General features: G+C 43.9%; 219 protein-coding genes, 4 pseudogenes, 1 riboswitch and 1 other annotated feature (2 of these 225 cut by a window edge). Of the genes and pseudogenes, 158 read left to right on the plus strand and 65 right to left on the minus strand.

The window, feature by feature from the left end; translation table 11 throughout:
* The 3 genes from ACXAD1_RS02675 to ACXAD1_RS02685 all read left to right on the plus strand — a co-directional run.
* On the plus strand, window positions 1-153 hold the final stretch of the coding sequence (locus ACXAD1_RS02675) for a hypothetical protein (RefSeq protein WP_474909393.1). Its footprint begins 366 nt before the window's first position; the window shows 153 of its 519 coding nt (coding positions 367-519); its start codon lies beyond the left edge, outside the window; it ends in the stop codon at window positions 151-153.
* Between the two features lie 121 nt (window positions 154-274).
* Window positions 275-949, plus strand: coding sequence for a response regulator transcription factor (locus tag ACXAD1_RS02680; protein ID WP_474909394.1), 675 nt, complete (start codon window positions 275-277; stop codon window positions 947-949).
* Entirely contained in the window at window positions 946-1,941 is a 996-nt protein-coding gene (locus ACXAD1_RS02685; protein WP_206841124.1) for a sensor histidine kinase, read from the plus strand. The genes ACXAD1_RS02680 and ACXAD1_RS02685 overlap by 4 nt, the downstream gene beginning before the upstream one ends.
* A 6-nt stretch (window positions 1,942-1,947) precedes the next feature.
* Here the strand turns inward: ACXAD1_RS02685 and ACXAD1_RS02690 are convergent, their stop codons facing one another.
* The 4 genes from ACXAD1_RS02690 to ACXAD1_RS02705 all read right to left on the minus strand — a co-directional run bounded on the left by ACXAD1_RS02690 (window position 1,948) and on the right by ACXAD1_RS02705 (window position 5,616).
* Window positions 1,948-3,903: an FtsX-like permease family protein gene (locus ACXAD1_RS02690; protein WP_474909395.1), complete on the minus strand. Its 1,956-nt coding sequence runs from the start codon at window positions 3,901-3,903 to the stop codon at window positions 1,948-1,950.
* A complete protein-coding gene (locus tag ACXAD1_RS02695) occupies window positions 3,900-4,646 on the minus strand; it encodes an ABC transporter ATP-binding protein (RefSeq protein ID WP_474909396.1) in 747 nt (248 codons plus the stop codon). The genes ACXAD1_RS02690 and ACXAD1_RS02695 overlap by 4 nt, the downstream gene beginning before the upstream one ends.
* A 235-nt stretch (window positions 4,647-4,881) precedes the next feature.
* Entirely contained in the window at window positions 4,882-5,334 is a 453-nt protein-coding gene (locus ACXAD1_RS02700; protein ID WP_474909397.1) for a hypothetical protein, read from the minus strand.
* 123 nt (window positions 5,335-5,457) lie between these two features.
* Complete coding sequence (locus tag ACXAD1_RS02705; protein WP_206841132.1) at window positions 5,458-5,616, minus strand: Spo0E family sporulation regulatory protein-aspartic acid phosphatase; 159 nt, start codon at window positions 5,614-5,616, stop codon at window positions 5,458-5,460.
* Between the two features lie 181 nt (window positions 5,617-5,797).
* Here ACXAD1_RS02705 and ACXAD1_RS02710 point away from each other — a divergent pair, with 181 nt between their 5' ends.
* The 6 genes from ACXAD1_RS02710 to galE all read left to right on the plus strand — a co-directional run bounded on the left by ACXAD1_RS02710 (window position 5,798) and on the right by galE (window position 11,978).
* Entirely contained in the window at window positions 5,798-6,265 is a 468-nt protein-coding gene (locus ACXAD1_RS02710; RefSeq protein WP_474909398.1) for a hypothetical protein, read from the plus strand.
* Window positions 6,266-6,339: 74 nt separating this feature from the next.
* Window positions 6,340-7,029: a response regulator transcription factor gene (locus ACXAD1_RS02715; RefSeq protein ID WP_474909399.1), complete on the plus strand. Its 690-nt coding sequence runs from the start codon at window positions 6,340-6,342 to the stop codon at window positions 7,027-7,029.
* Window positions 7,030-7,043: 14 nt separating this feature from the next.
* Window positions 7,044-8,045, plus strand: coding sequence for a sensor histidine kinase (locus ACXAD1_RS02720; protein WP_474909400.1), 1,002 nt, complete (start codon window positions 7,044-7,046; stop codon window positions 8,043-8,045).
* Between the two features lie 87 nt (window positions 8,046-8,132).
* Complete coding sequence (locus tag ACXAD1_RS02725) at window positions 8,133-8,897, plus strand: ABC transporter ATP-binding protein (protein WP_474909401.1); 765 nt, start codon at window positions 8,133-8,135, stop codon at window positions 8,895-8,897.
* Window positions 8,872-10,734 carry an ABC transporter permease gene (locus ACXAD1_RS02730; RefSeq protein ID WP_474909402.1) on the plus strand — a complete coding sequence of 621 codons (1,863 nt, stop codon included), beginning with the start codon at window positions 8,872-8,874 and terminating at the stop codon, window positions 10,732-10,734. The genes ACXAD1_RS02725 and ACXAD1_RS02730 overlap by 26 nt, the downstream gene beginning before the upstream one ends.
* A 251-nt stretch (window positions 10,735-10,985) precedes the next feature.
* Entirely contained in the window at window positions 10,986-11,978 is a 993-nt protein-coding gene (galE, locus tag ACXAD1_RS02735; protein WP_474909403.1) for a UDP-glucose 4-epimerase GalE, read from the plus strand.
* Here the strand turns inward: galE and galU are convergent.
* Window positions 11,973-12,832, minus strand: a pseudogene (galU, locus tag ACXAD1_RS02740) (UTP--glucose-1-phosphate uridylyltransferase GalU). The gene galE and the pseudogene galU sit on opposite strands and share 6 nt — an antisense overlap.
* Window positions 12,833-12,988: 156 nt before the next feature.
* On the opposite strand from galU, the gene ACXAD1_RS02745 reads away from it, so the two are divergent.
* The 3 genes and pseudogenes from ACXAD1_RS02745 to ACXAD1_RS02755 all read left to right on the plus strand — a co-directional run bounded on the left by ACXAD1_RS02745 (window position 12,989) and on the right by ACXAD1_RS02755 (window position 16,113).
* Entirely contained in the window at window positions 12,989-14,668 is a 1,680-nt protein-coding gene (locus ACXAD1_RS02745; protein WP_370224298.1) for a DUF6044 family protein, read from the plus strand.
* 15 nt (window positions 14,669-14,683) lie between these two features.
* Window positions 14,684-15,722, plus strand: a pseudogene (locus ACXAD1_RS02750) (glycosyltransferase family 2 protein).
* Window positions 15,697-16,113 (plus strand): GtrA family protein, encoded by a 417-nt coding sequence (locus ACXAD1_RS02755; protein WP_474909404.1) that lies wholly within the window; start codon window positions 15,697-15,699, stop codon window positions 16,111-16,113. The pseudogene ACXAD1_RS02750 and the gene ACXAD1_RS02755 overlap by 26 nt, the downstream one beginning before the upstream one ends.
* Before the next feature lie 115 nt (window positions 16,114-16,228).
* On the opposite strand, the gene ACXAD1_RS02760 is transcribed toward ACXAD1_RS02755, so the two are convergent.
* Window positions 16,229-16,729, minus strand: coding sequence for an MEDS domain-containing protein (locus ACXAD1_RS02760; RefSeq protein ID WP_474909405.1), 501 nt, complete (start codon window positions 16,727-16,729; stop codon window positions 16,229-16,231).
* Window positions 16,730-16,955: 226 nt separating this feature from the next.
* Between ACXAD1_RS02760 and ACXAD1_RS02765 the strand changes: the two genes are divergently transcribed.
* Complete coding sequence (locus ACXAD1_RS02765) at window positions 16,956-17,108, plus strand: hypothetical protein (protein ID WP_206841178.1); 153 nt, start codon at window positions 16,956-16,958, stop codon at window positions 17,106-17,108.
* Between the two features lie 223 nt (window positions 17,109-17,331).
* On the plus strand, window positions 17,332-17,532 hold the full coding sequence (locus ACXAD1_RS02770; protein WP_009335135.1) for a cold-shock protein: 201 nt from the start codon (window positions 17,332-17,334) through the stop codon (window positions 17,530-17,532).
* Between the two features lie 314 nt (window positions 17,533-17,846).
* On the opposite strand, the gene ACXAD1_RS02775 is transcribed toward ACXAD1_RS02770, so the two are convergent.
* Window positions 17,847-18,674: a MerR family transcriptional regulator gene (locus ACXAD1_RS02775; protein WP_474909406.1), complete on the minus strand. Its 828-nt coding sequence runs from the start codon at window positions 18,672-18,674 to the stop codon at window positions 17,847-17,849.
* 99 nt (window positions 18,675-18,773) lie between these two features.
* Here ACXAD1_RS02775 and norA point away from each other — a divergent pair, with 99 nt between their 5' ends.
* Window positions 18,774-19,961: a multidrug efflux MFS transporter NorA gene (norA, locus tag ACXAD1_RS02780; protein ID WP_474909407.1), complete on the plus strand. Its 1,188-nt coding sequence runs from the start codon at window positions 18,774-18,776 to the stop codon at window positions 19,959-19,961.
* An 84-nt stretch (window positions 19,962-20,045) separates the two neighbouring features.
* Complete coding sequence (locus tag ACXAD1_RS02785) at window positions 20,046-20,489, plus strand: SRPBCC family protein (protein WP_474909408.1); 444 nt, start codon at window positions 20,046-20,048, stop codon at window positions 20,487-20,489.
* Between the two features lie 106 nt (window positions 20,490-20,595).
* On the opposite strand, the gene ACXAD1_RS02790 is transcribed toward ACXAD1_RS02785, so the two are convergent.
* Window positions 20,596-20,745, minus strand: coding sequence for a hypothetical protein (locus tag ACXAD1_RS02790; RefSeq protein WP_206841187.1), 150 nt, complete (start codon window positions 20,743-20,745; stop codon window positions 20,596-20,598).
* Between the two features lie 339 nt (window positions 20,746-21,084).
* Here ACXAD1_RS02790 and ACXAD1_RS02795 point away from each other — a divergent pair, with 339 nt between their 5' ends.
* Together ACXAD1_RS02795 and ACXAD1_RS02800 are read left to right on the plus strand one after the other, a co-directional pair.
* Entirely contained in the window at window positions 21,085-21,534 is a 450-nt protein-coding gene (locus tag ACXAD1_RS02795; protein ID WP_474909409.1) for a GreA/GreB family elongation factor, read from the plus strand.
* A 188-nt stretch (window positions 21,535-21,722) separates the two neighbouring features.
* Complete coding sequence (locus ACXAD1_RS02800) at window positions 21,723-22,844, plus strand: NADH-dependent flavin oxidoreductase (protein WP_474909410.1); 1,122 nt, start codon at window positions 21,723-21,725, stop codon at window positions 22,842-22,844.
* Between the two features lie 90 nt (window positions 22,845-22,934).
* Here the strand turns inward: ACXAD1_RS02800 and ACXAD1_RS02805 are convergent, their stop codons facing one another.
* Window positions 22,935-23,396 (minus strand): FixH family protein, encoded by a 462-nt coding sequence (locus ACXAD1_RS02805; protein ID WP_370224309.1) that lies wholly within the window; start codon window positions 23,394-23,396, stop codon window positions 22,935-22,937.
* Window positions 23,397-23,421: 25 nt separating this feature from the next.
* Entirely contained in the window at window positions 23,422-24,795 is a 1,374-nt protein-coding gene (locus ACXAD1_RS02810) for a PepSY-associated TM helix domain-containing protein (RefSeq protein WP_474909411.1), read from the minus strand.
* Between the two features lie 184 nt (window positions 24,796-24,979).
* Here ACXAD1_RS02810 and ACXAD1_RS02815 point away from each other — a divergent pair, with 184 nt between their 5' ends.
* The 10 genes and pseudogenes from ACXAD1_RS02815 to ACXAD1_RS02860 all read left to right on the plus strand — a co-directional run bounded on the left by ACXAD1_RS02815 (window position 24,980) and on the right by ACXAD1_RS02860 (window position 36,060).
* Entirely contained in the window at window positions 24,980-25,303 is a 324-nt protein-coding gene (locus ACXAD1_RS02815) for an MmcQ/YjbR family DNA-binding protein (RefSeq protein WP_474909412.1), read from the plus strand.
* Window positions 25,304-25,771: 468 nt separating this feature from the next.
* Window positions 25,772-27,325, plus strand: a complete 1,554-nt coding sequence (locus tag ACXAD1_RS02820; RefSeq protein WP_474909413.1) for a vanadium-dependent haloperoxidase — start codon at window positions 25,772-25,774, stop codon at window positions 27,323-27,325.
* A 272-nt stretch (window positions 27,326-27,597) separates the two neighbouring features.
* Window positions 27,598-28,797 carry a S1C family serine protease gene (locus tag ACXAD1_RS02825; RefSeq protein ID WP_474909414.1) on the plus strand — a complete coding sequence of 400 codons (1,200 nt, stop codon included), beginning with the start codon at window positions 27,598-27,600 and terminating at the stop codon, window positions 28,795-28,797.
* Between the two features lie 14 nt (window positions 28,798-28,811).
* Entirely contained in the window at window positions 28,812-29,690 is an 879-nt protein-coding gene (locus ACXAD1_RS02830; RefSeq protein ID WP_474909415.1) for a peptidylprolyl isomerase, read from the plus strand.
* 13 nt (window positions 29,691-29,703) lie between these two features.
* Complete coding sequence (locus tag ACXAD1_RS02835) at window positions 29,704-31,164, plus strand: ABC transporter permease (protein ID WP_474909416.1); 1,461 nt, start codon at window positions 29,704-29,706, stop codon at window positions 31,162-31,164.
* A gap of 14 nt (window positions 31,165-31,178) precedes the next feature.
* Window positions 31,179-31,878 (plus strand): annotated as a pseudogene (locus ACXAD1_RS02840) (ABC transporter ATP-binding protein).
* 171 nt (window positions 31,879-32,049) lie between these two features.
* Window positions 32,050-33,576, plus strand: coding sequence for a spore germination protein (locus ACXAD1_RS02845; protein WP_474909417.1), 1,527 nt, complete (start codon window positions 32,050-32,052; stop codon window positions 33,574-33,576).
* Window positions 33,577-33,578: 2 nt separating this feature from the next.
* Entirely contained in the window at window positions 33,579-34,667 is a 1,089-nt protein-coding gene (locus tag ACXAD1_RS02850; protein WP_474909418.1) for a GerAB/ArcD/ProY family transporter, read from the plus strand.
* The gene (locus ACXAD1_RS02855; RefSeq protein WP_206841230.1) at window positions 34,664-35,905 is read left to right on the plus strand and encodes a Ger(x)C family spore germination protein; all 1,242 of its coding nucleotides are present in this window, start codon (window positions 34,664-34,666) and stop codon (window positions 35,903-35,905) included. The genes ACXAD1_RS02850 and ACXAD1_RS02855 overlap by 4 nt, the downstream gene beginning before the upstream one ends.
* A 2-nt stretch (window positions 35,906-35,907) precedes the next feature.
* A complete protein-coding gene (locus ACXAD1_RS02860; RefSeq protein WP_474909419.1) occupies window positions 35,908-36,060 on the plus strand; it encodes a hypothetical protein in 153 nt (50 codons plus the stop codon).
* Window positions 36,061-36,141: 81 nt separating this feature from the next.
* Here the strand turns inward: ACXAD1_RS02860 and ACXAD1_RS02865 are convergent, their stop codons facing one another.
* Window positions 36,142-36,759 (minus strand): TetR/AcrR family transcriptional regulator, encoded by a 618-nt coding sequence (locus tag ACXAD1_RS02865; RefSeq protein ID WP_206841235.1) that lies wholly within the window; start codon window positions 36,757-36,759, stop codon window positions 36,142-36,144.
* A 117-nt stretch (window positions 36,760-36,876) separates the two neighbouring features.
* Between ACXAD1_RS02865 and kynU the strand changes: the two genes are divergently transcribed.
* The 6 genes from kynU to ACXAD1_RS02895 all read left to right on the plus strand — a co-directional run bounded on the left by kynU (window position 36,877) and on the right by ACXAD1_RS02895 (window position 43,142).
* The gene (kynU, locus tag ACXAD1_RS02870; RefSeq protein WP_474909420.1) at window positions 36,877-38,145 is read left to right on the plus strand and encodes a kynureninase; all 1,269 of its coding nucleotides are present in this window, start codon (window positions 36,877-36,879) and stop codon (window positions 38,143-38,145) included.
* Window positions 38,142-38,771 carry an arylformamidase gene (gene kynB / locus ACXAD1_RS02875; protein ID WP_474909421.1) on the plus strand — a complete coding sequence of 210 codons (630 nt, stop codon included), beginning with the start codon at window positions 38,142-38,144 and terminating at the stop codon, window positions 38,769-38,771. Before kynU ends, kynB begins: the two co-directional genes overlap by 4 nt.
* A 405-nt stretch (window positions 38,772-39,176) precedes the next feature.
* Window positions 39,177-40,031, plus strand: coding sequence for a tryptophan 2,3-dioxygenase (kynA, locus tag ACXAD1_RS02880; protein ID WP_197246894.1), 855 nt, complete (start codon window positions 39,177-39,179; stop codon window positions 40,029-40,031).
* 79 nt (window positions 40,032-40,110) lie between these two features.
* A complete protein-coding gene (locus ACXAD1_RS02885) occupies window positions 40,111-41,454 on the plus strand; it encodes a sodium-dependent transporter (protein ID WP_206841258.1) in 1,344 nt (447 codons plus the stop codon).
* Window positions 41,455-41,644: 190 nt separating this feature from the next.
* The gene (locus ACXAD1_RS02890) at window positions 41,645-42,481 is read left to right on the plus strand and encodes an STAS domain-containing protein (RefSeq protein WP_206841261.1); all 837 of its coding nucleotides are present in this window, start codon (window positions 41,645-41,647) and stop codon (window positions 42,479-42,481) included.
* Window positions 42,482-42,554: 73 nt separating this feature from the next.
* A complete protein-coding gene (locus ACXAD1_RS02895) occupies window positions 42,555-43,142 on the plus strand; it encodes a class I SAM-dependent methyltransferase (RefSeq protein ID WP_474909422.1) in 588 nt (195 codons plus the stop codon).
* A 36-nt stretch (window positions 43,143-43,178) separates the two neighbouring features.
* Here the strand turns inward: ACXAD1_RS02895 and ACXAD1_RS02900 are convergent, their stop codons facing one another.
* A complete protein-coding gene (locus ACXAD1_RS02900) occupies window positions 43,179-43,412 on the minus strand; it encodes a DUF378 domain-containing protein (protein WP_206841279.1) in 234 nt (77 codons plus the stop codon).
* A 255-nt stretch (window positions 43,413-43,667) separates the two neighbouring features.
* On the minus strand, window positions 43,668-44,549 hold the full coding sequence (gene htpX / locus ACXAD1_RS02905) for a protease HtpX (protein WP_474909423.1): 882 nt from the start codon (window positions 44,547-44,549) through the stop codon (window positions 43,668-43,670).
* 175 nt (window positions 44,550-44,724) lie between these two features.
* On the opposite strand from htpX, the gene ACXAD1_RS02910 reads away from it, so the two are divergent.
* The 5 genes from ACXAD1_RS02910 to ACXAD1_RS02930 all read left to right on the plus strand — a co-directional run bounded on the left by ACXAD1_RS02910 (window position 44,725) and on the right by ACXAD1_RS02930 (window position 48,002).
* Window positions 44,725-45,456 (plus strand): DUF1836 domain-containing protein, encoded by a 732-nt coding sequence (locus tag ACXAD1_RS02910; protein WP_474909424.1) that lies wholly within the window; start codon window positions 44,725-44,727, stop codon window positions 45,454-45,456.
* Between the two features lie 268 nt (window positions 45,457-45,724).
* A complete protein-coding gene (locus ACXAD1_RS02915) occupies window positions 45,725-46,069 on the plus strand; it encodes a MerR family transcriptional regulator (RefSeq protein ID WP_474909425.1) in 345 nt (114 codons plus the stop codon).
* Window positions 46,066-46,521, plus strand: a complete 456-nt coding sequence (locus tag ACXAD1_RS02920; protein WP_206841293.1) for an SRPBCC family protein — start codon at window positions 46,066-46,068, stop codon at window positions 46,519-46,521. Before ACXAD1_RS02915 ends, ACXAD1_RS02920 begins: the two co-directional genes overlap by 4 nt.
* A 117-nt stretch (window positions 46,522-46,638) precedes the next feature.
* On the plus strand, window positions 46,639-47,586 hold the full coding sequence (locus ACXAD1_RS02925; protein WP_474909426.1) for an AraC family transcriptional regulator: 948 nt from the start codon (window positions 46,639-46,641) through the stop codon (window positions 47,584-47,586).
* 23 nt (window positions 47,587-47,609) lie between these two features.
* Window positions 47,610-48,002: a DUF1761 domain-containing protein gene (locus tag ACXAD1_RS02930; RefSeq protein ID WP_474909427.1), complete on the plus strand. Its 393-nt coding sequence runs from the start codon at window positions 47,610-47,612 to the stop codon at window positions 48,000-48,002.
* Window positions 48,003-48,046: 44 nt separating this feature from the next.
* Here ACXAD1_RS02930 and ACXAD1_RS02935 read toward each other — a convergent pair whose 3' ends face one another.
* The gene (locus tag ACXAD1_RS02935) at window positions 48,047-49,384 is read right to left on the minus strand and encodes an ABC transporter permease (protein WP_370223346.1); all 1,338 of its coding nucleotides are present in this window, start codon (window positions 49,382-49,384) and stop codon (window positions 48,047-48,049) included.
* Window positions 49,381-50,070 (minus strand): ABC transporter ATP-binding protein, encoded by a 690-nt coding sequence (locus tag ACXAD1_RS02940; protein ID WP_474909428.1) that lies wholly within the window; start codon window positions 50,068-50,070, stop codon window positions 49,381-49,383. The genes ACXAD1_RS02935 and ACXAD1_RS02940 overlap by 4 nt, the downstream gene beginning before the upstream one ends.
* A 206-nt stretch (window positions 50,071-50,276) precedes the next feature.
* On the opposite strand from ACXAD1_RS02940, the gene ACXAD1_RS02945 reads away from it, so the two are divergent.
* Window positions 50,277-51,503 carry a DUF819 family protein gene (locus ACXAD1_RS02945; RefSeq protein ID WP_474909429.1) on the plus strand — a complete coding sequence of 409 codons (1,227 nt, stop codon included), beginning with the start codon at window positions 50,277-50,279 and terminating at the stop codon, window positions 51,501-51,503.
* Window positions 51,504-51,634: 131 nt separating this feature from the next.
* Here the strand turns inward: ACXAD1_RS02945 and ACXAD1_RS02950 are convergent, their stop codons facing one another.
* Window positions 51,635-51,814, minus strand: coding sequence for a hypothetical protein (locus tag ACXAD1_RS02950; RefSeq protein WP_474909430.1), 180 nt, complete (start codon window positions 51,812-51,814; stop codon window positions 51,635-51,637).
* Window positions 51,815-52,444: 630 nt separating this feature from the next.
* Between ACXAD1_RS02950 and ACXAD1_RS02955 the strand changes: the two genes are divergently transcribed.
* Window positions 52,445-53,752 (plus strand): uracil/xanthine transporter, encoded by a 1,308-nt coding sequence (locus ACXAD1_RS02955; RefSeq protein ID WP_474909431.1) that lies wholly within the window; start codon window positions 52,445-52,447, stop codon window positions 53,750-53,752.
* Between the two features lie 25 nt (window positions 53,753-53,777).
* On the opposite strand, the gene ACXAD1_RS02960 is transcribed toward ACXAD1_RS02955, so the two are convergent.
* The 3 genes from ACXAD1_RS02960 to ACXAD1_RS02970 form a co-directional block, all read right to left on the minus strand.
* Window positions 53,778-54,656 carry an aminoglycoside 6-adenylyltransferase gene (locus ACXAD1_RS02960; protein WP_474909432.1) on the minus strand — a complete coding sequence of 293 codons (879 nt, stop codon included), beginning with the start codon at window positions 54,654-54,656 and terminating at the stop codon, window positions 53,778-53,780.
* A gap of 588 nt (window positions 54,657-55,244) precedes the next feature.
* Window positions 55,245-56,729: a class I adenylate-forming enzyme family protein gene (locus ACXAD1_RS02965; protein WP_474909433.1), complete on the minus strand. Its 1,485-nt coding sequence runs from the start codon at window positions 56,727-56,729 to the stop codon at window positions 55,245-55,247.
* A gap of 30 nt (window positions 56,730-56,759) precedes the next feature.
* Window positions 56,760-57,149 (minus strand): MerR family DNA-binding protein, encoded by a 390-nt coding sequence (locus ACXAD1_RS02970; protein ID WP_474909434.1) that lies wholly within the window; start codon window positions 57,147-57,149, stop codon window positions 56,760-56,762.
* A gap of 93 nt (window positions 57,150-57,242) precedes the next feature.
* Between ACXAD1_RS02970 and ACXAD1_RS02975 the strand changes: the two genes are divergently transcribed.
* Window positions 57,243-58,856: an acyl-CoA dehydrogenase family protein gene (locus ACXAD1_RS02975; RefSeq protein ID WP_474909435.1), complete on the plus strand. Its 1,614-nt coding sequence runs from the start codon at window positions 57,243-57,245 to the stop codon at window positions 58,854-58,856.
* Between the two features lie 158 nt (window positions 58,857-59,014).
* Here the strand turns inward: ACXAD1_RS02975 and ACXAD1_RS02980 are convergent, their stop codons facing one another.
* Window positions 59,015-59,269, minus strand: coding sequence for a DUF3949 domain-containing protein (locus tag ACXAD1_RS02980; RefSeq protein WP_474909436.1), 255 nt, complete (start codon window positions 59,267-59,269; stop codon window positions 59,015-59,017).
* Window positions 59,270-59,413: 144 nt separating this feature from the next.
* Between ACXAD1_RS02980 and ACXAD1_RS02985 the strand changes: the two genes are divergently transcribed.
* From ACXAD1_RS02985 to ACXAD1_RS02995, 3 genes are all read left to right on the plus strand, one after another.
* Window positions 59,414-59,785: a hypothetical protein gene (locus tag ACXAD1_RS02985; protein ID WP_206841367.1), complete on the plus strand. Its 372-nt coding sequence runs from the start codon at window positions 59,414-59,416 to the stop codon at window positions 59,783-59,785.
* 100 nt (window positions 59,786-59,885) lie between these two features.
* Window positions 59,886-60,647: a MerR family transcriptional regulator gene (locus tag ACXAD1_RS02990; protein WP_474909437.1), complete on the plus strand. Its 762-nt coding sequence runs from the start codon at window positions 59,886-59,888 to the stop codon at window positions 60,645-60,647.
* Between the two features lie 435 nt (window positions 60,648-61,082).
* Entirely contained in the window at window positions 61,083-61,634 is a 552-nt protein-coding gene (locus ACXAD1_RS02995) for a CBO0543 family protein (protein ID WP_474909438.1), read from the plus strand.
* Here the strand turns inward: ACXAD1_RS02995 and ACXAD1_RS03000 are convergent.
* Together ACXAD1_RS03000 and ACXAD1_RS03005 are read right to left on the minus strand one after the other, a co-directional pair.
* Window positions 61,631-61,927 (minus strand): hypothetical protein, encoded by a 297-nt coding sequence (locus ACXAD1_RS03000; RefSeq protein WP_206841391.1) that lies wholly within the window; start codon window positions 61,925-61,927, stop codon window positions 61,631-61,633. The two genes, ACXAD1_RS02995 and ACXAD1_RS03000, sit on opposite strands and share 4 nt — an antisense overlap.
* 162 nt (window positions 61,928-62,089) lie before the next feature.
* Window positions 62,090-65,116: an efflux RND transporter permease subunit gene (locus ACXAD1_RS03005; RefSeq protein ID WP_474909439.1), complete on the minus strand. Its 3,027-nt coding sequence runs from the start codon at window positions 65,114-65,116 to the stop codon at window positions 62,090-62,092.
* Between the two features lie 467 nt (window positions 65,117-65,583).
* Between ACXAD1_RS03005 and ACXAD1_RS03010 the strand changes: the two genes are divergently transcribed.
* From ACXAD1_RS03010 to ACXAD1_RS03035, 6 genes are all read left to right on the plus strand, one after another.
* The gene (locus ACXAD1_RS03010) at window positions 65,584-65,889 is read left to right on the plus strand and encodes an antibiotic biosynthesis monooxygenase family protein (RefSeq protein ID WP_206841398.1); all 306 of its coding nucleotides are present in this window, start codon (window positions 65,584-65,586) and stop codon (window positions 65,887-65,889) included.
* The gene (locus ACXAD1_RS03015) at window positions 65,886-66,251 is read left to right on the plus strand and encodes a globin family protein (RefSeq protein ID WP_206841401.1); all 366 of its coding nucleotides are present in this window, start codon (window positions 65,886-65,888) and stop codon (window positions 66,249-66,251) included. Before ACXAD1_RS03010 ends, ACXAD1_RS03015 begins: the two co-directional genes overlap by 4 nt.
* A gap of 1 nt (window position 66,252) precedes the next feature.
* Window positions 66,253-66,897, plus strand: a complete 645-nt coding sequence (locus tag ACXAD1_RS03020) for a cobalamin B12-binding domain-containing protein (protein WP_474909440.1) — start codon at window positions 66,253-66,255, stop codon at window positions 66,895-66,897.
* Window positions 66,884-67,669 (plus strand): STAS domain-containing protein, encoded by a 786-nt coding sequence (locus ACXAD1_RS03025; RefSeq protein ID WP_474909441.1) that lies wholly within the window; start codon window positions 66,884-66,886, stop codon window positions 67,667-67,669. The genes ACXAD1_RS03020 and ACXAD1_RS03025 overlap by 14 nt, the downstream gene beginning before the upstream one ends.
* Before the next feature lie 105 nt (window positions 67,670-67,774).
* Window positions 67,775-68,980: a benzoate/H(+) symporter BenE family transporter gene (locus tag ACXAD1_RS03030; RefSeq protein WP_206841452.1), complete on the plus strand. Its 1,206-nt coding sequence runs from the start codon at window positions 67,775-67,777 to the stop codon at window positions 68,978-68,980.
* Between the two features lie 56 nt (window positions 68,981-69,036).
* Entirely contained in the window at window positions 69,037-69,429 is a 393-nt protein-coding gene (locus ACXAD1_RS03035; RefSeq protein ID WP_474909442.1) for a hypothetical protein, read from the plus strand.
* A gap of 126 nt (window positions 69,430-69,555) precedes the next feature.
* Here ACXAD1_RS03035 and ACXAD1_RS03040 read toward each other — a convergent pair whose 3' ends face one another.
* Window positions 69,556-71,001, minus strand: a complete 1,446-nt coding sequence (locus tag ACXAD1_RS03040) for a PTS transporter subunit EIIC (protein WP_474909443.1) — start codon at window positions 70,999-71,001, stop codon at window positions 69,556-69,558.
* A gap of 126 nt (window positions 71,002-71,127) precedes the next feature.
* Here ACXAD1_RS03040 and ACXAD1_RS03045 point away from each other — a divergent pair, with 126 nt between their 5' ends.
* Window positions 71,128-72,861 carry an amylo-alpha-1,6-glucosidase gene (locus tag ACXAD1_RS03045; protein ID WP_474909444.1) on the plus strand — a complete coding sequence of 578 codons (1,734 nt, stop codon included), beginning with the start codon at window positions 71,128-71,130 and terminating at the stop codon, window positions 72,859-72,861.
* 37 nt (window positions 72,862-72,898) lie between these two features.
* On the opposite strand, the gene treR is transcribed toward ACXAD1_RS03045, so the two are convergent.
* Window positions 72,899-73,621 carry a trehalose operon repressor gene (treR, locus tag ACXAD1_RS03050; RefSeq protein ID WP_206841476.1) on the minus strand — a complete coding sequence of 241 codons (723 nt, stop codon included), beginning with the start codon at window positions 73,619-73,621 and terminating at the stop codon, window positions 72,899-72,901.
* 181 nt (window positions 73,622-73,802) lie between these two features.
* Here treR and ACXAD1_RS03055 point away from each other — a divergent pair, with 181 nt between their 5' ends.
* The 14 genes from ACXAD1_RS03055 to ACXAD1_RS03120 all read left to right on the plus strand — a co-directional run bounded on the left by ACXAD1_RS03055 (window position 73,803) and on the right by ACXAD1_RS03120 (window position 89,603).
* Complete coding sequence (locus tag ACXAD1_RS03055; RefSeq protein WP_474909445.1) at window positions 73,803-75,320, plus strand: helix-turn-helix domain-containing protein; 1,518 nt, start codon at window positions 73,803-73,805, stop codon at window positions 75,318-75,320.
* Window positions 75,321-75,497: 177 nt separating this feature from the next.
* Entirely contained in the window at window positions 75,498-76,994 is a 1,497-nt protein-coding gene (locus ACXAD1_RS03060; protein ID WP_474909446.1) for an aldehyde dehydrogenase family protein, read from the plus strand.
* 11 nt (window positions 76,995-77,005) lie between these two features.
* Entirely contained in the window at window positions 77,006-77,866 is an 861-nt protein-coding gene (locus ACXAD1_RS03065; protein ID WP_474909447.1) for an NAD(P)-dependent oxidoreductase, read from the plus strand.
* Window positions 77,867-77,892: 26 nt separating this feature from the next.
* Entirely contained in the window at window positions 77,893-78,714 is an 822-nt protein-coding gene (locus ACXAD1_RS03070; protein WP_035326022.1) for a DUF3100 domain-containing protein, read from the plus strand.
* Window positions 78,707-79,159 (plus strand): hypothetical protein, encoded by a 453-nt coding sequence (locus ACXAD1_RS03075; RefSeq protein ID WP_048010782.1) that lies wholly within the window; start codon window positions 78,707-78,709, stop codon window positions 79,157-79,159. The genes ACXAD1_RS03070 and ACXAD1_RS03075 overlap by 8 nt, the downstream gene beginning before the upstream one ends.
* A 272-nt stretch (window positions 79,160-79,431) precedes the next feature.
* Window positions 79,432-80,709, plus strand: a complete 1,278-nt coding sequence (locus ACXAD1_RS03080; protein ID WP_474909448.1) for a M20 family metallo-hydrolase — start codon at window positions 79,432-79,434, stop codon at window positions 80,707-80,709.
* A gap of 24 nt (window positions 80,710-80,733) precedes the next feature.
* Window positions 80,734-81,231, plus strand: coding sequence for an N-acetyltransferase family protein (locus tag ACXAD1_RS03085; RefSeq protein ID WP_474909449.1), 498 nt, complete (start codon window positions 80,734-80,736; stop codon window positions 81,229-81,231).
* 231 nt (window positions 81,232-81,462) lie between these two features.
* Entirely contained in the window at window positions 81,463-82,479 is a 1,017-nt protein-coding gene (locus ACXAD1_RS03090) for a TAXI family TRAP transporter solute-binding subunit (RefSeq protein WP_474909450.1), read from the plus strand.
* A 13-nt stretch (window positions 82,480-82,492) separates the two neighbouring features.
* Window positions 82,493-84,457: a TRAP transporter permease gene (locus ACXAD1_RS03095; protein WP_206841511.1), complete on the plus strand. Its 1,965-nt coding sequence runs from the start codon at window positions 82,493-82,495 to the stop codon at window positions 84,455-84,457.
* A gap of 13 nt (window positions 84,458-84,470) precedes the next feature.
* The gene (locus tag ACXAD1_RS03100) at window positions 84,471-85,190 is read left to right on the plus strand and encodes a FadR/GntR family transcriptional regulator (protein ID WP_370223283.1); all 720 of its coding nucleotides are present in this window, start codon (window positions 84,471-84,473) and stop codon (window positions 85,188-85,190) included.
* On the plus strand, window positions 85,187-86,602 hold the full coding sequence (locus tag ACXAD1_RS03105) for an FAD-binding oxidoreductase (RefSeq protein WP_370223281.1): 1,416 nt from the start codon (window positions 85,187-85,189) through the stop codon (window positions 86,600-86,602). Before ACXAD1_RS03100 ends, ACXAD1_RS03105 begins: the two co-directional genes overlap by 4 nt.
* Window positions 86,595-87,860 carry a (Fe-S)-binding protein gene (locus ACXAD1_RS03110; protein WP_474909451.1) on the plus strand — a complete coding sequence of 422 codons (1,266 nt, stop codon included), beginning with the start codon at window positions 86,595-86,597 and terminating at the stop codon, window positions 87,858-87,860. The genes ACXAD1_RS03105 and ACXAD1_RS03110 overlap by 8 nt, the downstream gene beginning before the upstream one ends.
* Before the next feature lie 18 nt (window positions 87,861-87,878).
* Entirely contained in the window at window positions 87,879-89,087 is a 1,209-nt protein-coding gene (lhgO, locus tag ACXAD1_RS03115; protein WP_474909452.1) for an L-2-hydroxyglutarate oxidase, read from the plus strand.
* A gap of 60 nt (window positions 89,088-89,147) precedes the next feature.
* A complete protein-coding gene (locus ACXAD1_RS03120) occupies window positions 89,148-89,603 on the plus strand; it encodes a hypothetical protein (RefSeq protein ID WP_206841538.1) in 456 nt (151 codons plus the stop codon).
* A 131-nt stretch (window positions 89,604-89,734) separates the two neighbouring features.
* Here ACXAD1_RS03120 and cbpA read toward each other — a convergent pair whose 3' ends face one another.
* Window positions 89,735-90,379: a cyclic di-AMP binding protein CbpA gene (gene cbpA, locus ACXAD1_RS03125; protein ID WP_206841541.1), complete on the minus strand. Its 645-nt coding sequence runs from the start codon at window positions 90,377-90,379 to the stop codon at window positions 89,735-89,737.
* Between the two features lie 138 nt (window positions 90,380-90,517).
* On the opposite strand from cbpA, the gene ACXAD1_RS03130 reads away from it, so the two are divergent.
* The 3 genes from ACXAD1_RS03130 (at window position 90,518) to ACXAD1_RS03140 (ending at window position 94,128) form a co-directional block, all read left to right on the plus strand.
* A complete protein-coding gene (locus ACXAD1_RS03130; protein ID WP_474909453.1) occupies window positions 90,518-91,162 on the plus strand; it encodes a LytTR family DNA-binding domain-containing protein in 645 nt (214 codons plus the stop codon).
* 132 nt (window positions 91,163-91,294) lie between these two features.
* Window positions 91,295-92,827: an acetyl-CoA hydrolase/transferase family protein gene (locus ACXAD1_RS03135; RefSeq protein WP_474909454.1), complete on the plus strand. Its 1,533-nt coding sequence runs from the start codon at window positions 91,295-91,297 to the stop codon at window positions 92,825-92,827.
* A 107-nt stretch (window positions 92,828-92,934) separates the two neighbouring features.
* On the plus strand, window positions 92,935-94,128 hold the full coding sequence (locus ACXAD1_RS03140) for a class I SAM-dependent rRNA methyltransferase (protein WP_206841550.1): 1,194 nt from the start codon (window positions 92,935-92,937) through the stop codon (window positions 94,126-94,128).
* Between the two features lie 59 nt (window positions 94,129-94,187).
* Here the strand turns inward: ACXAD1_RS03140 and ACXAD1_RS03145 are convergent, their stop codons facing one another.
* Window positions 94,188-95,243 carry a TRAP transporter substrate-binding protein gene (locus tag ACXAD1_RS03145; RefSeq protein WP_474909455.1) on the minus strand — a complete coding sequence of 352 codons (1,056 nt, stop codon included), beginning with the start codon at window positions 95,241-95,243 and terminating at the stop codon, window positions 94,188-94,190.
* Window positions 95,244-95,332: 89 nt separating this feature from the next.
* On the opposite strand from ACXAD1_RS03145, the gene ACXAD1_RS03150 reads away from it, so the two are divergent.
* From ACXAD1_RS03150 to ACXAD1_RS03170, 5 genes are all read left to right on the plus strand, one after another.
* Window positions 95,333-96,925 (plus strand): ATP-binding protein, encoded by a 1,593-nt coding sequence (locus ACXAD1_RS03150; RefSeq protein ID WP_211202622.1) that lies wholly within the window; start codon window positions 95,333-95,335, stop codon window positions 96,923-96,925.
* Window positions 96,915-97,601 (plus strand): response regulator, encoded by a 687-nt coding sequence (locus tag ACXAD1_RS03155; RefSeq protein ID WP_474909456.1) that lies wholly within the window; start codon window positions 96,915-96,917, stop codon window positions 97,599-97,601. Before ACXAD1_RS03150 ends, ACXAD1_RS03155 begins: the two co-directional genes overlap by 11 nt.
* A 124-nt stretch (window positions 97,602-97,725) precedes the next feature.
* A complete protein-coding gene (gene dctP / locus ACXAD1_RS03160; RefSeq protein ID WP_474909457.1) occupies window positions 97,726-99,015 on the plus strand; it encodes a C4-dicarboxylate transporter DctP in 1,290 nt (429 codons plus the stop codon).
* A gap of 299 nt (window positions 99,016-99,314) precedes the next feature.
* The gene (locus tag ACXAD1_RS03165; protein ID WP_206841588.1) at window positions 99,315-100,628 is read left to right on the plus strand and encodes an MFS transporter; all 1,314 of its coding nucleotides are present in this window, start codon (window positions 99,315-99,317) and stop codon (window positions 100,626-100,628) included.
* Window positions 100,629-100,707: 79 nt separating this feature from the next.
* A complete protein-coding gene (locus ACXAD1_RS03170) occupies window positions 100,708-101,553 on the plus strand; it encodes an STAS domain-containing protein (protein WP_474909458.1) in 846 nt (281 codons plus the stop codon).
* Window positions 101,554-101,594: 41 nt separating this feature from the next.
* On the opposite strand, the gene ACXAD1_RS03175 is transcribed toward ACXAD1_RS03170, so the two are convergent.
* Complete coding sequence (locus ACXAD1_RS03175; RefSeq protein WP_474909459.1) at window positions 101,595-103,283, minus strand: hypothetical protein; 1,689 nt, start codon at window positions 103,281-103,283, stop codon at window positions 101,595-101,597.
* Window positions 103,284-103,483: 200 nt separating this feature from the next.
* Between ACXAD1_RS03175 and ACXAD1_RS03180 the strand changes: the two genes are divergently transcribed.
* The 5 genes from ACXAD1_RS03180 (at window position 103,484) to ACXAD1_RS03200 (ending at window position 106,613) form a co-directional block, all read left to right on the plus strand.
* Window positions 103,484-103,882, plus strand: coding sequence for a GNAT family N-acetyltransferase (locus ACXAD1_RS03180; RefSeq protein ID WP_206841596.1), 399 nt, complete (start codon window positions 103,484-103,486; stop codon window positions 103,880-103,882).
* 96 nt (window positions 103,883-103,978) lie between these two features.
* The gene (locus ACXAD1_RS03185; RefSeq protein ID WP_474909460.1) at window positions 103,979-104,803 is read left to right on the plus strand and encodes an MBL fold metallo-hydrolase; all 825 of its coding nucleotides are present in this window, start codon (window positions 103,979-103,981) and stop codon (window positions 104,801-104,803) included.
* Between the two features lie 58 nt (window positions 104,804-104,861).
* Window positions 104,862-105,401 carry a DinB family protein gene (locus ACXAD1_RS03190; protein WP_206841599.1) on the plus strand — a complete coding sequence of 180 codons (540 nt, stop codon included), beginning with the start codon at window positions 104,862-104,864 and terminating at the stop codon, window positions 105,399-105,401.
* On the plus strand, window positions 105,398-105,919 hold the full coding sequence (gene lepB, locus ACXAD1_RS03195; RefSeq protein WP_206841603.1) for a signal peptidase I: 522 nt from the start codon (window positions 105,398-105,400) through the stop codon (window positions 105,917-105,919). The genes ACXAD1_RS03190 and lepB overlap by 4 nt, the downstream gene beginning before the upstream one ends.
* A gap of 97 nt (window positions 105,920-106,016) precedes the next feature.
* Window positions 106,017-106,613: a histidine phosphatase family protein gene (locus tag ACXAD1_RS03200; protein ID WP_474909461.1), complete on the plus strand. Its 597-nt coding sequence runs from the start codon at window positions 106,017-106,019 to the stop codon at window positions 106,611-106,613.
* 38 nt (window positions 106,614-106,651) lie between these two features.
* Here the strand turns inward: ACXAD1_RS03200 and ACXAD1_RS03205 are convergent, their stop codons facing one another.
* The gene (locus tag ACXAD1_RS03205) at window positions 106,652-107,911 is read right to left on the minus strand and encodes a sensor histidine kinase (protein WP_206841608.1); all 1,260 of its coding nucleotides are present in this window, start codon (window positions 107,909-107,911) and stop codon (window positions 106,652-106,654) included.
* Window positions 107,912-108,166: 255 nt separating this feature from the next.
* Here ACXAD1_RS03205 and ACXAD1_RS03210 point away from each other — a divergent pair, with 255 nt between their 5' ends.
* From ACXAD1_RS03210 to ACXAD1_RS03225, 4 genes are all read left to right on the plus strand, one after another.
* Complete coding sequence (locus tag ACXAD1_RS03210; protein ID WP_242069088.1) at window positions 108,167-108,640, plus strand: ArsR/SmtB family transcription factor; 474 nt, start codon at window positions 108,167-108,169, stop codon at window positions 108,638-108,640.
* Window positions 108,641-109,918: an MFS transporter gene (locus ACXAD1_RS03215; RefSeq protein ID WP_474909462.1), complete on the plus strand. Its 1,278-nt coding sequence runs from the start codon at window positions 108,641-108,643 to the stop codon at window positions 109,916-109,918.
* Window positions 109,919-110,053: 135 nt separating this feature from the next.
* Entirely contained in the window at window positions 110,054-112,141 is a 2,088-nt protein-coding gene (locus ACXAD1_RS03220) for a catalase (protein ID WP_474909463.1), read from the plus strand.
* A 407-nt stretch (window positions 112,142-112,548) separates the two neighbouring features.
* Window positions 112,549-113,412, plus strand: coding sequence for an AraC family transcriptional regulator (locus tag ACXAD1_RS03225; protein WP_474909464.1), 864 nt, complete (start codon window positions 112,549-112,551; stop codon window positions 113,410-113,412).
* A 42-nt stretch (window positions 113,413-113,454) separates the two neighbouring features.
* Here ACXAD1_RS03225 and ACXAD1_RS03230 read toward each other — a convergent pair whose 3' ends face one another.
* Window positions 113,455-114,969, minus strand: coding sequence for a glycine betaine uptake BCCT transporter (locus tag ACXAD1_RS03230; protein WP_474909465.1), 1,515 nt, complete (start codon window positions 114,967-114,969; stop codon window positions 113,455-113,457).
* 141 nt (window positions 114,970-115,110) lie between these two features.
* Here ACXAD1_RS03230 and ACXAD1_RS03235 point away from each other — a divergent pair, with 141 nt between their 5' ends.
* A complete protein-coding gene (locus ACXAD1_RS03235; RefSeq protein ID WP_206841623.1) occupies window positions 115,111-115,575 on the plus strand; it encodes a DinB family protein in 465 nt (154 codons plus the stop codon).
* Between the two features lie 96 nt (window positions 115,576-115,671).
* Window positions 115,672-116,895, plus strand: coding sequence for an MFS transporter (locus tag ACXAD1_RS03240; RefSeq protein ID WP_474909466.1), 1,224 nt, complete (start codon window positions 115,672-115,674; stop codon window positions 116,893-116,895).
* 35 nt (window positions 116,896-116,930) lie between these two features.
* Here ACXAD1_RS03240 and ACXAD1_RS03245 read toward each other — a convergent pair whose 3' ends face one another.
* Window positions 116,931-117,887 carry a calcium/sodium antiporter gene (locus ACXAD1_RS03245; RefSeq protein ID WP_206841654.1) on the minus strand — a complete coding sequence of 319 codons (957 nt, stop codon included), beginning with the start codon at window positions 117,885-117,887 and terminating at the stop codon, window positions 116,931-116,933.
* A 104-nt stretch (window positions 117,888-117,991) separates the two neighbouring features.
* Window positions 117,992-118,714: a DUF3784 domain-containing protein gene (locus tag ACXAD1_RS03250; RefSeq protein WP_474909467.1), complete on the minus strand. Its 723-nt coding sequence runs from the start codon at window positions 118,712-118,714 to the stop codon at window positions 117,992-117,994.
* Window positions 118,715-118,815: 101 nt separating this feature from the next.
* Here ACXAD1_RS03250 and ACXAD1_RS03255 point away from each other — a divergent pair, with 101 nt between their 5' ends.
* Complete coding sequence (locus ACXAD1_RS03255) at window positions 118,816-119,040, plus strand: hypothetical protein (RefSeq protein WP_370224136.1); 225 nt, start codon at window positions 118,816-118,818, stop codon at window positions 119,038-119,040.
* Between the two features lie 70 nt (window positions 119,041-119,110).
* Entirely contained in the window at window positions 119,111-119,719 is a 609-nt protein-coding gene (locus ACXAD1_RS03260; RefSeq protein WP_370224135.1) for an exonuclease domain-containing protein, read from the plus strand.
* A gap of 40 nt (window positions 119,720-119,759) precedes the next feature.
* Here ACXAD1_RS03260 and ACXAD1_RS03265 read toward each other — a convergent pair whose 3' ends face one another.
* From ACXAD1_RS03265 to ACXAD1_RS03275, 3 genes are read right to left on the minus strand one after another with little or no spacing between them, the layout of a single operon-like run.
* Window positions 119,760-121,013, minus strand: coding sequence for an ATP-binding protein (locus ACXAD1_RS03265; protein WP_370224134.1), 1,254 nt, complete (start codon window positions 121,011-121,013; stop codon window positions 119,760-119,762).
* A gap of 48 nt (window positions 121,014-121,061) precedes the next feature.
* The gene (locus ACXAD1_RS03270; protein ID WP_009335037.1) at window positions 121,062-121,256 is read right to left on the minus strand and encodes a YwbE family protein; all 195 of its coding nucleotides are present in this window, start codon (window positions 121,254-121,256) and stop codon (window positions 121,062-121,064) included.
* Window positions 121,256-121,444, minus strand: a complete 189-nt coding sequence (locus tag ACXAD1_RS03275; RefSeq protein WP_206841697.1) for a hypothetical protein — start codon at window positions 121,442-121,444, stop codon at window positions 121,256-121,258. The genes ACXAD1_RS03270 and ACXAD1_RS03275 overlap by 1 nt, the downstream gene beginning before the upstream one ends.
* 210 nt (window positions 121,445-121,654) lie before the next feature.
* On the opposite strand from ACXAD1_RS03275, the gene ACXAD1_RS03280 reads away from it, so the two are divergent.
* A complete protein-coding gene (locus tag ACXAD1_RS03280; RefSeq protein WP_474909468.1) occupies window positions 121,655-123,490 on the plus strand; it encodes a M6 family metalloprotease domain-containing protein in 1,836 nt (611 codons plus the stop codon).
* A gap of 42 nt (window positions 123,491-123,532) precedes the next feature.
* Here ACXAD1_RS03280 and ACXAD1_RS03285 read toward each other — a convergent pair whose 3' ends face one another.
* From ACXAD1_RS03285 to ACXAD1_RS03305, 5 genes are all read right to left on the minus strand, one after another.
* Window positions 123,533-124,453, minus strand: a complete 921-nt coding sequence (locus ACXAD1_RS03285) for a ketopantoate reductase family protein (protein WP_474909469.1) — start codon at window positions 124,451-124,453, stop codon at window positions 123,533-123,535.
* 57 nt (window positions 124,454-124,510) lie between these two features.
* Window positions 124,511-124,657, minus strand: a complete 147-nt coding sequence (locus ACXAD1_RS03290; RefSeq protein WP_474909470.1) for a hypothetical protein — start codon at window positions 124,655-124,657, stop codon at window positions 124,511-124,513.
* Window positions 124,657-126,108, minus strand: coding sequence for a carbon starvation CstA family protein (locus ACXAD1_RS03295; RefSeq protein ID WP_474909471.1), 1,452 nt, complete (start codon window positions 126,106-126,108; stop codon window positions 124,657-124,659). Before ACXAD1_RS03295 ends, ACXAD1_RS03290 begins: the two co-directional genes overlap by 1 nt.
* Before the next feature lie 401 nt (window positions 126,109-126,509).
* A complete protein-coding gene (locus ACXAD1_RS03300) occupies window positions 126,510-127,241 on the minus strand; it encodes a LytR/AlgR family response regulator transcription factor (protein WP_206841712.1) in 732 nt (243 codons plus the stop codon).
* Window positions 127,210-128,979, minus strand: coding sequence for a LytS/YhcK type 5TM receptor domain-containing protein (locus tag ACXAD1_RS03305; protein ID WP_370224125.1), 1,770 nt, complete (start codon window positions 128,977-128,979; stop codon window positions 127,210-127,212). Before ACXAD1_RS03305 ends, ACXAD1_RS03300 begins: the two co-directional genes overlap by 32 nt.
* Window positions 128,980-129,242: 263 nt before the next feature.
* On the opposite strand from ACXAD1_RS03305, the gene ACXAD1_RS03310 reads away from it, so the two are divergent.
* The 6 genes from ACXAD1_RS03310 (at window position 129,243) to ACXAD1_RS03335 (ending at window position 136,232) form a co-directional block, all read left to right on the plus strand.
* On the plus strand, window positions 129,243-130,064 hold the full coding sequence (locus ACXAD1_RS03310; RefSeq protein ID WP_474909472.1) for a DUF2268 domain-containing putative Zn-dependent protease: 822 nt from the start codon (window positions 129,243-129,245) through the stop codon (window positions 130,062-130,064).
* Complete coding sequence (locus tag ACXAD1_RS03315; protein ID WP_206841717.1) at window positions 130,065-130,712, plus strand: NUDIX hydrolase; 648 nt, start codon at window positions 130,065-130,067, stop codon at window positions 130,710-130,712.
* Between the two features lie 135 nt (window positions 130,713-130,847).
* A complete protein-coding gene (map, locus tag ACXAD1_RS03320; RefSeq protein ID WP_206841727.1) occupies window positions 130,848-131,588 on the plus strand; it encodes a type I methionyl aminopeptidase in 741 nt (246 codons plus the stop codon).
* A gap of 139 nt (window positions 131,589-131,727) precedes the next feature.
* Window positions 131,728-131,934 (plus strand) — a binding site (T-box leader).
* Window positions 131,935-131,982: 48 nt separating this feature from the next.
* Window positions 131,983-133,230 carry a tyrosine--tRNA ligase gene (gene tyrS, locus ACXAD1_RS03325; RefSeq protein ID WP_206841731.1) on the plus strand — a complete coding sequence of 416 codons (1,248 nt, stop codon included), beginning with the start codon at window positions 131,983-131,985 and terminating at the stop codon, window positions 133,228-133,230.
* A gap of 78 nt (window positions 133,231-133,308) precedes the next feature.
* The gene (locus ACXAD1_RS03330) at window positions 133,309-134,301 is read left to right on the plus strand and encodes a zinc-binding dehydrogenase (RefSeq protein WP_206841734.1); all 993 of its coding nucleotides are present in this window, start codon (window positions 133,309-133,311) and stop codon (window positions 134,299-134,301) included.
* 140 nt (window positions 134,302-134,441) lie between these two features.
* Window positions 134,442-136,232 (plus strand): methyl-accepting chemotaxis protein, encoded by a 1,791-nt coding sequence (locus ACXAD1_RS03335; RefSeq protein ID WP_206841736.1) that lies wholly within the window; start codon window positions 134,442-134,444, stop codon window positions 136,230-136,232.
* A 41-nt stretch (window positions 136,233-136,273) separates the two neighbouring features.
* On the opposite strand, the gene ACXAD1_RS03340 is transcribed toward ACXAD1_RS03335, so the two are convergent.
* Window positions 136,274-137,317, minus strand: coding sequence for a lactonase family protein (locus ACXAD1_RS03340; RefSeq protein WP_206841741.1), 1,044 nt, complete (start codon window positions 137,315-137,317; stop codon window positions 136,274-136,276).
* Window positions 137,318-137,442: 125 nt separating this feature from the next.
* Here ACXAD1_RS03340 and ACXAD1_RS03345 point away from each other — a divergent pair, with 125 nt between their 5' ends.
* From ACXAD1_RS03345 to ACXAD1_RS03385, 9 genes are all read left to right on the plus strand, one after another.
* A complete protein-coding gene (locus ACXAD1_RS03345; protein WP_206841744.1) occupies window positions 137,443-138,207 on the plus strand; it encodes a hypothetical protein in 765 nt (254 codons plus the stop codon).
* Between the two features lie 189 nt (window positions 138,208-138,396).
* The gene (locus ACXAD1_RS03350) at window positions 138,397-138,720 is read left to right on the plus strand and encodes a hypothetical protein (protein ID WP_206841747.1); all 324 of its coding nucleotides are present in this window, start codon (window positions 138,397-138,399) and stop codon (window positions 138,718-138,720) included.
* Window positions 138,721-138,812: 92 nt separating this feature from the next.
* Window positions 138,813-139,628, plus strand: a complete 816-nt coding sequence (locus ACXAD1_RS03355; RefSeq protein ID WP_206841750.1) for an STAS domain-containing protein — start codon at window positions 138,813-138,815, stop codon at window positions 139,626-139,628.
* A 156-nt stretch (window positions 139,629-139,784) separates the two neighbouring features.
* Window positions 139,785-141,008 carry an S-methyl-5-thioribose kinase gene (gene mtnK / locus ACXAD1_RS03360; protein WP_474909473.1) on the plus strand — a complete coding sequence of 408 codons (1,224 nt, stop codon included), beginning with the start codon at window positions 139,785-139,787 and terminating at the stop codon, window positions 141,006-141,008.
* A gap of 13 nt (window positions 141,009-141,021) precedes the next feature.
* Window positions 141,022-142,083: an S-methyl-5-thioribose-1-phosphate isomerase gene (gene mtnA / locus ACXAD1_RS03365; RefSeq protein WP_206842642.1), complete on the plus strand. Its 1,062-nt coding sequence runs from the start codon at window positions 141,022-141,024 to the stop codon at window positions 142,081-142,083.
* Between the two features lie 396 nt (window positions 142,084-142,479).
* Complete coding sequence (locus ACXAD1_RS03370; protein ID WP_474909474.1) at window positions 142,480-143,751, plus strand: S8 family peptidase; 1,272 nt, start codon at window positions 142,480-142,482, stop codon at window positions 143,749-143,751.
* A gap of 204 nt (window positions 143,752-143,955) precedes the next feature.
* Entirely contained in the window at window positions 143,956-144,744 is a 789-nt protein-coding gene (locus tag ACXAD1_RS03375; protein ID WP_474909475.1) for a class II aldolase/adducin family protein, read from the plus strand.
* Window positions 144,745-144,845: 101 nt separating this feature from the next.
* Window positions 144,846-146,180, plus strand: coding sequence for a CoA-disulfide reductase (locus ACXAD1_RS03380; protein ID WP_474909476.1), 1,335 nt, complete (start codon window positions 144,846-144,848; stop codon window positions 146,178-146,180).
* Between the two features lie 101 nt (window positions 146,181-146,281).
* Window positions 146,282-146,629, plus strand: coding sequence for a VOC family protein (locus ACXAD1_RS03385; RefSeq protein ID WP_474909477.1), 348 nt, complete (start codon window positions 146,282-146,284; stop codon window positions 146,627-146,629).
* A gap of 36 nt (window positions 146,630-146,665) precedes the next feature.
* Here the strand turns inward: ACXAD1_RS03385 and ACXAD1_RS03390 are convergent, their stop codons facing one another.
* Window positions 146,666-147,874, minus strand: coding sequence for an MFS transporter (locus ACXAD1_RS03390; RefSeq protein WP_206841801.1), 1,209 nt, complete (start codon window positions 147,872-147,874; stop codon window positions 146,666-146,668).
* Window positions 147,875-148,144: 270 nt separating this feature from the next.
* On the opposite strand from ACXAD1_RS03390, the gene ACXAD1_RS03395 reads away from it, so the two are divergent.
* From ACXAD1_RS03395 to tatC (ACXAD1_RS03410), 4 genes are all read left to right on the plus strand, one after another.
* On the plus strand, window positions 148,145-149,602 hold the full coding sequence (locus ACXAD1_RS03395) for an alanine/glycine:cation symporter family protein (protein WP_474909478.1): 1,458 nt from the start codon (window positions 148,145-148,147) through the stop codon (window positions 149,600-149,602).
* A 180-nt stretch (window positions 149,603-149,782) separates the two neighbouring features.
* Entirely contained in the window at window positions 149,783-151,423 is a 1,641-nt protein-coding gene (locus ACXAD1_RS03400; protein WP_474909479.1) for a PhoX family protein, read from the plus strand.
* A gap of 9 nt (window positions 151,424-151,432) precedes the next feature.
* Window positions 151,433-151,618, plus strand: coding sequence for a twin-arginine translocase TatA/TatE family subunit (locus tag ACXAD1_RS03405; protein ID WP_009335004.1), 186 nt, complete (start codon window positions 151,433-151,435; stop codon window positions 151,616-151,618).
* Between the two features lie 55 nt (window positions 151,619-151,673).
* Window positions 151,674-152,399: a twin-arginine translocase subunit TatC gene (gene tatC / locus ACXAD1_RS03410; RefSeq protein WP_197204899.1), complete on the plus strand. Its 726-nt coding sequence runs from the start codon at window positions 151,674-151,676 to the stop codon at window positions 152,397-152,399.
* 62 nt (window positions 152,400-152,461) lie between these two features.
* Here tatC (ACXAD1_RS03410) and ACXAD1_RS03415 read toward each other — a convergent pair whose 3' ends face one another.
* Window positions 152,462-153,718, minus strand: coding sequence for a S8 family peptidase (locus ACXAD1_RS03415; RefSeq protein ID WP_474909480.1), 1,257 nt, complete (start codon window positions 153,716-153,718; stop codon window positions 152,462-152,464).
* A 257-nt stretch (window positions 153,719-153,975) separates the two neighbouring features.
* Here ACXAD1_RS03415 and ACXAD1_RS03420 point away from each other — a divergent pair, with 257 nt between their 5' ends.
* The 8 genes from ACXAD1_RS03420 (at window position 153,976) to ACXAD1_RS03455 (ending at window position 166,189) form a co-directional block, all read left to right on the plus strand.
* Window positions 153,976-155,109 carry a zinc-dependent alcohol dehydrogenase gene (locus ACXAD1_RS03420; RefSeq protein ID WP_206841812.1) on the plus strand — a complete coding sequence of 378 codons (1,134 nt, stop codon included), beginning with the start codon at window positions 153,976-153,978 and terminating at the stop codon, window positions 155,107-155,109.
* A gap of 138 nt (window positions 155,110-155,247) precedes the next feature.
* Window positions 155,248-156,486 (plus strand): ATP-binding protein, encoded by a 1,239-nt coding sequence (locus ACXAD1_RS03425; RefSeq protein ID WP_370224107.1) that lies wholly within the window; start codon window positions 155,248-155,250, stop codon window positions 156,484-156,486.
* A gap of 262 nt (window positions 156,487-156,748) precedes the next feature.
* A complete protein-coding gene (locus ACXAD1_RS03430; RefSeq protein ID WP_370224106.1) occupies window positions 156,749-160,267 on the plus strand; it encodes a bifunctional 2',3'-cyclic-nucleotide 2'-phosphodiesterase/3'-nucleotidase in 3,519 nt (1,172 codons plus the stop codon).
* A gap of 231 nt (window positions 160,268-160,498) precedes the next feature.
* Window positions 160,499-162,889 (plus strand): immune inhibitor A domain-containing protein, encoded by a 2,391-nt coding sequence (locus tag ACXAD1_RS03435; protein ID WP_206841846.1) that lies wholly within the window; start codon window positions 160,499-160,501, stop codon window positions 162,887-162,889.
* 164 nt (window positions 162,890-163,053) lie between these two features.
* A complete protein-coding gene (locus tag ACXAD1_RS03440) occupies window positions 163,054-164,178 on the plus strand; it encodes a DEAD/DEAH box helicase (protein WP_206841850.1) in 1,125 nt (374 codons plus the stop codon).
* Window positions 164,179-164,305: 127 nt separating this feature from the next.
* The gene (locus tag ACXAD1_RS03445; RefSeq protein WP_474911281.1) at window positions 164,306-165,787 is read left to right on the plus strand and encodes an amidase family protein; all 1,482 of its coding nucleotides are present in this window, start codon (window positions 164,306-164,308) and stop codon (window positions 165,785-165,787) included.
* Between the two features lie 58 nt (window positions 165,788-165,845).
* Window positions 165,846-165,980, plus strand: coding sequence for a hypothetical protein (locus ACXAD1_RS03450; protein ID WP_019382593.1), 135 nt, complete (start codon window positions 165,846-165,848; stop codon window positions 165,978-165,980).
* 35 nt (window positions 165,981-166,015) lie between these two features.
* Window positions 166,016-166,189, plus strand: coding sequence for a hypothetical protein (locus ACXAD1_RS03455; RefSeq protein WP_474909481.1), 174 nt, complete (start codon window positions 166,016-166,018; stop codon window positions 166,187-166,189).
* Between the two features lie 191 nt (window positions 166,190-166,380).
* Here ACXAD1_RS03455 and ACXAD1_RS03460 read toward each other — a convergent pair whose 3' ends face one another.
* Complete coding sequence (locus ACXAD1_RS03460) at window positions 166,381-167,907, minus strand: FAD-dependent oxidoreductase (protein WP_474909482.1); 1,527 nt, start codon at window positions 167,905-167,907, stop codon at window positions 166,381-166,383.
* Window positions 167,908-168,119: 212 nt separating this feature from the next.
* Here ACXAD1_RS03460 and ACXAD1_RS03465 point away from each other — a divergent pair, with 212 nt between their 5' ends.
* From ACXAD1_RS03465 to ACXAD1_RS03485, 5 genes are all read left to right on the plus strand, one after another.
* The gene (locus tag ACXAD1_RS03465) at window positions 168,120-168,353 is read left to right on the plus strand and encodes a hypothetical protein (protein ID WP_206841858.1); all 234 of its coding nucleotides are present in this window, start codon (window positions 168,120-168,122) and stop codon (window positions 168,351-168,353) included.
* 56 nt (window positions 168,354-168,409) lie between these two features.
* Entirely contained in the window at window positions 168,410-169,531 is a 1,122-nt protein-coding gene (locus ACXAD1_RS03470; protein WP_474909483.1) for a GerAB/ArcD/ProY family transporter, read from the plus strand.
* Window positions 169,528-171,117: a spore germination protein gene (locus tag ACXAD1_RS03475; RefSeq protein ID WP_474909484.1), complete on the plus strand. Its 1,590-nt coding sequence runs from the start codon at window positions 169,528-169,530 to the stop codon at window positions 171,115-171,117. The genes ACXAD1_RS03470 and ACXAD1_RS03475 overlap by 4 nt, the downstream gene beginning before the upstream one ends.
* Complete coding sequence (locus tag ACXAD1_RS03480) at window positions 171,114-172,307, plus strand: Ger(x)C family spore germination protein (RefSeq protein WP_206841879.1); 1,194 nt, start codon at window positions 171,114-171,116, stop codon at window positions 172,305-172,307. The genes ACXAD1_RS03475 and ACXAD1_RS03480 overlap by 4 nt, the downstream gene beginning before the upstream one ends.
* Window positions 172,308-172,430: 123 nt before the next feature.
* Entirely contained in the window at window positions 172,431-173,564 is a 1,134-nt protein-coding gene (locus tag ACXAD1_RS03485; protein ID WP_474909485.1) for a trans-sulfuration enzyme family protein, read from the plus strand.
* Between the two features lie 6 nt (window positions 173,565-173,570).
* Here ACXAD1_RS03485 and ACXAD1_RS03490 read toward each other — a convergent pair whose 3' ends face one another.
* On the minus strand, window positions 173,571-174,062 hold the full coding sequence (locus tag ACXAD1_RS03490) for a hypothetical protein (protein WP_474909486.1): 492 nt from the start codon (window positions 174,060-174,062) through the stop codon (window positions 173,571-173,573).
* A gap of 172 nt (window positions 174,063-174,234) precedes the next feature.
* Here ACXAD1_RS03490 and ACXAD1_RS03495 point away from each other — a divergent pair, with 172 nt between their 5' ends.
* Window positions 174,235-175,044 (plus strand): Fpg/Nei family DNA glycosylase, encoded by an 810-nt coding sequence (locus ACXAD1_RS03495; protein WP_474909487.1) that lies wholly within the window; start codon window positions 174,235-174,237, stop codon window positions 175,042-175,044.
* 33 nt (window positions 175,045-175,077) lie between these two features.
* On the opposite strand, the gene ACXAD1_RS03500 is transcribed toward ACXAD1_RS03495, so the two are convergent.
* Window positions 175,078-175,221, minus strand: a complete 144-nt coding sequence (locus ACXAD1_RS03500; protein WP_019382584.1) for a hypothetical protein — start codon at window positions 175,219-175,221, stop codon at window positions 175,078-175,080.
* A gap of 521 nt (window positions 175,222-175,742) precedes the next feature.
* Between ACXAD1_RS03500 and rraA the strand changes: the two genes are divergently transcribed.
* Together rraA and ACXAD1_RS03510 are read left to right on the plus strand one after the other, a co-directional pair.
* Complete coding sequence (rraA, locus tag ACXAD1_RS03505; RefSeq protein ID WP_474909488.1) at window positions 175,743-176,222, plus strand: ribonuclease E activity regulator RraA; 480 nt, start codon at window positions 175,743-175,745, stop codon at window positions 176,220-176,222.
* A gap of 91 nt (window positions 176,223-176,313) precedes the next feature.
* Complete coding sequence (locus ACXAD1_RS03510; protein WP_370221607.1) at window positions 176,314-176,571, plus strand: hypothetical protein; 258 nt, start codon at window positions 176,314-176,316, stop codon at window positions 176,569-176,571.
* Between the two features lie 54 nt (window positions 176,572-176,625).
* Here ACXAD1_RS03510 and ACXAD1_RS03515 read toward each other — a convergent pair whose 3' ends face one another.
* Window positions 176,626-177,561, minus strand: a complete 936-nt coding sequence (locus ACXAD1_RS03515; RefSeq protein ID WP_474909489.1) for a VanW family protein — start codon at window positions 177,559-177,561, stop codon at window positions 176,626-176,628.
* A 230-nt stretch (window positions 177,562-177,791) separates the two neighbouring features.
* Here ACXAD1_RS03515 and shc point away from each other — a divergent pair, with 230 nt between their 5' ends.
* Window positions 177,792-179,684 (plus strand): squalene--hopene cyclase, encoded by a 1,893-nt coding sequence (gene shc / locus ACXAD1_RS03520; RefSeq protein WP_474909490.1) that lies wholly within the window; start codon window positions 177,792-177,794, stop codon window positions 179,682-179,684.
* 199 nt (window positions 179,685-179,883) lie between these two features.
* Here shc and ACXAD1_RS03525 read toward each other — a convergent pair whose 3' ends face one another.
* On the minus strand, window positions 179,884-180,396 hold the full coding sequence (locus tag ACXAD1_RS03525) for a hypothetical protein (RefSeq protein WP_474911282.1): 513 nt from the start codon (window positions 180,394-180,396) through the stop codon (window positions 179,884-179,886).
* Between the two features lie 247 nt (window positions 180,397-180,643).
* Between ACXAD1_RS03525 and ACXAD1_RS03530 the strand changes: the two genes are divergently transcribed.
* From ACXAD1_RS03530 to ACXAD1_RS03585, 12 genes are all read left to right on the plus strand, one after another.
* Window positions 180,644-180,991 carry a lmo0954 family membrane protein gene (locus tag ACXAD1_RS03530; RefSeq protein WP_474909491.1) on the plus strand — a complete coding sequence of 116 codons (348 nt, stop codon included), beginning with the start codon at window positions 180,644-180,646 and terminating at the stop codon, window positions 180,989-180,991.
* A gap of 16 nt (window positions 180,992-181,007) precedes the next feature.
* On the plus strand, window positions 181,008-181,640 hold the full coding sequence (locus ACXAD1_RS03535; protein WP_474909492.1) for a PspA/IM30 family protein: 633 nt from the start codon (window positions 181,008-181,010) through the stop codon (window positions 181,638-181,640).
* Between the two features lie 218 nt (window positions 181,641-181,858).
* Complete coding sequence (gene liaF, locus ACXAD1_RS03540; RefSeq protein ID WP_474909493.1) at window positions 181,859-182,593, plus strand: cell wall-active antibiotics response protein LiaF; 735 nt, start codon at window positions 181,859-181,861, stop codon at window positions 182,591-182,593.
* Complete coding sequence (locus tag ACXAD1_RS03545; protein ID WP_474909494.1) at window positions 182,590-183,606, plus strand: sensor histidine kinase; 1,017 nt, start codon at window positions 182,590-182,592, stop codon at window positions 183,604-183,606. Before liaF ends, ACXAD1_RS03545 begins: the two co-directional genes overlap by 4 nt.
* Before the next feature lie 45 nt (window positions 183,607-183,651).
* The gene (locus ACXAD1_RS03550; protein ID WP_206841942.1) at window positions 183,652-184,284 is read left to right on the plus strand and encodes a response regulator transcription factor; all 633 of its coding nucleotides are present in this window, start codon (window positions 183,652-183,654) and stop codon (window positions 184,282-184,284) included.
* Window positions 184,285-184,421: 137 nt separating this feature from the next.
* Complete coding sequence (locus ACXAD1_RS03555) at window positions 184,422-185,372, plus strand: cation diffusion facilitator family transporter (RefSeq protein WP_206841945.1); 951 nt, start codon at window positions 184,422-184,424, stop codon at window positions 185,370-185,372.
* Between the two features lie 174 nt (window positions 185,373-185,546).
* Window positions 185,547-185,681, plus strand: coding sequence for an RAxF-45 family protein (locus ACXAD1_RS03560; RefSeq protein WP_264740266.1), 135 nt, complete (start codon window positions 185,547-185,549; stop codon window positions 185,679-185,681).
* 329 nt (window positions 185,682-186,010) lie between these two features.
* A complete protein-coding gene (abc-f, locus tag ACXAD1_RS03565) occupies window positions 186,011-187,891 on the plus strand; it encodes a ribosomal protection-like ABC-F family protein (RefSeq protein ID WP_474909495.1) in 1,881 nt (626 codons plus the stop codon).
* 228 nt (window positions 187,892-188,119) lie between these two features.
* On the plus strand, window positions 188,120-189,496 hold the full coding sequence (locus tag ACXAD1_RS03570) for a sigma-54 interaction domain-containing protein (protein ID WP_474909496.1): 1,377 nt from the start codon (window positions 188,120-188,122) through the stop codon (window positions 189,494-189,496).
* A gap of 85 nt (window positions 189,497-189,581) precedes the next feature.
* Window positions 189,582-190,901, plus strand: coding sequence for an aspartate aminotransferase family protein (locus tag ACXAD1_RS03575; protein ID WP_206841965.1), 1,320 nt, complete (start codon window positions 189,582-189,584; stop codon window positions 190,899-190,901).
* 12 nt (window positions 190,902-190,913) lie between these two features.
* Entirely contained in the window at window positions 190,914-192,281 is a 1,368-nt protein-coding gene (locus tag ACXAD1_RS03580) for a YjiH family protein (RefSeq protein ID WP_206841980.1), read from the plus strand.
* Between the two features lie 134 nt (window positions 192,282-192,415).
* Window positions 192,416-193,741, plus strand: coding sequence for a polysaccharide biosynthesis protein (locus ACXAD1_RS03585; RefSeq protein WP_206841985.1), 1,326 nt, complete (start codon window positions 192,416-192,418; stop codon window positions 193,739-193,741).
* A gap of 34 nt (window positions 193,742-193,775) precedes the next feature.
* Here the strand turns inward: ACXAD1_RS03585 and ACXAD1_RS03590 are convergent, their stop codons facing one another.
* A complete protein-coding gene (locus tag ACXAD1_RS03590) occupies window positions 193,776-194,450 on the minus strand; it encodes a hypothetical protein (protein ID WP_370221600.1) in 675 nt (224 codons plus the stop codon).
* A gap of 58 nt (window positions 194,451-194,508) precedes the next feature.
* A complete protein-coding gene (locus ACXAD1_RS03595) occupies window positions 194,509-194,772 on the minus strand; it encodes a hypothetical protein (protein WP_243507471.1) in 264 nt (87 codons plus the stop codon).
* 201 nt (window positions 194,773-194,973) lie between these two features.
* Between ACXAD1_RS03595 and ACXAD1_RS03600 the strand changes: the two genes are divergently transcribed.
* Window positions 194,974-195,912 (plus strand): magnesium transporter CorA family protein, encoded by a 939-nt coding sequence (locus ACXAD1_RS03600; RefSeq protein WP_370221599.1) that lies wholly within the window; start codon window positions 194,974-194,976, stop codon window positions 195,910-195,912.
* Window positions 195,913-195,922: 10 nt separating this feature from the next.
* On the opposite strand, the gene ACXAD1_RS03605 is transcribed toward ACXAD1_RS03600, so the two are convergent.
* Both ACXAD1_RS03605 and ACXAD1_RS03610 read right to left on the minus strand, forming a co-directional pair.
* The gene (locus ACXAD1_RS03605) at window positions 195,923-196,873 is read right to left on the minus strand and encodes an SDR family NAD(P)-dependent oxidoreductase (protein WP_370221598.1); all 951 of its coding nucleotides are present in this window, start codon (window positions 196,871-196,873) and stop codon (window positions 195,923-195,925) included.
* Between the two features lie 76 nt (window positions 196,874-196,949).
* Complete coding sequence (locus ACXAD1_RS03610; protein WP_206841998.1) at window positions 196,950-197,522, minus strand: TetR/AcrR family transcriptional regulator; 573 nt, start codon at window positions 197,520-197,522, stop codon at window positions 196,950-196,952.
* A gap of 145 nt (window positions 197,523-197,667) precedes the next feature.
* Between ACXAD1_RS03610 and ACXAD1_RS03615 the strand changes: the two genes are divergently transcribed.
* The 4 genes from ACXAD1_RS03615 to ACXAD1_RS03630 all read left to right on the plus strand — a co-directional run bounded on the left by ACXAD1_RS03615 (window position 197,668) and on the right by ACXAD1_RS03630 (window position 201,212).
* Window positions 197,668-198,180: an acyl-CoA thioesterase gene (locus tag ACXAD1_RS03615; protein WP_206842002.1), complete on the plus strand. Its 513-nt coding sequence runs from the start codon at window positions 197,668-197,670 to the stop codon at window positions 198,178-198,180.
* A gap of 15 nt (window positions 198,181-198,195) precedes the next feature.
* A complete protein-coding gene (locus ACXAD1_RS03620; RefSeq protein ID WP_206842006.1) occupies window positions 198,196-198,801 on the plus strand; it encodes a zinc dependent phospholipase C family protein in 606 nt (201 codons plus the stop codon).
* A 160-nt stretch (window positions 198,802-198,961) separates the two neighbouring features.
* Window positions 198,962-200,743 (plus strand): gamma-glutamyltransferase, encoded by a 1,782-nt coding sequence (gene ggt / locus ACXAD1_RS03625; protein WP_474909497.1) that lies wholly within the window; start codon window positions 198,962-198,964, stop codon window positions 200,741-200,743.
* Between the two features lie 142 nt (window positions 200,744-200,885).
* Complete coding sequence (locus tag ACXAD1_RS03630) at window positions 200,886-201,212, plus strand: SCP2 sterol-binding domain-containing protein (RefSeq protein WP_206842013.1); 327 nt, start codon at window positions 200,886-200,888, stop codon at window positions 201,210-201,212.
* A gap of 40 nt (window positions 201,213-201,252) precedes the next feature.
* Here ACXAD1_RS03630 and ACXAD1_RS03635 read toward each other — a convergent pair whose 3' ends face one another.
* Window positions 201,253-201,750: an N-acetyltransferase family protein gene (locus ACXAD1_RS03635; protein WP_474909498.1), complete on the minus strand. Its 498-nt coding sequence runs from the start codon at window positions 201,748-201,750 to the stop codon at window positions 201,253-201,255.
* A 134-nt stretch (window positions 201,751-201,884) separates the two neighbouring features.
* On the opposite strand from ACXAD1_RS03635, the gene ACXAD1_RS03640 reads away from it, so the two are divergent.
* The 8 genes from ACXAD1_RS03640 to ACXAD1_RS03675 all read left to right on the plus strand — a co-directional run bounded on the left by ACXAD1_RS03640 (window position 201,885) and on the right by ACXAD1_RS03675 (window position 208,850).
* On the plus strand, window positions 201,885-202,028 hold the full coding sequence (locus ACXAD1_RS03640) for a hypothetical protein (protein WP_206842018.1): 144 nt from the start codon (window positions 201,885-201,887) through the stop codon (window positions 202,026-202,028).
* Window positions 202,029-202,149: 121 nt separating this feature from the next.
* Complete coding sequence (locus ACXAD1_RS03645) at window positions 202,150-202,323, plus strand: hypothetical protein (RefSeq protein WP_370221591.1); 174 nt, start codon at window positions 202,150-202,152, stop codon at window positions 202,321-202,323.
* A gap of 163 nt (window positions 202,324-202,486) precedes the next feature.
* Complete coding sequence (gene cls / locus ACXAD1_RS03650) at window positions 202,487-203,998, plus strand: cardiolipin synthase (RefSeq protein ID WP_206842045.1); 1,512 nt, start codon at window positions 202,487-202,489, stop codon at window positions 203,996-203,998.
* Window positions 203,999-204,642: 644 nt separating this feature from the next.
* Window positions 204,643-206,034, plus strand: a complete 1,392-nt coding sequence (locus ACXAD1_RS03655; protein ID WP_474909499.1) for a TldD/PmbA family protein — start codon at window positions 204,643-204,645, stop codon at window positions 206,032-206,034.
* A gap of 1 nt (window position 206,035) precedes the next feature.
* Window positions 206,036-207,394: a TldD/PmbA family protein gene (locus ACXAD1_RS03660; RefSeq protein ID WP_474909500.1), complete on the plus strand. Its 1,359-nt coding sequence runs from the start codon at window positions 206,036-206,038 to the stop codon at window positions 207,392-207,394.
* 68 nt (window positions 207,395-207,462) lie between these two features.
* Window positions 207,463-207,945: a GNAT family N-acetyltransferase gene (locus tag ACXAD1_RS03665; protein WP_206842070.1), complete on the plus strand. Its 483-nt coding sequence runs from the start codon at window positions 207,463-207,465 to the stop codon at window positions 207,943-207,945.
* Between the two features lie 16 nt (window positions 207,946-207,961).
* Window positions 207,962-208,498 carry a GNAT family N-acetyltransferase gene (locus tag ACXAD1_RS03670; RefSeq protein ID WP_474909501.1) on the plus strand — a complete coding sequence of 179 codons (537 nt, stop codon included), beginning with the start codon at window positions 207,962-207,964 and terminating at the stop codon, window positions 208,496-208,498.
* Window positions 208,499-208,568: 70 nt separating this feature from the next.
* On the plus strand, window positions 208,569-208,850 hold the full coding sequence (locus ACXAD1_RS03675; protein ID WP_206842076.1) for a hypothetical protein: 282 nt from the start codon (window positions 208,569-208,571) through the stop codon (window positions 208,848-208,850).
* Window positions 208,851-208,891: 41 nt separating this feature from the next.
* Here the strand turns inward: ACXAD1_RS03675 and ACXAD1_RS03680 are convergent, their stop codons facing one another.
* The 5 genes from ACXAD1_RS03680 to ACXAD1_RS03700 all read right to left on the minus strand — a co-directional run bounded on the left by ACXAD1_RS03680 (window position 208,892) and on the right by ACXAD1_RS03700 (window position 212,801).
* Window positions 208,892-209,233, minus strand: coding sequence for a DUF3243 domain-containing protein (locus tag ACXAD1_RS03680; RefSeq protein WP_370222943.1), 342 nt, complete (start codon window positions 209,231-209,233; stop codon window positions 208,892-208,894).
* A gap of 66 nt (window positions 209,234-209,299) precedes the next feature.
* Window positions 209,300-210,028, minus strand: coding sequence for a twin-arginine translocase subunit TatC (tatC, locus tag ACXAD1_RS03685; RefSeq protein WP_474909502.1), 729 nt, complete (start codon window positions 210,026-210,028; stop codon window positions 209,300-209,302).
* Between the two features lie 14 nt (window positions 210,029-210,042).
* Entirely contained in the window at window positions 210,043-210,261 is a 219-nt protein-coding gene (gene tatA, locus ACXAD1_RS03690) for a twin-arginine translocase TatA/TatE family subunit (RefSeq protein WP_095244370.1), read from the minus strand.
* Between the two features lie 39 nt (window positions 210,262-210,300).
* Window positions 210,301-212,010 carry a GMC family oxidoreductase gene (locus ACXAD1_RS03695; RefSeq protein WP_206842095.1) on the minus strand — a complete coding sequence of 570 codons (1,710 nt, stop codon included), beginning with the start codon at window positions 212,008-212,010 and terminating at the stop codon, window positions 210,301-210,303.
* 26 nt (window positions 212,011-212,036) lie between these two features.
* Entirely contained in the window at window positions 212,037-212,801 is a 765-nt protein-coding gene (locus ACXAD1_RS03700) for a gluconate 2-dehydrogenase subunit 3 family protein (RefSeq protein ID WP_206842099.1), read from the minus strand.
* Window positions 212,802-213,261: 460 nt separating this feature from the next.
* On the opposite strand from ACXAD1_RS03700, the gene ACXAD1_RS03705 reads away from it, so the two are divergent.
* The gene (locus tag ACXAD1_RS03705; protein WP_370222940.1) at window positions 213,262-213,990 is read left to right on the plus strand and encodes a 5-formyltetrahydrofolate cyclo-ligase; all 729 of its coding nucleotides are present in this window, start codon (window positions 213,262-213,264) and stop codon (window positions 213,988-213,990) included.
* 7 nt (window positions 213,991-213,997) lie between these two features.
* Here the strand turns inward: ACXAD1_RS03705 and ACXAD1_RS03710 are convergent.
* The 3 genes and pseudogenes from ACXAD1_RS03710 to mscL form a co-directional block, all read right to left on the minus strand.
* A pseudogene (locus ACXAD1_RS03710) lies at window positions 213,998-214,435 on the minus strand (AhpC/TSA family protein); the annotation flags it as partial.
* 220 nt (window positions 214,436-214,655) lie between these two features.
* Entirely contained in the window at window positions 214,656-215,297 is a 642-nt protein-coding gene (locus tag ACXAD1_RS03715; protein ID WP_206842107.1) for a Bax inhibitor-1/YccA family protein, read from the minus strand.
* Between the two features lie 69 nt (window positions 215,298-215,366).
* Complete coding sequence (gene mscL / locus ACXAD1_RS03720) at window positions 215,367-215,738, minus strand: large conductance mechanosensitive channel protein MscL (protein WP_206842109.1); 372 nt, start codon at window positions 215,736-215,738, stop codon at window positions 215,367-215,369.
* A 142-nt stretch (window positions 215,739-215,880) separates the two neighbouring features.
* A riboswitch (PreQ1 riboswitch) is annotated at window positions 215,881-215,926 on the plus strand.
* 113 nt (window positions 215,927-216,039) lie between these two features.
* Between mscL and queF the strand changes: the two genes are divergently transcribed.
* The 4 genes from queF (at window position 216,040) to ACXAD1_RS03740 (ending at window position 219,895) form a co-directional block, all read left to right on the plus strand.
* Window positions 216,040-216,537 carry a preQ(1) synthase gene (gene queF, locus ACXAD1_RS03725; RefSeq protein WP_474909503.1) on the plus strand — a complete coding sequence of 166 codons (498 nt, stop codon included), beginning with the start codon at window positions 216,040-216,042 and terminating at the stop codon, window positions 216,535-216,537.
* Window positions 216,538-216,696: 159 nt separating this feature from the next.
* Window positions 216,697-216,987, plus strand: a complete 291-nt coding sequence (locus ACXAD1_RS03730) for a YhdT family protein (protein ID WP_206842126.1) — start codon at window positions 216,697-216,699, stop codon at window positions 216,985-216,987.
* On the plus strand, window positions 216,984-218,426 hold the full coding sequence (gene panF, locus ACXAD1_RS03735) for a sodium/pantothenate symporter (RefSeq protein ID WP_206842128.1): 1,443 nt from the start codon (window positions 216,984-216,986) through the stop codon (window positions 218,424-218,426). The genes ACXAD1_RS03730 and panF overlap by 4 nt, the downstream gene beginning before the upstream one ends.
* A gap of 272 nt (window positions 218,427-218,698) precedes the next feature.
* A complete protein-coding gene (locus ACXAD1_RS03740; protein WP_474909504.1) occupies window positions 218,699-219,895 on the plus strand; it encodes a hypothetical protein in 1,197 nt (398 codons plus the stop codon).
* A 170-nt stretch (window positions 219,896-220,065) separates the two neighbouring features.
* Here the strand turns inward: ACXAD1_RS03740 and ACXAD1_RS03745 are convergent, their stop codons facing one another.
* From ACXAD1_RS03745 to ACXAD1_RS03760, 4 genes are all read right to left on the minus strand, one after another.
* A complete protein-coding gene (locus tag ACXAD1_RS03745) occupies window positions 220,066-221,298 on the minus strand; it encodes an aminopeptidase (protein ID WP_370222934.1) in 1,233 nt (410 codons plus the stop codon).
* Window positions 221,299-221,434: 136 nt separating this feature from the next.
* A complete protein-coding gene (locus ACXAD1_RS03750) occupies window positions 221,435-222,712 on the minus strand; it encodes an MDR family MFS transporter (protein ID WP_474909505.1) in 1,278 nt (425 codons plus the stop codon).
* Between the two features lie 115 nt (window positions 222,713-222,827).
* The gene (locus tag ACXAD1_RS03755) at window positions 222,828-224,138 is read right to left on the minus strand and encodes a short-chain fatty acid transporter (protein WP_474909506.1); all 1,311 of its coding nucleotides are present in this window, start codon (window positions 224,136-224,138) and stop codon (window positions 222,828-222,830) included.
* 100 nt (window positions 224,139-224,238) lie between these two features.
* Window positions 224,239-226,332 carry a DNA topoisomerase III gene (locus tag ACXAD1_RS03760; RefSeq protein WP_474909507.1) on the minus strand — a complete coding sequence of 698 codons (2,094 nt, stop codon included), beginning with the start codon at window positions 226,330-226,332 and terminating at the stop codon, window positions 224,239-224,241.
* A 203-nt stretch (window positions 226,333-226,535) separates the two neighbouring features.
* On the opposite strand from ACXAD1_RS03760, the gene ACXAD1_RS03765 reads away from it, so the two are divergent.
* Together ACXAD1_RS03765 and hutH are read left to right on the plus strand one after the other, a co-directional pair.
* Window positions 226,536-227,375 (plus strand): STAS domain-containing protein, encoded by an 840-nt coding sequence (locus tag ACXAD1_RS03765; RefSeq protein WP_474909508.1) that lies wholly within the window; start codon window positions 226,536-226,538, stop codon window positions 227,373-227,375.
* A 347-nt stretch (window positions 227,376-227,722) separates the two neighbouring features.
* Complete coding sequence (gene hutH, locus ACXAD1_RS03770) at window positions 227,723-229,216, plus strand: histidine ammonia-lyase (protein WP_206842653.1); 1,494 nt, start codon at window positions 227,723-227,725, stop codon at window positions 229,214-229,216.
* A 132-nt stretch (window positions 229,217-229,348) separates the two neighbouring features.
* On the opposite strand, the gene ACXAD1_RS03775 is transcribed toward hutH, so the two are convergent.
* Window positions 229,349-229,537 carry a hypothetical protein gene (locus tag ACXAD1_RS03775; RefSeq protein ID WP_009334922.1) on the minus strand — a complete coding sequence of 63 codons (189 nt, stop codon included), beginning with the start codon at window positions 229,535-229,537 and terminating at the stop codon, window positions 229,349-229,351.
* A gap of 161 nt (window positions 229,538-229,698) precedes the next feature.
* On the opposite strand from ACXAD1_RS03775, the gene ACXAD1_RS03780 reads away from it, so the two are divergent.
* Both ACXAD1_RS03780 and ACXAD1_RS03785 read left to right on the plus strand, forming a co-directional pair.
* Window positions 229,699-230,286: a peroxiredoxin gene (locus ACXAD1_RS03780; protein ID WP_370222924.1), complete on the plus strand. Its 588-nt coding sequence runs from the start codon at window positions 229,699-229,701 to the stop codon at window positions 230,284-230,286.
* Between the two features lie 124 nt (window positions 230,287-230,410).
* On the plus strand, window positions 230,411-230,686 hold the 5' portion of the coding sequence (locus ACXAD1_RS03785; RefSeq protein ID WP_206842238.1) for a DnaJ family domain-containing protein. It continues 99 nt past the right edge of the window; the window shows 276 of its 375 coding nt (coding positions 1-276); its start codon is at window positions 230,411-230,413; its stop codon lies beyond the right edge, outside the window.

The following is a 230,686-nucleotide window of genomic DNA, read 5'->3' on the forward strand; positions in this document are numbered from 1 at the left end:
GGTAAAAGCTATGCTGTGGGAGTTCTTAAATCGAAAAAAAATGATGCATTTCATAGTTGGGGGTATGGATTGTATAATGACGAACTGACTGATGAATCTATTCGTGATGTGTATGCGAGAATTTTTAAGACCATTGATGAGCTTAATCACTAATGGAAAAAAGATCATTTCAAATATACTGCTTGTGGAATAATAGTAACTGACCTATCCTAATGACTTAAAGAAATTGTGCCGGAATGAACGGTGACCATTATTCCAGTAAAGAGGGATTTTTATGTATAGAATCATGATGATAGAAGACGATGAAAAAATCAGACGGATTGTCGTTGATACGCTAAAAAAATGGCAATATGATGTGGTGGAGGTAACCCAATTTGACGAGGTGCTGACGGAATTTGAGCAGAAAAGTCCACATCTCATTTTATTAGATATCAATCTTCCCGTTTTTGATGGATACTATTGGTGCCAGCAAATTCGATCTGTTTCAAAAGTGCCGATCATTTTCCTTTCCTCCAGAAATCAGAATATGGATATAATAATGGCCATTAATATGGGCGGGGATGATTTTATCCAGAAGCCCTTTGATTTGGATATCCTTCTCGCGAAAATCAGTGCGCTCATCCGCCGGAAGTACACCTATCAGGAAGAGGAGAATCTCCGTTTCATCCATCGCGGCCTGAAATTAAATGTAACCAATTCAACGATTGAATTTAATGGGCAAAGCAATGAGCTTAGCAGGAATGAATTCATCCTTTTGCAATTGATGATGCGGAATATCGGGAAAATCGTCTCGAGGGATGACTTAATGCAGGCACTGTGGAATGAGGAGCAGTTTATCGATGATAATACACTTACCGTGAATGTGAATCGGATGCGCAGGAAAATTGCCGCAATTGGACTAGAGGACTTTATTATCACTCGGAAAGGGTTAGGGTATTTAATTGAATGAACTTCCTTAGTTTTCTATCCTATGAAAAACCTTATATAATCCTCTATCTGATCAGTTTCCTGATCTCTGCAGCGATCTTTTTTACTGATATCAATGGAAGCCTGGCATGGGGGACTTTCCTTTATGCCTTCGCCCTATCTTCTATTGTATTAATCGGGTTTTTAGTATATCGGTACCAGCAAAATCTGCGTGTGATTAGGCAATTGGAAAGGGCGGAATATGACAGCCTGTCTCTGGAAGGAGAATTCGCTAAAGCCCACATAGATGAGTTGAAGCGTGAACATATCCGTGAAATGAATCGGATTCAGGACAGGCAGAAGGATCATTACGACTTTATCGTCTCCTGGTTCCATGAAATCAAAACACCGATTGCCGTTCTTCGCCTGCTGCAGCAAACTGATATGGACGCAGGCAGTTTAAGAGAAGAAATCACAAAAATTGAAAATTATGTTGATCAAGCACTCTATTACGCTAAACTAGACAGCTTTAATCAGGATTACGATATCCGGAAATGTGATATTATCAAGATTTCTAAGGATATTGTAAAGTCCCACTCAAAAACCTTTATTTCAAAAAACATCCGCATTCACATACAGGCAGATAAGCTGGAGGTTCAAAGTGATCCTAAATGGCTCCAGTTCATCGTCAATCAGCTTCTGACAAACAGTTTGAAATATACAGAACCTGGCGGAGAGATTACCATTTCCATATCAGAAACTCCACAGGAAAAACAGCTTTTGATTCGGGATAATGGGATTGGCATCAGCCAGAAAGATCTTCCGAGAGTATTTAATCGCGGTTTTACCGGAGAAACGGGGCGATTGTATTCGAAGTCGACCGGAATGGGTTTATATTTAGCCCAGCAGTTAAGCAATAAGTTAGGGCATTACATTAGCTGTACGTCGAATGTGAGAGAGTACACCCAATTTATTGTTCACTTCCCGATTGATTGCGATCCGTTTTTAATAATGAAAAAAACACACGATGAGTAAAGCAACTCATCGTGTGTTTTTTTCGCTGACAATTTTGTAGTAAATAGATACGGATGAAACGTAAAAGATTAGATACGTTAACACATATAATCCCATGACTGAAAAAATAATCGTCGTTAAAGAAGGCAAATCTTTTATGATTAGGATGACTGTGTAATATAAAAGGAACCAGCTGTGCAGCAGCCCCAGCAGGAGCGGCGGCAAAAATACGAACAGCAATTGTTTTCGGATGATCTTTTTCATGTCTTTGTCGTCCACACCGATTTTTCGCAGAATGGCGTAGTGTTCCCGTTCTTCTGTAGCTTCGCGGAGCTGTTTAAAGTAAATGACACTCCCTAAAGCAAACAATGCAATAACGGCAAAAAAGGCAACGGAGAACAGGATTAAAGAAGACGACTCCGTATCTACAGAATACATATCAATATAGGCAGAATAATAGGCATCTTCTGTTTTCATAATGAGATCGTATATTTCTCGTGATACATCATTTGATGTTTTGGGATCTTCGATTTGATAAATTTCAAATGAAGAAAGGGTGTGATGTTCTCTTAAGTTCTCAAAAGCCTCGTTTGAAATAATGAGTACTGAAGGCTGCGGCTTGGTATTGCCGCCAGGGCTCGTTGGGATACTTAACAGCGGGTATCGTATTTTTTCGACTACACGAAATGTATGGTCTTCCAAAACGGTCATTTCAGGCTGAGAACTTTTAAATTTTTCCGGTTTATCAATTCCTCTTGTTAATACAATGGCTTCTTCACCTTTTAGATCTGCTTTTTCACCCATTTTTCGCAAATCAACAATTGCATTTAATTGGGATTCCGGAAAAAGGTAAAATTCCTCGGTGTAATATTCGGGATGGCTAAAAAATGCATTTCTATTTTGAATTTTTTCTGTTTGTATGCCCGTAATGGTCTCATGATCAATGATTGGATGAGAGTCATTCATGATTTGTTCAATTTGTTTTTGAGTTTCAGCATCCTGGGTCGAAATGGCAATATGGTTCGGGAATTCTTTTTTTACAACTTCACCTTTCACAGCGTAATCTACAGCAATAAATCCGACTGTAAAGATGACAATTGCACTAATCAGTGAATTGAATGTAAAATTGATGGTATTTCCCCGAATGGAAAAACGGAGAGAGGATATCCATAACATTTTACTGCCAATAAAATAATTTTTCCTTTGACTCAGTTTTTGCAGCATCCATCCGGAAAACTGACGGAAAAATAAATACGTTCCGGCAATCAGAGCCACAGATACAGCAGTTAATGTTTCTTTAAAATGGTCTTTCCAGATGTCCGTATCTCCTATGGTAATCATATAGTAAGACCCGGCAATCAATATAATGGACAATAACGCCAGGCCAAAAGAAAATGTAAATGGTTTATCCATTTTTTCCTTTGCATGAAACAATTCCACTAACTGGACACGCCGGACATTAAAATAACTTTGAATTGTAATAATGATGATTAATAAGGCAAATAACAGAACTGTTGATACAATCGCTTCCAATGGAAAAGCAAAAGAAATGTTCTCATTGTAGCGCATTAAGTTCATTAATACCGCACCGAAAAACTTCGAAAGCAATCCACCGATTAAGATACCGCTGGAAACCGAAATGGCGCTCAAGAATAATGTTTCAAAGAAGACCATTGCGGCAACTTGCCGTTCTTTCATCCCGTAAAGTAAATACATGCCGAACTCTTTTTTTCGCTGTTTCATGAAAAAGGAGTTCGCGTACAAAATAAAGAAGACAATAAACAAGAAGACGATCACCGAAGCAAGGGAAATAACCATTTTGTAGTTTTCTTTATTTTGAATGGCTTCGACTACATCTTTGTTAAACATTAGACCAGAGAAGGTAAAGTAAATGACAACCCCGACAAACATGGAAATGAAATAAATGGAATACAAACGGAAGTTCCGCTTCATGTTCCTCCATGATAAATCCACTAAGTTCATCGCCGGCCACTTCCTATAGCACTTTGAATCGTCAGGATGCGGTCAAAGAATTCCTTTTCCGTCTGCTCCCCTTTAAACATTTCGTTGACGATTTTTCCATCACGGAGAAAAACTACCCGGTGACAGTAGCTGGCTGCATACGGATCATGAGTAATCATCAGAACGGTTGTCTTGAATGTTTCATTGAGCAATTGAATTTGTTCCAGCAGCTGGGTAGCAGATCGGGAATCGAGTGCACCCGTTGGTTCATCAGCAAATACAATTGCGGGATTAGTAATAATTGCCCGTGCGGCAGCTGTACGCTGTTTCTGACCGCCGGAAATTTCAGAAGGATATTGATGTAAAATTGATTCAATATTTAAGGCATCAATCAATTTTGCTATTCGCTTTTCCATTTCGGCAACAGGTGTTTTTTGCAGTGAAAGCGGGAGGAGGATATTCTCCTTCACTGTTAAGGTATCCAGTAAGTTATAGTCTTGAAAAATAAATCCCATTCTTTTTTGGCGGAACTCCCGCAGGTCTTTCTTTTTCATATCTAAAAGGGAATTTCCCTCTATCCAAACATTCCCCCCGCTAAAGGCATCAATGGTTGATAGAGTATTCATTAACGTCGTTTTTCCGGAGCCAGAGGGACCCATAATGGCAGTCAATTCCCCCCGTTCAACAGTCAAATCAATATTTTTTAAGACCTGTGTTTTTCCATAAGATTTCGATAGGTTTTTTGTTTGTATCATCTTGGTCATGATTTCGACCTCCTTCTCTACCTACTATACCGGCCATTTTTCCCGCCAGCCATCGATGTAACAGAATGTAAAGTGACACTTTTGTCATGTTGAAGGCAGAGTCGGCAGGATCGAATGCAGACGATCTTATTGAAGGGAAAAAAACAAGCAGACGCATTGACATGGACTGCTTGTTTTTCGACTTAGTTGTATGTGCATTTTTTGAGGCACTGCTTCTCGGCTTGTCCTTTTCTATTTAATGCTGATACCTTTCTTTCCTTATAAAACTAAAATGCCAGCGCATATAAAGGCAGGCTCCAATATAATAGATGGCTGACCACCATACTTGCCAGCCCTTATATACTACGTAGCCAAAGTAACTGGATAGGACTTCGTAACATACAGAAAAACCGACCCAAAACAAAAGGTAAAGCAAAAATTTCTTCTTTGGTTTAGGCATGAAGTTAACATATAGGATTCCGAATGTTGCCGGCAGGGTGATTTCAATAAATAAATCAAAAAGCTGGGGACCTGGATCCAATAAGTCGTATAGGTCTAAAACATGCCCAAAAATCAAATCTGCAAGGAGCGCATTTAGAGTGACAGCCAGCCAGGTTGTATAAAGCTCCTGCCGGGTTAATTTTAATGGAATAATGAAAATCAATATAGAGTTGATAGCAAGCGTTGTTATTGTAAAGATATAAACCATTCAGATTCTCCGGGTTTTTATAGATTTATTTCTTATCTATCTTGCCCTCTTTTTGAAATTTATCTGCTTATTTGGCGGAGAAGTGAGTTTCTATTAAAAGTAGTTCATTTACTGTAATGAATCCTATTTACATTTGGACTGGAACCTAAAGATAAGTTCATCCAATATCTGACTGTTTTTTATAGTATCAGGATGCTCTAAACCTTTCTTTATTCCAGTTTCAATAAGTGTTTTTCTAAAAAGTTGAATCTTCCTTCTAAGTTCACTGCAAAAATGACACATTTATTTACTCCTTTAAATAATAAAAGTCCAGGAACTATTATTGCAAATTAAGGAAAAACATTGAATCATTTCGACAAAACTAGTCTCTAAATGACAAAAAATTAATAAACAGAGGAGTGTTTTGAGAGGATTGAATTACCGCTCAATGCAAATAATATCTAAAAACTTTCCGGAGTGGAAAATGATCTTACAAATTGCCTCAGTTGCTGTGTTTAATTTGATATTATATAAGACCATTAAAGGGATATCAGCCAATAAAATTGTCCATATTTGGGTTTTTACTATTGCATTCCAACTATTCTTTGATATTTTTATCGATCTAAAGTACAAAGGATACTGGTACTTTACTCAAGGAATAGACTGGGTAGCACTTCCTGCTTACACAATCTTAATTCCGCCCATAAATTTGATGTTTATCAATTGGTACCCTTTTAATGGATCTTTCATGAAAAAGGTAAGTTACTTTCTTATTTGGGAAATCTTCCTGCTGACCTATGAAGCTATTGCCATGCTGCCTCATCCATTCGGCTTTTTTCATTATGGCTGGTGGAGTATATGGTATTCTGCCATTGTTAATCCGATTCTATTAACCATACTTATTGGGTATTACAAATGGATTAGTGTATTAGAAAAGAAAGCTTGTGTCTAAAAAGGGCTGCTGAGGCAGCTCTTTTTTTCCTATTCTCCTTATGGCATAATTTTCTAAGACAAAGGAGTGAGAGGATGCAGAAAGTATTCATTATTGAGGATGATCCGAAAATCGCGGAGCACCTGCAGTCACACTTAGTGAAATATGGCTATGAAGCTGCGGCTGCGGAACAGTTCGATAATGTGATGGGGGAATTTCATAAGCATAAACCGGATCTTGTGCTCCTGGATATTAATCTCCCGAGCTTTGATGGCTATTACTGGTGCAGGCAAATCCGCAAGGAGTCGATTTGTCCGGTTATCTTCATTTCCGCACGGGTAGGGGAGATGGACCAGGTGATGGCGCTTGAGAATGGCGGCGATGATTTCATCACCAAGCCGTTCCATCCGGAAATTGTGATGGCGAAAATCCGCAGCCAGCTTCGGCGGGCTTACGGGGAATATGCCACGCAGGCCCAGGAACGAGTTCTCGAGGCAGAGGGATTGAAGCTGTTTCCGGAAAGGCTGGAATTGTGTTTCCGTGATAAAACCGTTCCGCTGTCCAAAAAAGAAGCTGATATTATTGAGAATTTACTGGAGCGGCACCCGCGTGTGGCCGGTCGTGAAGACTTGCTAGAAAAGCTGTGGGATGAACAGGTCTATGTGGATGAAAATACGCTGAATGTGAATATGGCGAGGGTAAGAAAAAAATTTGAGGCAATCGGGCTTTCAGGAGCGGTCGAAACAGTGAGAGGCGCAGGCTACCGTTTGATCGTTACCTGGTGAAAGGCTGGAGAAACATGAAATTATTCCTTAAAGAGCATGCGTTACTAATCGCTGTACAGGTCGTTCAATTTTTTATGATTCTGGCCATTTACTGGCTGGATGGCTATCGTCATCTATTGCCAGCCCTTTATGGCATCTTTCTCGGCTTATTCTTTCTCACGGCATACCTGACATACCACTATTTTAGCCGCCGCAAGTTTTATAAGAGGCTGACGGAGGAACTTGCTTCCCTTGACGATTCTTTTCAAACAACAGAGAACTCACCGATTTCACAGGCGCTGGATCATCTGCTGAAGGAACAGTACAGACATTACCAGACGAGAATTAAAGAGCTGGAATCCAGGCAGGAGGAGCATCTGAAGTTTATGGATCAATGGGTCCACCAGATGAAAACCCCGCTTTCTGTCATTGAACTGATTGCGCAAAACCTGGATGAACCTGATTCCTCCAGTATTCGTGAAGAGACGGACCGGATGAAAACGGGCTTGAACACCATCCTCTATATGGCGAGACTCAGGACGATCGAACAGGATTTTCATATCAAACCTGTACACTTATCCCAAATCATTCATGAAGTGAATGGAGAAAACAAACGGCTTTATATCCGGAACGGGGTGTATCCAAATCTCCAGCAGGAGAAGCAGGACATGATCGTGGAGACAGATGAGAAATGGCTTTTCTTTATGCTTTCTCAGCTGATCAATAATGCGGTCAAGTATTCCAGAGGGAAGAGCAATCGAATTGATATTTCCATTTTTGAAAAAAACGGAGAAGCTGTTTTAGAAGTGAAGGACTTTGGCGCCGGGATTCCGGAAGCAGACAAGCGCCGTGTGTTTGAACCTTTTTATACGGGTGAAAATGGACGGAAATTCAGAGAATCCACAGGTATGGGGCTGTACTTGACGAAGGAGGCAGCCGATCATCTTGGCCATCGCATTGAGCTGGAATCCAAGATGGGGGAAGGGTCTCTTTTCCGGCTGATCTTTGGAAAAACACAGAACCTTACAGCCTTGTAAGGTAAGTGAAAGAGAAATCGATTTTTTGAAATGGGTATAGAAGATATACTGATCACAAGTCAACTGAATGTGAAAGGAGAACTTGTGATGCTAAAAGTGAAGCAAGTAAGCAAGATTTATGAAGGAAAGATCGCCTATCGTGCGTTAACAGATATTAACTTAACTATTGATGAAGGTGAGTTCGTCGGAATCATGGGTCCTTCGGGAAGCGGAAAAACGACACTGCTGAACATGATTGCCACCATTGATGAACCGACAACAGGGGAAATCCTGATCAATGAAAGAAATCCCCATGTCTTAAAAAAAGAGGCATTGGCCCAATTCCGCCGCCGTGAATTAGGATTTGTCTTCCAGGACTTCAACCTTCTTCATACCTTGACGGTTGAAGAAAATATAGTCCTGCCGCTAACATTGGACGGGAAAAAAGTGAAGGAAATGAAAGACAAGGCATACGAAATCGCTGAAAAACTGGGAATTACAGGCATTATGAAAAAGCGGACGTATGAAATATCAGGCGGACAGGCGCAAAGAGCCGCTGTGGCTAGAGCGATGATTCATACGCCGAAGCTGCTGCTGGCGGATGAACCTACAGGGAATTTGGATTCCAAGTCTTCCAAAGATGTAATGGAAATGCTTGAGTCGATTAATAAGATTGAGAAGACAACCATGATGCTCGTCACACATGATGCGCAGGCCGCGAGCTATTGCAACAGGGTCATTTTCATCCGCGACGGAAAATTCTATTCGGAGATTCACCGCGGTGATAACCGCCAGGCCTTTTTCCAGAAGATCATCGATACACTTTCTTTGCTTGGAGGGGATGCACATGACCTTTCGTCAGTTCGCGTTTAATAACGTCATACGGAACAAACGCTTATATGCAGCCTACTTCCTCAGCAGTTTATTTACAGTCATGGTCTTCTTTACCTTCTCGATTTTTGCGAATCATCCAGCATTAAGCGGGGATGGCATGAACTCAACTGTAACGAAGGGAATGAATGCAGCAGCAGGCATTATCTATGTGTTTTCGTTCTTTTTTGTTTTATATTCTATGAGTTCTTTTCTGCAGTCCCGGAAAAAAGAGTTTGGGTTATTAATGATCCAGGGCATGTCCATGAAACAGATTCGTCTCATGGTGTTTTTGGAAAATATGCTGATTGGCTTTCTGGCAACCCTAAGCGGAATCCTCCTCGGTGTTGTATTTGCAAAGGCGATTTTGCTGCTGGCTGAAAATGTGCTGATTATTGAAAGGGCACTGTCTTTTTATTTTCCAGTGAAGGCCATCCTGATCACTTTCATTTCTTTTATTATTTTATTTTTCTTTATCTCCTTATTTGTGACGTATGTTCTGCGCAGCAAAAAGCTGATTGAATTAATAAAGGGAAATAAAATGTCAAAGGGTGAGCCGAAAGCGAATCTTTTCTTAACGATGCTGGCTGTCCTATTATTAGGTGCGGGGTATGCTGCTGCACTAATCGCAAAAGGGTTAGTCGTTGTAGCGGCAATGGTGCCGGTGATCATCGTTGTCTGCATTGGCACCTACCTGTTATTTACGCAATTAAGTGTTTATATTATTAGAAGATTAAAGAAAAATGAACGTGTTTTTTGGTTTAAGACCAATATGCTGCTGTTTTCAGATCTGGCCTTTCGCATGAAGGATAATGCACGAACCTTCTTCATGGTGGCGATGGTTTCAACAGTTGCGTTCAGTGCAATTGGTTCTTTATTCGGTTTTCAAACCGTGCTGACCTCAAACATAAAAAATGTCAATTCCACAACGTTTTCCTATAAAACTTCTGAAGAAAATGAAATGAAGAGTGTTGAGTTTATCAATCAAACGTTAAAGGAAGAAAAGATTGAAGCGGATTCGGAGCATACTGTTTTACGCTACTTTGAAGTTGGCGGGGATTCCATTCTGATTGCGGGTCAATCCGATTTTAACCGCTTTGCCGAGCTCATTGATGAAGATCCGGTTGACTTAAAAGACGGGCAAGTAATGACAGTTGAGTTTGAAGGGACCAACTTCGGGCAAACGAAGGAACTCCTGAATGAAACGATTACACTGAAGTCCGGCACTGTTTTGAAGCCAAAGGAAGTCATTCATTCGAAAGCACTGCCGGCAACAGATTCCTATTTTATCGTGTCAGATGAAGACTATCAAAAGCTTCCTGAACCAGAGTTTCAGGAAAGCTATTACGCCTGGCAGGCAACAGATGGAGAGGAAAGGGTAATGGCTGCCTCTGAAAAGCTGTACAAGGAACTGCCAAGATATGAAATTACATCAGTAGACTACGAAATATATGAGATTATGAAAGGCTACGGGCCCATTTTATTTGTCGGTCTGTTTATCGGGATTGTCTTTTTCGTATCAGCCGGCAGCTTCCTGTACTTCAGGCTCTACATGGACCTGGATGAAGATAAACAAAAATTCAGATCGATTTCCAAGATGGGGTTAACCGAGAAAGAGCTGAAAAAGGTTTTAAACAGACAGACCATGATTCTGTTTTTCGCGCCGATCCTCGTCGCTCTTATCCATGGTGCTGTAGCCCTGACAGCGTTATCGAACCTGTTCTACTTTAACCTGTTTAAGGAATCAGTTGCTGTTCTGAGTGTTTTCCTGGCCATCCAGGTTGTTTACTTCTTTATAGTGCGCTTTTTCTATACGAAGCAGATTAAGGCGTCGATTTAATTTTATAAGAATTGTGGGGGGCCAGATTGAATCTGGCCCTTTTTTAATTGAAAATGACAAGGGAAAGGGGAATGGAAAACCGGTCAGAGGAGTCCGAACTTGGAGCCACTTCGGACAGGAAAAGGAGAAATCCGAACAGAAGAGCCGAACCTGATACTCATTCGGGGAATGAGGGACTCCGCAGTTTTATCATACTCACCCTCAAAGCTGCATATAGAAAAGAGAATATAAACCTATGCAGGAGTGATGGAATGGCAATCTTGGTTACAGGAGGAGCAGGTTATATTGGTTCACATATTGTAGATCTACTCATTCGAAAAGGGTATGAAACAGTGGTAATTGATCATTTGGCTGCGGGCCACAGGCAGGCGGTCCATCCGAAGGCAGCCTTCTATGAGGGGGATATCAGATCGCAGGATTTTCTGAATAGTGTCCTTTCCAGTGAGCGAATAGAGGCAGTCTTTCATTTTGCGGCATCATCCCTGGTAGGGGAATCGATGAAAAATCCTCTAAATTACTATGATAATAATGTACTTGGTTCTCATAGCCTCCTAAAAGCTTTAGAAGCACATAAGGTTAAACAGCTTGTGTTTTCGTCCACCGCCGCAGTATATGGTGATGCGAAAAGCCAGCCTATACGGGAAGACGCGCCGCTCAAGCCTGAAAGCCCGTATGGCGAGACAAAGCTTGCCGTTGAACGGATGCTCCATTGGTGGGCGCAGGCATCAGGAGCCAGGTTCGTGTCGCTCCGTTATTTTAATGCTGCAGGGGCAAAGGCATCAGGGGAGATTGGCGAAGACCATCAGAACGAGACACACCTGATCCCGATTATCCTGCAGGCGGCACTTGGAAAAAGAGAATCTGTCTCCATTTTTGGTGATGATTATCCAACAAAGGATGGTACTTGTATAAGGGACTATATTCATGTAGAAGATTTGGCTGAAGCCCATCTGCTGGCACTCCGTTACCTGGAAGAGGGAGGGGATAGCACTGTCTTTAATCTGGGGGGCAGCAAAGGGATTTCTGTAAAAGAAGTAATTGAAACCGCAGCTGTGGTAACAAACAGATATTTTAAAGTGACGATTGCTCCCCGTCGGTCTGGAGACCCGGCAGAACTGGTTGCTTCATCAGAAAAAGCAAGGTCAATGCTGAAATGGGAGCCACAAAAAACAAGTATCCGCCAGATCATCGAGGATGCCTGGAGCTGGCACAGGTCCCATCCTGACGGATATCGCAAATCATAATCGAATCTGCCTTAAGTATTGTGAAAATTTCTCCTTCAGTTCAGGTCTTTGCAGGGCATAATCAATCGAGGCTTTAAGAAAGCCAAATTTATCTCCAATATCATAACGGCTTCCCCGGATCAGGTACGAATAAATTCTTTCCCGGCGAAGCAAAGCATGGAGGGCATCTGTCAGCTGCGAGCTCGCCTTTGCTGTCCGGGCTTCCGTTCTCAAGCATGTCAAAGATCGACGGTGTTAAGATATAGCGGCCAATAATCGCATGCAGATGGGGCTTTTTCAGCAGGAGGTTTTTCCACGAGGCTATCCACTTTGTATAATGGGCCCCTCTGTTCTGAATAGCCGACAATTCCATATTTATTGACTTCAGACAAAGGAACCTCACTGCATCCGAGGATGCTTGCCCCTGTTTGGTTATACTGCTCAATCATTTGCAGCATGGCAGGAGGCTCCCCATCAATTATATCATCGCCAAGGAGGACGGCAAACGGCTCCCTGCCAATGAACTTTCTCGCGCATAAAATAGCGTGCCCCAATCCGAGCGGCTCCTTTTGCCTGACATAATGGATATCAGCCATATTGGTTATTTCGCGAACTTCCTCAAGCATTTCAAGCTTTCCGGTTTTCTGCAGCAGCAGCTCCATTTCAACCGATTTATCAAAGTGATCTTCAATAGCCCGTTTGTTTCTCCCGGTTATGATGATGATATCTTCAATCCCGGAAGCAATGGCTTCCTCGACAATGTATTGAATGGCGGGCTTGTCGACAATGGGGAGCATTTCCTTTGGCTGTGCCTTTGTGGCCGGCAGAAACCGGGTTCCAAGGCCTGCAGCGGGAATGACCGCTTTTTTAATCATTTAATTCCCCCTTTATTTAGAAATGCTGTCACCTATTTTTATGAGCGGGCAGGTTGTATTATCCCTTTATGGTGTGAATTTGGCTGTTCGGGAATATTTTGGACGTGTTCGTGAACCCTAAGCCTGTAAATAATCTTGAACCTAGAGGTGTAGAGATTGCTTTTGAAAAAAAACACAGCCGAGAAAAATCTCCTTATTCTCGCCATTATTGCTTTGGTCCTGTTTGTATCCCCTTTGTATATATTAGGTGAAAACGCGCATATCCGCGTTCATGATAATCTGGATTCCAATCTGGCCTGGTATAAAGTCCTGGCTGAAAGCGGGCAGCTGACAGGTTCAATAGATGCTGTTATTCCGCAGATTATAAATGGAAATCTGTCCAGAAATGCATTTGGCTCTGAATTTACTTTAATTGTGTGGCTGTATGCCCTCTTCCCGACGATGATTGCCTATGCACTCAGCCAGACGATTACAAGGGTATTTGCCTTTATCGGCATGTATTTGCTTTTGAAAAAGCACTTCCTTAAAGAAGAGAAGTGGGGACCCATTACGATTGGGACAGCTCTAGCTTTTGCTTTCACGCCATTTTGGCCTTCCGGTATGCTGAGCACGCTTGGGATGCCGCTTGCGCTCTGGGCGTTTTTAAATATCAGGCAAGGGGAAAGATCCTGGAAAAATATCCTGGTCCTAACTCTATTGCCATTATACTCGAGCATCGTTCTTGGATTTTTCTTTTTCCTGAGCGCCATGGGGATATTTTGGCTGACAGATGTAATCAGAAAAAGAGCATGGAATTGGCCATTTATACTGTCCATTGCCTATATGACTGGAATCTTTTTTATCGTGGAATACAGGCTTGTTTTTTCCTTTTTGTTTGACGATGAGCCGAACAGCCGGGATGAATATTTTCATGCGAGATTAACCTTCTGGCATTGCGTGAGGCTGACATTAAAAAACTTTGCTCTAGGGCACCACCATGTTGCCTCGATGCATACTCTGGTCATTCTTCCGCTGATGTTCGTGGCGCTATTTATGACGATAAGGCAGAAAAATTGGAAGAAGGAAAAGGTGTTTTTATTTCTTTTCTTGCTTAACTTTGCCCTATCAGCATGGTATGCCTTCTGGTTTTACAAAGGCTGGATGCCGCTTACAGAGCGTTACCATGTTCTGGATACATTCAATTTTGCCAGGTATCATTTTTTAAGGCCTCTGGTTATCTATGTGCTTTTCGCGCTCTCCTTGAAAATCATTTGGTCCCATGGACCGTTCTGGAGGCGGCTGGTTCCGGTTTTTGTGCTGGGGCAGGTGATTACCGTTTCATTTTTTAACGAGGAAATCCTTTTTCAGGATAAGCCAACGATCAAGCAATTTTATGCTGAAGAGCAGTTCTTGGATGTTAAAGAATATATTGGGCAACCGCAGGAGGAATACCGTGTTGCAAGCATTGGCCTTCATCCTGCCATTGCCCAGTATAATGGCTTCTACACGCTGGATACGTATAATAATTTTTACCCCTTAACATACAAATATCAATTTCGGAAAATCATTGAGAAAGAACTGGAAAAAAACAAAGGTATCCGGATTTATTTTGATGAATGGGGCGGAAGGTGCTATCTCTTTACGGACGAGCTTGGAAAGCATTATATGTTTAAAAAGCGGACGAAAAAAAGGCTGAAGAATCTTGAGTTGAATACAGAAGCCTTTAAGGCCATGGGCGGTTCTTATCTTTTTTCATCCGTCCCGATCGACAATGCTGAAGATAATCAGCTTAGGCTGGAGAAGGTTTTTGAATCAAAAAGCTCTGTGTGGAAAATCTACCTTTATAAAGCCATATAAGCAGGGGGAATTAGAATGACCAACCCGGTACTCACCATCGTAGTTCCTTGCTATAACGAAGAGGAGGTACTGCAGGATACCATTGATCAGCTGAATGGGCTGCTTGAAGAATTACTGAATGAGGATCTTGTTGCTGATAAAAGCAAAATATTGTTTGTGGATGATGGCAGCAGGGACAGGACCTGGCAGATCATTTATAAGCAGAGCCTGAATAACCCAAAAGTACGGGGGCTGAAGCTTGCCAGAAATGCAGGACATCAGAATGCCCTGCTTGCGGGATTAACAGCCGCAGGAAAAATATCGGATTGCACGGTTTCCATTGATGCCGATCTTCAGGATGATATTGCCGTGATCCGGGAGTTTATCCTGAAATTCCGTGAAGGATATGACATTGTCTATGGAGTAAGGAAAAAAAGGGACAGTGATACGTTTTTCAAAAGAAGCACGGCACAGGGATTTTATAAACTAATGAAGAAAATGGGCGTAGATCTTGTCTATAATCATGCTGATTTCCGCCTGATGAGCAAGCGTGCCCTGGAAGAGCTGCGAGCGCTATGAGGAAACCAATCTTTTTTTACGCGGAATTGTGCCCTTGCTGGGCTATAAAACGGCCCATGTTTACTATGACCGCAAAGAGAGGCTTGCCGGAGAAACGAAGTATCCTCTGAAAAAAATGCTGGCCCTTTCCTTTGAGGGCATTACTTCTTTTTCCGTGACGCCGATCCGGATGGTATTGGCATTGGGGATCGGTTCTTTTTTTATCAGCTTTCTATTTGGCCTCTACTTCCTAGGATTGCGCTATTTTGGCGAAACGGAAACCGGCTGGACATCATTAATCGCCTCGATCTGGATGCTTGGGGGGCTTCAGCTGACAGCTATTGGCCTGGTGGGGGAATATATCGGGAAAATCTATAAAGAGACAAAACGCAGACCTAAATTTTCGATTGAAGTAGATGCGTTTAATTTACCGATTTCCCGCCATTTAATTACGGACGGAGACCATGATGATGAGTTCGCGGACATTCATTTTGGAACATTATCTGAAACGAACTGATACCTTTATTCGATTTTTGCTTGTGGGAACATTGAATACAATTGTCGGGCTATCTATGATATTTATGCTGCTGGATTTGGCGGGGATGTCGTATTGGACTGCAACATTTCTGGGAAACAGTGCGGGGGCAGCGGTCAGCTATTTCCTCAACAGATCGTTCACCTTTAGGAGCAGGGCCCGCATTCAAAGCAGTGCGGTGCGCTTCATTTTCATTCTGTTTTTGTGCTATATTCTTTCTTATTCCATAAGCGGCATGGCTACAGAGTTTATCCAGACTTTTACCCTGCTCGGGCATGATGTTTCGCCTGAAGAGCTTGCGGTTCTTTTGGGAGCGGGCATTTACACATCAACTAACTATATTGGGCAAAAATACCTCGTTTTTACTAAATAGTGAAACTATTGCCAACATAGCAGGTTTGGGAATGTTACGGGGGAGCCAAATTAGTCTCACGTATTAAAGGTGAGACTAATTTTATTTACAGTAAATCCTGTCTGTATTTTTCTGTTCATTCATTTACAAAAAAATTATGGCAAAATAGAAGACTTTCTTTTAATTCTTGACTAACCCTGTCTGAATCGTAGGCACAAACAGACAGAAGTTTTGTTTTGGCAACAATTAGATCAGCTTCTTTTTCAGATGCCGATAATTTTTTGCTGACTTCCAGTTCGTCACGCCATTCGACATGAGCCCAGCTCCGGACAGTTAAATCCTGTTCTGAATAACCTTCAATTAAGTTTGGGAGGTAATCGAAAATAGAATTAACTCTAAAGTCCCCCTTGGCATAATAGAAGTCATAATTATTGATGAACTTTACTTTTTTCAGGCAGCTCTTATTCAACTTCATTGTGAGGCTTTCCTTAATCAGTGGAGTCATTCGGTCATTTTCTATAATGATGGAGTATTCATTTCGTTCTAATCCGGAAAGAACAAATTCAATAACATTTGAAATATATTGGTCCTGGTTCTTGAAGAAATATAATACATGTCCCTTAGTAAGGTCTTGCATAGCATGAACTTCTTTTAGATGTATCCTTTCAAATTTGCACCCCGCAGAATTCTGACATTTTATGCCTGCTAATTCAGTTTATCATACTTTGATCTTGAAAAGGGTTCATCAGGGAAAGGAGAAATTCGTCTTTCGAAACCCTTGTTGATTGATTGTAAATAAAATGCAATAGTGTTACCCTGAAACGACATAGTGCATTTCCTATGTAAAAAGGAGCGAATACACTATGCTTAGTAAGGAAGAAAACTTACTATTTATTAGAGAACTTGGACGTTTGCAGGCTGATTTTGAGAACTGCAGCGATGATCAAGTATGCAACAGCATTCATCAGGATATTCTTTTACTTCTTAAGGCTCTATCTATGACTGCTATGAAATAGCAGTTTTTTTGTTTAATATTTGAAGTGTGAGTACGCTCGAATGGAGATACGATGTTTTCTATTGTGTGTTTTCTTGCATATAATTCTGAAAAGTGTTAATCTGAATAAGAATTATTTTTGTTCGGTGTAAAGGATAGTTTGAGTAAAACTTTACGTCTTGATGATCACTGAGAGCAAGGATAGTAACACAATGTGTGTTGATACGCACAAGGAGGCAACAAAAATGGAAAATGGTAAAGTAAAATGGTTTAACAGTGAAAAAGGCTTCGGATTCATCGAACGCGAAGGTGGAGAAGACGTATTCGTTCATTTCTCAGCTATCCAAGGCGAAGGTTATAAATCTTTAGAAGAAGGTCAAGAAGTGACTTTCGATGTTGAGCAAGGTCAGCGTGGAGCTCAAGCAGCTAACGTGCGAAAAGCTTAATTATATAACCAAACTCAGGGCAGGCTCTTTATGGGCCTGTTTTTTTGTGTGAAAAATTAGGAAGTAAAAATTTTGAGCGTCGATTACTGTCTAGCTCCAGCGCCTACCCCCTCGAGGTCACAAGCCAAGCCTCCCAAAAAGGCAAAGGACGCCTTTCCGGGAGGCTCGTCTTGTGCTTGTCGGGGGTGGACAAGGCGCTTACGCTTTTCTAATAAGGAACCCTGCTCACGAATGAGCAGGGCACATGTACACGGTAAATCAAATGGTAAATCAAGTGTATCATATTATTGTGAATTTTCCTAACCGCGGGAATCCTATCCCCGGTGAACCTGCATCATAATTTTAGTGACATAATGCTCCTTATCATTCTGTACTACGGTATCATAAATGTACTCTTCAAAAACATGCTCCCCTAAGGTTAAATGCAGCCGTTCCATCTCTGAGAAAAGGCGCTTATAGGTATCGGTGATAGTTTTTTCGCTCCCAACATGATAGCCGATGAGGAAATCACCTTTTACGGCCCGAAAATATGGATGTCCCTCCTTTGGATTGGGCTGCTCGATATACAAATAGCTGTAATTGGAGAATTCCCCTTTCAGCACCTGCTCCCGCTTTGTTATAGATCCGATCGGATATCCTGAATCAAGCTGTGAAAGCTGCAATTCATTAATAAAATCCGAGATGACCTCCACAAATTCTTCATCTGATATATTTTGAATGTTCCTGCTTAGATATAGGGTTGCTTCCGGCAATGGCTGAAGCGTAATTCTATTAAAATCAAGCTGAGAAGCTTCTTCCATTAATTCGATTTTGGCCTCGATCATTTTCTCCTTCATTTCGATTTCCTGCCGTTTTTTTACAATTTCCTCTTTTTTCCGGTACATGATGGATAGAAAGCTTTCGGGCGATTTATTTTGCATGTACTGCTGAATATCGTTAAGCGACATGCCAAGATCCTTTAATAAATCAATCACAAAAAATAACTCTAATTGGTGAATGGAATAATAGCGGTAGCCTTTTTCATTTTTCTTTACCGGGGACAAAATCCCGATTTGATCGTAATAAAAGATTGTCTGCTTGTTAACCTTGCAAAGCTTTGCGAATTCACCAGTCGTTAAATATTTGCCATCTTTTTTACTCATTTTTTACATCACTGCCCTTGACTATATAGTTACTATATACACTAGGATAAAACGTATAATTAAATCAAGTTTGATTGTTTTGTAAGGAGTATGATATAGATGAAAACACAAAAAATCACTTTAGGATTATTATTGACGAATTTATTCATAGCCTTTCTGGGTATTGGACTGGTCATTCCTGTCCTGCCTACCTTGATGAATGAATTGGGCATAACTGGCACAACCATCGGGTATTTAACAGCCGCTTTTGCATTGGCCCAGCTGATTGTTTCCCCGTTTGCAGGGAGAGCAGCCGATAAATGGGGCAGGAAGGTCATGATTGTTACCGGCCTATTTATTTTCGGCCTTTCTGAATTTTTATTCGGGATCGGCAAAGAGATCGAGCTGCTGTTCGTTTCCCGGATCTTGGGCGGAATTAGTGCGGCCTTTATTATGCCGGCCGTGACAGCCTTTATCGCTGATATCACGACGACGGATACCCGTCCAAAGGCACTCGGGTATATGTCAGCCGCTATTAGTACCGGATTTATTATCGGTCCCGGCATCGGCGGGTTTTTAGCGGAATTTGGTACGCGAGTGCCATTCTTCTTTGCGGGTGCAATGGGTGCACTTGCAGCAGTGCTTTCGATGATTTTATTATCTGAGCCTGAGCGCACTGAAGAGGAAAATCAGGAAGGGGCAGTAGAGGGCAGAGGCGGCTTCCGACGCCTGATGGAGCCAAAATATCTCCTGGCCTTTATTCTGATTTTTATTGCCTCATTTGGGCTGGCTGCTTTTGAATCATTCTTTAGCTTATTTGTGGATCACAAGTTTGCTTTTAAACCATCAGATATCGCCATTGTAATCACGGGAGGGGCCATTTTCGGAGCCGTATCCCAAATCCTCCTGTTTGACCGACTGACCCGCATTTGGGGCGAAATCAAACTGATCCGCTACAGCTTAATACTATCCGGACTGCTTGTGTTTTTAATGACTGTTGTTCATTCCTACTTCTCGATTTTACTTGTAACCTTCATTGTGTTTGTAGGATTCGACTTATTTCGCCCGGCTGTCACTTCCTATCTTTCGAATATCGCCGGCAATGAACAAGGCTTCGTTGGCGGCATGAACTCGATGTTTACAAGCCTCGCGAATATAAGCGGCCCTATTATTGGGGGAATGCTGTTTGATATCGATATTAACTATCCTTATTATTTTGCAACGGTCATCCTGGCATTTGGGATTGGATTGACGCTGTTATGGAAGAAGCCTGCAGAGAAGGCATCCAAAGTGGTGAAGGCAGTATAGCTAATTAAAATACACATTATAAAAAAATATAGTGTGCAGGATATAATAAGAAGTATTAATGATCTGAAAGAGAGCTGATTTATTGTGGATACTCAAATAACTTCGAAAATAAAAATAAATAAGCCGGCCAATGTGGTGTTTGAAGCAATCGTAGACCCAGCTAAAATCGGTCACTTCTGGTTCTCGTCGAGTTCTGAAAGATGGGAACAAGGCAAGTCGATTATAGTGAAATATGATGAATATAACGCTGAAGGCATTTTAAATGTTTTAGAAATTGAGGAAAGTAAGAAAATCGTGTTTTCATGGGGCGGAGAAACGAATGAAGAAACAATTGTTGCCATTACACTGAATGAACCGGATCATTTGAGTACAATCATTGAGGTGAACGAATCTGGTCTTGGTGAAAATGACCCTGAAGCCGTAAGCAAGATGCTGGGACAAAAAGAAGGCTGGATCTATATGCTGACTTGCCTCAAGGGCTATTTGGAACATGGCATTAGTGATTTGAGAGCGTCATTAATCCATTAATAAGATTTCTACTATGATACTGTCAGTTAACCCAGGCGTAATGCCTGAAAAGTTTGCGTGCTAAACAAAAAGAGTGAATTAACGATTAATTCACTCTTAAAGATAATTAATTTTTAGCACCATTTTCCGGGTATGGCTGACCGTATCCTTCCACTTTCCCAGCACGTTCTCTTTCATATTCTGAGCCTGCACCTTGACGATTATCAACTGAGGATTTCGCTGCTTGCTTCTCTGATTTGCCGTTCTGACGTGACAATATCTTCACCTCCCATACACAGTTTAGATTGCTTAATAATTGTGAAACTATTCAAGGGGGACACAGGTTTAATGGCCCAGAAATGATGCGGGGCGTCCAATTGATGGTGAAAGAACTTTCTTAGATTCAGAGGATAATCCTCCGGAAGCCTGCCGGTGAGCCCATAAGTTAGCTGGCTTTTCAGGTACATATATGCTATGTTGTTAATATATAGTAGACCTTTCTTCGTAAACGGGAAAGGTCTGCTTTTTATATATTCAAAAGAAGGATGGTGCATGGAAATGACAGTAGAATTGAAGTTTTGCCAGGTGTTTGATCCCAGCAGGGGGGGTATCTATTATGAACCATAGTCTTGAGGCTCTGACTGAAAAAGAGTACTTTATTAAACAGCTGACGTTTATTGATGAAAACTATCAGGATTTGAATAGCCTTTATGTATCTTCCACTCCGTTAAAGGAGCGGAAAAAAGACTTCCTTAGTATTTATGTAAGTGAAGTGGAGCAATACATTGCGCTTTGTAATCAGGTTCCTGGAGAACCGACTTTGCGAAAAGTGTTGATTGGAACAAAGGTAACCGTGTTATTCGACGGGGAGGATGACCGGGAGGATTATTATATATGCCTGCCCGATCAGTCGGACCCTGATAATGGCTGCATTTCATTCTTGTCTCCTGTCGGCAGGCAGCTACTGTTAAAAAATCTGGGTGAGCAAACCTCACTGATTATCCCAAGCGGTCAGCTGGATGTGGTAATTGAAAATATTTCTTATTGGGATCAGGAGACAGGTTAACATATTTTTACTTGGAGCAGAGGGACAGAGGACCTGTCCCCCTGTCCCGCCAGGCGGAAGGAGCTTGAGGTTCAAATAATTGACTTCCTAAACTGTAACTTATAATATTACAGTATCGTTTTCGCTGTCAGTTTATTTTGCGTAAACATTAAACAAACTAGGTTTGAACGAAAAAAGGAGTGATTTACATGAATCCAAGCTATAAACCGCTATTAGAATCTCTTCAGTTAAAAAATCATGTGGAATTAAAAAACAGAGTGGTCCTGGCTCCAATGACCAATTTTGCATCCCATCCGGATGGAACGTTATCAGATGCCGAGATCGAGTATTACGTACGCCGATCTAAAGGGGCCGGAATGGTGATTACGGCTTGTACAAATGTGTCTGCCAACGGAAAGGGATTCCATGGTGAATTCGGCGGCGATCACGATGGGATGATTCCTAGTCTTTCGAGGCTGGCAGCCAGCATTAAAGAGCAGGGGGCCAAAGCCATTCTCCAGATCTTTCATGGCGGGAGGGAATGCCCTCCAGAGCTCGTTCCAAATGGGGAAACAGTCAGTGCCAGTGCGATTGCATCTGAAGGAAGCAGCAACACGCCAAGAGCACTGTCGGAAAAGGAAGTGGAGGACATCATTACCGCTTTCGGCGAAACAACTCGCAGGGCTATCCAGGCAGGCTATGATGGCGTCGAAATTCATGGAGCCAATGGCTATTTAATTCAGCAATTCTTTTCTCCGCATTCAAATCGCCGCGAGGACCGTTTTGGAGGCAGCCTTGAAAAGCGCATGACGTTCCCTCTTGCTGTGATAGACGCAGTCCAAAAAGCGGTAAAAGAACATGCGAAAGAGCCATTTCTTGTCGGGTACCGTTTTTCTCCGGAAGAGCCTACTGAGCCAGGGATCACAATGGAAGATACACTTCAATTGGTCGATGTGCTGTCAGATAAAGGGCTGGACTACCTTCATGTCTCCCTGATGGAGTTCTGGTCCAAGCCAAGACGCGGGGCTGATGAAGCTAAGCCGAGAATTCAGCATCTCTTAGAAAAAATAGATAATCGCCTGCCGCTTATCGGAGTAGGGTCGATCCATACCCCTGATGAAGCCGTAAAAGCACTGGAAACGGGAGTGGCCATGGTTGCTCTAGGCCGGGAATTGATTATGGAGCCCGATTGGGTGCAGAAGGTGCAGGAAGGCAAAGAGTCTCAAATTGCCACCACTTTATCCAGGAAGGATCAGGAAAAGCTGGTCATCCCGGATCCGCTCTGGCAGGCAATCGTAAACACTCCAGGGTGGTTTTCGGTTGTAGATTAATTGATACATTTAGAAATTATATTAAAGGGCAGAAGTGACAGTCTTTACTGTCATTTCTGTCCTTTTGTTTTCATATTTCTCCATCTTTCCTTAATGATGATGACCCTGCCCCGCTTCCTGCCTGCCTGTTCCTTCTTGCAGGAATTCCACGTCGCTTTTCGACAGCTCTCCCACAATAAACTGCTTTTGCGGCATGATCAGGCTATCGTCTTGCTGGGCGTGCACTTTTACAAAGTAAAGGCCATCCTTGTCAAAATCCTTGCTGATGCTGTAGACGCCACCGCCCTCATCGGCTGCTTCCTCCATCCCATATCGGACAGTGCCGTCCTGTTTCCATATCTCAAAATGAACAAAGTCGGCATGAACAGCAGGCTTGCCGTCCTGTGTGAGTGTGGCTCTAATCGTCTCCTGTTCTCCAGCTGTGAAATTGTCAGGTGTTTGTATTTCCAGCTTCAGCGGTGTTTCCTGTTTGTAAAGCTCTGCTGCGTTCTCATCCAGTGAGCATGCACTCAGCAATGACAGCAGCAGGACCATAAAGATATATTTTTTCACGGTATTAGACTCCCTTAACCTAAACTTACGCATTCAGAAACCTCTTCAACGCAGGTATTCTTCGAATCAAGCTTAAGTCAATCATCAAAACAACGATGATCGATAAGCCGACTAATGGGAATAGGATTCCCATGGCAATTAACAGCAGGAAGAATCCCTTTGTATTTTTGAACCCAGCTTGTTTTGGCGCACCTATTTCTATTTTCGGCTTGCGTTTGAGCCACAGATAATAGCCGCTTACGGCCACAAGGATGATGCCTAAACAAATGAAAAGACTGATTAATTGATTGATCAGGCCAAATTGTGTTCCGGTATGAAGTGTAATTCCCCAAGCGACCATTTTTCCGATCCAGCCATAATTGTCATAGCGGTAATCCGTCAAAACCGCACCTGTGTATTGATCGATATGCATCGTAATCTCATCCTGCGCTTTTGGCGGGAAGGCGGAAAGAGTGTATACACCCGATTTTTCCTGCGGAATATAGATTGAATAACTTGGATGCACTCCTTCACGTTCCGCAATAGATACTACATCATCAATCGGGAGGCGAATGAATCCCTGAATGTCCGAAGCAGGCACGTCCAGATTTTCGGCTGCCCATGGAACATCAGCAATGTCTTTCGTTTGGATGGTTGACTGGGGTCCGCTTCCAACCCAGATCGCAGGAGGATAACCTTGCCCGGTATTAGTTGCCATCGACTGAAAGTTCGTGCCCCAGAATCCGGACCACGGGAGTCCTGTCATGATTAAAAAGAGCATCCCTGCTGTGACCCAAAAGGCAGGTACAGCATGCAAATCTCTTCTAAAAGTCTTTTTCCCTTTATTCAAACGCGGAAAAAGCACACCAGCCACGCCTGTCGTTTTCTTCGGAAACCATAAATAAAGCCCTGTTACGATCAGCACAACCGCCCAGCATGCAGCCAGTTCGACGACCCGGTCTCCCATAGTGCCAGCCATCAGTTCCCCGTGAAACTCTTCAATTTTATCCATAATCCGGTCTTCGCTGTTTAATTCCCCGAGGGACTCACCTGTATAAGGATTGATAAAAACAGTAATCGATTCATCGTTATTCACAATGCCGACTTCACTGGAACGATCGGAGCTTTCCCCAGGACGGTACACCGTCACTGCTGCATCCGGATAAAGCTTCTTCACTTCTTCAATCTGCTGTGAAGCAGAAATTTTTTCACCCTGAGGGGTGACTTCGTAGTAATCCTGATAAAGGACACCCTCGATTTGCGGCTTAAATAAATAGATTGCTCCAGTTACAGCCAGAATAAAAAGAAATGGCGCAAAAATAATGCCCGCATAAAAATGCCATCTCCAAACCGTTCTGTACAGTGATGCGTTAGTCTGCGGCTGTTTTTGTATATCCGTCATTTCTTTAACCGTTTCCATGTCATCAAAGCTCCTCTTCGTCCATCTTCTTTTCATATCTTAAAAGGGGAATGTGAGAAATGAATGAAGTTTTGAAAAAAATTTTTGGCAAAATCATAACTGCCAGAAACTTTCCTTTTTATACAAGGATTTCTTAATAAATTGTTGAATAGTGTCATTAAAGAACAGACAAGGGAGTTTTTAGATGATCCATAAACAATTGAAATCGCAAAAAAGCTTAGAGGTTCTGGCAAAGATAAGGGAGATTGCCATTGGTTTTCCTGAAACCGCCGAACAGGTTGATAAATTTGGACATACTTCATTTCGGGTGAAAGATAAGCCTTTTGTTATTTTGGGAGAAAACGAAGAGGGCATTCCGTCCATTGCCATGAAAACATCAAAAGAAACGCAGGAGTTTTTATTGCAGGGAGGCAGCCGTTTTTTCAAGACCCCCTATATCGGACAGCATGGCTGGACCTCGATCCTCGGCGATCTTGAACTAGAGTGGAATGAGGCAGAAGGCAGATAAAAGAAGCTTATTTGAGGACAGCGCCTAAATCTATCCTGAAAAGCTTGAAAATAGGAGGAAGTTCATCCTAGAAGCATGAAACCCAGACAAATCATCCGGGTTCAGTTAAAGGAAAAGGGCAGTCAATCCGCCTATTAATAAAAGGATGGTACTTGTGAGAATGGTGATTTTACCTGTGCGGTTTGATTTATGAAAAAGCTTAACAAACATTCTCCACACCTCGCTTTTTAGTTAGTTATATTATAATACGATTTGGGATTGAAAAGGATTCATGACATGCGCAGAGAAAGTTTCTCTGCGCATTTTTTTGTGGAATCAGGGTTTCTGAGAGAATTCCATTAATCCTCTTTTTCATTTTCCAAAATGAATAGGGGAATTCTAGTTTGTTACCCAAGCTTGCAGCTGCCCTGTGAATATAATGAAATGATCATCATGAAGAAACCAAATAAAAGATACAGGGGAGATTTTATGGAAGAAAAGAAAATTTACTATGATAAGGAAAAAGGCTGCTTAATAGCTCCTAAAACTGGGTGGAAGCGCATGAAGGCAGCCTTTTGCATCCGCCTTATGTCTGCTGCTTCCCACCTGCTCCTGCCGCCGAAAGAACATCCATGCAATGGGGACGAACAGCTTCCCGGGAAAATAGGCAGCTACTCTAAAGGGCTTCCCCACAATTCTCTTGGAGAAGTTGTATCCGATGCGTATGAACAGTATCTGGAAGCTTTAAAGTCAGGAAATCCGGAAGATTTCGAAAAGATCCCAATGGGAGGGAAGGTGAAGCTTTCCAATCCACAGGCTTCCTATGTATATGATTTAATTGGACCGGATTGCCATCAATTGAAACTGTCCAAGCCTCCAGCATTCAGCAGCGCCTGGGAAGCGGGAGAAATGGCAGAGTTATACTGGCAGGCACTTACAAGGGATATTCCTTTCATGGCCTATGATAGTGATCCCCTGATTGCTGAGGCTGCTGGTGAACTATCAGGATTTTCTGATTTTCGAGGACCGAAAGTTAACGGAAAGGTCACTCCTGAAACATTGTTCCGCAGTCAGTTTCCAGGTAATCTTACAGGTCCCTATATTTCACAGTTTCTTTGGAAGGGCATTCCATTTGGTGCTGCAGACATTCCCCAGAAATACCGCACCACTTTGGCTGGGTCTGATCATATGACTTCTTATGAAGAATGGCTGGACATACAAAATGGCTCTTCATCTAAAGAACCTATAAAAGATCCGGTGCCCCGCTATATCCGCAATGGGCGTGATTTAGGTGAGTATGTACATTATGATTTTTCATTTCAATGTCCGCTTTCGGCCTGTTTAATTTTACTTAGTTATGGGCCCTCTGCTCTCGATGCGCACAACCCTTATCTTAAGTCGGCTACCCAGGGAGGATTCATTACCTTCGGGGCTGCTCATATATTGGACATGGTCACAAAAGCAGGGAGAATGGCACTCGAAGCGGCCTGGTTTCAAAAGTTCCTCGTCCACCGCAGGCTCCGTCCCGAAGAATTTGGCGGGCGTGTTCATAACCATATGAATGGGTCGGCTAAATACCCGATCCACTCAGAACTCCTTGAATCCAGCGTGCTTACTCAGGTTTACAGCAGATATGGATCTTATCTTCTGCCTATGGCTTATCCGGAAGGCTGTCCAACGCATCCAGCCTACCCTGCCGGCCATGCATGCATAGCAGGTGCTGGGGTTACGATCCTTAAAGCATTTTTCAACGAATCATTTGTGATTCCGGATCCGGTGGAAGCAAGTTTCGATGGACTCTCCCTGCTTCCTTATCCGGGCACCCCTCTGACAGCAGGAGGGGAGCTTAATAAGCTTGGTGTGAATATTTCCCTTGGCAGAGACACAGCAGGTGTTCATTGGCGTTCTGATGGCATAGAAGGGCTAAAGCTTGGTGAAGCAGTGGCTATTGGGCTCCTGCGGGATTACAGCTCATCCTTTAATGAGCATTTTAACGGCTTTACGCTAACCAAATTTGACGGGAAAAAAGTAACGATTAAATAAGCTTTATACACACATGTGCAAACCTCTGCGCCATGTGTGTTTTTTTTGGGGGGGGATCTCGATAATAGTTTTGGTCTGCGTCTTTTATTTGATGGCTTCTCAGGAACAAGTGTTTTGCTGGGCCAATCCCTTTTTATCAAGAGTGGAACAAGTTTTTTTCGAAAAAAAAAGCCTTTGACATTTTCCTGACACATTGGGCATTTAAAGTATGACTTGTAAGGCAAACGAAAACTAATTCAATTCAAAATAGATTAAGAAGGAAGTGTTCAATTATGACAGAGTTTAACGAAGAAAGCAGAACGGAGAACCGGGCAGTGAAAAAGCCGGTATGGAAAGGATTCCTGTCAACCGTGGCAGCAGGTGTGCTGGGCTCGGCGCTTACGCTGACAGCCGTTCCGTATTTCCAGGAAGACACACCGCAGGCAACGATTCCGGAAGAAACTGGACAAGCTGAAAGCTCATCCAATCTTGATGTGACGCCAGTAACTGCCACATCCAATTCCCTGGCGGATACAATTGAACAGGCTTCGAAGGCGATTGTCGGCGTTGTGAATATGCAGCAGCAAAACAATAATCCGTTCAGCCAGTCGAGTGAAGCTGCTGAAAGCGGTACGGGTTCGGGGGTAATTTTTAAAAAGACAGATGATGCGGCCTACATTGTGACCAACAACCATGTGATTGAAAATGCAAGCGAAATTCAGGTGACGCTGCATGATGGGGAGAAGGCAACAGCAGAATTGATTGGAACCGATGCTCTGACAGACATTGCGGTGCTGAAAATCAAAGGGGATGTAGACGCTGCAGCCATGACGTTTGGGGATTCTTCCAAGCTGAGAGCCGGCGATCAGGTGCTGGCGATCGGCAATCCGCTTGGCCTGGATTTATCGAGAACGGTGACACAGGGCATCGTGAGTGCGGTCGACCGCTCGATTGAAGTGAGCACTTCTGCAGGGGAATGGAACTTAAATGTCATTCAGACGGATGCAGCGATCAACCCCGGCAACAGCGGCGGCGCATTGATGAATACAGCCGGGCAGCTGGTCGGGATCAACAGCCTGAAAATCGCGGATAACGGAGTGGAAGGGCTTGGGTTTGCAATCCCAAGCAATGAAGTGAAAACACTGATTGATCAGCTGATTGAAAATGGTCAAGTGATCCGCCCGTATCTTGGCGTTGGATTGGCAAGCTTTGACGAAGTGCCGTCTCAATATTTGCGCAATCTTCCTGATGGGGTGACTAGCGGAGCGATTGTAGCAAACATAGATCCGGATTCCGCTGCAGCTAAAGCAGGATTGCAGGCAGAGGACATTCTCGTCAGTATTGGCGGAAAGCAAATCACGAATTCAGGAGATTTGCGCAAGCATTTATACAGCGGTTTTTCAATTGGCGATAAGGTGAAAATTGAATTTTACCGGGGGGGAGAATTGAAAACAGCTGAAGTCACGCTGACAAGCAATCAGAAAGTGAATTAGGAGAGGGGAACGGGATGAAGAATAAGAAAGTTTTCTATTGGATTTTAGGCAGTGTATTAACAATCGGAGCAGCGGCAGCCATCTTTTTTACAATAAAAGAGGATGATGCGGCTGCGACTGTAAACGGGGAAAAAATCAGCAGGGATGAGCTGCATGAGCGTCTCGTTGACCAGTACGGGAAGGAGCTTCTGGATTCGCTTATCACCGAGAAAGTGATTGATCAGGAAGCGAAGAAAGAAAATGTGAAAGTGACACAGGAAGAAATTGATGAGGAAAAGGCTGTATATGCAGAGTCATACGGCGGGGAGGATGCTTTAAAGCAGACACTCGAATCAAGCGGTCTCTCGATGGCTGATTTTGAGGAGGATATCGAATCCTACCTGGCAACGAAAAAGCTTCTGGAACCAAGGATTGAGATTTCAGAAGAAGATATGAAAACCTATTTTGACGAAAACAAAGAAAGCTTTGCCCAGGAGGAACAGGTATCAGCGAGCCATATTTTAGTAGAGGAAGAGGACACGGCAAAGGAAGTCATTGGAAAACTGAATGATGGCGGCGATTTTGCAGAGCTGGCGGCTGAATACTCGACCGATGAAAGCAACAAAGATGCTGGCGGAGACCTCGGGTTTTTCGGAAGGGGAGACATGGTCGAAGAATTTGAAGAGGTAGCTTTCTCGCTGGAGCCGGGAAAAATCAGCGATCCTGTTAAAACCGAATATGGCTATCACGTAATCAAAGTCGCAGAAAAGCAGGAAGCAAAAGAAGCAGTCTATGAAGATGTGAAAGAAGAGGTTAAAAATTCATTATTCGAAACAGAGATGCAGACTGAATACACCGCCTGGCTGGAAGAAAAGTTTGAAGAATATGAGATTAAGAATTATTTAGAGGGCTGAGGGGAATCTTGAGATGAATTTTTTAAAACGAGCGTTTTTAAGCGTGAAGGCCCGAAAAGGGAAAAGTATTCTGCAGATCTTCGTATTTACCGTGATTTGTGTATTAGTGCTGGCTGGATTATCGATCCAGACAGCTGCCGAAAAGTCGGGTGATCTCGCCCGCCAAAAGCTGGGGGCAGATGTCACCCTGCAGGCAGATATGGAAAAACTGAGAGAGCAGGCGATGTCCCAGCAGCAGAGCGGAGGGGAGAGGGTACGGTTCCAGTCAGTGCCTGTCCCGCTTGAAGCCGCAGAGGAACTGGCTTCTTATGACCAGATTAAAGGCTATAATTTTTACTCATCCACTACGGGGCTAGCCTCCGATTTTGAGCCGATTGAAAGCGAGTCGGCTGCTTCTGACACATCTGAGGAAAGCAGTGAAGGGCAGGAGCCTGGAAGAGGCATGCCGGGCGGAATGATGCAGGGGGATGTCAGCCTGCAGGGTGTTGCGTTTACAGACTCGGTTGCGGAGTTTATGGATGGAACCTCGGAACTGGTTGAAGGAACCGGGATCACAGTAGAGCATATTGGAAAAAATGTCACGCTGATTGAACAGACATTGGCGGAAGAAAATGAGCTTGGTGTTGGTGATAAGATTACCGTCACGAACCCTCGTGATGAAACGGCTGTAATGGAGCTTGAAGTGATCGGAATCTATCAAACAGCTTCTGCAGGATCTGATCAGGCAATGGATTTCACAGCACTGAATCCTTATAACAAACTATATGTTCCATACACTGCTGGCGCAGCACTAAAGGGATCTGACTATGAAAATACAATCGATAGCGCCATCTACTACATAGATGATCCTGCCGATATGCAGAGCTTTATCGATCAGGCAAAAGCAGAGAGCAGCATCGATTTCGAAACGTTCAAGCTTGATGCCGATGACCAGCTTTATCAGCAAATGGTCGGCCCTATTGAGAATGTAGCCGGATTTTCGAAAAATATTGTGTACCTGGTATCCATTGCCGGAGCTATCATATTGGGACTGATCGTCATGATGTCGATCCGTGAGCGGAAGTATGAAATGGGCGTCCTGCTGGCGATCGGGGAAAAAAGGTGGAAACTCGCAGGCCAGTTTATGGCGGAAATTTTAGTCGTGGCTGTGTTATCGCTCGGCATTGCCACAGCGAGCGGCAATGTGGTGGCGAGCCAGCTTGGCGACCAGCTCCTGAATCAGGAATTGGCATCAGCGGAACAGACCAATACACCGGAATCCTTCAGAGGAAGGGGCATGGGCGGCTTCGGTCCGGGAATGATGCAGGCTCAGGAAACAGTGGAGACAGTAGATGAAATGAATGTACAGGTGACGGGAGAAGATCTTGGCTTCCTTGCCCTAATTGGCCTCGTGATTGCGGCATTGTCGGCATTATTGCCTTCGTTAACCGTATTGCGCCTTCAGCCAAAAGCCATTCTAAGCAAGCAGGATTAAAAGGAGATGGAAAAATGAGTTCATTGCTGGAATTCAAAAATATCAGCTACTGGTATAAACATGAAAATAAAAAACACGATATCTTGAAAAATATTAATGTGAGTTTTGAAAAAGGGAATTTTTACAGCATAATCGGGCCGTCCGGATCCGGGAAAACGACATTCCTGGCACTGGCCAGTGCCCTCGATGTTCCGAAAGAGGGGGAAGTGCTGTACGAAGGAAAGGACATCCGAAAGATCGGACTGACGCGGTTCCGGAACAAATATGTCTCGATTGTCTTTCAATCTTATAATCTTCTTCCCTATATGACAGCCCTGCAGAATGTATTGACGGCGATGGAGATTACAGGGTCTTCTGCGAAAAACAAAAAGGCAATTGCTTTGGAAATGCTGCAGCGGGTTGGGATTTCTGAAATCCAGGCCCGGCAAAAAGTGCTTACATTAAGCGGGGGCCAGCGACAGACGTGTGTCCATTGCCAGAGCTTTGTGCTGTGACGCCGAGCTGATTGTGGCGGACGAGCCGACCGGCAACCTGGATGAAGATACCGCCAGGGAGATTGTCGGGCTTTTGCGGGCGCTGGCCCATGAAGAAGGGAAATGCGTGATCGTGGTTACGCATGACCCCGACATTGCGAGAGATTCGGATGTGGTTGTGAAGCTTTCGAAAGGGGGTATTACGGTTACATTGAATGAATCCGAGCTGGTTTCGAATTGAAGAAGGTGCCTTTTCCTGAGGGAGGAGGCACCTTTTTTGAATGGCACTGCAATAAGCAGCTGGACGGAAAGGTTATATAGCTAACCTTGCTCTCTAAAGTCAAACTCCCATTCTCAACGCATAATTCTATTTTATAGTGGCACAATGAGAGAAAAGTCCGGAGAGCTGAAAATGAAAAAACAAAGTATTTATTTTAGAAAGCATCTTCCATTTAAAGTGCAATCTTCAGCAGAGGAAGATTCACATAAGGAAAAAAACATTGATCCTGATTTGGATAAAACAGTCCAAAAGTTAAAATCGATCTATTCCATTCCGGATAATATGGATGTAAAAGTCCGTACCTTTCATATTGGCGGATTAAACAGGAAAGCCGCCATTTTTTATATAAGCACCATTTCGGATACGAAGATTATTGAGGAGCACGTCCTCCAGCCTTTACTTTTAAATAATGGTTCTTCTAAAGAAATTAAGGATATTGTTTCTGCACAATCATTAACTGCTGTGGAAGAAATTGGAGATGTCTTAAAGGAGTTAAACACAGGAAATACAGCACTTTTGGTAGAGGGTGATCAGAAAGCATATATTATCAGTTCCAATAATTTTCAGGGCAGAGGTATTGATAAAGCTGAAAATGAAGTTGTGATAAAAGGGCCAAAGGAAGCCTTTAATGAAAAAGCAGGCACAAACATTTCATTAATCCGAAAGAAAATAAAGAATGAAAATCTGATAGTGGAAACGACCACAATCTCCAAGCGATCGAATAACGAACTTTTTATCGTCTATATAAAAGGTCTGGCAAATGAAAATTTGCTCCACACGATTAAAGAAAGAGTAAATTCACTTGATGTGGATGCTATACAGAATCTCTCCATTTTAGAAGAATATCTCGAAGAAAGCCATATAACCCTTTTTCCGACGATTTTGTATACAGAAAGGCCGGATCGTGCCGCTTCATTTTTAGAAGACGGCTATATTGTTTTATTAATGGATAATTCACCGGCTTCTTTAATTTTACCGGCTACATTCTGGTCCTTTTTTCATACCTCTGAAGACCGCTATTTACGTTTTATATACGGGAATTTCACAAGGGCATTGCGTATACTTGCCGTATTTATTACGTTATTTATTTCTTCCATATACATTTCGATAACCAATTACCATGTTGAGATGATACCGGCTGATTTGTTGCTGGCCATTTCGGCGACAAGAGAAATCGTGCCTTTTCCTTCTGTTGTGGAAGTCCTGCTTATGGAAATTGCTTTTGAACTGATTCGGGAAGCCGGCTTGCGGGTGCCCAGCCCCATTGGTCCAACCATTGGAATCGTAGGTGCTTTAATTTTAGGGCAAGCCGCCGTCCAGGCAAATATAGTCAGCCCTCTTGTGGTCATTGTGGTTGCCCTGGGAGGCTTAAGTTCATTTGCGATTGGAGATATAAGTATGAACTTTGCCATCCGTTTAATTAGATTCTTTTTTATTTTTTCAGCTGCTTCCTTCGGATTTTATGGGATGACAGCCGCATTTTCAGTTGGGCTGTTTTATATGGTTTCTATTAAATCCTTTGGTGTTCCTTACTTAGCACCGATGACACCTGCCTATACATCATCCAAGGATACGGTTTTTAGGAGGCTGATACAAAAGGAGATATTTAGGCCAGGGTACTTAAAGCCGGATGACTTACAGAAAAAATCAGGAGAATGATTATGGAGAAAATAGAGGGAAAAATAGGCGGAAGGGAATTTATCGCAATCATTATCCTGACTGTTGGGACAAAACTGGCTGACGATACCCCTGCCATTTTATATGAAAGATTAGGGAATGCAGCCTGGATGGCACCAATAATAATGGGAATGATATGGATCATCCCTCTCTATCTTCTGATAAAAGTCATTTCGCTGTATGAAGGCAAAAGCTTAGTCGAGATCATTAAAAAATTGTTTGGAAAATACATGGGATTTATCATTCTGTTTTTATTATGGGGCATTCAATCCTATGCGATTATTATTGACACAGCGATTTATACAGACATAATCGGAACTATGTATTTTACGAAAACACCCGCACTTATTATTTATGTCCTATTAATGGCTGTATCCGTGTATGGAGCAAAAAAGGGACTGGAGCATATTGGATCATTCGCCTGGACTGTATTGCTCTGGATCAAAATCTCCGCTTTCGCTGCGTTGATCATGATTTATATCCAAGGGGAAATCCATTTTATATTTCCTATTTTTGGACCAGGCAAATGGGAGATTATGAAGGAGAGTACAGCAAATTCCTCTCTTTTTGCAGACTTTGTATATTTCAGTCTGATTGCTCCCTTAATAAAAAGTTCAAAGGACTATAGAAAATGGAAACGGCTGGGATTTATTTTTGTTATTTTAGAGCTTACCTTTGCCCTGTTTGGCTTTGTGCTGGTATTTGATTATATCGCTGTAAAAATGATGAATTATCCTTTTCATGAAGCCATTCGGTATATTCAATTCGGGTTTCTGACCAATGTAGAGATGTTTATCTTCCCTTTCTGGCTGCTGTCCACTTTTGTTCGCTTTGCCGTTTATTTGTATCTTTGTGCCTTGCTGTTTGGAGGCCTTTTCAACATTAAGCAATTTGAATATATCATCCCGACACTGGCGACGTTATTTGTTTTCATTGGGATGATACCGGAAACCCCAACTTTTACGATCTTTAATCTAAGGCAGAATTTCCTCCACCTTATTACTCCATTCTTTTTAGGGCTGCCCTTTGTATTATGGATTACGGCAAAACTAAGAGGGGAATTCAAGAAATGAAGAAATACGGGCATTTATGTAAATATCTCTGTTTATTGGTGATGATTTTCCTGTTAAGCGGCTGCTGGGATCAAATCAGTATAGACAAAAGAGCCTATGTGGTTGCCGTGGGCCTGGATAAGGGGGAAAAAGAGGATGAAATTAAAATAACTTATCTCATTTCAAACCCTGAATTATCCAAACAACAGGGAGGATCTGATGAACCCCCGCGGGAAATCTTATCCTTTCAAACAAGTGACATCATCACATCAAAGAACCTGGCAAACACTACTATTGCGAAAGATATAGTCTATGATCTATTGAGTGTTATGATCGTCTCTGAAGATTTCGCTAAAAGCGGGGATTTTATCAGATGGATGTATGATGCCACAAAAGACAGGGAGATTAAACGAAACATTCCATTGATCGTAACCAAAGAAGAAGCCAGTAAGTTTATAAATGAAAATGACCCTAAATTGGAAACCCGAATTCATAAATACTTTAATTTAATATTAGAACACGGGATCCAAACCGGTTTTATACCCGATTCAGATCTGCATAGATTTTTTAGGATTGCTGAAGCGGATGCTAATCTCTTCCTGGCTATATACGGTTCTGCTGAGGAAGAAAAAGAGGGGAAACAGAAGGAGCAATTTTTTGCAGGGGGACTTCAAACCGAAGGACAAACAAATAAAACCCAATTTATAGGGGCAGCTGTTTTTAAAGAAGGAAGAATGATTGGACGGCTTACAGGTGAAGAAACGCGGCTTTCAGGCCTTTTAAATGATACGATAGTCAAGGCGGACATTTTAACTTCTTTTCCTGACCCTTTTGACGAAAGATACCGGATTGCAGCAAGAATTATGCAGAAAGAAGCGAATGAAGTAAAAATGAATCTGAAACATGGAGTACCGTCCATTGATGTGGCGGTCCCGCTTTATATGGAAATATTGTCCGATCATAGTATGGTTAACTATGCTAAACATAGAGGGAAGAGAACCCAGTTAAAACAATATATTGAGGAAAGAATCACACAAAAAATGAATGATCTCGTTGCTAAAACACAAGAAGAATTTAAAGGAGAACCATTCGGCTGGTCGCTGAGTGCCAGAAGACACTTCTCAACGGTCCCGGAATACGAAAAGTTCGACTGGATGAAATCTTATCCCAATATGAAGGTTAATGTTGCTGTAAAAATTAAATTTGGTGAATTTGGCAGACAAAGTGAATTGCCAAGTTTAGAGCAAGTGAGGGATTAAAATTGAATGCATTAGCGTGGGGAATCATGATCGCGGTTTTTATTTATACAGCTGGTTTTGCGTTTAAACTTTGGCAAAATAAGAATAAGGCTGGTTCCATTGCCGTGTTCACTTTAGCGCTGGCCATAGCCGTAACTCCTTTTTTTCAATATTAAACTCAGGTTAGATGATCTCCTGAAAATAAGGTGCCTGGCCTAAAGGAAACTTTGGGCCGGCACCTTATTTGTGGCATTAAATTATTCATACAATCCGCCCGTATACATTCTGGTCAGATTCACAATCACGTCATCCATCTGATACTTTTCCTTATTCATCACCAGCTCCCACATGAACATCTCATTGGAATAAAACCAGCCTCTAGCGGTAAGAGCAGGATCAAGGTGCTCTTTGGCAAGCCTTTGCGCCTGTGCGTAGCGGATATCGACGGAAATGCGCTCGATGAAGCGTTCGCGGATTCCGTACCATTTTTCTTCAATCTCAGGTGAGACGCCGATTGCCTCTTTTACGACCTTCATCATGTCCCGCTCGTCCAAAGCCAGCTGCAGGAACAGCCTGACCTGCTTCTTAATATTTTCATAGGCCTCTTCTTTGGCCTGCGGCTTAAAGGGCATCTCGGCCACTTCGTAAAACTGGTTCATGAGGTCTTCCATTAAGGTAATGAAAAGCTCATCTTTATTTTTAAAATAGACGTACGCCGTGCCGTAGCCTGTTTTTGCTTTTTTGATCACTTGTGAGATGGTTGCTTTTTGGAAACCGTTCTCGAGAAAAACTTCTTTTCCGGCCTGTAGAAGCTTTTGGCGTGTTTTCAGGGCCTGCTGCTGCCTTGCCGGCAATTGATCGATCGGATTCTTCATTTATTTCATTCCTTCGTTCATTTTCTGACAACTATATTGACATTATATCATTGACATAGTGTCAATCAAACCATATAATTTTCGTAAATAATAAATATTCTGAAAGGTTGGAAATCTATGGATTTTACAAGAGAGTATGCAATCGGACTGGATGCCGGGAATGACCTGTCCTACCGGGAAGAGTTTTATATAAAAGAAGATGGAATTTATTTGGATGGCAATTCACTTGGACTGCTTTCAAAGCGTGCGGAAAAGTCACTCCTCGACCTGGTGGATTCCTGGAAGCACCATGCCATTGACGGCTGGACAGAAGGGGACAATCCCTGGTTTTATCTATCTGAAAAACTCGGAAATGAATTGGCTCCTATAGTAGGGGCAAATCCGGAGGAAGTGGTTGTAAGCGGTTCCACAACCGTTAACCTGCACCAGCTTGTCTCGACTTTTTATAAGCCGGAAGGAAAAAGAACGAAGATATTGGCAGATGAACTGAATTTTCCAAGCGATATTTATGCGCTGCAAAGCCAGGTGAAACTGAAGGGCTATGATCCTGATGAGCATCTTGTCCAGGTGAAAAGCGCTGATGGCCACACCTTGAGGGAAGAAGACATTGTCGCGGCGATGACAGATGAAATCGCGCTGATTGTCCTGCCGGGTGTTTTATACCGCAGCGGTCAGGTGCTGGATATGGAGTATTTGACTGCAGAAGCGCATAAACGCGGGATTGAGATTGGCTTTGATCTATGCCATTCAGTTGGATCTGTCCCGCATTCTCTCAGTGATTGGGATGTGGATTTCGCGTTCTGGTGCAACTATAAGCATCTGAATGGAGGACCGGGCTCAACGGGCGGATTGTTTGTGAACAAGCGCCAATTTGGCCAGGTGCCGGGACTTGCCGGCTGGTTCAGCTCCCGGAAGGATAAGCAGTTTGATATGGAACATGTGCTGACAGCAGCAGAGGATGCAGGCGCATATCAGATTGGAACTCCGAATATCTTTAGCATGGCGCCAATTATTGGATCACTCAGCATGTTTAATGAAGCTGGCATGGAAAGGATCCGTGAAAAATCTCTTAAACTGACTGGCTATATGATTGAGCTGATTCAGCATGAACTTGATGGCCACGGATTTATCCTGCGCAACCCGCTTGATGAAAAGAAGCGCGGCGGCCATATTTATCTGGAGCACCCGGAAGCAGCAAGAATCTGCAAGGCGCTGAAGGCTGAGGGAGTCATCCCGGATTTCCGCGCGCCAAATGGAATCCGCCTGGCGCCGGTTGCGCTTTACAATACGTTTGAAGATGTCTGGAAAACAGTTCAGATCCTTAAAGGTATTATGGAAGAGGAAAAATATAAGCAATTCGAAAATAAGCGGGGCGTGGTAGCATGATGAAAAAAGGATGGATCGATATTTCTCAGCCGCTGACTAACAGCATCGCTCACTGGCCCGGAGATACGCCATTCAGCTATGAAACGGCTTTTACAAAAGAGCAAACCGGATCTGTCAATATCGGGAGAATTACGACCAGTCTGCATACCGGCACCCATGTCGATGCACCGTTCCATTTTAATGACGAAGGCGAAAAGATTTTGGGCCTGGACATCGAGCTGTATATCGGGCCTGCGCGGGTAATTGATGTATCTGCCTATGAAACGGTGGATTCGGAAGTTCTGAAAGGATTTGATCTTGAAGGAGTAGAACGTGTCCTCCTTAGGACCGCGGTTCCGAATAATTCGGAAGTGTTTCCGAATCGGATCCCTGAACTGACAGCGGATATGGCGGATTACCTCGGCAATAAAGGCGTGCGCCTGCTCGGAGTGGATGTGCCATCCGTCGATGCCCTCGACAGCAAAGAGATGGAAACACACCATGCGTTATATCGAAATGGCATTCATATTCTGGAAAATATAATGCTGGATGAGATAGAAGAAGGAAATTACGAACTAATTGCCCTGCCGCTCCCGATACAAGACGGAGATGGCAGCCCTGTGCGGGCTGTTATTCGGCCGATTTAAGCGCGGGAACGACCAAATCTCGCATTTACCGGCCAATATGGAAGGTTTAACGCCCGAAAAAGCCTATTTAACGCCCGAACAGGCGGCCAATGCTAAATTTCTGCCTTGCTGGAACCGCATCAGCCAGCAGAAATAGCTTTTACCGGCCGATTTGAATGAAATACCGGCCAAACTGCGGGATTTACCGGCCAAATGAAGTTCGGCCGCAAGCCGAAGCAGGTATATCGGCCAAAAAAATAACATATCGGTCAAAAAAATAATTTATCGGTCAATCACATAACAATATCGGTCAGATTTTCAATTTATCGGTCACTTTCCAGATATATCGGTCAGTCACTGATATACCGGGCCTCAGAACCAGACCGAATCGAGAACGACAAGAACCAATTCCAAGGGGGAACTCACATGAGCAACGAAAAACACCAGGACGTAAACGCGACAACCTCTGAAAAGAGCATCCATACAGATTTCACGAACAACATGACATACGGCGAATACCTGCAGCTTGACAAAATCCTATCCGCGCAAAACAGGCTTTCCGGACATCATGATGAGATGCTGTTCATCGTCATTCACCAGGTGAGCGAGCTGTGGATGAAGCTGATTCTTCATGAAATGGGTGCAGCCATCGAATCGATTGAAAACAATGATTTATCTACAGCACAGAAGCGGTTGGCGCGCGTTTCGAAGACTCAATCGCAAATTATTCAGGCATGGGATGTGCTGTCCACATTGACGCCGTCCGAGTATATGGAGTTCCGCGATTCGCTTGGCCAGGCATCTGGCTTCCAATCCTACCAGTATCGTATGGTAGAATTTGCGTTAGGCTACAAAACCGAGCATGTTCTGAAAATCTACCAAAAAGATCCTGAGCTGCATGCGAAGTTAACGGAAGCGTTCGAAAAGCCGGGCTTATACGATGTAGCCATCCGCGCGCTTCACAAAGCAGGCCTGCCAGTTGATGAAGACATTCTGAATAGAGATGTAACCAGAACATATAAAGAAAATGATTCGGTCCGCGCAGCCTGGATGACGGTGTATAAAAATCCTGAAAAGTACTGGGAGTTATACGAGCTTGCGGAAAAACTTGTGGATATTGAAGATTGGCTGCAGCAGTGGCGCTTCCGCCATATGAAAACGGTGGAAAGAATCATCGGCTTTAAGATGGGAACAGGCGGTTCATCAGGTGTCGGCTATTTGAAAAAAGTATTGGATCAGCGCTTCTTCCCTGAACTTTGGGATATCCGCACAGAGCTGTAATCTAGGATTTAAAGGGGATTGGGGCCCGAAAGTCTTCTTGAATCGGGCCTTGCATAAAAATAGAGAACAGGGGGGTACTATGAGTACAAAACGAGAGCAATGGTCTTCTAAATTTGGCTTTATCATGTCTTCGGCCGGTGCCGCGATTGGCCTGGGAGCGATCTGGAAGTTCCCGTATGTGGCCGGAACGAGCGGCGGGGGCGCCTTTTTGCTGATGTTTATCGCGTTTACGATTTTGATCGGTCTACCGATGCTCATTTCAGAGTTTATTATCGGGCGCGGGGCACAGAAGGAAGCGGTGTCTGCCTATTATAAATTGGCTCCAAACAGTCCGTGGACCATTACCGGCAAGCTTGGCGTTGTCGGCTGCTTCCTGCTGCTGAGTTTTTATTCGGTTGTTGGGGGCTGGGTGCTGATTTATACAGTCCTGTCGATTGGCGGCCAAATCATTACGCCAGGTGCAGCCTATCCGGAACTGTTTGGCATGATTACATCCACGCCAAGCTGGACACTATTGGGACTGGCAGCTTTTCTGCTTATTAACATTGTGGTCATCACATTCGGAATTCAGAATGGGATTGAAGCTGCAAGCAAATATATGATGCCGCTATTATTCATCTTTTTTATCGTGCTTGTGGTACGTGCACTGACACTGGATGGAGCGATGGAAGGAGTCAAGTTCTTCCTGAACCCGGACTTCAGCAAAATCACAGGGGAATCGGCCCTTTATGCATTGGGACAGTCGTTCTTTGCACTGGCAGTCGGCTTCTCGTGCATGGTCACTTACAGCTCGTATCTGGATAAAAAAGTAAGCATCCCAAATTCAGCGGGCTCTGTTGTCATCATGAACATTATTATCTCTGTTTTGGCAGGATTGGCGATTTTCCCGGTTGTGTTTGCGTTCGGATTTGAACCGGCTGAAGGCCCGGGGCTTCTGTTCATGGTCCTGCCGGCCGTCTTTTCACAGATCCCATTAGGGGAAATGTTCCTGGCGATCTTCCTGCTGCTTTTCTTATTTGCCACTTTGACATCATCGTTCAGCATGCTGGAAATCATCGTCTCTGCATTCATCGAAAACGGAAAGCATTCCCGGAAAAAAATCTCCTGGATCTCCGGTATTGTCATGTTCGCCGCCGGGATTCCTGCTGCGCTTTCGTTCAGCTTGCTTGGGGACTTCACCATTTTCGGAAAAAATATATTTGATGCAACCGACTACCTGGTCAGCAACATCCTGCTTCCTCTCGGCTGCCTGCTGATTGCCCTGTTTATTTCTATAAGAATGGACAAACAGCTTGTAAAAGAGGAGTTTCTGCTTGGCAGCGATATTTCCCCTGGCATGTACACAGCGTGGAACATCCTGATGAAAGTATTGGTTCCTGTTACGATTGTTGTTGTGTTTATCAGCACATCCGGAATTTTTTAAAAAGAAGCGCCAATTCCGGCGCTTTTTTTCGTGATAAAAAAATCAAATTAAAGGTTTATGGGCAAATTAATAAGGGTATATAAACTTTGGGGTCTGGAAGCATGATGATATCTTCCATATTTAAGAGAAGGACTTTTCGAGATAAAAACGAAAGTGTATAGTATATAAAACAAAGGGGCGTATGCTTAAAATGGAAGCAACTTACAAGGATACCAAGGATATAGCAGGGTTTATTGTCGCAAATCGTGAGAATTTTCAGCAAAAATTATTATCTGAGGCTGTGAATGTAGCCTCTAAAATCAATGAAATCCTCCAGAGAGGCAATATCGATCTTTTAAAAAATGCCGAGAAAATGGCTTTATATGTAGCCGAAAATAAAGAAGAAGAGCTGATTGCTTTTGCCAGACAGGAAGGCGTTGCCTGGGCGGAGCATTCTCTGACGCTGTCATTTAAGCTGGAATGGGTACAGGCGATCCGGCGCACTTTGTGGTACTTTTTATACCAGTTTGACAAAATCAAAGGGCAGCAGACCGTAGGTGATGACTTCTATAATATGGAAAAGGAAGTCAATGATCATGTTGACCAATTTCTAAATAACTTCTTCATCAGCTACTCTGATTATAAAGATGAAATGCTTAAATCACAGCGCAAACTGGTTGAGCATTTGTCGGTGCCGATTATTCCGGTCAGCACTTCTGTCGCTGTACTGCCGCTGATTGGGATGATTGATTCTTACCGGATTCAGACGATTGAAGAGAAAGTTCTGATGGATATCTCATCCATTAAGATCCAGACCTTAATCATGGATCTTTCCGGAATAGCCGATATGGAAATTGACGTTATTGTTCACTTCAAAAAGATCCTGAGCGGCATCAAAATGATGGGCTGCGATGCGGTCCTTACAGGGCTGCGTGCTGAACTTGTCCGAAAAATGATCCATGCCGGCGTAACATTCGAAAATCAGGCGGAAACAAAGGGAACATTACAGCAGACATTAAGAGAATATCTAGTGATTGAATCGAAATAAATATTACATATCACAATGCCTGGCGCTGTCCAATTTGGATGGCGGCAGGCATTTTTTAGCGGAGGAATCCAGCATGAAAAATTTTGATGAAATACTCAACATCCATACAAGCGGCGACCAGAAAGGATTCTATAAATCATTCCACTACCACCGCTACGAGCCCACTCCATATCAGGGTCTGGAAAAACTGTTCAGCGAATACGGGCTTAAAAGCAGTGACCGCCTGGTGGATTTCGGCTGCGGCAAAGGCCGGCTGCCATTTTATATTCACCATACATTTCGGGCATCCGCTGCCGGTGTGGAGATGAGTGAAGACTTTTACCGTGAGGCACTGGAAAATCTGCTGACTTACAAAGGAGAAAAAGACAGAATCAGTTTTCAGTGCATCCTGGCTCAGGAGTATGAAATAACACCGCAGGACAGCCATTTTTACTTTTTCAATCCGTTTTCGGTGCAGATTTTCATGAAAGTCGTCAACAGCATCCTGCGCTCGGCCGAAGAGAAACCGCGTACAATGGACATCATTTTATATTACCCTTCAGAAGATTATATTTTTTATCTGGAAAACAGCACCCCATTTGAATTGATAAAAGAGGTGGTCCTCGAGGGCAATGAAAATGAGCGTTTTTTGGTCTATCGGTTTAATCAAACGTTTGATTAAAAAACCTCCCAGCCATATTGGGTGGTGGAATTCCTTTTATCGAACTGGCCTTGATTCCGGTTCTCTTTCATATTCACGGCTCGCTTTAAAGAGGAGACCCAGATTGATCAATCCGGCAATTCCCACTAAACCATAGACTATTCTTGATAAAACTGCATCCTGTCCCCCGAATAAGCTGGCAACTAAATCAAATTGGAAAAATCCAATCAGCCCCCAATTGATGGCTCCGATGATCGTCAGTACAAGTGCAATGCGCTGGAAACCGCTCATGTTCATGTCCTCCTCGCGTTAATTAATTTTCCAGGGTGCCGCATCGGGACAACCGTCCCAGTCTTAGCCCCGATGCTTTTCCTGCTGTCTACTAGGAGATTACCCGGATAATGGAGGGGCAAACAATATTCAGAGAGTTGGAGATGAAGGAAAATGAAAAGGGTGCCCCATTCAGGGCACCCTTTCACATGTCTAGCGCAAGCATCCTGCCCTCTCAAGCTGTCAGTGGCGGACAAGGCGCTGGCGTTTTTCTGCTTACTTCGCACTCAATCGTCTAATGCGCTCATCCAAATCCGGATGTGTCGAGAACAGGGAAGCTTTGCTTCTGTTATTAATTTTCAAAGTAGAGATCGCTGTCTGTTCTTCACCCTTAACGCGGCTGGAGTAGGCCTTCAGCATCTGCAGAGCATGTGTCATTTTGTCTTTGCCGGCAAGGTCAGCTCCTCCACGGTCCGCATGGAACTCGCGGTGGCGGGAGTAGGCGAAGACCACAAGGCTTCCAAGGATTGAAAAGGCTATTTGGAACACGATTACGGCAATAAAATGTACAATCGGTGCCATTTCTTCTCTGACAAAACGGGATGCCACCCAGGCTGCGATTCGAGCAAGGAAGACAACGAATGTGTTGACAACCCCCTGGAGAAGGGTCATGGTGACCATGTCTCCGTTCGAAATGTGTGCAACCTCATGGGCGATGACGCCTTCAATGGCATCGTCGTCCATTTCCTGGAGCAATCCAGTTGAAACCGCTACAAGAGAGCGTTTTTTCGAAGGGCCTGTTGCAAAAGCATTTACTTCAGGGGAATGATAAATTCCCACTTCAGGCATATGTGTTAAGCCTGCTGATCTTGAAAGGCGGTGAACTTTTTCCACGATGTCGCGTTCAGTTGGTGAAAGGGCACCATTCGGATCCAGCACCTGGACATTCATCATTCTCTTGGCCATCCAGCGGGACATCCACAGGGAAATGAAGGAGCCCGTGAAACCTATCACGGCACTGACCACAAGCAATGCGCCGAAATCAATGCCGCCCTGGGCATTGATGTAATTTCCTCCGCCAATCAGCGAGAAAATAATACTGATCGTCAATAGAACAAGCACGTTCGTCAATAAAAAGTAAAAAATACGTTTACCCATTTCCTCACCCTTTAATCTATTTTTGAGTTCATATGAACTTGTCTTCTGACTATATAATATAATTTTTCAAGTGAAATGACAAGTAAAAATAGGCGGTAACGAAATAGACGTTGACTGTGATCATTGAAACCATTAGGATGAAAGCATCGAAAAGAGAACGCAGGGGCTGATTATATTGGAATTATTCCAGCTATCGAGGAAAAGCATGGCTGATTTCCTTCTGTCGCTGAAGGGGGAAGGAGGGCATTCGCCCAAACAAATCCTCCAGCAGGCATGGGCGGGTGCTCATGAAAAAAATGGAATGTCAACCGAAGCTTTTCTGGATACCAAAATGCCGGCTATATTCGAAAAATTGCTGCGTGCAGATCTGCAGAAAATCGGCTTTTCCCTCAATGAAATCGTCGCACTGGGAAACCAGATTGAATTTACCCATCTATCTTCGACTGCCGTGCAAAACTGGGTGAAGCGGGATGTGAAGGACCTGATTGGCAGTCCGCAGCTCGGCAAGAAATATTCGGCCGACCAGGCTGCCATGCTTTTTATCGTGGAGGATCTGAAAGCAACGCTTGATTTCGATTCGATCCGAAAAATTCTTGCTCTACTTTTTAATGATCTGGATGACCGCACAGACGATCTGATAGAGCCGATCCCTTTTTATTCTGCTTACGCGGCTATTTTTGAAAAAGCCCATCAGCACAATAGTGCCGGAAAAAGCATTCACGATCAGACAGAGCAATGCATCAAAAAAGAAGCATTGAAAACATTGGAGAGTTTTCAGGATTTTACTGATCAGCAGAAAGACATCGTCTCCAATATTCTTGTTACGGCATCTTTGACGGTTTTATCGGCCTACTACAAGTCGCTGACAAAGAAATATGTAACGGCTACCTTATTTTTAAATGGGTAAGTCCGTAAAGCATCGCCAATAAGAGGCGATGTTTTTTTATGCCCATATTTACCAATCAGCATATATTGCGTGCCGTTGTGAACGGTACGGGAGATTTAACGATCGAAAAAGACCGCTTCCGTTTTAAGCCGTGCATTGAGATTTATGCTGAGCCCATAAACCCGGAGGCCTTAACGGACGATGCCGTTAAGGCTTTTTTCATGTACACTGAAAATAAAGCATTGACCGTGTGGTGCACCCCACAGTTTAAGATAAATGGGAGGAAGCGATGTACAAGATTAGCGAGTTTGCGGAAATGACCGGGTTAACGAAGGAAACATTGCGATATTACGCAGAAGTGAAGCTGCTGGAGCCCGCTCTTATAGACTCAAAAAACAATTACCGGTATTACGATGACGGCAGCTACTTTTTGGCTATCCTGTTAATAAAACTAAGAAGATTAGGCTTCACCATTCAGGAAATGATTTCAGTGATGGAGGATGAATCATTCGCCAATCTTGAAGCATTGCTGCTGCAAAAAAGAAAGCTGATCGAGAAGCAGATGGAGGCGCTTCAAGGTCAAATAGATGAAATCGATGCCTTTTTGGATTCGGGGAAGGAGGAAGAATTGTGATTCAATGGAAAGAAGAAATCATGATTGAAAGAAATATTGAAAAGGTGTGGATCTTGTTTTCCGACCAGCACATAAAGAAAATCATGCCCAAGGTCGAAGAGCACACCCTGATCGAAAAAAGGGAAGATGAAGCAGGGGCAAAGCACAGGCAAACCTACAGAGAAGGCAAGCGCCTGGAGACTTATATTGTCGAAACACTGGCTTATGAGAACTCAGAGGATAAAAAGCATAAGCAGATCCATTTTGTATTGGGAAAAGCCTTTGAAATTACACTTGCATTTACGCTGGTCAAAATAGATGACTCCCGCACCAGGTTTATTTATGAAGGGGAAAATAAAGGGGTAAACTTCGTTGGAAGGGCCATGCTGAAGCTTGGCGGCGATAAAAACAACCTGAAAGTGGTAGAGGAATTCCTGCAGAAGGTTCGCGAGGAAGCAATGAAGATGGAATAGCCTATGCTGACGCAGTCTCTAAAGGAGACTGCGTTTTCATTTAATTTTTCCTGCTGTATGGCGATAAAGCTAATGTAAGATATAATCGATAGTATTATGAAAATAAGGGGCTACAAGGTGAATTCTTACGGAAAAGAACAGCAAAAACAAATCAATAAAGTGCTCGAATATATTGATGGCCATTTAAGTGAGCCGCTTCCGCTTGAAAAGCTTGCGGCAGTATCGACATATTCCGTTTATCATTTTCAGCGGACGTTTAAAGGAATTGCAGGTGAAACGCCTGCTGAGTATATCAAAAGGCTGCGCCTCGAGGATGCGGCCCACTATTTAATTTACGAACGCCATATTCCAATCACACAAGTTGCGATGATGTGCGGTTTTTCATCTTTATCCTATTTTACATACTCATTCCGGGAAAATTTTAAAACTAGTCCAAAGCAATGGAGGGAGGGTGCTTATTTAGAGCTTTTTCCAAGGGAGTATTATGATAGCAAGAAATCTAAACTTTATAGCAAGATTCAGAAAGAAGGATCTCATTCAAACACCTATAATGATTTTAGATGGCTGGACCTGTCAAAAGTGAAGACCATTGAGCTGCCGGCTTGCACAATCGTAAAGAGGCAAAGCATCGGCCCGTATACACAGGGGATTCCGGATGTGTGGGAAGAAATCTATCATTGGTCCAAATCCAGAGGGCTTCTGAATCTAAATACGATGATAGCAGGTGTCCCGAGGAATAATCCGTATATTACGCCTCCTGAAAAAAGCCGGTATGACTGCTGCATCGGGGTTGATGAAAGTGAGGTCATAGATCAGGATGACGAGGTTGTTTATCAATTTGCAGGCGGAAAGCATGTTGTTTATGAATTTGAAGAGCCTCTTCCTTACAGTGAAAGAAGCACGTTCATTGAATGCTACTCGGAGCTCTACAGCTATTGGCTTCCAAGAAGCGGATACAGATATCTCGGAAATCCGGTTGAATTCGTACAGCTGGATGAAGAATCAGGCTCACTTTCTCTTAATTGCCGAGTTAAAGCTATTGCGCTGGCCATCGAACCAAAATAGAAAAGGTGTGTGGAGAAGTAGTGGTGGATTGGAATTCAGTAAATATTTTAGCTGTCTTGATTGGCGGGGTTTTATATATGATGTATGGGGGAATTTACTATTCTTCATTATTGGGGAAGAAATCTCGAAGCAATGAAATTAAGGACCACCAAAGTGAAGGCCCTCTTAATTATTTGATTTCTGTCATTATTGCGTTTATCAGTTCTTTTTTCATCGGTATCCTTGTACAATCGATTGAAATCGGAAGCTGGATAGAAGGTCTGGCACTGGGCTTTATGATCGGCCTCTTAATTTCCATGGTTTATCTGAAAAATAGGCTTTTCGGTTTGATGAGCCAAAAGGCATTTCTGATTGCCATTGGAGATCATCTTATTATTTTCACCCTGCTGGGTGCCTTACATGGGGTATTAAATTAACATCGCCGGTTTCAGCCGGCGATGTTTCTTTCAGTTAAAGTGCTTTATACTTCCCGCCTCATCGCTTTAAGCACATCCACCTGTGTCGCGCGCTTGGCCGGACGCCAGCCGGAGAAGATGGTGACAGTCAGGCAAATCGCCACACTGATCAGAGTAAGGGACCATGGAATGTAAGAAAGCATAAGGCCCTCAGGCGGAGCTTCCTCAAATACTCTTTCCAGCACGAGCGGAAGTGCCAGGTTGACCGCATAGCTGATTCCATAAGCAACAATCGTGCCAATCAGGGCGCCAAGCAGTCCGATATAGCTGCTTTCAAGGACAAAGATCCGCTTAATCGTCTTCGGATGGGCGCCGATCGCTTTCATGATGCCGATATCGGGGGCGCGCTCCGTAACGGCCATCGTCATTGTATTATAAATACCGATGGAAGCAATGATTAAAGCGATGGTTCCGATGAAGAGAAGGCCGATTTTTAGAATCGTAAAAACCATATTAATCTGCTTCATCTCGTTTACGATGGAATAAACCATATAATTGCCGTCTTTCAATTTGTCATTGATACCTGTGACAGCCTCGACATCTTTAGCGTAAAGGCTGACTCTATCGTATATTCGGCCGGTATCCTCGGAAGCTCCTTCCACTTGCTCGGGACTGCCGCCTGGTGTGCCGGTGAAAGCTTCGACTTCTTTAAAGGTGTCTTCAGAAATGAAGACCGTGCGGATCTGCATCCATTCTTTAGAAGGCTTTTTTGTGACCCCGGTTATGGTCAGGGGAATGGACTTTTTGATTTCCTTGCCATCCTCCATTTTGATAATTTCCATTTCAATCGTCTTTCCGACTAACTCACCCTTGTAGGCGTATTCTTCCTTTATCGTTCCATCCTCATTAAAGGCATTCTCTCCTTCTTTCGGCTCTAGAGACAGACCATCCGCAAAGGAGGAGCCAACCACTACTTCATTTCCTTTTTCCGGGAGTCTTCCTTCAGAAAGCTCGAATCCTGCTTTCACTTCTTCAGGGAAATAGGCCGAAACGGCTTCTGATTGAGCGGTATAATCCTCTGTTTTAAAGATCGGGCTTTGCTGCAGAGATTGCCTGCGGGTGACTGCTTTTACCCCGGTGATTTCTTGAAAATGCTGGATATCTTCATCTTTGATGCCCTGAAAATTTCCTTCGCCCGCTTCCTTGCCGTGAACCTGAACTTCCGTCACAAGGCTGTCTTCCATTACATCCTGGATGATCGATTTATGGAGGCCGAATCCGACTGATGCCAGTACAATCAGAAAGGTACATCCAATCGCTGTGGCTAATATCGTCATAAACAGCCTTGTTTTATTCTTTTTCATATTTTGCCTTACAAATCGGAATTGATCTTTTAAATTCATGCCAATACACCCTCCATAACCCTTCCATCTGTGATTTCAATTGTCTTATGGCCGATGGCTGCCACTTTTTCGTCGTGCGTAATAATCAGGAACGTAATGCCCAGATCACGGTTCAGCTCCTGAATGAACTGGAGCAGCTCGTTTTCTGTTTCGCTGTCCAAGCTGCCAGTCGGTTCATCAGCAAGAATGAGGGGAGGATTCACGACAAGCGCCCGGGCGATGCTGACACGCTGCTGCTGTCCGCCGGAAAGCTCACTTGGATAATGATCCTTATATTCAATGAGTCCTACCCGCTTTAACGTCTCTTCCGTCTTCTGCTGTCTTTCCTTTTCGGGTATCCCCTTGAGAATGAGAGGGAGCTCGACATTCTGGTAAGCCGTCATGCTCGGAATCAGCTGAAAGCTCTGGAAAATGAATCCGAGATTCGCCAGGCGGAAATCAGCGAATTTTCCTTCGTTATAATCACTGACCTTCTCGCCATGAATCCAGACCTCACCATGCTTCGGCTTAATGAAACCGCTGATGATATTCAAAAGCGTCGACTTCCCGGATCCGCTCCTGCCCACAATTGTGACAATCTCGCCTTTCTCCACTGAAAAAGAAACACCCTCTAATACCGGAATAACCGTCTTCTTTTCTTTTTTGCCAATCTCAAACGCATGGCTTAATTCTCTAACTTCTATCACGCAATAACCTTCCTTCTAAAAAAGTGTCTGCAATCTAGACGTACGAAAGGGCACTTTCGGCTTCAAAAAATAATAAAATAATTTTTGGTGACAGGCACCACCCGAATTTTGTCGAATCATTTTTTGTGGGTTTGAATATTTTGAATTTTATAAGAGATAGAGCTACTATGAGTAGTAGTGACACTGTAAAAAAGGAGGAAATGCTATTGGAGCAGACACTTATTAAAGCTGATGATTATGTAACATTATGGGGAAGTATTGTGGTGTGGGCCTCGGCAAGCATCTATCTGGAGCAGCGTTACAGCTGGGCAGCAAAAATTTCAGGGGCGATTGTTGCCCTAATTGGCGCCATTATTCTATCCAATACCGGCATTATTCCAACTGCATCGCCAGTATATGATGCAGTCTGGACTTTTATCATTCCGCTTGCGATCCCATTGCTTCTTTTTCATGTGAAGATTAAAAAAATCTGGCAGGAAAGCGGCCGGCTGCTGATTATCTTTCTGATCAGCTCCATTGGAACAGTGGCAGGGGTGATCATCAGTTTCTTTTTACTGAAAGATCATATACCTGTCCTTGATAAACTAGGCGCGATGCTCAGCGCATCCTATATTGGCGGCGGGGTAAATTTCGCGGCCATGGCGGCAAAATTCGAGACGCCTGGAGAAATGGTTTCCGCCGCAGTTGTCGCCGATAATTTAATGATGGCCATTTACTTCGTAGTTCTTATGATGGTACCGGCCATTGGCTTTTTCCGGCGCCGTTTTAAAACGCCGCATGTTGACCAGGTGGAAAACGGAAGTATAGGAGAAGAGGGGAAGACACTTGCCGAGAGCTTTTGGAAGCGAAAGGACATCTCTTTAAAGGATATCGCGTTATCCGTCGGAACAGCCTTTTTGCTTGTGATTGTTTCGTTTAAAATCGCTGAATTCCTGGACGCAGCCATTCCTTCCGGGGATGACGTTTCTTTCTTTATCAATCTCGTAAATGGGCTGTTTGGAGACAAGTATTTGATGCTGACTACTCTGACGTTCCTGGGTTTGGCTATGTTTCCGAGATACTTCGAGTCTATTAACGGAAGCCAGGAAATCGGCACATACCTGATTTACCTGTTCTTTGTCGTGATCGGCATCCCGGCATCGATCCCGCTGATTATCGAAAATGCCCCGCTTCTGCTGGTGTTTGTGTTCATTATAGTCGCAGTGAACCTGACTGTATCTTTAACAGCAGGCAAACTACTAAAATATGACCTCGAGGAAATTCTTTTGGCCAGCAATGCCAATGTCGGCGGCCCGACCACCGCTGCAGCCATGGCCATCGCCAAAGGCTGGAAGGATTTGATCGGACCGATACTTGTTGTCGGAACGCTGGGCTATATTATCGGCAACTACGTCGGAACCGCGCTCGGACTGTGGTTTTCGGGGTTTATGTAAAAATGGAGGAGGGCCCGCAAAACTTATTGCGGGTTTTTATGCTGAATTAAACATTGGGATTTGGGAAGCAGGGATGTTGAATCATGATTTGAGAAGAGGGATGTGAAATATATTACTAAAAAGATAAATGATTAATTCTGAATAAAATTTCCGTAATCAATAACTGTGAGGATCTGTTCTTTGGAGAATGCCAAATTTGCCTTCTTAAAGTCATTCGGTATTATCCCGTGGCTTATAAATTTATTTTGCAGCTGCAGGATTTGATTATTAAATCGGTTATTATCAGGTACTTTATTAGGGATTTTTTTCATTATAATCCAGCCATTTCCGTATTGTATGACTGGGCAAAGATGTTTTTTTATGTCAGGAGGACTATGAGTGAAAATTTCACATTCAGTTTTATTACACTTAAGGCCAAGATCTGAAAGGGCAACCTTTAACACATAATTTTTCCCCATATCATAGACAATTCTGGTATATCCTTTTCCCAGAAATCTATACCGTAACCGCAAAGTCCTTTTTGCCATAGTGACCTTTGAATAATTCCCCTTATTTTCCCATTTTTTCATGCTTGATATCCAGGAATTAATAGAATGAAGTTCGCTGGGAGTCAGGAGATTTGGATTAGCAGTATTTTTCCTTGGAGACATAATTTCCACATCCATTCCCATACAATTTTTACACGATATTATATTTAAATAGGGATTAGTTTGTCCGTACTTATAACTATCTTTTTGTAAAAAAGAATTCCAGCCCGCGGCTTATTTATCTATCCCTTTTTAGATATATCGGTCATTTGATCGGCCAGGGCTCCAGCCCCCTCTCCTCCAAATTCCACCTTTCTTCAAGAAAAATCCAAAGAAATTTTTTACGATTTGTACTATAATAATAGCTGGTTTATTTTTTAGAGTAACGAAATAATAGAAAGCGGTGTTGATACCTTGGATAAACGGTTTGGTACCGTAACAATATTTTCTTCAGTTCAATGGCTATTTTTTATTTTTGCAAATACAGTGATGGTCCCGATCTCGGTTGGAACAGTGTTTGGGCTGCCGGGAGAAACGATTGCGATGATGCTGAGAGCCTCGCTTATCTTTACGGGATTGGCGACCATTTTTCAAGGCTGGAAAGGACATCGCTATCCGCTCATGGAAGGCCATTCCGGCTTGCTGTGGGGAGTCATCTTAAACCTTGGCCTGTCGGCGTCGTCCCTTGGCATGAGCTATACGGAAATCGGGGGCGGAATTGCGACAGGTGTACTCCTGGCATCTGCTGTCACGCTCATTCTCGCAGCCTTCAACGGCATCTCTCTGCTAAAATCGATATTCAGCCCGATGGTGATGTCCGTTTACCTGTTCCTATTAACCTTCCAGCTGATTTTCATCTTTTTCAAAGGCATGATGAAGGTCAGTGAACATGGCACCATTGATGTTCCCATCTCCCTTTATTCCTTTGCACTTGTTATTTTTGTGAGTCTATTAAAATTAAAAGGGAACGCCGTCATCAGCAATTTTTCTATTTTAATTGGGTTGCTGGCAGGCTGGATCGGCTATGATCTCCTGTTTGCAGGTGAAGCGGTGCAGGGGGGAGCGTCCGGAGATGTGAGCTTTACACTTTTTCCGCTGGGACAGCCTAACCTTGAAATCGGTATTGTGGCAGTCACCTTTTTTGCCAGTCTGATGAATCTGAGCAATACAGTCGCTTCGATCAGCTCCAGTGACCGTCTATTTAAAAAAGATTCCGGGAAGCGCGAGTACCGCGGATCGATTTTTATCACCGCAGTATTTACGGTGATTGGAAGCGGGTTTGGCCTGGTGCCATATACGCCATTTACCTCATCGATCGGATTCCTTCAGAGTACGCGAATATTGATGAGAACACCATTCTTCATTGGCGGCGCGCTGTTGACGGTCATTGGCCTGATTCCGCACCTGGGTTCATGGCTGGCCGGCATGCCGGTAACAGTCGGGAACGCCGTTCTGTTTGTCGCGTACCTGCAGCTGTTCGGGACTGCTTTCAACAGCTTAAGCGGAAAAGTGTTCAACTCAGACACAATCTTCCGTTTAGCCGCCCCCGTCCTGATCGGCATCAGCTTGATGAATACACCCGCTGCGGTGTTCGCAGAATTGCCGGTTTTGATTCAGCCATTCTTATCCAACGGGCTTCTAATGGGCGTCCTGATCTCCATTCTTCTTGAGAAAATGGTGAACTGGTCTGCGTTCGAACAGCTGGAATTGAAGAATAACTAGAAAAATCCCCTGTGAAGGGGATTTTTTAATAGATGGATGATACATCGGCAGGCAGGCTGCGGACATGCTTTAAAAATGCAGTTACACGCTTATCATCTTCATATGGATACTCGAAGCCCAGCTTTTCTGCGACCTCGACTGCTGTTTTTCTGAAAAGGGAGCACATGGTTAAAAGGGCTTCCCATATGTGATTAAAATTGGCGTTTGAATAGGTGGATTCGAACTCCTCCCATACCTCGGCAGGAAGAAAATTGGGCAAATACTTGCCGGCTTTGCCAGCGCTCTTTGTAAAATCGGCTGCGATGCCGGCCTTCCATTCGAGCATTGTAATCAGCACATTGCGGTTGATCTGCTCATGCATAAACATCGCGTAAGTCAGCTCCCTGCGCCAAAGCCCTTTGCTGATATTCATTGTGATCCACCAAAATTCATTGCAGAGATCCGCAAACTCCTGAGCATCCGGCTTCTTAATGAGATAATCCCGGTCACTGGCTGGCGGCATGTATCCAATCAGCCCATCCTTATCAAGAAGCAGCACACTCAGACTATCGGGCTCCAGCAGCTCCTCTATCTTTTCAGCTGGAATCAACGTCAGATCAATCCGGTTCCCGTCTATAAACTGCATCAAATAGGGGAAGCGGCCATAGCCGTCAGCAGGCGGCAGCACCTTCTCCTCCGGCATCTGCATCATAACCCGCTCACCAAATACGTCCACCCAGCTATGATCATAGGTAAAGGACTCCATTTTCCTAACTATGTACACAATATCGTAATCCTGAAAAATATCCTTCCTCACATTCGGATTCGCGCGCGAGCCATTCAGAATAACCGCGCGCACCCGTACATCCTCACGGGCTGTTGTTAAAATCAGATTCATCATATCGGTTTCGGTTCTTGACTTCATAGGGCCTCCTGGATTGTTTGGTCGTACTATTAAGATACTTTTTTTAGGGGAGAATTCCTGCTATTTTCATTATAAACCCGAAAAAAGCAACTGAGCGGGAGGGAGGGGGTTCAGTATTTCTGATTGTTATTAATTTGAATTAACTCCCATATTTCATGGTGCATCTCTCATATGGTCGCTAATGATTTGGATTAGCTCCCATTTTTCTTGATGGATCTCTCATATGGTCGCTAATGATTTGGATTAACTCCCATATTTCTTGATGAATCTCCCTTTTCGTCGTTATTCATTGAGATTAAATAATTGGCACCAGATTCAGACAAATAGTTGCTATGAAGCTCTCATGAAGCCGAAAAAGGCATTAGAGCCAGAAAACTGGTCGCCATGAAGCTCTTATGAAGGCGAAAAGGAACCAAATCCAAGAAAACTGGTCGCTATGAAGCTCTCATGAAGCCGAAAAAGAACCAGAGTCAAAAAAAATAGTCGCCATGAAGCCATTTAAACTATCAGAGCAGCAACCTGCTGCCATAAAATTTCCATACGCAAAAAAGAATCAGGCACCTTCCAAGTACCTGATCCCCCATCCAATTAAGCATGCACCAATTTCACTTGCTGCTTTAAAATCTTCCCGCTCGCATTCCGCGGCAGTTCATCCACAAATGAGTAAATACGCGGACATTTAAACTCAGCAAGGTGTTCAGCAGCAAATGCACGCAATTCCTCTTCAGAAGCATCTCCCTTCAGCACGACGACAGCTTTGACGGTCTCACCCCATTCTTCATGCGGCACACCGACCACACAGGATTCCAAAACAGCTTCATGCTTCGCGAGTACTTCTTCGATTTCACGCGGATAAATGTTGACGCCGCCCGAAATGATGACATCCTTTTTACGGTCCACAATATAAAAGTAGCCATCCCTATCCCGATAAGCAATGTCCCCGGTATAGAGCCAGCCATCCTTCATCGCCGCGTTCGTTTCTTCCGGGTTATTGTCATATCCCAGCATGAGGCTGTCGCCAGTCAGAAGAATCTCGCCGTATTCATTAGGGTCTGTATCTGTGCCATCCGGCCGGACCACCCGGATTTCCATATTAACCGTCGGATTTTTGCCGATGCTTCCGGCCTTTTCCAGATGCTCATCCGGATATAATAAAATTCCATTCGGTCCCGCTTCCGTCAGACCGTAAACCTGATAGAAGTTTTCGTTTTGAAATGCTTTTTTTACATGATGATAGGAGGCAAGTGCCAGCGGACCACCGCCATATGCAAAAACACGCATGCTGGATAAATCATGAGAAGGCAAATCCGGATCCTTGGCCGCAATCAAATAGGCAACCGGAGCCGCAAATGAGAAGGTCGTCTTTTCCTCCTGAATCCAGTTCAAGAAGCCTTTAGGCGTAAAGTCCCCGATCACATGGGTTGCGCCGCAATAAAACCCGCTCATGAAGAAAGTATTCAATGGAGCAGAGTGGGAGAGCGGCATCAGGGTAAGCATGGAGTCTTTATGCGACAAGCTGAAATTAACTGAAACTGCCGAGGCGATTGCCAAAATGCGTTCATGGTTAAACACCACTCCTTTTGGCGTCCCGGTTGTTCCGGATGTAAAAAGAATCTCGCAGATATCCAGCGAATCAATCGGCACATCGAGATTCCCGTCAGAAAAATGAGCAGAAGCCTCTGCCGCATTCTGAATCGAAAAATAGAAATTCAAATTCTCTTTTAACGAACTCACTGTTTCAGCAAGCTCATTCTCATACAGAACCCCAGCAGCATTCGCATTTTGAAAAATAGCCCCCAGTTCCTTCGGTATCAAACGGATATTCATCGGCATCGGAATGGCGCCGATTTTCATGCAGGCAAAAAAAGCAAAAAAGAAGTGCTCATTATTGCGCGACATCACCGCCACACAATCGCCGCGCCGGACTCCTTCTTCCTGAAGATATCGTGCCAGCCTGTTGCATGTGCGGTTCATGTCACCATATGTCAGGCGGTTTGACGCCGTAATAAAGGCGTCCTTTTCAGGAAACTTCCTTGCGTTTCTTTCCAATACTCCGTGAATCGTTGCTCCCACTTCAATCAGCCCCTTTTAATAAGAATAATTTTATGTTTTCACCCGGCTGTTTTCATATTTTTCTTTGTAAGTCAGAATGTCTTCCCGCAGCATTTGCAGCTGCATGATCTGCTCCTCGATTTCCTTTAGCTTGCTGTCAGCGAATGCAATAATCCTGCTTTTTTCCGCTTCACCTTCCGGATTTGATTCATAGAGACCAATCATCTCCTTGATTTCCTGGAGGCTGAAGCCGAGCTTTTTTCCGCGCAGAATCATCTTCAGGCGCCGCCGCTCCCGATTCGTATAGCTGCGCTTCTTGGTCAGGCTGTCCCGATTTTCTGATGTCAGCATGCCAATTTCCTCGTAATAGCGGATTGTTCTTGAGCTGATATCAAACATCGTGGCAAGCTCACTGATGGTAAAAATCTTTTCCTCTGTCATTTATGTATCCTCCTAGTTGACGTTAACGTTAGCTTAGTTTTATAATAATTCTGAAAATTATATTCTGTCAATTAAAAAAGGAGTGATTTTTCCATGAATATTACTTCCCGGGACGTGCAGACAAGAGGAAAGAATACGTACTCATTTGATGAGTTTTTAGAGAAGCGCAGCGATCTGGATTGGTATAAGGATGATCCATTTTTGCAAAAAGCCCTGAAGAAATATGCAGACCTACAATACGAGCAGATACATAAAGAGCTTTTGGATTTTTCTCCTGCTGTTTCTTCCAAATGGAACACCCTTGCAGAAAGAGCGGCAAGGCCGGAAGTCCGCCCATATATGCTTCATTTTGATGCCTTCAATCACCGCATTGACCGTGTCGTCCGTCCAATGGAAACGCATCAGCTGGAAAAAGAAGTGTTCGGTGCAGGGCTTTTTTCCAGCCAAATGACATCCTGGGAAAGTTTCGCAAAGCGCATGCTGATTCATCAGCTGGGGGAGGCAGGTGTCGCCTGTCCGCTGACTTGTACGATTGGATTAATTGCACTCCTTGAACAATATCCGAATGAAGATATCCCAGAGCTGGAGCAAATTTTACAGCATACAAAAGAGGGGCTGGACGGGGACTTTGCAATCGGTGCCCAATTCATGACGGAGATTCAGGGCGGTTCCGATTTGCCTGCCAATGTGCTTGAGGCCGTTTCAGAAGGAAAAAACTATCGGCTGTACGGCAATAAATTTTTCTGTTCGGTTGCCCATGCCGACTATTCGGTAGTCACCGCGAAAATTTCCGGCACTGATAAAGTGTCGACATTCATTGTTCCGTCATGGCTTCCAGGGGATAAGGAAAAGGAGGTACGCAATGGCTATGAAATCAACCGCATCAAGTGGAAAATGGGCACGGCCGAGCTGCCGACAGGAGAGTTCCAGTATAATGGGGCGCTGGCTTATCCGGTTGGACCGGCAGGAAAAGGGGTGGCAGTGGCAGTCGGCATAGTCCTGACATTATCGCGGCTTGAAATCGGAATTGCCTGCGCAGGATTCATGCTCCGTGCAGCCCGGGAAGCCAGTCTCTATGGTGATTTCCGGTCCGTTTTTGGCAAGAAGGTAAAAGATTATCCGCTATCTGCAAGAACGCTGAAAAAAATTGAAAACACCGCACAGCGTACCGCGGCAGGCGCTTTTAAAATCTATGACCTGTTTCTGCGCCTGAATCAGCCACTGAATGCAGGGATTCCGGTAGATCAGCCGCTTGAACAGAGAAAACAGCTGTTTAACCTGAGGGAGCTTGTGCTGCTGCAGAAAATCTGTGCAACGAATGAAGGAGCAGAGGTCCTGCGCGATGCCATATCTGTCTTTGCCGGCCATGGCGTCATGGAGGAATTCTCCTCACTGCCGCGCATATTCCGGGATGTTGCCGTCAATGAACAGTGGGAAGGCCCGCGCAATCTGCTGCTGACGCAAATTTACCGCGATATTCAGAGAGTGGCAAACTGGTATCCGCCAGCTGATTTTGTGGCGAACGTTCTGGAAGGTGCTTCTCAGGAAACGATTGCTGGATTTTCAGAGCAGCTGACTGATCTTCTGCAGCGTCCGGTGTGCGGGGAAGTCAGCGAAGCCTCCATGGAAGCGGCTGAAGAGTGGGATGTGTTCTGCGATTCCTTTTTTAAAGCATATCAGACGATTGCGCTGGAAGAATTGCAGTAAAAAAAGATGCCTGGCGGAAGCCCGCCAGGCTATTTTAGTAACTTAATCGGGAAAATTTACAAATGTCCGCGAAATTTTTAATATAACTGCGAAAAAATAAATATATCCTCGAAATGCTCGATGTAACGCGAAATCTAAATATCTTATCCGAGAAACGGTCAATGCTTAATCCGATAGATAACCGATGCCAGGAAATTAGCCAGAAAAAAGACCGGGTTTCCCTGGATGTTCTCATGCACAACCAGTTCGCCTGCTCCCATATTGTCGTACATCTCTCCCTGTGTTTTTCCCTTCGCTTTATTTTTGGCTTCTTCCTTTTTTAAAGTGGTCAAAATGCGGTATTGCGTTGGCAGGATTAGGAGAGAAAGCAATACATACAGGCCGAGAATTCCCCAAAAAATGTTTAAAAGCATCAAGTCCCCTCCCAGGAATATTAATTCCATTTTACACCAAATTCTTCGTGTTTGTATTTTAGAACGTATGTTCTCTGTCTATGCATAAATCCGCCGCTTCCAAAATAAGATGAAATATCATCCATGAAAAGAGGCGATCCATACATGATTACAAAAGAGATGCTGGTCAGGTTTGATGAGCTGAACCGGAGGAAAAAGGATTTGGAAGCCGAGCTCGATAAACTCAAAGACATGTTCCACCAGTATTTCGATACAGCGTTGGGACAGAATGAAAAAGGGGAAGTGAGGATTGAAGGCTACCGGTTGCAGAGGCAGATTAGAAGAATGGAAAAGTTTGATCCGGAAGCAACGGTGAAAAGACTGGAAGAATTGAACTTGCCGGAGTTAATTTTAAAAAGACCGGATGAAAGTAAAATAAAATCGGCACTGGACCTTCAATTATTAAAGGAAGCGGACCTGGATGGATGCAGAATTTCAAAGACGACCGCCGCTCTCCTGATTAAAAAGATGGATTAATCATTTTTTTATAAAAAGTGTTTGACCTTCACGCTGCGTAAAGGTGTATCGTAAGAAACAGAAAGTACTTTCTAAAACTTTTCGAAGAGAGGATCATCGCATGGAATACACAGTCCAGAAGCTCGCTCAGCTGGCTGGGGTCAGCTCGAGGACCCTCAGGTATTATGATGAAATTGGCATTCTTAAGCCGGCAAGAACCAATTCGTCAGGATACAGGATCTATGGCCAGCAGGAAGTTGACAGACTGCAGCAGATTCTGTTTTACAGAGAACTTGGCGTCAGCCTTGAACAAATTAAGGAAATTATCACAGCACCCGCTTTCGATGCTGCAGATGCACTGAAGGAGCACCGCGAGAAACTCCTTGAGAAAAGAAAACAGCTCGATCTGCTTATTACGAATGTAGAAAAAACCATAGCGTCAGCAGAAGGAGGAACGACCATGTCAGACAAAGAGAAGTTTGAAGGATTCAAAAAGAAAATGATTGAAGATAATGAGGAACAATATGGAAAAGAGATCCGTGAGAAGTATGGCGATGAGACGGTTGATAAGTCCAATGCTAAACTAATGAACATGACCCAGGAGGAGCATGAGGCCGTAACCAAACTGTCCGAAGAAGTGAACAGTACTTTAGCACAAGCCATGGAGACAGGCAATCCGGCAGACGAGCTTGCACAAAAAGCGGCTGATCTGCACAAGCAGTGGATCACATTCTATTGGAGTGAATACAGCAATGAGGCCCACGCCGGCCTGGCGGAAATGTATGTGGCAGATGAAAGGTTTAAAGCCTATTATGAAAAAATTCGTCCAGGTGCAGCTGAGTTTTTAAGAGATGCGATTAGCATCTATACTGGACAGCAATAGAAACGAAAGCGGCTGGCTCTGCCAGCTGCTTTTTTTTGTGAAAACTGTATGCTGCGCTGCTGCCGGTTATTGTGTTGTTTTGGTTTATAATTGTGTTGTTCTTTATTTTGATTATGCCGTCCGCCATGTTAATTGCATCGATATCACCAGAAATTGCACTGCCATACCAGATATGCGCCGCTGCATCCAACAAATGCGCCAACCCGCATCATGGTTGCGCGTTAAATGCGTCCACATCACTAGTAATTGCGCCATCACGCCAGATATGCGCCGTTTCAATCACCTATCCCCACCATATTGCGCCCATAGTAGAATATCTGCACCTACCCCGCAAACCCGCCAATATTTCATTAAAACCATCGGCTTACTGTATGTAACTACTTCCATGGGGAAAGATGAGTATGAAGATACCAACTCGGGTGGACAGGTGATAAAATGAGCCGCATTCCTTCTTATAAAGATGAGCAAAACATTAGAGAAAAGCTAAGAGATGTTTCTCTTGAGCATTGGCTAAAGGAGGATTTATTCAGCTTTAACTGGTGGGTGCTGCTGGCTGCGAGCATTTTGCCGTTTTTTATTTGGTGGAGGCTGGTGGATAAGGGGCGGTTCTTTGAAATACTTGCTTTTGGGCTGCTCTGTGCGATCTTCGCCTGTTTTCTTGATGTTGTGGGAGTGAACTTTCTTTTGTGGGGTTATCCGGATAAGCTGCTGCATTTTATTCCGCCATTATTGCCTGCAGATTTTGTGGTGATCCCCATATCGGGCATGCTGATTTATCAGCACTTCAGTACGTGGAAAAGCTATGCCTTTGCAGCCGTAGGCCTTGGAATCATGTTTGCTTATATCTTTGAACCGTTATTCAGCTTTTTGAATATGTTTGTCCTTATCAATTGGACTCACACCTCTTCCTTCATCTGTTTTATCCTCTTTTTTCTTGGTGTCCGACTTTTAATGCTGTCCTTAAAGCGCGCGGTTGAAAAAAATTAATAAGCGGTCAGCAAAGCTGGCCGCTGTTTTACTGGATTAATAGTCGCAGCTATGGAAACATTTTTTACAGCAGCAGAAATGCTTGTGTTCAAATGAGCACTTCTTGCAAGAGCAATGATGAAATTTATGCTCATCAGAGCATTTTTTGCAGGAACATCTTTTATGCTCATCAGAGCATTTTGTACATGAACAGTGAGGTTTAAAATCGCTGGTGCATTTCTTGCAGCCGTGATGTTCATGTTTGTCTTTCTTTTTGCAGCAGACTTTCTTCTTGTAATAATATTCTTCAACACAAAATTGGCACATGGGATTCACTCCTTTCTCCTACTAATATATGAGGGAAAAAACAGAAGGAGAGAGCCCTTGTCCATAGTGCTTGAAAATCCGCAAAAGCCCCCTCAGTATTTGAGGGGGCGAAAATATGTTAATTAACGGTCTCCGGAATCACTTTAACATCACTGCTTTTCTTTTTCTGCCTTTTCTTCAGCCAGCCAAAGCGGAGACTGGACGTGGTGAACAAGCGGTAAACCGCCGGGATCCAGCAGCGTGATAAAGGTCGCAAACAGCAGGCCTGAAATAATGACCGTTGCCATCGGCGCCTGGTAGTTGCCCGAAGTTCCCGATGCCAGAGCAAGGGGAAGCATTCCGCCAACCGTTGTCAGAGTGGTCATGAATATCGGCCGGATCCGGTTTTTGCCTGCTTCCAGAAGTGCATCCTCAACCGAGAAGCCTTCCAGGCGGAGCTGATTCGTACGGTCGATCAGCAGGATGGCGTTATTGAGCACAATCCCAATCAGCATCACAATTCCCATTCCTGACATAACGCTAAGCTCCATCTGCGTCAGGAACAAACCGAGAATGACGCCGACGATGGTCATCGGTATAACAGACATGACGATCAGCGGGTGGCCAAGGTGGTTAAATTGGACAGCCATCACAAAGTATACAAGGAAAATCGCAATCGCTAAAACAAACACCATATCCATGATTAATTCCTGCTGCTGTTCAATATCTCCGGCAGCTGCCACACTATAGCCAGCAGGGGCTTCAAAATCATTGATCAGCTTTTGGACATCCCGGTTCACGGCACCCAGGTCCTTGCCTTCAATATCAGCTGAAATGGAGATGAAGCGCTCCCCGTCATGATGGGGAATTTCATTTGGTGTATCTACACTCTTCAATTCAATGAAGGAAGATAATGCTTTCTCGCCCTGGGCAGTTGGAACCTTTAAACTCAGCAGATCTGACTTGGAATCTGTTTTCTCAGCCCATTTCAAGGCAAGCGGCACATTTTCTTCGTTCATGGCCATTTCCCCGACAGGCATTTCCATGAATGCCTGCTCAATAAACTGCCTGATTTGCAGCTGGGTTAAGCCTGCCTTTTCAATCGCTTCTTCATTTAAAACAACAACCTGTTCCTCTGATGTGCGCTCCATCGAGTTGGTCACACCGACGATGCCGTCAATCATTTCGAGCTCCTCTGTAAAATCTCCGGTAAGCTTCTGCAGATCTGCAAAATCTTCGCCCATAATATTAACTTGGACCGGTGATCCCCCGCCAGCCGACATCGCACTCTGGACATTATCAACCGGGAGGGTATCAGACAGGCTGCGAAGTTCTTTCATAATGTCTTCATTGACATCTTTTTGCTCTCTTGTAATGTCATCGCCCTTTGTCATATTAATGATCGTATAGAACATGCCGCCGCTGTCCATGACATAATTGGACTCTACATCTTCAATCGATTGCAGTTTCTGATTGATTCCTTGAGCGATGTCTTCTTTATCTTCAATGGAAATACCCGTTTCGAGGTCAACCATCAGCTCTGTGTAACGGTTAAACATATCGGGCATAATCGTCATCGGAATTTTCGTCACAAGTGTTAATGAACCGGCAAACATCAGGAAGAAAATCGCTATAACCGCAAAACTGTACCGCTTTTTCCGGATGGTCCAGGCCACAATATGGCTATAGAGGCGCATAATCGGCCCTTCTTTGCGCTCCTTCTTCGGCTTGCGGAGCATCAGCATTTTTTCCGAAAGAGATGGAATCAAAGTAAACGAGACGACAACCGAACTGATGAGTGTAATGGCTACAACAGCAGACAGCATGATCATGAATGTGCCTACATCACCTCCTATCAGGCCAATGGGCAGGAATACAACAATGGTTGTCAGCATCGAAGCAATAACTGCTGATGAAACCTCTTTGGTACCTTCCAAAACGGACTCCAGCCTGCCAAGTCCCTGTTCCTTCTTTCGATAGATGGATTCAATGATAACAATCGAAGAATCCACCATCATCCCGATCCCCAGACCGAGCCCAATCAGTGTCAGGATATTAAAGCTGTAATCAAAAACCCACATCGCCGTAAACGTCAGCAGGATGGAAGTTGGGATCGACAGGCCGATGATAAAGGTGGCCCTTACATTCCTTAAAAAGATCAGCAGAATTGCAATGGCAATGACGCCGCCAGTTAAAATGTTGCCGGTCACGCCATAAATGGATTCCTGCACATAATCTGCCTGTGCCACCATTTCGTTCAGTTCAAAGCCTTTTACAAGTCCGTCTTCGCGGATGTTTTTCACTTCATCGCGAACCGCCGCTGCCATTTCAATTTGCGTGGCATCTGCAGCACGGCCAACCTGGACAAAAATGAAATCCTTCGTTCCATTTTTCCAGACGAATGATGAGCTTTCGATCGGCTGAAATTGAACATCTGCAACATCTTTCAGATCGGCAAACCCGTTTTGTGAGGGGATTTTAATATTCTGTACATCCTCCACATTTTCAAGCTTCGTATTCCAGCGGAGGGAAGGAGAGCTGTCATCACTGCTGAGTTCTCCCAGTGTGGCTTCGCTGTTAACCTGCTGAATCGCACCGATCACAGCGGCGGCATCCAGCCCTTTTTCAGCCAATTTGCTGCGGTCCATTTCAATGATTACCTCATGCTCCTGAACCCCTGCAAGCGATACGTCGCGGACTTCCGGCAATGCCTCCAGGCGCGGTTCAAGAACCTTTTTGGCAAAAGCGGTCATCTCATCCATGCTGCCGCCTGATACATCCATATAGAATTCAAAGCTTTGCGTGGTCCCATACTGGCCCGAAGTGACATCCGTGATCGCGGCATTTTCCCCTTTAGCGGCGGTCGCAGCGGTTTCTACTTCTTTAAATAGATCGTCGCCCCGGCCCTGTTCAAATGTAACTTGAAGTGAGCTCCGTCCGATCGCCGATGTGGAGTCAACCGATTCCACTCCCTCAATCCCCCTGATTTGCTGCTCCAAGGGGTTGGTGATCGATCGCTCCACTTCAATAGCTGCCATTTCACCGGCACTGATTTCCACATAAGCGCCATCCATCGTTACCGGAGGCATCAGCTCTTTATCCAATTCGATAATGGAAAAGCTGCCTATGGCCAAAATCAGCACCGTCATAAGGGCAACCAGAATCTTTCTCTGCACAATCATTTTTAATAATTTCATAAACATTCTCCTAACTCCCTAATAGTGAAAATTTTCACCCAAGATCTAATTATACAGAGGAAAATAGGTATTAATAACTACTCCTTCTTTAATTTTCCAATAATTCGTCCGACCTAATTCGCCAAAATATGATCTTGTTTGCAGGAAAAACTTAACAATTATTACAGATACTATCTTAACTGGGAATAACGAGAGTCATAACGAGCCAGAGACATATCTTCGCATCGGACTTAAGGCTGAGAAGAAGGGGGACGGGAATTAAATACGAAAATGTGGAGCGAGGGGAGAAAATGGTAGTTAATCGTCCATATTAACAACGAAAATTTAGAGATAAATAGAAACAGCAGTTAACCGTCCAGCAAACAAAAAACCTCATCCATTGCCTATAAACCTCCCAAAATGACAATCCCAATCAATGTGTTATACTTAATAAAGCCCAGAAAACTCCCAAAATTGGAGGAGAGTTCATGTACACCGTTTTTTCAACATTTGACGTTCCCGATGACAAGTCGGAAGAAGTCATTCGCATATATAAAAATCGCTCACGGTCAGTCGACCAGGCGGAGGGGTTTATCGATTTCCTGCTGCTGCAGAATGATAAGCGCGCCGGTGAACTGACCGTTCAGCTCATCTTTGATACAAAGGAAAACTATTTAAACTGGGTTCGGAGTGAGGATTTTAAGAGAATCCATGATTTAGAGAAAAAGTATCCGGATCAGGAATTGGCTGCAGTGGTTCCAAAAGTGACGCAATATAAGGTGGTGGCTAAGTGAACTATGAAAAGATCGTAAACAATGTTACCGAAAAGATCTATGAACGGGAGCCTTCCCTGCTGGATCGGTTTGGGGAACAAGGAAAAGAGAAGTGCCGCGAAGATAACCATCATCATATGAAGCATCTCGAGACAGCGTATGAGCTGGACCAATCTGCTTTTTTCACTGATTATGCCGTCTGGCTTGATGGCATTTTAAAGAAGCATGGGATGAAGACCAAGCATCTGATCGACAATTTCGAAATCATTCAAGCTGTGCTGGCTGATGATACAGGTTCTGCTGAGAAGGCAGAAAAGTTTCATCTTTATCTGGCTGAAGCTATTGCTCTTTTGAAAGGTGAACCTGTGAAGGGAGGAGTGTAAGATGAACCAGGCTGAAACACTCGCTTCCCTGCTGCTGGAAGGCAATTCTGCAAAAGTTTGGGAAACCATTCAAAAGCACCCGCAGCTATCGCGTCTCGAAGTTTATCAAAATTTGATTACACCCGCGATGCAACATATCGGCATTTTATGGGAGACAAATGAGATCACAGTGGCAGACGAACATTTGGCAACAGCTACATGTGATTTTGTGCTCTCAAAACTCGCTTACCAGCGGGAAAAAAGACAATCAAGCCAAAAAGCCATGTTTCTATGCCTGGATGGGGAACAGCATTATATTGGCCTGAAAATGGTCAACAGCCTTTTTGAAGAGCATGGCTGGGAAACGAAGTATTTTGGCCCGAGCCTGCCTTTGGAATATGCGCTGAAAACGGCAAAAGACTGGAAGCCAAGCGTAATCGGACTTTCGGTCAGCATTGTCTATCACCTGCCGAAGCTGAAGGAATATGCAGAAGCATTTGCCAAACTGCCGCATAAGCCGTTGGTTCTTCTTGGCGGGCGTTTAGCAGGGAAGTATGACCTGCTTCCTTATTGCTCCGATCATACAGTCATTCTGAAGAATTTGCCTGAAACAATGGAATGGCTGCAAAACTATGAAGCGGGGGGACAGCAAAATGCAATTTTTTGATCAGCCGCTTCCGCTTGCTTTTTTAAAAGCTGACAGGAACGGAAAAATAGTTAGCTATTCCGCCATAGCACGTGAAAGCTTTGACCTGAGCGAGGGGCATTTAAAAGGCATCATTGATGAGGAGAGCATCGCAAAGCTGATTCAGTACAGCAGGGAGCCAGGACTGGATCCCGTGAAGCTGGAACTGAATATGAAGACCAGAGAAACAGCGCTATCTTTATTTGAGGTCCATATTCAATGGGACAGTGAGGACTATGCCAATATGCTGTTTCTGCCAAAAGACAGCTCAAATGAAGGCTTGATGGATAAACTGATGCAGCTGCAGCAGCGCCTGTCCTCAACCGACTTTGAACTTCTGGAGAAAAAAGAAGAGCTGGAGCAGGTGCTGATCCGCTTGAATCAATTGTCCGGGCCGTTTATTCCACTGTCGGAAACTCTTTGCCTCATACCTTTATTTGGGGATATTACAGCAGATAAAATAAACGTTATTTCCGAAAGCTGTCTTAAAGCTGTTTTTGCCGGCGAATATGATGAGATTCTCTTTGACCTTACAGCGGTTGGGGAAATTGAAGGAAAAGGCATTGAGAAATTCACCCAGCTGATTAAAACGCTGAACTTCATGACAGGCAGCATCATCAAATTGATCGGCATTAAGCCAAACCTGGCGAAAGTGCTGAATAACTATAAGCTGGATGAATGGGTGCAGATCGATCAATCCCTAAAGCAAGTGTTAAATGTCTATTTCAATCGGAATGAGTTAGGGGCCTCTTAGGAGGTCTTTTTTTTTTCAAAATTTCCAAATGCGAAATAGTTTGACAATTACCTCATTTAAAATCATGATAGTAAGTAAAATAATTGGAAGTCGGGGGCAGAAAAAATGGGTTTGCCGAAGGAAAGGCATAGCGGATACAGTCAAGGAGTACAGAAGGGTTCGTTCATAAGAGATCTGACAGCGGAGAACATTTCATCTGGAATCATTGCAAGCACACTAGTTATGACGGGGCCGGCCCTGATCATTTTACAGGCTGCGTCAGCAGGGGGATTTAATGACCAGCAGACGATTAACTGGATGTTTGCGGTTTATTTTTTCGGGGGTGTCTACAGCATCCTCCTCCCGCTTTTATATAGGATTCCCATCACAGGAGGGCATTCGATTACTGGAGCGGCCTTTTTAGCGACTGTGACTGCCCAATATTCGTATCCTGAACTGATAGGCGGGTATGTGATGTCCGGGCTGCTGATTTTTCTGGTCGGCATTTCTGGGCTGTTTACTAAAATCATTGGCTGGGTGCCGAAAGAAGTCATCGCATCCATGCTTGGCGGATTGGTTGCCGGCTATGTCGTGAAGCTCGTACCGGCCATTCAGGAAATGCCTGTTGCCGGGGGAGCGGCTTTAATCAGTTTTCTGCTTTTTACGAGATATGTGAAGAAGTTCCCGCCTGTACTTGCGGCCGTTGCAGTTGCCTTTGCAGTCTTGTATTTGACAGCTGATTTAAATCCGGCTAAAGAGATTGCCTATTTCCTGCCGTCTATCCAAATGCCGGAATTCAGCTGGATGGGGCTTGTGACGATTGCCCTGCCGCTCGCGCTGCTGATACTGAGCAATGATGCTGCACCAGGAATCGGGGCACTGGAAAGCGAGGATTTCAAGCCGCCAATTCGTAAAATCGTCTCATCAAGCGGCGTCTTCTCCGTGATTACCAGCTTCTTTGGCGGCCAGTGTGCCAATATCGCCGGCATGATGAGCGCCATCTGTGCCGGACCGGATTCAGGCCACAGGGAGAAAAGGTATATGGGAGCTGTTGTTTCAGGCGCGATTACGATAGTCTTCGGCATATTTGCATGGAAAATCGTGCCCTTTATCCAATCGCTTCCGCAGGCATTCGTTTCATTGCTGGCCGGGTTCGCCCTGATTGGCGTCCTCCATTCAAGCCTGCAATTGGGCTTCTCCGAAAACCGTTTGCGGTTAAGCGCACTCGCAGCCTTCATCGTCACCCTATCAGGCGTAAGCTTTCTGCATATCAGCGCTCCCGTTTGGGGACTCATCGCCGGGGCGTTATTGGCTCGGACGGTAGAAAGATAAATGGTGACAGGCACCACCCGAAATTTGTCGAAAGTATCAGAAGAGGTGTTAATAGATTGAAAGAATTGCAAAGCTTTATGAGAGATTATCAAAAAGGGATGGGCTGGGAAATCAGCGACGAGAATTATGCCAAGAGCCGCGATTCCCTGCTTAATAACTATATGCTCATGACAACCGAAGTAGCGAAGGTTGCTGAAGAGCTGCGTAAGGCCTTTAACCTTGTCCGCGAATATGCAGAAGAAGGGATGGATGAAGAACTGGCATTTCAGTTTGCCAGAGAGCAAGTAAAAGCAGACCTTGGCAAAGAACTCGCAGACTGCCTGGCCTATCTGATGAAATTCTATAACTTCTTTGGCTTTGACCTGGAGGAGAGTTTTACGGGAAGATGGAGGAAGTGCGTAAAAGGAAGAATAGGGATGGGAGTTTGGCAGAAAAATAGGCTTGCTTGATAATTAAAAGTTAGAAATAGGAGCCTATAACCTTGTATACAAAGTCTTCAAACTATAGCTGACAAAGACACCCTCAGTATGATGAGGGTGTCTTTGTCATGAGAGCCTCTGGGCTCTTTAAAATTTTTAAGCTGCTTCCGTCACTTCTGCTTTAACTTCCTTCGATTTAAACATTTTCCCCTTGCTGAACAGCAATGTTAATCCTACCGTGATGACTGCTGTAATTGCCATTCCTGTAAAGTAAGAGCCCCAGTATTCCGGAAATACAGAAAGGAAGGAGAGCATACCGCCAACACCTACAGAGGTGGCTTTTACATCCATAAAGGAAAGGTATGCGCTTCCAATTGCACTGCCAATCATGACCGCAATAAATGGATATCTGAATCTCAGATTAACTCCGTAAATCGCTGGCTCTGTAATGCCTAACCAAGCTGATACAGTTGCGGAAAGCGAAACACTTTTGAGTTTTTTATTGTTTTTAATTAAGAAGAACATGGTTAAGGCTGCGATACCTTGAGCGAGTGTAACCGTTTCGCCGATTGGCCAAAGGGTAACATAGCCAAGGGAGCCAGCCATTTGCAGGTTCACACCAAGGAATAAGTGATGCATTCCTGTAATAACAAGCGGCGGTGAAATCAGTCCGTATACTGCCCCAGCCAGAACCGGTGAAACATCGAACAGATACAAAATACCGTCGGTAATCCAGTTAGCGCCTGCCATAGTAACAGGTCCAATGATTGTAAATGTCGCAATACCCGTAATGATCAGTGCGATTGGAGCAACGGCCAATAGCTGCAGGCTTTCCGGAATGACTTTTCTCAAGCTATTTTCAAGAGCTGCTAACAGATACGCCGCAAAAAGGACTGGAATAACTTGTCCTTGGTACCCGACCTTTGCAATTTCAAAACCGAATAGGTTCCAGTTCTCGACTGATTCTGGGTCAGATGCGAATGCATAGGCATTCATAAGTTCCGGGTGAACCATAATTAAGCCAAGAACAATTCCCAATACAGGATTGCCCCCGAATTTCCTTGCAGCAGAAAAGGCAATTAGTGCGGGCAGGAATGTAAAGGCTGTATTTGAAATCAGGTTAATAATTCCTGCAAACCCGGACCATTCTGTATGAACATCGAGCACGGATTTTCCTTCATAAAAGATTCCAGGGTTCGCTAGTACATTATTTAGTCCCATTAATAAACCGGCTGCAACGATGGCAGGCAGGATCGGTATAAAAATGTCTGCGAGCTCTCGGATTCCTCTTTGAAGGACGTTTTTCTTTTTAGAAGTAATTTCTCTTAATTCCTCTGAAGAAACTTCTTCTGTGCCTGTTTGTTTCACAAACTCGGCAAATACTTTTTCAACCAATCCAGGTCCGATGATGACTTGAAATTGGCCGCTTGCTGAAAAGGTTCCCTTTACAAGATCATTTTCTTCTAATTTCTTCACATCAACCAGCTCTTCGCTATTCAGCACTAATCGCAGCCGGGTGACACAATGTGTTGCGGTTACAACGTTTTCTGCTCCTCCGATGTTTTCGATTATGGAGGAAACGTTTTCATTAAAGTTTGACATCTGGCTTACACCTCACTATGTAATGGCTTTCATAAATACCCAACTTGTTTAAACAAGTTTAGTATAATATAATCGACTTGTATATACAAATAATTTTGAAAAATTTTTAAGGAGTGTCCGGCTATCATGGATATAACGAAAACACCGTTAAGCTTTTATGGCTCTTATATGGCTCTTGCCTTTCAGGAAAATGGGGAGGCATTAAAAACAGGCCTTTTTTTAAACTCTTTAAGAGGCAAGTCAAGAAGCCATATGAATGTGCTAAAGTTGATTCCGACTGTCAGCGGAGCACCCGTGGATTACGAATACATAGCAGACTATAATCAGATCACTATCCGATTATCCGGCGGTGAAATTTTTATCTGTTTTGATAGTGATTCGAGGATTGTTATTAAAGGAACAGGAGAAAAAGTTGGACTCCTTCTGGATACGCAGCCCGTCTACAATTTTGAATATAATTATTTATTAGGGAAAAAAGGCAGCGAGTACTGTATCGTAAACAGCTATAAAAACTTAACCAAATTTATGATTTTCTGTCCTAGCGGATCCGTTTCCTTGAATCAGGATGTCTACATGGACAGCAGGGGAAGCACAAATAAAGCAGAAAATCAGTCTGCTATTGAAATTTCACCCGTTGCTGAGAGCGGTTTTTTATGTGTTATTGAAGACCTTCCTACACATGGAGGAAAGCCAGCAGAACGGGAATACAGCTTTGGCCAATCTTTTGAAAACAGCAGGAAAGCCTTTCAGGATTATTGCAGCAAGCTGCCTGAGGTCCCTGAAAAATATAGGGATACCCAGATCAATGCGGCGTATATTAATTGGTCCTCAGTTGTTAAGCCGGAAGGCTACCTGAAGAGGGATACGATGTTCGTCTCAAATAACTATTTCCTTGGCACATGGAGCTGGGATCACTGCTTTAACGCGATTGCTTTGGCTGACGTTGATCCGCAATTGGCATGGGATCAAATGGCAGTCCTTTTTGATTATCAGGATGAGCTTGGACAAATTCCTGGTTCGCTTAGTGACTCGACCATCCGCTGGAATTTTGCCAAACCGCCTGTGCACGGCTGGACTTATGCAAAAATGATGGAAAAAATGGACTTCACAACAGGGCAGCTTGAGACCATTTATCATCAAATAGAGAATCAGGTCCAGTTTTATCTGACCTATAAAGATTCCAATGAAGATGGCATCCCTGAATACCATCATGGTAATGATTCGGGACAAGATAATAGCACGGTATTCAGAAATGCGAATATCATAGACTCGCCGGATCTGACCGCTTTTCTAATCAAGGATATGGATATGCTTGCGACGGTTGCAGAAAAGCTCGGAAAATCAGAAGAGAAATTCTTCTGGGAACAGGAATCCAAAAGGCTGACAGCTCTGTTTTGTTCCTATTTCCTTGTAGATGATCTTCCTGCCGCACGTGTCATGTCTACTGGTGAAGTGATTAAAAGCGAGAGTTTCCTGCCGCTCATGTCTCTTCTGATCGCAGATAAACTGCCGGCTTCTGCAAGAAACAAAATGGTGGAAACCATTACGGGCGGCAAATATACGACAAATTGGGGCATTGCTTCAGAGGCAGTTGATAGCAGTCTTTACCAGGACGATGCCTATTGGCGCGGCGCTATCTGGGCACCCACCACGCTAATTCTTATCGATGCCTTGGAAAGATGCGGCGAAAAAGAGGCAGCGCTGTCCGTTAGCGAAAAATATTGTGAACTTGTTCATCTGAATGGATTTGCAGAAAACTTTAATGCTCTTACAGGTGAAGGGTTAAGGGACCCGTCCTTTACTTGGACAGCAAGCGCGTTCATTTATCTGGCTGCTAAGGTTCAGCAAGCGAGGGCATAATAAGAAAAATCCCCGGGATCAATATGCCGGGGATAGTTTATTTTATCCTTTGTGCCTGCTCAAAAAACACGAAGGAGTCAGGGGTATGCCTTGACTGAGTAAACTCAAACATGACTCCATCTGAGTTATATGTGAAATTGGTGACAACGGCGACACAGTTGTATTCTATCAGGTCCAAATAGTTTTGGTCCAGCTCATTTACCTTTTCAACTGTCATCATTCTTTTCGTTGTAATGATGCTTTCCTTTAACTCATTTTCCATGAATTCGTAAATAGAATCCTCTGCAATCTCCTTTGTTAATCCTTTTACAATATCTTTTCGAAAATAGTTGTAATCAATAATCAAAGGCTTTTCATCCAGATATCGGACCCTTTGCAAATGATAGATTTTAATCCCGATTGGAAAAGAAGTTACCTGTCTTAGTTGTTCATCTACGATTCTCTCTTCAAAAAAAACTACTTCAGTCCGGTATTTATTTTTGTTTCTGATTGAAGACTCCTTAAACGTCTCGATACCGCCAAACAGGTACTCTTTTTGCTTTAGCTCCTGAAAAATCACACGGACGCCTTGCCCGTGAATAGTTTGGACATACCCATCGGAAACAAGATTGGCAATCGCCCGCCGTACGGTATTCCTGGAGCATTCATACTGCTTGATCAAGGTATTCTCAGAAGGAAGCAGCTGCTGAAACGCATACACCTTGCTGTCTATTTTATTTTTTAAATCATTATAAATCTCAAGATACTTAATTTTTGCCATGATATCTCCTATATGCATTTTCTCTAACTTTATAATAACTTTCCAAAGTCTAATTGTGAAATTTGAAGGCAGAATCTAACTTTCAAAGACCAGATTAGGAAAAACCATTTTGAAAAGGCCATTTTGTACAAAATATCCCCTATAATAGATTTTAACTATCATGATAGGAAGGAGAACAGCCATGACCATCATGCAGGACAAAATCTCAAGCCTCCTGGAAATTAATCGGAGTTTAACCCAATCTCTTGAACTGGAGGAGATTCTAAAGAGGCTGGTACAAGCAGCCTTTGATTTAGTAGATCATGCTGACACAACCATCCTTTACACATTAAATGAAGATGGATTATTGCATTTTTCCAGTGGGGTAGGGGTGGAGGCTGGCTTTATGAGCCAGGTGAGGTTTGAGCCTGGAGAATCCCTGACTGGACAGGTTTTTCTGACTAAGAAAGGCGTAATTGCTTCAGGGAGTGAGTTCAGGGAGCATATGAGCCGGATGAATGAGACAAATTATGTTCACTTTTTTAATGGCGTTTTCCAGCGGGATGTGAAAAGCGGAATCGTCGTCCCATTGGTTTATAAAGAAGATTGCATCGGTGTGCTTGTGGTGGATAATTTCGACAATGATGTACAGTTTACTGAAGCCGACTTTCATGTTTTGGAGGTGGTGGCAGACCAGGCGGCTATTGCCATCATGAACTCGAAGCTTTACGAAGAAGTGAAGCGAAAAAATGAAGAACTGAGCCAATCCCTTGATATCCACCGGAAATTCACGAAGATTCTGCTGGAGGGGAGGGGAACTTCGTATATCCTGGATACGATCAGTCATATTTTGAGTACCCCGGTAATCTTTGCAGAGTCGCCAGTTGAGACCTCCCATTCATTTCCGATCATAAATTCCAACGAACTTTTCGGGTATTTCCTTTTGAATGAACCAATCGAGCGTTTGACAAATATCCAGAAGGCTGCTCTTGAACACGCTTCAACAGCTTTGTCATTGGAGTTTGTCAGGCAGAATACGCTTTTTGAAAAAGAGATGCATCTAAGGGAAGAGGCCTTTCATGATTTAATCAATGGCGGACGCCTGAATACCAGGATTCTGGAAACTTTCCGCCTGAACGAGAAAAGCAGTGTCGCCTGTATGATGGTGGACTGCAAGTCTGGTTTTCTATGGGATGCTGCTTCCATCCTTCAGAAAGAAAAGCTTATCCGATCGATCGAGCAGATCCTGATTACATACTGTGATACTTCGATCATTTTTACGAAATCAAACCAAATCATTGCACTTCTGGTGAATGGCCGGAAAAAATATGACCATAATTTAGCTGATGATATTCAGCGAAAGGTGAAAAGAGCAGTCATTGGTTTGGGCAGAGAGGTTGCCTTAACAGATATGACAGATACCTATCAGGAAGCTGCCGAAGCCCTGTCATTTGCCAAAAATCATCAGCACAAATCCTTTATCACTTATTCTGAGCTTGGTGCTGAAAGACTGTGGCTCAACACCGACCGCAACTTGCTGAATAAATTTGTATCCGATAAAATTGGCTCTCTTTTAAAGATGGAGCCTGAATATTTGAAAACGATGCAAATCTTTCTGGCACATAATCAAAGCCACAAACAAACAGCAGAAGAGATGCATATTCATCCCAATACATTGGCTTACCGGCTGAAAAAAATCGAGAGCGAGCTGCAAGCTTGATTTTTCCCGGAAAGAAGATTGGATTACAGTGGTCCTGGCCTTCCAGGTTTTCGACTTTTTAAACCCTTAATTGGGGATTGCCACAAAGAAGGGAAGGAATATTTGTCTATCGGCACGTGTACATAGAATATTCTAAATATTATAATAATCTCAACTTAAGCGATAAGGAGAGATTGGATGAGTACAGAGGTTAATAGCCAGAAAACTGAGATCAGGAATACTGGTGCAGAAACTTATTACAATTACATCGGAGGGGAATGGGTTCCTTCTGTGACAGGGGAGACGTATCCCAGCTTGAATCCAAACCATATAGATGAGGTACTGGGTTACTTTCAGAAATCGAATGAGGTTGATGTGCAAAAAGCAATTGAGAGTGCAAAGAGGGCTTTTCCCATGTGGAAAAATACATCTCCAATCTGCCGGGGGGACATCCTTTTTAAACTGATCTTTCTCATCCAGCAGGAAAAAGAGGAATTAGCTGAAATCATTACGAAGGAAGTAGGCAAAACGATAGAGTCAGCCCGCAAGGAAGTGGATGCAACGGTTCAGGCTCTGAAGCACTTCAGCGGCGAGGCTAACCGGATCTCGGGAGAAACCGTGCCTGCGATTGATCCGAAAACCTTCGCCTGCACGATTCAGGAGCCGCTGGGTGTGGTGGCTGTAGTTACGCCATTTAATTTTCCGCTCGGAATCGCTATTTATAAAATTGCACCTTCCATGCTGGCGGGAAATACGATCATCTATAAGGCCGCAAGTGACACGTCTCTAATCGCAGTGAAAGTAGTCGAGCTGTTCGAGAAGGCCGGAATGCCAGCGGGAGTTCTGAATATGATTACTGGCCCGGGTTCTGTCGTGGGAGAAGAGATTGGGACCAATCCGGAAATTAAGGCAGTGTCGTTTACTGGCTCCTCTGATGTGGGCATCCACCTTGGCAAGCTTGTAACAGCCCATGGCGGAAAAATGCAGGCTGAAATGGGCGGGAAGAATGCGACGATCATTCTGGAGGATGCCAATCTGGAAGAGGCTGTTCAGAGCGTGGTCATCAGCGGATTTTATAATAACGGCCAAAGCTGTACGGGAACCAGCCGCGTGATTGTGCCCCGTTCCATTTCCCGAAAGGTCATTGAACTGCTGGTTGAAAAAGCAGAGCAAATAAAGGTTGGCAATGGGATCCGGGAAGGATTCGACAACGGTGCTGTTGCAAATAAGCATCAATTGAATACGTATCTCCATTATGTCAATAGTGCCATCGAAGAAGGAGCGGTGCTCGAATATGGCGGAAAGCAGCTGACAGATGGCGATATGGCGAATGGCTATTTCGTCGCTCCAACTGTTTTCAGTAAAGTGACGAAGGATTTTACAATCGCCCAGGAAGAGATTTTCGGGCCGGTTGTGGCTGTGATGGAAGTAAATTCTTATGACGAGGCAATTGAGCTTGCAAATGATACGGACTTTGGCCTGTCATCTGCCATTTTTACGAATGACCTTCAAAAAGCATTCGATTTTGTCCGGAAAATTGAAACAGGCGTCACGCACGTGAATATCCCATCCAACCATTATGAAAACCAGCTTCCATTTGGCGGCAAAAAGACATCCAGCATCGGACCGCGTGAACAGGGCAGCACGGCATTGGATTTCTGGCTGGATACAAAAACAGTTTATATAAAACCTTGAGGAGGGAGAGGATGAAAAACATAGGCGTGATTGGCTGCGGGGCCATGGGAAAAGGCATTGTGAAAAATTTAATCAAAAACGGATATCAGGTGTATGCTTATGACCCAAGTCAGGAGGCACTCGCAAAATGCGGGGAGCTGGGGGCTATTCCCCAGCCTTCTCCATTCGAGGCAGCAAGACAGGCGGATCTAGTAATTTCTTCATTGCCTGGACCAGGTATTGTAAAAGATGTTATGATGGGTGAAAGTGGAGTCTTTTCCGCTTTAAAGCCTCACAGTTTCGTTCTGGATATGAGCACCATTGACCCAAAAACAGCCCAGGAGTTAAATCAGGCTGCAAAGGAGCAAGGCACCCATTTTTATGACTGTCCGCTGAGCGGGGGACCACAGGGTGCTGATGCCGGTACGCTGACTATAATGGTTGGGGGAGACGATAAATACTTGCCGGACATTCGCCCGGTCCTGGAGAGCGTTGGAAAAAATATTTTTCTGCTGGGTCCTTCAGGATCAGGACAGGTGGCAAAGCTGTGCCACAATATGCTTGTTGCTTTAACGACTGCAGGCCTGGGGGAGGTCCTTGCAGTTGGGGAGAAAGCCGGTGTCAGCCGGACTCAGCTGGCGGAAGTCATTCAAAGCGGGTCTGCACATAATCGCGTCCTTACCGTATTCGGTGAGAATATCCTTCAGCATACATACGGGAATGTGCTGTTCAGCCTGGAGCACATGAATAAGGATATTCACTTATACAAAGAAACAGCCGAATTTTATAGTGAAGATTCTCCTTTGGGTCAGCTGGTATGCGATATCTATGAAAAGGCGATGGAGCAAGGGAAGGGCAAGCTTGATTCTTCCGCAGTGTGCGGATCTATCTAGTAATCTTTTAATCTAGGGGGGAAAACATGAAAAATGAAAAGACAGAAATTTTAAAAGATTGGCGCTTGCATGCCGTTGTGCTGGTTCTGGTTGCGGCTACCGAAGCGATTGGACAGATCAGCTTTAAAGTAGGAGCAGGGGTTATTCTGCTGCTGCCTATGCTCTATGCTTTTTTCCTAGGACTGGGACTTTACTTCACTCCGCTTATTAAAGAAAAACAGGCTAAAAATGCAGAGCCCCTCATCGTGCTGGGAGTTACTCTTTTAATTGCGAAAATTGGGGTAACGATCGGGCCGCAAATCGAGGCAATCATTGCGGCGGGGCCATCATTATTGCTGCAGGAACTTGGTAACCTGGGAACGATTTTATTTGCACTGCCAGTAGCCATTTTTCTTGGCTTTAAAAGAGAAGCTATTGGCATGACCCACTCGATTGGCCGGGAGCCGAACGTCGGGCTGATTATGAATAAATACGGATTTGATTCGCCAGAAGGCAGAGGAGTAATGGCTATTTATATTTTCGGTACTGTATTTGGTGCTGCCTTCCTTGGATTGATTTCCGGATTCCTGGCCACGATTACGCCGCTCCATCCGCTGTCGTTCGCGATGGCGTCGGGGGTGGGAAGCGGGAGCATGATGGCGGCCGCCAGCGGATCGCTTGTCGCTGCCTTTCCTGAAATGGAGGCACAGATTGTTGCCTTCGCAGGCGCCAGCAACCTGCTTTCACTTTCAACGGGTCTGTATGCCAGTATTTTTATTGGATTGCCTCTTACTGAAAAGCTGTACAGCATCATGATGAAACGCAAAGAGAAAAAGGCTGCGGACAAAGGGGGAGATATCCATGCTTAAAAATATCACTGAATGGTTTTTAATATTGGCGATTTTTGGTCTTTCAGCGCTGATCGGCAACTGGGTAGGCTACGATATCCTGCCGTCTGCAGCCATTCCGGGCATGCTAGTTTTAATTGTCATCAGTGTGCTGGGTCTGATTCTTGAAAAAGTGCTGCCAGGCAATATCCCGAGCGTCGGATATATCGGGATTATCGGAATCATCGTTTCCATTCCGGGAGTACCGGGATCTGAATATGTTGTCGAGTGGACAACTCAGGTCAATATCCTGGCTCTTGCTACGCCAATTCTGGCTTATGCAGGGATCTCGATCGGAAAGAACTGGGCTGACTTTTCTAAGCTGGGCTGGAGAAGCATTATTGTCGCAGTCTTCGTGTTCTTCGGAACCTTCATCGGATCTGCAGTAATTGCCGAGATTATTCTGCGAATGCAGGGGATTATTTAATGATTTGCGGCCTGGCAGGTGGATATCTGCCGGGCTTTTTGCTCTGAATCAGGCATAAAGTCATTATTTTGGCACTGTTTCTAAAGATATCGGCCTCTTTTACAGGTTTATCGGCCAGATTAATAATTTATCGGTTACTTTTTTGATATATCGGTCGAAATTCTATTTTATCGGTCAGTTTTCCAAAATATCGGTCACTTCGCGCAGAATCAACATTCCAGTAATCTCACAGTGTCAATAGTATCTCAACAAAATTAGAAAGAGTGAAACCCATGAACCTTTATGAACAGTTATTAAAAGATTATGACCAAGAACTTACTCATTCGGGTGTAAACGGAGAAAGATTGGCCTCAAGACTTGATGAGCTTTCAAGGATAGGCTTCATGGAAAGCGGAGGGGTGACCCGCCCAGGCTATTCTGCTGAAGAGAAGAAAGCGAAAGAGCTAGTAATCAAGTGGATGAAAAACGCTGGTCTTACTGTGACTGAAGATGGAGCAGGAAATGTATTCGGCAGATTGGAAGGCAAAACAGAAGGACCTTCAATCGCTTCCGGTTCCCATGTGGACAGTGTTCCAAATGGGGGGCACTTCGATGGACCGTTAGGGGTTCTCTCAGCATTGGAAGTTGCAGAGTCATGGAAAGAAACTGGTTACATACCGGAGAAGCCGTATGAGATTGTGATTTTTTCAGATGAAGAGGGTTCGAGATTCAAGAGCAGCTTAACAGGCAGCCGGGCATTTATGGATCAGCTGAGGCCGGAGGAAATGGATAGCCTTCAGGATGAAAATGGCAAGTCTTTTCGGGAAGTGCTGACCGAATATGGCAGCAGTGCGGAAGAGTGCTTAAAGGCAGGAGAAAACAGGCGTGAAATCGAAACCTTTGTGGAAGTCCATATCGAGCAGGGGAAGGTGCTGGAGAGAGAGAATCAGCCAGTTGGAGTGGTAAAAGGCATTGCTGGGCCAGCCTCGCTGGAGGTTACCTTTACAGGAGAAGCTGGACATGCAGGAAATACGCCGATGGCTGGACGAAAAGATCCGCTGGTGGCTGCCTCATTGTTTGTAGCTGCCATTGAGAATTTTCCAAAGCAGGTCAGTGATACAGCTGTTGCCACTGTCGGAAAGCTGAACGTGCATCCAAATGGCTTCAATGTCATTGCCCAGAAAGTAATATTAACCGTTGATATCAGGGATATTTTTGAAGGAACCCGGGATCAGCTGCTTGATCAAATTAAGAATGAAGCGGTGAAAATAGCAGAGGAGCGAAGTATCGGTGTGCAAATGAAGCTGAATGCCAAAATCAAACCTCTGCCAATTAATGAAAGCCTGCAGGCTGGTATTGCAGAATCCCTTGAGAAGTTCAATATTAATCCTGTTTACATCCCAAGCGGAGCCGGGCATGACACCATGATCGTCGGAACCGAAGTGCCGGCCGCCATGCTGTTCGTCCGCAGCAGGGATGGCATCAGCCATAATCCGCGGGAATGGACGTCATTAAATGACTGTGTATATGGTGTGCACGTTTTGAAGGATTTTGTTGAAGGGCTTATGTAAAAATAGTAAAAAGGAGAAATCCCCATGATCATCCGCCACATAAAACCAGCAGACGCCCAGGCAATGGCCAACCTGATCACACAAACAGAAAACGAATCAGACTACATGCTTTTCGAGCCAGGTGAAAGAAAGACGTCAGCCGAGGCACAAAGAAAAAGAATTGAAGCCATTCAAAAAGAAGATCATTCCACCATCATCGCAGCGGAAAAAGATAACCGATTGATCGGCTTTGTAATGGCCATTGGCGGTGCGGCAAGGAGAAATAAGCACTCAGCCTATCTCGTTGCAGGCATCCTCAGCGAACACAGAGGCCAGGGGATCGGCACCAAGCTTTTTGAAGAGCTTGACCGCTGGGCGCGTAAACACGATATCCACAGGCTGGAACTTACAGTTGTTATCCGTAATGAGGCAGGTGTCGCCCTTTATAAAAAGACGGGATTCCAGATTGAAGGCACGAAAAAACATTCGCTACTGATAAACGGCGAATTTGCCGATGAATACTATATGGGTAAGCTGTTATAAAAGAAAGGCCATTTTCTGCACAGAGAAAATGGCCTTTCTTATGTTTATCTCCAGGTAAAATCTCCTGTTTTTACATTTGAAAACATAGAAATATCAAAGGATGAGCCCATTTTATTTTCCGGAATAAAACAAAAAGTCTGAATTTTAATTGAATTCAAAACCTGTAATCTTGTATACTTGTAATACAAGTTAGAAAAAGCGCTTACATAATTACTGGAAAGGGAGGATTTTATGATTCAGAAAAAGTGGAAGATTATCATATCGGTTCTAACACTTGTTTTTATTGCCATTGTTGGTGTGCGGACAGCGGCCGAGAACAAGGATAAAAAGTTTGTATCCGTTGCCACCGCTTCAACAGGAGGTACATATTACCCGATTGGGGTTGGAATGGCCAATGTATGGAGCAGCCATTTAAAGGGTGAGAAAATCCAGGCGAGCGGCCAATCTTCAGCCGGATCCATTGAGAATATTGAACTGCTTCGTGAAGGGGAAGCACAGCTTGCCATTCTTCAGGGGTTAATTTCGTCTCAGGCTTATGCAGGAGATGGCTCCTTTGAAGGAAAGCGCTATGAGGACCTGCGCACAATCTCCATGCTCTGGCCAAATGTGGAGCATTTTGTGCTGATGAACAGCAAGATCAAAAGCGGAACTATCGACGATATTAAAGGAACGCAATTTTCTGTTGGGCCGCAGGCAAGCGGTACGGAGCAATCCACAGTCGTGATGATGGATGGCCTTGAACTTACGAAAAAAGATATTTCACCAGAGTATCTTGGCTATAGTGACACGGTTTCCGCGATGCGTGACGGGAGATTGGATGGAGGCTCGCTTCCGGCAGGAATCCCGATTTCCGCTGTAACGGATATGTATGCAAGTAATGTCAAAGCATCGATTTTGGAAGTAACTGATGAGCAGCTGGATGCCATTAATGCAGTATCTGACAGCTGGTACCGTTATGTGATTCCTGGAGGGACCTATCCTCGCATTGACGAAGATATCAACACCATTGCCCAGCCGAACCTATTATCCACAACAAAAGAAATGGACGAAGAAACCATCTATATTTTAACCAAAACACTCTATGAAAATCTGGATGAAATGTATGAGGTTCATAGCTCTGCCAAGGAAATGACATTGGAAACGGCCCTTGATGGAGTATCTGTTCCATTGCATGCCGGAGCCTACAGATATTTTAAAGAAGCAGGTCTTGATATTCCTGAAAATCTAATTCCGCCGGAAGCGAAATAAAGGAGGGGAAATAATGACAAAATCAACAAGCGAACCTATTGTACAGCCAGCCGACCTGGATAAAGAAGCAGGCGGCGGCATGCGTCTGCTGGAGGGGCCATATAAAAAAGCGGCTGCCATCATCGCTGTATTGTTTTCTGTTTTTGCCATTTATTCGAATGGGTTATCCAATATTCAGGAGATTTATAGAAACCTGATTTTCCTGGGCATCCTTTTGGTTATGACTTTTTTCTATTATCCTGCCGGAAAGTCTTCCAATCAAAAAAGGTTTACAGCCCCTGATTATATATTTGCGGCACTTGCCATTGCAGGTCTTGGATACCTGCTCCTTAATTACACAACGATTCATGTGGACCGGGGCTCCCAGCCGATTATGATTGACTATGTCTTCGGTGCCATTACGATCATCGTCCTCCTTGAAGCTTCGAGACGGGCGGTTGGGATATTTATCCCGATCCTGTGTGGAGGCGCTATTGTATATGCCCTGTTTGGCACATACTTCCCGTGGATTTTCGGACATGCCGGCTTTTCACTAGAACGCCTTCTATACCGTCTTTATATGACGACTGAGGGCGTGCTGGGATTAACGCTTTCGACTGCTTCCACGTTCATCGTCATGTTCGTCCTCTTTGGTGCCTTCCTGTCTGTCAGCGGTGCCACCCAGCTTTTCAATGATCTGGCTTTGGCCATTGCAGGCAGAAAGCGTGGAGGCCCTGCCCAAGTAGCGGTCATCTCCAGCGCACTGACAGGATCTTTGAGCGGAAGTGCGGTTGCCAATGTTGCGACAACAGGAGCTTTTACGATTCCATTGATGAAATCCATTGGACTTAAGCCAAAGTTTGCCGGTGCTGTAGAAGCTGCTGCTTCAACAGGCGGAATGATCATGCCGCCGATTATGGGCGCTGCGGCCTTCATCATGGCCGGGTTCCTTGGAATCTCTTATACAACGGTCATCCTGGCAGCGATCATACCAAGCTTTCTCTACTATATCGCATTGATTTTTGCTATTGATATTGAAGCGAAAAAGCAAGGCCTGAAAGGCATCAGCAAAGAAAATATCCCGGATGTCGTCCAAATCCTGAAGGAACGCGGTGTCCTGCTTATTCCGATCATCGTTGTCATCACCACGCTATTAATGGGAAAGACAGCTTTATTTGCCGGATTTGCCGGAATCGGTGCAGTCATTGTGGCGAGCTGGCTGGCAAAGGATAAATCTTCAAGAATCACGATCTCTAAAACTATTGAAGCTTTCATTGAAGGCGGAAGAGGGACAATTCAAGTCGGGATTGCCTGCGCAGCAATCGGAATCATCATCTGCGTTGTCACCATGACGGGAATTGGATCTACATTAGCTTATAATATTGTCGAATTAACGGGCGGCCAGCTTTGGCTGATTTTAATCGTCGTCATGCTCACTTGCATCGTTTTAAGCATGGGGCTTCCATCCACAGCTCTTTACATTGTCGTTGCGGTTACGGCAGCTCCTGCACTTGTGGAAGCGGGCGTTAACCCGATCGCGGCACACTTCTTTGTGTTCTGGTTTGGTGCATTGTCCAATATTACACCGCCAGTGGCACTGGCATCTTATACGGCCGCAGGACTGGCAGGCGCCAATGCGATGCAGACATCATGGGAAGCGCTTAGAATCTCACTTCCGGGCTTTATCATCCCATTCATGATTGCCTATAATCCTATCATTCTGCTTCAGGCAGCAGAGGGAGAAACGATATCCATTTTATCAGTAGTACTTGTGGTCATCACAAGCACGCTGGGCATTTACGCCCTGGCAAGTTCACTTGGCAACTACCTGAATGCCAAGCTGACGATTGTTGAAAGAGTCCTAATGTTTGCAGGGGCATTAATGCTGATTAAGCCAGGCATGATCACGGATATTGCCGGACTCGGGCTTTGTGTGTTTGCGATTCTCTTCCATATCATCAGAGTTAAGAAAAGCAGTTCAGTCGAAATCACCATATAAGGAGTTAACATCCATGAAAATCGAACGGAAAAAAATCTCGGCCCAGGTGCTGGACCAGCTGAAGAACATGATAAAGGACGGCAAGTTCACGCCAAATGAGCCGATGCCATCCGAAAATGAACTGGCCAAACAGTTTGGCGTCAGCCGTGCGCCTGTTCGAGAAGCATTGAGCGTATTATCTGCCAGCGGGATTATTGAATCCAGGCAAGGAGGCAGAAGCTTCGTCAAAGAGGTTAATATGGCAGACATGCTTGGTTCCTTAGCGATTGAATATATTCCTGTGGAACAGGTTTTTGAGCTATTGGAAATGCGGATGGTTATGGAGACACAGGCAGCAGCGATTGCTGCCTTGCGTCGTGATGAGGCCGACCTGGAAAAAATGAAGGAAGCGCTCGATCAATTTGAAGTCACGCTGACGAACCCCGAAGCGGTAGGCGATCAGGCAGACGTTAATTTTCATAAACACCTGATTGCTGCAACGAAAAATCGCTTCATGATACAGGTAATGGAAAATATCGATGATCTGTACCGAAAAGCAATAGCCTTTTCCCTTAAGAAGAATGTGGGTCTTCCAGCAAAGCGCGAACAGGTTTTTCAGGAGCATATGTGCATTTATACAGCTATTAAAGAACAGGATGAAGAAAGAGCGGCAAGGGCGATGCGGGTGCATCTTGAGAATGTGACAAAGAAATTAAAGGTGAACGAAGGGGAAGGAAAGAAGGTGCCGTTGTGATCACCGAACAGATTGTTGATCGGCTTAAAAGCATTATGGGATCAGAAAAGCGCATTCTGCTTGAAAAAGCAGACCTGGTCTCATATTCATACGATGGCTCATTTGGAGCCTATATTCCGGAGATCATCCTGCAGCCAGTTTCGACTGAGGAAGTGGCAGGCATTGTAAAGCTCGCCAATGACATGAAAATACCAGTCTATCCAAGAGGCAGGGGAACGAGTCTGAGCGGAGGCCCGCTCCCTGTCCACGGCGGGATGGTCCTTGATTTTTCCAGATGGACCCAGAAGCTGATCATCGACCCGGAAGATACTGTTGCGATTGTATCTCCAGGCGTCATTACAGCTGAAATTGACCGTGAAGCACAGCGGCATGGGCTGATGTATCCCCCGGATCCAAGCAGTTCCCATGTATCCACAATCGGAGGGAACCTTGCCGAGAATGCAGGGGGGCCCCGGGGATTAAAGTACGGGGTAACAAAGGATTATGTCTTGGGCCTCGAGATCGTCACGCCGGAAGGGAATATCATCCGTACAGGCGGACGGACGGTCAAAAACGTCACAGGCTATGACCTGACAAAGCTGATTGTTGGATCGGAGGGGACGCTGGGCATCATCACAGAGGCCACCCTTCAGCTGATTCCAAGACCGCAGGCCACCCAGACGATCATGGTCATATTTGATGATATTATTGATGCCGGAAAAGCGATATCGGCAGTGCTCACATCTGGCATCCTGCCTTCGAAAATGGAAATTATGGACCAGGCTTCGATCCAGGCGGTTGAAGAGTTTCAGCCGATCGGTCTCCCGGTAGATGTAGATGCCATTATCCTGATTGAACTTGATGGCCATCCAATCGCCATCAGGGATGAAAGCGAGCAGGTGAAGCAGGTATGTCTGGAAGTTGGTGCAAGGGAAGCTATCATTGCAAGGGATGAAGAATCTGCCGGGAACCTATGGAAAGCGAGGAAGCTCGTTTCGCCAGCCATCGTGAGGAAAAAGCCGACGAAAATTTCCGAAGATGCCACAATTCCAAGAAGCAAGATTCCTGAGATGTTCAGAAGGCTTCAGGAAATCAAGGCAAAATATGAAATCGACTTAGTCGTATTCGGTCATGCAGGTGATGGAAATCTGCATCCGAATATCATAACTGATAAGCAGGATAAAGAAGAAATGAAGCGGGTGGAAAAAGCGGTAGAGGAGATTTTTACAGCAGCGATAGAATTGGGAGGAACCCTCTCAGGGGAGCATGGCATTGGGACCATGAAAGCGCCATTTATGGAGATGGAGCTGGGGGAAGCAGGGCTGGACATGATGAAACGAATGAAAACAGTGTGGGATCCGAACAACATTATGAATCCAGGCAAGATTTTTCCCGAGACAAAAGGGCAGAGGCTGGTGTTAGTCCATGACTAGCCAGCTCGCCTATAAAGAAACGTTTGACTGTGTCCAATGCGGCTATTGTCTTCCGGCCTGCCCCACATATGCCAGCATGGGGAAAGAAAGGCATTCTCCACGGGGACGGATCAATCTTGTGCAAATGGCGGCGGAAGGGAAAATAACCATCGGTGAAATTACAGAATCGATGGAGCTCTGCCTTGGCTGCCGCGCCTGTGAGACGGCATGTCCAACCAATGTTCAATATGGAAAAATCCTCGAGTCATTTAAGCAAGTAAAAGCTGCCGAAGCACCAGCTCCATTCGTGGAGAACATGGCTCTGCAGAAAGCTTTGCCGAATAAAAAACTGCTGGCAGCCATGAGAGCTTCACTTCGGGCCTATCAAAAAACAGGAATGGATTCGGTTGCCCGCAAAAGCAAATTGCTCAGCATTCTTCCCGAACAGCTTCGGGCTTTTGAAGAGATCGCTCCGGCTGTGGAAATGCCAAATAAACACCTGAGAACAGGCATCCTACTGCCAGAGCGCCAGCCGAAAGCCCGCGTTGCTTTTTTTACAGGCTGTATTATGGATGTGTTTTTTGCCAAAATCAATGACCTCAGCATCAAGCTGCTTCAGCATGCCGGCTGTGAAGTAGCTGTAATTAAAGAACAGACCTGCTGCGGGGCGCTGCAGAACCATAGCGGAGATACGGGAACATCCAGGAAACTGGCAAAGGAAAATATTGCGGCTTTTGAAAAAGGGAACTTTGATTTTGTGGTAAATGCGATTGGCGGCTGCGGTGCGATGCTCGTTGAATATGATCACCTTCTCGCAGATGACCCGGAATGGGCAGAGCGTGCCAGTGTGTTCGCACAAAAGAATAAGGATGTAAGTGTAATACTGAACAAACTCGGAATCAGCTTCAGCCGGGAACTCTCAGGTGCTGTGACCTATCAGCCATCCTGCCATTTGTTAAATGTTCAGAAGGTGGCGGATGATCCCGTTCAGCTCATCGAAAGCATACCAGGCATTACATATGTTCCGCTTCCGAAAGGGGATATGTGCTGTGGATCGGCGGGGATTTATAATATTGTCCACTACGAAGAATCCATGGAAATTCTTGAAAGCAAAATGGAACATGTCCAAAGTATCTCGCCGGACACCATCGTCACGTCCAACCCCGGCTGCCATCTGCAGATGTGCCTCGGGGTCAAACGCGAGGGGCTTGAAGACAAGGTCCGTGTTATCCATATTATTGAAATACTGGCAGAAGCCTGCGGGATAGATCATAAATAAGAGAAAGGGTGGAGGATCATGTATGATTACATCATTATTGGCGGGGGCATTGTCGGCCTGTCGACAGGAATGGAGCTGCTGAACCGGTTTCCATCTGCAAAAGTGGCCATCCTGGAAAAAGAAAGCCATGTGGCGGCCCACCAGACGGGCCATAACAGCGGTGTCATCCATTCAGGAATTTACTATAAACCTGGCAGCTATAAAGCCAGGCTTGCCAAAAAAGGCAGTGAGTCCATGACAGATTTTTGCCGTAAGCAAGGCATTGAAGTGGATATCTGCGGAAAAGTCATTGTTGCAAGCGAAGATTTCGAGCTGCCGCTCATAGACAATTTATATCAGCGCGGGTTGGACAACGGCCTTGGCATCCGCATGATTGACCAGGCTGAACTCCATGAAATCGAGCCGCATGTGAACGGAAAAAAGGCCATACATGTGCCAATGGCTGGCATTGTCAACTATAAGCAGGTTTCGGAAAAAATGGCTGAAATCATTACAGCAAAAGGCGGGGACATCCTGCTGAATCATAAAGTATCAGCCATTGACGAAACGGCTCAGGAAGTGGTTGTCCAGACCAGCAGGGGAGAGGTAAGGGGAGCTTACTATGTAAACTGCGGCGGCCTGCAGTCAGACCGGATCGCCAAGCTTGCCGGATTGAAAACGGATGTCAAGATTGTGCCATTCAGGGGAGAGTATTATATGCTCAAACCGGAGAAAAGCAGCCTCGTCAAAAATCTTATCTACCCTGTGCCAAATCCCAACTTCCCGTTCCTTGGGGTCCATTTTACCCGCATGATTAACGGAGCCATTGATGTTGGCCCAAATGCCGTTCTAAGCTTTAAGCGGGAGGGCTATAAGAAAACAGACCTGAATGTGGCAGACCTTATGGAGGTTGTCGCCTATAAAGGATTTTGGAAGCTCGCAAAGAAATATATGAAAGAGGGAGTGGAAGAGATGATCCGCTCAGCATCCAAGGAGCTCTTCATGAAAAATGTTCAGAAGCTTATGCCGGACATCCAGAAGGATGATATTGTTCCAGGTCCGGCCGGTGTCAGAGCGCAAGCCTTGAAGGACGATGGCTCATTAGTCGATGACTTTTTCATTGTGCCGAGCAAACGCTCCATTCATGTTTTAAATGCACCATCTCCGGCCGCGACGGCATCCATTGAAATTGGGAAAGAAATCGTCAGGAAGATGGATGGAATGTTTAAGATGGAATCAGCTGTTTAAACAATTGGAGAATAATTCAAAATCCCCTGAACCATAATATGGAAGAAAGGGGATTTTTACATGAAAGCAACTACAGCGATCAGGCTGCTTCATTTGGTCATTCCTTGGCTGACCATATTTTTTTTGCCTAAAAAGTCATTCAATAAATTTTCCACCGTCTCGGTTTTTGCTGGAATTTTAGTGTTCATTATGAGCATCCTGGCCATTCCTTTTAAATGGTGGACAGTAGAGGGCGGACACTTCAAGAAATTGCTCAATGATTTAACCTTCATACTTGGCCCGTTTTTTATAGGTACCTTATGGATCTTTCATTTTACCTTTGGAAACTTTAAGCGTTATCTGGCTGTCAACGCTATCATGGACTTTCTATTCGCCTATCCGCTTAATTATTTGTATGAAAAATTTAACTTATATAAGCTAGTCAAATTTAAGCCCATCTATATTTTCCTGTTCTTCACCACCTACGCATGGATTATTTATGGATATCAGGAATTCTTCCATCGGAATAACCGGTAAGTAAAAAGCCATTCCATCAAGGAACGGCTTTTCTCGTTAAAGAAGAAATTATGAACGTTAAAAAATGTCTAGTGCTAGCAGCCTACCCCCTCGAGGTGTCGGGGTGAGGTCAGGCGCTTACACTTTTCTCGTTAACACTCACCATTATGGCACTCGACTCCAATCACCCGAAAGCCATTTGCGTCCAGTTCTTTCTTAATTTTATCCAGGATTTCCTCTGTTGTATCCTTCGGCAATGTAAAAAGAATACGGCGGATCAGGCTGACATGAAAGCTGGATGAGTCCAAGGAGATGACTCCCTGGATATCGCTATACTTACTGATAATGCTGCTTATCTTTTTCAGTGTTCCCTGAGTGCCATAGCTTCCTACAGTCAGCGTATAGCTTCCTCGGTTCAGCCCCCACGCTTCCTCCAGCAGTTCCAGTACGGCCGCATGTGTCAGCAATCCGACAAACTGCCCATGGTCATTTTCAACCGGCAGATAAGGATATCTCTTCAGAGTGAAAAAGGCTTTCATGAAAGAGTCATCCTCATCAATAACGGTTTGCTGATCTTTAGCCAGAGCCGTAATCGGTTCATCCATAGAATGATTTTCCTTATATTCTAAAATATCAACCTTATAGATGTTACCGGCAAACTTTGTATGTGTGGCATCCAGAATAGGGACACAGCGGTAACCAGTTTCATTTAAAAACTGCAGCGCCTGTTCCAAATTAAAGGTTTCATCACAAAACCGAACATCTTTTTTCTCCACCATCTGATGTCGAATCAGCATACCAGCATCCTCCTTTACCCCTAACCTTCTCTATTCTATGCCGGTGCCTTTTCGGCAATGATAAGAAATTAAGTGAATCCCCCTGCGAAAACTTGTAAAATAAGAAAAAGCCATCATCATGAAAGGTGCTGAGATAACTTGGAAAGCATTACAATTGTATCGCTGCTGGATGTGATTGGAGAGCTGTTTTCCGATGAAATATCCATAGCGGTTTCCAATACGAGTGAATATATCTATTACCGGCCGAGCAAGCGCATCGATTTAAAGATCAGGCCGGGTGACATGGTAAAAGAAGGAACGATCGCCTATAAGGCTTTAGGGACACAGCAAAGAGTGTCGGAGTTTATTGACCGCGATGTATTTGGTGTTCCATATCACGGCATGGCCGTGCCATTTTTGCATGAAGGAAAGCTTGAAGGCTGCGTAACCGCCATTTTTCCGGCTTTGACGGACGGCAAATCGGTTGTGACAATGAAAACTAATGATGGCTGGATTCCAATTCCTTTTTCCGAGGTTGTCTGCCTTGAGGCAAAGGATAAGAAGACCTATGTACATACTGACGGCCATTCAGGCACCCATAAATACTCGCTTCAGGATTTTGAGTATTCGCTGCCGAAGGACAGTTTTATCCGCTGCCACCGCTCATTCATTGTAAATGTCAATCATATCAAGGAAATCTTTCCTGACACGCATTCCACCTTTCTCCTCGTCATGAAAAATGGGGACCGGGTGCCTGTCAGCCAGTCTTACTCCAGCTATTTCCGCAAATTGCTCGGTTTTTAGAAAATTCTTTCTGTTTCAGCTTTGTAATTTGCTGTTTTATCGGAATTTTCCGTAATATGATCGGAAAAGTCCTGGCTCCCTCTTTATCCGGGTAAAATGATTTTATATATCATAATGGAGGGGATGAGCAATATGGAGAAAAATTTAGAACGGATTCGCGACAGCCGCCTGCATGACCGGGTAGTTACACCTGAAGAGGCAGCCTCCTGGATTCAGGACGGCATGACTCTGGGGCTAAGCGGCTTTACACGTGCGGGTGATGTGAAAGCGGTACCATTTGCACTGGCTGACCGTGCCAGGCATGAGAGTTTTAAAGTGAATGTGTATACTGGTGCTTCTTTGGGATCTGATGTGGACAAGCTTTTTGCGGAAGCGGGAATTTTGGGGAAAAGGCTGCCATTTCAGGCCGATCCGACCATGAGGAAAGGGATTAACCAGGGGGATTTCTTATTTGTCGATCAGCATTTGTCACATACGGCAGAGCTTGTACGCGCCAATGTCATGGATCCTATTGATTTCGCTATTTTGGAAGCGGTTTCTATTACGGAGGATGGGCTGATCATTCCGTCTACTTCAATCGGAAACTCGCTGTCTTTCGCAGAGAATGCCAAACACATTATTATCGAAATCAATCTTGCCCAATCCACACAGCTGGAAGGTTTGCATGATTTATATGAACCTGGCAGACAGGGGGAACGGAATCCGATTCCGCTGACGAAAGCCGACGACCGTATCGGCACTCCTGGAATTAAGGTGGATTTGGATAAGGTGAAGGGCATCGTATTCACGAATCAGCAGGACTCTCCTTCGACAATCGTGCCGCCGGATGAAGACACCGCCATTATGGCACAGCATCTGCTTCAGTTTCTACGCGGGGAAATTGCAGCAGGCAGGCTGACAAATAGCCTTGCACCGCTGCAGTCGGGCATTGGTTCGGTGGCAAATGCTGTGCTTCATGGGATGCTTGATTCTGAGTTTGAGAATCTGGAAGTCTATTCAGAAGTGCTGCAGGATGCGGTATTTGATTTGATGGATGCCGGAAAGGTGAACTTTGCATCCTGCTGTTCTATCACTTTATCAGATGAAAAAATGAAAGAGGTTTTCACGAATTTTGACCGGTACAGGGACCGTTTAATCATGCGTCCGCAGGAGATTTCCAACCACCCTGAAATCATCCGCCGCCTTGGCCTGATTTCGATTAATACAGCCTTGGAGCTTGATATCTATGGAAATGTGAACTCCACCCATGTCCTTGGAACGAAAATGATGAACGGGATCGGCGGTTCTGGCGATTTTGCCAGAAATGCTCGCCTGGCGATCTTCGTGACGAAGTCCATTGCCAAAGACGGCAAGATTTCAAGCATCGTCCCATTCGTCTCCCATGTCGACCACACCGAGCATGATGTCGATGTCATTGTGACAGAACAGGGCTATGCAGACCTGCGCGGGCTGGCTCCAAGACAGCGCGTCGAACGGATCATCGAAAATTGTGCACACCCGCTGTACCGTGACCAGCTTCGCGAATATTACCGGGAAGCCCTCACAAGAGGCGGCCAGACTCCGCACGTACTGGAAAAAGCCCTCTCCTGGCATACAGACTTCTCCAATAATGGTACCATGCTGAAAGAAACTGCGGCAGCAGCTCTGCAGTGGAATTTCTGTTAAAACTTATGGTGCCAGGCACCTATACCACTTCATCCAACTGGTATAGGTGCCTGGCACTTTTAATGTTACAATGATAGCTATACTAAACAAAATGATTGGGTGGAATTATGAGTAAAGCTATCAAATTAGTTGCGGCTTCTAAATATAAGAATGGCTTTAAGGATGGCTATCCGCTGGTAACAGAGGAATCGGTGCAGCGGATTCCGAAGGGGATCGAAGAGGGTGCAATCATTGTACTGACTGATGAGAGCGGGCAGTTTATCGGCAAAGGGTATTATGGAAAGCAGAATAAAGGCAGAGGCTGGATTCTTTCGCGTAATTCTCAGGAAATCTTCAATGAAGCTTTTTTTGCGACGAAATTTAAAGAAGCTTTAAAAAGGCGGGAAGCTCTACTCCGTGATCCTGAAACAACCGCTTTTCGGGTTTTCAATGGAGAAGGAGATGGAATCGGGGGCATCACGATTGATTATTACGATGGTTTTTACGTGATCAGCTGGTACAGTCAGGGAATTTATACCTTCAGGAACGCGGTGATTCAGGCATTGATGAACAATGCTGATGTTAAGGGCCTGTATGAAAAGAAGCGGTTTGCTGTAAAAGGCACTTATATAGAGGATGATGATTTTGCAGCAGGAGAACGGGCATCTTTTCCGCTGATGGTGAAGGAGAATGGTATCAGCTTTCCCATTTATTTGAATGATGGCGCTATGGTAGGGGTATTCCTTGACCAGAGGCATGTCCGGAAGACAATCAGGGACAAGTATGCGGAAGGAAAAACGGTCCTGAACACGTTCTCCTATACGGGCGCTTTTTCAGCGGCTGCCGCATTAGGGGGAGCAGTGAAAACAACCAGTGTCGACCTTGCCAACCGCAGCAAAAGCAAAACCATCGAAATGTTCAGCGTAAATGGCATTGATTTTGAGGCTCAGGATATCATTGTGGAAGATGTGTTCAACTACTTCAAATACGCTGTTCGGAAGAAGCTGAAATTTGATATGGTCATCCTGGACCCTCCAAGCTTTGCCCGTTCCAAAAAGCATACATTCAGCGCCAGAAAAGATTACCCGGATCTGCTCGCCCAGGCCATTCAGATCACAGAAAAAAACGGAATCATTGTGGCATCATCAAACTGCAGCACATTCAACATGAAAAAATTTAAAGACTTTATCAAAAAAGCGTTCGCACAAACAGGGGACCGCTACAAAATCCTTGAGGAATTCACCCTTCCTGAAGACTTCCGCACCATTAAGGAATTCAAAGAAGGAGACTATCTTAAAGTAGCATTCATACAGAAGCTGTAAAAATGGGTGACAGGTACCTATACCACTTCGGCCAACTGGTATAGGTGCCTGTCACCTTTTTATTCATATTTAGCCCGCAGTTCCTTCATCTCTTCCACCAGATTCTTCCCGATTTCCTGTGAAAAGTCTTCATAGACCGGATCCAGCTTAGCCTGCCATTCCTGTTTTTCTAAAGCTGTGAGCTCATGAATCTGAATGGAGGAATTCTGTCTGATTTTTTCAAGCAGTTCTTCGTTCATTTCAAAAGCCATCCGGCTGTTCCATGCGGTTGTTTCATCCAAAGCCTCGAGCAGAATCTTCTTTGTTCCCTCACTCTGCTCATTCCAGACCTTCTCGCTCATCATCACCGCATATCCAAGATAGCCATGATTGCTGATTGTCATATGCTTTTGCAGGTTATAAAATTTCTTTGAGTAGATATTGGAAATGGTATTTTCTTCTCCATCCACATCGCCTTCTTCAAGAAGCTTGTAAGTGGAATTGAATGAATCCTGAATAGCCTTTGCCTTCAGGCGGCTGAATTGGGCCGATATCACATCACTTTGCATGATACGGAAGGATTGCCCTTTCAGATCCTCTGGTTTTTGGATAGGACCCTGATTGGAAGTAATCTGCTTAAATCCATTGGGCCAGTGGGCAAGCCCTTTAATGCCGTCGCTCTGCAGGGATCTCAGCAGCTGCTGGCCGATATCCCCGTTCAGTCCTTCAAGCGCAGCTTCACGCGTAGGGAAGGCAAAAGGCAGATCCAGTACTCCCCATTGCGGTGAAAGCATGCCCAGCTTGGAAGTGGAGGGGGCAATAAAGTGAACCTGGCCTTCTTTAAGAGCATTTATTTCTTCTATATCAGAATAGAGACTGCCATTTGGAAACACTTCAATTTTAATATGACCATTCGACTTTTCGGCGACGAGCTCTGCAAACCTTTGGGCGGCAAGGCCCTTCGGAGTATTTTCAGCCACCACATGGCTGAACTTGAAGACAATTTGATCCTTAAGCCCTTCCTGGTCATCATCGTAAGGAATCGCATCCCGCGGAAAAAAGCTTTGATAGCCAAAGAAGGCTGCCAGCAGCAATACCATACTGGCAAGGAGAATATAGCCTGCGGCGCTTTTCATTTGAATCCTCCTTTTTAAAACTATTAATGTTATCATACTTACAAGAATTCTATCCGTAAAGACAGAAGGGAGGGTCCCTTGTGAATCAGATGCCCATCCGCTGGAAGATTACCATCCTGTCTTATGCAGTCGTTATTTTTTCTTTATTGATTGGCGGAATGGTGGTTATTGCAAACATCCAGGAGCAGGAAGAAAAAGAACTGAGGATACGCTCGATGAATACAGCCAGAACGGTGGCAGAGCTGTCAGATGTGAAAAAAGGAATCCTGCAGCCGCAGGGCTGGAAGACGGTTAATAAAGTAGCAGAGGAAATCAGGATCATTAATGAAACAGACTATATCGTGATCATGAATATGGAGCGTATCCGCTATTCCCATCCGGTCAGGGAACTGATCGGCCAGCCATCTGCAGGTGAGGATGAGAAACCGGCTTTTGCCGAGCATATTTATTTTTCCAAGGCAGAGGGAGACGTCGGTACCTTTATCCGCGCATTCATCCCGATTAAAGATGAAAGCCTCAATCAAATCGGTGTGGTCGTTGTCGGCAATAAGATTCCTTCGATTACGGAGATTATCGCTGATCTGGCCGACGAAATCAGCATTATTGTCCTGCTGACGCTCATATTTGGACTGATCGGCTCTTTGATGCTTGCCAATCATATTAAAAAGCAGATGTTCCAGCTGGAGCCCCATGAAATCAAACGGATGCTGGAGGAAAGGACAGCCACCTTTCATTCGATCAATGAAGGCGTAATCGCGATTGATAACCAGGAAAACATTACGATTTTCAATGAGAAGGCAAAGAAAATTTTTAATGTGTCCGGCAAAGTCGCAGGCAAGAATATTAGGGCTGTGCTAAAAGATACCAGGCTTCCCGAGATTGTAGAAAGTAATCGTGCTGTCTATAATGAACAAATCATTGTAAGCGGCAAGGTCATTTTAAGCACCAGAATTCCTATCTGGAAAGACAATGAAATGATCGGAGCTGTAGCTATTTTCCAGGACCGCACGGAAGTGACGAAGCTGGCCGAAGAGCTGACAGGTGTAAAAAGCTTTGTTGAGGCACTGAGGGTGCAGAACCATGAGCACATGAACAAGCTTCACACCATTGCAGGATTGATCCAGCTCGGGAAAGCAGACAAAGCACTAAAGCTGACCTTCGATGCGTCTGAAGAGCAGGAAAACCTCTCGAATTTTCTCAGCGATAAAATCAGGAACGATGCCATTGCAGGGTTATTATTAAGCAAAGTGCGGCGCGGCAAGGAATTGGGCATCACAGTAGTCATCGACCCAAACAGCAATCTGGAGGAGTTTCCTAACCGCCTGGATCACCATGACTTTGTTTTGCTGCTGGGCAATCTGATTGAGAATGCTTTCGGGGCTTTTGAGCATAGTGAACGTGAAGAGCGAAAAATAGATATCAGCATTGAACAGACGGAGGAGATTTGTGCGGTGCTGGTGGAGGATAACGGCAGCGGGATAGAGGAAGCAATTTTGCCAAAGTTGTATGAAAAAGGATTTACCGCCAATAAATCAGGCGGGACAGGCTATGGGCTTTACCTTGTTAAACAAATTACGGAAAAAGGCGGAGGGGCGATCGAGGTTTCAACAAGCAGAGATGAAGGAACTTCATTTACAATTGTTTTTCCGATGGAAGCGGAGGGAGAATCAGATGGCGGTTAAAGAAGAAATCAGTGTGCTGCTGATTGAAGATGATCCAATGGTCCAGGAAGTGAATAAAGAATTCATTGCAAGTGTGGAAGGATTTAAGATCATCGCGGCAGCAGGAAATGGGGAGGAAGGCATCAGCCTTGCGAAAAAGCTGCAGCCTGATCTGGTGATTTTAGATATTTTTATGCCGAAAAAAGATGGCATTCAAACCCTGCAGGAATTCAGAAAGCAGCACCTCGATTCTGATGTCATTGTCGTTTCCGCAGCAAAGGATAAGGAAACCATCAAGCTGATGCTTCAAAACGGTGCCAGGGATTATATTATCAAACCCTTTAAGCTAAATAGGATCCAGCAGGCTCTTGAAAAATACCGCCATTACAGGGAGAGCCTGAAGGAATCAGGCACGCTGTCACAGGAGCAGCTCGATGCCCTGATTTATGCCAGGCAGGCGAAGAAAGAAGCAAACAATCTGCCAAAAGGGCTGAATGAATTCACCTTGAATGAAATTACCGCATTTATGCAGCAGCAAACCGAACCCCGATCTGCTGAAGAGGTCGCCAACGGCATCGGCATTGCCAGAGTAACCGCCCGCAGGTATCTCGATTACCTAGAAAAAAGCGGAACGATCCGGCTGGATGTGCAGTACGGGGGAGTGGGCAGGCCTGTCAATCGGTATGTCATAGTTTAGTTATCATATTCCGAGACCAAAATGAACAAAACATCCGTTATGACCATAAACTTCTCGCTTTTATCTGAAAACGCTATCATTTCTAATAGAATGAATAGTTAGAAAAAAAGGAGATGAGATAAAAGTGAAGAAGCAGCGGATTTATAAAAATTTAACCTTTCAGGTGTTAACGGCTATTTTTATTGGTGTTATGGTCGGTCTAATTTGGCCGGAAGTCGGAAAAGAGATGAAGCCGGTCGGCGATACCTTCATCAACGCAGTCAAAATGGTCATCGCCCCGATTATTTTCCTGACCATCGTCCTTGGAATCGCCAAAATGGGTGATATGAAAAAAGTCGGCAAGGTTGGCGGCAAAGCGTTCATCTATTTTGAGGTTGTTACAACACTTGCTTTAATGATCGGTCTGATCGTCGTTAATGTCATTAAACCAGGTGCAGGCCTGAACTTTAATGAATTGGAAAAAGGAGATGTTTCACAGTATACAGCCAATGGGGGAGAGGGCATCAATTGGATTGAGTTTGTAACACATATTGTTCCTTCCAACATGGTGGATGCCTTTGCAAAAGGGGATATCCTGCAGGTATTATTCTTCTCTATTTTATTTGGTGTCGGTTTGGCTGCTCTTGGTGAAAAGGGCAAAATCGTCATTGAATTTTTGGATAAGCTATCATTAGTCTTCTTTAAAATCATCGGCTATGTCATGAAGGCAGCCCCGCTTGGAGCATTTGGAGCCATGGCCTATACAATCGGGCATTTCGGACTGGCATCACTTGTTCCGCTTGGCAAACTGATGATTTCCGTGTACGTGACGATGTTCTTATTTATCTTTGTTGTTTTAAATATTATCTGTAAAATGTACGGATTCAGCTTATGGAATTATCTGAAGTTCATCAAAGATGAAATATTAATCGTATTAGGCACAAGTTCATCAGAATCAGTTCTTCCGAGAATGATGGATAAAATGGAGCGCATCGGCTGCTCCAAATCGGTTGTGGGTCTGGTCATTCCAACTGGGTATTCCTTTAACCTGGACGGTACATCCATCTATCTGTCCATGGCGGTTGTCTTCCTTGCACAGGTATTCGGGGTGGATCTGACAATCGGCCAGCAGGTTACCATTTTATTAGTACTCATGCTGACTTCAAAAGGTGCCGCGGGTGTAACAGGCAGCGGATTTATCGTATTGGCATCGACGCTTGCCGCCCTGCAGGTTATTCCTCTTGAAGGATTGGCGCTTCTTCTTGGCGTAGACCGCTTCATGAGTGAAGGAAGAGCGATCGTGAACCTGATCGGAAACGGTATCGCAACGATGGTTGTAGCAAAGAGCGAAAATGAATTTGATGAAACTAAGTCTAAGAGAGCCATTAATGAAATGAAATTAATGAAGCAGGAGCAGCAAAAACAGGCTGTATAAAAGGTAAAGGCCATTTCCAACAAGGGAATGGCCTTATTCATATTGTCGAAAAACCTTCCTAAACTGACGACAATTCCTGCACCTATTTCCCGGGAAAAAATCAAGTATAAGAAGGATTGTCTGCCTTTTTAATCAAACGTTTGATTGAATAGTAAATTGTTGAATTACCGCGAAAAACAGACAAAATTTAGAAAGTTATAAAAAATTTATGATATGATTATTCTTAAAAAAGTGACAGGCACCTATACCACTTAAGCTAACTGGTATAGGTGCCTGTCACCGGAAAGAAGGTTCACATCGTGAAGCGCCTTAAGGTTCATTATGCGTGGATTATTTTAATATTGACGTTCTTGGCGTTGCTGGCTGCACAGGGTGTACGTTTGTCGTTCGGGGCGTTCATGGCGCCATGGGAGCATGAGTTTTCCGCGAATCGCAGTGTTATATCCTTCATTGCCTTCGTCAGCTATATTGTTTTTGCCATTTCACAGCCGTATGTTGGCAGGCTGATTGATAAATATGGCATCCGCTATATTCTTTCCTGCAGCATTTTGGTGATCGGTTTTTCAACACTTCTCACCTTTTTCACCACTAATGCAGTCCAGCTGATTATCATCTATGGTGTAATCGCCTCGGTTGGTTTTGGCGGTGCATCCAATGTAGCGGGAACGATGGCGGTGGCGACCTGGTTTGCCGACAAAAAAGGAATGGCCATGGGACTGATGTCTGCGGGCACAGCCGCAGGACAGCTTATTCTTGTCCCGCTGTCCTTATTCCTGATTGACCAGCTAGGCTGGAAGACAACCGTTCTTGTGCTCGGGTGCTTTTTGATTGTATTCATTTTTCCGCTTCTTCTGCTCTTTATCCGTTCGAATCCTGCTGATCTGCATATCGAGGCTTATGGAGCGAAAGTGAGTGATAATGTTAAGGGAAGGCAAGGAAAAAAGGAAGCCCCAAAAGGAACGCTATCTATATTCCAGCTCTTAAAGCGAAAAGAATTCCTGTATCTCATGCTCCCGTTTTTCGTGTGCGGTGTCACCACTACAGGCCTGATGGATACGCATCTTATTCCCTTTGCCCAGTATTGCGGATTTACGCCTGGTGTTACCGGAGCCGCTGTCAGTCTGCTGGCCGGCTTTAATATTCTCGGCACAGTCGTATCCGGTTTTCTCGCAGATAGGTGGAATTGCAGAAGGATCCTTGCCTTTCTCTACGGAGTGCGGGCCCTGACAATTGTTCTTCTGCTCATCATAGTAAATGATGCTACCATGTTTGGGTTTTTCGTCACTCAATCCCATTTGTTGATTCTGTTTGCCATCAGCTTTGGAATTGTCAATTTTGCAACTGTCGCACCGACCATGAAACTGGCTGCGGAATATTTCAGGCATCTATCCGCCGGAGCAGTGATTGGCTGGATCTATTTGAGCCATCAGCTGGGTTCTGCTCTCGGTTCCTTCGTCCCTGGTGTAATATTTGATCTGACAGGGAGCTATGACAGTTCTTTCATTGCTTCTATCGTACTTCTTGTTCTGGCATCCGCCTTAAGCATAATGCTTCCAAGGCCAGGGGCAGACTATCAGTATGCGAACAGCAGGGAATTAACGGAAAATAGTTAGGAGCTTAGAATCGACACTTTATTTTCCATCAGTTAAAATAATTATTATGAAATAAAAGTTCGGGTTAGGGGAGTCGGGCATGCATCGTAATCATGATCTATATCAATTTTTTCTGGAGAAAACATGGAACTTAACAGAAGAATGGTATAAAAATGTGAACAAAGAAGAAAGCGGCGGGATTTATACCTCGGAAGACCCCGCTGTCATTGAAAGCGTAAAAAAGCAAAATTACGAATTTCACAAGCAGTTCTCCGATGTCTTCCATAAAGAAGAAAAAGCGTTCTTTCATGATTTGGAAAGCTGGATTGTTAAAGTGGCGCAGGATGATGAACACCTCCGCACGCCATTAGAGATGATCCTGCAGGAGTTCTTTAACACCCAGGAACAGTATTTGAACCTGCTTGAGCAGTTCGTTGAATCCAGCCAGGGCCAATATGATGAAAAACAAATTGCACTATGGCGCAGGATCATTATTAGAACCATTGGTGAAGTGGTTACCTGGTTCACGGAAGAGTATAATAATCATTCCCAAAAGAGGCTGCAGGCTCAGCAGGCTTTAATCCTTGAACTCAGTTCCCCGGTCATTTCTTTAACAGAAGATATCGCACTACTGCCGCTTGTCGGGGATATTGATACGGCACGTGCAAAAAGCATGCTTGAAAATACACTTCAGCAATGCAATAAATTAGGCGTCAACCAGCTGTTCCTTGACCTTTCAGGAGTAGTCATGATTGATACCATGGTAGCCCATCAGCTATTCCAGCTGATAGAAGCGCTAAGCCTGATCGGCGTAAAGACCACAATCTCCGGCTTAAGACCGGAAATTGCCCAGACCGCAGTCCAGCTCGGTTTGTCATTTGATCACGTCAGCATCAAATCCACGCTATCCAGTGCCATTAAATCAGCCAACATAATTGCAGGATAATAAAAAACACGATGAAGAGTGCCTTCATCGTGTTTTCTCGTCTATTCCAATCCTTTGATATTCATTTCCTTTACAGGCAGGAATGCCTCACCTGTATCCAGATAGTTCACGTCCACCTGATCGCCTTCCTGCAGATAGATGGCCATCGGGACGGTTTCAGATGAAACCACATAGCTCTGGCGGTTATCCAGCAGGAATGATACGACTGTGAATTCACCGGATTTCTCCTTGTACACCCGAAGAACAGTGCCGCTAATCTGTTTTTCCTCTGCTTTCGAGCTTCCGTCTACAGTGCCTCCTCCTCGCTGCAATGCGGTTTTATATAGACGCAATGCTTCATTTGGCGTCGTCCCGTAAGCAGATATTTCCGGATTGGCAGCTGATACAATAAAGTAGTTCTGCAGGAATCCATTTGCATCAAGCACAGGCGTCAGCCAGCTCGCTTCACCGTAAAAGTTATACAGAACAGGCATTTCGCCGCTCCATTTCTTCTCGATGAATTTCTTCTCGATAATCTGGAGGGCACCTTGCGAATCCATATAAGATTCCTCAAGGCTGCCTGTAAAGAAGGTCGCTTCGCCTGTCCTTGAATTTGTCAGAGAATAGCCAAGCATCGAATCGACGCCTTCTTTTGGACTTGTAAAATCAGTAAAGTAGTACATGTCGCCATTTTCATCAAAAATCGGACTCACATTGGCTTCCGTTCCTTCATCCGATGGAAGCCTTACATCTGACTTTCCGAATTTACTGTTCCAGAAGCCATGGACATAATTCCCGAAATAGCTGTTCTGCAGACTGACCGTTTCAGGAGATACAGCTCCATCAATAAAGGCCGGCACATCGGCAAGTTTATAGGACTTCGTCTGTCCGTTAAGCGGGTCAACCATGACCACCCCTTGAACATCAAAGCCATTTCTCGCCGAAATAAACTCTCCATATGAACGAATATAAAACGGCTTTCCGTCGTCATCCACTTCCAGCTGCACATCTCCATAAAAAATGGCCTGCGGATACTGCATCCGGATATGGCGCTCAATATTTTTATTAAAATAAGAGGATGGTGTATACACCATATCGCTTTTCACAAACTTTGGATTAGCTGAGGAATCAGTCGCGCTGATTGTAAAATAGCCAGGTGTTTTATCTCCATTCCACCATTTGAAAAAGCCCGAAAACTCTACAGGCGCAATATAAACATATTCTCCATTGACTTTCTGGATCTGCAGGCTGCCAAGTTCATAATAGCTCGTGTTCGGAACCTGCCCGAAAGCCTTCCTCATCTTATTGCGCGCAAACTGCGGCGGCACGCTCGCCGGTGTTTCTTTTTCATCAAACGTCTCAATCTCCGTTTTTTCATTCATTTTGGCACTTTCATATTTATCATCTGCATTGAATAGAAAAGCTGTCAGAAAGAAAATCCCTGCAATCAGACTGACGGCAAACACACCCGTTTTGATCATTCGTTCCCTGCCTGTCGCGAGAACAGCTCCAATTAATGCTGCGATAACTGCAAACAGCCACAGGCTGGTCAAGTTACGGTCCAGATTGGTGAAGTAATACACGGCAAAAACAAGCAGCACAGAAACGGCGGCTGTGCCGGCCATGATCCCCGTCCCCAGCTTCCTGCCTTCCTTTTCCTTTTTCTTAGCCTTCGCTTTATAGCTGAACGGAATCAGCAGGATAGAAATCGCCAGTCCGGCAATCAGTGAAAAAATAAAAATATTTCCCATAAGAATCTCTCCTAAAATAAGTTCGTTACTATTTAATACGGGCGGCAGATAAAAAAGTTTCATAAAGCAGATCCTCGTTTCGTACAACGTAATGTAATAGAAAGAATCTTGTGCATCCAAGGTGCATACCCGTTAAAGAACAGGATTTTTCCGCCTTAAGCCAGAATAGGATTAGCATTCCATTGTTAAGGAGATTTTTTATGATCAAATATGAATTTGCCATACCGGATAAGAATCAATTATTTCAGTTATATGAAAATGACGGCTGGAATAAATTTTTGAAGCTGCCGAAAGAAAAACTGCATAAGGCGATGGAGCAGAGCTGGCTTGTGATCAGTGCCTATGATGGAGAGTGCCTGATCGGGACAGGGCGCATTATTTCAGACGGTGTGATTAATGCCTATCTTTGCGGATTAATCGTTGATCCAGATTATCGCAGCCAGGGCATCGGCAAGGAAATGGTGCGAAGGCTGGCAGCAGAGTGCGCTAAGGCACTGCTGCATTTACAATTGCTGGCCGAGGAAGAGAAAGCCGGGTATTATGAAAAGCTGGACTTTGAGGTTTTTACATTGGGTTTAAAGTATAGGTCTTCAGACTAAAGTTGTAGCCGGTTTCAGCCGGAACGGCGATTTAGCGAAATGTTTCCAGCATTAAAATGGCTAATATAACCAGTATTAGAAATGGAGGAAACACTTATGGAAAAATATATATGCAAAACGTGCGGAACGCAATTTCCGCCATCGGCCCATCAGCCTGAGAGCTGCCCAATCTGCATGGAAGAACGCCAGTACGTTGGACCCCGCGGCCAGGAATGGACAACATTACATGAAATGACGGAAAGCCAAATTTATACTAATGAAATAAAACAGGAGGAGTCCAATCTTTACAGCTTGAAAACAGCTCCGGAGTTTGCCATCGGCCAGACAGCCTATCTCGTTCAGCATAATGGATTTAATCTGATGTGGGACTGCATTACCTATCTTGATGAGCACACGATTGAAACCATAAAAGAACTAGGCGGAATGGACGCGATCGCATTGTCCCATCCACATTATTATTCAGCTCAGGCGGAATGGGCGGAAACATTCAATGTGCCGATCTATATACATGAAGACGACAGGGAATGGGTGATGAGGGACAGTGAACACATTATTTTCTGGAGCGGAGAATCGCTCAAACTTCATGATGGCCTGGTCATCCACCGCCTCGGCGGCCATTATAAAGGTGGTGCTGTCCTTCATTGGGAAAATGGGAATGGGGGCAAGGGCATTATGCTCACCGGCGACATCATTCAAGTTGTCGCAGACAGCGGGTGGGTCAGCTTCATATACAGCTATCCGAATCTCATCCCGCTCCCGGCTGAAACAGTAGAACGAATGGCCGGCAGAATAAAACCGCTATCATTTGACCGGATTTACAACGCATTTCACAGAGTTATAGAAAAAGAGGCTGACCTTGCAGTACAGCGGTCAGCTGAACGCTATATTAAAGCAGTCCAGGGCAAGCTTTTTCAAACCTAATAGTGGCTCTGCAAACAGATGTTTAGTAAAATAAGGTAATAGAATGGGAGGGAATACTATGTTAAAGAAGCCTGAATCCAATGAGTATGCACCCTATTATGAAAAATATGTCAGCTCAGTGCCGGCTGGGGATCTGCTGCAGACCCTCGATGAGCAAATAAAGGAAACGATGAATCTGGTAAAAGACCTGAATGAAGATCAGGCTCATTTCCGTTATGCCCCGGAAAAATGGACAGTTAAAGAAGTCATCGGCCATATCACAGATACCGAACGCATCATGAGCTACCGCCTGCTTTGCATTGGCAGAGGGGAGATGGCCATGCTGCCGGGCTATGATGATAATGAGTATGTGAAGAATGGTCAATTCAACCGTTTCAGCATCCAGGAACTATTAGAGCAGCTGTTCTTTGTCCGCCAAAACACGATTGCTTTACTAAAAAGCCTTGATAATGAGGCACTGCTAAGGAGCGGGAATGCGAACGGCACGGAAGTAACCGCCCGTGCCATTGCCTTCATCATTGCCGGCCATGAACTTCATCACCGCACCTTAATCAAAGACAGGTATATGGGTGCAGAAAGCTTTGGTGGAACACATTGAATAAGCATGAAATAGCAAGCTGGCTGAAATCCCTTCTAATTGCCTTTGGAATCGCAATGGTGATCAGGGTCTTCCTTTTTTCACCTTACTATGTGGAAGGAGCCTCCATGGATCCAACCCTTCATGACGAGGAAAAAATATTCGTAAATAAATTTGAAGAACTGGACAGAGGCGATATTGTCATCATTAAGGGCGAAGAAAAAAATTATGTTAAAAGATTAATAGGTTTCCCCGGCGATGAATTGGAAATGAAAGATGACCATCTGTATATAAACGGCAAGCAATGGGATGAAGACTATCTCTCAGAAAATCGCGAAGCAGCAGAAGGAATTGTCAGCAGACTGACCGGTGACTTCGGCCCCCTCACTATTCCGGAAGATCACTATTTTGTGATGGGCGACAACCGCCTTGTCAGCCTGGACAGCCGAAATGGGCTCGGATTTATTGAGAAGGAACGAATCATCGGCGTCAGCGAATTTGTCTGGTATCCTTTCACAAGCATAAGAAAAGTAGATTAGCTTCAGGAGCGGCAAGCACCGCTCTTTTTAATTAGATTAGAGATTCGACTATTTTTATAAAATAACAATCAAATGAAAAGAAAGGACGTGTGTACAGATGACAAAAATCGGATTGATCAGACACGGGATTACAGCCTGGAATAAGGAGGGACGGGCACAGGGCAGCTCGGATATCCCTCTCCATGGGGAAGGGTTGGCTGAGGCAGCACGCCTGGCAGAACGGCTTGGCGAAGAAAGCTGGGATGTGATTTACTCAAGTAATCTCATAAGGGCAAAGCAGACTGCAGAAGCCATCCAGGAGAAAATCAGTTCCATCCCCCTTTACCTCGATCCCCGAATAAGAGAAGTCGGCGGCGGGATGATTGAAGGTACAACCGAAGCAGAGCGTCTTGAAAAATGGGGCAAAGACTGGCGGGAAATGGACCTCGGTTTTGAGCCGAAAGAAAGCATCATTAATAGAGGACTTGAATTCCTGCAGGAAATTACAGATAAGCACCCGGGCGAAAACGTGCTGATCGTAAGCCACGGCTCCTTCATCCGCCATCTGTTAAGAGAACTGGTGCCGCAGACAGATCTGTCCTCCCCGCTGAAAAACACATCCGTCACAAAGCTTTTGATCAAAGAAAGCCAGTGGGAATGTGAGCTGTATAACTGCACGAAGCATCTTGAGGTGAAGCGGATAAAATCATATTAAGCCAGTAAAAAAACAGCAGGATGCCGCTGCTGTTTTTTTCATTCATTATGTATCTCCGATTTAAAGTTCGGAAAAGTAAAGCTGAAAATGGTGCCTTTACCGACTTCGCTTTTGACGCGAACATTGCCATCCATGGCCCTTACAATACTGAACACGACCATCATTCCGAGGCCGGTCCCTTTGGAGCCTTTGGTGGAATAGTAGGGTTCGCCTAAACGCTGAAGCTGATCGGACGTCATGCCGACACCGGTGTCTTTTATTTCGATCGTGATCTGGCTGCTGCTATAGTGCGTTTCTATGTATAATTGCCCGCCGCGCGGCATGGCTTCAATTGAATTTTTTATCACATTCAAAAAGCATTGGTGGAATTTCTGCCGATCACCTTTAATCGATCCGAGAAGGGCAAAATGGGCATTGATCTCTACGGAATTCTGGTTGGCGGTCGGTTTTAATATATTCATAACTTGCATCAGTTCTTTTTTTACATTAATTTCTTCGATCTTATCTAAGGATGGCTTGGAAAAGGTTAAATAATTTTGAATGACCTGCTCAGCCGATTCCAATTCGGCTTTTACGATGCCCAAATACTCAACCCTTTTTCGTGGCGGCAGCCGCTGTTCCTGCAAGAGCTGAACAAATCCGATTGCAGCCGTCAGCGGATTGCGAATTTCATGTGAGATGGCTGCTCCCATTTGCTCGACAGCTTCAAGTTTTTCTGCCCGGACGAGATTTTCACGTATATCCAGATTTCTTTTGGCAAACTCAAATACATATGAAATCATGAAGACGCCTAATGGCGGAATCACCAGGTAGGCAAACCAGGCATCAAACCTATTCTGAGGGGGCACCGATAATTCCATAACCACAACAGTCAGCACACTTAAAATCAGGGTAACGATAATTGAAAGGCGAATCCTTTTTCGCGGCACCTGCTTCCAAAACCAGGGATAGAGCCTCCAAAGAATAATTCCAAGGGGCAAATATAAAAGAATATTAGAATAAAACCCAGGTTCTATTCCATAAAAACTTCTCATCAAAATTACAGACCCGGCCAATACGGGGCCAATACCCGCATATAAACCGCCGATGATGACAGGTATTAATCGTAAATCAAAAAAGTAATGCGGGCTTGGCTGATAGGAAAATTGAAAGCATATCCAGATCATAAACAAAAGCCATATAAATGAGCAGCCTTTGGAAAACCTGAATTTAGAGCTCTTTTCTGCCCATACCAGCACAATAAACAAGATGACGATCAAGAGCGATAGATTAAAGAAAAAATGCTTTGTGATTTCCACCGTTTCACCTGCCTCTTTGTGAGGTTATAAGAAAATTCTATATTGTTTTACTATTTATGACAATACTCATTTGCTTTTTTTATATAATATTGTCAGAAAATACGAAATTGTGGAGGGCGGGACAAAGAATTCCTGTAAAAAGATAAACTGTTATAACGGATTTGTATTTTTATTTATTTTAAAAAAATGTATCATTCTAATTTTTTAGAACGTATAATAAAATTAGAATGTATGAATTAGAAAGGGTGAACTAACTTGGATTTAATCAAGAAAACGATGGAGATCAATCTTGAACAGCAGAAGCTGATATCCAGCCCGTTAAGGATTAAAATTATATATCTTCTCGCTAAAAGTCCCATGACAGCCAAACAGGTTGCCGAAGAGCTTGGGAAGTCTGCGGGAAGCATTCATTACCATATTCAGCAGCTTTATAAAGGCGGAATACTCGAGATTGAGGAGACGAAAGAAAACAGGGGAATTATCGAAAAGTATTACCGTTCAAAAGCGACCCAATTCAACTTGAAAGAAAGCGGACAGGAGAAAGGAGAAAGCTGCAGCACCATGGGAATAAACATCTCCCTCACAGAAGAAGAATTAAAGGGATTTCAGGACGATTTTTATGATTTGATGGTTAAATACATGGAAAAGAGCGTAAAGGGAGCTCTAAAGCGCAATTCTTATGAGGTTTCCTGCAGCTTCAAATTGCTTGATTCAGAGGAGGAAGAATAGATGGAAGCACAGATTAAAAGAAATTTAACACTGTTTCTGGCAGGGAAATTGACAGCGGTGCTCGGATCCTCCATTTATGGCTTTGCCATTGGCTTATATATCCTTGCAGAAACAGGGTCCAGCCTGAATTTTGCCATAACCCTCATTCTTAGTGCACTGCCAAGAATCCTGCTTTCCCCTGTTGCGGGCGCACTCAGTGACAGATGGGACCGCAAAAAAATCATCATTATTTCCGATTTTGCCTGTGCCGTCTGGCTTATCGCCATTTTGCTGCTCTACCTTTTGGTCACACAGGAAATCTGGCTCCTTTACACAGCCACAGCCGTTTTAAGCATTTTGAATACCTTTTATTCAGCGGCAGTCACTTCAGCGATTTACAACATGGTCGGTCCTGATACTCTGCAAAAAGCGATGTCACTCAATCAGGCCGCAGCTTCATCATCCGCCATCCTGGGACCCGTTCTAGGGGGCGTCTTCTTTGGCATCTTTCATCTATCAGTCTTCATGCTTATCAACGTCATCGCCTTCACAGTCTCCGGCATCACCAGCTTACTTATTCAATACAATCTATTTGCAGAGAAAAAAGAAAAACCAGGAGAAAATGGGATGATCTACGATCTGAAAATGGGTGTTTCATATGTGAAAAATCAGCCGTTTATAAAACATCTCATTATCATTAGCATCTGGCTGAATTTTTGGTTTGCGGTTTTTCCCGTCGCCATCCCTTATCTGGTTCTGACTGTGCGGGAAATGAGTTCACTCCAGCTGGGCATCATTGAAGGAGCCTTTTCCGTCGGTATGCTGATAATGTCGGTCGTTCTATCTGCCCGTCCCGAGGTAAAGAGAAAAGAAGTGACCATTTTTGGGGGCGTAATGGCCATGTCCCTTATCATAGCTCTGCTTGGCCTCCCGAATTTTCCCGGCTTAATGGGCATTTCAAACAGCATCATGTTTCCTTATTTAATAGGCATGGTCCTGCTGCTATCTTCAATTATCATGGTAATCAACATTCCAGTAATGGTTCTGCTGCAAAAAGGCACGCCTGATGCCTATCGGGGGAGGGTGATGTCACTCCTTGAAACAGGGGCAAGTGCCATGACACCACTCGGCTTTATCTTTTTTGGGTTTTTACTCGAAAAATTTCCTGTCTGGATCCTGCTGGCTGCATGCGGAGGCAGTATTCTGGTGCTAATCCTGTATCATCTGCAAAAAAGGACCTTTATCCAGCTGCTGAGAGACACAGATCAGCCTAAAACAGAGATTAGCCCACATGCCTGAGAGGAAAGCAGTTTTTCGCTGCTTTCTTTTATTTTGCCGTTTACAGCCTTTATTCTGGGGTATTCCAACATATAGATACATAGTTTACATCGTAGCCAAGAAGCAATTGCTTCTTTATATAAGGAGGATGACCATTTGAAACAAGATCCGCAAAACAAAGGCGTAAATGAGCACAGTAAGGACAAGCAGCTTGAGGAGTTCCGCATGGATAACACAGGCAAGAAGCTGACGACCAATCAGGGAGTCAAGGTTTCAGAGGATGAGCATTCGTTAAAAGCCGGTTCCCGAGGCCCGACTTTGATGGAGGACTTTCACTTCAGGGAAAAAATGACGCACTTTGACCATGAGCGCATTCCTGAAAGGGTTGTCCATGCCCGCGGTTTTGGTGCCCATGGCTACTTCCAGGTGTATGAATCCATGGCAGACTATACCAAGGCAAAGTTTCTGCAGGATCCATCCGTCAAAACCCCGGTCTTTGTCCGTTTCTCGACTGTTGCCGGTTCCCGAGGCTCGGCAGACTCTGTACGTGATGCCCGCGGCTTCGCGACAAAGTTTTATACCGAAGAGGGCAACTACGACTTAGTCGGCAATAATATTCCGGTATTCTTCATCCAGGATGCCATCAAATTCCCTGATCTCGTTCATTCATTCAAGCCGGAGCCGCATAACGAAATGCCGCAGGCCTCAACTGCCCATGACACATTCTGGGATTTTGCAGCCAACAATACTGAAACAGCCCATATGATTATGTGGACGATGTCAGACCGTGCCATTCCGCGCAGCTTCCGCATGATGGAGGGCTTTGGTGTTCATACGTTCCGATTTGTGAACGAGCAGGGCAAGGCGCGCTTTGTAAAATTCCACTGGAAGCCTGTTCTCGGAACGCATTCACTTGTTTTTGACGAAGCCCAAAAACTTGCCGGAAAGGATCCGGATTTCCACCGCCGTGATCTTTGGGAAGCCATCGAAATGGGGGATTACCCTGAATTTGAGCTTGGTGTTCAGATGATTGATGAAGAAGATGAATTCTCCTTTGATTTTGATATTCTGGATGCGACAAAGCTGTGGCCTGAGGAAATGGTCCCGGTTAAGATCATTGGAAAAATGACGCTGAACCGCAATCAGGATAATGTATTTGCAGAAACGGAGCAGGCTGCCTTCCATCCGGGCCATGTCGTACCCGGCATTGATTTTTCTAACGACCCGCTGCTGCAGGGACGATTATTTTCTTATACAGACACCCAGCTGATCCGCCTGGGAGGGCCGAACTTCCATGAGATCCCAATCAACCGTCCTGTTTGTCCGTTCCATAATAATCAGTATGACGGATACCATCGCATGACGATTAATAAAGGGCCGGTTGCTTATCATAAAAACTCTATGCAGAATAATGATCCAAGTCCTGCCACAGCAGATGAGGGCGGCTATGTTCATTATCAGGAAAAAGTCGAAGGACGCAAAGTTCGCGAGCGCAGCGACAGCTTCAAGGACCATTACAGCCAGGCGAAAATGTTCTGGAACAGCATGTCTGAAGTGGAAAAACAGCATATGATCGAGGCATTCCGCTTTGAAGTCGGAAAGGTTCAGAACAAAGATGTGAAGCAGCAGGTTGTCGACATGTTCAGCAATGTGGATCATTTCCTGGCCGAGCAAATTGCCCTAGGAGTTGGAGCAATCGTGCCGGATGCTGCGAATGAATCGAAAGTGACGCTCTCTTCACCAGCATTAAGCCAAATGAACACAGCCAAATCACCTAAGACCCGAAAAGTCGCCATCCTTGCTGATAATGGCTTCAGCTATACTGAAGTCAAAACCGTAATGGAAGCCTTGAAAGGTGCTGGGATTATGCCTGAAATTGTCAGCAAAAACCTGGGTATGATCAAAGGAGACGGCGGAGAACTGGAAGTTATGAAAACATTTCTGACTTCACACTCCGTTATGTATGACGCCATCTATGTGGCAGGAGGAAAAGAAAGTGCCAAAGCTCTGAAAATGATGCCGCAGGCAAAGGAATTCGTCAGCGAAGCCTACAAGCATTTTAAAACCATTGCTTTTGGCGGTGAAGGAGCCGAACTGCTGCCTGCAGAAGCTTTAAACCTGATGGGGCAATCCCAAACTCTTTCCGATATGGGAATCGTCGAAATCAAAAGCGGCGAAGCATCCGCAAGCGAGAATTTAATTAATAGCATTGCCATGCACCGTCATTGGGGACGTGCCATATAAAATTGATGCCAGCTGCCCGCTATCGGGCGGCTGGCTTTTTTTCTGATTCCCTGATAGATTAAGGACTGACCGATATAGCTGGAAACTGACCGAAATATTGGAGAAACTGACCGATAAAATCGAATAGTAACCGATAAATTAAAAATATGACCGATAAAGCTGATGAAGTGACCGATAAACGGAAAATTGTTCGGCCATCGTTGAGTTCGGCCGAAAAATCTTAAATTTTGGCCGGTATTTTCCTGATTGACCCTTCCCGCCAGCAGCCGCAACAAAATTTCCCCAATATGCAGGTATTCCCCTCCTTTAATAAGAATTCTTTAATATCCACCTGCCAAAACAAAGCAAAAAATGACAGGAAGGCAAAAAGAGAAAAAGGTAGGATGAAATCAAGGGAGTGATCAGTAATGTCATGGATCGTATCGCTGCAGAAGGCGATTGATTATATAGAAGAGCACTTGCTGGAAGATGATCTTTCCATTGGGAAAGCTGCGGAGGCAGCGAACTCGTCCGTATTTCATTTTCAGCGTACATTTGCCATTTTGACAGATATGCCGGTCGGCGAATATATCCGGGGAAGGAGATTAACCCTCGCCGCACAGGACCTGGTCCTAACAGACCGCAAAGTGATTGATCTCGCCTATAAATACGGCTATGACACTCCCGAAGCTTTTACCAAAGCTTTCCGCAGGCAGCATGGCATGACCCCGACTGAAGCAAGAAACTTTTCCGGAAAGCTGAAATCATATAACCGCCTGGTGATCCAGGTGAGTCTGAAAGGGGCAGAACCAATGCAATATGCAATTGTCGAAAAAGAAGCTTTTCAAGTAGCAGGAATCAATAGGGAGTTCTCATTGTGCAATGAAGAGAATCTGGCCGGCATCCCGAAAATGTGGGATGAGGTAAATAGTAACGGGACCGCTGACAAGCTATTCATGCTGAATAATGGCGAAATTAAAGGGATTCTCGGCGTATGTGTCGATAAACGCAGCGCGAAGCCTGACAGCATGGACTACTGGATCGGGGCAAGCTTCAAAGGCGATAAGCCTGACAGCTTAGAGTGCCTGGAAGTCCCTGCCTCCAAATGGGCGGTGTTCGAAGTTCATGGCGCCATGCCGCATGCCATGCAAAAGACCTGGAAAAAAATCTTCTCGGAATGGTTTCCATCCAGCGGCTATGAACATGCCGCTGCGCCAGAGCTGGAAGTCTATTCTGCCGGGGATGCGTCCAGTCCGGATTATTATTCAGAGATCTGGATTCCCGTAAAATAAACATTAGGAAAACCTGCAGACGCTAGATCTGCAGGTTTTCTATTAAGACTTCCTCTTCGGAATTCTCCCAATCCCCAGCTCCTTCGCTTCTTTCTGCAGTGCCTTGATCAGACTGAAGGTCATTAAAGCCATGATAACGGAAAAAGGAAAAGCTGCTGCAATCATCGTATTCTGCAGCGCTTGCAGCCCTCCGGAATAGAGCAGGACCAATGAAATGGCAGCAAGCAATATACCCCAAACCATTTTTATCTTATTGCCAGGATGGTGCGAACCATTTGTTGTCATCATTCCTAATACATATGTGCCGGAGTCTGCAGAGGTAATAAAAAATGTACAAATGAGTAAGATGGCAATGACCGAAAGGACAGCTCCCATCGGAAAGTTCGAAAACACACCAAACAATGCTTCCTCAGTAGCCAATTCGGAAATTTTGGCAACACCGTTATGCTCTTGGAGCATTGCAGTTCCGCCAAATGTTGCAAACCATATGAAGCCTATCAGAGAGGGCACAAGGAGTACGCCGAAAACAAATTCCCGTATGGTTCTCCCTTTTGAAACGCGGGCGATGAAAATCCCCACGAAGGGTGCCCAGGCAATCCACCAGGCCCAGTAAAAAATCGTCCAGCCATTAATCCATTCCCTGACCTCTGGATTTAACGGCGCAATTCTAAGACTCATGCCAGGTAAATTCTGCAGATAGGACCCAAGAGTATTGGTGAACAGGTTAAGGATGAACAATGAAGGTCCCAGGAAAAAAGTGAGCAGAAATAGAACCGCTGCTAAAATCATATTGGCATTGCTCAGGATTTTGATGCCCTTACCAAGTCCGGACCAGGCGGATATCATGAAAAGAACCGTAACAATTACCACAATAATGAACTGGACAGTAATACTGACCGGTATGCCAAAAAGATAGGACAGCCCGCCGTTAATCTGCACAGCTCCAAATCCCAGTGTCGTAGCTACACCAATCACAGTCGCAACCACTGAAAGAATATCGATGATCTTCCCTGCAGCTTTCTGAGTATGTTCCCCTAAAATCGGCTTCAAAGTGGCACTTATTAAACCAGGTTCCCCATGGCGGAAGTTGAAGTATGCCAGCACAAGAGCCACAATGCCATAAATCGCCCAGGCATGGATTCCCCAATGGAAGTAAGTATACCTCATGGCATTCCTAATGGCCTGGTCCGTCCCTACTTCTCCGCCTGTCGGGGACCCGACCGCATAGTGATAAATCGGCTCAGCTGCACCCCAGAAAACCAGCCCGATCCCCATACCAGCGCTGAACAGCATGGCAAACCACGTAGGGCGGGAAAATTCCGGTTTATCATCCTGCTTCCCAAGCTTGATTCTTCCTAAAGGGCTGATTAAAAAATATAAACAAACAATGACAATAAACGAAACAAGTATTAAATAATACCAGCCGAATTTATCTGTGATAAAAGCCTGTACATTTGCTGTCACACTCTCCAGCGAATCCGGGACAAAAACACCGAATAAAACAAGCAATAATAATATGCCCACCGATATATAGAAAACCATTAAGTTCTTCTTCACATACAATCCCCTTTCTTCTGTTGCCGCTTCCTTTAGGATTAAATACATTGGAAGTAATTATGCGGCTGAAAAAGAAATTTGCAGGAAATTCCCATATGCTGACGAAATTCCATAGGTAACTGAACAAGGAGGTAAGAGATTTTGCTGACATTATTTCGCTATAACTGGCAAGTGCGTGATGAGTGGTTTGAATGGTGCCGCCAGCTTTCAGCCGAAGAGCTGAATGCCAATCGGACCGGAGGAGCAGGGGGCATTCTGGAAACCCTTTTTCATATCGTGGATGTAGAATACAGCTGGATTTGTGTTATTCAGGGCAAGGAAGTGAAAGACCCCCTGTTTTCGGACTATGATGAATTGAAAAAAGTAATGGCACTATCTGAGGAATACCGCAGGGAATTAGAAAGCTTTTTTAAGGAGGAATGGCCTGTTCCATTCAATGAAATGGTTACACCGCCATGGATGGAGGAGGGGCAATACAAAAAGGGGGACATCCTGAACCATGCCATTGCCCATGAAATCCATCATATCGGCCAGCTGTCTGTCTGGGCAAGAGAGATGAATCTAAAGCCGGTATCAGCCAATCTGATTGGAAGGGAATTAAATTAAATAAAGGGAATGGCAAATGAAAAGAAAATGTCCCGATTCTGTGCATTTTTTTGATATGCTCATAATTGGAAAAATCTAAATGTATTAAGGTGATCTATGAAACCATTTAATTGGAAAATGGCGTCCTTCCTGCTGACAGGGATTGGAATATCCAGACTGGGAGATTTTATTTACCTGATTGCTATTAATTTGATTGTCTATGACATGACCGGATCAGCTGCTGCTGTTGCAGGATTATGGATCATAGGTCCAGTCACTTCCGTTTTAACCAATTCATGGAGCGGAGGCCTGATAGATCGGAAAAATAAAAAGAGCATTATGATTTGGACGGACATGGCCAGGGCCATGGGGGTAGCTCTGATACCATTTCTGGGAAGCATTGGCTTCCTTTATGCAGTCCTCTTTCTAATCAGTATGGCGAAGGCTCTATTTATGCCGGCTTCTGCAACGTATATAGCCAAGCTGGTTCCGATTGAAAGCAGAAAAAGGTTCAACTCCATCAACAGTCTTGTTACTTCAGGCGCTTTTATCGTGGGGCCAGCCATCGCAGGCGGATTATTTCTGATTGGAACCATCGAAACAGCCATCTTTTTAAATGCGGCTTCCTTTGTCTTTTCAGCTGTCATCATCTGGGTGCTTCCGGATATGGATAAAGATTTAAAGTACCCTTCGGTACAAACATCTGCCTATGAAACGCTCCGGTATGATTGGAAGAAGGTCATCACGTTTGGCAGGAAAGAGGTTTTTATCATTTCTGTCTACGGGTGTTTCCTGGCATTCGGCTTGTTCTCGCTCGCAATGGATTCTCAGGAGGTTGTTTTTATCCAGGATGTTGTGGGGCTGACAGAAGCGGATTATAGTTTGCTTGTCAGCATCAGCGGGATTGGCTTTGCGCTGGGAGCTCTCTTTATCACCATCGTTTCAAAAATGCTTAGCATCAAACAGCTCATGGGCTTTGGCATGCTTTTGACAGCTGCCGGTTATCTGATTTATGCCTTGGCAAACTCCTTTATGATGGTAGTCATTGGATTTACGGTACTCGGCATTTTTAATGCTTTCTCAAGTGCGGGATACCAAACCTTTTATCAGAATAATGTGCCTGTGAAAATCATGGGCAGAATGACCAGTGTGATCGGTGTCATCCAAAGCTTGGCGCAGATTATACTGCTCTTTGGAATCGGGGTTCTCGGAGATCTGTTTCCGCTTCGCTATACGATTGTTATTTTAGCAGGCCTGAATTTAATCCTTTCACTTCATGTCTGCTGGCAGCTGCTGAAGCCAGGGAAGCAGAAGTATTTTTCAGAAACAACTTCCGCTTAAAAAAAAACGCCGGCCCAATCGGACCGGCGCTGGCATTAATTACGCATAATGATATAAATCAAATACATAATGTAAGAGGCTGCAAGAAAGCTGCCCTCATATTTTCCTACGGTATAATGGCTTCTTGAGAAGATGAGCAGCACAAAGGTGATTAAAATTAGAATCGTAATATCGATGAATATTTTTGGGTCTACAGGAAGCGGCGATATGGCAGCTGAAGCTCCGAGGACAAACAGGATGTTGAAGATGTTGCTCCCTACAATATTTCCAAGAGCGATCTCACTCTCTTTTTTTATGGCTGCGGCGACTGAGGTCACCAGTTCAGGCAGAGAAGTCCCGATGGCAACAATCGTTAAGCCGACCAATGTCTCACTCATTCCCAAAGAGTAAGCAATCTCTGTACTGCTTCTGACGACCAAATCACCCCCAAAGATAATGGCAGCCAGTCCGGCAATCGTCAAAAGGCTTTGCTTCGTCCATTGGCCTGCGCTTGTTTTAATAGGATCAGCCTTTGTACTGCTTCGGCTTTCCCGGGCCACTTCAAATAAATAGTACATAAATACAGCAAAAATCAGAAGCAAAACGAGACCATCACTGCGTGAAACCACATTGCTGCCAATAGAGTTCAGATATGTATCGCTAATGAAAACCATAAGTGCCACAGTGGCAAGCAATGTGAATGGGATCTCCTTGCGGATGGTTGTGCTTTCCACTTTCAGGGGGAAAATCATTGCGGTAATACCGACAACCAATGTGATGTTAAAAATATTACTGCCCACGACATTTCCAATAGCCACATCGGCACTGCCATCCAGGGCTGCCAGAATGCTGACTGTGGCTTCAGGCGAACTTGTTCCAAACGCAACTATTGTCAGCCCGACCAGCAGAGGAGAAATCTTAAGAAATCCGGCAATTTTTGAAGCGCCATCCACAAAAAAGTTTGCCCCTGCTATCAAAAGGGCAAATCCAATGATTAGAAGAAAATATGACACTTTTTAAGGCACCTCCCATTTTTACTATGTTAATCCAATTATGGAATGAATTTTATAAACCTTCAACTAAAAGCCACCGGAATGTACACAGGCGGCTTCATTTGTTACTCCGCTTCTTTTTTGAGCTCGTCATACCAGCTCTGAGTCTCGGCGGCATCTTTGCTGTTAACAAATATCTGCTCATCTTTGAGCTCAATGTACAAAATGGGCATATGGTCTTTTTGGATGAATAATAGGCTGCTGCCATAGCCAGTCACTTTAAAATGACCCTGTGAAAGGGTAGGGAGGCCGATGCCATTTTGTCTCCAGGTTACTTCAGGCATCACCTCCAATAATTGCACGGACTTAATATCTTCATAAGTCCATTCATTTCCGTACATCCCGGAGATTTCAAATGAATCCTCTGCTACTGCCATTTCATAGCCTTTCTGACTGGAGACGGTTAGATAAACGAGAGGTCCAAGCGTTACGATGGAGAGGATGATGGCGATTACATAACTGCGTTTTCTTTTGGCCGGCACTTCATATCTGGATAAGTAGATGAGTCCGCCAAGCAATACGAACAGCATGAAGCCGAATTGCGCTTCGGTTCCAAATCTGAATTCGGTAAACGATAGAGGCACAAGCATCAGCATTCCGATAGCGGTGCCGAAGAGCAGGCTGCCGATTTTTTGCGGATATTTGTTTTCTATTAATTTTTCCTTTTCTTCATCGGGCCGTGATGCAAATCCGGAAATGAGCCAGTAAGCCTTTTTGAATCTCACAGCCCATCCGAGAATCAGGAATAGCGCACTCACTGCAATCTGTGTAATGACAAGTCCGATCATGGTAAAAACCTCCTTACTATTCTTACGGAGAAAACCGCAGTTTTGTTTCGAATTTGGTATAATAATTAAGAAAGTTTCTTGAAATAAGGGGAGGAACATCCTTGAAAAGTAAAAATATTTTATTTTATATATTGCTTGCACTTTTGCTGACTACTGTTGTCAGCATTGTCATGGGCTACCATACCTTCGGCTTTGGGGTAGGTTTTTTGTTTGCATTTCTGTCACTTTCCACAGGATATTTCTATTCCATGAAAAACCGGGAATATATGCATCAGAATTACCATGCCGACTATGTGGACCGCTTAAAGAACGATAAAAAGATCTAGGAGCGGTTCCGCTGGCATTCAGCACTCCTCTATTATATGCTTAATTTAAAATGAATAGAGGAGGCTGGCCATGAGAAACCAGGAAAAGATGGGATTGCTGCTGGATGTGGAGACAACAGGCCTTGGACCAAATTCCGATGAAATCATCGAACTGGCATTAAAGCTTTTTTCGTACCGTTCGGATACAGGGGAGATCCTTGATATTAAGGATAAAGCTGCATTCCTGCGGGAGCCCATCAGCAAATCAGCCAAAAACAATTACAGCCGTGCTTTCAGGGTCCACGGGATTCCTTATGAAGCTGTCAGCGGAAAATGCTTTGATGACATTGAAATAAAAAAATACTTCTTTCATGCCGATTCCGTTTTTGCTCATAATGCATCCTTTGACCGCAGCTTTTTATACCGGATGTATCCTGAAGACATCAACGAATTAAAATGGTATTGCACGATGAGAAGTGTCCCATGGAAGGAATACGGTTTTACAGACAGCAAGCTGCTGACGCTCCTTCAGTCCCACCAGATTGCAGAAAGCCAGACGCATAGGGCCATGGATGATATTACATACCTCTTAGAACTGCTGAAACAAACAAATCCTGCCGGAGATTTCTATATGCGTGATGTTCTGGCCAAAGGCCCGATGAGAAAATACCAGCCTGCCGTACAGGGACGGATTGGCTAAAAGACAATACAGCAAAAGAGTGCACACAGGCACTCTTTTTTTATTCACTCTTAAGCAGGGGCAGTATGATTTTCACTGTCGTTCCCTTGCCAATATCGCTTTCATATTCAATCGTTCCGTGCATTTCTCGAATGATTTTGTTCGTAACCATGCTGCCAAGGCCTGTGCCCTTGGTCTTTGTTGTATAAAAAGGCAATCCGATATTCTCTAATTGCTCTGATGTCATGCCCCGGCCGTTATCTGCAATGGTTATTTCAACCGTGTTATGAAAATAATCAGCAGAGGTGAAAATATGAATCCTTCCTTTTTCAGGAACTGATTCTATTCCATTCTTGATCACATTCATGATGGCCTGTTTTAGGTGGTGTTCATCTCCCTGCACATAAAATGGTCCTTTATCCGCGTACTCAATCACCACATTGGAATAAGAAGCAAGCGGCCTCATGAGCAGTACGCAATCCTGAATCACGTCATGCAGGGGGACATTAGCCAGATGGAACTGCTCGGGCTTTGATACTTTTAAATAGTTCGTAATAATGCTATTTGTACGATCCAATTCCTCAATAATGAGCGGGGAAAACTTTTTTAAGCTCTCATCCGCTGTATCCTGGCTCAAATATTGAATGAAGCCCCTCACAGTGGATAAAGGATTTCTGATTTCATGTGCGATAGAAGCTGCCAGCTGGCCGACCATTGTCAGCTTATCCATATACATCATTTCACTGATCTGTTTATTCGTTCTGAAAAGGTTTTCGATTACAAAGATAAGGGCAATAAATGTCAGGTAAAATGCCGCGAAGTAAGTCAGGTAAAAGAATGTATCCAGAAAAATGACGGCGGTAGCAATGATGGATATATATAAGTAAAAATAAAAGAACAGAATGAATGAACCAGTCACCACCCGATGGCTGGAATTAAGAAACACTCGTCTTAGAGAAAGGGTAATCACAAATGCCAGAATGGAAACCAAAATCCCAATATAAATAAACTGGCCGCCTATCAAATAGCGGGTAATGACGGTACTTAGCATCACTATAGATCCGGGAAGCCATCCCGTATAGAGCGTCACGATCATGATGGCGACCATGCGCAAATCAAAATGGGTTTCCCCCAGTGTTTCAATGGGATAAAACATGCACAAAAGTGCTCCGAATGAACCAAGAAGTCCGTAAATCAATTTTTGTTTAAGGGTAAGAGGGGTCTTTGTCTGATATGGAAAAAACAAATTCCCGTTAAACGTAAACGAAAAAAGTATTGTAATATTTACCAGTAAAGGCTTGATCAGTGTAACCAATAGTCTCCTCCCAGTATATGCAATTCTAGTGAAAGGGATCTGTCCCTATTAACGTAATATTTGTTTTACGCGGCCAACCTGACCATCTTCGAGTCTCACTTTTATACCGTGCGGATGAGAAGGGGACTTTGTTAAAATGTCTTTCACGATTCCTTCTGTCAGCACACCTGTCCGCTGATCCTTTTTAAGAACAATTTTTACTTTTAATCCAGGCGCAATGGCAGCGCGATTCTGCCCTTCCATTACACACCCGTCCGTTTCCGCTGATTATTGGTCTTTTTTGTCTGCTGGCTTTTCATTGCTTTCGCCGTTTTAACCGGAGTATTATTGAACTTTCCGCCAGCCTGCTCTTGTTTTTTATTCAAAAGCTGCTGTTTCATTGCTTCTTTAAGGCTGATTTTTTTTCGTTCATTGTCTTCTATATGAGTCATGTTAGAGTCTCCTTTATTTACAGATCCCTCTATTATAAATCATTAAACAGTTAAAGGAAATTTCACAGAGAAATTATCTTTATACCTGTAACTTTTCAGAAAAATAAGTCTTTTGGACCACGAGAAATCCTATCAAACCATCCCTTATTCCCATTTAGAAAATACTGAATATTCTATACTATTTAGATTACAGAAATAGATTATAGGGGAGTGAGTCATTTGTTAAAAGTTCTATCAACTTCAGCTTTATCCCTTGCTTTAGCAGGAAGTGCCGTTTTTGCAGGAGCGGGACCGGCAGATACTCAGGCCAAGCAGGAAAGTAAGCATCAAATCAGTCTTGCCCATCATGTAGGTGCGTCGCCGGAGCTTGCGGCAAAGGCGAAGGAATTGGGAATCGATCTGTCAAAAGTGGATCCGGCTGAGAAAGCAGCCAAGGCAGGTGCAAAATTCCAGCAGCCTGGTGACAATCATGTTGCGTATAAGGAAGCAACGGGGGATATACCAGTTCTGGTTCTTCTCGCAAAGTATCCGGATGGGGATGAGCCGGTCGGTGATATGCCTGGACAAGTTCCAGCTGAGTATTATGAGGATTTAATTTTTGGAACAGAGTATAATCCTTATGAGCTTCCTCAATTCCAGAAATATGATGGTGAGAATGTTCCAAAGGATCGCACGATGCAAAACGCTTATAAAGAATCCAGCTATGGAAAAACCAACCTGGTCCGCAAGGAAAACACCAAATTTGTATGGGTAGAGATGCCTAAAGGTGCTTCATACTACTTGGATCAGGAAGGTAAATATGCTGAAAATGGTACATACGTTAATGGCAATGTGAATGGGGATGCCCATACAGGCGAATTCATCCGCGACTTGCTGAAAGCGGCAGACGAGCAGGTTGATTTCTCAAAGTATGCCGAGAATGGGGAAGTGCCTAACATTTTCGTCATCCATGAAGGCACAGGAGCTGAATTCAGCCGTGACCCGGCACAGTTCTGGTCACATAAGTGGAGCCTGCTAAGTGCTTTATATTATGGGAAATACTATGAAACTGGCAAACCTGCAGATGTACATGCTGGCATGTCTCAAAATGAATGGATTAATAAAACAGTTGCAGAAGATATGACCTATGACGGAGTAGTAGTTAATAACTACAACATTCAGCCAGGCATCGGCGGAAACGTTGCCGGTTTCGATGCAGCTACTAATACCTACAAAGAAGAAGCAAAAACGGGTCCATTCCCTGCACAAACCGGGGTTTACGCCCATGAATTTGGACATGCGCTGGGATTGCCTGATTTCTATGATACGGTTTACAGCTCTGAAGGTGTAGGAAACTATTCGATGATGGCAGGCGGCTCCTGGATGCGCTATCCGGATGCTGCTGCATATGCCGGAAACTCTCCAACGCACTTTGATCCGTTCTCTAAGATATTCTTGGGATGGGTAAATCCAATTGAAGTGAAGCCTGAAGAGGGCGTGCAAGAAATCACGCTTCCGGCGATCAATAAAGCAACTGCTGATAACGGCATCGTCAAAATGGAAGTGCCGGGCTCTAATGGCACTGAATACTTCCTATTTGAAAACGTTCAGCAGGATGGCTTTAACAAAGGCTTAATTCGCCAGGGGGCAGATTCTAAAGGGTTAATGGCATGGCACGTAGATGAGAACATCATCAACCTGTACCAGACTGCTGGCTTCCGTCCAAACAACGTGGAAAATTGGATGAACAAACGCTTCCAGTACAACCAATCTGAAACAGCAAGTGATGGTACAGTCGTAACACACTACGGCTTATCTGTTCTTCAAGCAGATGGAAAGTATGACCTGGAGAAAAATCTAAACCGCGGTGATGGAGGCGATTTCTTCAAAACCGGAGGGAAAATCACACCTGTATCCGGAAATGTTCACACTGGTTCTTACTACTTCTGGAAGGGCTATAGCTCAACGCCAGCTGATTCCGGAATCCATGTAACAGATATTAAAGAAAATGCCGATGGGTCCATCACGGCGAAATTCTTCTATAATACGAACAGCAGCACGAAATAATAGACTAAAAATCCGAGCAGGGAGTCCTGCTCGGATTTTTGTTTAAAGACTATTTTTTTCATAAACTTTTAAGTTAGCATAAATCGTACCGATAACAGGAGCATCCAAATCAAGCAGCTCTGCTTTTTTCAGCAAATAACCAAAGAAATGATCAGCTTCGATTGCCTGCTGTTTTTCCATATCGCGCTGCAGGGAGGACTTCATTTCATAGCCCATTTCTTTTATTTTTTGAACCTGAGCATCTTCAATCCCGACAGCGAGCGGAGCATCCAAGCCCCTCATTATGGCAGATGCTTCTTTCAAAACTTCTTTTACCGAACTCAATCCGAATGTTTGATCTCTGATCGGGCCAATTGGAGACCGGAATAGGGAGGTGACGCCAGAAAGTGTGGAGATAAAAAGATACTTATGCCACATCTCCTGTTCAATATTTTCGGAGAGTCGGAAGTTTGCTTTTGTACCTGAAAAAGCCTCATAAAGCTTCAGGATCCGCTCCGTTTTTTCACCAGATCGTTCCCCAAATACAAAGTCATGGACCGGGCTTGTTTGTATCACTTTCCCATTTTCACTGAGAGTGGTTTCAATAAAGCAAAGGCCGCCAAGAACGTTCGCTGCCCCAAAAGCAGCTGTCAATTTATCCATGTGGGCAATTCCATTTAAGAGAGGAAGAATCAAGGTACTATCGCCTGTGTATGGACGTATATCCTCTATGGCTCCCTCAAGATGATAGGCTTTTGTAGAGAGCAGGATGACATCGAATGCATCTGCCTTTTCCCCGGCCAGAATCGTTTTCGGCTCAGGGAACGTCATATCTCCATGCACACTCTCCCCCAGAAGCCCGTATTTCTCAAGCTGCTGCTTTCTTTTTTCTCTTACCAGAAAAGTAACATCCTCGCCTTTTTCCAAAAGCCTTCCGCCAAAATAGCCGCCAATGGCGCCGGCTCCGACAACTAATAATCTCATTTTTATTGTGCCTCCTTTGGTTAAATGGAAAAGTGCACGCATGTACGTGCACCTTTGCTAAGTTAAATAGAAGAATAACCCGATTACAAATATTAAACCAAAAATCAATTTGGCAGGAAGAGGAAGAGAATCTTTGCCTTTTTCATTTACTTTATTCTCTTCCTCATTTACCGTTTCACGGTAGTTTGGACTGCAGCAGCCCATTATGCGGATTTCTTCCAGCCGGAAATATCTTCTTCAAGCGGCAGGTTATTCGCCCGGGCCTTTTTAGCAGCGGAGAAGAACAGTGCCACAAGAATGACAGTACCAATGGCTCCGCCAATCCAGGAAGCATTCATCGATAAACCGAAACCGATTTGTGCGTTAAAGATATAAGTTAAGACCATTAACAGCATGAATGTACCCGGGATAAGGGAAATCCAGTAGTTTTTCTTCGCAATGTACAAATACATCGCACCGACAAACAGCGCAATAACCGCAGTTGATTGGTTAGCCCAGCTGAAGTATCTCCATAGGATGTTAAAGTCGATTTGCGTAAGTGCCAATGAGAGTGCAAATAAAGGCAAAGCGATCATTAGGCGGCTTGAGAGTTTCTTCTGTGCAAAGTTAATATAATCAGCAATAATCATACGTGCACTCCGGAAAGCCGTATCTCCGGAAGTGATTGGAAGTACAACTACACCAAGAATGGCAAGCGTTCCGCCGATTGCCCCAAGCATCATTGTGGAAGCTTCGCTGACAACTGCACCAGGACCTCCGTTAGCAAGGAAATCACTTAATCCGTTATAGCCATCGAATAAGCTCATTGCAGCAGCAGCCCAGATCATGGCGATGACACCTTCTGCAATCATCATGCCATAGAAGATTTTACGTCCCTGGTTTTCATTCTGAGTTGTACGGGAAATAATCGGTGTCTGTGTTGCATGGAAACCGGAAAGTGCACCGCAAGTGATCGTGAAAAACAGCAATGGGAAAATAGGTGCGTTAGCCGGATGGAAATTCTCCAGAGAAATTTCCGGAATATCAGCTCCGGTTGCAACTAAACCAATTCCAACACCAAAAGCACTGATCAGAAGCAAAGCACCAAAGTACGGATAAAGGCGTCCGATGATTTTATCAACAGGCAGCAAAGTCGCTAAAATATAATAAATGAAAATTGCAGCAATGATTAGAGTTAGTGAGATTTTCTGATCCATTACCACATAAAGCAGATCAGCCGGAGTTGTAACAAACACTGTACCAACCAATAACAGAAGAAGAACAGCGAAAGCGTTCACAACATGCTTCATGACTTTCCCGAGGAACTTGCTCGCAAGCTCAGGCAAATGCGCGCCGCGGTTGCGGATTGAAATCATTCCTGTTAAATAATCATGAACGGCACCGGCAAAAATACAGCCGACCACGATCCAGATAAAGGCTACAGGACCGTAAAGCGCTCCCATAATCGGGCCGAAAATCGGACCAGTACCAGCAATATTCAAGAGCTGAATCAACGAGTTCTTTGGTGTGCTCATAGCGATATAGTCCACACCGTCAGCATGAGTGTAGGCCGGAGTCGTCCGTGCCTCCTTCACACCGAAAACTTTTTCAACAAACTTGCCGTACGTAAAATAACCAATAATTAAAAGTGCAATACAGACTAAAAAAGTAATCATCATTATCCCCCTTTATGAATGCGTTTACATAAATTATATAAGAAGTGGAGGATATATGAACAATTTGTGTCCAACATGTAAAAAACAACGATTAAAATGCAGTGATGGGGGATTAACATGCATCGAAGGGTGGGAGTGTATAGAAAATTCATTATATTCGGGAGCAGGGCAGGGGAGCGCAGTTAAACTGGTATTTTGCGCAAAAAATCGCTGAAAGCGGAATTAAGCATTGAAGCAGCGCAATTCCACTCAAGGAAAGAGCAATTAATGATAATAACGGCTCAAAACCTAGCGGGAAAGCGCAATCCTCATCCAGCTCGGCGCAATCCCCGCCAAGCAAAGCGCAATCACCTCAAACTTGAACCCCCGCAAAACACAAAAAGCACCGTTCCCGATGCTTTTCACAATTCCAATCGTACCCGCAGTGCCTTCACATAATTCCTGCTAACAGACAGAAGCTCCTCCCGGCCATCCATCTCTAGCTGGTATGCACCGTTGAACCAGGGAGTGAGTCGTGTTACGTAATCCAGATTCACCAGGTAACTTTTGTGAATTCTGAAAAAAGAAAAGGGAAGCAGCCGGCTTTCCAAATCTTTAAGCGGGGTTTTGGTTTCATGCTCCCCGGTCCTGGTTATGATCCTGGATACTTTTTCATCCCGGTAGATATAAAGGATTTCTTTTGGCTCGAGGTATAGAATTTCTCCATCCTCTTCAACAGCCAGCTTACCGGCCGGCTTGCTGATGTCACTTTCCTTTTTTGCGCCAATCAATTTTTCCACGCGCCTGATGGTCTGTTCCAGCTGTTCCTCGTCGTATGGCTTCAGTAAATAATCAGTTGCTTCATAGCGGAAGGCTTCAGCAGCAAACTGCGGGTAGGCAGTTGCAAAGATGATGAGCGGCACTTTTTTCAGTTCCTGCAGAGATTGGGCAGCTTCCATCCCGTTCATTTTGGGCATCTCCACATCAAGGAAAACGACGTCCGGCTGAAGCTGGATGGCTTTCATTACGGCCGCTTCGCCCGATTCAGCTTCGCCGACAACCTGGATAGCAGGAAATTCCTCGAGTAAATGCTTTAATTCATCTCTGCTGTATCGTTCGTCATCAGCGATTAAGGTTCGGATCGTTTTTTCCATCAGTTTTTTCCTCCGTTTGCGGAATGGCGAATTGAATGTCAGTGCCGATGCCTGGTGTACTGGAAATTTGCAGCGAAGCTTCCTCACCAAACATCATAGTCAGCCGGCGGTTTACATTGTACAATGCAAGTCCGGAGCCCGATTCTGACTGCAGGGTTTCCTTGCCGAGCTGTTCGGCTCTTTCCCGGCTCATTCCCTGTCCATTATCCTTCACTTTTACTATCGTCATTCCGTCCTGTTTCTGAATTTTGATCATAATGATACAGTTCTGTTCCTTGTTCTTAATCCCATGCTTAACGGCATTTTCCACAATCGGCTGCAGTGTGAGCGGCGGAATTCTTTCCAAAAGAGCATCCTCATCAATGTCGTATATGACTTCGAGCCGATCCACAAACCGGGTTTCTTCAATTGACAGATAGGCCTTTACATGTCTGAGCTCCTGTTCAAGGCTCGTGCAGCTGACTGTCGTGGCCGTCAGGTTTTGCCGCAGAAAATGTGATAAGGATACGAGCAATTTCCGTGCCTGGGCAGGCTCAATCCGCACAAGGGAGATAATCGTATTTAATGAATTAAATAAAAAGTGCGGTGATATTTGCGCTTGCAGCGCTTTAATTTCAGCTTCTTTTGCCAGCTGGTAGGCTTTATCAGCCTCTGCGATCTCAAGCTGATTGCTGAGCAGTACACTTAGCCCTGAGATCAGCTCCATCACGAGATTAGTCATTTCTTTTTCAGAAGTGAAGTAAAATTTCAGAGTTCCGATCGTTTCGCCGCGAAGCTTTAAAGGAGCGACAATGGCTGCGCCAAGAGGGCAGTTTTCCTGCCGGCAGTGAATGGTCTGGTCATTGGCAACCACAATTTCCCCGTGCTGAATGACATCCCGTGTGATCTGAGTCTGGATCGGGCTTCCTGAACGGTGGTGGTCATTTCCCAGGCCGACATGTGCAAGGATTTCGGTGTGATTGGTGATTGCAACTGCTTTCATCTGAAGTTCCTTATGCAGTATCAGGCAGACTGCCAGAGCGGACGTATGATTAATGCCTTCCCGAAGATGGGCAAGCGTCTGGTCAGCGATCCTAAGCGTTTTCTGTGCATGAAAAGCACCTGCTTTTTCTTCTTCGTTAATAACATTTTTTATGATCAGCAAAAATAGGGCACTGCCAAGTCCATTTGCTATAATCATGGGAATCCCAATCATTTCGACAAGCGCAATCGCTTTTTCTATAGGACGTGAAATTCCAAGAATAATCAGCATCTGCACAGCTTCTGCCGTAGCACCAATAAAGAAGGCTGAGGATAGCTTCACATGTTCATTTTTTCGGCGGAAAAAGCCGGCAAGCAACCCTGCCACTATGGACGCCAGCCCGCAGGCAATCCCGGTAAAGCCGCCAAGTGTAAATCGGTGGAATCCTGCTATAAGCCCTGCGCCAATTCCTACTTTAGGGCCTCCAAGCAATCCCGCGAGCACGACCCCGATCACCCTGGAATTGGCAATGGCTTCATCTGAAGCAAGCTCGGATGCCCAGCGGTTAAACTGCAGTGTGTCCGTATTGAAGGCCAGCCCGGAATACGTTCCAATGATGCCAAAAAAACCGAAAAAAAGAATGGCTTTATACTCCTGCTGCCGTTTTAATCTTTCGCCATAAATCATCTCTCTGAAAAAGCGGAACCTTGTCAGAATCAGCGCAATGGTGACAATGATTCCAAGCCGCTCCAGCATCGTAATCAGCAATTCCAGCATCCGCAGGCCACCTTTAACCAAGTTGTTATCATTATTTTAATAGATTAAAGAGAAAATGAAAAATGACCCGTTTGAATTTTTCAAAAAAATGTACAGGCTTTTCCAGCATTTTTGTCGAAAATTTATTGTATTAAAGGGGTAGGAGGATTTTTGAATGGGTCTTTCTGATATAAAAGGGAGCTGATAAAATGATCGAATATGCAGTGAATCTAGAAGGAATATCATCCCTTCTGCTCACCTCTAATTAATAAGGAGGAATTTCTATGAAATACACCCTCAATCAAATTACACCTGAAGAACTAATTGTAAAACGGCTCAGCATAAAGGGCTTCCTTCAATCTCAGATCAGTCCCTTGATCGGAAGGAAATCGTGGATGCAGGATTGGGAACAGCTGGCCAAAAGATTTCAGCTCTTTAAATTTTCAGCTTTGCCAGAAGCAGAGGCTCTTAAATACAGCTGGTATCCTAAGGAAATAGAAGCAATCGTTGAAGAAACGTGCAAAGAAGCTGAGAGGCATCTTCACTTCGAAAGCCTAACCATAACAATCGTGCCTGCACTTCCGTTCCCATGGTTTCAAAACTTCGATCAATCACTGTGGACAAATGGCTACACAATAGGTCCAGATACCATCATTCTTGCTATTCCGCCTCACCCTGACCCCGACTATTTAAAATATATGCTTGCCCATGAGCTCCACCATGCCTCCCCTGAAAATCCGATCTACAGTCTTACATTGGAAACCTTTACCCTTGCGGATTGGTATAAAATGGAGGGGAGCGCTGAGTATTTCAGTCTTTCACTTTATAAGGATAAACGCTGGTGGAAGAAAGAATTTACTGAGGAAATCGAGCAGAAGTATATAGAAATTGCCCGGCAAAATCTGAATACAGCAGACGACGTTTTAAAAAGCAAAATCTGTTTTGGCAATAAAGAGATGGGCATCCCGGTATTTGCCGGCTATTCATTTGCTTATAAAATGGTAAGGCATTATGCAGAGCAGGAGAAAATTACGAGGTATCGGAATTTATATCACGCAGACCCGCATGAAATTTTCAATAGCTATATAATCAAGGAGGCCATTTAATTGGAGACAGAACTTCTGAGTATATTTGATGAAAACAGAAAACAAATCGGTGTGGCATCTCGTGATGAGGTCCATAAAAGAGGCTGCTGGCACGAAACATTCCATTGCTGGTTTGTCAGCAGGGAAAAAGATCAGGTTTATATTTACTTTCAATACCGCAGCAATGAGAAGAAGGATTATCCTGGCCTTTTGGACATAACTGCCGCTGGCCATCTCTTAAGCCATGAATCTGTCATGGACGGCATACGGGAAGTGGAGGAAGAACTGGGGATTCATGTTGATTTTGCTGACCTGGTGCCACTGGGCGTCATTGATTATATCGCGGAAAAAGAAAATTTTATCGACAAGGAATTGGCCCATGTGTTCCTTTATTACAGCAATCATTCATTAGAGGAGTTCAGCCTGCAGCCAGAGGAGGTTACGGGTATTTACCGGATTGCCCTGGAAGACTTTTATGAACTGTGGTTTGGCGGAAAGGAACTCTCTGAGGCAGAAGGATTCCAGGTCGGCAATGGCGTAAGAATCCCCGGCTCTATAACTGTGAGGAAAGGGGACTTTGTCCCGCATCAGGATTACTATTATAAGCGTGTGCTGCATTCGATGCGTGAGCAAATAATGCAATGGAGGCCGTTTCCCTTGCACAAATGAATGTGTTTGGAACATATAATTTTAAAAACAAACTAAATTAAGGTTTTTAGCAAGAGAAAATGCGAAATCTTATTAAGAGCGCCACATTTAGATTATAATAGAGAAATAACAACTAAAGAAAAGGCAGGATTCTGTATGATCGTAAAAAATGAGGAAGAATTAGCTAAACTGAAGGAAATCGGCAGAATTGTCGCCGAGATTCGCGATGCGATGATTGAAAAAACAAAGCCTGGAGTAACAACCAAGGAGCTTGATGACTTAGCCGGGGAGCTTTTTGAAAAGCATGGAGCGATTTCAGGCCCTAAAGGAGAATACGATTTTCCAGGCTTCACATGCATAAGCGTGAATGAAGAAGTGGCTCATGGCATTCCGGGAAGCCGAGTGATTAATGAAGGCGATCTTGTAAATATTGATGTTTCAGGATCAAAGGATGGCTACTTCGCAGACACAGGCCTATCATTTGTTGTTGGTGAAGACGAGAAGCTGCAAAAATTATGTGATGCGGCTCAGGAAGCATTCGATGAAGGACTGAAAAAATTAAAGCCGGGCGGCAAGCTGAGCCTTGTCGGAAAGACAGTTCATAAAGTTGCCAAAAACAATGGATTCAACGTTATCATGAATCTGACTGGACACGGTGTCGGCCGCTCCCTTCATGAAAAGCCGGACCATATCCTGAACTACTTTGATCCATGGGATAAACAGCTGCTAAAAGAAGGCATGGTTGTCGCCTTCGAGCCTTTTATCTCAAGCGGAGATGAAGAAGTAAGGGAAATGAGCGACGGCTGGACATTCGTTACACCTAGCAAAAGTCATGTCGCCCAATGTGAACATACCGTTGTCATCACAAAAGAAGGACCGATTATCTTAACCAAATAACCATGGACCAGGGACATTGCATGTTCCTGGTTTTTATCTAGTATTAAGGTTAAAGTACCTCTAAACTTCATTTATTGTTCTCACTAAAAAACACTTGAACAATTCCCTCCATTCCGCTAAAATGAAAAAAATTTCAAATTTTAAAGTAATGACAGAAACAAGTAGCTGTTTATCTCCCTGTTTTAGAGAGCTGATGCCTGGTGAAAATCAGCACAAAGATAACAGTGAATTACCTTCTTGAACTTTCTCTGTGAACAAAGTAGCAGGGAACGGCACGGACCGTTAATCCGCTGAGTGGAAGAGCAATCTTCAATAAGGGTGGTACCGCGTTAGCCACGTCCCTTTCTTTAGGGGCGTGGTTTTTTGTATTCCAATAACGGAAAGGATGGGGATCATGGAGAATTTTTTTGAAAAATTAACAGCCAAGCAAACACTCGAAACAGAGAGGCAGCTGGAGGTTTACCGCAATGGCGTCCAGGAGATTCTGCCAGAAGCGGAGCTAAAGAATAAAATAGCCAAATCCATTTTTCAAAATCAGCCTTTAAAAATTAAGCTTGGGCTAGATCCTTCTGCGCCGGATGTCCACATTGGCCATACGGTTGTGCTGAATAAATTAAAACAGTTCCAGGACAACGGTCATATCATCCAGCTGATTATTGGCGATTTTACCGGAAAAATTGGCGACCCGACAGGCAAATCGGCAGCCCGAAACCAGCTTACCGATGAAGAGGTGAAGCATAACGCCAAAACATACTTCGAGCAATTCAGCAAAGTGCTGGACATGGATAAAGTTGATCTTCATTACAATTCAGCATGGCTAACGGACCTCCAGCTCGAAGACGTTATCCGCCTGTCTGCCAGCATAACAGTTGCCCGCCTTCTGGAACGCAACGATTTTTCAGAGCGCCTGGCCACAGGAAAACCAATCTCGCTTCATGAATTTTTCTACCCGCTGATGCAGGGCTATGACTCGGTAGCTCTTGAAAGCGATATTGAGCTTGGGGGCAATGATCAGCACTTTAATGTCCTGATGGGACGCCAGCTGCAGGAGCATTTCCAAAAAGAAAAGCAGGTGGTCATTCTGATGCCGCTCCTTGAAGGCCTGGATGGGAAAGAGAAAATGTCTAAATCAAAAAACAATTACATTGGTGTGGATGAGGATCCCAAGAATATGTATGGCAAAACCATGTCCATCCCGGATGAGCTGATCGCAAAATACTTCAATCTCGCAACAGATCTGCCAGTAAAAGAAAAACAGCAAATCGAAACTGGTCTTGAAAACGGCGCTCTGCACCCGCGTGACGCCAAAATGCTTTTAGGGAGAACAATCGTCCGCATGTACCACGGCACAGGTGCAGCCGATAAAGCCGAACTGCACTTCAAAACTATTTACCAAAAGGGAGCCATGCCGGATGACATACCTGAAGCCGAATGGAAGGGTGAAGGTGAAGTCCTCATAACAGACCTTCTTGCCGGCCTCGGTCTGCTTTCCTCCAAAACGGAAGCGAGAAAAATGATTGCCAATGGCGGCATCCGTTTAAACGGTGAGAAAGTCAGCAATGTTCAGATGCTCGTGAAAATCACAGACGGATTAGTTCTTCAGGCAGGAAAAAGAAAATTTGTGAAACTAAAGCTGAACTAGGCAGATCGCTTTTTTCTCCCGTCCATTTCAAGATATGATAGAATAGACGAAATTTTTAAAGAAAAGCAGGTGGAGGAAATGAAAGCGATCATTCATGAAGGAAAAGCAGGAAGTGCCGGATTATCTTATGGTGAACTGGAAAAGCCCGAGCCGTGTGCCGGGGAGGTGAGAGTGAAATTAAAAACGGCAGGGTTGAACCATCGTGATTTATTTGTCCTGAACCGCCACAAGCCTGAGGATCCCGCGCTTGTCATCGGGTCAGACGGAGCGGGAATCATAGACGCAGTCGGAAACGGCGTTACAGACGTGAAGCCAGGTGATGAAGTCATCATCAATCCCGGGCTGGGCTGGAAGGAAAAGAGTGATGCACCGCCGTCAGGCTTTGAAATTGTCGGCTTGCCGTTTCATGGCACATTCGCCGAATATATTACCATTCCGGCTGAAAACGCTGCACCCAAGCCGTCCTATTTAACCTGGGAGGAAGCGGGCGTCCTATCCCTGGCAGCACTAACCGCCTACAGGGCTTTGTTCACAAGAGGAAAGATTCAGTCAGGAATGAAAGTGTTCATTCCCGGTATTGGAGGAGGAGTGGCCACCTTTTTAATGCAATTCGCAAAAGCAGCGGGAGCAACCGTTTACGCAGCTTCCCGTTCGGAGGAAAAATGTCAGAGAGCGCTTGAACTCGGTGCGGATAAAGCACTGAACAGCAGTGAAGATTGGACGGCAGTTCTTGGCGTGGAAAAAGTGGATCTTGTCATTGAATCAGTTGGCCCGGCAACATTCAATAAGTCGATCGAAATCCTGCGCAATGGCGGTACCATCGTTACATTTGGCTCCTCCACAGGCGATGTGCTGGAACTTAATCTCCGCAGCCTCTTTTATGCCCAGCAAAATCTGCTTGGCTCAACAATGGGCAGTGCAGAGGAATACCATGAAATGCTCCATTTTATTGAAAAACATCAAATCAGGCCGGTATTGGATCAGGCATTTCATCTGGAACAATACGAACAGGCTTTTGATAAAATCGCAAACGCGGAGCAATGGGGGAAGATTGCTTTTAATATCAGCTAAAACACAGACACCTCAGCAATGAGGTGTTTTTTATTATAGCAATAAAATTTTAAGAATGTTCAAAAAATTAATTGTTATAGATCTTTTGAGATGGTAAAATAGACTTAAATTCTACATGTTTCGACTTTTGGAGGGCTAATATGAAATTTTATCAAACTTTAAGATTTAAAATGAGCCTGATTATGATCCTTCTTTTATTAGTTCCGCTTATGATCATCGGTTTTTTATCCTATCAGCAGACTCAAGTACTTGAATATGCTATCATCCCCAAGAACTCATTGGAAGAAATCAATCCTGATTTTAAAAACATTTTTGCAGATTATGAGCAATTCCTTACAGCTTTGACAGAATCGGAAGAAATGGAGTCAGATACATACTCATTCCCAAATACAATGGAAAAAGAAATTACAAATATGCCTGCTGCCAACGATCCATTGAAAACCCTATTCTATGAAACATATCTGAGCAGCAGGGCAGAAAATTACGAGAACACCTTAAATCTATATTTTGCAACAGAGGATGAGGGAGAATTTTATCTCTCTAACATCCCGCCGGCTGAGGTTGATCTAAGGAAGTTTGATCCGAGGCAGCGTGACTGGTATTTAAGTGCCAAGCTGGCTGATGGGAAGATGGTCTGGACAGAGCCTTATATTGATACAGGAACCGGCAAATCCACTATTACATTAGCAAAAGCTTTTAAAGACGAAGATGGGAATATCGCTGGAGTGGCAGGACTTGATTTTGATATGCATAAGCTTGCACTGCTGATAAGGGCGGATTTTTTGAATAAGTCATTAGTCATTGCTGCTGTATCTGTGCTCGCAGGCCTGCTGATTGTTTATTTCTTTATGAAAGATTTCAATAAAAGGCTTGGAAAAATACAGTCAGGCATGTATAGACTGGCACAGGGTGACCTTTCTGGCGAGAAGCTCCATTCTTCCCAGAAGGATGAACTCGGAAAGCTTGTATCAAGCTACAATGAAATGACAGAGCACTTAAAAGAGTTAATTACCAATGTGATGGATACCTCTCAGCAGGTGGCAGCCTCTGCGGAACAGCTGAATGCTAATGCTGACGAAGCAGCGAAGGCCACAGACCAGATTGCCGGTTCCATCCAGGAAGTATCAGAAGGGACTGAAGGGCAAGTTGGAAAAGTTGTCGAATCCCGGGAACATATCAGCCAAATTACAGAAGATGTCAGAGAAATTTCTTCTATGGCCGGAAAAGTAGCCCAGGCTTCTGAATATACTGCTGCAAAGTCAGAAGACGGCATGCTGATCGTTAATCGTGCCATAAAGCAGATGGAAATAATCAGCCAAAACACGGATGAGACTGGAAGCATTATTCATAGGCTGGATGAAAAGTCCGCAGAGATTGAAAAGATTCTTTCAATCATCAGTCAGATTGCAGATCAGACCAACTTGCTTGCTCTTAATGCTGCAATCGAGGCTGCCAGGGCTGGAGAGCATGGAAAAGGATTTGCGGTTGTAGCTGATGAAGTCCGAAAACTCGCAGAACAATCAAGTACATCAGCAAAACAAATCTCATCTCTCATTCTTGATATCCAGGATCGAACCAAAATCGCCGTTGAGTCTATTTCAAAAGGGGAAGGAACTGTAAAAGAAGGAATTACTCTTTTTAGTGAGGCCTGGAATTCTTTTGAGGAGATTTCCGCTGCTGTAAAAGAAACGTATGGACAAATGGAGCTTGTTTCAGGTTCAATTAAAAAGATTCAGCACAGCACCAGCCAGCTGTCGACCTCCTTTAACGCGGTAGATGAATATGCCGTTCAGGCAGCATCGCACACTCAGGAGGTTGCAAGTGCAACGGAAGAGCAGAGCGCTGCCATTGAAGAGGTATCTTCCGCAACAGGCGTACTTGCTGACATGGCACAGGAGCTTCACGAAAAAGCGTTGAAGTTTAAAATATAAAAAAGAAAGAGCGCTCATACAGGCTCTTTCTCTTCATTATCTTATGAGTGTAAAAACTTCACACAAACCGGATCCGGAACCATAACATCAGATTGAAGCAATGAAAGCTTCCCGGTATTATCATCACGGGAATACAAAACAATATTGCTCGAATTTTGGTTGGAGCCAATCACAAATTTTTCGGTTGGATCAAGCACAAAGTCGCGCGGCCAGTTTCCTTCTGTGGAGGTATGGTCCACAAACGCAAGCTCGCCATTATCCTGATTGACGGAGAACACAGCAATGCTGTCGTGCCCGCGGTTGCCGGCATAAATGAAGCGCCCGTCTGAAGAAATATGAATGGCACTTCCCTGGTTATTCTCCGTAAAACCTTCCGGTAGAGTGGAAATAGCCTGCTTTTGAACTAAGCTTCCATCCTGATGATATTGAAGCAAAAGAACCTCAGAGCTAAACTCGGTCATCACATAAGCGTACTTTCGATTTGGATGGAACACAAGGTGTCTCGGACCGCTTCCCGGCTTTACAGTCAGGGTGCTTTTTTCCTTCAGAATCCCTTCATTCATTTCATACGTAATTACCTGGTCCGTTCCCAGGTCAACTGCAATTAAATACATTTCGTCCGGAGTAAGTCCGGAATAATGAGTATGCGGCTTTTCCTGCCTGCTGTCAGGACCGGATCCGCTATGTTCAATAACTGAAATTGCAGGGTTTAGAGAGCCATCTTTATTTGTTAAGTAAGACTCTACTGTCCCTTTATGGTAGTTTGCACTGAAGACATAACGTACGGATGAATCCACACTGACATGGCAAGGAGGAGAGCCTTCTGCCACCTGGCTGTTGATCTTCTCAAGTGAACCGCTGCTGCTTTCCAGGCGATACGCAGCTACTCCGCCGGATTCGCCTTCCTTGGCTACCGAGAATAAAAATTGATTATTCCGGCTGATCGTTAAATAAGTGGGATTACTCAATTTCGCTGCCGATTTCACATCGGAAATTTTGCCTGCTTCTGTATCCAGAATAAATGTATAAATCCCTTCACTTTCACCCTTTGTGTATGTCCCTATGTATCCTCTGTACTTGGCCATATGAAGCCTCCTTTAAATGCGTTCTTCTGAAAATACTCTATCATACATCACAGTTCAAACAAAAGGAAGAGGAATTTTACAATCGAAAAAGAATAGTAAAAAGGTATAGATATGAGAGGATGATCATGTTGAACGCACCCCATTCAATATTGTCGATTTGGAAAAGGTTTGACTGTTTTCCGATGGAGACCCTGACAAAAGCATGGTTTTACGATAAAGCAGGAATTAAAAAGCAGCGGGATGTTTCCTTAATGAAGGAGCACCGTGCCCAATATGGTATTACCGGAAACTGTTTTGACCTGGCGATCTGGCTCCTGCATGAATTTAAGGAGGCTGGAATCGAGGCCTATCCGGTTGGCCACGAATTGAAAACGCCTTCTGCCCATGCGGCAGTGGTGGCAGTGGATGAAGAGGGGCGCCGCTATCTATGCGATCTGGGTGATCAATGGCTGCAGCCCATATTGATTGATCCAGAGGCAAGAGACTTTACGCCGGAAAAAGTAAGCGGATTTTTTCCGGCGGCAGATGTTCAGGTCTCATTTGAAGACGGACAGCTGGAAATTGCCTATCACCGCCCGAACGGAAAAATATCGCGGCAGAGTTATGATACGGATACAGCAGACATGAACAGTTTCCTGAAAGCAGCTGAACGGTCTCAACACACTATTTATCCAAAGGCATTGCTGGAACAGCGGATTCCCTATAAAAACGAAACCGCCCACTGGGAATTTTATAATTGGAAAAGCTTTCTCAGTACTACAGAAGGCCTGTATCATGACGCACCTGCGGATACTATTGAAGAATGGGCAGCCCGGATTCATGAAAAGACAGGGTATGATATTGAGTTTTTAATAGAAGCATTGGGCTTCTACAAAAAACTGGGAGATTGAAAAACTGCTGCGGGCTGAGAATCGCTTTTTTCTGAATGTCTCTCAAAACCCGGATTCGCTTATAAAATGGGGATTTCGCTCATAAACACAAAAAAATCGCTCATAAAATAGGAATTTCGCCCATAAATACAAAAATCGCTCATAACATCCCAATTTTCGCCCCTAACGACAGCAACCAAAGGAGCTGCCATGTACATAAAACTCTATCAATATCATATCCGCCCGGAAAACGAACAGGAACTGATGGTGATCCAGCGGAAAGCTGGTCAAATCTACCGGAATTACATCGATGTTCAGACCAAAATGTTAAAAAACATAAAAGATGAGACAAAGTGGACAGAAATCAGTTTTTTTGAGTCGGAAGAAGACTATCAAAACAAACTGCCTCTGATCAACAGCGATCCCAATATCCGGGAGCTTTACAAAAAGTTTGAATCCCTGCTTATCAGCGATATAAGGGAAGAAGAGTATGAGGATGCCTTTAAAATCATACGTAATGACTTTTCCTCTTAAGGATTTCCTCCTATTTATTTCCCATTCTGTCATTTTGAAGATATAGTAGGATATAATCGAAGCAACATATAAGAGAGGGGATATACACACATATGGAGCCAATTCAAAATGTTTCAGCGTATCTTACTCAAAATGCGGAGGTTTTATCCGAAGAGATTGTTGCAGAAATTGTAAACCGGTTTGGTTTCGAAATTCCCAGACAGGAATTTGATGCGGCCGTTTCGATGTATGTTGAGTTTATAAAATATCTGGGAACCATGATTGCGAACATTGAAGACCGGGTTCCTGAAGGATTGGTCGAATGGAGCAAAGGAAACGGCGAACGGGCTGCCTCCATGGGAGGAAAAATTTCCGATATAGTCACCAGATATCCGGACACTCGCCTCGTTTTTACCGATAGATTGCGCAATATAGGGAAAGAGTTTGAGCTAACAGCGGATGAAGTTATTTCTATTGTGAAAAAAGTAAACTACATACTCGACATCAGCATTAATGAAACCGTATTCGCTTTTGAGCGCCACTCCGAGGAACAATTAAAGGAGACTCAATCCCAGGTAAATGAGCTTTCGGCAACCATCGTACCGATTCAGGACAGTATTGCAATCCTTCCATTGATCGGGAATATTGACTATGACAGAGCACAGATCATCATTGAGAAAACAGTTCCGCGGGTAAGCCAGCTGGGAATCGAAACCTTAATTATCGATTTTTCCGGCACGGTGAATATAGATATTGAAATCGCCAAGCATATTTTTGATATCCGGAATATCCTCCTTCTGATCGGTGTCAACACAATTGCCACAGGTGTCAGACCCGATTTGGCAAAGAAAGCCGTTACACTTGGCATTGATTTATCATCCCTTGAAGTCTATTCGAACGTCCTCCAGGCGATTAGAAGCATTAAATAAATGAAATGATTGAAGCTGCTCATAAAGCGGCTTCTTTTTATATAAAAAAATATTGTCGAACCCCCAATCACATGATAGTATTTAGATATTTTCAAATATATTAAATTCACAAAATCATAGAGACTATCAAAAAGATTCGTATTGGAGGCTTTTTGCATGACTGTTTTCACATCCGCTTATTTTACAATGACTGAACAGGAAGCCATTGAATATGCCAAAACCAGACTGAATTATTTTGCTCCAGATGCTGATTTGGATTGCAGGGAAATTGGCGATGGCAATTTAAACTATGTATTCAAGCTGACTGACCATAAACACAATAAGTCACTGATCATCAAGCAGGCTGGACCGGTTGCCAGAATCTCAGATGAATTTAAGCTTTCTCCTGACCGTAACCGCATTGAATACGAAATTCTGGATCTGCAGAACAAATTAGCTTCAGGTTTCGTGCCTAGAGTGTTTAGCTACGATCCTATAATGAACTGTACCGCGATGGAGGATCTGTCTGATTACACCATTATGAGAACAGCCTTAATGCAGCATAAAAAGTTTCCGCTGTTTGCTGACCATATCTCGACATTCCTGGTAAATACCCTATTGCTTACTTCCGATGTCGTAATGGGGCACAAGGAAAAGAAAGAGCTGGTCCAAAAATTCATCAACCCGGAATTGTGCGAAATTTCAGAGGATCTCGTCTTCACAGAACCGTTTTACGACTGTCCTAGAAATGAAGTGTTTGAAGGTATCAGGGAATTTGCCAGAAGGGAAATTTGGGAAGATTCAAAGCTTCAGCTTGAAACTGCAAAGCTTAAATTCGAGTTTATGACCCATGCCCAGTCCCTGCTGCATGGCGATCTGCACACAGGCTCGATTTTTGTCAAAGAAGATTCTACTAAAATCATTGATCCCGAATTCGCCTTCTCCGGCCCAGCCGGCTACGATGTAGGCAATGTGATCGCCAACTTGATTTTCGCCTATGTGAACGCGAAATATACAATGGCTGATGGTGAAGAAAGACAGGTTCAGCTGGAATATCTCGAAAATACAATGGAAGATATTATCGACTTGTTCAAAACGAAATTTGTACAGGCATGGGATGCGAAAGCAACTGAGCAAACAGCGCGCTATGAGGGATTTAAAGAATATTATCTGGATACAGTTCTGCGTGACACAGCAGCTGCAGCCGGACTTGAACTGTGCAGGAGAATTATCGGGCTGGCATCTGTAAAGGATGTCACCTCCATTGAAGATTACAGCAGCAGAGCTGCAGCGGAAAAAATTTGTCTGGCAGCCGGTAAAATGTTTATTATGGATAGGGAATCTTTTAAAACAGGAGCGGATTTTGTGCGTGTGCTAAAAGACTGTGAAAAAAGATTCTAAAGGAGGCAGCATGATGGGGAAACCAGTGGATGTCATCCAGTCTGTCAGATTGGATGATGAAACCGACACGCTTATTCTATTAGATCAAACAGTTCTGCCGAATGAAAAGAACTTTTTGCATTTGAAAGAGTTAAAGGATATTTGGGATGCAATCTATCATTTAAAGGTCCGAGGTGCACCTGCCATTGGAATAGCCGCGGCTTACGGTGTCTATTTGGGCACAAAGCAATCAGCGGCAGTGAGCTATGAAGAACTTTATCAGGATTTTAAAAAGGCGAAGGAATTCCTGGCGTCATCGCGGCCAACTGCGGTTAATCTGTTTTGGGCGCTCGACCGCATGGAAGCCTGTTTTCAGAAGGAAGAAGGCAAAGCAGCAGCTGATATAAAGCAAGCCCTGAAAGTGGAAGCAGAAAAAATCCGCGCTGAGGATGAAAAAGTGTGCGAGTCGATCGGACAGCACGCGCTTTCCGTTCTCGAGCCTGGATGGGGCATTCTGACACACTGCAATGCCGGTACGATTGCGACCGCTAAATATGGGACAGCTCTTGCTCCGATTTATTTAGGGCAGGAAAAGGGCTATGATTTTAAAGTATATGCCGATGAAACCCGTCCGCTTCTGCAGGGGGCCCGCCTGACTGCATGGGAGCTCGAAGAAGCAGGGGTCGATGTTACGCTGATCTGCGATAATATGGCCAGCATCGTCATGAAAGAAGGCAAGGTTCAAGCGGTACTCGTCGGCTGTGACCGTGTTGCAGCCAATGGGGATGCAGCCAATAAGATTGGAACATCAGGCGTTGCGATTCTTGCAAAACATTATAAAATACCATTCTATGTTTGTGCCCCGCTGTCAACAGTCGATCTCGCATGCCAGACAGGGGACGATATTCATATTGAATTAAGAGATTCAGAAGAGATTACGTCTAAATGGTACGAAAAGCGGATGGCGCCAGAGGGTGTGCAAACCTATAATCCAGCATTCGATGTAACAGATCATGAACTGATCACAGGCATTATCACGGAGAATGGCATAGCTTATGCGCCGTTCACTGAAAGTCTGTCTAAAATGTTTAAATAGAAATAATATAGCCTCCTGGCCCAGTGGTCAGGAGGCATTTTCATGCTTTTGCTTCTATTCTTCATATCTTTAAAGCGTTCAACTAGGAAAATATCCCTGATTCCGATAAAGAAAGAGTGTAATTTAACTCTTTTCATCAATCAAATGTACTATTTAATTTGGGGTAATACTTTTAATTATGGAAAATTTATGAAGTAACCAATGCGCAGAGAGTAAAAACCAATTGTAAACCCGTCTAAATCCCTGTTACTTTTTTTGAAGCTATGTTTCTGGGCCTGATTCCAAAGTCTGATAATTAAATAATTTAGCATATTGTTAGAGTCTGAATATTTTAAATATACTTTAATTACAACAAGAAACGACAGGAAAAAATATAGATTCGAGAGGAGAAAAAGGATGAAGAAAAAAAGGGCATTAGGAGCAGCACTTCTAAGTATGACTATGGGTTTATCAGTTTTCACAGCGGGGGCATTTGCAAAAGAGCCAGAGTCTCAAAACGAAACCTATCGGGTATTAATCCAGGGGCCGTCAAACGCCAAAGCATCTCTGAATTCACAGGTGGACAAGCGCTGGGATTTTGGCAGCGATGGCATGACAGCGGAAGTCAATGCAAAGCAATACCAGGCACTGATGAAAAATAAGAACTTAAAGATTGAAAAGGTAAACGAAGTTACTCTTGATACTGCCAGAACGGAAGCGTCCAAGAAAGATTCTGTTTCTATTCAGGCAGCAGGATATCCTAGTGATCAGACACCATGGGGAATTGCTTCCATCTATAATAACAGCAGCATTACGAGTACGTCAGGCGGAAGCGGAATTAAGGTTGCTGTTCTTGATACAGGTGTTTATACAAGTCATATCGACCTGGAAGGCTCAGCAGAGCAATGTAAGGATTTCACTCAATCCAGCCCGATTGTAAATGGCTCATGCACTGATCGTCAGGGACATGGCACACATGTAGCCGGGACCGTTTTGGCACATGGGGGATATGATGGACAGGGAATTTATGGAGTAGCTCCACAGGCGAAATTATGGGCATACAAGGTGCTTGGCGATAATGGCTCAGGCTACTCAGATGATATTGCAGCAGCAATCCGCCATGTTGCAGACGAAGCATCCCGTACAGGATCAAAAGTGGTCATCAATATGTCACTTGGTTCAAGCGGTAAAGATTCTCTAATCAGCAGTGCGGTTGATTATGCCTACAGCAAAGGTGTCCTTGTTGTTGCCGCAGCAGGAAATTCCGGCTACAGCGCTAATACAATCGGCTATCCTGGAGCATTAAAGAATGCGATTGCGGTTGCAGCCCTTGAAAACGTTCAGCAAAACGGTACATACCGTGTAGCCAACTTCTCGTCCCGCGGAAACCCTAGCACTGACGGTGACTATGTCATTCAGGAAAAAGACGTGGAAGTGTCTGCACCGGGAGCAAGCATCGAGTCTACTTGGTATAACGGAGGCTATAACACGATTAGCGGAACATCCATGGCTACACCTCATGTAGCCGGCCTTGCAGCAAAAATTTGGTCATCCAGCCCATCCATGAGTCATACTCAGCTTCGTGCAGAGCTTCAAAACCGTGCCAAGCAATATGACATTAAAGGCGGATACGGAGCAGCAGCTGGTGACGATTATGCATCAGGCTTTGGATATCCTCGTGTGAAATAAGCAAGCATCATCATACCCCCGAAGAACCGTCCGATCCTCTGATCGGCGGTTTTTTTTATAGAATGAATGACCGCGAATTACATAATATTTCCGCGGAAATGATCATATTTTAGCGAAAGAAGAAAACTTATAAAAATTGCTGATGCAAATTGTTTTTGAATATACAATAAGGAGTGAATGTGTTTAGGAAGGGAGCTGACAGCCATGGCTGTTCAAAATAAATATGTAAGCGATTGGGAAGCAAAGGAACTGATCTGCGAAATCGGCAGAAGAGTGTACAATAAGAACTTCGTTGCAGCAAACGACGGAAATATCTCCATTAAGGTGGGGGACTATGAACTCTGGACAACACCAACCAGTGTAAGCAAAGGGTTTATGACCCCTGAAATGATGGTCAAAGTGGATCTTTCTGGAAATGTGCTTGAAGGCAATCTGAAGCCATCATCCGAAGTAAAAATGCACCTCAGAGTGTATCAGGAAAACCCTGAAGCAAAGGCAGTTGTCCATGCCCATCCGCCTGTCGCCACTTCGTTTGCCATAGCCGGAATCAGCCTGGAAAAACCTGTATCACCGGAAGCGATAGTCCTGCTGGGCAAAGTGCCGGTTGCCCCGTATGCCACTCCGGGCACACAGGAAGTGCCTGATTCAATTGCCCCTTACTGCAGGGGTTACAATGCCGTTCTTCTTGCTAACCATGGAGCCCTAACCTGGGGCAGGGACATCACAGAGGCCTATTTTCGTATGGAATCACTGGAACACTATGCACTCATGCTGCTGTATTCCGAACACATCATGCAAAAGTCAAACGAACTAAGCACAGAACAAATTGCAGAGCTGATCTCAATCCGAGAGAATATGGGCATTAAAACAGGTGGAATACCGGTTCCAGGCAGTGAGAAGAAAATCCGGACAGCCCCCGGCCTGCCGGAAGAAATGATCGAAAGCATTGTGCGAAAGGTAACGGAAGAAGTCCTGAAAAACGTTTTAAAATAGCCATAATGGGATAGCTATAAGGGTATAGCAATGTTGTATAATTTTAAACTTTTAACGAAACCTATCTTGAATACCTTATTGAAACGCGAGGAGAGATTCCGATGAAACTGCTGGTCATTGGCGGGGTGGCTGCAAGTATGTCTGCCGCATCGAAATTAAGGAGAATGGATGAAAATGCTGAAATTACCGTCTATGAAAAAGGCAAATTTTTATCTTACGGTGCCTGCGGTCTTCCTTATTATATATCTGGAGAAAATGACGATTACCGGAAAATGATCGCAAGAACACAGGAGCAATTTTCTGAGAGGAACATCAAAACACATCTTCAGCATGAAGTATTAAAAGTGGATACAAGCAAGAAGGAAGTAACAGTTAAAGACCTTGCATCAGGAAAAATGTTTACGGATACATACGATAAGCTGATGATCGGAACAGGCACGTTTCCCATTTTGCCCCCATTTCCTGGAGCCGATCTTGAGAACGTACAAGTGCTGAAAACAATGGAAGATGGGATGATATTAAAAGAAATTTCCTGCAAATCAGAAGTGAAAGATGTTGTCATTGTCGGCGGAGGCTATATTGGAATCGAAGTGGTTGAAGCGATGAAAACCCTCGGCAAAAATGTGCGTGTCATTGAAATGGGCGAGAGAATCCTGGCTCCTTTCGATAAGGAAATAACAGATATCGCTGAAAAAGAAATTCGTGATCACGGTGTAGAAATGAACCTGGGAGAAAAGGTAGAAAGCTTCAGCGGCAAAGGGAAAGTGGAGAGTGTCAAAACGGATAAAGGTACTTATAAAGCAGATTTAGTGCTAGTTGCTGTAGGTGTAAAGCCTGCTACGAAGTTTCTGGAAGGATCGGGTATAGAGCTGGCTAAAAATGGAGCCATCATCATTGACCGTGAAATGCAGACCAATATTGAAGGTGTTTATGCAGCGGGTGACTGCGCTCAGGTTTATCACAAAGTGCTTGAAGAAAATGATTATATTCCGCTTGGAACAAACGCGAATAAATGCGGCCGGCTGGCTGGGGCCAATATAGCCGGCAGCCATGAAAAATATGTAGGAACTCTGGGAAGCGCCGCGATTAAAATTTTTAATATGGAGCTTGGAAGAACGGGACTTTCCGAGGAGGATGCAAAAATGCTTGGCATTGGCTATACAACTGAATTCGTGAAAGCCGCAGACCATCCAAGCTACTACCCGAATCAGACTCCTATTTGGATCAAGCTGATCTGCGAAAAAGGAACAAATCGAATCCTCGGAGCCCACGCCATCGGCAATAAAGGGGTGGTTCTCCGAATTGACGTATTTGCCGTTGCCATTCACAATCATATGGCAGCAGAAGAACTTGGCATGGTGGATCTCTGTTATGCCCCGCCTTTTGCAGGTGTATGGGATGCTGTCCATATCGCAAGCAACGCAGCGAAAAAATAGATTAAAGTCGGTGGAAACGCTGGCTTTTTAATTTTCTCAGAAGGTTTTTGTAAGAAGATGTTGAATAAACTCCATATAAAATCCTTTTTATGGAGGCTCAAATGTTTACAAGAATCGATACAGTCTTTCTGCAGGTTACTGATTTTGGAAAAGCCATTGAATGGTACAGTACAGTGCTTGGTTTCCCGGTAAGGTGGAGGGATGACAAGGGAGGGTATGCAGCCCTGGAAATCGGAGAAACGCCATTAACCCTTGTGTGTTCTGAAAAAGTAATTCCTTCCTCTCATATGCCATTTAACTTTTATGTTTCCGATATTGATGAAGCACATCAGCATCTGGCAGGACAAAAGGTGAAAACCGGTCCAATCCAGGCGGATGAAACGGTAAAGTGGTTTGAGTTTGAAGATCCTGACGGCAATAAGCTTGGCGTATGCCATTTTAAAGAATAATGAAAAGCTGCCTTTTTAAGGCAGCTTTTCCAGTTACTAATAAGAATCCTTCGCAAGCTTGGGATGGCGGTTCATCGCTCCGAGCAGAATCAGCCCGCTCAGGATGAGGAGTAAGCTTGTGACAACGAACACTGCAGAAAAACCCAGATAGCCTGAGATCAAACCGCCGATGACCGGTCCGATGATGTTGCCGAAAAAGCGGAGGCTAGTGTTGTAGCCAAGCACTTCACCTTGCATGGCGACCGGTGCTTCCTGGCGGATATAAGCGATCCGGACAGGGATGATGCCTCCGATGGTTATTCCAAGCGCGAAGCGGACAAGAACAAGCTGCCACATGTTTGAGACAAATCCTCCCGGCAGATAAAACACGCCTGCGAGGAAGAGGAGAATAACCAATGTTTTAATATAGCCGTGCTGGTCTCCGATTTTTCCCCATTGCCTGGCCATCAGCAGATTGCCAAGCCCTGCAGCCGAAAAAGCAATTCCCGCAAAGAATGCCAGATTTTCCGGTCCATGCAATTCACTGACATATAAAGATAATATAGGCTGGATGCTGAAGTGGGCGATTTGAACAAGCGTTGATATCAGCATAACTGTCAGCAGGACAGGATTGCTGATAATATGCTGGATGACTGCCTTGCTTGAATACCTTGTCTGCTCGCCCTTTTTTGTTTGAACTTTGTGTTCTTTTGTAAAAAAAACAAGAAAGGCAGAAACAAAGATGGCGATGGAGGTCCATTTAAAGGTATCTGAAAATCCGAATAAATCAGCGAGGACTCCGCCGAGAAGAGGGCCCATCAATGAACCTGTAATGCTTCCGGTCTGCAGTGTCCCCATCACCCTGCCGGCAATTTCCTTCGGAGTCTGCGTGGAAATAAACGCCTGGGACATTCCGATGAAGCCTGTAAAAATTCCCGTAAACAGCCTGAGAAAAAACAGCTGCCAGACGTTTGTCACGTACCCCATCAGGAAGATGGAAATGCCCATCCCGATTCCGGACAGAATCAATATTTTCCTTCGCCCAAAAAGGTCCCCGATTCTTCCCCACACAGGTGAAAAAAGAAACGCAGTCACAAATGTGATCGCAAACGTCCACCCTGACCAATGCTGCACATAAGTTGGAGAGTGGTCGCCAAAACTTTCTATATATAACGAAATAAAGGGAAGCACCATCGTCATGCTGCCTGCCACAAAGAAATTGGCAAACCACATGATCATTAAATTTCTTTTCGTCTGTTTTATCATGTTTGAAACACTTCTTTCCGGTCAACATTTCGTTTCCCTAAATATATAATACTAAAAATTTCAAAAAAGAGGAAGGGTTATGTGCTATTACCCTAATCTTTATATATCCTGTAAACTATGATAAAAACGGGTTTTTTTAAGGGAAATGCCAAAATTTCTATGACATTTTTACCAGAGTCCGTGAAAAAAACATTGTCTTATAACAGTATTTATTCTATAATTCCTAATAGGAAAAAGATTCAGAATATATATGAAAAAGGGGGAAGTTATTTGGAAGCTTTTGTTAATCAGCTAAACGGCATATTATGGAGCACACCTGTTATTTACATCTGTTTAGCAATAGGGTTGTTCTTCTCAGTCTTAACTCGATTTTTGCAGGTCCGCCATATCAAGGATATGGTACTGCTCATGTTTCAAGGAAAAAGTTCCGCAGCGGGCGTTTCGTCTTTCCAGGCCTTATCTATTGCTCTTTCCGGCCGTGTAGGAACTGGTAACATCGCAGGTACTGCGACTGCCATCGCAATGGGTGGACCTGGTGCTGTATTCTGGATGTGGGCCATCGCTTTTATCGGAGCAGGCAGTGCATTCGTTGAATCAACGCTGGCACAGATTTACAAAGTGAAAAAAGATGGGCTTTACCGAGGCGGTCCGGCCTATTATATTGAAAAGGGAATCGGAATTAAATGGTTTGCAGTCCTTTTCGCTATTTCTGCATTGCTGGCTATGGCGCTTTTAATGCCTGGCATCCAGTCAAACTCAATTGCACTTGGAATGGAAAATGCATTCGGGATAGATAAAACAGTAACAGGTCTTATAATTATCGGGTTACTTGCACTGATTATTTTCGGCGGTGTTAAGCGTATTGCAACTGTAGCTCAATATACGGTTCCTTTTATGGCAGTGGGTTATATTTTAGTCGCTTTAATTATTATTGCCATGAACATTGGTGAGCTGCCTGGTGTAATTTCGTTAATTTTCAGCAGTGCCTTTGGCGCAGACTCCATTTTTGGGGGAATTATCGGAAGCGCAATCGCCTGGGGTGTAAAACGCGGAATTTATTCAAACGAAGCTGGTCAGGGTACAGGCCCGCATGCTGCTGCAGCTGCTGAGGTTTCCCATCCTGCCAAGCAAGGTCTTGTGCAGGCATTCTCTGTATATATTGATACGCTATTCGTATGTTCCGCAACAGCTTTCATGATTCTATTTACTGGAATGTTCAATACAGTCGGTGCTGATGGAAAGACTCCAATTGTAGAAAACCTTCCAGGAGTGGAAGCTGGTCCTGGTTATACACAGGCAGCTGTTGAATCTGTTCTTCCAGGCTTCGGTGCCGGATTCGTTGCTGTTTCTCTTTTCTTCTTTGCTTTCACAACCATCATGGCCTACTACTATATGGCTGAAACAAACGTAGCTTACCTGATTAGCGGCAAGAACAGCAAGCTGGCGATGTTTATTCTGAAGATTGTCTTGCTTGCTGCAACATTCTATGGTGCTGTTAAAACAGCAGGCCTGGCGTGGGCACTCGGAGATGTTGGCTTGGGACTAATGGTTTGGCTGAATTTAATTGCCATCGTTATCTTAAGAAAACCGGCTCTGATTGCACTGAAAGATTACGAGGCCCAGAAGAAACAAGGTCTTGACCCAGTATTCAATTCCAAGAAGCTCGGCATTAAAAATGCTGAGTATTGGGAAGAGGAATACAAGCCTCAGGAAGAAAAAGTATCTTAATAGAAAGATAATAGTTGTCCGGCTGATGCCGGGCATTTTTTTTTACAATTTTTAAATCTACTTTTACAATTTTCAGGTTATTTCTTAGCATTCTCTTAATATTCATCTTTTAGTATTGTACTTGGGTTTGGTACATAAATACGATGCAATCATTTCAAATAATATGAAGAGGTGCTTAGGATGACTGAATTGAATCGCCGCAAGTTTTTAACGTATGTAGGTACAGGTGTGGGAGCATTGACTGTAGCTTCGACTGGTTTGGGGGCAATGGTTCCAAGAGCGGAAGCTAAGGGTGTTGAGGCAGCCTCCCATTTATTCGGATTCCAGAAGAAAATCTCTGGTTTGAATTTTAAGCCGATTGACCCGACAGATAAAGACGATCTTGTTTTGCCGCGTGGATACAAATACGATGTTGTGGCAGCCTATGGGGATGTCATTAACAAAAAAGGCGATACATTCGGCTTTAACAATGACTTTACATTATATTTTCCAATTGATAAGGATAGGCGCGGTCTCTTATGGGTGAATCATGAATATTCAAGCGATCTATTTGTTCATGGTGCAAGGCCGGCAAATGGCAAATATACCGCAGCGCAAATTCAGAAAATGCTTTACAACCAGGGCGGATCGATAATCGAGGTCTACCGTGATAAAGAAGGTACATGGAAAATGGATACGGATTCCAAATATGCGCGCCGTATTACAGGCTTGACTCCGTTCCAGCTTACAGGTCCTGCCAAAGGTTCAAAAGCAGTGGGCGGTGCAACGAATGTACAGGGGACCTTTGCCAATTGTTCTGGCGGCATGACATTGTGGGGCACAGTTTTATCAGCTGAGGAAAATTTCGAATCTACCTCTAAGGATGCAGGATTAAATGATACACATTATGGCTGGATTGTGGAAATCGATCCGTTTGATCCTAATTTTAAGCCGCGCAAGCACACAGCCCTTGGCCGTTTCAACCATGAAAATGCAGCAGTTGGCCTGACCAATGACAATCGGGTTGTGGTATATATGGGTGATGATAAAAAGGATGCATGCGTGTATAAGTTCATCAGCAAAAATAAATATGTAAAGTCCCGCGGAAAAGCCAACGCAGACCTTCTGGAAGAAGGGACACTTTATGTGGCTAATATGGGCAGCGGAAAATGGGTGCCATTAACGATCGAAAATGTGCAGAAAGCCGTCAAGGGGGATGCAGACCTTTTAAAGAAATTCCAGACACAGGCTGATGTGGCTGTTCACTGCCATGAAGCAGCTCTGCTTGTGGGCGGAACGCCTACTGACCGTCCAGAAGATGTAGAAATCAGCCCGTTCGATAAAACGGTATTCATTGCCCACACCAACAATGATAAACATGGCAACTTCCACGGCCATATTACCAGATTTATCGAAGAAGGAGATGACCTGGGGGCACTGACTTTTGATTTTGAAATCTTCGCAGCCGGCGGAAAACAGAGCGGATTTAGTGCACCTGATAATCTGACTTTCGACAGCCTTGGCAATCTTTGGACTGTAACAGATATGTCATCAAGCAAGCTGAATACAGGAATCTACACGCATTTCGCCAACAATGGCATGTTCGTCATCCCGACGATCGGAAAAAATACCGGTGAAGCCTTTCAGTTTGCTTCAGCTCCAGTTGAAGCGGAACTAACTGGCCCATCCTTTACACCAAACGAGACAACCCTGTTCCTGTCCATTCAGCATCCGGGAGAAGAGACGGAAGACCTGAACAATCTGACAAGCAAATGGCCGCACCGCAAGGGAGATACTATGCCGCGTCCGGGAGTTGTGGCGATTACAGGCTTTAAATACTAGGAGGTTACTATGCTATCAAATATCGGGATACCAGGATTGATAATTGTTCTAGTGCTGGCGCTGATCATTTTCGGCCCATCCAAGCTTCCTGAAATCGGAAGGGCATTCGGCACAACCCTGAAAGAATTCAAGAAATCCACACGCGAACTTGTTTCCGACGAACAGCCGGAAGAAAAGAAAAAAGAATTGCTATAAGAATGAATAGGGAAGGGAGGGATATCTTCCTTCCTTTTATATTGAGGTGATTAATATGAATAATGAGGCAGTAAATGTTCTCCAGCATTTTGAAGAGCTCCGGAAGAGGCTGATGATTATAGCTGCTGTCTTTATAGCGTTCCTGGCACTATCCTTTATTTTTGTCAGCGACATTTACCAGTGGCTGGTTAGGGATCTGGACTTTAAATTGGCTGTTCTCGGACCCTCTGAGATTTTATGGGTCTATTTCATGCTTGCGTCTGTTGTCGCCATTGCAGCCGCCATCCCGGTTGCTGCCCATCAAATCTGGCTGTTCGTCAGCCCGGCACTTACCGGAATGGAGAAAAAGGTGGCCTTATCCTATATTCCCGCGTTATTTTTCCTGTTCATTACCGGTATAGCATTCGGATATTTCATCCTTTTGCCGCTGGTTCTGAATTTTTTAATGACCTTATCAGGAGATATGTTCACCGCCTTTTTTACAACGGAAAAATACTTTCGATTCGTGCTGCATTTAACACTGCCATTCGGCTTCCTGTTTGAGCTTCCGGTTGTGATTATGTTCCTGACCAGTCTTGGCATCCTAAATCCTTATTCACTGCAGAAGATAAGGAAGTATGCATATTTCGTGCTGATTGTGGTTGCGATTTTGGTTACACCCCCTGATTTTATTTCAGATATATTGGTCACATTGCCTCTTCTGCTGCTGTACGAGGCGAGTGTGAGCCTGTCCAAAATCATTTATAACCGAAAGCAGAAAAGGCAGGCTCTCTTGCAGTAACTTTAATTTAAATCAGAACAAAAAAGCTTGGACCGCAATGTCCAAGCTTTTCTATTATTCACTTACTTTACTCGCGGGAAGCCAAAGCCTGATGCATAATCGTCACCAGCGGCAGCTCCCGTTCCGCCAAGAATATCATTTTGCTTGGCGCGGTTCTGAAGCTCGGTGCGAAGCTGTGCATGGGACATTGATGGATTCTGGGCCCAGATCTTAGCAGCCAATCCGGATACATGAGGAGTAGCCATGGATGTGCCGCTGATTGTGCTGTAGCTGCCATCATACCATGTGGATTCAATCGCTCTGCCTGGTGCAGACACCTCGACATCACGCTCCTGGATGAGGTAGTCGCCATCAGTTGCAGGGTTGCCCCTTGATGAAAAATCGGCAACACGGTATGAACCATTTTGCTGAACATTTTCCAGAGCGGCCACTGCAACAGCATTCACTAATGCGCCGGGATAGCCAATCGTATTATCGGCAGGACCATCGTTTCCGGCAGCAGCAACTACGAGGACACCTTTGCTGTAGGCGTAATCAACTGCATCCGCAATCAATGTGCTCTTAGAGCTTGAACCTAATGACATGGAAATGACCACTTTAGATCCTGTGCGGACCGCTTCATCGGCCGCATGCTTAATAGCTCCTGCGATGTCATCAGAATACCCTGATCCTCTGTCGTTTAACACCTTATATGCCCAAAGATCTGCGTCTGGCGCTACTCCGTAAACACCTTGTCCGTTCTCGCCGCCATGAGCCAGCACAGTACCCGCAACATGTGTGCCGTGTCCGTTCTTGTCCCCGCAGCTTCCGTCAATTAAAGGGGACTTTCTTTGTGTAAAGTCCTTGCACTGTTCAGCTTGCCCGGCGAGATCAGCATGTGCTGTATTTACTCCTGTGTCCAGAACGGCAACTTTTACCCCGTTTCCGCCTGAAGTGCTTTGGATGGAGCTGTCATTGTAAATGGCCTCAATTCCCCAAGGTGTACCATCTGCCGGAGCTGATGCAGCCCCCGATCCAGGTTTCGCTGCGGTCACAGGTGAGTTCTTAACTTCTTCAACTCTATCAATCTTTAAGTTTTTATTTTTTAAAAGTGCCTGATACTGTTTAGCATTTACTGTAGTAGTAAAACCATTCTGTCCAAAATCCCATCGTACTCCATAGTTCGATTTTGCCTTTGCTTTTTCTGCACTTGGGCCCTGAATGACGACCCGATAGGTTTCATTGCTCACAACCTGCTGACCGAATGCCCCTGACGCAAATACGGATAGTCCCATTGCTGCACTTAGTATTGCTGACCCAATGACTCTTTTTTTCTTCATTCAAAATCTCCTCTCAGAATATGTATGGTCACAGCTGAAGAGCTGTAACTCTATTATATTTATAAAATTCAGAATAATAAAACATTACTTTGGGCCTATATTTGCTTAAATTTATCATTTCTATCAAAAAACCCCAGACAGGCATCCTCACTTGCATAATAATATTCTTTCAGTAATAGGTAAATATTTCATATTGTGAAGTTAATCATGCAATAAGGAGGGTAAAAGTCTATAAAGTCGATAAGGGAGTGTGAAATATGAGAGCAGTAACCTACCAGGGAGCGAAAGATATTCAAGTAAAAAATGTGGAGGATCCCAAAATTGAAAAGCGGGATGATGTCATTGTCCGGATCACCTCAACTGCCATTTGCGGATCGGACCTTCATTTATATCAGGGGAATATGCCATTGCGGCCCGGCTATGTTATCGGGCATGAACCCATGGGAATCATTGAGGAGACAGGTCCTGATGTGACAAGGGTAAAGAAAGGCGACAGGGTGGTCATACCATTTAATGTATCGTGCGGGCATTGCTTCTATTGTCAGCATAATATGGAAAGCCAATGTGATAATTCGAACCCGCATAATGATTCAGGCGGCTATTTTGGCTATACTGAGAAATACGGAAACCATCCGGGCGGTCAGGCAGAGTTTCTCAAGGTGCCGTTTGGCAATTTCATGCCATTTGTTATACCGGAGTCGTGCGAGCTGGAGGATGAATCACTGCTCTTTTTATCGGACGTTCTGCCGACAGCCTATTGGAGCGTGGAACATTCAGGCATTAAAGCGGGAGACACGGTCGTCGTCCTCGGCTGCGGTCCCATCGGGTTAATGACTCAGAAATTTGCCTGGATGAAAGGAGCTAAACGGGTAATTGCAGTAGATCATCTCGATTACCGCCTCAATCACGCCAAGCTTACCAATGATGTGGAAGTCTATGACTTTACGAAATATGATGACATGGGAGCATATATAAAGGAAATCACCCAGGGCGGAGCTGATGTCGTCATTGATTGCGTCGGCATGGACGGGAAGAAATCCGCTGTAGAGAAAATAGAACAGAAGCTTAAGCTCCAGGGCGGAACGCTTGGCCCGATCCAAATCGCGACGAAAGCAGTCCGTAAATTTGGTACTGTCCAGCTGACCGGTGTGTACGGGCTGACTTATAATATGTTCCCGCTCGAGGAATTTTTCTCGAGAAACATCACCATTAAAATGGGCCAGGCCCCTGTGGTGCACTACATGCCTGAGCTATTTGAAAAAATAACGAATAAGGAATTCGATCCGAAGTCAATCATCACTCATCAGATTCCTCTCGAAGAAGCAGATCGTGCGTATAAAATTTTTAATGACCATGAAGATGACTGCATTAAAGTCATCTTAAAACCGTAATAAATACAAACCGGCCTGGATATCCCATGGCCGGTTTTTTGAAGTTTAAGAATATAACATATTATACATGTTTCGACATAAACGTATATAATAGTGCTAAAGACACAATATTAATAGAGTTAACCAAGGAGCATGTAGATGAAAGGCTTTAATCAACAGACTTTGATAAAAGAAGAAACAAAAGCAGTTATGCTTTTTATATGGCTATTCTATATCATTTTAACACTTTATGATTTGTTTTATTATTATCTGCTTCCCCTCAATACTGGCGGCAGCATCGGGCTTCCAAAGGGCGGGCTTGGATGGGGTTATTATCTGGCTATTATCGGGCTCTTGCCTTTAGCGCTGTATTTAATCAGGACAAAACGCCCTTTTCAGGTAAAATACTTATTTTTTGCAGGGTTTTTCCTGATAGATTTTAGTAACAGCATGCTGATCTATTTCGGAGAATCGAAGGAATTTCAGAGCGGAAGTGCAGTAGAACTTTTATTTATTATATTTTCACCGATTTTTGTGAATAAGCGCTATTTTTGGATAGTAACCGGCGGAATGATTGCGAAGTATCTGCTTGCCGGCTTACTGTTGAGCAGCCAAAAGGTAATGGTGCCAATCGTGCTTATGGCCATTTTTTCAAGTGTTTCATATGTTCTGCTGAACCGCTTCTATTCCTATATTCACTCGCTGACACATGTTTTCCAGGAGCTCCGCCAGACTGAAAAGCTGGCTGCTGTCGGTCAGATGGCTTCGGCAGTCGGCCATGAAGTAAGAAATCCTTTAGCAGCATTAAGAGGGTTTACTCAGCTGCAGATGGAAAAACATCCTGAAGATCAGGACCGCTATAAAATCATGATTGAGGAAATCGACCGCATTAATCTGATTGCCGATGACCTTATGATCTTAAGCAAGCCAAGACTGCCTATGTTTAAAAGAGTTGAACTGAATGCAGTGATTAACTATGTTATCTCGATCATACATGAACAGGCAGCCAATCAGAACATCCGTCTTGAAACAGAAAATCTGGAAGCTGTTCCTAAAATTCAGTGCGACGAAAATATGCTTAAGCAGGCTTTTATTAATTTGGTTAAGAATGCGATGGAATCTATGACAGAAGGCGGCACGATCCTGATTTCGGCCAAAATGGCGGAGGGCGATCAGGTTTTGATCAGTATTAAAGATGAAGGCTGCGGGATCGATGCTGAAAATATGGAACGGGTCGTGGATCCATTTTATACAACTAAACCGGATGGAACCGGTTTAGGGCTGATGGTTACCAAGCAGATTGTGGATGAACACAAGGCGGGAATCACTTTTGAAAGTGAAAAGGGGAAAGGGACAATTGTGAACCTTACTATTCCTATAGAGCAGCCAACCCAATAAAAAGAATTCAGGAGGATGTCATTTAATGTTCAGGGCAGACCTGGAAAATAGTAACTGACATTATAATAATACTATTCGAAATCGTACAGCACCCTATGAGGGTGCTGTATTTTATTAGGTAAATAGGCTTCTTTTTTACAAAAATTTAATAATTTTCCTATGTTAATTCCGACTAATTGCTCATTCTCAAATAAGTCTAAAAATAGATAGAATTATGAATGTTATCATCCTAATCTACTATAATTTGAGGAGATGTATTCATTTGAAAAAGCCTATGCGCAAACTTGGAAAGACGATACTCGCAACAACGATGGCCCTATCTGTCTTAGCAGCTCCTATTTCATATGATTCTGTCATGGCGGCAAAGCCTGATCATGCAGGGAAACCGGAAATTAAATTCAGCCATGAAGTAAGCCTGCGGATACTGGGAACAACAGATATACATACACACCTTTATAACTATGATTACTATAAAGATGCAGAAACCATTGAATTTGGTCTGGCTAAAACAGCTACCTTAATCAAACAGGCAAGAAAAGAAGCAAAGAATACATTATTATTTGACAACGGAGACCTCATTCAGGGTAATCCGCTTGGCGATTATAAAGCAAAAGTAGATCAGCTTGAGGATGGGGAAATGCATCCCGTGTTCAAGGCTATGGAACTATTAGATTATGATGCCGCTACGGTAGGAAACCATGAATTCAATTATGGCCTCGATTATCTGGATGAGGTTCTGGATGATGCGCCATTTCCTTATGTAAATGCCAATGTCTACAAAGACGACGATGATAATAATCCGGAAAACGATAAAAATTACTTTAAACCATATAAAATCATCAAGAAAAAAGTCGTTGATGAAAAAGGAAGAAAACAGGTCATTAAGGTTGGGGTTATCGGTGCTGTGACTCCGCAGATTACACAATGGGACAAAGCCAATCTTGATGGAAAAATCATCACAAAAGACATTGTAAAATCAGTAGAAGCCAATATTCCTAAAATGAAAGAAGAGGGTGCGGACATTATCATTGCACTTGCGCACTCCGGCATGGGGGACGCAGCATATGCTGAGATGGAAGAGAATGCAGCCTACGACTTAACAAAAGTAGAAGGCATTGATGCGGTTATTTCCGGACACAACCATAAGAATTTTCCGGGAGATTTCACCGATCTTCCTGAAGTGGATGCAGAAAAGGGAACGGTCAACGGGGTGCCCTTCATCATGCCGGGCAGCTGGGGCAATCAGCTTGGCGTTATGGACCTGACTATTGCCAAGGTAAAGGGCAAGTGGGAGGTTAAGGATTCCCAGTCATCTTTAAGGTCTATTTTCAGAAGCTATAAAAATGAATCCGGCGCGACCGTCAAGGAAAGCCTTGCAGATGCAGATCCTGCTATTTTGAAAGCTGTAAAGGAAGAACATGAAGGAACCGTGAATTATGTCCGCCAGCCTGTCGGGGAAACAACAGCTGATATCCACAGCTATTTTGCACTTGTAAAAGATGACCCGTCCATTCAAATTGTGACGAATGCACAGAAGTGGTATATTGAGAAGCAATTAAAAGGAACACCAGATGAAAATACACCAGTGCTTTCGGCGGGAGCTCCTTTTAAAGCAGGCGGCCGCAACGGGGCAAGCTATTACACATATATCCCTGAAGGCACAATCGCCATTAAAAATGTAGCCGATCTATACCTGTATCCGAATACAGTCGCTACGGTAAAAATTAAAGGGGCAGATGTGAAGGAATGGCTTGAAATGTCTGCAGGCCAGTTCAATCAGATAAAAGATAATGAAGCGGGAGAACAGTCACTCATTAATAATGATTTCCCTACTTATAACTATGATGTAATCGATGGTGTGACATATGAGATCGATGTAACAGAACCTGCTAAGTATGATAAAGATGGCAAGCAGGTTAATGCTGATGCAAACAGAATCAAAAATCTTCAGTATAACGGAGCACCTATTGATCCGGATCAGGAATTCATCGTTGTGACAAATAATTATCGGGCCAGCGGCACTTTCCCTGGAGTCAGAAACAACACGGCAGTAGAGCTTTATCCGGATGAAAACCGCCAGGCGATCATTGATTATATCCGAGAAGAACAAACCATCGATCCTTCTGCAGATGCCAATTGGTCATTTGCACCGGTTGCCGGTGGCGTAAATGTAACGTTCGAATCTTCACCGGATGCAAAGGATGCGATTGCTGAAGGCAGCGGAATCGGCTATGCGGGGGAAGCAGCCAATGGCTTTGCGAAATATTCGCTTCAATTCCCGGAGCCAAAGCCATTTGAAGTCCAACTTTTGGGGATCAATGATTTCCATGGTCAGCTTGATACATTTAATTCCGGTTTGAATGCGGGTGGAATCGAGTATTTAGCTGCACACTTAAAACAGCGTGAAGCAGAGAATCCCAATACAATTATGCTGCATGCAGGTGATGCAGTAGGGGCGAGCTCCCCTGTTTCGGCCCTACTTCAGGACGAGCCAACAATTAAAATGCTTAATGAGATCGGCTTTGATATAGGTACAGTCGGCAACCATGAATTCGATGAAGGGGTAGACGAAATGCGACGCCTTATCAATGGCGGGGCCCATCCAAAAACTGTAGAGAAGTATGGCGAGTTTGAAGGAGCAAACTTCCCGTATGTTGCAGCTAATGTAGTGGATGAAACAACAAAGGAGCCAATCCTTGATCCCTATGTAATTAAAGAAGTAAATGGAGTGCCAGTCGGCTTTATTGGCATTGCCTATTCCGATACTCCTGGAATTGTTACGCCAAGCGGAACGGCAGGTGTAGAATTCACGGACGAAGCGGAAGCAATCAACAAGTACACAGCTGAGCTGAAGGAACAGGGTGTTAAATCGATTGTGGTCATTACTCATAACCCTGTAAAGTCCGATATAGATGGGTCTAATCCTCAAGAGGAACTCGCTGACATTGCGAATGCAGTTGATGATGAAGTGGATGTGATGTTTGGCGGCCATAACCATCAGTACACAAATACTGTGGTGGACGGGAAATTGCTTGTTCAATCTTATTCCTATGGAACTGCTTTTTCCGATGTGGACTTAACAATTGATCCAGTGACGAAAGATATTGTTGCTAAAAAGGCTGAAATCGTAAGCGCCACACGTGACGTTGAACCTGATGCAGAAATTAAGCAAATGCTTGATGCTTATATTGCTGATGTCGCTCCGATTTTAAATGAAGTCATCGGTCATACTTCAACAGGTATTACGAGAGAGGTAAATGCTGATGGAGAATCTCCGATGGGCAACCTGATTGCAGATTCCATGATTGCGCAGACCAATACCGATTTTGCCTTCATGAACTCAGGCGGCGTCCGTGCAGGCATTGATGCTGGAGATATTACGTGGAAAGAAGCTTTTACGGTACAGCCTTTCGGAAATGACCTTGTGACATTGACATTGACCGGTGCCCAGATAAAAGAACTTTTTGAACAGCAATGGGGTTCAAAAGAAAGAATCATGCATGTTTCCGGCTTAAAGGTGACGTACGATTCTTCGAGAGCTGCTGGAGATCGGATTGTTTCTTTAGTAAAGAACGATGGAACGCCAATCGCTGCAGAACAGGAATATTCTGTGACGGTAAACAACTATATGGCTGATGGTGGAGACGGCTATAGCGCCCTTTTAAACGGCAGGAACCGCACTGTGGATATCGTCGACCTTGATGCTTTAATCAACTACATTAAAGAGCAGAAAGAAGTAAACCCGGCGGTTGAAGGAAGAATTACTAAATTGAATAAATAACAGGAAGGGAGCATCAGGCAGTCTGATGCTCCTTTTCTATATCCCTCGAAAATAGGTATAGGTACCCGTTTTTTCTTTTAGCGGCGGATAAATTGATTAAAATTACCTACTCAAATGTTATCAAAATATTAAAATAACAGTATTGTTAGACTATTAAAAACTTTATGTTAATTTGATAGAATTAATCTCGCACTTCGAAAATTCAGAAAAACTAAATAGGAGGCTATAAGAATGAGTAATAAGAAAAAACCTTTTAAGGTTGTATCTTCCATTACAGCCAGCACGATGATGGCAGCTGCACTATTTGCGGGATCTTTTGCCGGGACAACAGCAGCTCCTTCAAAAGTTTCAGCAGAGGAACTTTCTGCACCGATTGATTTGAATATTGTGAATGAAGACAGGCTGGGGAAGGCATTAAAAGACAGAGGATTGGTTAAAAAGGATGCTTCCTCTAAAGAAATAGAAAAGGCAGTTAAGGAGTACATAAAAGAAAAGCAAGGTGAAAAGCAGCCTGGAAATACAGCAAATAGCCATGACCATAAGGATGAGTTTGATAAAAAAACAAAGGATTTCTTAACGAAACAAAAAGAACAGATGACAAAGCAGCTGAATAAAGGTCATAAAAACTATAAAAAGGGCAAACCGGACGGCTATGTAAAAGTAGATCCGGCCAAAGAAGCAAGCTACAATGGTGATGTCAGAACAGACAAAGTGCTTGTGCTTCTAACTGAATTTGAAGATTTCAAGCATAACAATGTAACTCAGGAAGAGGGATATATGTACGCTGAGGATTTCAACAAAGAGCACTATGAGAAGCTGATGTTTGGCGATACTGAATTTGAATTATTTAATGGAGATAAAGTAAAAACGTTTAAGCAGTTCTATGAAGAGCAGTCCGGCGGCAGCTACACTGTGGATGGCACTGTGTCAGAATGGCTGACAGTCCCTGGAAATGCGAGCGATTATGGTGATGATAGTCCTGCCGGAGGTCATGATAATCTATCACCTCTTGGACCTCGCGACTTAGTAAAAGAGGCTTTAAAAGCAGCTGTGAACGCTGGAATGGATCTTTCGGAATATGATGAATTTGATTTATATGATTTAGATGGAGATGGAAACTTTAATGAGCCTGATGGATTAGTTGATCACCTCATGATTATCCACGCCGGCACAGGACAGGAAGCTGGCGGCGGAGCGCTTGGTGATGATGCCATCTGGTCACACCGCTGGACACTTGGCGGAGTATTTGCTGTTCCGAATACTACAGCCAAGGTAGATTATTGGGGCGGAAAAATGGGTGCATTCGATTATACCATTCAGCCTGAAGATGGAGCGGTCGGGGTGTTTGCCCATGAGTTTGGACATGATTTAGGATTGCCGGATGAGTATGATACGCAATATACCGGTCAAGGTGAGCCGGTTGCTTCATGGTCCATCATGAGCGGCGGCAGCTGGAACGGCGAAATAGCAGGTACTGAACCAACTAGTTTCTCACCGCAAAATAAAGAATTTTTCCAAAAAGGCATGGGCGGAAACTGGGCTAATATTATGGAAGTAAATTATGAAGATATTGATAATAAAGGTTTGGCAACTGTTATTGACCAAAGTGTAACCAAATCTAAAAACCCTGGAATTGTAAAAGTAAATCTTCCAGAAAAAGAAGTAAAGGGGATTGCACCTGCGTTTGGCGAGAAATATTACTACAGCACGAAGGGTGATGATCTTCATACGACTTTGACGACGCCTGAATTAGACTTAACAAATGCGGAAACAGCTGCCTTCAATGCGAAAGTTTACTATGATATTGAGTTTGATTATGATTATCTGACTGTTACTGCAAAAGCAGACGATGGGACAGAAGCTGAGCTCGATGTAATTGGTGATGATGATACAGATGGGGATGCCCGTGCTGAATCTTCAAAAGGCGAATGGGAAGATAAGACATATGACCTAAGCGGATTTGCCGGTAAAAAAGTTAGCCTGACATTCGAATATGTAACAGATGGCGGCTTGGCATTGGACGGATTTGCGATTGATGAAATCACTGTAACTGCTGATGGAAATGTGATTTTCACAGACGATGCTGAAGGCGGGACACAGATGACTCTTGACGGATTCATTGTTTCCAACGGAATCAGCTATGCGAAGAACCATTATTATCTGGAGTGGAGAAATTACGCAGGCTCCGACGCTGCCCTTGCCCAATCAAGAGGAGTTAAATACAACACTGGTTTAGTTGTTTGGTATGCCGATGACAGCCACACAGACAACTGGGTTGGCGTTCATCCTGGGGAAGGTTTCCTTGGAGTGGTGGATTCACATCCGGAAGCCATTACCGGTCTGTTAGACGGCAAAGAAACAGTATCTCAAAGCACAAGATATCAGATTGCAGATGCTGCGTTCTCCCTGGACAAAGCACCAGCATGGGAAGTAAGCTCGCCAACCCGCGGTGATTATGACTACCCTGGTTTAAAGGGAATTTCTGTTTTTGATGATTCAAAAACATATATTAACAGCCTTATTCCTGATGCAGGACGCATCGTTCCGGAACATGGCCTGAAATTCCAAGTGATTGGTGAAGCGAAGGATAACTCTGCTGGAGCCGTATGGATTCACAAATAAGCTTTAAAGGTGCGAATGCCAGCAATGGCTTCGCGCCTTTTTCTGTTGAGGGTGGACAACTCCCAGCCTATAAGCTAGTATCATTACCGATACTAGTTTTTTCCGATTTTCGGCTATACTAATAAATATCTGATTACACTCGAAAAAGTTAAAAGGAGTAACATATGACACAATCTTTTATTGACAATATGAAGCCATTTATCCAGGAGGCATGGAAAAAGTCTGCATTTGCACAGCCGACGACCGTTCAGGCAGAGGCGGTTCCACAGGCTTTGGAAGGCAGGGATATTATTGCCGAGTCACCGACCGGAACAGGCAAGACACTTGCGTATTTGCTGCCGGCCCTTGAGAAAATTGACCCGGATAAACAGGCGGTACAGGCCGTTATTTTAGCCTCTTCACAGGAGCTTGTGATGCAAATCTTAAGTGAGATCCAAAAATGGGCTGAGGGCAGCGGGATTAAAGCTGCTTCTTTTATCGGCGGAGCCAATGTGAAAAGGCAGCTTGAGAAATTGAAGAAGCACCCGCACATCGCTTTAGGAACGCCAGGCCGGGTGCTGGAGCTGATTAAACAGAAAAAGCTGAAAATGCATGAAGTAAAAACTGTTGTCCTTGATGAAGGAGATCAGCTTCTCGTGCCTGAACATGCTCAGACTGTGCAAAATATTGTTAAATCTACACTTAAAGAACGCCAGGTCCTATTATTCTCAGCGACACTGCCGCCGGTTGTTGAACAGCTTGCGAAAGAGCTTACAGCTGATGCTGAAGTGATTCGTGTTGAGAAGGATGAAACCATTCAGGCTGCAGGTGTGGACCATATTTATTTTGTGGCAGAAGCGAGGGACAAAATTAAAATGCTTGAAAAAATCTCAAGGCTCGAGGACATAAAAGCATTGGTATTCGTTAAGGATATCGGCAACCTGACCGTTATGGCCGAAAAGCTTGATTTTAAAAATATCTCTTCAAGCACCCTGCACAGTGATCTGAGCAAATTCGACAGACAGAAAGCAATCAAGAACTTCCGCACCGGCAAAACCAATATGCTGATTGCTACAGATGTTGCGGCAAGAGGGCTGGACATCAAAGGAGTCTCCCATGTTGTCCATTTCGACTTCCCGAAAGATGTTAATCAATATGTTCATCGCTCAGGAAGAACAGGAAGATTCGGCGCAAGCGGAACCGTTATCTCCCTTGTTACTGAAAGAGAAGAGCGCGAACTTAAGAAAATGGGCAAAGAACTGGGCCTCAATGCAGAAAAGAAGGTAATGCGAGGCGGCCAAATCGTATAATGATCAAACAGCCAGGCACCCATATCAGTTGGTGCCTGGCATTCTTTTTATAAAAAGGAATTTCTCCTTTTCTAAGCGAATTAGTATGTGGAGCTTTATTTAACTAAAGAATAAGGGGAAATCGATGATGGAGAATCCAATGCTAAAGAGCTTTCATGATAACGATCTGCTTGAAGCGACGATAGATGAATTGCAGGAAAAAATGCAGGTTGGGGAAATTTCCTCCAAAGAACTTGTATTGATGTACATGAACCGGATTGGACATCTGGATAAAAAGATCCATTCTGTTTTAGAACTCAATCCGGATGCATTGCATATAGCAGCGTCTCTGGATGCGGAAAGAAAAGAACAGGGTGCGCGCGGCCCTCTTCACGGCATTCCCATATTGATAAAGGATAATATTGATACAGGGGACAAAATGCATACAACTGCAGGTTCACTCGCTTTGAAGGATCATTGTGCACAAAAGGATTCATTTGTGGCGTCTCAATTAAGACAAGCGGGAGCCGTTATTTTAGGAAAAACAAATATGACAGAATGGGCCAATTTTATGACGGAAGGGATGCCAAGCGGATACAGCTCACGGGGCGGACAAACCTTGAATCCATATGGAACGGGAAAATTTGATGTTGGAGGTTCGAGCGCAGGATCCGGTGCAGCCATCGCCGCTAATTTTGCGGCCGCAGCCATTGGAACGGAGACATCAGGTTCCATTTTAAGTCCAGCCAGCCAGAATTCTCTCGTTGGAATTAAGCCGACAGTCGGACTTGTCAGCCGAACCGGCATTATTCCAATTGCCCATAGTCAGGATACTGCCGGACCGATGGCGAGAACGGTTAAGGATGCCGCTTTATTATTGAACGTGCTTGCAGTACCTGACGAAAATGACCCGATTACCCTGACAAATAAAGATCTGCAGGGCATGGATTTTACCGTTTTCCTTGATGAAGCCGGATTACAGGGGGCGCGAATCGGCATTGCCAGGGAGACTTATTTTGACTACCTAAGTTCAGAGAAGCTCTCAGTCATGAATAAGGCGGTAAACGATTTAAAAGAGCTGGGTGCAGAGGTGCTGGACGGGGTAGTGATTCCTTCCGCCAAAGGAGAGTGGAGCTATGATGTCCTGACATATGAATTTAAAGCTGATTTGAATGCCTACCTGCGAACGGTCGCACAGCACCTTAATATTCACTCACTGTCCGATGTCATTGATTTTAATGAAAATCATAGCGGAAAATGCTTAAAATATGGCCAAACCATCCTGATTGAATCAGAGGAAACAAGCGGAAACCTGACGGAAATGGCCTATATATCTGCACTTGAGAAGGATATTTATTTTTCAGGTGAGAAGGGCATTGATTACGTAATGAAAGAGCATCATCTCGATGCCATCGTGTTCCCGAATAATTATGGTGCAGGCATCCCTGCAAAAGCGGGATATCCATCCATCACAGTGCAGGCCGGATATACCCCGGAAGGCGAGCCGGTGGGCATCACATTTACAGGACTTGCTTACAGTGAACCTCTTCTCATCAAACTGGCTTATGCCTTTGAACAGGCCACTAAGCATAGGAAAGCTCCAAAAATTGAACTCCCGGCATCAGAATAACTGTTCCTTTATTGACTCATACTACTCCTGATAAAACAAAAAAGGAGCAGATGAGAATATGGGCAGGACTAAACGCGGCAACGGCAATGCACAGCGCAATAACAATAAACACAGACCACAGCGCACAAGCGAAGAGCTTGTTGAATTTACAACCGGAAGCAAAGAAAAGAAAGAAAACAACGTGCAGGACTGATGAACCAAATCCTCCTTTTTAGAAGGGGGATTTTTTTGTTGCTGGAAAAAAATGAACTATACCGCAATAAACCGGTTTATCCGAAAATAAAAATGAGCTATCTGCAAGTAAAATCCAGCTATCCGGAAGTAAAAGCAGGCTATCCAGCATTTCAAAAACTAGAATGCAGCCATATTTTCAACGCAGAATACTATCCGCACATAAAATGAGCTATACGCACAGAAAAAATTTTATCCGCACATAAATTTGAGCTATACGCACAGAAAAAATTCTATCCGCACATAAATCGGTACTAGCTCCATTACTGGCAAGTAAATCCTCGCAAAGTGCATAAAAAAGACAGTTTTCCCTTTGAAGACTGTCTTTTTTTATATTTCAATTAAAAAAACGTATTAATGCCTTATTCTTCAACTTTCTTCAGAGGCTTGGCAGCAGGACCTTCAACGACTGTTCCGTCATAGGAGAAGCGGGAGCCGTGGCACGGGCAGTCCCAGGTGCGGTCGCCGTGGTTCCATTCACATTCACATCCCATGTGAGTACAGGTTGTATCCACAAGATGGAGACTGCCTTCAGGATCCCTGTATGCACCTGTCCGTTTGCCATTGATCATCACGACGCCGCCTTGATCATGGGACAGATCTGCCGTTTCTTTAGGCACGAATTCAAGCTTCCCTTTGATCAGCTGGCCGGCTACATCTGTATTGGCTGCAATAAACTTTTTAATGCTTGGGTCAGCCTGGAATCTGGATGGCGTAAACAGCTCGGCATAAGGGTTGTCCATTTCCATAATCTGATCTTTTATCAGCATGGCGGCTGCAGTCCCGTTTGTCATTCCCCATTTCCGGTAGCCGGTTGCGACAAAGATATTCTTCTGTTTGGACGTAATTGGGCCGATATACGGGACTTTATCAAGCGTATATAAATCCTGGGCAGACCAGCGATAAGGATAATCGGTTATGCCGAGCACCTCTTCCGCAAAGACTTCAAGGGCTTCGTAATGCTTCATCGTATCCGGTCCATGGCCCGTCTTGTGGCTGTCGCCGCTCACTAAAATGAGTTTGTCTCCGTTATAGGGTGTGTACCTTAGTGAGCGGGTAGGTGAATCGGCACTGTAATACATGCCTCCAGGAAAATCCTCTTTGGTTTTTACGCCAAGGACATAAGATCTTTCCGGAGATAATCTGGCAAAATAAAAACCTTTCATATCCGCAAAAGGGAAGTGGGAAGCAGCAATGACATATTTGCATTTCAGGCGATGGCCTTCTCTTGTCACGACATCAGGCAGACTGCCTTCTTCAATTTCTGCAGCTGTTGTATTTTCATAAACAATACCGCCTAAATCCACAAAATCTTTAAGAAGCTTTTTCAGGTATTTCAGCGGATGAAACTGGGCTTGATCAAACATGGAGAGCACCGCTGTTGTGTTGATGTTAAAAGGAATGCTCTCTTTCATTCCGCTTGGAATTCCGAGTTTTTCATAGGCTTGCCGCTCTTTTTCAACTTTTCGGGCATACTCTTCTGAAACAGCATATATGATTGCTTCTTCGTTGCTGAAATCACAATCAATTTGTTTTTCTGATACAATGTTCCGTACAAAATCTATAGCATCTGCTGAAGCCTGATAATAGAGTTTGGTTTTTTCCTCGCCAAAATGACTGATCAATTCATCATAAATTAATCCATGCTGTGCTGTTAATTTTGCTGTCGTATGTCCGGTAGTACCGTTTAATATATTGCCGGCTTCAAGAATAGCCACTTTATAGCCTTCTTTGGCAAGAAGGTAACCCGCCGTAATGCCTGTGATGCCGCCGCCTACAATGGCAATTTCCGTTTGAGCATCTTCTCTGAGCTTGTCGAAGGCCGGAAGTTCCTCCTCCCTCCAATAAGGCTCTGGATATTGGGGCGTTTTGTGGTTGGATGTCGTCATACCCTGTCCTCCTGTAACGTTATATTCGTCCATAATTTTCCCTGCAAACCCTATTCCTATACAAATTCTCCTTCTCTAACCATACCCATTAAATTGTTAATTAATCAGGGGGAATGATAAATCAGGTTCTCTACTGTTTTTTTTATCAATTCTGGATAAAATGTGCAGGCCGAGAAAAGATATACAGTATCGAATGTTAATGGGGTACAGTCATGATTACATTAAGCTATCTGAGCATTTTTCTGCTATTGACTATATTAGCTGCACTTTTTGATATGAAAATATTTGATTATACGATATGGGAAGCTTTGAGGAATTTACTGTTTACGGAGATTGCCACTGGAAGAATGATCATTATTGTTTCTGTACTTATTGGATTGCTTTCAAGTGCAGTCATTGATTTTCGTCTTTTTAAAGCGAAGAAAAAATCAGGGGCATCCAGGTAAAGGAATCGCTGGGAAATGCTAACTGAACGTACATTTTAAAAGGGATTGGTGATGGAATGTTAAAAGAGAATATATCTCTCAGCCAGCTGCTGACATTGTTGATCAATTTCCTTTTAGGAAGCGCCATTGTTGTCGGAGTAGGCGGGGATGCCAAGAAAGATGCCTGGATTGCAATCGCAGCCGCCATAATGATCGGGTTTGGAATCATGCTATTCTATTATTTCTTAATCAGCCGGGTGCCTGGAAAAAATTTATTCGAGATGATGGAGTTTGGCTTTAAAAGGCCGCTTGCAATCATTTTTTCTATTATATACGTGGTTTACTTTCTGTATCTGGCCTGCAGGGTGGTCCGTGATTTTGGCGAATTGATTGCTTCGGCCATTCTGCCATCGACACCAATAGAAATCATCTCGCTGACCATCTGTCTGCTGATGTCTTATATTTTGTATCTCGGTCTTGAAGTCCTGGGGAGAACTTCGGAAATTTTCACTCCTTATTTATTCGGATTTTTGTTTCTTTTAACCATCCTGCTATTTGCAAGCGGCAATGCCAATCTACATGAGATTAAGCCTGTGCTTGGGGATGGGCTTCGGCCAGTTTTGAATGCGCTTTTTCCAACTCTAATCGTGTTCCCTTTTGGCGAGCTCATTGCATTTACACTCATTCTACCGGTTGTAACCAACTTTAAATATTGTTTGCGTGTTTCATTGATGGGAGTGGGAATAGCAGGTGCACTTTTATTATTTGCAATGTTTCTGATGATTGTCACACTTGGAGCTGATGCTTTGCAGCGTTCCAATTTTCCTATGCTCAGTTCTGCACGCGAAGTCTCAATCGGCAATTTTATTGAAAGAATAGATGCACTCGTTGTTTTTATTATGATGCTGGGGATTTTGGTCAAGGGTTCGGTGTTCATGTTTGCTGGATTGAAAGGCCTTGAGTACACCTTCCGGCTTCCTTACCGGTATTTTTCCTTGCCGGTAGCCATGATTGTTTCATCTTTTTCTATATTAATATCAGTAAATTTCGGTGATCATTGGCAGGAGGGGCTTGAGTTGGTCCCATACTTCCTGCACTTGCCATTGCAGTTTGGACTGCCATCACTTCTGCTGATCGCAGTTTTGTGGAAGCGGCGAAAGAAAAAGGCTAAACCCGGTGAGAAGGGGATGAAGTTTTGAGTATTCTTAAATCACTTTTAAAAATGCGCCAAAAGAAAGAATATCCTGTTCAGCCTGCGGAAGCTGCGGACACTGGCCCAGATCTTAAAAGCATGAGTCTGGAACAGCTGAAAAAAAGAATAAATGCAGAGTTCGGCAGCACGGTTGATTTAAGCATGGATGAGCTGAAAACAGAAGGAAAAGATGCTTTACTCATCTATCTTACAACAATGATTGATACAAAATTATTAAAAGAAACGATCCTGCAATCGCTCAGCGGGAAGGAGGATGGAATTGAATTAACAACGGAGGACGATTTGAAATCGCTATGCAAAGAGAAATTCGGAGGGGCAGGCTACCAGCTGGTTAAGTCATTCGATGATATCATTACTGCACTCCTTTATGGCAACATCATTATTATTTTTAAAGATATGGAAAAAGCGCTTTCCCTTTCCATGGCCTCAGGTGAAGACCGTTCCATTACAGAGCCAAGCACCCAGACGGTTATTAGGGGGCCAAAGGATGGTTTTGTGGAATCGATATCAACAAATGTTAGTCTGCTGAGGAGAAGAATTAAAAACAGAAAGCTTCGTTTTGAAAAATTTATTATTGGATCTGAGACTAATACTTCTGTATACATCGGGTACATGGATGGCATATCAAATGAGAAGATCGTCCAAGAAGTCCGCAAAAGGCTTTGCCAAATCAAAGTGAACGCCATTTTTGAATCTGGAAATATTGAAGAACTGATTGCAGACAAATCCGCTACACCCTTTCCGCTGGCGCTGAATACAGAACGGCCAGATGCGGTGGCATCCAATTTGCTTGAAGGGAAAATTGCAATCCTTGTTGACGGGACTCCTTTTGTGCTGGTAGTTCCGGCTGTTCTGGTTGATTTCTTTTCCATTGCAGAAGATTATTATCAAAACTTCATGATGGGAAGCTTTTTAAGAATGATCAGGTATTTATCGTTTATGATTGCCTTGATTACGCCATCCTTATATGTCGGGATTTTAACCTTTCATCATGAACTTCTGCCGACACCCCTGCTTCTCGGTATCATCGCACAGCGGGAGGGAGTGCCATTTCCGGCAGTCATTGAAGTGCTATTGATGGAAGTTACCTTTGAGATTCTGCGTGAAGCCGGTGTCCGGATGCCCCGTGCTGTCGGGCAGACAGTATCAATTGTAGGCGCTCTCGTCATCGGACAGGCTGCAGCTGAAGCAGGGATTATATCAAATATAATGGTCATCATTGTCGCCATTACAGCCATCGCCAATTTTGTATCACCCACTTATAGTTTTGCTGCTGCAGCAAGGCTGTTAAGATTCCTGCTGATCATTGTGTCGGCTTTTCTGGGCCTTTATGGCGTCCTGATTGTTCTTGTTTTTATTGTCGCCCATCTAAGCTCTCTCAGATCCTTTGGCGTTCCTTATCTTTCACCTGTTGCTCCATTTATCATTGAGCAGCAGAAAGATGTCTTTTTCCGGTTCCCGATTTGGAGTATGTGGAAGCGGCCAGCTTACCTAAAAACACAGAATCCTGAAAAGTTTTCAAAGACCGGGTCGCCTTCTCCTCCTCCAATGGAAGGAGAGCAGTCCAATTGAGAAATTATGGTGTGGTGTTTGCCGTTATTTTGACTGCTATACTGCTCTCTGGATGCTGGGATCAGAGAGAGCTGGGCGAAATAACCGTTGTGACAGGAATGGCTGTGGATAAGGGCGAGGATGAAAAGTATACTCTGACTGTAGAAGGCATAAATGCAACAGAATTGAATAACCGCACTGCCAGCGGAAATGCGCCATCCATTGTTTATTCTGCTGAAGGAAACTCTCTGGCAGAACTGACTTATAGAGTGAATGAAGGGATTTCCAGGCATTTGATCTATTCCCACATGCGCACTTTGATTATTGGAGAAGAACTTGCAAAAGAAGGGATTATTGATTTTATTGATTTTCTGGAGAGAAATCGGGAAATCCGGGATGATTTTAATATTTTGATTGCAAGAGGGGGAAAGGGATCTGATGTATTAAAAGTGACGTATCAATTTCAGAAATCTACTTCTTTAAAATTGCACACTCAGCTGGACACCATGATGAAGGATTGGGGCGGAGATCCAGGCGTGAGGATGAATGATGTCATTACAGCATGGACCGCTCCGGGACGTCAGCCTGTAATGGCTGCTGTCAGGATCAAGGGTGACCCGGAAGCTGGCGCCAGCGCGGAAAATATGATGAAGGTCACCCCGGATGCGCTTGTCGTCCTGGACTCACTGGCTATATTCAAAGGTGATAAGCTGGAAGGATTTCTGACACTGGAGGATTCAAGAAATTACTTATGGCTTCAGAATAAGATCAAAAAAACATCCATTACCGTCAAATGCAGTGAAAACCGGTATATGGGGCTTAGAATATATGATACAAGGACAAAGATTAAAGGAAAACTCGAAAATGGAAAAGCAAAGATTAATATAAAAATCAGAGCTGAGGCGTATATTGACGGGACTCATTGCAACGATCAGTTTGATAAAGCAAGGACTTATAAAGAAAGTGCAGAAACTGCCCAAAAACAGATTAATGAGATGGTCACAAAAACGATTGAGAAGGTTCAGCAGGAATATGGTACCGATATTTTTGGTTTTGGTGAAGTTGTGCTGAGACAGGATTATCAGAATTTCAAAAAAGTCCAGAAAAACTGGGATGAAAAATTTAGTGATGCTGATATAAATGTAGACACAACTTTAATCATTCGGCGAACAGGCATCAGGACTAAAAGCTTTTTAAAGGAAGTAAAGTAGAGATCCTTTCCTTCATTGACGCATAAAAGCTGTATTGATATAATTTTGCTATAATTCAGCTAATTATTGCATTAAAGGTCTGGGCATTGTCCAGCCCTTATTTCTTTTAAAGGGGAAAGCCAAATGAATTTCGAAACTTCTGTTCTGCACAAGAAAAGTAAGAGCAACCGCAAAATTCAAAGCAAAGTAACGCCGATCTATCAAACTTCAGCCTTCTCATTCAATGATCTGGATGAGCTCGAGGGATTTTATCAGGGAAACGGCAATTATCTATATTCCCGGGTCGGAAATCCAAATACGGATGAGCTTGGTGAATTAATTGCCAGCCTGGAAGGAGCACCAGCCGGGACGGCTGCCTCATCCGGTTTATCTGCCATTCTGGCGGGAGTGCTTGCTGTGGTCAAAAGCGGCGACCATATTGTGGCAGCGGATGACCTGTACGGCGGAAGCTTCCAATTAATCAAAGAAGAGCTGACACAGCTCGGTATAGAAGTAACCGTTGTTCCTTTCTCTGATGCTTCACAAGTGGAGGAAGCCATACAGGAGAATACAAAACTTCTTTATTCTGAATCCATCACAAATCCTCTATTGCGGGTGGAAAACCTTGAGGAAGTCGTCCGCCTGGCAAAGAAGCATAATCTCGTTACCCTGATCGATAATACATTTGCCACTCCATATCATTGCCAGCCTTATTTGAAAGGCATTGATTTAGTTGTTCATAGTGCAACGAAGTACATTGGCGGGCATAGCGATATTACAGCAGGTGTCCTGGCTGGAGAAGAAGAGCTGATCGGAAAAGCACGCGGAAAAATTATTAACCTTGGGGCTAATTTAAGTCCGTTTGAGGCCTGGCTGACATGCAGGGGAGCGAAAACCCTGGCTCTCAGAATGAAGCAGCAGTCAGCAAATGCCATTAGAGCGGCAAGGGCATTAGAGCAAAATCAAGAAATAAAAAATGTCTATTATCCTTTTCAGCACGGTGAAGAAGGGTTTGGCGCCATTGTGACGATTGAATTGGCTGACAGTGCTGATGTGAATGAGTTTTTTAAAGAGCTGGGGTGGATTAAAATTGTGCCGACACTTGCGGGTGTTGAAACGTCAGTATCCCATCCGCTGACAACATCGCACCGGGCACTGCCCCCTGAAGTATGCAGGGAACTCGGCATTACCAAGCAGGTGGTGCGGATATCCATCGGAATTGAACATGCGGATGATATCATTGCCCAGCTGAATAAGGCTATTATTCAGAGTCTGTGATGACTATTAGATCCTCTCAAGCTGGTCAAACAGCCAAAGCTTCAATAATACCAAAAAGATAATAGTTACGATGAAGTTTTTCAGGCTGAATGTCAACTTGCCATCCTTGTGCAGAACAATGCCCATTGAAACCAAGTACCAGAACCACTTCTTATTGGTCAATCTATTAGGGTTAGAGAATTGTCCGTCCCGTTTCTTTTTATTTTCATGACGGGCCCAGAGAAGTACAACGATAATATCTAGACAAGAGCCAATAGAAATAGCTGTGATCACAAAGGTATTGGATGGCTGCCATTTTCCTTCGTTCTCAGCTGTTTTCTTTTCCTGTTTGTGCTTGTGAATCTCGAGTTCTTTTGAAAAAGCAGAGGAAATTTCTGAAGGCTGTTCTTGTAGAAAAGAAGGTTTAAGGGTAACAGCCGCAAAAATTAAACTGCATAATAACGCAAAATAAATGAGGAAAAACATAAAAGTTTGCTTGCTGGAACGGTTCTTTTGCATTTGAAAAACCTCCCTATAACACCATCGTACCATTTTCAATATCAAAATATTGGAAAGTACTGTTGCGAAATATCGAACAATTGTAAAAAAATTCAAGGCACAGTTTTCAGGAATGAAGTGATTCCTTCCATTAAATACTAAGGTAACAGTATTTTAGGAAGGAGCTGACGCCATGCCTGAACTTCCGGAAATGGAAACCTACAAAAGGCTGTTAACGGAGCAGCTGGCCCGTAAAGTCATTACAGATGTAGAGGTGAATCGGGAAAAATCCATCAACGTGCCGCCTGTCCAATTTAAAAGTCAGCTGATTAATACGCAAATATCCGAAATCCACCGAAGGGCTAAACATCTTATTTTTAAGCTGAGCTCCGGTAAAAATCTGTTGCTGCATCTGATGCTTGGCGGCTGGATGTATATTGGCAATGAAACAGACAATCCTGACCGCACCAAACAGATCATTATCTCTTTTGGGGATAAAAAGCTTTACTTTATTGGACTTAGACTTGGCTATCTCCACTTGCTGACAGACACAGAGTTGGAAAAGGAGCTTTCAGATCTGGGACCGGAGCCCTTGGATCAAACATTAGGATTTCCGGCCTTTCACGAACTGATCGGAAGCAGAAGAGGAATGCTGAAAACGACATTTATCAATCAGCAGTTCCTTTCAGGAATCGGCAACTGCTACAGCGATGAAATCTGTTTTGAAGCGGGCTTGCTGCCTATGAGAAAAGCGGATGAATTGGATGAGGAGGAAATAAAAATCCTTTTTCAATCTATGAAGGGTGTCTTAACCAGGGCCATCCAGTTTGGCGGCTATATGGAAGTGCCTTTGTTTAAAGGAGATGCTAAAACCGGGGGGTATAATAAACAATGCAGAGTATACGATCGAGAAGCAGAGCCATGCCTCCGCTGCGGCAGCCCTATAGTGAAAGAAGAAATTTCTTCCCGGAAAACGTTTTTTTGCGCAAATTGCCAAAACTAAGAAAGAGGCTGCCTTTACTGCAGCCTCTTTTCTCTACTCTTCCGGATCACTCTGAATCCTATCAACTGTCGTGGAATCACTGGAATCCATTGCCCCCTTTAAAAAATGGACAAGCATAAATCCGGCCAGTCCCAATGAAACCATAAAACCGATTGTAATTGCCCACATTAGAGCCATCCTTTAACCTCCCATTTTCATAAGATAGAAAGTATAAATTTTGAACGTCGATAACTGTCTAGCTCTAGCGCCTGCCCCCTCGAGGTCACAAGCATGTCTTGTTGCGGCTCCTAGGGACTCGGGGTCATAAGCCTTTTCCTTTCAGAAGGAAGAACGCCTTCTTACAGGAACCGGCTTATGCCTGTCGTCCCTGGGCAGTCGCCTCCACATTTCGAGCAATCCTCCCGAAAAGGCAAAGAATGCCTTTCCGGGAGGATGGCCTTGTGCTTGAGGCCCCCAGGATGGGGGTCATGCAGACGTTGCCACAGGACGTGGCGCTATTAGTCTGCATTCCTTCGTGGGCAAGGCGCTACCGCTTTTCTGAACCAAGAACGTTTCCTTACTAAAAGGTATATGCCTGAAATCTTCAATCTTTCCCTTTCGATTATGAAAAAAGGAAGGGAACAGGGTGCTGCATATCGAAGTAAAGAAGATGGCATATAGTGTTTTACAGCCAAAAGCGCTAAAGGAGGAGATCTCTTTTGGATTTTAAAACGGCCGATTTATGTGATGACCACAGCAAAGAGCTGCTTATTTGCCAGCAGGAGTTTAAATCTTATGGGCTAAAAAGAAAGTTTTCCGGTCCCATTTCAACGGTTAGAGTGTTTGAAGATAACGTTCTGGTAAAAGAAGCACTGGAGTCCATTCCAGAGGGAAGTGTGCTGGTGGTGGATGGCGGCGGATCAAAAAGATGTGCCTTAATGGGTGATCGGCTTGGTGAGATTGCCCAATCAAGAAAGCTTGCCGGAGTAATTATTTACGGCTGTGTTCGCGATACTGTGGAGCTAGGAAGCCTGGATATAGGAATCTTCGCACTTGGCAGCAATCCTTTGAAAAGCCGGAAAGAGGGAAAAGGGGATCACGATATACCTGTCACATTTGGCGGGATTGACTGGAAGCCGGGAGAATATGTATATGCAGATGAAGATGGCGTAATTGTCTCTTCGAAAGCTCTTATCTAAAGATGAACACCCGCTGTTAAGCGGGTGTTTTCTGTTTATATTCACTTTCCTGCTTAACATAGAATACCGTATTTAAAAGGGGGTGCACCATATGTTTATGATCTTTTTATTATTTTGGGCAGCCGGCATTTATCTTTTGTACCGGAGCAGGAAAGAGGAAGAAGAGCTTTTGGTACTGAAACTGATTGGTTATTATCTATTAGGCACATTTACTTTTAGCTTTAATGGCATTGTTTTGCCAGTTGGGTTTGTCATCAGTTTATTCCTAAAGCCCGGGCAGAACAGAAGCGTGAAGCGCGGCTCTGCGATTTTCGGGCTGGTCATAATGGTCCTTGGCCTTTTTTATTGATGGCATTAAATTGCCGGGAGGCGGATGCCATCGTAAATGCCATTCATAAGGCTATCAATCCTCTATAACCGCTTCCTTTTCAATGCTGATTTCTTCCGGCAGCATTGTTGACGCTTTCGGAACCTGGCGGGGCTCATAATCAATTTCATCAGAGGAATATACTCTGATTACCACTTGGCCATGCATAGCTTTTGCCCGTATGAGCAGGGGAGAGCTGTAACGGTTCCTAAAGGTGAAATCCGGGCCATACCAGCTTACAGTTGCATCCCGGCCAGGCGGTACATAGGGAACCTTTTTGCTGTGGGAATAACGCTCGATCACTTTAACGCCTGCCCGGTCAACTGCATTGAATAGAGTTGAAGATACCTGGCAGATCCCGCCCCCGATATCTTCTGACAGTTCCCCTCTAACGATAACCGGTGCACGCTTATAGCCCTTCCCTGCCGTCCTTTTGCCGACAGCACGGTTAAAAGAAAATACTTCATTCGGAAAAACAACATAATTATCAAGTGCATCGGCAGCAAGCTGAATATTATGGGAGCGTGAGGCGTTATTCGGATTAAAGTACGTAACATACTGGCCGATCATTTTAACCCGGATATGGGAGATAAGATCCCGATCCACTCTCGGGTAAACGGGGAGTATTGGGATCTCAATTTTAGCCGGCCCGTTACTATAAAAGTATGTATAAAAAATATCTGTGAATGCTTTGCGGTGCAGTATTTTTCCAGGCTTTTCGGCAATGACGCGCCCGCTTTCGCCTATGTACGCGTTCATAGGCGGAATATACGTCTGGCGATCTAATTTTTCCAGGAGCTGAGTGAACTGTTCACCGTCCACTAGCGGAACCTCGGGAAACGGCAGTTGATATTCTGACCTGTTGACACTTGCAATGGATCTGCCGTCATGTTCAATGGATAAGTCATCAGGTAGACTGGCAGTTTGAGTTTGTGTTAATAGCATGATCCCCAATACCCATGAGAATTTCATATCGCTGGCGCACCTCCGACCTTAGTATGAGCAGGAGAGAATTGTTTCATGTGCCGAAAATATGAATGATTATAGGTCCCCTCTTTGAACTGCTGCCATGAAGCCATGTCATCATGAACCGGACTGCTGCAGCATTCTCTGACCGTTAGAATGCCCTTAGCAAACTCTTCCGGAAGGTTGAATTCTTTAATTGATTATGGAATATAGTGTAATAAAACTTTAGTGAGGGAATGAGGAATGTGCAGCTAGTCAAGGCAGAAATAAGCCGGTTAACCGATTTGCTGAAAAGCAGCCAATCTCAGGATGGCTCCTGGGCGTATCCGTTTGAAATTGGAATCATGACTGATGCTTATATGATTATCCTGCTGAGAACGCTCAAAATGAAGGATGAAGAGCTAATTCAGAAACTGGTGGAGAGAATAGAAAGCCGCCAGGATGAAAGCGGTGCGTGGAAGCTTTTTAAAGACGAAAAAGAAGGGAACTTATCATTAACCATTGAAGCCTATTACGCCCTTTTGTACTCAGGCTATAGACAGAAGCAAGTCCCTCATCTGGCAGCTGCACGGAACTTTATTTTATCAAAGGGCGGGATAAAAAATGCAGGGTTGTTTACGAAAATCCTGCTTGCCATGACAGGCCAATATCCATGGCCGGCCGTTTTTCCATTGCCCATCGAAATTGTGCTGCTCCCTCCATCCAGTCCAATCAGCATCTACCAGCTTTCGAGCTTTGCCAGAATTCATCTCTTGCCGGTGATCGTGCTTGGCAGCAAAAAATTCAGGCAAAGAACGGAAAATAGTCCGGATTTGGACGAAATCTATGGAACAAGGGACAGAGAAGAACTATGGGAAGAAAGCCGATCTGATGAATGGAGAAACCTTGTTAACATTCTTGCCGGCATGGCCGAAAGCTTAATTGGATTACCGGATCGGCTCCGCAGTATGGCATATGAGGGAACAAAGCAATATATGCTCGATCGGATTGAACCGGACGGAACATCATTAAATTATTTCAGCAGCACGTTTTATATGATTTTTGCCCTCCTCGCTATCGGCTATTCGCCCAAAAATCCAGTCATTATCAAGGCGGTGAAGGGATTAAAGGGAATGTCCTGTACAATAGATGGACATATCCATTTTCAATTCACTGACGCTAAAGTGTGGAATACCGCTTTAATTTCCCACGCCCTCCAGGAGGCGGGTGTGGATGATTCAGATGCGGCGATTCTTAAAGCAAATAAATATTTGCTGTCAAAGCAGCATACCCTTCATGGAGACTGGACGGCCCACAACCGCAAGGGACTTCCTGGAGGCTGGGGATTTTCAGACTTCAACACTTTACATCCTGATGTGGATGATACGACCGCCAGTCTGAGAAGCATTCACAACCAAACAGGAGTGGTTTTTGAGAAATCCAGGCATAGAGGAGTGCAATGGGCTTTATCCATGCAAAACCGTGATGGAGGATGGCCGGCATTTGAAAAAAATGTGGATAATCGCCTGCTGAATCTAATTCCCATTCAGGGAGCAGAGTATATTCTTACCGATCCGTCCACAGCAGATTTAACAGGCAGGACCATTGAATATTTAGGCACCTTTTCCACAGGAGCCGAAACTTCAATTAAAAAAGGAATAGGCTGGCTGAAAAAGAATCAGAGGAGAAACGGTTCCTGGTATGGACGCTGGGGGATTTGCTATCTGTATGGAACCTGGGCAGCCCTTACCGGCCTCGCCGCTGCAGGGGAAAAGGCAGATGAGGAATATATCAGAAAAGCGGCAGAGTGGCTGAAGTCTGTGCAGAATGAAGACGGCGGCTGGGGAGAGTCCTGCAGAAGCGATATGGAAAAACGCTATGTACCATTGGGAAGCAGTACCTTAACACATACTGCCTGGGCCGTGGACGCTTTGATTGCCGTTTCTAATGAAAACAGCCCTGAGATCAGAAAAGGCATAGCCTTCCTGATCCGCGAAGGACAAAGAAATGACTGGACAAACGATTACCCTAAAGGGCAGGGAATGGCAGGTTTTCTGTACATGCACTATCACAGCTACCGGTATATTTGGCCGCTTTTGGCTCTGAGCCATTATGAAAAGAAATTCATGCAAAAAGGAAGCCCCGAATGATTGGGGCTTCCTTTTTTTATAGGCTTATTAATTTGGGATTTTGCGGATAATTTTGTGGTTTCGCTCATATTACTGAAATTTAGCCGATAAAACAGAGATTTCGCTCATAACTTTGGAGTTTCGCCGATAAATCCGGGATTTCGCTCATAACTTTGGAGTTTCGCCGATAAAACCGAAAATTCGCTCATAATCCTTCTCATTATCTTTTCTCCTCGTCAACCAGCTGGCAGTCTGCTGAGGAATCATCTTTATTTTTATCAAACCAGAGCTTGTACATGGCCTTCCCGTCACTAAGCGTGCCATCTGCCATATCCATTGGCAGCAGGGCGAAAAAGACGTAATAAAAGGAGAAATATACAAATTGGTACCACAGCATGTTAGCTTCCAGAATGCCAATCCGGATCAAGTAATTTACAATAAAAATACTCCCTATGTTAAAAATAGACCCTCCTAAAAAGATAAGAGATTTGGTCAGTTTATTGTTGTATTTTAAAGATGTAAACTTACACCCTCCATACCAGAAGTAAAACCGCCTAACCTCCAAAAATCTCATAGAGAATAGTATTTTGCCTGTGCCAATGATAACACGGATCCCTTTTCCTCCAAAAAGGCCTGCAAAGAAGATATGACCCAATAAATGAATAAGTGTGACCACCGGGAAAACCACAAAAAAGGCTTGAATGAATTTCAAAAAATCATCATACCCAAACACGGGAAGACCTCCATTTCCATAGCTGTATGAAAAATCTGCGCGTTGCAGCTTCATTATTTGTTTGCCTACCCCATGTGTACCCCGCATTTTTCCGCATTAACGTACATTCTTTTTCCATATTTCCCATCTGGATCGAAAGAGGCCGACCATCTGCTACGTCTCAGGTCTTATTTGAAAATAAAGCTGAGGCTCGTTATAGCATTCTCATTAAACAGGTAAGATGAAATCAAGAAAGGAGGAAACGAAAATGAAAAAACTTGGATTACTGATAGCAGGTGGAATTGCAGCCATGGTGCTGGTTTCAAATCTTGGACCGATCGTGGGTCTGGCAGTAAGCGCGGCGATTCTATACTTTGTGTTTAAACAATTTATAAAAGCAGAAAGCACGATGGCAAAAATCGGCTATGGAATCATCGGGTTCATCGCTTTGATGGCAACCGCTTCCAACTTCCCGGCAATTTTAGGGCTTGCAGCTGCATACGTTCTATATCTGGTCTATAAAAAGTGGAACGATTCAAGCTCAAGTGCAGTGGTAGAAGAAAATGACCCTTTTGCTAACTTTGAAAAGCAATGGGCGGATTTAAACAGAAACTAAAAAAGGAGAGATACAAATGGCAAACCTATTAACGAGAATCAAAGATACAGTAATGGCAGACCTTCATGAAGCATTGGATAAAAAGGAGAAAAAGAATCCAATCGCACTCTTAAACCAATACCTTCGTGAATGTGAGCGCGAAACCGAAAAGGTCCGCAAGCTTTTGGAACGTCAATATACATTGAAGGAAGAGTTCACTCGAGAATGCGAGCAGGCGAAAAACCTTGCAGAAAAACGCAAGCGCCAGGCAGAGGTTGCATCACAGGCAGGTGAAGAAGAACTCTATCAGTTTGCAGCTCAGGAGCAAATGCAGTATGAAGAGCGTGCCAGCCGTTTGAAGGATCTTCTGAACCAGGCTGTACAGCAAATGGGTGACCTTGAAAGAAAATACGAGGAAATGAAGCATAAACTGAAGGATATGCATATCCGCCGAATGGAGCTGATGGGCCGTGAAAACATCACACGCGCCAACCACCAAATGGATAAGGTGCTTGATCAAAACAATGATAAGTCCTTTACAAGATTCCAGGAAATCGAATCCTATCTTGACCGTCTTGAACATCAGGTGAAAAGCTCCTATCACCGCAGCACAATCGATGCCCGCATCGCCCAGCTGGAAAAAGAGATGGAGAAGAAGCCTGTACTGTAATACAGCCTACTAAACTTGAAAAGTCTGTAACATGCAAAAAAACAATAAATACTACTGCCTGTCCTATCTTTTTCCCAAAAAAGATAAAAACTCTTTCTATTTTATGAACAAAAAATGGTATTCTAAAAAGGCGTAGGGATACTGCGCCTTTTATAGTCTATTGACAACAGCGCTTGCGCTTTTCTTATCATTCCAAAACACAGAAGGGGGGATGCCTCATGAACATGAACAACAAAAGCGATTATATGAGCTGGATTATCATATTGGGCATTGTCTTTCTCTTTGTGGAAATAGCCTTTTTTAATAGCGGCGTGTTATTCTCTCTTCTAGTGCCGATTGGAATGGTATATATCGGAAGAAAGAGGATGCCTAGGAGCTCCGGAAAATGGCTTTTCTGGCTTGGGCTAATTTTTCTGCTCATCAATATTTTCAGCATGATGACTCTGAAATTCTTCCTGCTGGCAATTCTGATTCACCTGCTGATTCAATTTGGGCAGTCGAAAAAAGATCCTAAACGGATTCAGCCGGAGTTCAAGGAACCGGCAGTGAATCTCCAGAAAGAAACAGTCATTAAAAAGAATCCTCTTTTTTCCAATATATTTGTCGGCCAGCAAAAAACACCTGAGCAAGTATACGAATGGAATGATATAAATATACAGACCGGCATAGGCGATACGGTCATAGACTTAAGCTATACGGTTATTCCCAAGGGAGAAACCGTTATTTTCATCCGCAACTTCATCGGAAATGTGCAAGTGCTTGTGCCCTACGACGTGGAGGTTAGTGTCAGCCATTCAGCTATTGTGGGTAAGGCCAGAATCTTCGAGCACGAAGAATCAAAGATGTTTAACCAGCTCCTTCAGCTTCAAACTCCCGGCTATGATCAATCAGGACAGCGCGTTAAGATTTTCACTTCACTTGCAGTCGGGGATATCGAGGTGAAGCGCGTATGAGTATCATTCAGCGGCAGATTGCCTGGGGAGCGGGCATGTCCCTCTTTATTCTTGCTGTCCTGACAGCTTCTTTTTTTACGATGTTTCCCATTCCAGGCTGGCGGGATCTGTGGGAAACGGAAATACTCGATATTCCGTTTATCTTATTTGTGCCGAGCGTAAGCCTGGCTCTTGGCCTGATCTTTGGATTATTGTCAGGCATTTACTGGCGCCGGCAGCTTTTTGCAGTGGACACTATGCTTCACCAGGTGGAGGAAGGCCGCCAATTGGATGTGCAGGAAACGGGTAAAGAATTGCAATCCATAGCATTCAGGGCCGAGAAAATTCAAAAGCATATGGCAGATCAGGCGAAGATTTCTCAAAAGCTGGCAAATGAAAAAGCGGAAGATATCGAGAACAGGATGCAGGAAATCGTTTCCCAGGAACGGAACAGGCTTGCACGCGAGCTTCACGACTCTGTCAGCCAGCAGCTGTTTGCAGCATCCATGATGATGTCCGCGATTACTGAAACCCAGCAGGATCGGGAAGACAGGCAGGCAAAACAGCTGAAAATGGTGGAAGAAATGATCCATCAGTCACAGCTGGAAATGCGTGCCCTGCTGCTGCACCTTCGTCCAGCGGCCCTTAAGGGGAAAAGCCTCCAGGAAGGAATTGAAGAGCTTCTGGTCGAATTGCTTCAAAAAGTATCTATGGAGATTGAATGGAAGGTAGAGAATTTTCCGCTTGATAAAGGGGTGGAAGACCATCTATTCCGCATTCTTCAGGAAGCTGTGTCCAATACACTCCGCCATTCAAAATCGCAAAATCTTGAAGTCCTCCTGATTCAAAGAGATGATTATGCCATACTCCGGGTGGCTGATGATGGAGTAGGTTTTGACGTAGAGGAAACGAGGGCCGGCTCCTACGGCCTGCAGAACATGCATGAGCGGGCTGCTGAAGTTGGCGGAAGCATGAAAATCATCAGTGTAAGAAACAAAGGAACCCGTCTTGAAGTAAAGGTTCCGATTATGTAAATAATGTCTGCTGCGAGGCAAGACTAAATACTGAGGGTGAGGCCAATGATTAAAGTTTTATTTGTGGATGACCATGAAATGGTTCGGATTGGAGTTTCTTCCTATTTGACGGCACAGCCGGATATTGAGGTTATAGGAGAAGCCGATAACGGGAGTACAGCTATTGATCTGGCACTCGAATTGAGGCCGGATATCATTTTGATGGATCTCGTTATGAAAGAAATGGACGGCATAGAGGCGACCAGAAGAATCATTGAGAAATGGCCGGAAGCTAAGATCATCATTGTGACAAGCTTCCTTGATGATGAAAAAGTTTATCCGGCATTGGAGGCAGGAGCGACAAGCTATATGCTGAAAACCTCTAAAGCAAGTGAAATTGCTGAGGCAGTCCGCTCAACCTATCATGGACAATCAGTGCTGGAGCCGGAAGTGACCGGTAAAATGATGGTGAAAATGAGGCAGAAAAACCAGCAGCTGCCCCATGAAGAGCTGACGAGCCGCGAGATGGAAATCCTTCTTTTGATGACAGAAGGCAAAACGAACCAGGAAATCGCCGACGAACTTTTCATTGCCTTAAAAACAGTCAAAACACATGTGAGCAATATATTAAGCAAGCTGCAGGTGCAGGACAGGACCCAGGCAGTCATCTATGCCTTCAAGCACTCGCTGGTTAAATAATGTTCTGGAGAGCTAATTGTGAGATTAGCTCTTTTTATTTTTGCCTGAATGATGAATGATGAACCAGAAAAAAATGATTCAGAATTGGCTCATGAGGGTAACAATAAAACCAAACAAAAAAATTTGGCGGTGATGAGATGTCTGTGATTGCTTTATTGAAAAAAGGAAATAAATCATCGGGGATGGCGGCAATCGGAAATACGGCACTGGCAATTGCCAAAGGTCTGGCAGCTTTTGCAAGCGGGAGCGGGGCCATGCTTGCCACAACCCTTCATTCTCTTGCAGATGCACTGAACCAGGGGTTTGTGTTTTTTGGCAGTGCGCTTGCAGAAAAGGCGCCAACCAAAAGGTTCCCTACAGGATTTGGCCGGGTGATCAACTTGTTCGTATTAATTGCTGTTATTGTCATTTCTATCATGGCCTATGAAACGATACATAAAGGCTGGGAATTGATTCAGCATCCAAAGGAATCAACCGACCTTTGGCTCAATGTGGGAGTTATGCTTCTTGCCGTAGCCGTCGATGGATTTATTTTATTAAAAGCGATGAAAGAAATCGGCCATGAAACCAGGACTCCAGCCAAAGGATTTGGCATAGTTCCTGTTGCCTTTAAAAATGTCAGGCTTGCATCCCCCCCAACACGCCTGGTTTTTTATGAAGATATTATTGCGACATTTGGTGCCTTGCTTGCCCTTGTTTCGATTTTAATTGCTCATTTTACAGGACTTTACTTCCTGGATGGGGTCGGCACAATTTTAATTGGACTGCTTCTGGTGGGCATCGCTGTGAAAATTGGATTTGAAAATACGTTAGGCCTGATTGGAGTAGCGGCACCAAAAGATATTGAAGACCGTATCGCCCAAATTATTCTCGGTGATCCTCAAGTCGTGGATATTAAGCAGCTGCGGCTGATCCAGGAGGGAAGAAGATATCATGTGGAGGGGTATATTGAGCTGGTCGAAGGCCTCACGCTTGCCGATGCGGATGATATAAAAATTGGTGTAAGAAATCAGCTGCTTGATGACCCTGATATTAGTGATGTAACTCTTGGTATTCTTGAAACAGACCAGATTCAGACGTGGAAATAATAATGAAAAGGAAGCCTGAACCAAAGGCTTCCTTTTTCAGTAAGTATAATTTTTTCTTAACAGTTCCTATAAAATGCACATTATTTTTGGAAAATGCAGGATAATACCCATTGCTTTTGAATTGAAGAAATATTAAAATAAAACTAACTTATTTGAAATGGAGGTGGAGAAGAGATGATTGGAACTGTTTTGGCACGTGGTGAATGGATTGAATTCCTGACAATTTACCGTGCAATTTTTCATGGTTTTGCTGTTAACGGGACAAGTCTGTCCTTTTTTAGCAAATTTCATATGAAAACAAAACAGTGAGAACATCTCTTTAACGCGCATTTCAAGAACGGTGAAGGGGGCTTCTTCAAGCTCTCTTTTTTTATCCCGTTTAATTGCGGTGAGCTTTGCAACCAGAGTAAGGAATCTTGTTGCGTCAAGCTTTCATATAAGTCTGATTAAATGAACTCAGTATAATGCTGATGCATTTTGGCAGCAGCAGCTGAGTGGCCGGCGCATAGCCGCATAGCTAACTGTGAGCAGTAAATCGTCCAGTAAAAGCTTCATTTTATCAGATTTTATCTAGGCCATAGGAGAATGTTTCCTATGGCTTTTTTATGTATATTTTTATAAATTTGGAGGAATTATCTATGATCGCATGCAGCGCACAGCAAGCCGGAAAAACTTACGGCGGAAATATCGTGTTTGAAAATATATGCTTTGAAATTCATGAGAAGGACAGGGTTGGTTTGACAGGAAGAAATGGAAGCGGAAAAACGACTCTGTTTAAATTGCTGGCTGGAGCAGAAGTCCCGGATACAGGCAAGATTCATTGGAAAAAGGGTTGTGAGATTGGCTATCTGGCGCAAATTCCAGATTATCCAGCTAGTATGAAGGCAATTGATGTTTTAAAAACAGCTTTTGCTTATTTGCTTGAAATGGAAAAAACGATGAAGAAAATGGAACAGGAGATGGCGAATGAAACGGTTCCGGATCAATTAAATAAACTTATTGGAGAGTATGGGGAGCTGCAGGATCAGTTTGCACTGAACAATGGCTATGAAATGGATAGCCAGATAGACCGCATCTCAAATGGCCTCAATATCAGCAGTCTTCTGAACAAGGATTTCAGCAGTCTAAGCGGTGGAGAAAAAACAAAGGTATGCCTCGCCCACATGCTCCTGAAATCCCCGAATCTGCTTCTGCTGGATGAGCCGACCAACCACCTGGATATTAAGGCAGTAGAATGGCTGGCAGATTTTATAAAGAATTATGAAGGGACAGTAGTGCTCATTTCACATGATCGGTATTTTTTAGATGAAACGGTCAGCAGGATTCTGGATTTGGAAGATGGAGAAATCACCCTTTATCAGACAAACTATTCAGGCTTTGTAAAAGAGAAAGAAGAAAGGCTGCTGAGAGAGTTTCAGCAATATGAAGAACAGCAGAAAAAAATCAAGAAGATGAAGGAAGCCATCAAGAGGTTAAGAGAATGGGCCAATCAATGCACCCCGCCTAACGCGGGTCTCCATAAACGGGCAAGCAGCATGGAAAAAGCTCTCCAGCGTATGGAGAAGCTGGACCGGCCAGTATTAAACCGAAAAAAAATGAATATGGATCTTGAATCATCTGAGCGGAGCGGAAAAGATGTGGTTTTAATGAAAGAAGTAAGCAAGTCTTTTGGGAGTAAGCACTTATTCCAAAACGTCAGCATGCACATCCAATTCCGCGATCGGACCTCTATTGTCGGGGATAATGGAACAGGAAAATCGACTTTGGTCAAAATGATCCTGGGAGAGCTGGAACCAGATGCAGGGGAAATCAGGAAAGGAAGCAGCCTTAAAATTGGCTATCTGTCACAGCATGTTTTCTCAAGAGCTGATGATCAATCGGTAATTGATACTTTTAGGGAAGGGCTGACTATAACAGAGGGAGAGGCACGCCATATTCTTGCCGGTTTCCTCTTTTATGGCCATACTGTTTTTCGTAAAGTATCGCAATTGAGCGGCGGTGAAAGAATGAGGCTGCGCCTGGCCCAGCTCATGCACAGGGATATTAACTTTCTTATACTTGATGAACCGACCAATCATCTTGATATCGAATCTAGAGAGGTACTTGAAGAGGCACTGGAAGAATTCAATGGAACGATTTTGGCTGTCTCTCATGACCGTTATTTTATCAATCGAATATTCAGCAAAATTTACTGGATTGATCAAAAAGAACTTCATTATTATGAAGGGAATTATGATTGGGCCAGAAAGAAAATGGAGGAGAAGCGGAAAGAGGAGATTGCAGTGCCTGCAGTTAAAAAGGCAAAGATAGAGGCTGTTTTTCCGAAAAAAAATAATAAAGGGCTGGCACCAGAGGAATTAGAGTACGCAATTGAACAAATTGAGATTAGTCTTATAAAATTAGAAATGGTTTTGGAAAAGGAAATGGATTTAGAGAAGCTGCAGATAGCTTATCAAGAAAAAGAAGAACTTGAAAAGCAGAGGGAAGAGCTATACGGGAAATTGGATGCTATTTTATAAAAGCGAGTGAAGGCTAACAAACGGGTTAGCCTTTTTTATTCATTATATTGAATTAATATAAAATTATTTTAAATAAACCTTTCAGTTTTCATCTATTTCCTGTATAGTAATATACAAAGTTGAATAATTATTTAAATCTGAATAATTTTACGATATTTTCTATTAATAATAAGATCATTCAAAAGAAGAAACGCTATTCAATATTGAATAATTTTTTCGGAGGGACTAATGAACAGCTTTTTCATGGACTGGAATAATGATAAAGAAGTTATATCCTCAATGGAAGAAGACATTATGGTAACCAATGCAGACGGAATAATTATAAAAGTCAGTAAAGGCAGCGGCAGCCATTATGGAGTTGAACCGGAATCTCTCCTTGGCGAATCTGTATATGATCTGGAAAAAAAAGGGGTTTTCAAGCCTGCGATCACTCCAGAAGTATTAAAGAAAAAGAAAAAAGTCATTCTGGTGCAAAAAGCCGGATCAGGCAAAAAGATCCTGGTTACCGGTATTCCAGTATTCAATGAAACTGGAAAAATCGATCATATTGTCAGTTATTCCTACGATGTTTCGGAGCTTCTTGTTATAAAAGAATATCTGAACAGCGTTGAAGAAGAAATGGCCAGGGTGAAAAGCGAACTGGATCTCCTTCGCAATAAGAGCATCAAAATGGATGGCATGATAGCTGACAGCCTGGCGATGAGAAATATTGCCGAAACCATCAGAAGAATCCGGGATGTAGATGTCACAGTCCTGCTCCTGGGTGAATCAGGTGTCGGAAAATCGGCTCTCGCTAAATGGATACATCAAAACAGCACGCGAAAAGACGGTCCGTTCATTGAAGTGAACTGCAGTGCCATTCCGGAATCCATCTTTGAAGCTGAGTTTTTCGGGTATGAAGGCGGTGCTTTTACAGGGGCAAAGAATAAAGGCAAAATGGGATTTGCTGAAATGGCAAAAGGAGGCACGCTATTTCTTGATGAAATTGGTGAACTCTCAGCCCATCTGCAGGCAAAGCTGCTGAAATTCATACAAGACAAGCAGTTTTATAGAGTGGGGGGGACAAAGCCGGTTCAGGCTGATTTTCGTCTCCTGGCAGCAACAAACAAGGATCTCGAAAAAGCAGTTGAATCCAAGGATTTCAGGCAGGACTTATTCTTCCGGCTGAACGTGGTGCCATTGAAGATTCCGCCTTTAAGGGAGAGGAAAGATGATTTATTTGCGCTCATTCATTATTTTCTCCACTCAATCTCCAAGAGGCATAATCGGGAAAGACAGCTGGACAGATCCCTGGTCGATCACTTGCTGCAGCTGGAATGGAAGGGAAACGTAAGAGAACTTGAAAATCTGATGGAGCGGCTTATCGTGACAAGCACCAGCCTGATGATTACAAAAGAGGACCTGCCTTATGAATACCATATGCAAGGAAAAAAAGATGGTTTTATAGATTATGAGGGACAATCTCTTCCTGCGATTTTGGAAGATGTAGAGAAGAAAGTATTAATCAATGCGAGGAATCGTTACCGAACCACAACTGAAATAGCAGGTGCCCTGGGTATCAGTCAGCCTTCAGTAGTAAGAAAATTAAAAAAATATGATTGTTAATACATACTTTGGCATGAATATTGCATTAAAGAATAGCAGAGCAAACATAGCATTTTCATCTATGCAGGATTCAGGAGGGGAAAGTATGAACGGAGAAAATTGGATTCATCTTGTCGGGAACATTTCAAACTTATTGGCGCCAAGCATGGCAAAGGATCACCCTAATTTGCCGGTGGTTAAGGCGGAAGGCTGCTATTACTACGGTGTCGATGGAAAAGAGTATTTGGATTTTACATCAGGCATCGCAGTGGAAAATGTCGGACATCGCCATCCAAAGGTTGTACAGGCTATTAAAGACAGTGCAGACCATTTGGTGCACGGCCCGTCAGGCGTTATCATCTATGAGTCGATTTTGAGGCTCGCAGATGAGCTTGGAAAAATTACGCCGGGAAATCTGGATTGCTTTTTCTTTGCGAATAGCGGGACTGAAGCAATCGAAGGAGCTATTAAGCTGGCAAAGTATGTCACGCGGAGGCCCTATGTTGTCTCCTTCACAGGCTGTTTCCATGGAAGGTCGATGGGGGCGCTAAGTGTATCCACATCCAAAAGTAAATACCGCAAGTTTCAGCAGCCGTCCTGGCTGACTTATCAACTTCCATATGCGGATGAGCGGGATTGCCCTTTTGGTGAAGATCCTGAGGAGTACTTTCCAAGAAAACTGGAAAAGGATGCCGAAACACTCTTCAAGCATCAGGTGGACCCGGAAGAGGTTGCCTGCATGATCATTGAACCGGTTCTCGGGGAAGGAGGCTATATCATTCCTCCGAAGAGATGGATGCAGAAAATCAGGGAAATCTGTGACCGGCATGGAATCCTGCTGATATTTGATGAAGTGCAAACCGGCTTTGGGCGTACTGGAGAGTGGTTCGCCGCACAGGCTTTTGATGTTGTGCCGGATATCATGGCAATTGCAAAAGGAATCGCGGCAGGATTGCCGCTAAGCGCAACTGCAGCTTCAAAAGAATTGATGGAAAAATGGCCGCTGGGTGCCCATGGAACAACCTTCGGCGGAAATCCGATTGCCTGCTCTGCAGCATTAGCGTCCCTTGAAGTCCTAAAAACGGAAAATCTTTTGGAAAACGCAAAGCAAATGGGAGAGTATGCATTAAAGAAATTACACGATTTGCAAGCCGAACATCCTGCAATTGGCAGTGTCCGAGGTCTGGGGCTGATGATCGGCATTGAAATAATCGACCCGCAAACCGGAAAACCGGATGGAAATGCTGTAATGGATATTCTGAACTCTTCACTTGATAAGGGAGTCCTCTTTTATCTCTGCGGAAATTCAGGGGAAGTGATTCGGATGATTCCGCCGCTTATCGTGACAAGAGAGCAAATCGACCAGGGTCTGAAAGTATTGGAAGAAGCACTTACAGAACATGAAGCAGTTGTTTCCAAATCATAAGGAGGTATGAGAATGAAAGCTGAGACAAGGGTTAAGCCGCAGGCTGTCACAGGAGAGTATTGGAAATTTGTCATCCCATCTTTAATTGGATCGCTCCTATTTCTGGTTCCAGTTAAATTTCAGGGAGATGTCACGATTGGTGTTGGTATATTAGCATCTCTTTTAGGCAATGCGTTCAGTGAACAGATGCCTGCCATTATCATTTTTATTTTAGGGATATCCGTTTTTCTTTCCATCCTGACAAAAGCAGCAAAACCGGCATTTATACTGGATAATAAGTTTTTAAAAGGATTATTTGATACCGGGAAGTTTGGATTAACCATGAGAATCCTTGGATTCGCAGTAGGAATTATGACTTTGTTTGAGGTCGGGCCTGAATTTATCTGGTCGCGAAATACAGGCGGAGTGGTTCTCTACGACCTGGCTCCCGTTTTACTTACGTGGTTCCTGTTTGCCGGCATCCTTCTGCCGCTTTTAGTGGAATTTGGATTAATGGAGTTCATTGGGGCGCTTGTCCAGAAATTTATGAGGCCATTTTTCACACTTCCCGGAAGGTCCTCCATCGATTGCCTTGCGTCCTGGATGGGCGCCGGAACAGTAGGTGTATTGGTAACAACGAAGCAATATGATGAAGGTTTTTACACAAAAAGAGAAGCAGCGGTCATTGCGACAACCTTTTCGATTGCATCTGTTGCTTTCAGCCTTGTAGTTGCGAATGTGGTTGGCCTTGGCCATTTATTCATCCCTTTTTATTTAACCGTTTCTGCCGCCTGTGTAGTGGCAGCATTGATTATGCCAAGAATTCCGCCATTATCCCGGAAGCCGGATACTTATTATGAGCCAGTAGGACAGCAGATTGATGAAACCATTCCGGAAGGGGTTTCGAAATTGAAATGGGGATGGGAGCAGGCAATTGATAAAGCAAGGAATGCTCCAGGTCCCAAAAAGCTGTTAACCAATGGCATTGAAACCGTTTTGGATATTTGGATGGGCCTGATTCCGCTTGTGATGAGCCTGGGAGCAGCAGCACTGATCATTGCGGAATACACACCTGCATTTAAGTTTATTTCATATCCGCTCATTCCGGTTTTGGAGTTTATGCAATTGCCGGAAGCAGGAGCAGCAGCACAGACCATGCTTGTTGGCTTTGCTGATATGTTCCTTCCAGCCGTTATCGGGAGCGGGATTGAGAGCGAACTGACAAGATTTGTCGTGGCGGGCCTGTCATTAACACAATTAGTATACATGTCTGAAATCGGGATCCTGATCCTGCGTTCGAACATTCCGCTGAGCTTTGTGGATTTATTAGTTATTTTTATTGAAAGAACGGTTATTACTCTACCTGTTATTGTACTGATTGCACATGTTTTTGTATTTTAGCTGAAAGGAGGGCGGCATATAGCCAGCCCTCCTTTTCGTTATATTAATTTTCTTAAAAGTTCCAAAAGGGCAATATATTATCGGGGCATGTCTCATATCTTATATAGAATCTGCATTATATAAGGAGAGGCGCAATGAGTAAATTCTTCAAGGGAGTCATATTGCTTGCACTGGCGGCTTTTGCAAGCGAATGTATAGAGTTTGTGGTGAATATGGTGCTCGCCCGGGAACTGGGGGAGAGGGGCCTCGGCATGTACATGTCGATTTTGCCGACCATATTTTTGATTGTGCTGCTGGCAAGTTTTGAGCTTCCGATCTCTATTTCCAAATTCATTGCAGAAAAAGATAAAAGGTACCACCTCAGCATGCTCCATCATGTCATCAAGCTTACTATTATCTTTACAGCCGTTTTGGTGCCAGCTGCATCGGCTATTATTCCGTTCGTCAGTGTCTTTAATGAGTACCACCCGCTGCTGAGATGGGTTGTGATCGGCTTTATCCCAATCGTGTCATTTTCCTCGATTGCCAGAGGCTTTTTCATGGGGAAGCATCAAATGGGGAAAATTGCAGCCTCCAATTTTCTGCGCAAATCCGTTCAGCTCCTTTTGCTTGTGGTTCTTTACCAGGCCTTTCAATTTGATGCCAATACCGCAGTATTCATTGCTTTTTGTACTTTTGTAGGAAGTGAGATTGTTGTTTTCCTATATCTTCTGCATATGTTTATTATTCAGTATCAGCGCATTAAAAAAGAGCCATCGAGTTTTATCAGCGGTAAAAGTGTTCGGCAAAACCTTCTATCTGTTTCTGTGCCGACTACCGCTTTACGAGTTTTTCATGCCTTGACCCATGCAGTACAGCCATTTTTGATTAAAGCTGCGCTATTTAAAGCAGGGGTGCCGGGAGAAATTGCGACAGAGCATTTTGGTATGCTTGCAGGTGTGGCCATGACAATCGGCTTTTTTCCATCCTTCATTGCCCATTCATTTTTAATTATGCTGATTCCAACTGTGTCTAAAGAATATGCGGATAAAAACCTGGATGAACTGAGGAGGCTTCTTCAGCAGGTGTTTTTTGTCACCTTTTTATACGGAATTCCTTCAGTTGGACTTTTTTACTTTTTCGCACGGCCGCTGACCGATGTGTTTTTTCATTCAACAGATGCAGCAGTGTATTTGCAGATGCTTTGGCCATTCTTTTTGCTTCACTTCTTCATTATCCCGATGCAGGCCTACTTAATCGGCCTGGGCCTGATGAAAGATGCAGCTTATCATTCAGTATGGTCCACGGTTGTTTCATTTACAGTCATGTACCTGCTTGGTTCTATGCATAGCCTGCAGATGGATGGGATCATTATGGGCATGAATACAGGAGCAGTGCTCCTCGCCATGATGCATTATGTAACAGTGTGCAGGAAAATTGGGCTGACTCTGTATCTATCGCCAGCTAAGCAGTTTTACTGAAAATGAAAAAGCATCTCCCCTCCATGGGCAGATGCTATTTTTTTCCCTCATTTTTTTCCCCGAATTTGCTCTCAATTGTATGTTCATCTCCGTACAGGATTATATGATCGCCTTCCTGAAGCTCCGTCACTAGCCGTTCTTTTCTAATCTTTATGTCACCCCGCTGGATATACAGCACATTGATATCCTCATCCTCTTCGATAATATCTCCTAACTCCTTTTCCTTAAATTCACATGTTTCATCAATGAAATAATCCAATACTTGATCAGTATCATCTGTAAGCAGCGCCTCTCTTATCGGGAGATCACGAAAATCATAATGTTCTTCGAGCTCATGCTCCAGTTTCCCCGAAAGATAATCCCGCATTTTAGGCATCTTTAAAATAAAAATAACCATGATTAGGGCGGCGGCAACGAACGAGATCTTAGCAGTAAAAAATTCATCTGAAAGGATGCTGCTGATTGCAGAAATAATAACTGCCAATGAGAAGGCACCAAATAAAATTAAAAAGGCACCGAACCTTCTGCGGATCGGATGGTCGATAATCAGTTCCGATTCCCCGGTTGTAAAGCCGGTTCCTGTCAGCATGCTGATCACCTGAAATCTCGCAATATGCTTATCAAGCCCAGTATATGTGAAGATAAGGGTATGAATTTCGATAACAGCCAAAACGATTCCCAAATAAATCAGGATGAAAAGAACACCCATCTTATTTCCTCCGAAAATTTAGAATTATGTAAAAAACCTAAGGAAGCCAGTCCTTAGGTCATTGCTGTACGGTTTCGTTATAGTAATTTACTGAATACATGGCACCTTCATCTACCATTTTGTTATCTTCAATATTATGCGGGTCCGGGTGGCCAAGTTTTTCTTCTGGAACTGTATCATTTAAAAAGCGGTCTGGAAGCATGCCTTTCATTTTAACAGCAAGAGACTGAACTTTATTTCGATTGTTTTTGCTTGCCAACAATAAAATACTTGTAATGCCAACACCGGCTAACAGATATGGATTTAACGGACGAGAATTCATGATTATGCTCCTCCTTCAAATAATTGAATTTGTATTTCTTGGTGTATATTTACCCGGCATAATTAAATGCAAACATATAGTTTAAATAACATTGTTTCCAGTACTAGAAATAATTACTCCTTCTAAAGGGTTTTACTGGGGCCGTGAGAGGGGAATTATGTATTTATTAAAAAGGATTAGGATTCCAGGAGGAAGATGGGGATGGAAAAAGAATATAATGAAGATCATTGGAAATGGTATCGTTATGATCATTTGGATGAAATAGAGTTTAATGTGGCCGGCGACTATAAAGAGGCATTACAGGAATGGGCCAGGAACACTTCCGAGAACAAAACTAATGTAATGGAAATAGATACTTTCGTTCGTGATAAGGAATTTCTCAGCGGCTCGCTCATTTATCAGCAAACAATCAAAGAGCAGCATGAAAATAGTTTGTTCCACTATTTTCTGACAAGGGATTTTCTCATCACCGTCAACTTTGATTCGTCTGTCATTCAGTCCGATGAATCACTGCTATTGAAAAAAATGGATTATACCCATAATGCCATTGATGGATTTTTCGTGATTTTAGGCGAGGTTCTAAGTGATAACATCCAGAAGATTGATAAGTTTGAAGTACGGTTAAATGAACTGCTTTGGAAAATAAAAGAGAAAAACAATATTAACCGCCTGGAAGAAATTTATGAGCTCCGTCACCAGATCCTTGTATGGAAAAATATCATGATTCCTGTTAAGGAAATCAGGATGGGAGTCGAAGAAGCGTTTGGTGAAGGGGTTATAGAAGGAACTGAATTTAAAAGAACCTGCAAGCGAATTGAAAGGGGATATACGCTGGTGCGGGAGTATCAGCAGGAAATTGATGATTTGGTTAATTTTGAAGAAATGGTATCCATGCACCGGGGAAACGAAATTGTGAAGACGCTCACGGTCATTACCACCCTTATGACTCCAATTGCAACCTGGGGAGCGCTATGGGGCATGAACTTCAAGATTATGCCCGAACTGGAATGGAAGTATGGGTATTTGTTCTCCATTATCGTTATCATCGCTTCTACCGCAGCCCTCTATATCATGCTTGTTAAAAAAGGCTGGATGGGTGATATCCTAAGGGGAAAAAAGAAGAATTCATTCTTTAAATAAAGGAATGCCGTTAGAATGCGGCATTCCTTTCGTTTAGTAAATGATCCAGTGTCACTTTAATCCCTGCCTCATATGGTGTTTTAGGGAGAGAGCCAATTCTCGCTTCATATTTACTGCCGTCCAAAATAACAGGCTTCTCATTCAAATACATCAATTCTGTATATTCCCTCATCATGGGATCAAAAACACCGATGGCACGAATCATCCATTTGTGGACAGGTCTGAAGGTAACGCCTCTGCTAAGATGCTGAGAAACAATGCTGGCTATTTCTTCCCCGGTAATGGTTCCTGCACCAGGGATATTCCAGACTTCACCGTATGAGTTTTCATTCAATGCAAGTTCGGCTAAAGCTTCCGCTCCATCTTTAATATAAATGAATTCCCTCGGTATATTGGTTTTGCCGACAAACATGCCCTTATTCTTTTCAGTAATCTGGCTCAGTGTATAGTGTAAGAGAGTGTTTCCTGTATGAGGGCCGTAAAAGTCAGGGAAGTGGGCAATGATGTATGGCACCCCTGATTTTTTAATAGTCTCAATTAGTGCCTGGCGCAGCATCCCTTTTTTTGTGTGCGGATTTTTTGGGGAAACTTCGGCAGCAGGGCTGGATTGAAGGCCATAGGAGTATATATTATCAGCATATATAAAAGGCTTATGATGTTTACGGCACGCCTGCAGGATATTATTTAAGATAATTGAGAGGGCGGGATCCCAGTCCGGGTAAGGGATATTGATGGCATGAAAAACAGCATCTGCTTCGGACACTGCCTTTTCAACATCATTTGCATTCAGTGCATCGCCTGAATGGATAACAGCATTTGACCCCCAGTCTTTTTGGAAGTTAAGCAGGTTTTCTTCAGATCTTGCAAAAGCGATAGTTTTAATATTCCTGCGGCATAATGCCTCTGTTAAAGCATATCCCATTCCGCCTGTTGCTCCTAAAACTGCAGCTGTTTTCATCATTATTTCATCATCCTTTTTATTTAATTGACCACCGTTCAATAAAAGGGAAAAATTAAAGAAATGCGATGTCATTTCTTTAAAAAATTGCTTTTATTAAAAATTGTGCATGTGAAGAGGCGAGTTCCTTCACTTCTTCAAATGTTGTTTCCGATCTGCAATAATGTGTGACAAAGCCGTGCAAGCTTAGAAATACAGACCAAATATCCTTTATGGAAAGAGATCTTGGTGCAAGTGAATTAATCGCTTGCGCAAAATGCATGTAGCTTTTATTTGGTCCTTCATTTAGATAGCTTTTCACATTATCATCACGAATTAAAAACATCAGCTCATAATGTTTTTGATGGGTAAGGCCAAATTGGATATAACGGTAAAAAATGCTGAAAAGCTTCTGTTCATTGGTATCTGCAGATTCTCCCAGCACACTGTCGAGGACTTGATCGAGCTTTTGGAAATCGGCTTCAACCATTTCGTAAAATAATTGAGCCTTATTTTTGAAATGATAATAGATGGCACCATGGCTGCACTGAAGGGTGTCAGCAATTTTTCTCATGGATGCTGCTGAATATCCTTCCTTTACAAACAGGTCACGTGCAACAGAGATGATTGCTTCTTTTGTTAGTTCGTCATGGGCTGATTTTCTTGGACTCATGGAATCACCTTTCATTATTGAACACTGGTCAATAAGATTATATGACGAAGAGGATATTTTTGGCAATGTTTTTTTACAGTCTATTCAAATTATTTTTATTAGCCATCAGCTTTTGATATGCTTTACTAAAACAGGAGGGAACAACATGAGTGAGACCAAAACATGCAGAGAATCTTTTACGGTAAAAACCAGCATTGTGCTTCCGCCAGACACGAATACATATGGAACACTATTCGGCGGCAAGCTAATGGCTTATATTGATGATGTCGCAGCCATCGCGGCTATGAGGCATGGAAGGAGAAATGTCGTAACCGCATCTACAGACTCTGTTGACTTTCTTCATCCGGTTTATGAAGGCAATTCAGTCTGCCTGGAGGCTTTTGTTACCTACACAGGCCGGACATCAATGGAGATCTTCGTAAAAGTAATTGCAGAAGACCTGCTGACAGGCGACCGAAATGTGTGTGCTATGTCCTTTTTGACAATGGTTGCGGTTGACGAGAATGGAAAGCCGACTCCGGTGCCAGCGGTTGTGCCTGAGACAGATGAGGAAAAGAGCTTATATGAATCAGCAAAAGAACGTGCCGAAATTCGCAAAAGACGGAGAAAGGACAGTGAAGCCAGGGCAAAGAAATACGGTACAGGTCTGCCCTGGTAAATAAGGGGGAGAAGAATGGGATCCAGAGTGATGCATAGCATTATCAACAATGAAATTGCTTCCAGAATGAAAATAGAGGACAAAGCAGCATTTTTACTTGGAGGAATAGCGCCTGACGCTGTTTCTCCCAAAGATCTTTCCCATTTTTACAAAGGGAATACGGATGATTACACGCGAAGTATAGATTATAAGAGTTTCCTTGATAAATACAGGAGCAAAAGTCTTTCACCTTACATCCTCGGCTATTACACCCACTTAATTGCAGACCATGTCTGGCTGACAGGCTTCTATCTTCCCTGGCTGAAAAACAGAATGGAAAAAGATGAGGAAGTCTTAAACCGCTATCATAATGATTTTCGCCTTTGTAACGCAAAGCTGTCTGAACAATACGGCCAAGTTAAATTTGAGATGAAAAATGTAAAGGTGCCAGATTTAGATGAGGTTTCTGCCGATCAAGTCAGTGCTTTCATCCCTTATATTTTAAAAGACTTCGAATATGATAAAAACGACGCTGAAAAGTCCCTTGAAGTGTTTACTTTCCAGCAGATCATCGGCTACGTGGAAACATCCGTGGAGCTGGGGGCTGCCGAGTTAAAGAAACTGTCAATTGTAAAAAACTGACTCCTTATATCTTCCTATTCTGCAGGGATAATTGAACCTTTTTACACACCAGTGTCTAGTAAAATAGATTTAACTTTCAGAATATTAACTCTTATTTCTTGATTATCCTTTTCCTTCCTCTTAAGTTAGACGTGTAGAACTTAACAAAAGGAGGAAGATTATGAGAAGAGTTTTGAAAGCTAGTATTCTAATGCTTTTAAGTATTTTACTAGTTGCCGGAACCATGCCTTTAACCGGGCAGGCGAAACAGCCAAAGCCTGATGATGGTTATGGCGGTTATAGCCAGGTTGATGTCGGCAAGGATGGAATGGTGGCTTCAGCCCATCCGCTTGCGTCAAAAATTGGTGCAGATGTTTTGAAAAAGGGCGGTAATGCCATCGATGCGGCTGTCGCTGTTCAACTTGCCCTCAATGTTGTGGAACCAATGATGTCCGGAATTGGCGGCGGGGGTTTCATGATGGTCTATGATGGCAAAACGAAAGAAACCAGCATCATTAACAGCCGTGAACGTGCCCCAGCCGGTGCCTCACCAGATATGTTCCTGGATGAAAGCGGAAAGCCGATTCCATTTGCGGAGCGTTCAACTGGCGGTACGGCTGTCGGTGTGCCCGGCACATTGAAGGGATTGGAAACGGCCCTTGAAAAATGGGGAACACGCCCTATGCAGCAGCTTATCGGTCCTGCGATTAAGCTGGCAGATAAAGGCTTCCCGATTGATTCTGTATTAGCCGATGCGATTGCCGATAATCAGGATAAGCTTGGCAGAACGGCTGCCGGCAAAGTGTTTTTGCCTAAGGGTGAACCTCTTGGAGAAGGGGACCGTCTGGTACAGAAGGATCTTGCAAAAACCCTGAAGATGATACGTGCTGGCGGAACAGACGCTTTTTATAATGGGGAAATTGCAGACGCTCTTGCTGGTGTGGTGCAGGATTTTGGCGGATCGATGACACCTGAGGACCTTGCAGGATATGAAGTAACTATTGACGAGCCTATTTGGGGAGATTACCAGGGATATGAAATTGCTAGCATGCCGCCTCCAAGCTCTGGCGGATTGTTTTTGCTGCAGATGCTGAAGGTTTTGGATGACTTTAATCTTTCTCAATATGATTTAAAATCCTGGGAAAAATATCATCTGCTTGCTGAGACGATGCATCTTGCTTATGCAGACCGCGCCGTTTATGCAGGGGATCCAGAGTTTGTAAATGTCCCGGTCAATGGGCTCCTTCACCCGGATTACATTAAAGAGCGCCAGGAACTCATCAGTCTGGATAAAGTCAACAAAAATCCAGAAGCAGGCGATCCATGGAAATATGAAGAGAGTGAAGCAGATTATGAAAGAACTGAACAGCCGAATGACCGCCAATACGGCGAGACTACCCATTTTTCTGTAACGGACAGATGGGGTAATGTTGTCTCTTATACGACAACGATTGAACAGGTATTCGGAACAGGAATCATGGTTCCAGGCTACGGGCTGATGCTGAATAATGAGCTGACAGATTTTGATGCCGTACCAGGCGGGGCAAATGAAGTCCAGCCTAACAAGCGGCCTTTAAGCTCGATGACACCGACGATTGTCTTTGAAGATGACGAGCCTGTACTGACAGTCGGTTCACCAGGCGGCCCAACGATTATAACATCCGTCCTGCAGACGATTCTTTACGCCATAGAATATGACATGGAGCTAAAAGCTGCAGTAGAAGAACCACGAATCTATACAAATAGCCTGAATTCCTACCGCTATGAAGAGGGCATTCCTTCAGAGGTTATTAATAGGCTAAAAGGGATGGGGCATAGCTTCGGTCCGAGTCCGACCACGATTGGAAACGTCCAAAGTATTTTGATCGACCGTGATAAAGGAACTTTCAAAGGTGTGGCAGATTCAAGCCGCAATGGTGCTGCCATTGGTGTTGATTTGAAAGGAAAAGGGAAAAGCAAATAAGATTTGTGAGAATAGCGCCTTATCAATAAGGTGCTATTCTTTGGATGTGAAATGAATAGGGGTTCATTTTTCGGCAGGAATTTATGTTTATCTGTTGAAATATAATTTATGAAGGTATTCATAAAAGAAGGAGGAACATGCCATGGCAGTCAAAGATGAATTATACCAGCTGGCAGATAAAATGAACGCTGATCCCGTACATATCAAGGATGAAAAAAATAGGGTATTTCAAGTGGACCTTGAGGAAAGCGGTCCCATTCAGATTTTATTAAAGGAGGGAAAAGTCATAGTGGAAGAGGGGGCTCCTCATGAGCCTGAAGTGACACTGAAACTGTCAGACAAAAACTTTTCTAAGTTATTAAAAGATGATCTCAATACGACAATGGCATTTATGACAGGCAGCCTGAAAGTGGACGGGAAAATGGGGCTAGCCCTGAAGCTGCAGGAAATTGTAAAAAAATATCAATGATAATAAGGCAGCCCTTCAAACAGGAAGCTGCCTTATTTTATTATAAAAATAATGCCATCATGTCTTCATCATAGTACTTTCCATCAATCTTCAGTGCATGCCTCTCCTTGCCGTAAACCTCAAAGCCGAAAGAAGCATAAAGTTTTTTAGCTGGAATATTTTCAGACATTACAGCAAGGTGGATTTGTTCGACCCCGTCCCAGGAGCGGGCCTTTTCCACAGCCTTGCCGACCAGTCTCCTGCCGACACCATTCTGACGCGAGGACTCTGTAACATACATTGCATAAATATTGGATCGATGATTCACTTTCAATCCGGTTTCTCGTACTAAACTGACTACACCTATAAGTTTTCCTTTTTCAAATGCTCCGAAGTGAAAGGAGTTATCACCCTTAAATCTTTCTCCGTACACTTCAGGGGGCCTCCCGGCTTCCTCCTCATAGCTTGAACCAAATGCTTCCGGATTCTTTTTTAATCCTTCCAATCTTATCTCTTTGTATATTTCAGCATCAACCGTGCGCAGAAGCCTAATTTCCATCCTCGACACTCCTTTATTTTTTCCTAACCCTTAGATTCTCGTTAACAGGAAAAACTCCTTTAACATTTTTCTGAAATTAGTTTTTTTCTGCCTTTATAAGGGAACAGGATAAAAAAGGTACAGGAGGGATTGGAATGTCTCATGAAAACAGCAAGGACTTAAAAGATATTGTAAAAGGGCAAAACACCGGTCAGAAACAAGCGCAGTCATTAAAAGATCAGGAGCGTAAGCCGGATCAGCAAAACCGTTTGAAGGATCAGGAGAATATGAGGAAGTAACTTTAAGAGAGAGAGCTATGAAGAATAGCTCTCCTTTTATAAAGGAAGAAAGACTCCCGACCCGAATACTAAGCAATGAATTACTCTAGTTGAATATACATATAAAAAAGGGGGATGCAGAATGGGAGTGCTGTTTGGTTTAATTGTCGCGACTCTGGCTTTCGCTTATTGGATCGACCGAAGAAGGAAAAAGATAAACAATACGATGCAAAAAGGAATCAGCTCAAGTGAAAAACCGGGGGAAAGCACGAATTATACGATGGGTGATAATCATTATACAGGAGGCGGACAATAGCCATGGAGTTTTGCGTTATCAGCAAGGCTCTTCTTTTTTCCCGGAACATGCTTTCTTCTCCTGAAAATGGGAAAAGCTAATGTTGCCGGGTTTCTATAGGGCATCAAAAAGGGTATAAGGAAACATAAATATTGTAACCTTTTTAGATTTGGAGAAGTGGGCTATGAAAAAAAGAAGAGTGGAATCCTTATTTGTTTTTATCCTGATTGCATCAGTGTATACGATATGTTTCACGGATGCCGGCTCGCCAATTAAAATCGGTGCTGTCCTGCTTTATTCAGCCGTTATATTCATCAGCGCCTATTCCTTGATGCTTGAGAATCGCAGCCCTAACCAGACCTTACTGTGGATGTATGTGCTGGTGTTTTTTCCGGTAGCGGGCTATCTGTTTTATTTGTTTTCCGGCCAGCTTTATTTGAAAGGCTACTTGTTTAAAAGCAAAAGAAGCAGGGACAGGGATGAATGGAAAAGGCTGATGAAAAGAGAAGACACGCCAGATATATCATTCCTGCAGGATAGCCAGCACTGCTTTGCAAAATTCGCCAATAATGTGGCATTGACCCCGCTAAGCACCAATTCAAGGGCGAAGATCCTTAAAAATGGCGAGGAGACATTTAATGAAATTAAGAATAAGCTGCGTGAAGCAGAAGAGTTTATCCATATGGAATATTATATTTTTCGGTCTGACAGGCTTGGCAAGGAAATCATCAATATCTTGATGGATAAAGCCAGGCAGGGTGTAGAAGTGCTGTTTATTTTTGATGCGGCAGGCAGCATGGGGATTACACTGGAGGACTTGCAGTCGATGGAGGATGCAGGCATTAAGGTAAGGCCATTTTCTCCGCTTAAATACGGTTTTTTTAATCAGAAATTCAACTTCCGAAACCATCGCAAGATTGTTGTAATAGATGGGAAAGTCGGCTTTGTGGGCGGACTGAATGTGGGCGTTGAATACCTGGGCGAAAATGAAAAAATCGGCTTCTGGCGGGATACTCACATGCTCCTGAAGGGGGAGGCTGTGTACACACTGCATACAGTATTTCTCTTGGACTGGGAATATGTCAGCAAGGAGGATGTGCTGGAGGAATACAGAGATGTAAAGTATCCAATTGATGATGATGTGCTCGATGGTGCGGTGCAGGTGGTGGCCAGCGGTCCCGACACACAGCAGGGAATTATGAGTGATCTTTATTATTCAATGATATCCTGCGCCACCAGATCCATCTGGATTGCCACACCATATTTTGTTCCCGATGAATCCATTCGCACCGCATTGAGGGTGGCTGCCGCTAAAGGAGTGGAAGTTCGCATCCTGGTCCCTGAGATCAATGACAGCTTCCTGACACAATACGCAAGCCGGTCTTATTTTGCGGAACTGCTTCGATATGGTGTCGAAATTTATTCCTATAAAAGAGGCTTCTTGCATCAGAAGATCATTATCGTTGACGGAATCCTCGCCTCAATAGGAACTGCAAACATGGATATGCGCAGCTTCCACTTGAACTTTGAAGTAAACGTCTTTCTATACGGTACAAGCTCAATCCGTGATCTTGCCGCCCACTATGAAGAAGATATGGAAGAAAGTGAAAAGATAAGCCCGGTCCAGTATTATAAACGCGGACTGGCGGAAAGATCGAAGGAATCCTTCGCCCGGCTGTTTTCCGGGGTATTATAAAGAAAGTGCCATGGCTGTGGCGCTTTTTTTTGTGTGGATCAACTGCTTGGCAAGTAAAATTCTATAATCTGCAAATAGATGAGGGGGACTTGCAAATAGACCAGGCAAATTTGCAAATAGGTGAGGGGGACTTGCAAATAGCCCAGGCAAATTTGCAAACAGATGAGTGGGACTGCAAATAGCCCAGGCAAATTTGCAAATAGGTGAGGGGGACTTGCAAATAGCCCAGGCAAATTTGCAAATAGATGAGTGGGACTGCAAATAGCCCAGGCAAATTTGCAAATAGATAAGGGGGGCTTGCAAATAGAACAGTGGAATTCGCAAATATATAGGTGAATGCAAATAGTGCTCCTATACCTGCAAATAGCCCAGCCAAACTTGCCAATAGATAGGTAGAATGCAAATAGAGTCCACCAACCTGCAAATAGACGAGCAACCTTGCAAATAGAACAACCGAAATGACAAATAGATGAGCAAACCTGCAAATAGTCCAGCTCACGTACAAGCAAATCCCCTATTTAAGTCTCCAGTCCGAGGCATAATCATCCTCCTTATTGGTCAAAAAAGGAAAAAATCATACTAAAATAAAGATCAGTGCGATATGATTAGAATAGTTTGAAAAGTTGGAAATAGGGAGGGTCTTTATGCTTTCACAATCAGTCATTCATGATGTTATTACAGCAGCCCTGGCCACTGGCGGGGATTTTGCTGAAGTGTTTGTTGAAGATCGTTTTACCAATAACCTCGCATTGCAGGCCGGTAAAATTGAGAGCAGCTTATCGGGCAGGGATTACGGGATAGGCATTCGTGTGTTTAAAGGGCTGCAGAGTGTTTATGCTTACACAACGGATGGTTCAAAGGAAGGTTTATTGAAAGCTGCGGGCAATGCTGCCCAGGCGGTTAAAGGAGAAAAAATCATTCAGCCCGCACAGCTGCAAAAGGAAATCATTCCGGCAGCTCATCCTATATCTCTTAATCCGCGTGAAGTGGAGAAGCTTCGCAAAGTAGATGTGATGAAAAAGGCTTACGAAATTGCGAAAAACTATCATAACAGCATCCAGCAGGTTACGGTCAGGTATTTGGATGAAGAACAGAATGTGCTGATTGCCAACTCGGATGGGAAATTTGTTGAAGACCGCCGGGTGCGAAGCCGCCTTGCCATTCAGTCGATTGCTGCGGAAGGAAATCAAATGCAGCCAGGATTCTATGGACCTGGAGCCCATAAAGGCTTTGAATTCATGGAAAATCTGAATCTTGAGCATTATGCCAATGAAGCTTCCCGCATCGCGGTTACAATGCTTGGGGCAGAGCCATGCCCGAGCGGAAAATTGCCTGTCATTATCGATAATGAATTCGGCGGCGTTATTTTCCATGAAGCATGCGGACATGGCCTGGAGGCGACATCTGTGGCAAAGGAAAACTCCGTTTTTGCAAACCGGATCGGCGAAAAAGTGGCTTCAGATGTCGTTACATACATTGATGACGGCACGCTTGCCAATGAGTGGGGATCGATTACGATAGATGATGAAGGCGAAAAAGCCCGTAAAAATGTCCTGATTGAAAATGGGATTTTAAAAGGTTACTTGATTGATAAATTCGGCGGCCGCAGAATGGGCATGGAGTCAACGGGATCAGGAAGGCGGCAGTCCTACCGCTTTGCACCGACTTCAAGGATGACCAATACGTACATTGCAAACGGCAAATCCACTCCGGAAGAAATCATTTCAAATACAGAGTATGGAATTTATACAAAATACATGGGCGGCGGTCAAGTTAATACCACAACTGGCGATTACAATTTCGCTGTCATGGAGGCGTATCTTGTAAAAGACGGAAAAATCGGCAAGCCGTTAAAAGGTGCTACATTAATAGGAAATGGCCCGAAAACTCTTCAGCTGGTTGATATGGTGGGGAATAACCTGGACCACGGTGCAGGCATGTGCGGTTCACAAAGCGGAAGCATTCCTGTCAATGTTGGCCAGCCGATGATTCGCGTTAGTGAAATGACTGTTGGCGGCACAAAGGGGGGCGAATAATATGAACCTGCAGGAATTTAAGGAAAAGCTATTTCAGCTTGGCGGGCAGCACGGTTTTACAGATATGGAGCTTTATTATGAGAGAGAGGAAAAGTTCGCCTGCGAGCTGTACAAAGGAGAAATCGATTCCTACGACACTTCCGAAGTGTTCGGAACCTCCTTCCGAGGCCTTTACGAAGGCAGGATGGGCTATGCTTTTACCGAGAAACTGGATGAGGAATCCCTGTCTTTTCTAGTCGAGAATGCGAAGGAAAACTCTCAATTCATTGAAGATGAAGTACAGGAAGAAATCTTTGCCGGCAGCGAAAAGTATGAGGCAGGAAGCTACTATTCAAGCAGTCTTGCTGAAGTTACGATCGCTGAAAAAATAAATTTGCTTAAGGAAATAGAAAAGCATATCTATGCATTTGATGAGCGGGTAACCGGGACTGATTATTTCATGCTGAGCAGCGGTGAAACAGAAAGGGTTCTCCTCAACAGCAAAGGTCTAAATCTCAGTGAAAAGACCAATCATGCCGGCATTTATATATCAGTAATCGTTAAGCAGGGAGATCTAGTGAAGAACGGTGAATACTCCAAGTTTACGAGAGACTTTTCCATCTTGAATCCCGAGGAAATTGCCAGCCATGCCGTAGAAGAAGCATTATCTCAGCTTAATGCCAGAAGTGCTGAAAGCAAGAAATACCCTGTATTATTGAGAAATGATGCTGCCAGCGCTCTGCTTCAGACATACATCCCTATCCTCTCAGCGGAAAATACCCAAAAAGGGCAATCGGCTTTAAAGGGCAAAACAGGTGAAGTCATTGCAGCAGCGTCATTGAATATAGTAGATGATCCATTTTTAGAAGCAGGTCTGCTCAGCTCTAATTTCGACAGCGAAGGGGTCGCCACTGCCAGAAAAGATATTGTGAAAGACGGCAGGCTTGTTACCCTGATGCATAACCGCAAAACAGCTCAAAAAGATGGAGTGGAATCGACAGGCAATGCCTACAAAGCTTCTTATAAGAGCGCTCTAACGGTAGCTCCAACGAACCTTCATGTCATTCCATCTGATCAAAGCTATAATGAGCTGGTATCTTCGCTGCCGGAGGGCATAATCATAACCGAATTATCCGGCCTCCATTCCGGTGCCAATACCGTATCAGGTGACTTCTCCATTGCGGCCAACGGCTATTATGTTAAAGACGGAAAAGTGCAAAATGCAGTAAACCAAATGACGATTGCCGGAAACTTCTATGAGCTATTGAATAATATTGAAGCCATCGGTTCAGACCTGGAATTTTCGATGGGATTCATGGCCACAGGCTACATTGGTTCGCCATCTCTATTAATCAGGGAGCTGGCTGTGACTGTGGAGTAAGTCAAGAGCGCATCACCAAGTGGTGCGCTTTTTTGAAAAAATTTCGTTTTATTATAGGGGGACAAATTATGGGAAAGATTATTGAAGCCAAAATTGGCGACGCAGCGAAAATATTATCCATACAAAAGCTGGCATATAGAAGTGAAGCAGAACTTTATGGGGATTTTAATATAGAGCCATTAAAGCAAACCGTAAGTGATGTTGAAAAGGCTTTTGAAGATTATCTAATTTTAAAATACATAGAAGATGGAGAGCTAGTTGGCTCTGTTAGAGCATATCAAAAAGATAGAACATGCTATATAGGAAAATTAATGGTGCATCCAGACTTTCAGAATAAAGGAATTGGAAAAGCACTAATGAATGAAATCGAACGTCAGTTTAATGTGGAACGATTTGAACTATTTACCGGCAGTGAAAGCGAAAAAAATATTTGTTTCTATGAAAAGCTCGGTTACGCGGGATATAAGAAAGAAAAGCTGGATAGAGAAGAAACCATATTTATTTTTATGGAGAAGTTAGCGAAAGCAGGAACAACTGCTTTTAAAGGTTAAAAAGGAGGTCCGAGAAATGAAAACTCTTGAAGCAAACCGCCTAATTCTTCGCAGCCTTATCCTGGACGATGCACCTAAGGTTGAAGAATATGCAAGCGATTATGATGTAGCCAAAACAACACTAAATATTCCCCATCCTTATCCTGAAGGTGGAGCAAAGGAGTTTATTTCGAGCATCCTCCAAGCAGAGAGAAAAGGTAAAATTGCGATTTTCGCCATTACAAAAAAAGAGGATAATAGCTTAATAGGCCTCATCAATATTACAGGCACTAATGCAAACAGAAGAGCAGAAATCGGCTATTGGATCGGCAAGCCTTTCTGGGGAAAAGGATATGGTACAGAGGCAGCCAGGACAGTTATTAAATATGGTTTCGAAGAGCTGAATCATAACCGCATTTATGCCCTTGCTTTTACGGACAATCCCGGATCATGGAGGATTATGGAGAAAGCAGGAATGAAGCATGAAGGAATTTTGCGCCAGCATGCGATGAAAGATGGCAGGCCGGTAGACCTGACTTATTATGCAATTTTACGGGATGAATACTTAGGGTAAGGTGCCTGCATTTGAATCCTGATCTGCAATATGTTTCAATGGAAGCAAATCTTTAAATATGGAGGTTCATGTGCGGATCCTTGCTTCCCATCCTTTTATAACAGTCACCCGAAAAATCGACTGGAATCAGCAGCAATACATTGAAAAGGAACTCTATCTTCATTTATTTGAAGATCACATCCTTTCGCCAACGGATAAATTTCTGATTGATGAAGTTTGGGATATGTCATACAGATCTTCCAATTGCGAAATTGGTTTCCTTTATCTTCATACCAATCGGGGACTATTCTCTTTTCAAGTAAAGTCAGCGCCAAACCAGTTTATAAATCTTTATAGAGATTTAAAAAAGTAACAAAGCCGGAATTGCCATACACAACAATTCCGGCTTTGTTATTAGGCCTGTTCTGTCAGGCGTACAAGCATATGGGCCAGCTTATGCTTTTCTTCATCATTGCCAGCTTTCCATAATTCTTTCAGGAGCTGTTCTTCACGGTTTTTTGGTTCCACATTTTCAGCCAGGTAGCCTGCCACTTTTTCTGCTGTTACCGCAAGCTGTTCCTCATTTAAGCCCAGCTTTTTGCCAAGCTCGATTCTTTCAGCCAGATAGCTTTTAAACTCCTCGAAGCTGCTTAAAATATCTTCCGCTCTTTCATTCGACATCTTGGCCATTGCGCTCTTGATATTTTTTGCATCCAATTCACCATCTTGTTTGATTACATGATCCTGTTCATTCATTTTTATAGACCTCCCAAAGGAACGTTTTCTTATTAAATATCCCTTTGGGGGCAAGCCTAAACTTGTTTAAATCTCGCTGGATGGAGATTCCTGAACTGCTTTCAATTTCTTGAATTTTACTTTTGACAAAATAACGCCAATTTCATATAGCCCGATAAGGGGCACAAGGACAAGAATCTGTGAGAATAAATCAGGCGGTGTAATAAGAGCTGATACGACAGCCATGATCAAATAAGCGTATTTTCGCATCGAGCTGAGCATGGCTGGGGTGACAATGCCGATCGTTGTCAGAAACAATAACAGCAAAGGCACTTCAAACAGAAAACCAAAAGGAATGGTCGACATCAGCAGAAAAGAAAAATACTCCCTGGCAGTGATCATCATCGCAAAATGTGATTCACCCAATAGCATTAGAAACTGATAAATAGCAGGGAATATAATAAAAAAGCCGAAGCAAAGACCGCCGATAAAGCTGAAGAGAATGGCCGGAAAAAACATTAAGGATACTCTGCTTTCTTTTTCCGTTAATGCCGGCTTTACAAATAGCCAAATCTGATAGGAGATAAAAGGAAGCGCAAGTCCAAGGCTTATGCTTCCTGCAATTCCCGTATACAGCTTAATGACATCCAGCGGTCCAAGCATGACAAGCTCATGATCATTCGCGAGCATGGGTATCAGTCTGTTGATAAAAATCAGACATAGGGCAAAGCTGGCTATAAAGAAAAGCAGTGATCGAATCAGCACTTTTCTAAGATCCGTTAAATGCTCTACAAGGGTTTGTTCTTCCGTTTTCAATCTAAACCCTCCTATTAAAGCGGTTTATCCTTCCGATCAGCCGTTTCAATAGAGCGAGTTTTTGAATCGGGTTCATCGTCGTCGCTCATAATGTCTCTGGCTGATTTCTTGAATTCTGATAAGGTCCTTCCAAAGGCAGACCCGATCTCAGGAAGCTTTTTTGGACCAAAGATAATTAAGGTAATAACAAGGATAATAATCAATCCGGGAATTCCTATATTTGAAAGCCCCATGATGTTCACTCCTTTTTTGTCAGATTTAAAAGGTATCCTTTATGCCAGAAGGCCGCCTTCTTTGCTGTATTTGATGATTCCTTCGGCAGCACGGTAGGCGAGTGCCCCAACTGTTCCTGTCGGATTATACCCTCCGTTGTGAGGGAAAGCGGATGCGCCAATGACAAATACATTTTCTGCATCCCACATCTGCAGATAGTTATTTACAGCTGAAGATTCGGGCTCAGCCCCCATGATCACGCCGCCGGTATTGTGTGTTGTCTGATAAGGGACGATGTCATAGTGCTCCAGCTGCTGCCTGTCGTTAATTTTTGCCGGTCCCATTTCCTTCATGATGTTGTCTGTGATTTTTCCAATATAGTTATAAAGATTCTTATCCTGTTCCGTGAAATCATATGTCAGGCGAAGCAGCGGGAGCCCGTAAGCATCTTTATATGAAGGGTCCAGGTCCATATAGTTGTGCTGCACAGGCATGGAAGCCCCCTGTGTTCCAATGCTCAAGGCTCTGGTGAAATATTTAATGGAGTTCTCTTTGAACTTGCTGCCCCATTTCGGTGTATCAGTCGGAACCATATTATATTGGATTGGTCGGTATCCTGATTGGTTGATCGAAATGGAACCGCCATGGATGAAGTTAAGATCGGAGTGATCAAAATTGTCTCCATTGTAATCATCCACAGTTGCACCAAGAGCACCTGCACCCATAAATGTATTAAATTGCTCTTCATCAAAAAATCCCGCTGATCCAGGAAGGATTTGGTAGCAATAATTCTTTCCAATAACTCCTTTGCCTGTGTCAGGATTATAAGGGCGTCCAAGTTTGGATGTCAGCAGCAGGCGGGTGTTATTCATGACATAGCTTGTCAGAATAACCATTTCTGCCGGCTGGATGAATTCTTCCTTTGTTTGCACATCCACATAGCGCACACCGGTTGCTTTTTTGCCGTCATGAATAATTTCTGTTACATTTGCAAAGTTGCGGATATCTACATTTCCAGTTTCTTTCGCAAATGGAATGACGGCCACGGTCGGATCTGCCTTGGCTCCATATTCACAGCCGAAACGTTCACAGAACGCACAGTACTGACAAGGAGCCAGCTTGGCGCCATATTGGTTTTCATAAGCCTGGCTCATATTGCCCGATGGCATATGGTAAGGTTTCATCCCCAATGACTTCGCTGCTTCTTTAAATCTAGCCGTAATGGGCGTCTCCTTCATTGGGGGATTCGGGAACGGATTTGCTCTCTTCGGTCCTAACTCGCCTTCTTCTCCGCTAATCCCTGCTGCTTTTTCAAATTCGTAGAAATAGGGCTCCAATTCATCGTATGTAATGCCCCAGTCCTGAACTTGAAGACCTTTAATTTTTGCTTCGCCATATTTTTTTACCGTCTGTGATTTAATTTCAAAGTCATAGGGCAAAAAGCGGAAGGTATGCCCATTCCAGTGAACACCGGATCCTCCTAAGCCCTCGCCAAGCAAAAAGGAGCCAAGCTGACGCATAGGAAGAGATCGTTCCTTCCCATGGTTGCGGAACGTGATCGTTTCTTTTGAAAGATCCTGCATTAATTCATAGCGGATTCCATATCGGAGTTCATCATGGACAACATAGTAGTCCTTAACTCCGCGCTCTTTTCCCCGCTCCAGACCAACTACTTTTAACCCCTGTTTTCCAAGTTCAGCCGCAATGATGCCGCCTGCCCATCCGACTCCTACAACGACTGCATCTGTTTTTGGCAATGTTTTAGCCATGTTTACCACTTCCTTAAGAGATAGTACTATTTGGTATATGAATGGAGACTGTTCGGTTTAATTTCAACAAATTTTTCAGACTCTATTTGATTGATATAGCTCATTTGATGGCCAGGAAAGTCTTTCATTTTCCAGCCTTCCATATTCTTGTTTCCGGCATAGGCAGGATCTGCATAGACGCCTTCAATAGTTGCTGCCCGGAGAATATTAAAAAATGTCCTTGAGGTAACACCCCGAAGCTCTACTTTATCTTCCTCAAAGGCCGTAAGAATTTCATCCTGCTGTTCACCCTCAAGTTCAGCGAAAGGCTTTTTGAACTTATCATTGCTGTAGGTCTGCAGGGCGACAAGGCCGACATCAAAGACTTCATGCCGTTTTAAAGGGGATTGGTAACCCTGAAAGTTTGAGCCTGGGAAGAATGGGCCCTGCATATATTCCCTTGTATTGTTTCCCCATGAGCCCGCAAGCTGATGGTCGATAAAAAAAGGAACATCCAAATCATTAGCACCAGGGCCATTTTCATCCTTTGGATAAATTCTTTCAACTGCAGCCTGCAGAATTCCGAATATTTCAGGGTTTGTGAAATATAAAGGTGACTGCTGGTAGGCAACCTGATTATGCCCGTTTGTATGGGCATTCTCTTCTGTTGCTGTACCGTCTTTATTCATGTTGGCACCAATTAAGCCGCCAAGAATGCCGCCTCCTACCAAACCGCCGGCAACTAACCCGGAATTGCGGATGAATCTCCTACGGGACATGGTTGATTCTTGTTTTTGTTCATGTTCAGACATTTACCTAGAAACCTCCTTTTATTTGCCATTATGGTGAAAAACATACATGTCTAAACAATGATCAGGAATTTTTTTGGGAGATAGGGAGAAAAGAAGAGGGGAGAGAAGGGGATATATGAGGCATTAAAAAAGATGCAAACCGATTGGTCTGCACCTTTTTTAAGTCCGATGACGGACAACCTGAGGATTATGATTTGCATAGGGCCGAACCGATTTTAAATATATCGGTTATAGACGAGAGTGCCTTTCGAACGCTCTGCAAACCCTCCCTGGTTTCTTGCAATGCCAATGACGAACCTTGAAGTCGCTGTTACGCTTTTCATCGTCAACCAGTCCCTTCTGTTTTGTTATTGGCCTTGCATTATTTGTTTACCCCGTGTACTTGTCTTAAAACCTTTTTATTTAAAAAATTGGAGTTTCTTTCTTTAATAGATAAAATGAAAGAAAGGAAGTGAACGCAATGAATACGAAGAAAGAAATCCGTGAGTACATATGGAATTATCTTGAGGAGAATAAGCTTGGCCGCTTTCCGTTTCCTTTAAAAAATAGAATCCCCAATTTCAAAGGAGCTGAAAAAGCGGCTGCATTTATTTTTAAGATGCCTGAGTATAAAGAGGCAAAGGTAATTAAAGTAAATCCTGATTCTCCGCAGCTGCCGATCCGCACTCAAATTTTGAAAGATGGAAAGACATTGCTGGTGCCCACTCCAAGGCTTAAAGCTGGATTTATTATGGTAAAGCCCGAATGGGTACCCGCCGGGGAGGAGCGGAAAGCAGCGAGCCTTAAGCATATCCGCTCATATGGAAAAGAAGTTCCTCTCACAGAATTGCCGAGGATTGATTTGTTTTTTGCCGGATCTGTAGGCCTTCATCGGGATGGCCGGCGTGTCGGAAAAGGGGAGGGCTATGCTGACCGTGAATATGCCATCATCAGAGAGCTGGGAAATCCGGAAATCCCTGTGATTGGAACAGTCAACAGCGTCCAGGTTACAGAGGCAGATATCCCGAGGGACCCGTATGATTTGACCGTCGACTGGATTGCAACCGAAAAGGAACTGATCAGAACCAATACGCCATATTCAAAGCCAGGCGGCATTCAATGGGATCTTGTAACCGAGGAACAAATGGAAGAGATGCCGGTATTGCGTGAAATATGGGAGATCACAAAAGAAAGGCAGCCAGGTAATTGACTGCCTTTTAAGCTTTAACTTCGTCCATTTTCTTTAGAACATCATTAATCTTTGCGTGATCTTCAGGTGATTCATCAATATGCTTCCATAAAATTTTTCCCTGCGGAGAGAAAAGCCATGTCCCGCCCTGAATGTAGACATCCTGGGTCTTCATGGATTTCATGACAAACTCCTTCTGTTTTTCATTATCAGGGAAAAACCTTTTTACCTTGCCAGTAATAAATCCAAAAGCTGCTTTTGAAAGAAGCTTCCACTTTGGCATCGTTTTATGTCCCATTCCTCTATAAGCTTCCCGGGAAGGATCGCCAAGGATCGGGAAAGGGAACGGTCCGAATTGCTCAAGGAATTGATTGATGAAGGTTCCTTTGGAAGGAGCTACGACAATGACCTGAAAACCTCTGGATTCCCATTCACTTATGCGCTCGCGCAACTGCGCAAGATATTCTCTGCAGACCGGTCAGCCAAGGTGGCGGACGAAAACAGCCATTGTGTATTGGCCAATAATGGCCTGTTCAAGAGTAATATTTTTATCAGGATTTTGGGTTTCTAAAATATAATTCATTATTATCCCGCCTCTCGGATTTTACTTCTGATCATACCTAAACTTTTTAAAGGAATAAAGAAATGCGGCTTGCACATAAAAAAACAGGAGGTCGCACTCCTGTTTAGTCCCTGCTCCCCAAAATTCCAAAAATGCGAAGAATATTAATGAACAGGTTGATAAAATCAAGGTATAGGTTAAGAGCCATCAAAGGCACTTCTTCCGGTGACACTCCATAATGCTTCATGCGGTTAAAGTCGAATAGCACATATCCGCTGAATACAAGCACTCCGATGAAGGAGAATGCCAGCATAGCATTAGAGCTTAACGGCCAGAAGATGCTGAAAATCGAGATTGCAATAAGGGCAAGCAATGCTGCCATCAGCATGCCGCCAAGGAAAGATAAATCCCGCTTGGTTGTCGTAGCGTAAACGGCCAAACCTGTGAATACAACCGTTGTCGCTGCAAGTGCAACCAGTACGGGGTTCGGGCCAATGGCAGCCAGGTAATGGGCAACAATTGGATAAGTCGTCATACCGGAAATAAATGTAAATACATACAGGAATGGATAACCAATAGCCTTTTTGCGGCGAAGGAGGAAAGCGAAAAGCAGCATTCCGAGTTCAAGAATCATGAGCGGCAAAAATAGGGCTGGAGGGATGAAGACACCCGCCATCGTTCCGATAAAAGCAATACCCAATGATAAGGCAAACGCCCGTAAGACAGAAGGCAAATAACTGTTATTTGCAGTATGCTGTACATACATTTTTTCATTTCTCCTCTAAAATCATTTGTATATGTATATACGTCAGAACTATTGTTTAAGTTTCATTTTTTATTTTGTTTTTAAAAGGTCTCTTATTTCAGTTAAAAGCTCAACGTTTTTATCCACTGCTGGTGCAGGCATTGCTTCTTCTTTCTTTTTGAAACGATTGTTGATAATCCTGATAAAGACGAAGATTGAGAATGCCACGATGAAGAAATCAACCACATTTTGTATGAATAAACCGTATTTGACTTCTGCGCTGCCGACCTTTATCATCAGATCGCTAAAGTCTACTCCGCCCATCAGCAATCCAACAAGCGGCATGATGATATCATCTACAAGAGAAGATACAATCTTTCCGAAGGCAGCTCCGATAACAACCCCGACAGCCAAATCAAGCACATTTCCCTTTAGGGCGAATTTTTTAAACTCATTCCACATAACATGTCACCTTTCTTTGAAAAATTACCGTAATTATACTATGAAGAATAAATGAAAACCAGATAAGGAAGCCCCTATTGACAGAAACAGGCTTTTTCTCTATAGTAACAATGACAATTATATTTCGAATATTCCCGTGCGAACGGGAGAGGTTCATAGCTTCACCCTCTATAAAAAACTATGGCTTTGATTATACAATAATCAACCATATCCATAAGAGGATATGGTTTTTGTTTTTTCAAGCTGTACTTTTTGGACCTCTCCTTAGGATCAGCGGGATCATATAAGGGAGGCTTTTTTGATGTCAGGAAGAAAAGATGAGGAATTAACGGATATTACACTATTGGGAAATCAGGGTACAAACTATCTTTTTGAATACTCGCCTGAGATTCTGGAGGCTTTTGACAATAAGCATCCAAACCGCGATTATTTTGTAAAGTTTAATTGCCCTGAGTTTACGAGTCTTTGCCCTAAAACGGGACAGCCGGATTTTGCGACCATCTATATCAGCTATATTCCGGATCAGAAAATGGTAGAGAGCAAGTCATTAAAGCTATATCTTTTCAGCTTTAGAAATCATGGCGATTTCCATGAGGACTGCATGAACATCATTATGAATGATCTTATTGAATTAATGGATCCCCGCTATATTGAGGTTTGGGGCAAATTTACGCCACGTGGAGGAATCTCCATCGATCCGTATTGCAACTACGGAAAGCCTGGGATGAAATATGAAAAAATGGCGGATTACCGTTTGATGAACCATGATCTTTACCCGGAGACAATTGATAATCGTTAAGACCACAGCTTGCTTAAAGTGCAATTTTAAAATAATATCAAAAAAGGCAGAGCAATCTGCTTTTTTTGTTGCAGAAAAAATACATAAGTGGGATTATATTTAGGGAATATTCTGTATTTTTGTGAGCGTTACTATAAAAAAGCTCTGAAGGGGGACAAAATGAAGAAAGGCATACATAAAAAAGATCCGCGCTTCAAAATCGCAGAGAGAGAAGCATGGATTGGCATTGGTCTGGTACTCTTCAATTTTGTATGGTGGTATGGGTTTGCCTACGGGATGGGATCAAGGCCCGCAGATGAGTATACATACATAATGGGGCTGCCTGCCTGGTTTTTCTGGAGCTGTGTGGCAGGGTTTGCTGTAATGGTGATTCTGGTAACAGCAGCTGTTAAGTTTCTGTTTAAAGAAGTTCCATTCGAAGAAAATGAAGAGGGGAGAGAATCCGAATGAACTGGCAGGTTATTGCTCCTCTTCTCATCTTCTTAATCATTATTTTTCTCGTCGGCTTATGGTCCAGCAGAAAGATTGATACCGGAAGCTCGTTCCTGCAGGATTACTTTCTTGGAGGAAGGCAGCTGGGCGGATTTATTCTGGCTATGACCATGATTGCAACCTACGGAAGTGCCAGCAGTTTCATTGGTGGGCCGGGCGTTGCATACACACAGGGGCTTGGCTGGGTGCTGCTTGCGATGTCACAGGTTGTCACAGGTTATTTCGTTCTCATGGTTCTGGGGAAAAAGTTTGCCATTACAGCAAGAAAATATAATGCTGTGACGCTCATCGATTTTCTAAAAGAAAGATATAACAGCAGATGGGTCGTCTGGCTATCCTCTCTCAGCATCATTATTTTCCTATTTTCTGCCATGGCTGCCCAATGGGTTGGCGGAGCAAGATTAATTGAGTCACTGACAGGATTAAGCTATTTATCTGCTTTATTCATTTTTGCAGCTTCCGTTATGGTCTACGTGGTGATCGGCGGCTTCCGTGCTGTTGCCGTAACTGATGCCGTCCAAGGGGGAATCATGTTCATCGGCACTATGATCCTTCTGATTGCTGTTATTGTGGCAGGCGGGGGAATTCCGAATATTATCAGTGACCTGTCTTCAGAAAACCCGAATCTGATTACACCATTTGGCTTTGATGGCGGGTTGACTCCTTTATATGTGTCCTCATTCTGGATTTTGGTGGGAGTGGGAGTTGTGGGACTTCCGCAGGTAGCCGTGAGGGCCATGTCCTATAAAAATGCCAGAGCCATGCATAGGGCCATTATCATCGGAACAATAGTAGTCGGCTTTATCATGCTTGGCATGCATTTAATTGGCGTATTTGCCCGGCCAATTCTTCCAGGGATTGAAGTGGGGGATAAAGTCATGCCGATGATTGCGATGGAAGTGCTTCCTCCATGGCTCGCGGGAATTGTACTGGCAGCACCGATGGCTGCCATCATGTCAACAGTGGATTCCCTGCTCCTTCTGGTCAGCTCGGCGATTGTGAAAGATGTCTATATTAATTACATTAAGCCTGATGCCAAAGAAGCTGCCATCAAAAAACTGAGTTTTGCGGTTACTGCTCTGCTTGGCATTCTGGTTTGCATCATGGCTCTCAGTCCGCCCGATTTGCTGATCTGGCTGAATCTCTTTTCTTTTGGGGGACTGGAAGCCGCCTTCATATGGCCTGTTGTGCTGGGCCTTTATTGGGCTAAGGGAAATAGATATGGTGCAGTGGCCTCGATGATAACCGGAACGGCCACCTATATTTTATTCCATACTTTTTATCCAAATGCATTAGGCATGAATACAGTCGTATTGCCTATTGCTTTGTCACTGGCGGCTTATGTAGCTGTAAGTCTATTTACGGAAAAATCAGCATCAGAATCTGCAGAAATTTAAGCAAGAGGCTCCGGAGACTATTCCGGAGCCTCTTGTATGTAACGGCAAAAGGCTGATAAATAGGGAACGGAGCGCTTCAATCAAACGTTTGATTGAAGCAGGAGAAGAGTCATATATAAAGGATACGGGAGGAAACCCTTGTTTTTGTAAAAAAATGAGCATATTGATAGGTTTGTAGAAACGATCCCTATTTGTTACACTTAATTAGTTGAAACGTAATTGTAACATTTGACTTTAAATGGAAATGTTTTTATAACATTAGGGAGAATATAATGAAAAATTTTATAAATATGATTATGATTGCCATGCTATCATCCGTTATAGCAGGCTGCTCAAGTGAAATAAACGCATCTTTAAATACAGAAGAAATAAAATTTAAAAAAGAAGATAAAGTGGAAGCTGAGCAAAATACATTAGCTGTAAAAGAGGACGGAAAAGAGAAAAAAGATACTGTATGGCTTGAAGGCAAGTCACTATTCCAGGTGGACGCTACAGATGGGAAAAAGAAATATTCAGTCTACCTTTATGCGGCAGACCAAAGAAGAACCATTCTGGAAGAGGACAGTTCGAAAGGGAAGAAAGGCGATTCTTATTTTACAGGACATTATTCAGTTTACCTGGCTGAAAAAGGTTCGAAAGAGGCTTACAGACAAGAGGTTTTGAATAACAGTGCTGAAATGTCATTTAATCCATCGAAGGAGCAGGTTTACACTCAAATAATGAGGAACAAAACCATTGTCTCGATCTTTCAGCCAAAGGGGGAAAATGCAGTTAAGGCCCAGCTTCTCGCTATTAACGATGGAGAAGTGCTGAAAATCAGTACAGAAAAAGAAGTGATCACTTCCTCCAAAGCGAAAATAAAAAATATTAATCAGAAGTATCTTCAAACTGCCCAAAATAAGAATGATAGATGGGTTATTTCAACATGGCAATTTAATGACGAAACCCTAACGATGAGCCTGCATGACCGAATAGAGCTGAACAAAGAAGATCATTCTGAGATCGACTGGATGAATTTGTGGTTAAAAGAGGAAGCCCTGTACTATCCTTTTAAAAACCTGGCACTCAGCGTGGATGCCATTGAAAAAGCAAAACAGGGAATTCCGCTCGGAAGCCCATATCCGATTGGCACAAACATATCTGAAATTAAGAAATCAGATCCAAATTTTATTAAGGAAGGGTTTGAAAATGGCAGCCCTTTTGTCATGTATCCTGAAATCACCTATTATTTTGAACGGGAAACCGGCAATGTAACGGCTATTTCTATTCCTGGACAGCGGGTGAGAACTTCAATTGAAGAGATTACTGCTATGTTTGGCACCCCTGCGCAGGTATTGGAAAAGATGCTGTCAGGAGAAACTATTTCCACCTACCTGGCAGATAAATATTCCATCGAAATCATTTCTGATTTAGAAGGAAATGTTAGTGAAATAGTATTAATGAAAACAAAAAATCATGCGGCACAATGACCGCATGATTTTTTTGTAAAATAAGAAAGCATTAAACTTTGAACTTCGAGAACCGTCTAGCTCCAGCGCCTACCCCCTCGAGGTCACAAGTCAAGCCACCCAAAAGGCAAAGGACGCCTTTCCGGGAGGCTCGTCTTGTGCTTGTCGGGGGTGGGCAAGGCGCTTCCGCTTTAAAATGCCCAATCACCTTTCCTGAATACAGGTTCAGCGCTGCCGTCTTCATTGATTCCGTCGATATCCATTTCAGCGGAACCAATCATGAAGTCAACATGTGTTAAGCTTTCGTTCAAGCCGTTTTCAGCCAGTTCTTCACTGGACATTTTCTTGCCGCCTTCAATGCAGAATGCATACGCACTGCCAATGGCAAGGTGGTTTGAAGCATTTTCATCAAATAAAGTATTATAGAAAAGCAGATTGGATTGTGAAATTGGCGAGTTGAAAGGAACCAGGGCCACTTCACCAAGATAGTGGGATCCTTCATCTGTCTCAACAAGCTGCTTAAGAATCTCTTCGCCTTCTTCCGCTTTCACATCGACAATGCGCCCGTTTTCAAAGGTCAGGCTGAAATTATCGATGATATTTCCTCCATAGCTTAAAGGCTTTGTGCTGGAAACCGTGCCGTTAACACCTGTCTTGTAAGGTACTGTAAATACTTCTTCAGTCGGCATGTTAGCCATGAATTCATGTCCCTGTTCATTAACGCTGCCTGCTCCGACCCATAAGTGGCCTTTTGGAAGCTCAATCGTCAGGTCCGTACCTGGAGCTTTATAATGAAGCTTCTGATATCGCCTGCTGTTCAAATAATCCACTTTTTCATGAAGTGTTTCATCATGCTTTTTCCAGGCTTCAACCGGGCTATCCAAATCAGCGCGAGTCGCTTTAAAAATAGCTTCCCAAAGCATTTCCACACGGGATTCTTCCGGTGCGTCAGGGAATACCATGTTTGCCCAGGCCTGAGATGGGGCTGCAATGACTGTCCAGCTTACTTTATCGGACTGGATGAATTTGCGGTATTTTGCAAGCGCCTTTCCGGCAGCTTTCTGGAAGCTTGAGATTCGCTCTGATTTCACGCCTTTCAGCAAATCTGGGCTTGCTGAAACGATTGACATGAATGCCGCACCCTTCTCAGCTAAATCTTCGACTTCCTTTGCCCGCCATTCCGGGTATTCGGAGAAGGACTCATCCGGTGCCAAATCGTACTTTGTGCGTGTGACCGCATCATCGCTCCAGTTCACAACTACGTTATGAGCTCCTGCTTCATAGGCCTTTTTAACAATTGTACGAACGAGGTCAGCTGCATCAAGGGTTGTGTTAATAACAAGCGTCTGTCCTTTTTGTACATTTACGCCGACCTTTACGGCAAGCTCTGCGTATTTCTCTAAATTCGTTTGAAATTGACTCATTATGTATTCTCCTTTGTCAGAATCTTCATTTTCATTGTAGCTGTTCTGTTCGCAAAAAGAAACCTATTGAACTGAAAATCGTCCTCCAGAACCTTGGATCTCCATCTATGGACGGAGACAAAATTAAAAAGGAATCTTATACAGATTCCTTTTTGGCATGGAATGCATTATTTTCAGGCAAAGCAAACATCAGCCAATACAAAAACGCACTTACAACAGCCAGCAGCGCCAGTATAAAGAATGTCCAGTCATATCCGATCCAGACTGTAAGCGGAATGGAAATAGGTGCAATGGTTTTCCCGATTGTAAATCGAAGGGAGGCAGCTGCAAAGTACTGACCCCGCATATGATCTGGAGCAATTTTGGATACATAGCTCTGCTGATGGCCAGCTGTCATTAATTCACCCATAGTGAAAACGGCCATAGCCAGAATTAATCCCCAAATCCATTGCGTTTGCCCAAACATGATGATGGCTGCTGCATAAGTAAGAGATGATAAGATAAAGACATTTCTTTCCCTGTACTTTAACATCATTTTCGTTACGGCTACGGTAAATAAGGCTACGAGGAAGCCGTTCTCAGACAGCAGAATGCCAAAAGCCTGTTCTCCATGAACAGAAAAGGACCAGTCATTCCATTTAAAAAGCGCCTGATTATGAACTGCTTCATTTGTATAGACAGGTATTAAAAGATCAAGCTGCATAAAGGTCTGTGCAGCCAGAACACCTGCTATGATAAAAAGGAGAAAGGTTTTGTCTCTGAAGATAATGCCATAATCTTTCGTTTGCTTTAATAAAGCGGCATGCCATTTACTAGTTCCGCTTTCTGCATGTACTTGTATTGGCAATGTTTCCCTTGTCCACCGTAAAAGGATGAAAGATAACAGAATACAGATAATGCCGGCGGCCATAAGAAGCTGAAAACGGTAATGGACATAGAAAATGGCTCCTAGAATGGGACCCACCACAACCGCAATATTAATGGAAGTGTAAAAAATAGCAAAAACCTGGCTTCTGTCCTTTTCCTGCACCACATCGGCAACCATTGCCTGGCTTGCGGGCCAATAAAATGAACCGAAGATTCCCACAATAGCAAAGCAGATAAAACCAAGCACAGGTGAATCCAGCCAGGGTGAACTGGCAAATCCAAAAATGATAAATGAAAGTCCCTGTCCGCATGCAGAGAGAACCATCATTTTTTTGCGTCCAAAACGGTCAGCAGTATAACCTCCCATTAAGTTGGCAAGCACGGAGAATACCTGAGAAAAAATGAGCAATAAACCAGCCTTGTCTTTTCCGAATTCATCCGCGAAATAAATCGTTAAAAACGGGAAGAACATCCAGAATGTAATGTTCATAAGCGCTTCCCCAAATAACCTTACTTTTAAATTCTTATCCCAATCTTTTATTTTCATGCTGTTTCCCCAACTTCAATCTCAGAATAACGCTATCATACTACCAAAATTGGATGAAACACAAGAAGACTTTTTCCAAAAAAGCCAAACCTTGATCAGGCTTGGCTTTTCTTAATCAATATACAAAAAACATCAAAACGGTCGTAACAATGCCCACCCATATGGCCAGCAATGCACAGTAGCCCATTATATGACGAATATGAAGGCCAACCACACTCAGTATAGGAAGGGCCCAGAAAGGCTGGATCAGGTTGGTCCAGGCATCCCCCCAGCCTACAGCCATAGCAGTAATGGCGGGATCCACCCCCAGCTGCAGACCTGCAGGCACTTGAAGCGGCCCTTGCAATGCCCACTGCCCGCCGCCTGAAGGAGCAAGAATATTGACGAGTCCGGCAGCCCAGTAGGTGAATATATCAAAGGTGTCTTTACTTGCTATGGATGCCATCCCATTAATGATAGACTCTGCTAACCCGGAGCTGCCGAGAACGGCGATTATGCCGGCGTAAAACGGGAATTGCAGAATGATAGGAGAAATGGCAGAACCCGCTTCTTTAAAAGCATTGGCGTATTGTACGAGCGATTTATGAAGGATGAGGCCTAACGATAGAAAGGCAATATTGATAATATTCAAGTCAAGGTCACGCCCGTTTACAAACTCAAATATGACATAGATTATCCCGATTAATCCGGTAATGATGCCGAGAAAGGGTGTTCTTTCAAGCTTTCCGGCGGGTGTTATTAAAACTTCCTGTTCAGATTCCTGCTTGGGTGCCTTAGGGGGAACGTATGAGATAATGCCTTTTTTGGGTGCCATCAGCACAATGAAAATCGGCATCGTAATAACAAGAGCAATTAAAATAGCAATTGTTCCAGGATGGAAAATGGTCTCCGAAGTTGGGATGACGCCAGCCACTTCCTCCAGAAAATGGCCCCTGGTCGCAACAGTCAAACCAATTGAACTCGATAAACCGGCAGTATAAAGAGCAGTTGGTGCATAGGCTGCAGCCACTAATAGAGGAAAGTGTGCGTTCTGATTTCTTTTTCCAACTTCACGGGCAATAATGGCGCCAACGACAACAGCAAGGCCCCAGTTAATATAATAAGCAGCAGATGAAACGAGAAAAGTCAGCACGTAAGCCTGGTTGGCTGTCTTTGCTTTTGAGGACAGCTTTTCAAGTATCAGCTGTACAGAAGGAACAGATGCAAGCGCCATGCCTGTCATTAAGAGGAGCACCATCTGCATGGTAAAAGCTAGATACACCCAAAATCCGTCACCGAAGGATTTAAACAGCTCAACAGGCTCGGAAGGCTTCATGAAAAAACCGGCAATAAACACAAACAGAGTCATTAATACCGCGATGACAAAGGCGTCCGGGAGATACCTTTCCACAAGCTTGGAGAAACGGTCTGCCACTCTGGTTAACATCTTTTCACTCTCCTTTCAGTATTAGTACATGCTATGGAGAGGACAAGCTGTGTATGCCAGATCATACAGAAATAGCCCTGACATCAGCCAGGGCTATCTATTAATCCTTATCTTCCATGGCAGCCTTCAGCAAATCGCCAAGGCTTGTTCCAAAGGAATCTTCCTTCTGGGTGTATTTCTGAACAAGTTTTCGCTCTTCCCGTTTGTTGACGGCTTTCTTTTTGTCCTGTGCTTTTTCCACCACATTGCATGGCCTGCACTGGAAGTAGGCGCCTGCCTTGCCCTGGTGGATTTCCATCTTTTTGCGGCACTGAGGGCAGCGGCGGTTTGAAAGCTTTGGATCCTTGCGTTTCCGGAAATTACAATCAAGATTGGAGCAGACAAGTATTTTTCCGTCCTTGGTATTCCTTTCTTTTAGGAAGGAATCGCATTCTGGACATTTTGACCCAGTGAGATTGTGGGCACGATACGATTTGTCGCTCTTTTTAATTTCAGAAACCAATGTCCGTGTCTGCTTGCGGATATTCTGCAGAAACTCTTTGGGGTCTGCTTTTCCGCGTGCGATTTTCTCCAGCTCCTGTTCCCATTTAGCAGTCAGTTCCGGTGATTTCAGATCTTCATTTACCAGGTCCATCAGCTGTTTGCCCTTTTTAGTCGGAAACAGGCGTCCATTTTGCCTTTCGATCGCTTCCGTATCAAGGAGCCGTTCAATGATTTCCGCTCTAGTCGCAGGTGTTCCTAAGCTATATTTTTCCATCTGGGTCAAAATGTCAGCTTCGGAATAGCGAAGAGGAGGTTCAGTAAGCTTGGCGGACAATTCAGCCGTTTGTACCGTAAAACTCTGTCCTTTTGAGATGTTCTTCAGGCTCTGTTTTCCTGCTTCTTCATCACTGCTGCCTTCAACCTTGCGATAACCCAGGTCGATAACTGCTGTTTCCCTGGCTGTGAATGTTTCACCGTTAACATCAATAGCAGCATGGATGGTTTCATACTTATAAGGGTTATGGAAGATGGCCAGAAATCTGCGCAGAATCAATTCGTACAGCTTCCGCTCATCAGCCGACAAATCACCGAGGTGTACACGTTCCTCAGTCGGAATAATTGCATGATGGTCGGTTACTTTTTCATTATTAAAGACTCGCTTTGCCAGGACCTTGCCCTGATTTGCAAGGATTGGCTTCACTTCGTCCTTATAGGAAGCTGCAATGCCATGAAGGCGATCCATCATGGTTGCTTCCATATCTTTTGTCAAATAGCGCGAGTCTGTCCGCGGATAGGTGACAAGCTTATGCTGCTCATAAAGTTTCTGCAGCACATTAGACGTTTTCTTGGCGGAAAAGCCGTAACGCTTATTGGCGTCACGCTGCAGCTCCGTCAAATCATAAGGAAGCGGCTGCGGCTCTGTTCTTTCCTTCCGGTTAATGGACTGGATAACCGCTTTTTGGCCCTTCACTTTAGAAAGGACTCCATCAGCTGCTTCTTTAGAAAAGAGGCGCCTTTCACCATTTTTCTCCCAGTCAGCCTGCAGGGGGCCAATTTGAGCGCGAATCGTCCAGTACTCTTTTGGAACAAATTTTTGAATCAATTGCTCCCTTTCCATCACGAGAGCCAGTGTCGGCGTCTGCACCCGGCCGGCGGATAGGGGATCCTTGTATTTAGTCGTCAGGGCCCTTGTGATATTCAAGCCGATGAGCCAATCGGCCTCTGCCCGGCAGACGGCGGATTCATACAAATCTTCAAATTGTTTTCCTGGCTTAAGGTTTTGAAAACCGTCCCGGATGGCGCGGTCCGTTACAGAAGAAATCCATAAGCGTTTGATTGTTTTGCGCCAGCGGATTTTTTCCAATATCCAGCGTGCGACAAGCTCCCCTTCGCGGCCTGCATCAGTAGCAATGATAATTTCCTTAATATCCATCCGTTTTGCCAGGTTCTCAATGGCTTTATACTGGTGGCTGGTCTGCTTCATCACCTTCAGGCCCATTTGATCAGGAATAATTGGCAGATCCTCCAGATTCCAGTTTTTATATTTGCTGTCATAATGCTCAGGCATCTTTAACTCGATTAGATGGCCAAGAGCCCATGTCACGATATATTTATCGCCTTCCATATAGCTTTTATGAGATTGCCGGCATCCCAGAACCCGTGCAAGTTCACGGGCAACACTGGGCTTTTCAGCAAGAACAAGTGATTTCATAATTACTCCTTTCAAATTACATTCAGCCATTTCTGTCCAAACTAAGTATAGCTGAAAATCATCCATATTTGTAATCGGATAAATTTTTTGCTGGGCAGAGAAGTAAATTACTGCCTAAGTTGTATTGCTTTTCATTAGTCACAATTCATTCTACAATGGACTTACCAGTTTGTTTACAAATAGAAAGAGACAAGGTGAAATGAATGAATGCAAAAAATCAGCATCTTTATGATTACATTCAGGAGAATTCAAAAAATATCACAGACATGTGGCTGTCTTTAAGGGATAAACAAAAAGGCTCCATTTATTCTGCAGATGCAGACCCCGCTTATGAGAAGCTCCTGAGAGAACAAAATACGTTTACCAACCGCACCGTTTCAGCAGCTCTGCTTGATGAGGACATATTTAACGAGAATATGGAGGAATGGGCCATTACAGTAGCGGAGAGCAGAGTGGATTCTAATACGCCCATATTTCAAGTGCTTGAAGCTTTAAGCAATGTGCGGGAAACCTATTGGCATTTTGTGGAAAAGTTCATTAACGAAAACCAGTCCGAAGTCAAAACAGATGATGTATTGAAATGGAGCACGATCATTAACAAGGCTTTTGATAAGCTCATCAATAAATTTTCAGAGAAATATTATGAACTGACGACCAATCGGCTTGTTGCCCAGCAAAGTCTGATCAATGAACTTGGAACTCCGGTCATTCCTGTAAAAGACCATACAGCAGTACTGCCGCTTATCGGCAATATTGACACCGAACGTGCACGAATCCTGCTGGAGGAAATTCCGAAAAAATGTGCAAAAGAAGATGTGGAACATCTATTCATTGATTTATCAGGTGTGGCCATCATCGACACGATGGTTGCCCATCAAATATTCTCATTAACGACAGCTTTAAAGCTCCTGGGGGTAAAATCCACCATCTCCGGCATCAGCCCTGAAGTTGCCCAGACTTCCATTCAGCTTGGCCTGGACTTCACAGGCATTCATACTTACGGTACGTTAAAGCAAGCATTGAAAAGACAAGACATTGAATGAAACCAGGCTGGCAGAAAATGCCGGCTTTTTATATGGCTATAATAAAAACGCTTTACTGTGTTACCATTCTAACAATCTAACTTGTTAAAAAATGGTAAAAATTAATTGACATCTTCTCATATGGCACATAGAATTAATTATATTCAGAAAATATATTAAAAATAGGCTGTGATAAAGATGAGGCATCTAAAAACGGATACTGCAAATAATCTTTTTAAAAAGGCTGTATTTCAAACCTGTGTTTGAGATACAGCCTTTTCTTTATCTCGCTAACGTACCGGGGAGGATTTGAAATGGAAAAATTGACAGAATCGATGATAACTTTAACTCGCGGGGAGGAGAGCAACGTGGTTACTTTAAATGGAAATACCCTTACTTTGTCTGAAGTCAAAAGAGTGCTTTTTGAAGGAGTAATGGCTGCAGCATCAGAAGAAAGCATGCAGCGTGTAAAAAACAGCCGTGAAGCCGTTAAGAGAATTGTAAGTGAAGAAAAAGTCATTTACGGCATTAACACCGGATTTGGCAAATTCAGCGATGTACGAATTGATCAGGGAGATGTAGAGGATCTTCAGCTGAATTTAATCCGCTCTCATGCATGCGGTGTAGGGGAACCATTCCCTGAGCCTGTCTCGAGAGCTATGCTCCTATTAAGAGCCAATGCTTTATTGAAAGGGTTCTCAGGAGTCCGGCCTGTCGTGATAGAAACTCTTTTAGCGCTTGTGAATAAACAAATCCATCCCGTCATCCCGCAGCAGGGTTCTCTTGGAGCGAGCGGCGATTTGGCGCCTCTTTCCCATTTGGCATTAGTACTAATGGGAGAAGGTGAAGTGTTTTTCAAGGGTGAAAGAAAGCCTGCGCTGGAAGTGCTTGTTCAGGAGGGAATAAAGCCATTAACTTTACAGGCGAAGGAAGGGCTTGCCCTGATTAACGGCACTCAAGCGATGACGGCAATGGGAGTCATTGGTTATCTGGAAGCGGAAAAAATCGCTTATCAAAGTGAATTGATCGCTGCAGTTACAATGGAGGGCTTAAACGGCATTATTGATGCGTTTGATGAAAATATACATCAGGCAAGAGGCTATCAGCAGCAGGTGGATACAGCAAGAAGAGTAAGGGAATATCTGTCAGGCAGCAGCCTGATCACAAGACAGGGAGAAATCCGGGTGCAGGACGCCTATTCCATCCGCTGCATCCCGCAGGTGCATGGGGCATCCTGGCAGGCTCTTGATTATGTAAAAGAAAAGCTTGAAATTGAAATGAATGCAGCTACGGATAACCCGCTTATTTTTGAAAATGGGGAAAGCGTCATATCCGGCGGAAACTTTCATGGGCAGCCAATCGCACTTGCAATGGACTTCATGAAAATTGCGGTCGCGGAATTGGCCAATATTTCAGAGCGCCGGATTGAGAGACTTGTTAACCCTCAGCTGAGCGATTTGCCGCCATTTTTAAGCCCGGAGCCTGGGCTCCAGTCAGGTGCGATGATTCTCCAATATGTTGCAGCATCACTTGTTTCAGAAAATAAGACACTTGCCCATCCGGCAAGTGTGGATTCGATCCCTTCATCCGGTAATCAGGAAGATCATGTGAGCATGGGAACCATCGGATCAAGACATGCTTATCAGATTATCCAGAATGTCAATAAAGTGCTTGCAATTGAACTGATTTGCGCCCTGCAGGCAGCGGAATACCGCGGTTCTGATAAAATGGCTGATAAAACAAAACGTTTTTATGAAGAAGCAAGGAAAGTGGTGCCTTCCATTACAAAAGACCGCGTATTTTCAAAAGATATTGAAGCATGCGCGTCCTGGCTGAAAGAAGTTGAAATAGACGCAATATAAGCAGCAGGGGTCTGAATGTTCTCAGACCCCTCTTTAAATTAATAAAGTAAATAATTTTGAACATCGAGAACTGTCTTGCGCAAGCAGCCTGCCGCCGAGGTGTCCGGGGTGAGCAAGGCGCTTCCGCTTTACTTAATCTTTGGCTCTTTCCTCAAGTTGCTTTGCTTCATCTTCTTCAAAGCGGTTTTTAAACGCTTCCTGTGTCACAATAAATTCTTCATCTTCCTGGGCTTCTGTAGTGTGGCGCTCGACCATTGTGTGTTCAGGAAATTCCCCGGGGTGATGTTTTCTTTTATGATTAAAATGGACTCCGCGTGACATAATCAGGCTCCTTTCATTCTTGAAGTAGCATTCTTTCACTATTTTTCCCTTGGGCATCAGGACTATGTATGGCTCTCTCATTCAATATTTTCCGTTCAGCTTTGCCTTTATGCGCATAAGTATATATAGCAGAGACGAAAGAGGAAGGGAGGGGGATAGCCATGAAAGATCCGAATGCTTCCGTATTCTGTGCGGGCCGGGGTGACCGGGCGCCGGTATTTATTGCAGATGCTGTCATTGATCATCAAATAAAAAAGGTCAATTTGGAGAATTTTATTGGAAAATGGGTGCTGCTGTTTTTTTACCCGAGTGATTTTACATTTGTCTGACCGACAGAATTGGCGGCGGTCGCCGCTGTGAATCCATATTTAAAAGCCTTAAACTGTGAAGTAATGTCCATCAGTACGGACAGTGTATATGCCCATAAAGTATTTAAGGAAACATCTCCCTCTTTAAAAAATGTAAATTATCCAATGGTAAGCGATCGAACCCATCAAATAAGCAGAGCTTATAGGGTTTTGGATGAAAAGTCTGGAGCGGCGGTCAGGGCATCTGTTTTTATCGACCCCAATGGCATTATTGCGGCGAAGCTCATTTACCCCGGGGAAGTCGGCAGAAATCTGCATGAACATGTCAGAATCATGCAGGGAATTCAATATGCACAGCAGACAGGGAAAGGTGTGCCGGCTAATTGGCAGCCTGGCCAGACCGGGATTAACATTGATCCGAACTTAATAGGCAAAATCTGAAGGGAGGAGGCGCAAGCTTTCTCTTGATTTTTCTGCAGATCCTCCATATACATAATTACTTTAATAAGCAGCGACGAAAATATATAATAATAAGTAACAAATGAAGTGAAGGGGGAACTTGAGATTGGACTTCTTTTCTATACTGTCTGAAGATCGGATAAAGAAAGCGTATAAGGATGGCGAATTTGATCATTTGCCAGGCTATGGAAAACCGCTTCCGTTTGATGACCTGTCTTCCGTCCCTGAGAATTTGCGCATGGCATACCGCATCATGAAGAATGCCGGATTCACTGATGAAGAAAACCAAATGAAGAAAGAAATGCTGACGATCGAAGATCTTATTAAACAATGTGAGGATCAGGAAGAAAAAAAGGCATTGCAGAAGAAACTGAACGAAAAG

The sequence above is a fragment of the Cytobacillus sp. ABV4_503 genome (assembly GCF_056158445.1).

Excerpts from the sequence above, each read along its gene's own strand:
- ACXAD1_RS03240 (WP_474909466.1), top strand. The coding sequence starts at position 115,672 with ATGAAACCATTTAATTGGAAAATGGCGTCCTTCCTGCTGACAGGGATT.
- ACXAD1_RS03185 (WP_474909460.1), top strand. The coding sequence starts at position 103,979 with ATGGAAAAATATATATGCAAAACGTGCGGAACGCAATTTCCGCCATCG.
- ACXAD1_RS03445 (WP_474911281.1), top strand. The coding sequence starts at position 164,306 with ATGGAGAATCCAATGCTAAAGAGCTTTCATGATAACGATCTGCTTGAA.
- tatA (WP_095244370.1), bottom strand. The coding sequence starts at position 210,261 with ATGGGGCTTTCAAATATAGGAATTCCCGGATTGATTATTATCCTTGTT.
- ACXAD1_RS03010 (WP_206841398.1), top strand. The coding sequence starts at position 65,584 with ATGTACACCGTTTTTTCAACATTTGACGTTCCCGATGACAAGTCGGAA.
- ACXAD1_RS03420 (WP_206841812.1), top strand. The coding sequence starts at position 153,976 with ATGAGAGCAGTAACCTACCAGGGAGCGAAAGATATTCAAGTAAAAAAT.
- queF (WP_474909503.1), top strand. The coding sequence starts at position 216,040 with ATGTCAGGAAGAAAAGATGAGGAATTAACGGATATTACACTATTGGGA.
- ACXAD1_RS03560 (WP_264740266.1), top strand. The coding sequence starts at position 185,547 with ATGATTGGAACTGTTTTGGCACGTGGTGAATGGATTGAATTCCTGACA.
- ACXAD1_RS03740 (WP_474909504.1), top strand. The coding sequence starts at position 218,699 with ATGAAAAATTTTATAAATATGATTATGATTGCCATGCTATCATCCGTT.
- ACXAD1_RS03515 (WP_474909489.1), bottom strand. The coding sequence starts at position 177,561 with ATGAAATTCTCATGGGTATTGGGGATCATGCTATTAACACAAACTCAA.
- lhgO (WP_474909452.1), top strand. The coding sequence starts at position 87,879 with ATGTATGATTACATCATTATTGGCGGGGGCATTGTCGGCCTGTCGACA.
- ACXAD1_RS03150 (WP_211202622.1), top strand. The coding sequence starts at position 95,333 with ATGCCCATCCGCTGGAAGATTACCATCCTGTCTTATGCAGTCGTTATT.
- ACXAD1_RS03490 (WP_474909486.1), bottom strand. The coding sequence starts at position 174,062 with ATGCAAAAGAACCGTTCCAGCAAGCAAACTTTTATGTTTTTCCTCATT.
- ACXAD1_RS02685 (WP_206841124.1), top strand. The coding sequence starts at position 946 with ATGAACTTCCTTAGTTTTCTATCCTATGAAAAACCTTATATAATCCTC.
- ACXAD1_RS03250 (WP_474909467.1), bottom strand. The coding sequence starts at position 118,714 with ATGATCGGACTTGTCATTACACAGATTGCAGTGAGTGCGCTATTCCTG.
- ACXAD1_RS02950 (WP_474909430.1), bottom strand. The coding sequence starts at position 51,814 with ATGAAAAAAATCCCTAATAAAGTACCTGATAATAACCGATTTAATAAT.
- ACXAD1_RS03080 (WP_474909448.1), top strand. The coding sequence starts at position 79,432 with ATGAACCTTTATGAACAGTTATTAAAAGATTATGACCAAGAACTTACT.
- ACXAD1_RS02690 (WP_474909395.1), bottom strand. The coding sequence starts at position 3,903 with ATGAACTTAGTGGATTTATCATGGAGGAACATGAAGCGGAACTTCCGT.
- ACXAD1_RS03435 (WP_206841846.1), top strand. The coding sequence starts at position 160,499 with ATGAGTAATAAGAAAAAACCTTTTAAGGTTGTATCTTCCATTACAGCC.
- ACXAD1_RS03170 (WP_474909458.1), top strand. The coding sequence starts at position 100,708 with ATGCATCGTAATCATGATCTATATCAATTTTTTCTGGAGAAAACATGG.
- ACXAD1_RS03575 (WP_206841965.1), top strand. The coding sequence starts at position 189,582 with ATGAACGGAGAAAATTGGATTCATCTTGTCGGGAACATTTCAAACTTA.
- ACXAD1_RS03285 (WP_474909469.1), bottom strand. The coding sequence starts at position 124,453 with ATGAGATTATTAGTTGTCGGAGCCGGCGCCATTGGCGGCTATTTTGGC.
- ACXAD1_RS03355 (WP_206841750.1), top strand. The coding sequence starts at position 138,813 with ATGGAGCCAATTCAAAATGTTTCAGCGTATCTTACTCAAAATGCGGAG.
- cls (WP_206842045.1), top strand. The coding sequence starts at position 202,487 with ATGAAAAAAAGAAGAGTGGAATCCTTATTTGTTTTTATCCTGATTGCA.
- ACXAD1_RS02775 (WP_474909406.1), bottom strand. The coding sequence starts at position 18,674 with ATGAGTAAAAAAGATGGCAAATATTTAACGACTGGTGAATTCGCAAAG.
- cbpA (WP_206841541.1), bottom strand. The coding sequence starts at position 90,379 with ATGCTGATTCGACATCAGATGGTGGAGAAAAAAGATGTTCGGTTTTGT.
- ACXAD1_RS03545 (WP_474909494.1), top strand. The coding sequence starts at position 182,590 with ATGAGTATCATTCAGCGGCAGATTGCCTGGGGAGCGGGCATGTCCCTC.
- ACXAD1_RS03370 (WP_474909474.1), top strand. The coding sequence starts at position 142,480 with ATGAAGAAAAAAAGGGCATTAGGAGCAGCACTTCTAAGTATGACTATG.
- norA (WP_474909407.1), top strand. The coding sequence starts at position 18,774 with ATGAAAACACAAAAAATCACTTTAGGATTATTATTGACGAATTTATTC.
- abc-f (WP_474909495.1), top strand. The coding sequence starts at position 186,011 with ATGATCGCATGCAGCGCACAGCAAGCCGGAAAAACTTACGGCGGAAAT.
- ACXAD1_RS02850 (WP_474909418.1), top strand. The coding sequence starts at position 33,579 with ATGGAGAAAATAGAGGGAAAAATAGGCGGAAGGGAATTTATCGCAATC.
- ACXAD1_RS03145 (WP_474909455.1), bottom strand. The coding sequence starts at position 95,243 with ATGAAAAGCGCCGCAGGCTATATTCTCCTTGCCAGTATGGTATTGCTG.
- ACXAD1_RS02800 (WP_474909410.1), top strand. The coding sequence starts at position 21,723 with ATGAATCCAAGCTATAAACCGCTATTAGAATCTCTTCAGTTAAAAAAT.
- ACXAD1_RS03590 (WP_370221600.1), bottom strand. The coding sequence starts at position 194,450 with ATGGGTGTTCTTTTCATCCTGATTTATTTGGGAATCGTTTTGGCTGTT.
- ACXAD1_RS03020 (WP_474909440.1), top strand. The coding sequence starts at position 66,253 with ATGAACCAGGCTGAAACACTCGCTTCCCTGCTGCTGGAAGGCAATTCT.
- tyrS (WP_206841731.1), top strand. The coding sequence starts at position 131,983 with ATGGAGAATTTTTTTGAAAAATTAACAGCCAAGCAAACACTCGAAACA.
- ACXAD1_RS02830 (WP_474909415.1), top strand. The coding sequence starts at position 28,812 with ATGAAGAATAAGAAAGTTTTCTATTGGATTTTAGGCAGTGTATTAACA.
- ACXAD1_RS03390 (WP_206841801.1), bottom strand. The coding sequence starts at position 147,874 with ATGATAAAACAGACGAAAAGAAATTTAATGATCATGTGGTTTGCCAAT.
- ACXAD1_RS03660 (WP_474909500.1), top strand. The coding sequence starts at position 206,036 with ATGAACCTGCAGGAATTTAAGGAAAAGCTATTTCAGCTTGGCGGGCAG.
- ACXAD1_RS02900 (WP_206841279.1), bottom strand. The coding sequence starts at position 43,412 with ATGAGCGGTTTCCAGCGCATTGCACTTGTACTGACGATCATCGGAGCC.
- mtnA (WP_206842642.1), top strand. The coding sequence starts at position 141,022 with ATGGGGAAACCAGTGGATGTCATCCAGTCTGTCAGATTGGATGATGAA.
- ACXAD1_RS02795 (WP_474909409.1), top strand. The coding sequence starts at position 21,085 with ATGAACCATAGTCTTGAGGCTCTGACTGAAAAAGAGTACTTTATTAAA.
- map (WP_206841727.1), top strand. The coding sequence starts at position 130,848 with ATGATCGTAAAAAATGAGGAAGAATTAGCTAAACTGAAGGAAATCGGC.
- ACXAD1_RS03405 (WP_009335004.1), top strand. The coding sequence starts at position 151,433 with ATGCTATCAAATATCGGGATACCAGGATTGATAATTGTTCTAGTGCTG.
- ACXAD1_RS03030 (WP_206841452.1), top strand. The coding sequence starts at position 67,775 with ATGGGTTTGCCGAAGGAAAGGCATAGCGGATACAGTCAAGGAGTACAG.
- ACXAD1_RS02680 (WP_474909394.1), top strand. The coding sequence starts at position 275 with ATGTATAGAATCATGATGATAGAAGACGATGAAAAAATCAGACGGATT.
- ACXAD1_RS03460 (WP_474909482.1), bottom strand. The coding sequence starts at position 167,907 with ATGACGACATCCAACCACAAAACGCCCCAATATCCAGAGCCTTATTGG.
- ACXAD1_RS02960 (WP_474909432.1), bottom strand. The coding sequence starts at position 54,656 with ATGAAGTCAAGAACCGAAACCGATATGATGAATCTGATTTTAACAACA.
- ACXAD1_RS03040 (WP_474909443.1), bottom strand. The coding sequence starts at position 71,001 with ATGTCAAACTTTAATGAAAACGTTTCCTCCATAATCGAAAACATCGGA.
- ACXAD1_RS03025 (WP_474909441.1), top strand. The coding sequence starts at position 66,884 with ATGCAATTTTTTGATCAGCCGCTTCCGCTTGCTTTTTTAAAAGCTGAC.
- ACXAD1_RS03745 (WP_370222934.1), bottom strand. The coding sequence starts at position 221,298 with ATGAGTCAATTTCAAACGAATTTAGAGAAATACGCAGAGCTTGCCGTA.
- ACXAD1_RS03670 (WP_474909501.1), top strand. The coding sequence starts at position 207,962 with ATGAAAACTCTTGAAGCAAACCGCCTAATTCTTCGCAGCCTTATCCTG.
- ACXAD1_RS03225 (WP_474909464.1), top strand. The coding sequence starts at position 112,549 with ATGTCATGGATCGTATCGCTGCAGAAGGCGATTGATTATATAGAAGAG.
- ACXAD1_RS03615 (WP_206842002.1), top strand. The coding sequence starts at position 197,668 with ATGAGTGAGACCAAAACATGCAGAGAATCTTTTACGGTAAAAACCAGC.
- ACXAD1_RS03295 (WP_474909471.1), bottom strand. The coding sequence starts at position 126,108 with ATGATTACTTTTTTAGTCTGTATTGCACTTTTAATTATTGGTTATTTT.
- ACXAD1_RS02695 (WP_474909396.1), bottom strand. The coding sequence starts at position 4,646 with ATGACCAAGATGATACAAACAAAAAACCTATCGAAATCTTATGGAAAA.
- ACXAD1_RS03375 (WP_474909475.1), top strand. The coding sequence starts at position 143,956 with ATGGCTGTTCAAAATAAATATGTAAGCGATTGGGAAGCAAAGGAACTG.
- ACXAD1_RS03415 (WP_474909480.1), bottom strand. The coding sequence starts at position 153,718 with ATGAAGAAAAAAAGAGTCATTGGGTCAGCAATACTAAGTGCAGCAATG.
- ACXAD1_RS02990 (WP_474909437.1), top strand. The coding sequence starts at position 59,886 with ATGGAATACACAGTCCAGAAGCTCGCTCAGCTGGCTGGGGTCAGCTCG.
- liaF (WP_474909493.1), top strand. The coding sequence starts at position 181,859 with ATGAACATGAACAACAAAAGCGATTATATGAGCTGGATTATCATATTG.
- ACXAD1_RS03555 (WP_206841945.1), top strand. The coding sequence starts at position 184,422 with ATGTCTGTGATTGCTTTATTGAAAAAAGGAAATAAATCATCGGGGATG.
- ACXAD1_RS03100 (WP_370223283.1), top strand. The coding sequence starts at position 84,471 with ATGAAAATCGAACGGAAAAAAATCTCGGCCCAGGTGCTGGACCAGCTG.
- ACXAD1_RS02895 (WP_474909422.1), top strand. The coding sequence starts at position 42,555 with ATGAAAAATTTTGATGAAATACTCAACATCCATACAAGCGGCGACCAG.
- ACXAD1_RS03330 (WP_206841734.1), top strand. The coding sequence starts at position 133,309 with ATGAAAGCGATCATTCATGAAGGAAAAGCAGGAAGTGCCGGATTATCT.
- ACXAD1_RS03510 (WP_370221607.1), top strand. The coding sequence starts at position 176,314 with ATGTTTATGATCTTTTTATTATTTTGGGCAGCCGGCATTTATCTTTTG.
- ACXAD1_RS03535 (WP_474909492.1), top strand. The coding sequence starts at position 181,008 with ATGGCAAACCTATTAACGAGAATCAAAGATACAGTAATGGCAGACCTT.
- ACXAD1_RS03495 (WP_474909487.1), top strand. The coding sequence starts at position 174,235 with ATGCCTGAACTTCCGGAAATGGAAACCTACAAAAGGCTGTTAACGGAG.
- ACXAD1_RS03345 (WP_206841744.1), top strand. The coding sequence starts at position 137,443 with ATGTTGAACGCACCCCATTCAATATTGTCGATTTGGAAAAGGTTTGAC.
- ACXAD1_RS03380 (WP_474909476.1), top strand. The coding sequence starts at position 144,846 with ATGAAACTGCTGGTCATTGGCGGGGTGGCTGCAAGTATGTCTGCCGCA.
- ACXAD1_RS03260 (WP_370224135.1), top strand. The coding sequence starts at position 119,111 with ATGAGAAACCAGGAAAAGATGGGATTGCTGCTGGATGTGGAGACAACA.
- ACXAD1_RS03485 (WP_474909485.1), top strand. The coding sequence starts at position 172,431 with ATGAATTTCGAAACTTCTGTTCTGCACAAGAAAAGTAAGAGCAACCGC.
- ACXAD1_RS02835 (WP_474909416.1), top strand. The coding sequence starts at position 29,704 with ATGAATTTTTTAAAACGAGCGTTTTTAAGCGTGAAGGCCCGAAAAGGG.
- ACXAD1_RS03305 (WP_370224125.1), bottom strand. The coding sequence starts at position 128,979 with ATGCTGGAATTGCTGATTACGATGCTGGAGCGGCTTGGAATCATTGTC.
- ACXAD1_RS03700 (WP_206842099.1), bottom strand. The coding sequence starts at position 212,801 with ATGTCTGAACATGAACAAAAACAAGAATCAACCATGTCCCGTAGGAGA.
- ACXAD1_RS03680 (WP_370222943.1), bottom strand. The coding sequence starts at position 209,233 with ATGAATGAACAGGATCATGTAATCAAACAAGATGGTGAATTGGATGCA.
- ACXAD1_RS03585 (WP_206841985.1), top strand. The coding sequence starts at position 192,416 with ATGAGTAAATTCTTCAAGGGAGTCATATTGCTTGCACTGGCGGCTTTT.
- ACXAD1_RS03610 (WP_206841998.1), bottom strand. The coding sequence starts at position 197,522 with ATGAGTCCAAGAAAATCAGCCCATGACGAACTAACAAAAGAAGCAATC.
- ACXAD1_RS03605 (WP_370221598.1), bottom strand. The coding sequence starts at position 196,873 with ATGATGAAAACAGCTGCAGTTTTAGGAGCAACAGGCGGAATGGGATAT.
- ACXAD1_RS03270 (WP_009335037.1), bottom strand. The coding sequence starts at position 121,256 with ATGGAAGGGCAGAATCGCGCTGCCATTGCGCCTGGATTAAAAGTAAAA.
- ACXAD1_RS03095 (WP_206841511.1), top strand. The coding sequence starts at position 82,493 with ATGACAAAATCAACAAGCGAACCTATTGTACAGCCAGCCGACCTGGAT.
- ACXAD1_RS02710 (WP_474909398.1), top strand. The coding sequence starts at position 5,798 with ATGATCTTACAAATTGCCTCAGTTGCTGTGTTTAATTTGATATTATAT.
- ACXAD1_RS02855 (WP_206841230.1), top strand. The coding sequence starts at position 34,664 with ATGAAGAAATACGGGCATTTATGTAAATATCTCTGTTTATTGGTGATG.
- ACXAD1_RS03120 (WP_206841538.1), top strand. The coding sequence starts at position 89,148 with ATGAAAGCAACTACAGCGATCAGGCTGCTTCATTTGGTCATTCCTTGG.
- ACXAD1_RS03730 (WP_206842126.1), top strand. The coding sequence starts at position 216,697 with ATGAAGAAAGGCATACATAAAAAAGATCCGCGCTTCAAAATCGCAGAG.
- ACXAD1_RS03340 (WP_206841741.1), bottom strand. The coding sequence starts at position 137,317 with ATGGCCAAGTACAGAGGATACATAGGGACATACACAAAGGGTGAAAGT.
- ACXAD1_RS02980 (WP_474909436.1), bottom strand. The coding sequence starts at position 59,269 with ATGCTTTTAAACATTTTTTGGGGAATTCTCGGCCTGTATGTATTGCTT.
- ACXAD1_RS02705 (WP_206841132.1), bottom strand. The coding sequence starts at position 5,616 with ATGTGTCATTTTTGCAGTGAACTTAGAAGGAAGATTCAACTTTTTAGA.
- kynB (WP_474909421.1), top strand. The coding sequence starts at position 38,142 with ATGATGAAAAAAGGATGGATCGATATTTCTCAGCCGCTGACTAACAGC.
- ACXAD1_RS03275 (WP_206841697.1), bottom strand. The coding sequence starts at position 121,444 with ATGACTCATATAGAAGACAATGAACGAAAAAAAATCAGCCTTAAAGAA.
- ACXAD1_RS03190 (WP_206841599.1), top strand. The coding sequence starts at position 104,862 with ATGTTAAAGAAGCCTGAATCCAATGAGTATGCACCCTATTATGAAAAA.
- ACXAD1_RS03290 (WP_474909470.1), bottom strand. The coding sequence starts at position 124,657 with ATGGGCTGCTGCAGTCCAAACTACCGTGAAACGGTAAATGAGGAAGAG.
- htpX (WP_474909423.1), bottom strand. The coding sequence starts at position 44,549 with ATGGGTAAACGTATTTTTTACTTTTTATTGACGAACGTGCTTGTTCTA.
- ACXAD1_RS02970 (WP_474909434.1), bottom strand. The coding sequence starts at position 57,149 with ATGACAGAGGAAAAGATTTTTACCATCAGTGAGCTTGCCACGATGTTT.
- ACXAD1_RS03705 (WP_370222940.1), top strand. The coding sequence starts at position 213,262 with ATGAATACGAAGAAAGAAATCCGTGAGTACATATGGAATTATCTTGAG.
- ACXAD1_RS03695 (WP_206842095.1), bottom strand. The coding sequence starts at position 212,010 with ATGGCTAAAACATTGCCAAAAACAGATGCAGTCGTTGTAGGAGTCGGA.
- ACXAD1_RS03530 (WP_474909491.1), top strand. The coding sequence starts at position 180,644 with ATGAAAAAACTTGGATTACTGATAGCAGGTGGAATTGCAGCCATGGTG.
- ACXAD1_RS03620 (WP_206842006.1), top strand. The coding sequence starts at position 198,196 with ATGGGATCCAGAGTGATGCATAGCATTATCAACAATGAAATTGCTTCC.
- ACXAD1_RS03450 (WP_019382593.1), top strand. The coding sequence starts at position 165,846 with ATGGGCAGGACTAAACGCGGCAACGGCAATGCACAGCGCAATAACAAT.
- ACXAD1_RS03765 (WP_474909508.1), top strand. The coding sequence starts at position 226,536 with ATGAATGCAAAAAATCAGCATCTTTATGATTACATTCAGGAGAATTCA.
- ACXAD1_RS03630 (WP_206842013.1), top strand. The coding sequence starts at position 200,886 with ATGGCAGTCAAAGATGAATTATACCAGCTGGCAGATAAAATGAACGCT.
- ACXAD1_RS02725 (WP_474909401.1), top strand. The coding sequence starts at position 8,133 with ATGCTAAAAGTGAAGCAAGTAAGCAAGATTTATGAAGGAAAGATCGCC.
- ACXAD1_RS03760 (WP_474909507.1), bottom strand. The coding sequence starts at position 226,332 with ATGAAATCACTTGTTCTTGCTGAAAAGCCCAGTGTTGCCCGTGAACTT.
- ACXAD1_RS03070 (WP_035326022.1), top strand. The coding sequence starts at position 77,893 with ATGAAAAATGAAAAGACAGAAATTTTAAAAGATTGGCGCTTGCATGCC.
- ACXAD1_RS03135 (WP_474909454.1), top strand. The coding sequence starts at position 91,295 with ATGGAGAAAAATTTAGAACGGATTCGCGACAGCCGCCTGCATGACCGG.
- ACXAD1_RS03065 (WP_474909447.1), top strand. The coding sequence starts at position 77,006 with ATGAAAAACATAGGCGTGATTGGCTGCGGGGCCATGGGAAAAGGCATT.
- ACXAD1_RS03180 (WP_206841596.1), top strand. The coding sequence starts at position 103,484 with ATGATCAAATATGAATTTGCCATACCGGATAAGAATCAATTATTTCAG.
- ACXAD1_RS03075 (WP_048010782.1), top strand. The coding sequence starts at position 78,707 with ATGCTTAAAAATATCACTGAATGGTTTTTAATATTGGCGATTTTTGGT.
- shc (WP_474909490.1), top strand. The coding sequence starts at position 177,792 with ATGAGGAATGTGCAGCTAGTCAAGGCAGAAATAAGCCGGTTAACCGAT.
- ACXAD1_RS03655 (WP_474909499.1), top strand. The coding sequence starts at position 204,643 with ATGCTTTCACAATCAGTCATTCATGATGTTATTACAGCAGCCCTGGCC.
- ACXAD1_RS03060 (WP_474909446.1), top strand. The coding sequence starts at position 75,498 with ATGAGTACAGAGGTTAATAGCCAGAAAACTGAGATCAGGAATACTGGT.
- ACXAD1_RS03335 (WP_206841736.1), top strand. The coding sequence starts at position 134,442 with ATGAAATTTTATCAAACTTTAAGATTTAAAATGAGCCTGATTATGATC.
- ACXAD1_RS03140 (WP_206841550.1), top strand. The coding sequence starts at position 92,935 with ATGAGTAAAGCTATCAAATTAGTTGCGGCTTCTAAATATAAGAATGGC.
- ACXAD1_RS03580 (WP_206841980.1), top strand. The coding sequence starts at position 190,914 with ATGAAAGCTGAGACAAGGGTTAAGCCGCAGGCTGTCACAGGAGAGTAT.
- ACXAD1_RS03570 (WP_474909496.1), top strand. The coding sequence starts at position 188,120 with ATGAACAGCTTTTTCATGGACTGGAATAATGATAAAGAAGTTATATCC.
- ACXAD1_RS03595 (WP_243507471.1), bottom strand. The coding sequence starts at position 194,772 with ATGAATTCTCGTCCGTTAAATCCATATCTGTTAGCCGGTGTTGGCATT.
- ACXAD1_RS03775 (WP_009334922.1), bottom strand. The coding sequence starts at position 229,537 with ATGTCACGCGGAGTCCATTTTAATCATAAAAGAAAACATCACCCCGGG.
- ACXAD1_RS02700 (WP_474909397.1), bottom strand. The coding sequence starts at position 5,334 with ATGGTTTATATCTTTACAATAACAACGCTTGCTATCAACTCTATATTG.
- ACXAD1_RS02985 (WP_206841367.1), top strand. The coding sequence starts at position 59,414 with ATGATTACAAAAGAGATGCTGGTCAGGTTTGATGAGCTGAACCGGAGG.
- ACXAD1_RS02825 (WP_474909414.1), top strand. The coding sequence starts at position 27,598 with ATGACAGAGTTTAACGAAGAAAGCAGAACGGAGAACCGGGCAGTGAAA.
- panF (WP_206842128.1), top strand. The coding sequence starts at position 216,984 with ATGAACTGGCAGGTTATTGCTCCTCTTCTCATCTTCTTAATCATTATT.
- ACXAD1_RS03175 (WP_474909459.1), bottom strand. The coding sequence starts at position 103,283 with ATGGGAAATATTTTTATTTTTTCACTGATTGCCGGACTGGCGATTTCT.
- mscL (WP_206842109.1), bottom strand. The coding sequence starts at position 215,738 with ATGTGGAATGAGTTTAAAAAATTCGCCCTAAAGGGAAATGTGCTTGAT.
- ACXAD1_RS03400 (WP_474909479.1), top strand. The coding sequence starts at position 149,783 with ATGACTGAATTGAATCGCCGCAAGTTTTTAACGTATGTAGGTACAGGT.
- ACXAD1_RS03350 (WP_206841747.1), top strand. The coding sequence starts at position 138,397 with ATGTACATAAAACTCTATCAATATCATATCCGCCCGGAAAACGAACAG.
- ACXAD1_RS02865 (WP_206841235.1), bottom strand. The coding sequence starts at position 36,759 with ATGAAGAATCCGATCGATCAATTGCCGGCAAGGCAGCAGCAGGCCCTG.
- ACXAD1_RS02760 (WP_474909405.1), bottom strand. The coding sequence starts at position 16,729 with ATGCAAGACCTTACTAAGGGACATGTATTATATTTCTTCAAGAACCAG.
- ACXAD1_RS03640 (WP_206842018.1), top strand. The coding sequence starts at position 201,885 with ATGTCTCATGAAAACAGCAAGGACTTAAAAGATATTGTAAAAGGGCAA.
- ACXAD1_RS02845 (WP_474909417.1), top strand. The coding sequence starts at position 32,050 with ATGAAAAAACAAAGTATTTATTTTAGAAAGCATCTTCCATTTAAAGTG.
- ACXAD1_RS03665 (WP_206842070.1), top strand. The coding sequence starts at position 207,463 with ATGGGAAAGATTATTGAAGCCAAAATTGGCGACGCAGCGAAAATATTA.
- ACXAD1_RS02885 (WP_206841258.1), top strand. The coding sequence starts at position 40,111 with ATGAGTACAAAACGAGAGCAATGGTCTTCTAAATTTGGCTTTATCATG.
- ACXAD1_RS02935 (WP_370223346.1), bottom strand. The coding sequence starts at position 49,384 with ATGAATTTAAAAGATCAATTCCGATTTGTAAGGCAAAATATGAAAAAG.
- ACXAD1_RS03090 (WP_474909450.1), top strand. The coding sequence starts at position 81,463 with ATGATTCAGAAAAAGTGGAAGATTATCATATCGGTTCTAACACTTGTT.
- ACXAD1_RS02720 (WP_474909400.1), top strand. The coding sequence starts at position 7,044 with ATGAAATTATTCCTTAAAGAGCATGCGTTACTAATCGCTGTACAGGTC.
- kynU (WP_474909420.1), top strand. The coding sequence starts at position 36,877 with ATGGATTTTACAAGAGAGTATGCAATCGGACTGGATGCCGGGAATGAC.
- ACXAD1_RS02915 (WP_474909425.1), top strand. The coding sequence starts at position 45,725 with ATGTACAAGATTAGCGAGTTTGCGGAAATGACCGGGTTAACGAAGGAA.
- ACXAD1_RS03045 (WP_474909444.1), top strand. The coding sequence starts at position 71,128 with ATGGATATAACGAAAACACCGTTAAGCTTTTATGGCTCTTATATGGCT.
- ACXAD1_RS02815 (WP_474909412.1), top strand. The coding sequence starts at position 24,980 with ATGATCCATAAACAATTGAAATCGCAAAAAAGCTTAGAGGTTCTGGCA.
- ACXAD1_RS02820 (WP_474909413.1), top strand. The coding sequence starts at position 25,772 with ATGGAAGAAAAGAAAATTTACTATGATAAGGAAAAAGGCTGCTTAATA.
- ACXAD1_RS02765 (WP_206841178.1), top strand. The coding sequence starts at position 16,956 with ATGCTTAGTAAGGAAGAAAACTTACTATTTATTAGAGAACTTGGACGT.
- ACXAD1_RS02770 (WP_009335135.1), top strand. The coding sequence starts at position 17,332 with ATGGAAAATGGTAAAGTAAAATGGTTTAACAGTGAAAAAGGCTTCGGA.
- ACXAD1_RS03635 (WP_474909498.1), bottom strand. The coding sequence starts at position 201,750 with ATGGAAATTAGGCTTCTGCGCACGGTTGATGCTGAAATATACAAAGAG.
- ACXAD1_RS03200 (WP_474909461.1), top strand. The coding sequence starts at position 106,017 with ATGACAAAAATCGGATTGATCAGACACGGGATTACAGCCTGGAATAAG.
- ACXAD1_RS03715 (WP_206842107.1), bottom strand. The coding sequence starts at position 215,297 with ATGTATGTACAGCATACTGCAAATAACAGTTATTTGCCTTCTGTCTTA.
- ACXAD1_RS03750 (WP_474909505.1), bottom strand. The coding sequence starts at position 222,712 with ATGAAAATAAAAGATTGGGATAAGAATTTAAAAGTAAGGTTATTTGGG.
- ACXAD1_RS03470 (WP_474909483.1), top strand. The coding sequence starts at position 168,410 with ATGTTAAAAGAGAATATATCTCTCAGCCAGCTGCTGACATTGTTGATC.
- mtnK (WP_474909473.1), top strand. The coding sequence starts at position 139,785 with ATGACTGTTTTCACATCCGCTTATTTTACAATGACTGAACAGGAAGCC.
- ACXAD1_RS03645 (WP_370221591.1), top strand. The coding sequence starts at position 202,150 with ATGGGAGTGCTGTTTGGTTTAATTGTCGCGACTCTGGCTTTCGCTTAT.
- ACXAD1_RS03005 (WP_474909439.1), bottom strand. The coding sequence starts at position 65,116 with ATGAAATTATTAAAAATGATTGTGCAGAGAAAGATTCTGGTTGCCCTT.
- ACXAD1_RS03085 (WP_474909449.1), top strand. The coding sequence starts at position 80,734 with ATGATCATCCGCCACATAAAACCAGCAGACGCCCAGGCAATGGCCAAC.
- ACXAD1_RS02995 (WP_474909438.1), top strand. The coding sequence starts at position 61,083 with ATGAGCCGCATTCCTTCTTATAAAGATGAGCAAAACATTAGAGAAAAG.
- galE (WP_474909403.1), top strand. The coding sequence starts at position 10,986 with ATGGCAATCTTGGTTACAGGAGGAGCAGGTTATATTGGTTCACATATT.
- ACXAD1_RS03550 (WP_206841942.1), top strand. The coding sequence starts at position 183,652 with ATGATTAAAGTTTTATTTGTGGATGACCATGAAATGGTTCGGATTGGA.
- ACXAD1_RS03155 (WP_474909456.1), top strand. The coding sequence starts at position 96,915 with ATGGCGGTTAAAGAAGAAATCAGTGTGCTGCTGATTGAAGATGATCCA.
- ACXAD1_RS02810 (WP_474909411.1), bottom strand. The coding sequence starts at position 24,795 with ATGGAAACGGTTAAAGAAATGACGGATATACAAAAACAGCCGCAGACT.
- ACXAD1_RS03500 (WP_019382584.1), bottom strand. The coding sequence starts at position 175,221 with ATGGCTCTAATGTGGGCAATTACAATCGGTTTTATGGTTTCATTGGGA.
- ACXAD1_RS03465 (WP_206841858.1), top strand. The coding sequence starts at position 168,120 with ATGATTACATTAAGCTATCTGAGCATTTTTCTGCTATTGACTATATTA.
- ACXAD1_RS02975 (WP_474909435.1), top strand. The coding sequence starts at position 57,243 with ATGAATATTACTTCCCGGGACGTGCAGACAAGAGGAAAGAATACGTAC.
- ACXAD1_RS02730 (WP_474909402.1), top strand. The coding sequence starts at position 8,872 with ATGACCTTTCGTCAGTTCGCGTTTAATAACGTCATACGGAACAAACGC.
- ggt (WP_474909497.1), top strand. The coding sequence starts at position 198,962 with ATGAGAAGAGTTTTGAAAGCTAGTATTCTAATGCTTTTAAGTATTTTA.
- kynA (WP_197246894.1), top strand. The coding sequence starts at position 39,177 with ATGAGCAACGAAAAACACCAGGACGTAAACGCGACAACCTCTGAAAAG.
- tatC (WP_197204899.1), top strand. The coding sequence starts at position 151,674 with ATGAATAATGAGGCAGTAAATGTTCTCCAGCATTTTGAAGAGCTCCGG.
- ACXAD1_RS03110 (WP_474909451.1), top strand. The coding sequence starts at position 86,595 with ATGACTAGCCAGCTCGCCTATAAAGAAACGTTTGACTGTGTCCAATGC.
- ACXAD1_RS02715 (WP_474909399.1), top strand. The coding sequence starts at position 6,340 with ATGCAGAAAGTATTCATTATTGAGGATGATCCGAAAATCGCGGAGCAC.
- ACXAD1_RS03055 (WP_474909445.1), top strand. The coding sequence starts at position 73,803 with ATGACCATCATGCAGGACAAAATCTCAAGCCTCCTGGAAATTAATCGG.
- treR (WP_206841476.1), bottom strand. The coding sequence starts at position 73,621 with ATGGCAAAAATTAAGTATCTTGAGATTTATAATGATTTAAAAAATAAA.
- ACXAD1_RS03600 (WP_370221599.1), top strand. The coding sequence starts at position 194,974 with ATGGAAAAAGAATATAATGAAGATCATTGGAAATGGTATCGTTATGAT.
- ACXAD1_RS03215 (WP_474909462.1), top strand. The coding sequence starts at position 108,641 with ATGGAAGCACAGATTAAAAGAAATTTAACACTGTTTCTGGCAGGGAAA.
- ACXAD1_RS03425 (WP_370224107.1), top strand. The coding sequence starts at position 155,248 with ATGAAAGGCTTTAATCAACAGACTTTGATAAAAGAAGAAACAAAAGCA.
- ACXAD1_RS03310 (WP_474909472.1), top strand. The coding sequence starts at position 129,243 with ATGAAATACACCCTCAATCAAATTACACCTGAAGAACTAATTGTAAAA.
- ACXAD1_RS03300 (WP_206841712.1), bottom strand. The coding sequence starts at position 127,241 with ATGGAAAAAACGATCCGAACCTTAATCGCTGATGACGAACGATACAGC.
- ACXAD1_RS03385 (WP_474909477.1), top strand. The coding sequence starts at position 146,282 with ATGTTTACAAGAATCGATACAGTCTTTCTGCAGGTTACTGATTTTGGA.
- ACXAD1_RS03755 (WP_474909506.1), bottom strand. The coding sequence starts at position 224,138 with ATGTTAACCAGAGTGGCAGACCGTTTCTCCAAGCTTGTGGAAAGGTAT.
- ACXAD1_RS03440 (WP_206841850.1), top strand. The coding sequence starts at position 163,054 with ATGACACAATCTTTTATTGACAATATGAAGCCATTTATCCAGGAGGCA.
- ACXAD1_RS02890 (WP_206841261.1), top strand. The coding sequence starts at position 41,645 with ATGGAAGCAACTTACAAGGATACCAAGGATATAGCAGGGTTTATTGTC.